Source organism: Pseudomonas sp. LBUM1668, assembly GCF_059695715.1.
Map to the genome: position 1 here is coordinate 5470344 of NZ_CP166787.1, position 229933 is coordinate 5700276.

The following is a 229933-nucleotide window of genomic DNA, read 5'->3' on the forward strand; positions in this document are numbered from 1 at the left end:
TTGTACACACCAGAGAAACCTGTGGGAGCTGGCTTGCCAGCGATGAGGCCAGCACTGCCAACACAATAATTGGCCCCAGCATAGCCGTGCAAAGGTGAAACATTCGTCAGCACGGATTTGGCCTGTCGCCCGAAGCTGCTTATCATGGCGGGCACATCCGTCTTCAAAGAGTCGTTTATGCGCCGCCTGCTCACCGGCTGTTTCGTCACCCTGCTGCTGTTGCTCAACACCCTGATCCTGATCGGGCCGTTGCTGGTGTTTGCGCTGATCAAACTGATTGCGCCCGGCCGCTGGCGCGATCATGCGTCGGCGGCGGTGATGTGGATCGCCGAGACCTGGGCGGAAATCGACAAGCTGATTTTCCGCCTGTGCATCCCGACTCAGTGGGACATTCGCGGTGGCGAAAACCTGCGCCGGGACACCTCGTATCTGGTGGTGAGCAACCATCAGTCGTGGGTCGACATTCCGGCACTGATCCAGACCCTCAACCGACGCACGCCGTTCTTCAAGTTCTTCCTTAAAAAGGAGCTGATCTGGGTGCCGTTCCTGGGTTTGGCCTGGTGGGCACTGGATTACCCGTTCATGAAGCGCTACACCAAGGCATTTCTGGCGAAAAATCCGCAGCTGGCGGGCAAGGATCTGGAAATCACCAAAGCCGCCTGTGAGCTGTTCAAGCGCCAGCCGGTGACGGTGGTGAATTATCTGGAAGGCACGCGCTACACGGCGGCCAAAAGCAGCCAGCAGCAATCACCGTTCAACCAATTGCTCAAACCCAAGGCCGGCGGCGTGGCGTTCGTGCTGGCGGCGATGGGTGAACAGCTGGACGCGATTCTCGACGTCACCGTGGTTTATCCACAGCAGAAAATTCCGGGATTCTGGGACTTGATCAGCGGCGGCGTGCCGCGAGTGATCGTCGACATCCAGACCCGCGAACTCGACCCCGCGCTGTGGCAGGGCGATTACGCCAACGATCCGGTGTTTCGCGAGAAGGTCCAGAACTGGGTCAACCAGCTCTGGATACTCAAGGACCAACGCATCACCGAGTTACGCGGCGAGCGGTGCTGATTCAGCTACCGGTGCCGGTGCCCCAGATGCTGCCCAGGCTGCTCAACAGCGAACCGCCGACGCCCTGCTGACCGAGGTATTGCAGGATCACCGGGGCAAACTGGCCGATCATGCCGCTGTCCATGCCCAGCGCGCTGAACGCATTGTTCAGGTCATTGGTGTCCTTGACGTTGCCCAGCGCGTTTTCCAGACCGGCGGATTTGCCCGACGAACCGAGCAAACCGCTCAGTGCCGCCAGATTGCCGCTGCCACCCGAAAGCTTGTCGATGCCCGGCACTTCCTTGGCCAGCTGCGAGTAGTCAGTGCTGCTCAGCTGGTTTTTCGCCAGCCCCAGCATCGCACTGGTGCCGCCGACGGCTTGCTGCGGCGTGACGTCCAGCGCACTCAGGGCACTTAGCAATCCGGCGGTTTCCGAGGTTGGCGCGGCAGCGGCAGCCTTGTCACCGCCCTGCATGCCCGAAACCGCCCCGGCAACGTCGTTCAAGCTGAAACCGGCAAACACCGGGCCGGCGGCCAAGGTCAGGAGCGATGCCAAGGCAAAACCGCGTGCAATTTTCATTTCAGACATCCTCTTGTGACGTAAAGACCGTTCATTCAACGATCAAACTGCCGGTTTGACCGGGTATGCGCCGCCATGTTCCGGAACCGCAAGCGTCACTGTCGCAGAGCCTGTGTGGAGAAACTGTGAAATCCCGTGAGCGAAGGTTGCGTGGCGCTGTGATGGATAAAAAAACGGCGACCAATGGTCGCCGTTTTTTTCTCGCTCGCTTACGCCGCACTGAACAACTTATGCGGATCAATCACAAACTTCTTCGGCACACCGGCATCGAATTCGCCATACCCTTCCGGCGCCTGGTCGAGGCTGATGACCTGCACGCCAACCACTTCGGCAATGTTGATGCGATCCCACATGATCGCCTGCATCAACTGGCGGTTGTACTTCATCACTGGCGTTTGCCCGGTGTGGAAGCTGTGGGATTTGGCCCAGCCCAGGCCGAAACGAATGCTCAGGCTGCCCATTTTCGCAGCAGCGTCCACGGCACCCGGATCTTCGGTGACGTACAGGCCCGGGATACCGATCTTGCCAGCCACGCGCACTACGCCCATCAACGAGTTGAGTACGGTGGCCGGGGCTTCGGATTTGACGCCGTCGTGACCGTGTCCACGTGCTTCGAAGCCAACGCAGTCCACCGCGCAGTCCACTTCCGGCTCGCCCAGCAGCGCGGCGATCTGTTCGTGCAGCGGGGTATCTTTCGACAGGTCGACGATCTCAAAACCCTGCGCTTTGGCGTGGGCCAGGCGGATGGTGTTGACGTCGCCAACGATCACCACCGCTGCGCCGAGCAGGCGCGCCGATGCGGCGGCGGCCAGACCGACCGGGCCGGCACCTGCGATGTAAACCGTGCTGCCCGGGCCTACGCCAGCAGTGACCGCACCGTGATAACCGGTCGGCAGGATGTCGGAGAGGCAAGTCAGGTCGCGGATTTTCTCCATGGCCTTGTCGCGATCCGGCAGTTTCAGCAGGTTGAAGTCGGCGTACGGCACCAGTACGTACTCGGCCTGGCCACCGGTCCAGTCGCCCATATCGACGTAACCGTAAGCACCGCCGGCACGGGCCGGGTTGACGGTCAGGCAGACGCCGGTGTGTTGCTCTTTGCAGGAACGGCAGCGCCCGCAAGCCACGTTGAACGGTACGGAAACCAGATCACCGATTTTCAGGTTTTCGACATCGGAGCCTTTTTCGATCACCTCTCCGGTGATCTCGTGGCCCAGCACCAGACCGGTCTGCGCCGTGGTGCGGCCGCGCACCATGTGCTGGTCGGAGCCGCAGATGTTGGTGGAAACCACTTTGAGAATGACCCCGTGCTCGATCTTGCGACCGCGCGGGTCCTGCATTTTCGGATAGTCGATTTTCTGTACTTCGACCTTGCCAGCGCCGAGATACACCACACCACGATTGCCAGACATGCTTTCACCTCGCTGTTGTTTTTATGGAACCGCGTTGCCCAGACAGGCAGCGCGTTGAGTGCTCGGGTTATTGCTTGTTGGTTTTGCGTTGTCTGTTATGGCCTCATCGCTGGCAAGCCAGCTCCCACAGGATTCGGGTTGGATTGAAATTTTGTAACCGACACAAATCCCTGTAGGCGCTGCCGAAGGCTGCGATCTTTTAGCTATCTAAAGAACGACCGTACGATTGGCGTTAAGAAACACCCTGCGCTCTATGTGATACCCCACCGCCCGCGCCAACGTCAGGCCTTCGATATCCCGCCCCTTGGCAATCAAATCCTCGGGGTAATGGCTGTGATCCACGGCCTCGACACCTTGGGCAATGATCGGCCCCTCATCGAGATCGTTATTGATGTAATGCGCCGTCGCGCCAACCAGTTTCACGCCTTTGTTGTAAGCCTGGTGATACGGTTTGGCGCCCTTGAAACCCGGCAGCAACGAGTGATGAATATTGATCGCCTTGCCATCGAGCTTGCGGCACAGCTCTGGCGACAGCACCTGCATGTAGCGAGCGAGGATGACCAGTTCGGCGCCGGACTCTTCGATCACCTGCCAGACCTGTCGCTCTTGCGACGGTTTGTCGTTGGGATCGAGGGGGAAATGGTAGTAGGGAATCTGGTGCCAATCGGCCAACGGCTTGAGGTCCGGGTGATTGGACACTACCGCCGCGACATCCATCGACAATTGACCGATGCGCTGGCGGTAGAGCAAGTCGTTGAGGCAGTGATCAGCCTTGGAAACCATGATCACCACTTTCGGCCGGTAGTTCGGCGCGGTCAGTTCGAAGATCATGCCAAACGCCTGACCCCGTTCTGCGAGACCAGCGCGAAAGGCTTGTTCGTCGAAGCCGTCGGGCTGGCGAAATTCCACACGAATGAAGAAGCGGCCGGAGAGCCGGTCATCGAACGAGTGGTGCTCGGTGACGTAGCAACCCTGCTCGAACAGAAAACGCGTGACCGCGTCCACAGTGCCGAGGACGCTGGGGCAGTCGGCGGTCAGAATCCATGTGTCTGGGGCGCGGCTCATGGTGCGGTGACTCCTGTTTCGACAACGGTGAGCAGATTGAACTCTGAACTGGGTTGACCTGTGCTGAACTGCTTTTGTGGTGAGGGGATTTATCCCCGTTGGGTGGCGAAGCCGCCCCAAAACCAGTCACCGCGGTTTATCAGGTAGATCGAATTCACAGGTATTGCGACTGCTTCGCAGCCGAACGGGGATAAATCCTTTCGCCACAGAAGCAGGCACGATAGCCATGCAGTGTCAGGCCTGGACGCTGAGGCCGTACTCAGCCGAAGCATCCTGCAACCACAACCACCAGTAATCCGAGAAACTGCGACGAATCAGCAGCTCCCAAGTGTCTTCAGCGGTATGGCGAATCATCAGCTGCGACTTGGCGAACACCGTGCCCACAGCCTTACCCACCGGGAAGCTGTTCGGGTGCACGTCGTAGCTGGTGGACTTCATCAATACCTGACGCACGTTCGGCCCGCTCAGTTCGAGCAGTTGCTGACCGCCGCTGACGTTGACGATCGCGATGTGCAGATCGCCCAGCGCTTCACGTAGTTTCTGTTCGGCGGCGAATTCTTCACCGCTTGGCACGATCAGCAGCCATTCATCCGGGCCCATCCATTGCAGGCTGGTTTCGCCTTTGACGATCACGCTCAGGGCGCCGGGCAGTTCGATGCCCAAGGCCTTGTGCACACCGGCAGCGAAGGCTGCATCGTGGCCATCACCACGGATGGTCAGATGGCCGAGGAGTTTGCGCTCACGCACGATCACGCCGGCGTTCTTGCGGCCCTTGCCGACCAGGCTGGCGAGGTCGGCATGGTGCAGCGACGACTCGGCCTTGGCCCCTGAGGCTGGGCGTTGTTGGTAAACATTGGCTGTGGTCATAAAGCACCTTTCCTGAATTCTGACTTGAGCCCTGTGCCAGCAGATATACCGCTATCGCGAGCAGGCTCACTCCTACAAGGGGTACGCGTTCACCTGTAGGAGTGAGCCTGCTCGCGATGAAGTCATCACGGTGCAACTGCACTCCACAGGATCCGAACCATCAAATATTCTGCCGATCACCTTTCGGATCGAAGAACACCGAAGAAACGATTTCCGCCTCGATCACGCTGCCGTCCGCCAACGGTGCAAACACCCGCTCGCCAAGACGCTTCAAACCGCCCTTCACCACGCCCATCGCAAACGAATAACCGAGAGAGTTGTGCGCATAGCTGGAAGTCACGTGGCCGACCATGGTCATCGGGATCGTCTGTTTAGTGTTGAACACCAACTGCGCGCCTTCCGGCAGCCATTTGGTCGGATCGATCGGCTTCAGGCCTACCAGCTGTTTGCGCTGATCACGCACGCAGTCTTCACGGTTCATGCCGCGCTGGCCGATCCACGAGAACGGTTTGGTGCGACCGACACACCAGCCCATGTTCAAGTCGTCCGGGGTCATCGAGCCGTCAGTGTCCTGGCCGACGATGATGAAGCCCTTCTCGGCGCGCAGGACGTGCATGGTTTCGGTGCCATACGGCGTCAGGTTGTACTGCTTGCCCGCCTCGACGATTTTCTCCAGCACGCCCATCGCGTAGTCGGCCTGCACGTTGACTTCGTACGACAGCTCACCGGTAAACGAGATGCGGAAGACCCGCGCAGGCACGCCGCCGACCTCGCCTTCTTTCCAGGTCATGAACGGGAACGCTTCGTTGCTCAAATCGATATCGGTGACAGCGCTGAGCAGCTTGCGGCTGTTCGGCCCGGACAGGGTCATGGTCGCCCAGTGGTCAGTGACGGAGGTGAAATACACCTTCATGTCCGGCCATTCGGTCTGGTGGTACAGCTCCAGCCATTGCAGCACGCGCGCGGCGCCACCAGTGGTGGTGGTCATGACGAAATGGTTGTCGGCCAGGCAAGCCGTCACACCGTCGTCGAAGACCATGCCGTCTTCTTTGCACATCAAACCGTAACGGGCCTTGCCCACATCGAGTTTGGTCCAGGCGTTGGTGTACACGCGGTTGAGGAACTCGCGGGCATCCGGGCCTTGAATGTCGATCTTGCCCAGCGTCGAAGCATCAAGCAGGCCGACGCTGTCGCGCACGGCTTTGCATTCGCGCTTCACAGCGGCATGCAGGTCTTCGCCGTTTTTAGGGAAGTACCACGGACGCTTCCACTGGCCGACGTCTTCGAACTCGGCGCCGTTTTTCAGGTGCCATTGATGCAGTGCGGTATAACGCACCGGCTCGAAGATATGCCCGCAGTGGCGGCCGGCGATCGCGCCGAAAGTCACTGGCGTGTAGTTCGGGCGGAACATCGTGGTGCCCATCTGCGGGATGGTCACGTTCAGCGAACGGGCGGCGATGGCCAGACCGTTGACGTTGCCCAGCTTGCCCTGATCGGTGCCGAAACCCAGCGCGGTGTAGCGTTTGACGTGTTCAACCGACTCGAAACCCTCGCGGGTCGCCAGTTCGATGGCGGCGGCGGTCACGTCGTTTTGCAGGTCGACGAATTGCTTCGGTGCCCGTGCGGTGTTCTTTTCATGCGGCACCTGGAACAGCGCCAGCGTCGGTTCTTCGTGACGGCTCAAGGCTTTTGGCAACACGCCTTCTACCGTCTGGAAACCGGCTTCGGCAGCGGCGCGCACGCCACCTTCAAAACCGTCTGCCAGCGAATCGCCGAGACCATAAACACCGTTGATGCCACCGACGCACACGCGTTTCTGCGGTGCTTCGCCCGGTACGAAACCGAGGATGTCTTCACGCCAGGTCGGCTTGCCGCCCAAGTGCGAGGCCAGGTGAACCACCGGGCTGTAACCGCCGGAGCTGGCGACCACGTCGCAGTCGAGCCATTCGCCCGGGCTGGTCACGGCGTGCGCTTTGACATCAATTGCGGCGATGCGGGCAGCGGTAACGCGCTTGCTGCCTCGGGTCTCGATCACGGCGCTACCGGTGAGGATGCGGATGCCTTTGGCGCGAGCCTCTTCAACCAATGCGCCACGCGGATTGCTGCGGGCATCGGCGATGGCCACCACTTGCAGGCTGGCGTCGAGCCAGTCCAGCGCCACGCGGTAGGCGTGATCGTTGTTGGTCGAAAGCACAAGCTTCTTGCCCGGCGCCACACCGTAGCGGCGCACGTAAGTCGATACCGCACCGGCGAGCATGTTGCCCGGCACATCGTTGTTGCCGTAGACCAACGGACGCTCGCACGCGCCAGTGGCCAGCACCACACGCTTGGCGCGAACGCGGTGGATGCGCTGACGCACCTGACCGATTGGCGCACGGTCGCCGAGATGATCAGTGAGGCGTTCGTGAATGGTCAGGAAGTTGTGGTCGTGGTAACCGTTGACCGTAGCGCGCGGCAGGATCAGCACGTCCGGGGTGTTTTTCAGTTCGGTGATGACGCTGGCAACCCACTCCATCGCAGGCTTGCCGTCGAGGCTTTCGCGGGAATCGAGCAGGCTGCCGCCGAACTCTTCCTGCTCGTCGGCCAGAATGACGCGAGCACCGCTGCGCGCAGCGGCCAGTGCTGCAGCGAGACCGGCCGGGCCGCCGCCAACAATCAGCACGTCGCAGTGCTGGTTCATGTAGTCGTAGGTGTCCGGATCATTCTCGGTCGGCGAGCGGCCAAGACCTGCAGCCTTACGAATGTACTTCTCGTAAGTCATCCAGAACGATTGCGGGTACATGAAGGTTTTGTAGTAGAAACCCGGCGGCATCAGCTTGCCGCCGACCTTGCCGAGAATGCCCATCATGTCGTTGTTGACGCTCGGCCAGCCGTTGGTGCTGGTCGCGACCAGACCTTGATACAACGCCTGTTGCGTGGCGCGCACGTTGGGGATCTGCGTGGCTTCGGTAGCACCGATCTGCAGCACCGCGTTCGGCTCTTCGGCACCGGCGGCGAAGATCCCGCGAGGACGCGAATACTTGAAGCTGCGGCCAATGATGTCGACGCCGTTGGCGATCAGCGCGGCGGCCAGCGAGTCACCCTCGAAGCCTTTGTAGCTCTGACCGTTGAAGGTGAAGCTCAGCACTTTGTTGCGGTCGATCCGTCCACCGTTGGACAGGCGATTGGTCTGGCTCATACCTTCTCTCCCAGCGCCGTCGTGGCTGTTTTCGCGCCATCAGCCTTGTCGGTGAATTGCGGCTTGGTGCCGATCTTGTAGGTTTCGAGAATCTCGTAAGTCACGGTGTCGCGGGTGACGTTGAAGTACTGGCGGCAACCGGCGACGTGATCCCACAGCTCGTGGTGCAGACCGCGTGGGTTATCACGGAAGAACATGTAGTCGCCCCACTCCGCATCGGTGCAGCTTGCAGGGTCCAGTGGACGCGGAATGTGCGCCTGGCCGGATGCATGGAATTCCTCTTCGGAGCGCAGCTCGCCGCAGTGAGGACAGAAGATATGCAACATGGGGATTTCTCCTGTTAGTGGGCAACCGCAGCAGCGCCGTGTTCATCGATCAACGCACCGTTGTGGAAACGGTCGATGGAGAAAGGTGCGGCCAACGGGTGCATTTCACCCTTGGCCAGGCTCGCGGCAAAAACGTTGCCCGAGCCAGGTGTTGCCTTGAAGCCACCGGTACCCCAACCGCAGTTGAAGAACATGTTCGGCACCGGGGTTTTCGAAATGATCGGGCAGGCATCCGGCGTGGTGTCGACGATGCCGCCCCACTGACGGTTCATGCGTACACGGGACAACACCGGGAACATCTCGACGATGGCCTGAATGGTGTGCTCGATCACCGGGTACGAACCGCGCTGGCCGTAGCCGTTGTAGCCGTCGATACCGGCGCCGATCACCAGGTCGCCCTTGTCGGACTGGCTGATGTAACCGTGCACGGCGTTGGACATGATCACACTGTCGATAATCGGTTTGATCGGCTCGGACACCAGCGCTTGCAGCGGGTGGGATTCGATTGGCAGACGGAAACCGGCGAGTTTGGCCATGTGCCCGGAGTTACCAGCCGTGACCACGCCGACGCGCTTGGCGCCGATGAAACCCTTGTTGGTTTCAACGCCGATGCACACGCCGTTTTCCTTACGGAAACCGATCACTTCAGTCTGCTGGATCAAGTCCACGCCGAGAGCGTCGGCAGCCCGGGCAAAGCCCCAGGCCACCGCATCGTGACGGGCGACGCCGCCGCGACGCTGGACGGTTGCGCCCAGTACTGGGTAGCGGGTGTTTTTCGAGCAATCGAGGTACGGAATCTCGTTGGCGACTTGCTCAGTGTTGAGCAACTCGCCGTCGACGCCGTTGAGGCGGTTGGCGCTGACCCGACGCTCGGAATCGCGAATGTCCTGCAAGGTGTGGCACAGGTTGTAAACACCGCGCTGGGAGAACATCACGTTGTAGTTCAAGTCCTGCGACAGGCCTTCCCACAATTTCATCGCATGTTCGTACAGATGCGCCGACTCGTCCCACAAGTAGTTGGAACGCACGATGGTGGTGTTGCGCGCGGTGTTACCGCCGCCCAGCCAGCCCTTCTCGACCACGGCGACGTTGGTGATGCCGTGCTCTTTCGCCAGATAGTAAGCAGTCGCCAGACCGTGCCCGCCGCCGCCGACGACGACCACGTCGTAGACCTTTTTCGGGGTCGGCGTGCGCCACATTTTCTGCCAGTTTTCGTGGTGGCTGAGCGAGTGTTTGAAGAGGCCGAAGCCCGAATAGCGTTGCATAGTCATGTACTCCAGAACGCTCAGCGATAAACCGGGAAGTCAGCGCACAGGGCCGAAACCTGCTGGGCAACATTGGCCTCGACATCGGCATCGCCGAGGTTATCGAGGATGTCGCAGATCCAGCCGGCCAGCGTCACACACTGGGTCACCTTGAAACCGCGCGTGGTCACCGCCGGGGTGCCGATGCGCAGGCCGGACGTCACGAACGGCGACTGCGGATCGTTCGGCACCGCGTTCTTGTTGACGGTGATGTGCGCACGGCCAAGAGCGGCGTCGGCATCTTTGCCGGTCAGGCCCTGACGGATCAGGCTGACCAGGAACAGATGGTTATCGGTGCCGCCGGACACTACATCGTAGCCACGTTTGATAAACACGCTCGCCATCGCCTGGGCGTTGTCGATCACTTGTTGTTGATACGCCTTGAAGCCAGGCTCCAGCGCTTCCTTGAAGCACACGGCTTTACCGGCGATGACGTGCATCAGCGGGCCACCCTGAGCGCCGGGGAACACCGCAGAGTTGAGTTTCTTTTCAATTTCTTCGTTGGACTTGGCCAGGATCAAACCACCACGCGGGCCGCGCAGGGTTTTGTGCGTGGTGGTGGTGACCACGTCGGCGTACGGCAGCGGGTTCGGGTACAGACCGGCCGCGACCAGCCCGGCGACGTGAGCCATGTCGACGAACAGCAGCGCGCCGACTTTGTCAGCGATCTGACGGAAACGCGGGAAGTCCAGAGTCTTCGAGTAAGCGGAGAAACCGGCGACGATCATTTTCGGCTGGCACTCGACGGCCAGACGCTCGACCTCGTCGTAATCGATCAGCCCGGTATCGGTGTTGATCCCGTACTGCACGGCGTTATAGAGCTTGCCCGAGGACGACACTTTGGCGCCGTGGGTCAGGTGACCACCGTGGGCCAGGCTCATGCCCAGAATGGTGTCGCCCGGCTGGATCAACGCCAGGTACACGGCGCTGTTGGCCGAGGAACCGGAGTGCGGCTGGACGTTGGCGTAATCGGCGCCGAACAGTTGCTTGGCGCGTTCGATGGCCAGCGCTTCGACTTTATCCACATGTTCGCAACCACCGTAGTAGCGCTTGCCCGGATAGCCTTCGGCGTATTTGTTGGTGAGGCCACTGCCCTGGGCTTGCATCACGCGTTTGCTGGTGTAGTTCTCCGACGCGATCAGCTCGATGTGATCTTCCTGACGTTGCTCCTCGGCATTCATCGCCGCCAGCAGTGCATCGTCGTAACCCTGGATCTGGTCTTGCTTGCTGAACATCGCGTCTCTCCCAGCGGCGGCGGTGCGCCATTCGTCTCGGTCAGGCACCTGCGTGCCCTTTGATGCGATGGTATGACCGGCGCAGACAGCTCAAATGCCTACGGACGCCACGCAAAGGTGCGTTTACGACATGGCAGGAAATGGCTTGGAGAATGCAGTCCCCTGTAGGAGCTGCCGCAGGCGGCGATCTTTTGATCTTGCTTTTGATTCTGAAAAGCCAAAGTCAAAAGATCGCAGCCTGCGGCAGCTCCTACAGGGGTTATGCGATGACCTGGCGCAGGGCGAGCAGTACGAGGAAATGCGCCGGATACAGGGCGTAGGCCCAGCGCCGCATCGGTGGCGGCTGGATCGTTCGGGCATGTCGCAAAAGCAACATCCCAAGCAATGGCGCAATCAGGCAAACGATGAGGCCGAAGATCGCCAGTTCATTGCCGAACCGCACAGATTCGAACAACACCCGCCACTGATTCGCCGCCAGGCACACCAGTCCCGGCAACACAGCGAAATACCACGGGCGACGAATCACCCACAACGTCGCCAGCGGCAGCAAGACACCAAAGAAACCGAACATCAGCCGTTCCGAGAACAGCGCCGAAAGCAGCAACGCGCCAGCGCCGAGCACTCGCGATGCCAAGGCCCGATCCTGCCAGCCTCGCGCCACCAGCAATCCCAAGGCCAGAGTCGGCATGACGTTCAACGTGTCGGGATCAGGAATGTACAGCCTATACGGAATCTCGCTGACCAGGCTGAACAACAGCAACCAGCACAGATACCGCCACTCGGTCTTGCGCGCCCCCGCACGATCAAGATTCGCCGCCATCGCCAGACAAAACCATGGAAACGCCAAACGCCCAGGCACATACAGCCAATCGACGGAGAACCCGACATATCGCAGGTGATCGAGCAACATGCTCAACAGCGCCAGCCACTTGAGCAGATCCAGCGCGCCGTCGCGATTTCTCAGGTGCATAATCGGCCCGTGTCCTTGTAGAGTTTTGACAACGACATCCCGTGTGCTCCCCGGAAGATCTTCGGTAAAGTGCGCACCATCATTGACCAACGAAGCGCCACAAGCGTTTCGATCACGGAAGCCGGCCATGACCGACAAGAGCCAACAATTCGCCAGCGACAACTATTCCGGTATCTGCCCTGAAGCCTGGGCTGCCATGGAACAGGCCAACCACGGCCACCAACGCGCTTACGGCGACGATGAATGGACCGCTCGCGCGGCCGACCATTTCCGCAAACTGTTCGACACCGATTGCGAAGTATTCTTTGCCTTCAACGGCACCGCCGCCAACTCGCTGGCCCTGTCGTCGCTGTGCCAGAGTTACCACAGCGTGATCTGCTCGGAAACCGCCCACGTCGAAACCGACGAATGTGGCGCCCCGGAGTTTTTCTCCAACGGCTCGAAACTGCTGATCGCCGGCACTGAAAACGGCAAGATCACCCCGGCCTCGATCCGCGAAGTCGCGCTCAAGCGTCAGGACATTCACTACCCTAAACCGCGTGTCGTGACCCTGACCCAGGCCACTGAAGTCGGTAGCGTCTACACCCCGGAAGAAATCCGCGCCATCAGCGCCACCTGCAAAGAGCTGGGCCTGAACCTGCACATGGACGGCGCGCGTTTCTCCAACGCCTGCGCGTTCCTCGGCTGCTCGCCAGCGGATCTGACCTGGAAAGCCGGTGTTGATGTGTTGTGTTTTGGTGGCACCAAAAACGGTATGGCCGTCGGTGAGGCGATCCTGTTCTTCAACCACAAACTGGCCGAAGACTTCGACTACCGCTGCAAACAGGCCGGGCAACTGGCGTCGAAGATGCGCTTTCTGTCGGCACCGTGGGTGGGCATCCTCGAAAACGACGCCTGGCTGAAATACGCCCGCCACGCCAACCACTGCGCGCAATTGCTGGCCGAACTGGTCAGCGACATTCCGGGTGTCGAGCTGATGTTCCCGGTCCAGGCCAACGGCGTGTTCCTGCAACTGTCCGAACCGGCCATCGCCGCGCTGACGGAACGCGGCTGGCGCTTCTACACCTTCATCGGCAAGGGCGGCGCACGCTTCATGTGCTCGTGGGACACCGAAGAAGAACGCGTACGCGAACTGGCCCGCGATATCCGTGAAGTCATGTCCAACTGATCCCTTGAGCCGATAGGTCCCCTGTGGTGAGGGGATTTATCCCCGATGGGCTGCGCAGCAGCCCCAAAACCTGCCATTGAGTTTCTGTCTGACAGAGACTGGATTCAGACTTTGGGCCTGCTGCGCAGGCCATCGGGGATAAATCCCCTCGCCACAAAGTTACACCCCACCTACCGCGTTTGCTGCTTGGTCTACATTGTCTGTCGAGCCCTCCGCTCACATAACAATAAGCAGGAGCATCGGCATGTCGTTACAAGGCAAAACCCTGTTCATCACCGGCGCCAGCCGTGGCATTGGCCGCGAGATTGCGCTGCGGGCCGCGCGGGACGGGGCCAATATCGTGATTGCGGCGAAAAGCGCCGAACCCCACGCCAAGCTGCCCGGCACCATCCACAGCGTCGCCGCGGAGGTCGAAGCGGCGGGCGGCAAAGCTTTGGCCCTGCAACTGGATGTGCGCGATGAAGACGCGGTGCGCCAGGCACTGGCTCAGGCAAACGAACATTTCGGCAGCATCGATGCGCTGGTGAACAACGCCGGGGCGATCAAGTTGACCGGCGTGCAACACATCGAACTCAAGCGTTTCGACCTGATGCACCAGATCAACACCCGCGCAGTGCTCCTGTGCAGCCAGGCCGCCCTGCCCTATCTGAAGAAATCCGCCGGACACATTCTCAACCTGTCGCCGCCGCTGAATCTGGCGACCAAGTGGTTTGCCCAATACAGCCCGTACACCGTGACCAAATACGGCATGAGCATGCTGACGCTTGGCATGAGTGAGGAATTCGCCGGGTACGGGATCAGCGTCAACTCACTGTGGCCACAGACGATGATTGCCACGGCAGCGATTGAGTTTCAGTTGGGCAACAGAGAGTCGTTCAAGCATGCGCGAACGCCTGAGATCATGGCGGATGCGGCGTATGTGATTTTGAGTAGCAGCCAGCGGCAGATCACTGGGCGGTTGCTGATTGATGAGGAGATTTTGCGGGAAAGGGGTGCGAGCGAATTCGAGCACTACCGCTTCGAGCCGGGCAGTGCCGACAAGCTGATGACCGACCTGTTCGTCGACTGAACACTCCCCTTGTAGGAGCTGCCGAAGGCTGCGATCTTTTGATCTTGATCTTTAAAAACAAGATCAAAAGATCGCAGCCTTCGACAGCTCCTACAGGGGGCCGTGGTTAAAACTCGATACGGACGTCGCCCTTCGGCACGCTGCAGCACGACAAGATAAACCCTTCCGCCTCGTCGTCTTCGGTGATCCCGCCGTTGTGCTCCATCTCCACCTCGCCGCCCAGCTTCATCACCTTGCACGTCCCGCAAATCCCCATGCCGCAGGCTTTCGGAATCATCAGGCCGAGCTTGGCCGCCGCCGCATGCACCGTCTCGCCCGGTGCCACACGAATGCTCTTGCCGGAGGCGGTGAATTCCACCTGATGCAGATCCGCCGCATCGACTTCCGGCGCGTCCGCTGCCTGCTCGGCCTGTTCGACAGCATCGGCGCGAGCCTCGGGGGGCGTGGCACCGAAGGATTCTTCGTGGTAGCGCGACATGTCGTAACCGGCGGCTTCCAGCAGCCGCTTGACTGCGTTCATGTACGGCGTCGGCCCGCAGCAGAACACTTCGCGCTCAAGAAAGTCGGGCACCATCAGTTCGAGCATCTTGTGATTGAGGTAACCGCGATACCCGGCCCACGGCTCACCCAAGCCGTGCTTCTCGCAGATCAGGTGCAGGCTGAAGTTGTCGATCCGCGAGGCCATGTGTTCCAGCTCACGGTGGTAAATGATGTCTTTGGGCGAGCGCGCGCTGTGGATAAAGGTCATGTCGACGTTGGCATTGGTGTCGTAGAACCAGCGCGCCATCGACATGCACGGCGTGATACCGACGCCGCCGCTCAGGTACAGGACTTTCGGGCTCGGATAGTCCATGGCATTGAACAGCCCGACCGGCCCGTGCACCGCCAACTCCTGGCCCTCGTGCAGCGTGTCGTGCAGCCAGTTGGAAACCTTGCCGCCCGGCACCCGTTTGATCGTCACCGAAAAGCTGTAAGGCACCGACGGCGAACTGGAAATGGTGTACGAACGCATGATCGGCTGGCCTTCGATTTCCAGCTCCAGGGTGACGAACTGCCCGGGCTTGAAGAAGAACAGGATCGGCTGATCGGCCATGAAGCAGAAGGTGCGCACGTCCCAGGTTTCCTGGATGACTTTGACGCAACGGACGATGTGTCGGCCATTGGCCCAGGTCTGGGTGGTGACCGGATTCAGGAAGCTGTTGGACATGCTGTTCTCCACGGCCGACTGTCGGCCTCATGTCGGCGATTCTGCGTATAGCGCGAACCGTCCGTTTACCTATCCGCGACATCGGCATACTTATCGCGACCAGCCCCCAACCACAGGGGGTTGCGCGTCGGGAACAGATTGCACCATGTCGCCCATGGATAAGGTTCCGCCCAGCGCCGGCCCCACACTCGCCCCAACACCAAGACAGATTCTTTACACCTTGCGTAGCAACCGTTAGCAGCACACCTGATCAGCCACTTTTCGCCGGCCACGCAGATGGCCATGAGGATCACATCGATGGACGTCACCGCAAAAATCAGCCTGGGCGATCCGCTGGAACCCGCACGCAAGGCCACCGCCCAAATGTTGCAGGAGCGCGAGCGCACCTTCTCGCTACCGCAACCGTTCTACAGCGACGAGCGGCTGTTCGATATCGACATGCAGGAGATCTTCCAGAAAGAGTGGTTGATTGCCGGCATGACCTGCGAGATTCCGGCCAAGGGCAACTACCTGACGCTGCAGATCGGCAAGAACCCGATCATCGTGATTCGTGGCGCCGAGGGAGTGGTGCATGCGTTCCACAACGTCTGCCGCCACCGTGGCTCGCGCCTGTGCACCAGTGAAAAGGGCAAGGTCGCCAAACTGGTTTGCCATTACCACCAGTGGACCTACGAGCTGGACGGTCGCCTGCTGTTCGCCGGCACCGAAATGGGCGCCGACTTCGACATGAAGCAGTACGGCCTCAAACCGGTGAACGTGAAGACCGCTGGCGGCTACATCTTTATCAGCCTGGCGGAGAATCCACCGGCCATTGATGACTTCCTGTCGACGCTGAACCACTACATGGAACCGTACGACATGGAGAACACCAAGGTGGCGATACAGACCACCTTGTTCGAAAAAGCCAACTGGAAACTGGTGCTGGAAAACAATCGTGAGTGCTACCACTGCAACGCCTCGCACCCGGAACTGCTGAAAACCCTGCTGGAATGGGACGACGTCACCGACCCACGCGCCGATCAGGCGTTCAAGGATCACGTCGCTGCCTCCGCTGCCGCATGGGAAGCCGAAAAGATCCCTTATGCCCACGCCAGTTTCGGCCTGCGCAACCGCATCGTTCGCATGCCGCTGCTCAAGGGCACCGTGTCGATGACCCTCGACGGCAAACAGGGCTGCGCCAAACTGATGGGCCGCATCAAAAACCCGGATCTGGGTTCGATGCGCATCCTGCACCTGCCGCACTCGTGGAACCACTGCATGGGCGATCACATCATCGTCTTCACTGTGTGGCCGATCAGCGCGCAGGAAACCATGGTTACCACCAAGTGGATCGTGCACAAGGATGCGGTCGAAGGCGTCGATTACGACGTTGAGCGCATGCGCCAGGTGTGGGATGCGACCAATGATCAGGACCGGCGTCTGGCCGAAGAGAACCAGCGCGGGATCAACTCCACGGCTTACCAGCCAGGGCCTTACTCCAAAACTTATGAATTTGGCGTGGTGAACTTTGTTGATTGGTACAGCGAGAGACTGCTGAGTAATCTCGGCGCAGAACCTGCGCCTTACCTCAAAGGCGTCCCTGTCCAGGGTTAAAGCGAGATCAAAAGATCGCTGCCTTCGGCAGCTCCTACAGGTTTTGTGGCGCTCACAAATTCGGTGAACACCAACAACCCTGTGGGAGCTGGCTTGCCAGCGATGGCGTCCTGACATTCACCTTTGACCTCCAGTGGATGAATTTTGATCAACCACGCCACACACCATACCCACCAAGCCCCCCAGCCTTCCGCAAACAACTTATCCACATACCCACCCACAGCAAATGGGGACAACTGTGGATGACTCGAAAAATATTCCAATGATTTGCCAAGAAAAACCGTGACTTATGCAGAAGTACAGTTTGGGATAGGTATTGGGTGTTTTTTGATCACATCTCTGTATGCGGCGGTTTGTATGGCTTACAGAGGATGGCGAACACCTTATCCACAGAAGCGCCAACAGTAATCGGGGGTAACTTTGCCGGATCTGTGGAAAAGCCCTGAAGACTGTACAGAATCAGGGTTTTCGAGGGATTTACCCGAGTTAAATGACGATTAGGTTGTTTTTTGATCAGAACCCCACAGACCATGTTTTACAAGGCTTGTAGCGGATAGCGAACATCTTATCCACAGAAGCGCCAACAGAGATTGGGGGCAACTTGTGCAGTTATCCAAGGAGAAAAGCCCGGAAAAACCGTGACTTAGGCTGGTTGTTTTTTGATCTGAGGCCTGAAGGGCTTGATTGGCGTGGGGTGCGGGGATGGACGAACACGTTATCCACAGATCCGCCAACAGGGATTGTGGGTAAACAGCGCAATATCTCGATACGCTTGGTTTATATGTAGGAGCTGCGGCACGCTGCGATCTTTTGATCTGGCTTATGAAAGATCAAAAGATCGCAGCCTCGTTTCACTCGACAGCTCCTACAGGGGCTTTGCAGGGTGTCAGCGGACGACGCCTTCTTCGATCAGCAGTTTGAGGATGGCTTCGGCGCCGGCTTGCGCCGTGACGCCTTTGAGTACTTGCCCCCCACCGCCACTGGCCTTGGCCGTAGCCGCCTTCATCCGATCAGCGCCACTCTTGGCCTTGATCACTTTCAGACGCTTCGGCCGAGGCTTGGCCGGCTGCAATGTGGCAACAGACAAAAGCTCATCGTCGATGACTTCGACGTCATCCGCCTCCAACAGCCCACGCCGCGCCGGCCCATAGGCACTCTGCCTCGGCTTCGGCGCCGCGTTATCCACAGTTGCCAGAAACGGCAGCTTGACCTTCAACCGCCGCCGCTGGCCCCGCGGTAGTGCTTGCAGCACCAGCGCCGAGCCATCGTTGATCGACTCGACCTGGGCCAATCCGACTACCAGCGGCCAACCCAACCCTTCGGCCAGCAGGAACGGCAACATGCCCGAGCCCTCGCCGGTTTCTGCCTGGCTCCCCGTCAGCACCACTTGAGCACCGGCCTCTCGCAGGTAAGCCGTCAGCGCCGGCAACGCATCCGCGCCCGCCGGTTGCTCCAACACGTGCATCTGCTCCAGGCCCATGCCCAGATAGGCGCGCAACGCCGGTTCAGCAACGTCGCCGGCGTGCAGCACTTGCAGGTTATCCCCAGCCAGTTGCAAACCCAGTTCCACTGCCCGTGCATCCTGTTCGGCGCGGCGTGGGCGGCCGGAGGTTGGGTGGGCGCCGATTGAAACCAGACTGATGATTTTTGTGTTCATCGCGTTTCCTTAAGCCGCATCGCGCTTGGCGTCGTTGCGGTAGGCCGCTACCGCCGCGATCAAGGCTTGAAGAATTTCTGCGCTCTCGCCAATCACTGACAAGTCCGCACGCTTGATCATGTCGCAACCCGGATCGAGGTTGATCGCCACCACTTTGTCGCAGGCGCCAATGCCTTGCAGATGCTGGATCGCCCCGGAAATCCCCACCGCCACATACACCCGCGCAGTGACCCAGGTACCGGACGCGCCAACCTGACGATCGCGCGCCATGTAGCCGTCGTCCACCGCCACCCGCGAAGCGCCTTCGGTGGCGCCCAGTGCGGCGGCGGTTTGGTGAAAAAGCGCCCAGTCCTTGACCCCGTTACCGCCGGAGAAGATGAACTCGGCCTCGGCCATGGGAATCGCCGCCGGGTCCACCGCCACCGCGCCCAGATCCTCAATTCGCGACAAGCTGCGCGCGACGCTTGTGGATAACTCCACGGGCAGCGCTTCGTGGCGAGTTTCGCTGACCGGTTCTGCGCATTCGGCCGAGGCCAGAATCAATCGTGCGACCGGACGCGCCAGGTCTTGCAGCCCGGCACCGGCGCGGCCGATGCATTGCTCATCCTTAACCTGCCAGACCCGTGTGGCCGGGCGTTCTCCCAACGCTGCAGCAAAGCGACGGCCGAGTTCACCGCCACCGCTGCGACTGTCCGGCAGCAGCCAGTGACGCGGACTGAACTGGTTATCCACAGCCCGCAGGCCCTGCACCCGTTGTTCCGGTGCATAACCGTTGAACTCTTCGCCATCGAGTACCAGCAATCGGTCAACGCCCGCCGTGGCAAATGCGCTTTCCTTGTGCTCGCCGAACACCACCGCCAACACTGCCCCATCCTTGCCGGCCAACTCATGGGCAAGACCGAGCAAGTCGCGGTCGTGGCTGCTCAAGCGGCCACCGACCATGTCCGGCACCACACTGATATAAAACGCCGGCGCCGGCACCTGATGCAGCGGCAACTGCACTTCCACAGCCGCAGAACGTTTAGTCGCCCCGCCCTGTTGCGCGCCGCTGCGGTCGATACGCTTGATGCCGTTGGGGCCGATAAAACCGATGCCGTGCAGGTTTTTACGGATGACGCCGTTGGGTCCCATCCAGCTGTGTTGTGCCGGTTGCATCGCCGCGTGCAGCGGATGCAGTCGGTTGCGGGCGATCCATTCGGCGCGCGGATCGCGGCGGATAATGTCGCTCATCAGTGGGCCTCCGCGGGTTCACGTTTGGCCGGGCTGGCAGGCTTGTTCGGCGCGGCATCTTCCAGCAACGCGTCGGCGACCAGTTCGGCAATATCCTTGATCAGCGGGCGCGGTTCGACCACGCCTTCGAGCATCGCCGTGCACTGTGGACAACCCACGGCCACCAGTTCAGCGCCGGTTTCGCGGATGTCGTCCATGCGCATGTCGGGGATACGCTGCTTGCCCGGAATGTCGGTGATCGGCGCACCGCCACCGCCGCCGCAGCAGCGCGAGCGAAAGCCCGAACGTTGCATCTCTTTGACTTCAATACCGAGCGCACGCAGCACTTCACGCGGCGCTTCGTACTCGCCGTTGTAACGGCCGAGATAGCACGGATCGTGATAGGTCACGCTGTTGCCTTTGTGCTGCCCAAGGTTGAGCGCGCCGGCCTGAATGATTTCCGCCATGTAGGTGCTGTGGTGCTGCACCAGATAGTTGCCGTCGAACGCGCCGTACTCGTTTTTCAGCACATGAAAACTGTGCGGATCGCAGGTGACGATGCGGTTGAAGCTGTACTTGGCCAAAGTCTGGATATTGCGTTTGGCGAGCTGCTGGAACGTCGCTTCGTCGCCGAGCCGCCGGGCCACGTCGCCGCTGTCGCGTTCCTCAAGACCGAGTACGGCGAAGTCGACTTTCGCTGCCTTCAGCACTTTGACGAAGGCGCGCAAGGTGCGCTGGTTGCGCATGTCGAAGGCGCCGTCGCCGACCCAGAACAGCACGTCGGTGGATTTCTTTTCGCTCATCAGATTGAGGTTGAGGTCGGCCGCCCAGTTCATCCGCCCGCCCGGTGCGAAACCGCCGGGGTTGTCGGTGGCGATGAGGTTTTCCAGGACTTCAGCGCCCTTGTTTGGGGTCGCGCCTTTTTCCAGAGTGAGGTGGCGGCGCATGTCGACGATGGCATCGACGTGCTCGATCATCATCGGGCACTCCTCGACGCAGGCGCGGCAGGTGGTGCATGACCAAAGGGTCTCGGCATCGACCAGACCGTTGACGATCGGTTGATGCGGATTGCCTGAATGCTCGCCGACTGGCTTGCCTGGATAAGGGCTGCCAGCGAACTTGGCATCGGTGCCGCCAGCGAGGCCGACGACCATGTCTTGAATCAGTTTTTTCGGGTTCAGCGGCTGGCCGGCAGCGAACGCCGGGCACGCGGCTTCACACTTGCCGCATTGCACGCAGGCATCGAAGCCGAGCAGTTGATTCCAGGTGAAATCCTTGGGTTTTTCCACGCCCAGCGGTGCGGTCGGGTCGTTGAGATCCAAAGGCTTCAGCCCGGTGGAACGGCCGCCGCCAAAACGCTCGGCGCGACGGTGCCAGGCAAGATGCAGGGCGCCAGCGAAGGCGTGCTTCATCGGCCCGCCCCAGGTCATGCCGAAGAGCAATTCCGAAACGCCCCACAACACGCCGATCCCGAGAATGACAGCCAGCAGCCAGCCGCCGAAGTCCTGCGGCAGAATCCCGGCCACCGGCAAGGTCACCAGAAAGAATGACGCCGAGAAGGCCAGCAGGCTTTTCGGCAGGCGCATCCACGGGCCTTTCGACAGGCGTGCCGGCGGGTTGCGCCGGCGCAGGTAAACGAAGATCGCGCCGACGAACATCACCGCCGACATCAGCAGCAAGGCGTAACCGAGGATGCGGTTATGCAGGCCAAAGCCGTGTACCAGAATCGCCAGCACAATCGACGCCACCGCGCCGCCGGCGGTGGCCACGTGAGTGTTGGCGATGTATTTGTCCCGCGCCACCACATGGTGCAAATCGACCATGTAGCGCTTGGGCATGGCGAGCAGGCCGCCGATCAGATCGACCTTCGAGGCCCGGCCCCGACGCCACATCGCCACCCGCCGCAACGCGCCAAGGACAGCGAGGCCCAGGGCTGCGAACAACAGGATTGGAAGAAGGGTGTTCAACATAGGTGTTGCTCCCACCAGTACAGCCAGAAAACACGGTCGGTGTAGGAGCTGCCGAAGGCTGCGATCTTTTGATCTGGGTCTTCAATAGCAAGATCAAAAGATCGCAGCCTTCGGCAGCTCCTACAGGGGGATTTAGAAGTCCTTGCACAACCGCAGGGCGTCGTAGATCGCGGCGTGTGTGTTGCGCTGCGCCACACAGTCGCCGATGCGGAACAGCAAGTAGCCGTCACCCGTGGTGCTCAGCGATGGCTGCGGCTTGATCGCAAACAACGCATCGATATCGATCTGGCCCTTGTTGCGCGATCCTTCCTTGAGCCCGTAATACAGCTCTTCGTCCGGACGCACGCCGTTTTCCACGACCACCTGATCGACTACCCGCTCCTCTTTGGCACCGGTGTATTCGTTCTCCAGCACCGCGATCAGTTTGTCGCCCTCTCGGTAGACCTTCTCCAGCATCATGTCGCCGGTCATGATCACTTCTTTCGGATACATGCTGCGGTAGTAAGTCGGGAACGACGTACCGCCAACAGCCACGCCGGGTTTGATGTCGTCGGTGACGATCTCGACCTGGCTGCCCTTGTCGGCGAGGAAGTCGGCAACCGACATCCCGGTGAACTCACAAATGGTGTCGTAGACCAGCACGTTCTTGCCCGGCGCGACCTTACCGTCGAGCACGTCCCAACTGCTGACCACCAACCCTTCGGCCGCGCCCCAGTGTTCGTTCTGCTCAAGGAACGGATGTCCGCCAACCGCCAGCACCACCACGTCCGGACGCAAATCCATGATCGTGGCGACATCAGCCGCAGTGCCCAGACGCAGGTCGACTTTCAGCCGCGCCAGTTCCAACTGGAACCAGCGGGTAATGCCGGCGATCTGGTCGCGCTGCGGTGCTTTCGATGCGGTAGTGATCTGCCCGCCGATGAATTCTTTTTTCTCGAACAGCGTCACGTCGTGGCCGCGTTCAGCGGACACACGCGCCGCTTCCATCCCGGCCGGGCCGGCACCGACGACCACGACTTTGCGCTTGATGCCGGTGGATTTTTCGATGATGTGCGGCACGCCCATGTATTCCCGGGACGTTGCGGCGTTCTGGATGCACAGCACGTCCAGACCCTGGTATTGACGGTCGATGCAATAGTTGGCGCCGACACACTGTTTGATCTGGTCGATCTGGCCCATCTTGATCTTGGCGATCAGGTGCGGGTCGGCGATGTGCGCGCGGGTCATGCCGACCATATCGACATAACCGCCCTCGAGAATCCGCGTGGCCTGGTTCGGGTCCTTGATGTTCTGCGCATGCAGCACCGGGGCTTTCACCACCTCTTTGATCCCGGCCGCCAAATGCAGAAACGGCTCCGGTGGATAACTCATGTTGGGGATAACGTTGGCCAGGGTGTTGTGAGTGTCGCAACCCGAACCGACCACGCCGATGAAGTCGAGCATGCCGGTGTCGTCGTAGTACTTGGCGATCTGTTTCATGTCCTCGTGGGACAAGCCGTCCGGGTGGAATTCGTCGCCGCACAAGCGGATGCCGACGCAGAAATCGTCGCCGACTTCCTTGCGCACAGCCTTGAGCACTTCAAGGCCGAAACGCATGCGGTTCTCGAAACTGCCGCCCCATTCGTCGGTGCGCTTGTTGACGCGCGGGCTCCAGAACTGGTCGATCATGTGCTGGTGCACGGCGGACAGCTCGACGCCGTCCAGACCACCGGCCTTGGCGCGGCCAGCAGCGGTGGCGTAGTTGCCGATCACCCGCCAGATTTCTTCCGGTTCGATGGTTTTGCAGGTCGCGCGGTGCACCGGTTCGCGGATGCCCGACGGCGACAGCAGGGTTGGCCAATGCTCGCCGTCCCAGCGTGAGCGACGGCCCATGTGGGTAATCTGGATCATGATCTTGGCGCCATGCTTGTGCATGGCGTCGGCCAGGTTCTGGAAGTGCGGGATGATCCGGTCGTCCGCCAGGTTCACCGATTTCCACCAGCCTTGCGGACTGTCGATGGCCACGCTGGACGAACCGCCGCAAATCGCCAGGCCGATGCCGCCCTTGGCTTTCTCTTCGTAATACTTGACGTAGCGGTCGGTGGTCATGCCGCCGTCAGTCGCGTAGACCTCGGCGTGCGCGGTGCTGAGCACACGGTTGCGGATGGTCAGTTTGCCGATCTGGATCGGCTGGAACATTGCTTCGAAAGCCATGACGGGTTCCTCGACTTACAACGGCTTGACGGTGAACAAGCCGTCTTCGTGGCCTTCTTCGGAGCCACCGTACACTTGCTCGGCAACCGTGCGAATCTTGCTGCCGCGAGCTTCAAGAATCTGATCCATCGCGCCGGCAAACCAGCCGGTGAACATGTAGTCGACCTTGCGCCCGACCTTGCCGTAGACGTAGACAAACGCCGAGTGTTCGAGCTTGACGCTGGCGGTGCCTTTGTCGAGATCGATGTCCTGAATCTTGAACAGACCCCAGCCGCGCTGCGACAGACGTTTCATGTAGTGCTCGAACACCGCGACGCCTTCCAGGCCGTGGCATTCAGCTTCTTTTTCACACCAGTGCCAGGCGGATTTGTAGCCGGCCTTGTAGAGGATCTCGGCGTAGGCTTCGGCGCCCAGCACTTCCTCGATGCCCATGTGGTTATTGACGAAAAAGTGCCGGGGCACGTACAGCATTGGCAGGGCGTCAGAGGTCCAGACACCGGTTTCGCTGTCGACTTCGATTGGCAATTGCGGGGCGATCTTGGCCATGGAAACTTAACTCCGGAAAAATTTGGATTCAGTGTTGGCCGCAGCCCTCACCCCAGCCCTCTCCCACAGGAGAGGGGGCAGTTCGGCGGCGGTCTTTGGAAAGCGTTACTCGCCCCAGACGTCTTTGAGGACGTTGACCCAGTTCTCGCCCATGATCTTGCGTACCACGCGTTCGGGATGGCCGCGCTTGAGCAGGGTTTCGGTCAGGTTCGGGAATTCGCCGACGGTGCGGATGCCCAGAGGGTTGATGATCTTGCCGAAGCTGGTCAGACGGCGGGCGTAGCCCTTGTCGTGGGTCAGGTATTCGAAGAAGTCCTGGCCATGACCCTGGGTGAAGTCGGTGCCGATGCCGATGGCGTCTTCGCCGACGATGTTCATCACGTATTCGATGGCTTCGGCGTAGTCGTCGATGGTCGAATCGATGCCCTTGGCGAGGAACGGCGCGAACATGGTCACGCCGACAAAACCGCCGTGGTCGGCAATGAATTTGAGTTCTTCATCGGACTTGTTGCGCGGGTGCTCCTTGAGCCCCGACGGCAGGCAGTGGGAATAGCAGACCGGTTTTTTCGATTCGAGGATGACTTCCTCGGAAGTCTTGGAACCGACGTGGGACAGGTCGCACATGACGCCAACGCGGTTCATCTCGGCGACGATCTCGCGACCGAAACCCGACAGCCCGCCATCACGCTCGTAGCAACCGGTGCCGACCAGATTCTGGGTGTTGTAGCACATCTGCACGATGCCGACGCCGAGCTGCTTGAACACCTCGACATAGCCGATCTGGTCTTCAAACGCATGGGCATTCTGGAAGCCGAAGAGGATGCCGGTCTTGCCCTGCTCCTTGGCGCGACGGATGTCGGCGGTGGTGCGCACCGGCATTACCAGGTCGCTGTTCTCGCGGATCAGCTTCTGACTGGCGGCGATGTTATTGACGGTCGCCTGAAAGCCTTCCCACACCGACACAGTGCAGTTGGCCGCCGTCAGACCGCCCTTGCGCATGTCTTCAAACAGCTCGCGGTTCCATTTGGCAATGATCAGACCGTCGATAACGATGCTGTCGGCGTGTAACTCGGCTGGGCTCATCAGGCGTCCCCTTATTGGCGATTCATGCGCCGAATCGTCTGCCGGCGCTTTGGGGCCAGCATATGCCTCGGTGCCGGGGCGACCGGGTGCAAAAACGACAGGGGAATTGCCGAAAGCGTCAATCCGCGACAAAGGGTCGTCAGGCGGCCCGACCAGCCACCTGTTCAAGCCCGCAAGCTTGAGCCAGAATCCCCGCATCTTGGATACACCACTGGATGAGAGCGGCGACCTCAATGAAATCGATCTTCCTGGCCCTGGCACTGATTGCGACCGGCGTACACGCCGCCGAAGAGTCCGACAACAACCCGTGCGACGCAGTCGAAAACGACGTGCAGACCCTGGAGTGCTCGACCTACAGCCGCACCGCGGCCGAAGACCTGCTCAAGGACAACTACGCCAGCCTCACCGAACGCATGCAGACCGCGTACGGCAAAAACCCGACGCAACTGGCTGACATCACCGCCAAACTCAAGACTGCCCAGCAGCAATGGCTGAAGACGCGGGATGCGGATTGCGCGGTAGAAGCCTTCCCGGCGACGGATGGCAGTAAGGCGTTCAAAATTGCACAGAACGATTGCGTGGCGCGGATGAGTGATGAACGGTCGGAATTTTTGGAGTCGATTGGGCAGGAGTGATCCTGACTCCTCGCAACATGCCGTCAAACGTTGCTGATTGGTTTCGCGAGAAATATAAGCAAGGATCCTAAAATCTTATAAAAGACTTATATTTCTCCGACCATGACAATGTCCAAAGACATCCAAATCATCAATGATGCCGAGGGCAACCCGGCCTTCGTGGTCATTCCTTACGCTCAATACGTCGCACAGAAAATGCAACCCGATCTGATCCCGCACGAGGTGGTCAGTCGATTGGTCGACGGGGCGACACCAATCCGCGCCTGGCGCGAACATCTCAATCTGACACAGGAAGAAGTGGCGAAGCGCTTGGGAATTTCCCAACCGGCGTTCGCTCAACAGGAAACGGTTGCCAAGCCACGCAAAGCGACCCGCGAGAAAATTGCAGCAGCGTTCGGCATCACGGCCAGTCAGCTTGAGCTGTAGGCAGCCCTCTTCATTCAAAGGAATTCCCATGAACATCTGCGGCATCGAAATCAAAGGCAGCGAAGCGATCATCGCCGTGGCCGCTCTCGACGGTTCGACCCTGAGCCACATCCCTCTCGCCACCAAGAAAATCGCCCTCGACGATGACGACGAAGCGGCCAACGTCAAACGTTTCGCCGCGCAGGTCGCGTCGTTTGTGCGCGAAAATTCGATTGACCGGATTGCGATCAAGAAGCGCAGCAAGAAGGGTGAGTTTGCCGGTGGGCCGACGACGTTCAAGATCGAGGGTGTGTTTCAGTTGCTCGATGGGTGTGAGGTGACGCTGCTGTCGCCGCAGACGATTAATGCGCAGGCGAAGAAGCATAATTTCGAGCTGCCGGGAACGTTGAACAAATATCAGCATGAGGCTTACAAGGCCGCTTGCTCAGCGCTGGTGAAGAAGTAAGCAAACAGCAAGATCAAAAGATCGCAGCCTTCGGCAGCTCCTACAGGGGATCTCATGTAGGAGCTGCCGAAGGCTGCGATCTTTTGATGTTCAGGCTTGGGCAGTACGCCGGTCTTCTCGCGGACAGCGTGCGAACTTCGCCCGATAGCTACGGGTGAAGTAGGACGGTGATTCAAACCCGCAGGCGATGCTGACTTCGAGCACGCTCATATCCGTCTGGCGCAACAACTGCCGAGCCTTCTCCAGCCTTAAGCGCAGATAGAAATTGCTCGGCGTATCGTTCAGGTGCAACCGAAACAAACGCTCAAGCTGCCGCCGAGTGACTTTGATCGATTCCGCCAGTTGCAGCGTGCTCAGCGGCGGTTCGCTGTGCTGTTCCATCTCGCCAATAACCTGCACCAGTTTCTTGTTGTTGATGCCATAACGCGTGGCGACCTCCATGCGCTGGTGGTCTTTGCGCGGGCGGATGCGGCCTAACACAAATTGCTCGCTGACCTGGATCGCCAGTTGCGGGCCGTGGGCCTGGGCGATCAGATCGAGCATTAAATCGATGGAAGCGGTGCCACCGGCCGAGGTGATGCGCCGCCGGTCAATCTCGAACAGTTCCTGCGTCACGCTGAGCTGTGGATAAGATTCCTTGAACGCATCGATCGCTTCCCAATGCAGAGTCAGGCGATGGCCCTCGAGCAGGCCCGCCTCGGCGAGGACGAAGCTGCCGGTGTCGATGGCGCCGAGGGTGACGCCTTCGTTATCCAGTCGGCGCAGCCAGTGCTCGAGCGTCGGCGTGGCGAATTTCAGCGGTTCGAATCCGGCGACCACCAACAGCGTTGCGCCCTTCTTCAGAGGCTCCAGCGCCGCATCGGCGTTGACCGACATGCCATTGCTCGCCAGCACTGCCCCGCCATCGGCGCTGAGCACGTGCCAGCGGTACAGCTCGCCGCGAAAACGGTTGGCCACCCGCAGCGGTTCGATCGCGGAGATAAAGCCGATCGCGGAAAACCCCGGCATCAGCAAAAAGTAGAAATCCTGGGACATGGGCGCACTCGGTTGGCGGGTAGCGTTAGATGTTGATACGCCGTTTGTCATCGTCGTTCAAGAGTGCAGGTCGCTACAGTGCAAGTGCCAGTCGCCGTAGTGCGCTTTCACGGGCGCATTGCTGCGTAACTTTGCATCACCGACGCATCAGACGCCGGAACCCACAATAAACGACCTGCCGAGGAACCCGACATGAAACGACTGATCAGCAGCTGTGTTCTTGCACTCAGTGGTACCGCTTTCTTGAGCGCCAGCGTCATGGCGGCCGAACCCGCGTCTTGCCAGAACGTACGCATGGGCGTGGTCAACTGGACCGACGTGATCGCTACCAGCGCCATGACCCAGGTCCTGCTCGACGGCCTCGGCTACAACACCAAACAAACCAGCGCGTCCCAGCAAATCATCTTCGCCGGGATCCGCGATCAGCGTCTGGACCTGTTCCTCGGCTACTGGAACCCGCTGATGACCCAGACCATCACTCCGTTCGTCGACGCCAATCAGGTCAAAGTCCTCGAAGCGCCAAGCCTCAAAGACGCCCGCGCCACCCTCGCCGTACCGACTTACCTGGCTGACAAGGGCCTGAAAACTTTCGCCGACATCGCCAAATTCGAGAAAGAACTGGGCGGCAAGATTTACGGCATCGAGCCAGGCTCGGGCGCCAACACGCAGATCAAGGCAATGATCGCCAAGAATCAGTTCGGTCTCGGCAAATTCCAACTGGTCGAATCAAGCGAGGCCGGCATGCTCGCGGCGGTTGATCGCGCCGTGCGCCGCAAAGAGGCTGTGGTGTTCTTCGGCTGGGCGCCGCATCCGATGAACGTCAACGTGAAGATGACTTACCTCACTGGCAGCGAAGACGCCCTCGGCCCGAACGAAGGTATGGCCACCGTATGGACGGTAACGTCGCCCAAATACGCCGAACAGTGTCCGAACATCGGTCGGCTGCTGACCAACCTGACGTACACCGCCGAAGACGAGAGCCGGATGATGCAACCGCTGCTCGATCACAAGGACGCCTTCGAATCCGCCAGGCAATGGCTCAAGGATCACCCGCAAGACAAACAGCGCTGGCTCGAAGGTGTGACCACATTCGACGGCAAACCGGCGGCTGAAAACCTGAAACTGACCAGCAAGTAAATCACCCCTGAATCACCGCTTCGCAGCCCGACAAGGGCTGCGGACAGACCCATCACGCCTGAAGGAAACCGCCTCATGAACCACGACGTCATCATCACCTGCGCACTCACCGGTGCTGGCGACACGACCGCCCGCAGCCCGCACGTGCCGGTCACCCCGAAACAGATCGCCGCTGCAGCGGTGGAAGCCGCCAAGGCTGGCGCGACGGTCGTGCATTGCCATGTGCGCGATCCGCAGACCGGCAAGTTCAGCCGCGACGTGGCGCTGTACCGCGAAGTGATGGAGCGGATCCGCGAGGCCGACGTCGACATCATCGTCAACCTCACGGCCGGCATGGGTGGCGACCTGGAAATCGGCGCTGGCGAGAACCCGATGGAGTTCGGCCCGAACACCGATCTGGTCGGCCCGCTGACCCGCCTCGCTCATGTCGAAGAACTGCTGCCGGAAATCTGCACCCTCGATTGCGGCACGCTGAACTTCGGCGACGGCGACACCATTTACGTCTCCACCCCGGCGCAACTGCGCGCAGGCGCCAAACGCATAACCGAGCTGGGTGTGAAAGCCGAACTGGAAATTTTCGACACCGGCCACCTGTGGTTCGCCAAACAGATGATCAAGGAGGGTCTGCTCGACAACCCGTTGTTTCAGCTGTGCCTGGGCATCCCGTGGGGCGCGCCGGCCGACACCACCACCATGAAAGCCATGGTCGATAACCTGCCGGCAGACGCAGTGTGGGCCGGGTTCGGCATTGGCCGGATGCAGATGCCGATGGCGGCGCAAGCGGTGCTGCTCGGTGGCAACGTGCGGGTCGGCCTGGAAGACAATCTGTGGCTGGACAAGGGTGTGCTCGCGACCAACGGTCAATTGGTCGAACGCGCCACCGAAATCCTCAGCCGCCTCGGCGCCCGCGTGCTGACCCCGGCTGAAGGCCGCCAGAAGATGGGCCTGACCCAGCGCCGCTAAACCTACACACAATCTCTCCTGTAGGAGCTGCCGAAGGCTGCGATCTTTTGATCTTGTTTCTAACAATCAAAGTCAAAAGATCGCAGCCTTCGGCAGCTCCTACAGGGAACGCCTTCTTTCAGGAAAAACCCTATGAGCTTTATCACCGAAATCAAAACCTTCGCCGCTCTGGGCAGCGGTGTCATCGGCAGCGGCTGGGTCGCGCGTGCCCTCGCCCATGGCCTCGACGTGGTCGCCTGGGACCCGGCACCCGGCGCTGAAGCGGCATTGCGCAAACGCGTCGCCAACGCCTGGGGTGCACTGGAAAAAAACGGTCTGGCACCGGGCGCATCACAGGATCGCCTGCGTTTTGTCGCGACCATCGAAGAATGCGTGCGCGATGCCGATTTCATTCAGGAAAGCGCTCCGGAACGTCTGGAACTGAAACTGGAATTGCACAGCAAAATCAGCGCATCCGCCAAGCCGAACGCGTTAATCGGTTCCAGCACTTCAGGCCTGCTGCCGAGCGAGTTTTACGAGAGCTCGACCCACCCGGAACGCTGCGTGGTCGGCCATCCGTTCAATCCGGTCTACCTGCTGCCGTTGGTGGAAGTCGTCGGCGGCAAGAACACCGCGCCTGAGGCCGTGCAAGCGGCGATGAAAGTCTACGAATCCCTCGGCATGCGTCCGCTGCACGTGCGCAAGGAAGTGCCTGGATTCATCGCCGACCGTTTGCTTGAAGCGCTGTGGCGCGAGGCGCTGCACCTGGTCAACGATGGCGTGGCGACTACAGGTGAGATCGACGATGCGATCCGCTTTGGCGCGGGTCTGCGCTGGTCGTTCATGGGCACGTTCCTGACTTACACGCTGGCCGGTGGTGATGCCGGGATGCGCCACTTCATGTCGCAATTCGGCCCGGCCTTGCAGTTGCCGTGGACCTATCTGCCGGCGCCGGAGCTGACCGACAAGTTGATTGATGACGTGGTCGATGGCACCAGCGAGCAGCTTGGCGAACGTAGCATTTCGGCACTGGAGCGCTATCGTGATGATTGCTTGTTGGCGGTGCTTGAGGCGGTCAGGACTACCAAGGAAAAGCATGGGATGAGTTTCAGCGAGTGATGCGTTTGGCATGACAATGCAGCCCTCACCCTAGCCCTCTCCCAGAGGTAGAGGGGACTGACCGAGGTGCTCTTGCGAGTTACACCGACCTGAATTACCGAGCCGAACTCAGGACTTGAAAAGCTTGAAGATCTGCTCCCTTTCCCCCTGGCCCCCTTGGGGGCGGTCCGACGTTTCGGGAGGGCTGGGGTGAGGGGATTGCTTTTGATCTTCACCACCAACCTTCTGCCGGAACCCAATCATGCCCACCCTCACCACCTACCAAACCCGCATCATCCCCGACTGGGTCGACTACAACGGCCACCTGCGCGATGCCTTCTACCTGCTGATTTTCAGCTACGCCACCGATGCCCTGATGGATCGCCTCGGCATGGACAGCAACAACCGCGAAGCCAGCGGCCACTCGCTGTTTACCCTCGAACTGCACCTCAACTACCTGCACGAAGTGAAGCTCGATACCGACGTCGAAGTGCACACGCAAATCATCGGCCACGACAGCAAACGCCTGCACCTCTATCTCAGCCTGCACAAAGTCGGCGATCCCCAGGAACTGGCCGGCAACGAGCAAATGTTGCTCCATGTTGATCTTGCCGGCCCACGCTCGGCACCGTTCACCCCCGACACGCTGAATCACCTGCAAGCCATGGTCGCCGCGCAAACCGATCTGCCCGCCCCCGCTTACATCGGCCGCGTCATCGCTCTGCCGCCTGCCAGATAGACCGGGTTATCGTTCATCGCGGGCAAGCCCGCTCCCACAGGGTTAGGCGTCGGTCACATTTTTGTGATCGACACCAAACCCTGTGGGAGCGGGCTTGCCCGCGATGGCGTCCGCAAAACCAACTCAGACTTCCTGATTCACAGCCAAAAAAAAGCCCCGATACCAGCCGTGACAGGATCGGGGCAGAGGCTACTGTTGAGGAGCTGCGATGCGAGGGTGACCAAACCTTCGTGTTGCAAGCTGAGTCCAGTGTGCCTACTCCCCTGCACTCCGAGTTAGCCGAAAACGACCTGTTCATAGCCGTCGCGGCCACTGCGACAAATCGCTCTTGCCGTCACTTCACCCGCCTACCAGAATCGAACCACGACCTCCGTTGCCGAAGAAGGATTCGCCTCATGATGTATGCCGACTTGATTGATCAGGAAGACCTGTTGGGCCAGCTCAAGGCATTGGGATTTCAGGTGCCGAGTGGCTCCACGGCCGAGCAGGCTTGTGAGTGCGCGGTGCGTGGCCTGGATAATGTCAGGGCATCCGAGCTGCGCAAGATGGTCAAGGACATGTACACCAGTGGCGCAAGCATTCAACCGGCGGTGCGTCAGGCCATCGACAAACAGTTGCTGCCAGCGTTGGCGGACTATCAGCAAAGCCATAGCGCCTGACGAACCGCCATCGCTGGCAAGCCAGCTCCCACAGTGATCCGGGTGAACACAACATTTGTGTCCAACACAGATCCTGTGGGAGCTGGCTTGCCAGCGATGAAAGCGCCTCGGTCTACAGCCTTACACTGGCAAACGTCGACTCATTGCGCGCCTGGCTCAGCGCCGACATCGGCCCCGAAAGCGGCGACATCACAATCGCCTGCGGCAGCGGCAGCATCGCCACTTGCTGGGTGGTGTTGGAGCCTACGCGCTCGTCACGCGGCGGAATGCCGAAGTATTCGCGGTAGCACTTGGAGAAGTGCGGCGTCGACACGAAACCACACACCGATGCCACTTCGATGATCGACATCGGCGTCTGCTTGAGCAACTGCCGGGCGCGAATCAGGCGCAGCTTGAGGTAGTAGCGCGAAGGCGAACAGTGCAGGTATTTCTGAAACAGGCGCTCCAGCTGCCGGCGCGACACGGCGACGTACACCGCCAGTTCATCGAGGTCGATTGGCTCTTCCAGATTGGCTTCCATCAGCGCGACGATTTCCTGCAATTTCGGCTGGTTGGTGCCGAGCATGTGCTTGAGCGGCACACGCTGGTGATCCTGCTCGTTGCGGATACGCTCGTAGACGAACATTTCCGAGATCGCGGCGGACAGTTCACGGCCGTGATCGCGGCTGATCAGGTGCAGCATCATGTCCAGCGGCGCGGTGCCGCCGGAGCTGGTGAAACGGTTGCGGTCGAGGGTGAACAAGCGGGTGCTCATCGCCACGCGCGGGAAAGCTTCCTGCATCGCCGCCAGACACTCCCAATGCACGCTGCAATCGAAACCGTCGAGCAGACCGGCGCAGGCCAGGGCCCAACTGCCGGTGCACACGGCACCGAGGCGCTTGGACTGACGCGCCTGGCTTTGCAGCCACGAAACGTGTTCACGGGTAACGGTGCGCTGGATGCCGATGCCACCGCAAACAATCACAGTGTCCAGCGGCGGCGCTTTGTGCATGGAGGCGTCGGGGGTGATTTGCAGACCGTCACTGGCCCACACCTGGCCGCCATCGACGGTGAGGGTGCTCCAGCGATACAGCTCGCGACCGGACAATTGGTTGGCCATGCGCAGAGGTTCTACTGCGGAGGCCAGAGAAATCAGCGTGAAATTGTCCAGCAGCAGAAAGCCGATGGATTGAGGCGCACGGTTCTGGGGTTGGGCCCCGGAGTTGAACGACGTCATCGCGGTATCTCCTCACACAAAGCGGGTGATGGCCTCAGGCGGAGGCTCTTGTTATTGCCGGCGCTCTCGCAAGGGAGGCGGGCTTTGTTATGACAGAGCAATTGCCATGCCTAAAATTGAATGGCCGTTCAATAACTCCTGAAAACGACGTCGCGACGTGTCTATTCGAGACGTCCGACAAAAGGTATTTCGAAGTGCCATCAACGCCAGTGAAAGCTCTGCCCCGTTGCGTGTGAGCATATCGGTAGCACTTGTGGGAACTGGCCTGCGCGCGGTTGCTGCGCAGTGTCACCGCACGCACGGGTGACGGGCGGTAGCAGGCGCTGGTACGCGTCACGGGGCAGGAATGCTCTTATCTGATTACGACGCGCTAAAAGGTGGCGCGCCGGGTTGGAAGTGTTCCGTTAGCGAGCAGTTTTGACTGGTCTGACTCTCCACCCTTTTCCAAATCAAACATAAATCCTGTGGCGAGGGGATTTATCCCCGATCGGCTGCGCAGCAGTCGTAAACCCATCCACCGCGGTGTGTCAGGCAAAACTCGATTGCAGGACTTGGGGCCGCTTCGCAGCCCATCCGGGATAAATCCTGTGGCGAGGGGATTTATCCCCGATCGGCTGCGCAGCAGTCGTAAACCCATTCACCGCGGTGTGTCAGGCAAAACTCGATTGCAGGACTTGGGGCCGCTTCGCAGCCCATCCGGGATAAATCCTGTGGCGAGGGGATTTATCCCCGATCGGCTGCGCAGCAGTCGTAAACCCATTCACCGCGGTGTGTCAGGCAAAACTCGATTGCAGGGCTTGGGGCCGCTTCGCAGCCCATCGGGGATAAATCCCCTCGCCACAGGGCAACTCGGTGTCAGCACTCAACCGCGCTCACCGCCAACCCACCGCGCGACGTCTCTTTATATTTGTCATGCATATCGGCGCCGGTATCGCGCATGGTGCGGATCACCCGGTCCAGCGAGATAAAGTGCTGCCCGTCACCACGCAGCGCCATCTGCGCGGCGTTGATTGCTTTCACCGCCGCAATTGCATTGCGCTCGATGCACGGCACTTGCACCAGACCACCCACCGGATCGCACGTTAGCCCAAGGTTGTGTTCCAGGCCTATCTCCGCCGCATTGCACAGTTGCTCGGGTGTCGCGCCAAGAATCTCCGCCAGCCCCGCCGCCGCCATCGCGCACGCCGAACCGACTTCGCCCTGACAGCCGACTTCAGCACCGGAGATCGAAGCATTCTTCTTGCACAGAATCCCCACTGCCGCCGCGCTGAGTAAGTAGTCAACGACATTGGCGTCAGTCACCGCCTCGCTGAACTTCATAAAGTAGTGCAATACCGCCGGTATGATCCCCGCCGCGCCATTGGTCGGCGCCGTGACCATGCGCCCGCCCGCAGCGTTCTCTTCATTCACGGCGAGGGCGAACAGGTTGACCCACTCCATCGCGCTCAGTGTCGAGCCAATCACATTGGGCTTGCCCAGCTCCTGCAAGCTGCGATGCAATTTCGCCGCACGCCGACGCACATTCAACCCACCGGGCAAGATGCCCTCGTGTTTCAAGCCCTGCTCGACGCAATCCTGCATCGCCCGCCACAGTTTCATCAGCCCGGCACGGATTTCTTCCTCACTGCGCCAGACTTTTTCGTTGGCCAGCATCAGTTCGGCGACACGCAGGTTGTGCTTCTTGCACAGCTCCAGCAGCTCGACGGCGCTGGAAAAGTCATAAGGCAATTCGGTGCGATCCAGATCAACCACACCGCTGGACGCCTGCGCCTCATCCACGACAAATCCGCCACCGACCGAATAGTAGGTGTCGCGATGCAACTCGCCGTGATCGCCTTCGGCAACCAGGGTCATGGCGTTGGGATGGAACGGCAGGTTTTCCTCGATCAGGCGCATGTCGCGGGCCCAGACAAACGGCACCGACAAGCGACCATCCAGAAGGAGTGTGTGGGTTTCACGCAGGGCCTGGATGCGCGGGCCGATCTGCGACGGATCGATTGCGTCCGGCCACTCGCCCATCAGGCCCATGATCACCGCGTTGTCGCTGCCGTGTCCGATACCCGTGGCCGACAGCGAACCGAAAAGCTGAACCTCAATGCGCCGCACCTGTTCCAACTGATGCCTGTCGCGCAGCGATTCGACAAACAATGCCGCCGCGCGCATTGGCCCGACGGTGTGGGAACTGGAAGGGCCGATGCCGATTTTGAACAGGTCGAAAACGCTGATAGCCATTGCTGCAGAGCTCCTGAGAATGCTGATCCGGGGCGTGAAGCGCCCGCTGGCGGAGCTGCTACGCTCAAGCTGCGATCCGCCGGAATGCCCGCATCATCAGGCTTTTGATAGCTCGTACGGCGTCTGGCACCGACGCACTCATGCTCACTAACGCCGCGCCGGTTTTCCCGCTCATTTGCGCCGTTTTTATGCAGTTCAGATGGCCAGACAGGGTAGAAAAAAGCTGTAAACGACGTCACTGACACTGGATGCGACCATCCCTGTACTGGATACGACCCCCCCTGTAGGCGTCAGATTTTCACTGGTACATGATCGTTATGACTCGATTGCAAGGCGACGTGGTAGAGCTGTCTCCAGAACGCCATCCAACCGCAACCCATAAGTGCGGTGGTCCAGTCGGAACACTGCCAAAAAAAACACCAAGGAGTCCATCCATGAAAGGTTCCCCGTCGTTGTTGTTGGCCGCCATGCTGAGTCTGCCGTTACTGGCGCAAGCTGCAGAACCGGCACAGTGCAGTACCGTGAATTTCTCCGATGTTGGCTGGACCGACATCACCGCCACCACCGCTACCACCTCCGTCGTCCTCAACGCCCTCGGCTACAAGACCAAGACCACCATGATCTCCGTGCCCGTGACCTACAAGTCGCTGGCCGACGGCAAGAACATGGACGTATTCCTCGGCAACTGGATGCCGACCATGGAAAACGACATCAAGGCCTACCGCGACGCCGGCACCGTGGAAACCGTGCGCACCAACCTCACTGGCGCCAAATACACCCTCGCCGTGCCGCAAGCCTTGTATGACAAAGGTCTGCATGACTTCGCCGACATCGCCAAATTCAAGAAAGAACTCGACGGCAAGATTTACGGCATCGAGCCTGGCAACGACGGCAACCGCCTGATCCAGAGCATGATCGACAAGGACGCCTTTGGCCTGAAAACCGCTGGTTTCAAAGTCGTCGAATCGTCTGAAGCGGGCATGCTCTCGCAGGTTGACCGGGCTTCGCGCCGTGGCACCGAAGTGGTGTTCCTCGGCTGGGCACCGCACCCGATGAACAAGCGCTTCAAGATTCAATACCTGACCGGCGGCGACGAGTTCTTCGGCCCCGATTTCGGTGCGGCCACCGTAGCGACCAACACCCGCAAGGGTTACGCCACGGAATGCAGCAACGTCGGTCAGTTGCTGAAGAATCTGGAATTCACCGTCGACATGGAAAGCGAACTGATGGGCAACATCCTCGACGACAAGATGAAGCCTGACGCGGCCGCCAAGGCCTGGCTGAAAAAGAATCCACAAGTGCTCGATACCTGGCTCGCTGGCGTGACCACCATTGACGGTAAGCCTGGCCTGGAGGCCGTGAAAGCCAAGCTGAATCAGTAATCGCTTATGCCGGGCGGTTCAGGCCGCCCGGGCTGTTTATTTCCTTGCATGCGGACGTTCACTACCATGCTGATTGATCAGAAAATACCTTTAGGCCAGTACATCGCGGCATTCGTTGAATGGTTGACGCAACACGGCGCCAACACCTTCGACGCAATCGCCGTGACGCTGGAAACGATGATCCACGGCGTGACGTTTGCGCTGACCTGGTTCAACCCGCTGGTCTTGATCGGCCTCATCGCCCTGATTGCGCATCTGATCCAGCGCAAATGGGGACTCACCGCTTTTGTCGTTGCTTCGTTTCTGCTGATCCTCAATCTGGGTTACTGGCAGGAAACCATGGAAACCCTCGCCCAGGTGTTGTTCGCCACCTTTGTCTGCGTGCTGATCGGTGTGCCGCTGGGCATCATCGCCGCGCACAAGCCGATGTTCTATACGGTGATGCGTCCGGTACTCGATCTGATGCAGACCGTACCAACCTTCGTTTACCTCATTCCTACCCTGACCCTCTTCGGGCTGGGTGTGGTGCCGGGCCTGATCTCCACGGTGGTGTTCGCCATCGCGGCGCCGATCCGCCTGACCTACCTGGGCATCCGCGATGTCCCGCAAGAACTCATGGACGCCGGCAAGGCCTTCGGCTGCTCGCGTCGCCAATTGCTCTCACGGATCGAACTGCCTCACGCCATGCCGAGCATCGCTGCCGGCATCACCCAGTGCATCATGCTGTCGTTGTCGATGGTGGTGATCGCGGCACTGGTGGGCGCCGACGGACTCGGCAAACCGGTGGTCAACGCACTGAACACTGCTGATATCGCCCTGGGCTTCGAAGCAGGCCTGGCGATCGTACTGCTGGCGATCATGCTCGACCGTATCTGCAAACAACCCGACGCCAAAGTAGGGGGTGACGCATGAGCATTATTCGCTTCGAAGACGTCGACGTAATCTTCTCCAAGGATCCGCGCGAGGCGCTCAAGCTGCTGGATCAGGGCATGACCCGCAACGAGATCCTGAAAAAGACCGGGCAAATCGTTGGTGTGGAAAAAGCCACGCTGGACATCAACAAAGGCGAAATCTGCGTGCTGATGGGCCTCTCGGGTTCCGGCAAGTCGAGCCTGCTGCGCTGCATCAACGGCCTCAACACCGTGAGCCGCGGCAAGCTGTTCGTCGAGCATGAAAACCGCCAGATCGACATCGCCTCCTGCACGCCCGCCGAACTGAAAATGATGCGCACCAAACGCATCGCCATGGTGTTTCAGAAGTTCGCTTTGATGCCTTGGCTGACGGTGCGCGAGAACATCAGTTTCGGTCTGGAAATGCAGGGTCGCCCGGAGAAGGAACGCAAGAAACTGGTCGATGAAAAACTCGAACTGGTGGGCCTGACCCAATGGCGCAACAAGAAGCCTGACGAACTCTCCGGCGGTATGCAGCAACGTGTGGGCCTGGCCCGGGCGCTGGCCATGGACGCTGACATTCTATTGATGGACGAACCGTTCTCGGCGCTCGACCCGTTGATCCGCCAGGGTTTGCAGGATGAACTGCTGGAGCTGCAACGCAAGCTCAACAAGACCATCGTGTTTGTGAGTCACGACCTTGATGAGGCGCTCAAACTGGGTAGCCGCATCGCGATCATGAAGGACGGCCGGATCATCCAGTACAGCGTGCCGGAAGAGATTGTGCTGAACCCGGCGGACGACTATGTGCGCACCTTCGTCGCGCACACCAATCCGCTCAACGTGCTGTGCGGTCGCAGCCTGATGCGCACGCTGGACAAGTGCAAACGCATCAACGGCTCGGTCTGCCTCGATCCGGGCGGCGATTCGTGGCTGGACCTGGCCGAAGGCAACACCATCAAAGGCGCGCGACAGAACGGCGCGGCCCTCGACTTGCAGAATTGGGCACCGGGGCAAGCCGTCGAAGGGCTGGAGCGCCGGCCGACGCTGGTGGACTCGAATATCGGCATGCGTGATGCGTTGCAGATTCGTTACCAGACCGGCAACAAACTGGTGCTGCACGATAACAATCATGTGGTGGGGATCCTGGGCGACAGCGAGCTGTATCACGCGTTGCTGGGCAAGAACCTGGGGTAAGCCCCGCAGACACAAAAACGCCGCGAGAGGATCGCGGCGTTTTTGTTAGTGCAGATATTCGAATGTAAACAGAGAACCTGTGGTGAGGGGATTTATCCCCGATGGGTCGCGAAGCGGCCCCAAATCTGCAAGCGCGGTGGATCAGATCTATCGCGGTTGCTTCTTTCAGGACTGCTGCGCAGCCCATCGGGGATAAATCCCCTCGCCACAATAGTTCTGCGCTGCAAGTAACTGCACCGCAGAACTCCAAGTCTTAGCTGTACACCCGGCCAAGGAGCTGCCGATGGCTTTCAAACTGATCGAGCACATCCCGCGTGATCTGATCCTGCGTGAAGCCCATCAGGTCGTAATCCTGGCTGCCGTTGTGCAGGTACACCTCAGCGCGGTAGTAGCGCTGGCGCGCCTCTTCAGAGTCCACAGATTCAGTCGGCGTCGCGAGGTAACCCTCCAGGCTCACTTCATAAACGAAAGGGTTACCCTCTTCCATCTCGATGCGCACGCCCATGCAACGCTTGGATTTACCCAGCAGCGTCTGTACTTCCAGACCCTGAGCACGCATTTGCGCGGCCGCGTCTTCCAGCGCCGGGCTGACTTGCTTGTCCATGAACCGCTGAACCACCGATTGGCTCGGCTGCAGATCCAGTTGCGTCAGACGCTCACTGAAACCACGACGACCACGCTCGGCCAGTTGCGCTTGCTCCTGTTCGATCTGCACGTCCTGGCGCATCGCCTTGTGCAGGCCGAACATGAAGAACACCAGCACCACCGAGAACGGCAGACCGGCCAGCACGACCATGGTTTGCATGGCTTCAAAGTTACCGGCAAACAGCAGACCGATGGTCACCAGCGTGATAATGGCCGACCAGAAAATCCGCAGCCAGTGCGGCGCATCTTCGTCGACGTTGCCGCCCTTGCACGAAAGATTGGCCATCATCACCGCACCGGAATCGGCCGGGGTCAGGAACAGTACGAAACCCACGAAGATCGACACACCGATGACAATCTTCGACGCCGGGTAATGCTCGAGCAGCTGATAGATCGCCATCGACGGCTGTTCCAGCGCCGTCTTGCCGAGTTCCACCGCCCCATGATTCATCACCAGATCCAGTGCCGAGTTACCGAAGATCGACAACCAGGCCAGCGTGAAGCCCAGCGGAATCAGCAGCACACCGGCGACCAGTTCACGCACGGTCCGACCACGGGAAATCCGCGCGATGAACATGCCGACGAATGGCGCCCAGGAAATCCACCACGCCCAGTAGAACAGCGTCCACAGGCCCATCCAGCGTTCGGTTTTCTCGGCGCTGCCCTCATACACGTAAAGGTCGAAGGTTTTCAGCACGATGCCGTTGAGGTAGTCGCCGACGTTCTGCACGAAGCCGTTGAGCAAGTGCAAGGTCGGGCCGAACAGCAGCACGAAAATCAGCAGACCGCTGAACAGCACGATGTTCAGGTTGGACAGACGACGGATGCCGTTCTCCACACCCGACACAGCCGCGATGGTCGCCACGGTGCTCATCACAATGATCACGATCAGCAGGTTGGTGTTGCTGTGTTCCATGCCGAACAGGTTTTCAAGGCCCGACGACACTTGCAGCGAACCAATCCCCAGGTTGGTCACCAGACCCAAAAGGGTCACGAACATGCCGAAGCCGTCTACCGCATGACCGGCCGCACCTTTGACCCAACGCTCACCGACCAGCGGATACAGCGCCGAACGCAGTGCCAGCGGCTGGTTATGACGATAAGCAAAGTACGCCACGGCCAGACCGACCAGTGCATAGATCGCCCAGCCGTGCAGGCCCCAATGCAGGAAAGTCAGCTGTACAGCCTGACGCGCCGCCATGTTGGAGCCGGCAGTGCCTTCCGGCGGATTGAAATAGTGATCCAGCGGCTCGGAGGCGCCGAAGTACAACAGCGAAATACCGATACCCGACGAGAACAGCATTCCCGCCCAGGCGCCGTAACTGAAATCCGGGGTGTCGTCCTTGCTGCCCAGTTTGAGTTTGCCGTAGGAAGAAAACGCCAGGCCCACCACAAACACCAGGTAAGCGGCGATCACCACCATGTAGTACCAGCCGAAGCTGCGCGACAACCAGGCCTGAGCCACACTCAACATCCTGCCGGCCTCTTGCGGGGCGATGATCAGAATGGCGGTCAACAACAGAATCAGCGCGGTAGAGGTGTAAAACACCCAACCGTTGACCGTCACCTTCTCGGGCGGGGTCTTTATTAGCGAGGCAGAACTCATGGCACAAATGCTCCAGGCAGTGCGAGAGAAGAACACAAGGCAACACGGAACCCGACCAATCGGTTAGTTGGCAGCCGACCGGCGGGTGATATAAAGACACCCCGAAAAAAGCCCGAACCTGCCGAAATGGCGCTGCGAATCGCTTTCGTGGCCGAAGGTGTCCGGACGTTCATCCGAAACCTGGCCCCGAGCGTCTTGCCCTTTCAACACGTCCTTCGAATCGCGAACCGCGCCATGCCCCATACAGGTTTCAAGCATTTTCGGATGTCGGTTTTATCGCCACATACACGTAGGAAAAAGCTGTAGGCAGCGACGATTTGTCGCAGATCTTATTCTTTGTTGATTGAACGTTCAATCAAAACAAAATAGACTGGCCCTCAATCCGATAAGCGTTATTCGCCCGTCGGAAGGCCTAAGGAGATGTGCAAGATGCCCAAGGTCGGTATGCAACCCATCCGCCGCCAACAACTGATCGAAGCCACTTTGCAGGCGGTCGATCAGGTCGGAATGGGGGACGCCAGCATTGCGCTGATCGCCCGTTTGGCCGGTGTCTCGAATGGCATCATCAGTCACTATTTTCAGGACAAGAATGGCCTGATTGCCGCCACGATGCGGTATCTGATGACCGCCCTCAGCGAGAGTGTCACCGCACGTCGTCAGGCGTTGGCAGATGACAGCCCACGGGCGCATCTGCAGGTGATCATCGAAGGCAACTTCGACGCCAGCCAGGTCAATGGCCCGGCAATGAAAACCTGGTTGGCCTTTTGGGCCACCAGCATGCACCAGCCGTCTTTGCACAGGTTGCAGCGGATCAACGATCACCGCTTGTATTCCAACCTGTGCTGCCAGTTCCGCCGTGTGTTGCCGCTCGAAGATGCGCGCAGCGCCGCCCGCGGTCTGGCAGCCCTCATTGACGGGTTGTGGTTGCGCGGCGCGCTGTCGGGAGACGCTTTCGACACAGCGCAGGCGCAACAGATCGCTTACGAATACATGGATTTCCAATTGGCCAAGCAGGTGAGCTAGAGCACTCGAAAAAAGCTCGGCCCCTGAACTGTCACCGACCAGCGATGCCACAGCTACATGGCTCACCCGGTGACCAACGCCAACCACTTATGCACTTGCGAGGACACTATGGCCCGTTTCGAACTGCAAAAACTCTACATCGATGGCGCTTACTCCGACGCCTCCAGCGACGCCACCTTCGAAGCCATCAACCCGGCGAACGGTGAAGTCCTCGCACAAGTACAACGTGCGACCAAAGAAGACGTCGAGCGCGCTGTCGTCAGCGCCGAAAAGGGCCAGAAAATCTGGGCCGCGATGACCGCCATGGAGCGTTCGCGCATCCTGCGTCGTGCCGTCGACATCCTGCGCGAGCGCAACGATGAACTGGCTGCTCTGGAAACCCTGGACACCGGTAAAGCCTTCTCCGAAACCAAGTACGTCGACATCGTCACCGGCGCCGACGTGCTGGAATACTACGCAGGCCTGGTTCCCGCCATCGAAGGCGAGCAGATCCCGCTGCGTGACACCGCATTCGTTTACACCCGTCGCGAGCCGCTGGGCGTTGTTGCCGGTATCGGCGCGTGGAACTACCCGATCCAGATCGCCCTGTGGAAATCCGCTCCAGCGCTGGCCGCCGGTAACGCGATGATCTTCAAGCCAAGCGAAGTCACCTCGCTGACTACCCTGAAACTGGCTGAAATCTACACCGCAGCCGGCGTTCCGGATGGCGTGTTCAACGTACTGACCGGCAGTGGCCGTGAAGTCGGCACCTGGCTGACCGAGCACCCGCGCATCGAGAAAATCTCGTTCACCGGCGGCACCGACACCGGCAAGAAAGTCATGGCCAGCGCTTCGGCATCCTCGCTCAAAGACGTGACCATGGAACTGGGCGGCAAATCCCCGCTGATCATCTTCGACGACGCCGACCTCGATCGCGCCGCCGACACCGCGATGATGGCCAACTTCTACAGCTCCGGTCAGGTCTGCACCAACGGTACTCGCGTGTTCGTGCCGAGCCACCTGAAAGCTGCTTTCGAAGCCAAGATCGTTGAGCGCGTTGCGCGCATCCGCATCGGCAACCCGGAAGACGAAAACACCAACTTCGGTCCGCTGGTGAGCTTCGCGCACATGGAAAGCGTGCTGGGCTACATCGCCAAGGGTAAAGAACAAGGTGCCCGCGTGCTGTGTGGCGGCGAGCGTCTGACCGACGGCGAATTCGCCAAAGGCGCGTTCGTGGCACCAACCGTGTTCACTGACTGCACTGACGACATGACCATCGTTCGTGAAGAAATCTTTGGCCCGGTCATGGCGATCCTGTCTTACGAGACCGAAGAAGAAGTGATCCGCCGCGCCAACGACACTGACTTCGGCCTGGCCGCCGGTATCGTCACCAAAGACCTGAACCGCGCGCACCGCGTGATTCATCAGCTCGAAGCCGGTATCTGCTGGATCAACGCCTGGGGCGAGTCCGACGCAAAAATGCCGGTCGGCGGTTACAAGCAGTCGGGTGTTGGCCGTGAAAACGGGATCAGCTCGCTGAACAACTTCACCCGCATCAAATCGGTACAGGTCGAGCTGGGCGATTACGTCTCGGTGTTCTGATCTGACTCAGAGTCTGGATGGGGCCTTTGTGGCGAGGGGATTGATCCCCGCTGGGCTGCGAAGCAGCCCCCCTCCAGACACTGCAGTTCTCCAGATAGATCTCAATCGCTGATTTCAGGACTGCTGCGCAGCCCATCGGGGATAAATCCCCTCACCACAGGGGATTTTCTCCTCATCACAGGCTTTGCAAGGTCCCGGCGATCTCGACCTGACCAACTTCAAAGAGGGTGCATTCAATGTCCCAAGAATTCGATTACATCATCATCGGTGCCGGCTCGGCCGGTAACACCCTGGCGACCCGTCTGACTGAAGACGAAGGCGTCACCGTTCTGCTGCTCGAAGCAGGCGGCCCGGATTATCGTCTCGATTTCCGCACGCAAATGCCGGCCGCACTGGCGTTCCCGCTGCAAGGTCGTCGCTACAACTGGGCTTACGAAACCGATCCAGAGCCACACATGGACGGTCGCCGGATGGAATGCGGTCGCGGCAAAGGCCTCGGCGGCTCTTCGCTGATCAACGGCATGTGCTACATCCGCGGCAACGCGATGGACTACGACAACTGGGCCAAGCTGCCGGGCCTTGAAGATTGGGACTACCTGAACTGCCTGCCGTACTTCCGCAAAGCGGAAACCCGTGACATCGGCCCGAACGATTACCACGGTGGCGAAGGCCCGGTCAGCGTGACCACGCCAAAGGCTGGCAACAACCCGCTGTTCCACGCCATGGTTGAAGCAGGCGTGCAGGCCGGTTACCCGCGTACCGAAGACTTGAACGGTTATCAGCAGGAAGGCTTCGGCCCGATGGACCGCACTGTGACGCCGAACGGCCGTCGTGCTTCCACCGCCCGGGGTTACCTCGATATCGCTAAAAAGCGTTCGACTCTGACCATCGTCACCCACGCCCTGACCGACAAGATTCTGTTCGAAGGCAAGCGTGCCACCGGCGTGCGTTATCTGGTGGGCGACGCTGAAGAGCGTGTTGAAGCCAAAGCCCGCAAGGAAGTCCTGCTGTGCTCCGGCGCCATCGCCTCGCCACAGGTGTTGCAGCGTTCCGGCGTAGGCCCGGCAAAACTGCTGGAAAGCCTCGACATCCCGGTGGTTCACGACCTGCCGGGCGTCGGTGAAAACCTGCAGGATCACCTTGAGCTGTACCTGCAATACGCTTGCACCCAACCGGTTTCGCTGTACCCGTCGCTGCTCTGGTACAACCAGCCGGCCATCGGTGCCGAGTGGCTGTTCAACGGCACCGGCATCGGCGCCAGCAACCAGTTCGAGGCCGGCGGTTTCATCCGTTCGCGTCCGGAATTCGAATGGCCGAACATCCAGTACCACTTCCTGCCGGTAGCGATTAACTACAACGGCAGCAACGGTGTGAAAGAGCACGGTTTCCAGGCGCACATGGGTTCCATGCGTTCGCCGAGCCGTGGTCGCATCCAGGTGAAGTCCAAGGATCCGCGTCAGCACCCGAGCATTCTGTTCAACTACATGGCCACCGAGCAGGACTGGCAGGAATTCCGTGACGGCATCCGCCTGACCCGTGAAATCATGCAACAGCCGGCCCTCGATCAATACCGTGGCCGTGAAATCAGCCCGGGTATCGAAGTGCAGTCCGATGAGCAGCTGGACAAGTTCATCCGCGAACACGCCGAGACCGCGTTCCACCCGTCCTGCTCGTGCAAGATGGGCACCGACGAGATGGCTGTGGTCGATGGCGAAGGCCGCGTGCATGGCATGCAGGGTCTGCGAGTGGTCGATGCGTCGATCATGCCGATCATCACCACCGGCAACCTGAACGCGCCGACGATCATGATCGCCGAGAAAATCGCCGACAAGATCCGTGGCCGCCAGCCGCTGCCGCGCAGCACCGCCGACTACTACGTAGCGGGCGATGCGCCGGTGAAGGGCAAGGCGATGCGTGATATCACGCCTGCTGCTCAGTAATACTTGATACCGCGTCACGGCTAATCGCTGGCAAGCCAGCTCCCACAGGTTTTTGCGTCGTTCACAAATATTGTGCTCACCAGAAAACCTGTGGGAGCCTGACTTGATACCGCGTCACGGCTAATCGCTGGCAGGCCAGCTCCCACAGGGTTTTGCGTCGTTCACAGATAGTGTGGTCACCGAGAAACCTGTGGGAGCCTGGCTTGCCAGCGATGAGGCCCTACAATTCAACACCCCCTCCCCCTGATTCACAGTAAAACCCCCTACACCCCCTCTTCACTTGATCCTACCCCCACGCAGGCCTACTCTAGGTCTCGCGCAATCGTTTCACCCCTCCCCGCCGTCGCTTTACCGCTTCCCCCTAACAAGGAGGTTCCCGAATGTTCGATTTCCACCCCCAGCTCAAGCAGCGCTTCGCTGCCTTGCGCACGGGCGCTGAGTTCTTTTCCCTGCGGTATGTACGCGAGTCCGGCCAATACCTGTCGGTGCGCAAGAACGTTGCCGAGCCGCCGAGCCTGAGCCGCGACGAAGGTGCGATGCTCACGGTGCGGGTCAACGGCGTCGAAGCCTACGCTGCGACCAATGACCTCTCGCAACAAGGCCTGCAAGCCGCCCTTGAGCGCGCCGAACAGCAGGCCCGGCGGCTTAAGCCCCACGCCTTGCTCGACCTGCGCGATCAACCGGTCTCCAGCGACCGCGCGGATTACTTTTCGCCCAATCTCGAACAACCCTTCCCGTCCCTGAGCGAATGCTTTGAGCTGCTCGGCGCGGAATCCGCCTCGGTGCCAAAGGATGAGCGCCTGGTGAATTGGGAAGTCAGCATTGGCATCACCCACGTCGAACAGATCTATCTGAGCAGCGCCGGCGCCGAATTGCGCCAGGCCCAGCGCTTTGTCTACCCGAGCCTCGACGTCACCGCCTACGACGGCAACGACAGCCAGACTCGCAGCCTCGGCCGCGAGAACTTCGGCCAACAAGGTGGCGCAGACGTGATCAGCCGTTGCGGGCTGATCGGTGCCGGCCCGCAAGTCGCCGATCAGGCGCTGCAACTGCTGCTCGCGCCGAACACCCCGCAAGGCCCGCGCGACCTGCTGCTGATGCCTGACCAGATGATGCTGCAGATCCACGAATCCATCGGTCACCCGCTGGAACTCGACCGCATCCTCGGCGACGAACGTAATTACGCCGGTACCAGTTTCGTCAAGGCGTCTGACTTCGGCAGCCTGCAATACGGCTCGAAACTGCTCAACGTGACGTTCGATCCGGGCATTCCCGAAGAACTCGCCAGCTACGGCCATGACGACGACGGCAGCAAAGCCAGCAAACAATTCCTGATTCGTGATGGTCTGCTGCTGCGTCCACTCGGCGGTGCGCTGTCGCAGTTCCGTGCCGGGATGGACGGTGTCGCCAACAGCCGCGCCTGCGGCTGGAACCGTCCACCGATTGATCGCATGGCCAACCTCAACATCGAGCCGGGCGATCAGCCGCTGAACAAACTCATCGAAGGCATCGAGCACGGCATCCTGATGAGCACCAACCGTTCATGGTCGATTGACGATGCGCGCAACAAATTCCAGTTCGGCTGCGAATGGGGCCAGTTGATCGAAAACGGCGAACTCAAAGGCGTGGTCAAGAATCCCAACTATCGGGCGATTTCCGCGCACTTCTGGAAAAGCCTGCGCGCCGTCGGCGATGCCAACACCGTCAAGGTGCTCGGCACGCCGAACTGCGGCAAGGGCGAACCGAACCAGGTGATCCGCGTCGGCCACGCTTCGCCGGCCTGCGTATTCAGCAACATTGATGTATTTGGGGGAGACGCCTGATGAGCATTTCGAAGAGTCAGTCCGACGCCTTCAAGGTCATGGTCGATTGGCTGCGCGACAGCGTCCGCGAGCCGGAACAGTTCACCCTCAGCTACGCCGCTGAATCTTCGGCGTTCGTGCGCTTCAATCACGCCAAGGTGCGCCAGGCCGGGCAGGTGCAACAAGCCAATATCGTCCTGAAACTGATCAACGATGGTCGCCACGCCGACCTGCAAGTCACCCTTTCCGGCGATCAGGAAGGCGACCTGCAGCGGCTAGCCGAAGGCCTGCAGCAACTGCGTGAAACCCTGCCGCTGCTGCCGCAGGATCCGTATCTGCTGCTCAACCACAATGGCTGGCAGAGCAGTAAAGTGCAGGATCATCCGCTGCCGGATACCGAGCAAGTGGTCGACGAAATCTGCGCCGCCGCTGAAGGTCTGGATCTGGTTGGTTTTTATGCCGCAGGCCCGATCAGCCGTGGTTTCGCCAGTTCCTCAGGCGCGTTTGGCTGGCATCAGGCCAACAGTTTCAACTTTGACTTCAGCTTGTTCCATGAGAACGGCGAAGCGGTGAAGGCCAGCTACGCCGGGCACGACTGGAGCAGCGAAGACTTCACCAAGCGCTTCCAGCAGGCTCGCGAACAACTGGAGTTTCTCGGTCGCCCGCTGCGCACGTTGCCGCCGGGACAGTACCGCGCCTATCTCGCGCCAGCCGCGCTGGAAGAAATCATGGGCATGCTGAGCTGGGGCGGTTTTTCGGCGCAGTCGATTGCCAGCAAGAGCAGCCCGCTGCAGAAGTTGTATGTCGGCGATCAGGCGTTCAGTCCGCTGGTGTCGCTGGATGAGAAAGTCAGCGATTCGCTGAGTCCGGCGTTTTCCGGCGAGGGTTATCCGCGCAGTGATTTGCGCCTGATCATCGAGGGCAAGGCTGGAGATCAGTTGGTCGGTTCGCGCAGCGCGGCCGAGTATGGTCTGACGGCCAACGGTGCCAGCGGTGGTGAATCACCGAGTGCGCTGAACATGGCCGCCGGGGATTTGCCACAAGCGGAGATTCTCAAGCAGTTGGGCACCGGGCTGTACATCAGCAATCTGTGGTACCTGAACTTCTCGGATCAACCGGCGGCACGCATGACCGGCATGACGCGCTTCGCGACGTTCTGGGTCGAAAACGGCGAGATTCAGGCGCCGGTCAGCACCATGCGATTCGACGACAGCGCCTACAGCCTGCTCGGTTCGCAGCTGGAAGCGTTGACGACCGAGCGAGAGTTGCTGCTGTCGGCGAGCACGTATAGCCAGCGCAATACTTCGTCGGCGTTGCTGCCGGGAGCGTTGGTGAGCCGGTTGACTCTGACGTTGTAAACACGCTACTCCCCAATACACAGGGGCTTGAGTACGGGCCTCTGTGGCGAGGGGATTTATCCCCGATGGGTCGCGCAGCGGCCCCAAAAAATGGGACTGCTGCGCAGTCCATCGGGGATAAACCCCCTCACCACAGGGACCGTTACCACAGGGTTCCATGTAGTACATGAATTTGGATTAACCACCCACCAGAGGTTCCATGCCAGACCGCCCGCCTCTCGACGCCATCACCGCCCGCTGGTTGCCGTGGGTCGTCGCCATTGCGTTTTTCATGCAGTCCCTCGACGGGACCATCCTCAACACCGCCCTGCCGGCCATGGCCCGGGATCTGGCCGAAGACCCCTTGCGCATGCAGGGCGTAGTCATCGCCTACATGCTCACCGTGGCCCTGCTGATCCCCGCTTCCGGCTGGATAGCGGACCGTTTCGGCACCCGGAAAATCTTCTTCGGCGCGATCCTGCTGTTCAGCATCGGCTCACTGCTCTGTGCACTGTCGAGCACCCTGAGCATGCTGATCGGCGCCCGGGTGATTCAGGGACTGGGCGGTGCATTGATGCTGCCGGTAGGACGACTGGTGGTTTTACGTGCGTATCCGCGATCCGAGCTGGTGCGGATCATGGGGTTCATCACCATTCCCGGATTACTCGGCCCGCTGCTCGGCCCGACCATGGGCGGCTGGATGGTCGAATACCTGACGTGGCACTGGATCTTCCTGATCAATCTTCCCGTGGGTGTCATCGGCTGCTACGCGGTATGGAAATTCATCCCAGACCTGCGCGGCAGCGAACGCACGCGCTTCGACAGCCTCGGTTTCCTGCTGTTTGGCGCGGCGATGATTCTGATCACCATCGCCATGGAAGGCCTCGGCGAATTGCATTTGCCGCACTTGCGCGTGATGTTGCTGCTGTTCGCTGGCTTCGCCTGTCTGGCCGCGTACTGGCTGCGCGCGGGGCACATCGAGAATCCGTTGTTCTCACCGTCGCTGTTCAAGACCCGCACATTTGCCGTCGGCATTCTCGGCAACCTGTTCGCCCGTCTCGGCAGCGGTGCCCTGCCGTTTCTGGTGCCGTTGCTGCTGCAAGTGGCGCTGGGTTATTCACCGTCGCAAGCGGGGATGAGCATGTTGCCATTGGCCGCTGCGGCGATGATCGCCAAGTGGGTCGCAAGACCGCTGATCGAACGCCTCGGCTATCGCATCGTGCTTACCGGCAACACGCTGCTGCTGGGGATCATGCTGGCCAGCATGGGCCTGGTCAGCGAGCAGACGCCGTACTGGCTGCTGCTGTGTCTGCTGGCGATTCTCGGCGCGATAAACTCGCTGCAGTTCACCGCGATGAACACCGTGACCCTGATCGACCTCGACGACGCCAGCGCCAGCAGCGGTAACAGTTTGCTGTCGGTGGTCGCGCAGTTGTCGCTGAGTCTGGGGGTTGCCTGCGCCGGTGCCTTGTTGGGCGGGTTTACCGCCGAGGTCGGCAACGACGGTGTCGAGACGGTGCTGGGCGCGTTCCAGTTGACCTTCGTGACGGTCGGGATCATGGCGATGCTGGCTGCGACGATCTTCTCGCAGCTGTCAAAAGAAGACGGCCGGCGCGCAAAACGGCCGCAAGAACACATCGAACATTAATTTGTAATGGGGCTTTTGTGGCGAGGGGATTTATCCCCGATGGGTTGCGCAGCAGCCCCAAAAAGGTTGAATGCGATCGGTCTGATGTACCGGGGTGGCAGATATAGGGGGGTGCTGCGCACCCCATCGGGGATAAATCCCCTCGCCACAACAGCTCCTTTGCCTCAAGTTTCTCACTAGTCAGCAAGGCTCGGGATTGTCGGCTCAATCGCTGTTCGTCCAGAACTTTCGAGGAAAGTGGCACGGGGCTGCTACACTGCGCGACATTTTGTTTTGCAGGCCCGTCCCGTGACCACCATCGCCACCGCTTTTAACACTCTGCCGCTGTCCGCTGCCATGCTGGCTAACCTCGAATCACTCGGTTATGCGCAGATGACGCCGATCCAGGCGCAGAGCTTGCCGGTGATCCTCAAAGGGATGGACCTGATCGCCCAGGCCAAGACCGGCAGCGGCAAAACCGCTGCGTTCGGCATCGGCCTGCTCAACCCGATCAACCCGCGCTACTTCGGTTGCCAGGCACTGGTGATCTGCCCGACGCGCGAGCTGGCCGACCAGGTTGCCAAGGAAATCCGTCGCCTGGCCCGCGCCGAAGACAACATCAAAGTCCTGACCCTGTGCGGCGGCGTGTCGTTCGGCCCGCAGATCGCTTCGCTGGAACACGGCGCGCACATCATCGTCGGCACCCCGGGGCGCATCCAGCAGCACCTGCGCAAGGGTTCGCTGGTACTCGATGGCCTGAACACGCTGATCCTCGACGAAGCCGACCGCATGCTCGACATGGGTTTCTACGACGCCATCGAAGACATCATCGTCAAGACCCCTGAGCGTCGTCAGACCTTGCTGTTCTCGGCAACCTACCCGGTCGGCATCAAGCAGCTCGCGTCGAAGTTCATGCGCGATCCGCAAACGGTGAAAGCCGAGGCGTTCCACGATGACACGCAGATCGAGCAGCGTTTCTACGAGATCTCCCCGGAAGATCGCATGAGCGTCGTGACCAAAGTACTGCACCACTTCCGCCCGGCGTCCTGCGTGGCGTTCTGCTTCACCAAGCAGCAAGTGCAGGAAACCGTTGATCACCTGACTGCCAAAGGCATCTCCGCCGTCGGCCTGCACGGCGATCTGGAACAGCGTGATCGCGATCAGGTGCTGGCAATGTTCGCCAACCGCAGTACTTCGGTACTGGTCGCCACCGACGTTGCCGCCCGTGGTCTGGACATCGATGCGCTGGACATGGTGATCAACGTCGAACTGGCGCGCGATTCGGAAATCCACATTCACCGCGTTGGCCGTACCGGTCGTGCGGGCGAGAAAGGCATTGCCATCAGCCTGGTTGCACCGGGCGAAGCGCACCGCGCACAAGCCATCGAGCAACTGCAAAAGTCGCCGCTGAACTGGGATCAGGTCGACAACCTCAAGTCCCAGGGCCTTGCCCCGTTGCAGCCGCCGATGACCACCCTGTGCATCGGTGCCGGCCGTAAAGACAAAGTGCGTCCGGGCGACATTCTTGGCGCATTGACTGGCGAGGCCGGCATCCCGGGCGCGCAGGTCGGCAAAATCGCGATCTTCGACTTCCAGGCGTTTGTGGCTGTTGAGCGCACCGTGGCCATGCAAGCCTTGCAGCGCCTGAACGACGGCAAGATCAAGGGCCGTTCGCTGCGCGTGCGTATCCTGTAAGAACAACGTAATTCCCTGTAGAAGCTGCCGAAGGCTGCGATCTTTTGATCTTGATCTCAAAAACAAGATCAAAAGATCGCAGCCTCGTTTCACTCGACAGCTCCTACACGGTTGGTTTTGTGGTGACATTTCAGAGGACACCGTTTTGCGCTCTACCGAAGTCGTGATCATTGGCGCTGGCGCCGCGGGTTTGATGTGTGCACTGACCGCCGCCGGGCGCGGCCGTCAGGTATTGCTGCTCGACCATGCGAACAAGGCCGGCAAGAAAATCCTGATGTCGGGCGGTGGCCGCTGCAATTTCACCAACATGTACACCGAACCGAGCAATTTCCTCTCGCAGAACGCGCACTTCTGCAAATCCGCACTGGCGCGCTACACCCAGTGGGATTTCATCGGCATGGTCGGCAAGCACGCCGTGCCGTATCACGAGAAGAAGCTCGGTCAGCTGTTCTGCGATAACAAATCCAGCGACATCCTCGAAATGCTCCTCACCGAGTGCGATCAGGTCGGCGTCGAGCTGCACCTCGACACTTCGATCCAGACGATCGAGAAAGTCGAAAGCGGTTACCTGCTCGACACCACCCTCGGCCAGATCCAGTGCCAGTCGCTGGTGATCGCCACCGGCGGTCTGTCGATCCCGACGTTGGGCGCCACCGGTTTCGGTTATCAGGTGGCCAAACAGTTCGGTCACGACCTGCTGCCGACCCGCGCCGGGCTGGTGCCGTTCACCATCACCGATCAGCTCAAGGAACTGTGCACAGAGCTGTCCGGTACGTCGGTGGACTGTCTGGTCAGCTGCAACGATCAGAGTTTTCGCGAGAACATCCTGTTCACTCACCGCGGCCTCAGCGGCCCGGCGATTTTGCAGATTTCCTCGTTCTGGGAATCCGGCGACACGGTGGAGATCAACCTGCTGCCGGATCACGACGCCGCCAGCTGGCTGCAACAGCAGGTGGTCGAGCGTCCGAACAGCGAACTGAAAACTCTGCTCGGTGAGATCTTCACCAAGAAGATGGCCAATCTGCTTGCGGATAACTGGTTCGTGTCCAAACCGATGAAGCAGTACACCCATGCAGAGTTGGCTGAGATCGCCGACAAGCTGGGCAGCTGGAAAGTCGTGCCGGCAGGCACTGAAGGTTATCGCACGGCCGAAGTGACACTGGGTGGTGTGGACACGCGCGAAGTGTCGTCCAAGACCATGGAATCGCTGAAAAGCCCGGGTCTGTATTTTGTCGGCGAAGTGCTCGACGTCACCGGGCATTTGGGCGGTTTCAACTTCCAGTGGGCCTGGGCCTCGGGTTACGCGGCTGCGCAGTACGTTTGATCCACGTCTTTCAAATGTGAAATGCAATCCCTGTGGGAGCTGGCTTGCCAGCGATGAGGCCGGCACATCCAACATCGATGTTGAACGCCAGGACGCCATCGCTGGCAAGCCAGCTCCCACAGGGTTATATGCCAGCCATGAATTTGAGCTCGTCATAAAAGCAGTAAGGAACACTTTTTGCTGTCAGATGTGATCGGCGCCATTGCGTCGGCGTCATTACTGGCTCAATTTAGCGGCATCGCCTCGGAAGGCCTTCGCACTTCATGTCCTCGACTTCGTTTCGTCAGTCTTTGCGGCGCCTGTGGGCGCTGGATAAATTCAGTTATAGCGTGCGGGTGTTCATCGCCCTGACCGGCAGCATGGCGCTGTGTTGGTATCAGGATGAAATGGGCCTGCTGATCCCGTTGTTCCTGGGGATTATCGCCAGCGCCCTGGCCGAGACCGACGACAGTTGGCAGGGTCGCCTCAACGCACTCGCCGTGACGCTGGTATGTTTCAGCATCGCCGCGCTGTCGGTGGAATTGCTCTTCCCCTACCCCGTCATCTTTGCGATTGCGCTGGCGTTGGCCAGTTTCGGCCTGACCATGCTCGGTGCGCTGGGCGAGCGTTATGGGGCGATTGCCTCGGCAACCCTGATCCTTTCCGTGTACACGATGATCGGCGTCGACCAGCGCGGCGGCGCAGTCCTCGATTTCTGGCATGAACCGATGCTGCTGGTGGCAGGCGCCGCGTGGTACGGCCTGCTCTCTGTGCTGTGGCAGGCGCTGTTTTCCAACCAGCCGGTGCAACAGAGTCTGGCGCGGTTGTTCCGTGAGTTGGGTTTTTACCTGAAGCTGAAATCTTCGCTGTTCGAGCCGATCCGGCAGATGGACGTCGAGGCCCGACGCCTGGAACTGGCGCAGCAGAATGGTCGCGTGGTGGCGGCGCTGAACAGCGCCAAGGAAATCATCCTGCACCGGGTCGGCAACGGTCGCCCCGGCTCGAAAGTCAGCCGTTACCTGAAGCTGTATTTCCTCGCCCAGGACATCCACGAACGCGCCAGCTCTTCGCACTATCCGTACAACGCGCTGGCCGATGCGTTTTTCCACAGCGATGTACTGTTCCGCTGCCAGCGCCTGCTGCGCCAGCAGGGTAAAGCCTGCCGGGCGCTGGCCGAATCGATCCAGATGCGTCAGCCGTTCATCTACGACGCCAGTTTTGCCGAAGCCCTCAGTGACCTCGACGCCTCCCTCGAACACTTGCGCATCCAGAGCAACCCGGCATGGCGCGGCCTGCTGCGCTCACTGCGCGCACTGGCGGCCAACCTTGGCACCCTCGACCGTTTGCTCAGCGATGCGAGCAACCCCGATGCCTTGGCCGACGCCACCGACAGCAGCCTGCTCGACCGTTCGCCGCGCAACTTCAAGGACGTGTGGATTCGCCTGCGCACACAACTGACACCGACTTCGTTGCTGTTCCGCCATGCCCTGCGTCTGCCGCTGGCCTTGAGCATCGGCTACGGCATGGTGCATTTGATCCACCCGTCACAAGGCTACTGGATCATCCTCACCACGCTGTTCGTCTGCCAGCCAAACTACGGCGCGACGCGGCGTAAACTCGGTCAGCGGATTCTCGGCACCGCCATCGGCCTGACCGTGGCGTGGGCGTTGTTCGATCTGTTCCCAAGTCCGCTGGTGCAGTCGTGCTTCGCCATCGCCGCCGGGGTCGTGTTCTTTACCAACCGCACCACCCGCTACACCCTGGCGACCGCCGCGATCACCATCATGGTGCTGTTCTGCTTCAATCAGGTCGGTGACGGTTACGGGCTGTTTCTGCCACGGCTGTTCGATACCTTGCTCGGCAGTCTGATCGCCGGTCTGACGGTGTTCCTGTTCCTGCCGGACTGGCAAGGCCGACGCCTGAACAAAGTGCTGGCCAACACCCTGACCTGCAACAGCATCTACCTGCGCCAGATCATGCAGCAATACGCCGCTGGCAAGAGTGACGACCTCGCCTATCGCCTGGCCCGACGCAACGCGCACAACGCAGATGCAGCGCTGTCGACGACGCTGGCGAACATGCTCATGGAGCCTGGGCATTTTCGTAAGGAAGCGGACGTCGGTTTCCGTTTTCTGGTGCTGTCGCACACCTTGCTGAGTTATCTGTCAGGGCTCGGCGCGCATCGCGAAACCCTGCTGCCCGCGGATGTGCGTGAGCAGTTGATCGAAGGCGCCGGGGTGAAACTGGCGGCGAGCATCGATGAAATCGCCCAAGGCCTGGCGAGCAAACAACCGGTTGCGATTCAAAGTGACGAAGAAGAAGCGCTGGCCAATGAGCTGGAGCAGATGCCGGATGAAATCGATGAAGGGCAGCGACTGGTGCAAACGCAACTGGCGCTGATCTGCCGACAGTTGGGACCATTGCGGACGTTGGCGGCGCATTTGATCAAGGATACCTCTGAAGTTTGAGTTGCCTTGGCGGGCCCCATCGCTGGCAAGCCAGCTCCCACAGTGGGTCGGGTTGATTCACAAAATTGTGCTTCACCAAAGAACCCTGTGGGAGCTGGCTTGCCAGCGATGAGGCCCTCAGCAACAACACAACTCCGGGATCAGAAACCTACATCCCATGCTGGCGCAGCAACTTGTCATAACTCCCATCCGCCTTCATCGCCGCAATCGCCTTATCAAACCCCGCGACAATCTGCGCATGCTGCGGATTCTTCAGGCTCACCAATATGTGCAGGCTGTTCTCGCTCAACGGCTTGGGCAAAAACTCCACCGCACTGCGAACCTTTGATGATTCCCGCGCCAGGTAATAGCGCGCGACATACTCATCTTCCAGCGTCAGTTTGACCCGATCCGCCGCCAGCATGCGCACGCCCATGGCGAAGTTATGCACAGGGACTTTCTGCATCGCCGTGTCGGCATCAAATGGCGGCGAGTAGGCGTAACCGCGCACCACCGCTATGGGATAAGTGTGCAGTTGCTGCAGATTGCTGTATTCGAGTGGCGTGTCTTTGCGCTTGAGAAAGCGGATGCGGTTGACCAGATACTCACCGGAAAACTGCCCCAGTTTCATCCGGTCTTCGTTATACCAGGCATTGACCAGTACGTCGTAGCGCCCCTCGCCAACCCCCAGCAGCGCCCGCGCCCAAGGCACTTGCTGATACCCGCTGGCAAAACCGGCCCGGGCCAGCGCGGTGGTGACGATGTCGGTGGCCAGGCCGCCGTTGACCAGTGTGTCATCGGTGAAGGGCGGCCAGAGATCAAACACCAGCCGCAGCTTCTGCGCCGCTGCGGTCTGAGCCAGCAAGAGCAATCCGATCAAAGCAAAAGCTCGATGCAAACGCGGCATGCTTGAAAATCCTCAGCGGGCCGGAGCCCTGCATGTTTTCAGTCAAAACCCCAAGGCCCCTTACCGGCAAAACCCAGGCACTGACATTAGCTCAATGGAACCACTGCACAGTGCTCACCCGCAGATTACACAAAGACGCCCGCGCTGCGCGAAAGGAATGATGGCATTTTGACCTTTGTCACAGACTCTTACGCCATACAGACATCTGCGACCGGTGCGCTTAGTATCGGACGACGTATTCAAGGAATCGGAAAATGACAATCGAGTGGGTCTGCAAACATCACAGCGATCTGGGCAAAGAGCAGCTTTACGCACTGTTGAAGCTGCGGTCGGAAGTGTTCGTGGTCGAACAGAAATGCGCCTACCCCGACCTCGACGGTCAGGATCTGGACGGCGACACCTATCACTTGATGGGTTGGGAGGATGATCAGTTGATGGCTTATCTGCGCCTGCTCGATCCCGAATCCCAGGGTGGCGACGTGGTAATCGGTCGCGTGATCACCGCGCCGCAGGCCCGAGGCCAAGGGGTGGGGCACGAGATGATGGAGCAGGCGCTGAAGCAGGCCGAGAAACACTGGCCGCAGGTGCCGATCTATCTGTCGGCGCAGGCGCATTTGCAGGGGTATTACGGCAAGTACGGTTTCGTGGTGGCGGGTGAGGAATATCTGGAGGACGACATTCCGCATATCGGGATGCGTCGTTCCTGAAGGCCCCATCGCTGGCAAGCCAGCTCCCACAAGAAATTGCGTCGTTCACAACTTGTGTGAACACCAGAAAAACCTGTGGGAGCTGGCTTGCCAGCGATGGCGTCAGCCCAATCCACTCAGGATTCAGGGATACTCAAGCACAGCCTTGATCTGCCGCAAATTACGCTCGATCCATCCCCGATCAATCGCCCCCCACTCACGAATCCGATAACGCCCGGCATGGTTGCGGGCGCCCTCTTCCTGCTCGAACTCACAAATGATATCCAGATCCGCCAGCGCAGCGATCGTGTCCTGCGCCGTGCGCCGGGGCATGCCGGTCACTTCGGTCAGCGCCGGCACGCTTGGGGCCAGACCGCTGTCGATCAGGTACGCCACATACAAGCGTCGATAGAAACTGCTTTTGGTCTTGCTGACGTCCATGCATGCACTCCGCATTTATTGAAGATCAAAAGATCGCAGCCTTCGGCAACTCCTACAGGGGGGGAACGCATTCCAGTGTAGGAGCTGCCGAAGGCTGCGATCTTTTGATCTTTATTCTTCACTGCATGTCCCGCCAAGTCAGATACACGCGCAGATCAAACTCGACCTGGTGATACCCCGGCAGCATGTGTTCGCACAATTTATAAAACGCCTTGTTGTGATCAGACTCTTTGAAGTGCGCCAGTTCATGCACGACGATCATTTTCAGAAAGTCCGGCGCAGCGTCCTTGAACAGCGAGGCGATACGAATCTCTTTTTTGGCCTTGAGTTTGCCGCCCTGAACGCGCGAAACCGTGGTGTGCAACCCGAGAGCGCGGTGGGTCAGGTCGAGGCGGTTGTCGAACAGCACTTTGTCGATGGCCGGCGCGTTGCGCAGGTATTCCTGCTTCAGGTCCAGCGCGTAGCTGTACAGCGCCTTGTCGCTCTGCACATCGTGCCGCCCCGCATAACGCTGGTCCAGGTATTCACCCAGACGCCCGTCGGCGATCAATTGGCGCACCTGATCCTGGAGTTGCGTGGGATAGGCCTGGAGGTACTTCAACACAGTCATGGACGGGCGACACGGTTCAAAAAAGGTGCGCCAGTGTATCGAATTCAGCCGGGCAACGCGCTCCAGTCGAAAGGCTCCGCAAAGCTTGCGACATCTTCGGCAATCATCGGGCGCGCCACGAGGAAGCCTTGTACGTACTCGCAGCCGTGGGCTTGCAGCCATTGATATTGCTCAATGGTCTCGACACCTTCGGCGATCACCAGCAAACCGTATTGCTTGCACAGATTGATCACTGTGCTCACCAGGTACGCATCCTTTTTGGAGTCCGGCAATCGCGCGATCAGATGGCGGTCGAGCTTGAGTGTGTCCAGCTCCAGATCGCGCAGATGCGCCAGCGAACACGGCCCCGAGCCGAAATCGTCCAACGCCACCCGCACCCCGAGATTACGCAGCAAGCGCAACTGCTTGCGGGTTTCGTCGGCGTTTTGCATCAACGCTTCTTCGGTGACCTCGACTTCCAGTTGCCGTGGCTGCAAGGCATGTCGCTCCATGACCTGACGCAACTCGGTGACCAGATTAGGCAGGCTGAACTGGGTGTTGCTCAAACTCACGCCGAGCACCAGGTCTTCGGCAAACAAGGTTTCCCAGGCTTTGCGCTGCCCCGCGCCACGGTGATAAATCCAACTGCCGAGGCGACTGATCAGCCGTGCCTCCTCCAGCAACGGCAAGAACAACCCCGGCGGCACATCGCCCACGCTCGGATGCTGCCAACGCAGCAGCGCCTCGAAACCACGGATCTGGCCGCTATCGATCGCCACCTGCGGTTGATAGACCAGATTGAAATCACGGTTTTCGATGGCGGTGCGCACACTTTCTTCAAGCATCAACCGCGAGCGCGCACGGCCATTCATTTCATGATCATAGAAACGATATTGCTGACGCCCCGCGCGTTTGGCTTCGTACATGGCGATGTCCGAGGCGCGCAGCAATCCGTCGAGGTTCGATCCGCAGTCCGGATAAGTGGCGATGCCGATACTGGCGCCGAGGGCAATATCCATACCCTCGATTTGCTGACAGATCGAGACCCGTTCGATCAGCTTCTCGGCAATCTTCGCCGCCTGCTCGGGAAACTCCAGATCCAGCAGTGCTGTAAATTCATCACCGCCCATGCGCGCAAGAATATCGAACGGCCGCAAACACGCCTTCAACTGTTCAGAGACCCAGCGCAACACACGGTCGCCCGCGTCATGACCGAGGGAATCGTTGACGCGTTTAAAGCCGTCGAGATCCAGATAAAGCAGCACCCAACTGCTGTCGCTGCGCTCACCACGCAGCAGCAGGTTTTCGACGGTTTGATAAAAGCCACGACGATTGAGCAACCCGGTCAACGGATCAGTGACTGCCTGATATTCAAGCTGCTGGTGCAAATGACGCACCACCGACATGTCGAGCACCGTCACCACCATCCCATATTGCTCGGCGGGTAACGGCGCGCAGGACAGCGCCACCGGCACTTGCTGTCCGGGCGCGGTACGCAGCAAAGCGTCGCGCAGCCGCAAGGTTTCGCCGCGCTGGTAACTGCTTCTGAATTCGGAATCGGCCCACAACGGGATGTGTGGTTTCTGCAGGTAATCAAGAAACTCCTTACCCTCCAGTTCTTTCACTGGCGCATTGAGCAGCCGTGAAATCGCCGGATTGGCAAAGCGGATCAAGCCGTCCTCGCCCAGCACCAGAATGCCTTCGGCAGCGTTATCCAGCACCGAGGCATTAAATGCCCGCGCCACCTCCAGATCGCGAGTCAGTTGCTGCAAGGCGCGGCGATTGCGCTGATGCTCCAGCAGCGCTTGCACCTTGGGCTTGAGGATCTGCGGGTCGAAGGGTTTAAACAGATAATCCACCGCACCACTGGCATAGCCTTTGATCACGGCATCCTGGGATTGCTCGTTGGCGGTGAGGAAGATGATGGGTGTGAGGCGCGTGCGCTGACTGCCGCGCATCAGCCGCGCGACTTCAAAACCGTCCATGCCCGGCATCTGCACATCCAGCAGGACCAGATCGACGTCGTGTTCGAGCAGAATATTGAGCGCCTCGAAACCGGAGGCGGCGGTCATGACGTGCCAATCCTGACGCTGCAGCAACGCGCGCATGCTGATCAGGTTTTCAGGGTAGTCATCTACGATCAACAGGACAGAGCTGCCTTCACTTGGCGGGGGTTGCGCGCATTCCATGCTGCTTCTCTTGTCGGGACATCAGGTCGGTTCCGGTAAAACCGCACACATACTGAGCCTTCACTCTAGTCTTGGATCCACAAAAGCAGTAGCTGTCATCAGGCCATCATTTAACGAATGGCTGGTTTAGCCGACTAACGGTCACGCTGGAAGTCCCCTGAAACCGGGAAAGGTGGCATTTCGACAGGATGTTGACGTCAACCGTCCGCCGGACGGCCGTTAACAAATTCTCCCTCTACGCTTATAAAGGCCGCCCCAAAACGCGCGGGCTAGAGCTTCTGGCACGTACGTGCAGTAAAAACTTGAGTGGAAGAACCGACATGATCGATCTCGCAACCTGGAACCTCAGTGTTCCCGTTGGCAGCCCGCCATATACCGTCGAAACCTCCAAACTGGTGAAAGGCTTCAAGGATCAATACTTCCATTCCGACACCGGCACCCTGTTCTTCTGGTCACCGGTCACCGGGTCAAAAACCGAAAACGCCATCTACCCGCGCACCGAACTGCGGGAGACCTACAGCAACGGCACCCTACGAAATTGGTATTACCCGGACGCCGACAACCTGCTTCGCGCAACCGTCACGGTCAACAAAGTGCCAAGCTCCGGCAAAATCGTCATCGGCCAGATTCACGCCTATGAGAGCCAGAAGCCGATGCTCAAGCTCGAGTACCAATACAAGACTAAAACCGAAACCGGCAACCTTGTAATCAAAGTCCGTATGCGCCCGGATGACGACGAAAGCCGCGTCATCACCCTCGCCACCGGAATCAAAATGGATCGCGAATTCAACTACCTCATCCACCTCAGCCCCGGCGGCGCGCTGGGCGTGAGTGCAGCGGGTTATCAATGGGATTCACAGATCAGCGCGACATGGCGCAACAAGCCGCTGTATTTCAAGGCCGGGGTGTATGTGCAGGACAACACCGGATACACCAGCGAAGGCGGCCAGGTAACCTTCTCCAAACTCGACATCGATCACGATAAATAACCCCACCCGCCAGAACGCATTCCCCTGTAGGAGCTGCCGAAGGCTGCGATCTTTTGACTTTGACTTTTCAATATCAAAAGCAACATCAAAAGATCGCAGCCTTCGGCAGCTCCTACATTTAAACGGTGTTGTTTAGATCTGTCGGCGGTTACTTCCCGAAGCCTACAACAGCTTGCGTCGTTGCCTACGGGTACGCCAGAATCCGCCGGCTTGTGCGCCTGGAGGGCCATCGGTAACTTGATTCGCGTCACTGATTTCCAGTGATCGGGTTTAGTAGCCCGTGGTTACGCGAAGTCGGGAATATCCTGCGCTTGATGGTAGCTGTTCGCAGGGCGCCTTCGGGTGCGCCGGTCGCGTCTCCCCGGTCTACTAACCTGCGTTCAGCTGCCACCCCTTCGTTTAGTAGCGATCCGGTGTCGGCTCCATTTACCGGAGACGAAACATGACCAAATCAACGCCACACCCGCCGGTCACCGACCCGGCCTCCCCGTACGAATCCCTCGACTCAAAAAAACTCAACGACGCCGCCGAACGCGCCCTCGACCATTACCTCAATCCCGCCGCCAACATAATGGCCAGCACCAACGAACCCGAACCCATGTACCTCGCCAACCCGAAGTACAACACCGAGTCCCTGCTGGCCAACGCCAGCGAAACCCTGGGTTCAGCGAGCGAAATGCTCAACAACTTCGCCGCGATGCTCGATGCCTCGCACCGCAAGACCGCGCTGGGCATTGCGCAGGTCGTCATGCTCGGTGAACTGGCGGTTAACCAAGCGCTGGATCACGTTGAACTGAAGGAGTAGTCACTGATAACGGACTTTTCGTCGAAAAATCTTCCAAACTTCCTTTATAGGTGCCATTCAGCTAGCTGTGCCCTGTGAAGTGCCACTCTGGAGAAGGCGGCGCAAGTAGCTTGAAAAAGGGTTTGGGAGATCAAGTAGACGCGGACGCGTGCGAGCGGACTCATAACGATCAAATGTAGCGTTTAAGCCACATTTAACTTTGAAAGTTACAAAGGCAGTACATGGATCACGTTTTATTAATGAGCCGCCTCGCCGCCCAATTACGCATAAAGCGTAGGGAGCGCGGACTAACGCAAGCGCAACTCGCCGACCTCGCGAGAGTGACGCGATACAAAGTTATCGCTATAGAGAAAGGCACCCTTTCCGTAGGCATGAACGCCTATGCACGTGTTATTGCCGCTCTGGATTGCGAGCTCACCGTCGTTCCGTCAGTGATGCCCACGCTTGAAGAGCTAGCGGAAATATTTGTTTAATCACGCTCACAAAAAACCCGTCTCTCGACGGGTTTTTTGAATCAGCAAGTTAACGCTCAGGCTTAGTTAACCTTGGCGTTCAACTCACCCTTCAGATAACGCTGATACATCGCTTCCAACGAGATCGGCTTGATCTTCGAAGCGTTACCGGCAGTGCCGAACGCTTCATAACGAGCGATACATACGTCGCGCATTGCAGTAACGGTCGCACCGAAGAATTTACGTGGGTCGAATTCGCTCGGGTTGGTGGCCATCAGGCGACGCATTGCACCGGTGGATGCCAGGCGCAGGTCGGTGTCGATGTTGACCTTGCGCACGCCGTATTTGATGCCTTCGACGATTTCTTCAACCGGTACGCCGTAGGTTTCTTTGATGTCGCCGCCGTACTGGTTGATGATCGCCAGCCACTCTTGTGGCACCGACGAGGAACCGTGCATCACCAGGTGGGTGTTCGGGATGCGTTTGTGGATTTCCTTGATGCGGTCGATGGCCAGCACGTCGCCGGTAGGTGGCTTGGTGAACTTGTAGGCGCCGTGGCTGGTGCCGATGGCGATGGCCAATGCGTCGACCTGAGTGCGTTTTACGAAGTCAGCGGCTTCTTCCGGGTCGGTCAGCATTTGGCTGTGATCCAGAACGCCTTCAGCGCCGATGCCGTCTTCTTCACCCGCCATACCGGTTTCCAGGGAACCCAGGCAGCCCAGCTCGCCTTCAACCGAAACGCCGCAGGCGTGAGCCATGGCTACGGTCTGCTGAGTGACGCGGACGTTGTAGTCGTAGTCGGTCGGGGTCTTGCCGTCTTCGCCCAGCGAGCCGTCCATCATCACCGAGCTGAAGCCCAGCTGGATCGAGCGCTGGCAGACGTCAGGGCTGGTGCCGTGGTCCTGGTGCATGCACACCGGGATGTGCGGGAATTCTTCGATCGCGGCCAGGATCAGGTGACGCAGGAATGGCGCGCCAGCGTATTTACGGGCGCCGGCCGAAGCCTGGACGATCACCGGGGAGTCAGTCTTGTCAGCGGCTTCCATGATGGCGCGCATCTGCTCAAGGTTGTTGACGTTGAAGGCTGGAACGCCGTAGCCGAACTCGGCTGCGTGGTCCAACATCTGGCGCATGCTGATAAGTGCCATTGTGTGTGTCTCTCCCGGTTTGGGTCGTTAATCGTGCCAGCCTGCCGGAGCGGCGGCGGCTATTCAAGTGATTGCAGATCGGGGGTTGAGGCCCGGCCTGGTGATTCGATAAAGCAAAATCCTGAGAACTACACAGACCCCCTGTAGGAGTGAGCCTGCTCGCGATAGCGGCCTGACAGTCGCTGCAGTGCTGACTGCAGAATTGCTATCGCGAGCAGGCGAAGGCCTACAATGGGCCTGCGGTGTTGCAATTACTCGGCTTTGCAGCCGCGGCCGATCAAGTCATTGGTAGCGACCCAGTACACCAGGCCTTCCTCACCCTTGACGTGAAACGCCAGCATGCCATCGCTGTACAGCGCGCCCGAGGCACCCGGCTCTTCTTTCAGGCGATAGACCTGATCACCGCCGCCCAGTCGAACGTCGACTTCCTTCTGGCCGGCATCGGCGTAACGCCACAGCACTTTGGCCTGGCTGTCGCAGGTCCACGTAGTCCAGTTATCCGCCGGGGCGGACGACTGAAACAGGTTCAACTGCGCGCAACCGCCCAACAATGCCAACGCCGCAATGGCGATCAAGCCTTTCATCCGTGTTCCTCGACTGACGACACACGCCGCCAGCCCTGAGTTAAAGAGTCAGACCCGTCAAGGACAACCATGTTCCTTGACCGGGGTTTGCGTCTCGTATTTGTCCAGACCGTCCGGCCCGGAACGCTTGTTCAGCACCGGGTTGGTCTCGGCCTGCCAGTCAGCCTGATAACAGCCTTTCTGCACCGCGTCTGGCGCAGGCGTAGGCTCGGCCTTCGGGTTGCTCCCGCAGGCCGCCAGCGTACCGGTCAGCAACAACAATGCTAACGACTTGACCATGTGAACACTCCTTTGCCTGGCCAAACGGGCGGCCTCAGGCCTTGGCCCGGCTTTCCAGGACTTCAACGGCTGGCAGCACTTTGCCTTCGACGAATTCGAGGAACGCGCCACCACCGGTGGAAATGTAGGAGATCTTTTCAGCCACGCCATATTTATCGATGGCCGCCAGGGTGTCGCCACCGCCGGCAATCGAGAACGCAGCGCTGTCGGCAATGGCCTGAGCCAGCACTTTGGTGCCGTTGCCGAACTGATCGAATTCGAACACACCGACCGGGCCGTTCCACAGAATGGTTTTCGACGACTTCAGCAGTTCGGCGAAGTTGGCCGCGGTCTGAGGGCCGATATCCAGAATCATGTCATCGGCAGCAACGTCAGCAATCAGCTTGACGGTGGCTTCGGCGGTTTCGGCGAATTCCTTGGCAACCACGACGTCGACCGGCAGCGGCACGCTGACCTTGGCAGCGATGGCGCGCGCGGTGTCGAGCAGATCCGGTTCGTACAGCGATTTGCCAACCGGATGACCGGCAGCGGCAAGGAAGGTGTTAGCGATGCCGCCACCGACGATCAGTTGATCGCAGATCTGGCTCAGGCTGTTCAGCACGTCGAGTTTGGTCGAGACCTTGGAGCCGGCAACGATGGCGGCCATTGGTTGCGCAGGCGCGCCGAGCGCTTTGCCCAGTGCATCCAGCTCAGCGGCCAGCAGCGGGCCAGCGGCGGCGACTTTGGCAAATTTGGCCACGCCGTGGGTCGAACCCTCGGCGCGGTGAGCGGTGCCGAACGCATCCATCACGAACACATCGCACAGGGCGGCGTATTGCTGGGCCAGTTCGTCAGCGTTCTTTTTCTCGCCCTTGTTGAAGCGCACGTTTTCGAACAGCACGATGTCGCCGGCCTTGACGTCAACGCCGCCCAGGTAATCGGCCACCAGCGGCACTTCACGGCCCAGAGCCTTGCTCAGGTAGTCAGCGACTGGCTTGAGGCTGTTCTCGGCGGAAAACTCGCCTTCGGTCGGACGGCCAAGGTGCGAGCACACCATGACGGCCGCGCCTTTTTCCAGGGCCAGCTTGATGGTCGGCAGCGAAGCCAGGATTCGCGCATCGCTGGTGACAACACCGCCCTTGACTGGGACGTTGAGGTCTTCGCGGATCAATACGCGCTTACCTTGCAGATCGAGGTCGGACATCTTCAACACGGTCATGGGTCGCACTTCCTACGGTTTTTTTGAAGTTGCTGTTTGCAGATAGTGTTCTGCAACGTCCAGCATTCGGTTGGCAAAACCCCACTCGTTGTCGAACCAGGCCAGGATGTTCACCAGCCGTGGGCCGGAAACGCGGGTCTGACTGGCATCGACGATGGCCGAATGTGGGTCGTGGTTGAAATCACAACTGGCGTGAGGCAATTCGGTGTAGGCCAAAAGACCCTTGAGCGGGCCGCTGGTGGCGGCTTCACGCAGGATCCGATTGACCTCATTGGCGTCGGTCGCCGTGGCGGTCTGCATCGTGATGTCGAGGCACGACACGTTGACCGTCGGCACGCGTACGGCTTTGGCCTGAATTCGGCCGGCAAGTTCCGGCAGCAGGCGCTCGATACCGCGCGCCAGACCAGTGGACACCGGGATCACCGACTGGAACGCCGAACGGGTGCGGCGCAGGTCTTCGTGGTGATAGGCGTCGATCACTGGCTGATCGTTCATCGCCGAGTGAATCGTGGTGATCGACACGTACTCGAGGCCGATCGCCTTGTCGAGCAGACGCAACAGCGGCACGCCGCAGTTGGTGGTACAGGAGGCGTTGGACACCAGCAGTTCGTCGCCGGTCAGGCAGTCCTGATTGACGCCGTAAACGATGGTGGCGTCGACATCCGCCTCGCTGGCCATCGGCTGCGAGAACAGCACGCGCGGCGCGCCAGCGTTGAGAAACCGCTGACCGTCTTCACGGGTGTTGTAGGCGCCGGAGCATTCGAGCACCAGATCGACGCCCAGCGACGCCCAATCGATGCCTTCGGGGGTGGCACTGCGCAGAACCTTCACGCAGTCGCCATTAATATGCAGACAGTCGCCCTCGACCCGCACTTCGCCGGGGAACCGGCCGTGGGTAGAGTCGAAGCGTGTCAGGTATTCGATGCTGGCCATGTCGGCCAGATCGTTGATCGCGACAATTTCAAACCCGGCTTTCTCGCCTCGCTCAAACAACGCACGCAAGACGCAACGACCAATCCGGCCGTAGCCGTTGAGTGCAACTTTGTAAGGACGCGGTTGAGGCATGGGGTTCTCAATAGTGTTCGCTGACAACATAACCCCATGTAGGAGCTGCCGGAGGCTGCGATCTTTTGATCCTGTTTTTAGATCAAGATCAAAAGATCGCAGCCTCCGGCAGCTCCTACAGGGGAACGCGATGGCCGGGGCCACCGCATTCGTACTGCTTAGTCTTCCAGCAGCTCTTCAGCCTGACCCAGGATGTTTTCCAGGGTGAAACCGAATTCCTCGAACAGTGCTGGCGCAGGCGCCGATTCACCGTAAGTGGTCATGCCGATCACGCGACCTTCCAGACCCACGTATTTGAACCAGAAGTCGGCGTGAGCCGCTTCGATCGCGATACGCGCGCTGACCTGCAACGGCAGCACGGCTTGCTTGTAGCCAGCATCCTGAGCATCGAACACGCTGGTGCAAGGCATCGAAACCACGCGCACCTTGCGGCCCTGCTCGGTCAGTTTGTCGAAGGCTTGAACAGCCAGGCCGACTTCCGAACCGGTTGCAATCAGGATCAGCTCAGGCTCGCCTGCGCAGTCCTTCAGCACGTAGCCACCGCGGCTGATGTCGGCAATCTGGCCAGCATCACGGGTTTGGTGCTGCAGGTTCTGACGCGAGAAGATCAGCGCCGATGGACCGTCCTTGCGCTCCAGAGCGTTTTTCCAGGCCACCGCCGATTCAACGGCATCGGCTGGACGCCAGGTGTCGAGGTTCGGTGTAGTGCGCAGGCTGGTCAGTTGCTCGATCGGCTGGTGCGTCGGGCCGTCTTCGCCCAGACCGATGGAGTCGTGGGTGTAGACGTGGATCACTTGCTTCTTCATCAGCGCCGACATGCGCACAGCGTTGCGAGCGTATTCCATGAACATCAGGAAGGTCGCGCCGTAAGGCACCAGACCGCCGTGCAGGGTGACGCCGTTCATGATCGCGGTCATGCCGAATTCGCGCACGCCGTAGTACATGTAGTTGCCGCTGGCATCTTCAGCGCTGACACCTTTGCAACCTTTCCACAGGGTCAGGTTGGAACCGGCCAGGTCAGCCGAACCACCGAGCAGTTCCGGCAGCAGCGGGCCGAAGGCGTTCAGGGTGTTCTGGCTGGCTTTACGGCTGGCGATGGTTTCGCCTTTGGCAGCGACTTCAGCGATGTACGCCGAGGCTTTTTCGGAGAAGTCGGCTGGCAGTTCACCGCTCAGACGACGGATCAGCTCGTTGGCTTCGGTCGGGAACGCGGCGGAGTAGGCAGCGAAACGCTGATCCCACTCGGCTTCTACAGCGCGGCCGGATTCTTTGGCATCCCACTCGGCATAGATGTCGGCCGGGATTTCGAACGGGCCGTGGTTCCAGTTCAGCGCCTGACGGGTCAGAGCGATTTCCGCGTCACCCAGTGGGGCGCCGTGGCAATCTTCTTTGCCTTGCTTGTTCGGCGAACCGAAACCGATGGTGGTCTTGCAGCAGATCAGCGTCGGCTGCGCGCTCTTGCGAGCGGTTTCGATGGCAGTCTTGATCTCTTCCGGGTCGTGACCGTCAACGTTGCGGATCACCTGCCAGTTGTAGGCTTCGAAACGCTTCGGCGTGTCATCGGTGAACCAGCCTTCGACTTCGCCGTCGATGGAGATGCCGTTGTCATCGTAGAAGGCGATCAGCTTGCCCAGACCCAAAGTACCGGCCAGGGAAGCGACTTCGTGGGAAATGCCTTCCATCATGCAGCCATCACCCAGGAACACATAGGTGTGGTGGTCAACGATGTTGTGGCTCGGACGGTTGAACTGCGCCGCCAGGACTTTTTCTGCCAGGGCGAAGCCCACAGCGTTGGCCAGGCCCTGACCCAACGGGCCCGTGGTGGTCTCGACGCCTGGGGTGTAACCGAATTCCGGGTGACCCGGGGTGCGGCTGTGCAGTTGACGGAACTGCTTGAGGTCTTCGATCGACAGGTCGTAACCGGTCAGGTGCAGCAGCGAATAGATCAACATCGAGCCATGGCCGTTGGACAGCACGAAGCGGTCACGGTCGGCGAACGATGGATTGCTCGGGTTGTGCTTGAGGTAGTCGCGCCAAAGCACTTCGGCGATATCTGCCATACCCATAGGTGCACCGGGATGGCCGCTGTTGGCTTTTTGCACGGCATCCATGCTGAGGGCACGAATGGCGTTGGCACGCTCACGACGGCTAGGCATCGCTGATCTCCTGGGTGTGAATAGATTGAAACGGAAAAAAGGAGGGCATTTTCCCTCACCGGAGCGCCTCGGGGCAATGACAGATAGTCATCCGGCAGCGTTTTTCCAATGGATAGTGGCGGATTGAGCAGGTGAAACCTTTCCGCTGTTCGTTTGTAGAGTTAACCATCCCGTGAGAAGTGCCATCTATCGAGCAATATCAAAACTTTTTGATATTGGTCTTGCAGGGATTTACCCCCGTCTCTAGACTGCTGCCCCATGAACTTACGCGCGCCTTCCATTCGACATGACGATTGCGACGAGCTGGCGGCCCTGTGCAAGGCCGGCGGCGATCCGCTACGCCTGAATGTATTGCGCGCGCTGGCCAACGATTCGTTCGGTGTCCTGGAGCTGGCGCAGATTTTCGGCATCGGTCAGTCCGGCATGAGTCATCACCTTAAAGTGTTGGCGCAAGCCGATCTGGTGGCGACCCGCCGCGAAGGCAACGCGATTTTCTATCGCCGCGCCCTGCCCCACACCGAATTGCTGGGTGGCAAGTTGCACGCCGCATTGTTAGAAGAAGTCGACAACCTGGTACTGCCTGACGACGTTCAAGCGCGAATCACTCAGGTTCACGGGCAACGGGCAGCCGCCAGCCAAGACTTTTTCGCCCGGGTAGCAGAGAAATTTCGCGCCCAGCAAGACTTGATCGCAGGCCTGCCGCAATACCGTGAAAGCGTGCTGGCGCTGCTCGACAAACTGAATTTCGATGGCGCTGCCACGGCCATTGAAGTCGGCCCCGGTGATGGTGCTTTCCTGCCGGAACTGGCGCGTCGTTTCAGCACCGTAACCGCGCTGGACAACAGCCCGGCGATGCTCGAACTGGCGCGTCAGGTATGCGTTCGTGAACAACTGGCTAACGTCAGCCTGCAATTGGCCGATGCATTGAACGGCACCAGCCTTCAGGCCGATTGCGTTGTGTTGAATATGGTGTTGCACCATTTCGCCGCGCCGGCCGAAGCGCTCAAGCACATGGCCGACCTGCTGCAACCGGGCGGTAGCCTGCTCGTGACAGAGTTATGTAGCCACAACCAGAGTTGGGCCAGGGAGGCCTGCGGTGATCTGTGGTTGGGGTTTGAACAGGACGATTTGGCCCGTTGGGCCACCGCTGCGGGACTCGTTCCCGGGGAAAGCCTGTATGTAGGCTTACGTAATGGTTTCCAGATCCAGGTCCGCCACTTTCAGCGACCGGCTGGCGACACTCACCATCGGTAAATTCAGGAAAAAATCGAGATGAGCGAATACTCCCTCTTCACCTCCGAGTCCGTGTCCGAAGGGCACCCGGACAAAATCGCCGACCAGATTTCCGATGCGGTGCTGGACGCCATTATTGCTGAAGACAAGTTCGCCCGTGTGGCGTGCGAGACTCTGGTAAAGACCGGCGTTGCAATCATCGCCGGTGAAGTGACCACGTCGGCCTGGGTCGATCTGGAAGAAATCGTGCGTAGCGTCATTCTGGACATCGGCTACAACAGCTCCGATGTCGGCTTCGACGGCGCCACTTGCGGTGTGATGAACATCATCGGCAAGCAGTCCCCAGACATCAACCAGGGTGTTGACCGTGCCAAGCCTGAAGATCAGGGTGCCGGCGACCAGGGCCTGATGTTCGGCTACGCCAGCAACGAAACCGACGTTTTGATGCCAGCCCCGATCACCTTCTCGCACCAACTCGTACAGCGCCAGGCCGAAGCCCGTAAATCGGGTCTGCTGCCTTGGCTGCGCCCGGACGCCAAGTCGCAAGTGACCTGCCGTTATGAAGGCGGCAAGGTTGTCGGTATCGACGCTGTAGTTCTGTCGACCCAGCACAACCCTGACGTGTCGTACAAAGACCTGCGCGAAGGCGTGATGGAGCTGATCGTCAAGCACGTGCTGCCTGCCGAATTGCTGACCAAAGACACCCAGTTCCACATCAACCCGACCGGCCAGTTCATCATCGGCGGCCCGGTTGGCGACTGCGGTCTGACCGGTCGCAAGATCATCGTCGACAGCTACGGCGGCATGGCCCGTCACGGCGGCGGCGCGTTCTCCGGCAAGGATCCATCGAAGGTTGACCGTTCGGCTGCCTACGCTGGCCGTTATGTTGCCAAGAACATCGTCGCTGCCGGCCTGGCCGAGCGTTGCGAGATTCAGGTTTCCTACGCGATCGGTGTGGCCCAGCCTACCTCGATCTCGCTGAACACCTTCGGCACCGGCAAGATCAGCGACGACAAAATCGTCAAACTGGTGCGTGACGTGTTCGACCTGCGTCCATACGCGATCACCACCATGCTCGACCTGCTGCACCCGATGTACCAGGAAACTGCAGCCTACGGCCACTTCGGCCGCACGCCAGAAACCAAGACTGTTGGCGAAGACACCTTCACCACCTTCACTTGGGAAAAAACCGACCGCGCCGACGCTCTGCGCTCTGCTGCCGGCCTGTAATTCCCTGGCTGCATGAACAGCCCCGCACGGTTTGCGCCGTGCGGGGTTTTTTTATGGTTTCAAGATCAAAAGATCGCAGCCTTCGGCAGCTCCTACAGGTGAAATACATACCTCGTGTAGGAGCTGCCGAAGGCTGCGATCTTTTGATCTTTTGATCTTCAGCGCTGCGCAACACCCCGCAAAACACCCGACCGCCCTCGCTGAAAATCCTGACTAATCTTCAGGAACCCCCATGAGCAAGGACGCTCACGATGCGTTTGTTTTTGTTTGTTTTGCTGAACCTCATATACCTGACTGGCTACGCGTCTCAATGTCCGAACTGGGCCCTCACCCAGGCCCATAACGAAATCACCACCCTGCAAAAACAGATCGACCAATGGGACGACGCCTACCATCGCGAAGGCCGCTCATTGATAGCTGACGAACTCTACGATCAATCGCGCCTGCGGCTAAACGAATGGCGGCAGTGTTTCAAATTGTCGGCAGCGCCCGAGCCTCTGCGCACAGCTTCGGGCGCCATTGCGCACCCCATTGCCCACACTGGCCTGGACAAGCTGCATAAAGCCGAGGCCGTGGAGGCATGGCTCAGAGACCGCAAGGACGTTTGGGTACAACCCAAAGTCGATGGCGTCGCCGTGACACTCATCTATCGCGCAGGCGTTTTGCAGCAAGCGATCAGTCGCGGCGACGGCGTCATCGGGCATGACTGGACAGCATCGGCGCGCAACATCGACGCCATCCCTCAACGCCTGAAGCAACCGCTGGATGTGTTGGTGCAAGGCGAACTCTATTGGCGCTTGAACAAGCATGTTCAAGCACGCGCCGGCAGCGTCAACGCACGCGCTATCGTCGCAGGCTTGATGGGCAGAAAATCCCTGAGTACGGAACAAGGTGCCGGCATCGGATTATTCATCTGGGACTGGCCACAAGGGCCTGCGGATTTGCCTGAGCAGCTATCGACACTGGCGGCGCTGGGCTTCGCCACGACGGTGCCCTACAGCTATCCCGTCCAGCAATTTGCAGAGGCACAAAAGTGGCGCGAGCACTGGTATCGCTCACCCCTGCCATTTGCCACTGATGGCATCGTTCTGCGCCAGAGTCAGCGCCCTCCCGCCGAACGCTGGCAGGCCCGCGCACCTTACTGGGCTATTGCCTGGAAATATCCGTTTGCCCAGGCATTGGCCGAAGTACGCAAGGTGAATTTCAAGATCGGTCGCACCGGCCGCATCACGCCGGTACTCGAACTGATACCCGTCATGCTCGATGACCGGGAGATCAAACGGGTCAGCGCCAGTTCACTCAAGCGCTGGCAGGCGCTGGATATCCGCCCCGGCGATCAGGTGGCAATCAGTCTGGCTGGCCTGACGATTCCGCGTCTCGACAGCGCTGTATTGCGCACCAGTGAGCGCGCAGCAATCAATGTCCCGAACGCCAAGGACTTTCATGCCTTGAGTTGCTGGCAGCCCACACCCGGCTGCGAAAGCCAGTTTCTCTCGCGCCTGACCTGGCTCAGCGGCAAACAAGGACTGGCCATGCAGAATGTCGGGCGCGGTACTTGGGAGAAACTTCTCGAAACAGGCCGCCTGAAGCACCTGCTGGATTGGTTGACCCTCGACGAGCCAGAGCTTGCTAACATTGCCGGCTTCGGCGAACGCAGCAGCGCGCGCCTGATGCACAGCTTTCGCAGCGCCCGCCAACGGCCGTTCGCACAATGGCTCAAGGCCCTGGGTATGCCGCCAACGGGCGGGGCAAAACTCGCCGATTCGTGGCAGGCACTGGCACAACGTGATACCGAACAATGGCAGGAAGAAGCCGGCATCGGCCCCGGTCGCGCAGCGCAATTGAGCGCATTCTTCCGTGACCCGCAGGTGCTAGCCTTGAGTGAAATTTTACGCGCCGCCGGAATCGACGGTTTCTGAACATGCAATCCCGGCTCACCGGGAACCCAACGGTCGCCGAGGCGCTCCAACAGCGCAGCGCCTCCCGACCCGATTGCCTTTGCACATGGAGCTTTTATGAAATTTTTCGCACCACTCGCCCTGCTCACCCTTTGCGGCGTCATGGCCGCTCCCGTGATGGCTGCCGAAGACGCTCCCGGCCTGACCGGCTGCGCGGCCAAGAAGCAGGGCATCGTGAACCAGATCGAGCAGGCCAAAGCCCGCGGCAACGCCGATCAGCAGGCAGGTCTGGAAACCGCTCTGCGTGAAGTCACTGAACATTGCACTGACGCCGGCCTGAAAAAGGAGCGCGAGAACAAGGTCCTCGAGGCCAAGCATGAAGTCAGCCAGCGCCAGGCCGACCTCGACAAGGCCATGAAGAAAGGCGATCCGGAGAAGATCGACAAGCGCAAGAACAAGCTCGCCGAATCGCGTAAAGAGCTGCAGGACGCGCTGGACCAGATCGACAAGTAAATTGTAGTGCGTCAGAGGCCGCCATCGCGGGCAAGCCCGCTCCCACAGGAATCTCCAGTGAACCTGGACTTTATGTACAGCAGAGAAATTTGTGGGAGCGGGCTTGCCCGCGATGACGTCAGATCAGCCAACAGATATCAATGATCGCGAAACTCTTTATGGCAAGCGCTGCAGGCATCTTCAACTTTCTGCACTGCAGGCCCCAGGTTGCTGGCCTTATACGGCTGGACCTTGCTGGCGATGACCAATTCACCGGTGGCCGCTTCAAGGTTGCGGGCCATTTCCTGGAAACGCGCCTGTTTTTGCCAGACATCGTCTTTGGCGCTGGTGTGGTCTTCTTCACGCACTTGCGGGAAATGTTTCCACGGTTCGTGGGACAACGTATCGAGCTTCACCGCACCTTCGGCAAACTTCGGCCCGTCGAACGGAATGCGTCCACGCAACATGCCGCCCAGGTCTTCGCCGGTCTTGAGCATCTGCTTGAAGATCGTCTTGCGTTGGCCCAACGGAGAATTCGGATCGACACCGCCACAGGCGGACAGGGTCAGACAGGCCAGCAATACAACAGCAATTCTTTTAAGAGTCATGGTGGCTTCAGGTCACGGAAATCGGCGGCCAGTATCCCCGCGTCACCGACAAACACCAATAGCCCTATTAAAAATACGGGTTGCCGGAGCGCATGGAGCACTCCGGCAACCGGCACAGGAATCACTCCATGAACAGCCGTTTCAAGGCCTGGCGTCATCCGCTGATCACCACGCTTCCAATGCTGGCGATTCTCGCCGGTTGTACCGGTGGCGACAGCGACAAGCCGAAAACCCATGCGCTGGCCACTTACTCCAGCGCGACGTGGGAAGCACTGCCAGCGGTGTCCGATAGCGATCTGGTCGCCGGTTTCGGCTCCTGGCGCAGCGCCTGCACCCGCCTCAAAAATGATGCGGTCTGGGGCACGACCTGCGCCGCTGCGGCGAACGTGCCGCAGAGCGCCAGCGAGATTCGTGCTTTCCTCAAACAGAACCTGGATGTCTACGGCCTGCGTGCTGAAAACGACAACCCCAACGGTTTGATTACCGGCTACTACGAACCGGTGTACCCCGGCAGCCTGACGCCGACCGAAACGGCGAACGTTCCAGTGTATGGCGTGCCCGAGGACATGATCATCGTCTCGCTCGACAGCATTTATCCCGAACTCAAAGGCAAACGCCTTCGCGGTCGACTTGAAGGTCGGGTGCTCAAGCCCTACGACGACGCGGCGACGATCGAAAGCAAAGGCGTGAACGCACCAGTGGTTGCCTACCTCACCGATCCGATGAACCTGCAATTTTTACAAATCCAGGGGTCCGGGCGGATTCAGACCCAGGACGGCAAGCAGCTACGCATTGCCTACGCCGACCAGAACGGCCACCCGTATCGACCGATAGGCCGTTGGCTGGTCGAGCAAGGCGAACTGAAGAAAGAAGACGTAACGATGGGCGCGATCAGCAATTGGGCCAAGGCCAATCCGTCGCGCATCCCGGAACTGCTGGGCAGCAACCCGAGCTATGTGTTTTTCACCCGCAACCCGGACAGCAACGAAGGCCCGCGCGGTTCGCTGAACGTGCCACTGACGGCCGGCTATAGCGCGGCGGTGGATCGCAAGGTGATTCCTTTGGGCAGCCTGTTGTGGTTGTCGACTACGCGCCCGGATGGCACGGCGCTGGTTCGCCCGGTGGCGGCGCAGGACACCGGCGGTGCGATTGCCGGTGAGGTTCGCGCAGATCTGTTCTGGGGCACCGGCGAGGCCGCCGGGCAATTGGCCGGCGACATGAAACAACAAGGGCAGATCTGGATGCTCTGGCCCAAAGGTGCCCCGCTACCGCAAGTGCCGCAGGTGGCCGACAAACCCTAAAAGCAAAAGATCGCAGCCTGCAGCAACGCCTACAGGGTAGGTCTGTGACCTCTGTAGGAGCTGCCGCAGGCTGCGATCTTTTGACCTTGCTCTACCTAAACCGACACAAAGAAGAACGAAGCAATCAACCCCATCCCCACAAACCACACCAGCGACCGCAGAATCGCCCAATCCGCCAGATAGCAGATGATGTACAGCAGGCGACTGGTGATAAACAGCACCGCCAGCACATTCACGGTGACCAACTGCGCCGTCCCCACCAGATGCGCAACGATCACCGCCACGGCGAACGCTGGCATCACTTCAAAGCTGTTCAGTTGCGCCGCATGCGCCCGCCGGGCCACGCCATTAACGCTGTCGAGAAAGTCTCGCGGGTCATGATTGTCACTGAGCCGGAAACCGCCCGAGATCTTGGCGACAATCGTGCACACGTACGGCAAAAAGATTGCGATCAACACACACCAAAGAGCCACCGTCATAACGCCATCCTTTTTTCGAGTTATAGAGTTCGCGAGCCGTCAGAACTTCATCACCAGTATGCCGATCAGCACCAGCCCACATGCTAAGAGCCGCGACCTGCCGAAAGGTTCTTTGAGGTAACGCATACCGAACAGCACCACCAGAATCACGCTGATCTCGCGCAACGCCGCTGCTTCGGCAATCGAGCCCAACTGCATCGCCCACAGCACCAGAGCGTAGCTGAACAACACGCAGAACCCGACCGTCAGCCCCAGCCTCCACTGCTCACGCCAGAACTGCAAGAACGCCGGACGTCTGGCGACCCACGCCAGCATCGGAAACGGCCAGGCGCTGAGCAACGTGACCCAGACCAGGTAATCCAGCGGATGCGACCAGCGCCGCAGCGCCTGACCGTCGATGTAGGTGTAGCAGCCGATGCACAGCCCGATCAGCGCGACCACCGGCAACATCGACCACGGTAAATGTTTGCCGCCGCCGCCCTGCCACAGCAGACACGCCATGCCGAACGGAATCAGCATGATCCCGAAGATTTGCTGTGTGGTGAGCACTTCACCGGCAAAGATCAGGGTCAGTGCCAGCACCACCAGTGGCGACAAACCGCGCATCAACGGATAGACCAGCCCGAGATCGCCGACGCGATAGGCCTGAATCAATAAGTAGCGATAGAGCAGTTCGAACGCTGCCGAAGCGAGAATCCACGGCCAGATGTCCATGGGCGGCACGTTCACGAAGGGCAACGCGATGGCAACAACCAGCAGCGCCACGGTGTCCATGCACGCCACCACCAGCAGCCGTTCGGCACTGAACTTGATCAGGGTATTCCACGCCGCATGCAGCAGCGCCGCTACCAACACCAAAGCTGTCGCCAACACGTTTCACTCCTTATTATTTTTCACTGCCCCCCTGTAGGAGCTGCCGAAGGCTGCGATCTTTTGACTTTGGCTTTTAGAAACAAGATCAAAAGATCGCAGCCTTCGGCCCCCCCTACAGGCGGGAGTCGAACACTCGAATAGTCAGATTATTGATTCTCGATGTGTCAGCAGCTGTTTATACTGCAAGCGACCACACCGCACTCAGTTGCGCACAGACTAATTCCAATAATTTCTGCCTGCCCCCGCTCTCTTTCGAGACCGGTCGTTGGCCTGCGTATGCCTGATCACAGCGTCAAGACTACCGACAGAGACCTTGCGCATGCCACTCGCCTTGTTTGCACTCGCTGTTGCCGCGTTCGGCATCGGCACCACTGAATTCGTCATCATGGGCCTGCTGCCCGACGTCGCCCGCGATCTCGCGGTGAGCATTCCTCACGCCGGCCTGCTGATTACCGGTTATGCCCTGGGCGTGGTGTTCGGTGCGCCGATCCTCGCCATCGGCACCGCCAACATGCCGCGTAAAGCCACGTTGCTGGGCATGACGCTGATGTTCATCCTCGGCAACGTGCTCTGCGCACTGGCGCCGAATTACGCCACGCTGATGGCCGCTCGCGTGGTCACCGCGCTGTGCCACGGCGCGTTTTTCGGCATCGGTTCGGTGGTCGCTGCAGGTTTGGTGGCGCCTAACAAACGCGCGCAGGCGATTGCAATGATGTTCACCGGTCTGACCCTGGCCAATGTGCTCGGTGTGCCGCTGGGTACTGCGCTGGGGCAATACGCCGGTTGGCGCTCGACCTTCTGGGCGGTGTCGGTGATCGGTGTTGTCGCCGCACTCGCGCAATGGTTGTGGTTACCCAAACACATCCCGATGGACAAGGCCAACCTCGCCAGCGAGTTCAAAGTGCTGGGCAAGCTCAATGTGCTGTTGGCGCTGGGCATGAGTGTGCTGGCGTCGACCAGCCTGTTCAGTGTGTTCACTTACATCGCGCCGATCCTGCAGGACATCACCGGCGTCAGCCCGCACGGCGTAACTGTGATGCTGCTGTTGTTCGGCGTCGGCCTGACCGCTGGCAGCATGCTCGGCGGGCGCCTGGCCGACAGTCGTTTGCTGCCGTCGCTGGTGGGTGTGGCAATGGCGGTGGTGCTGGTTCTCGCGGCATTCACCCAGACCAGTCACTCGGTGATTCCGGCAGCGATCACGCTTGTGCTATGGGGGATTTTTGCTTTCGCGCTGTGCCCGATCCTGCAACTGCTGATTATTGATCAGGCCCATGAAGCGCCGAACCTCGGCTCGACCCTGAACCAAAGCGCCTTCAACCTCGGCAACGCGGCCGGTGCGTGGATTGGCGGGTTGGTGGTGGCGAGCGGTGCCGATCTTGCGCAGTTGCCGTGGACCGGGGCGCTGGTGGGTGTGCTGACGGTGCTGACGGCGCTTTGGTTTATCTATCTGCAACGTCGCGGGGCTGCTGTGGTCAATGTGTCTGGTTGATCGAGTTGTGCCAGACATTGCCCTAACCCTAACCCTCTCCCAAGGGGAGAGGGGACTGACCGAGGTGTTTACTCGGCATGCATCGACCTGAACGCGTATTGCCGAATCCATAATCGACTCGATTGCTCAGGTCGATGTTGAGTGCGAGACACCTCGGTCGGCTCCCTCTCCCTCCGGAAAAGGGCTGGGGTGAGGGGGCTCTTGATCTCAGCTCAGATTTCCACTGTGCCCTCAGCCGCCCTCCGCCCATCAAACCCCCGCACCAAAAAATCAGTGCGCTATCTTTCCACCCCTCATCCAAAGGACCCCGGATGCTTGAACTTGTCGCCGCTTTCATCTGCCTCACCACCCTCCTCACCTTCGTCAACTTCCGCTTCATCGGTCTGCCGCCGACCATCGGCGTGATGGTCACCGCGTTGCTGTTTTCCCTGCTGCTGCAAGGCTTGAGCGTGCTCGGCTATCCCGGCCTGGAAGAACGCGTACAGCAACTGATCGGCCAGATCGATTTCGGCGATCTGCTGATGAACTGGATGCTCTCGTTCCTGCTGTTCGCTGGTGCCTTGCACGTTAACCTGAATGATCTGCGCAGCTATCGCTGGCCCATCGGCTTGCTGGCGACCTCTGGTGTGTTGATTGCCACAGCGGTGATCGGCAGCCTTGCGTATTACATCTTTGCCCTGTTCGGCTGGCACGTGAGCTTCCTTTACTGCCTGTTATTCGGCGCGCTGATTTCGCCGACCGACCCGATTGCGGTGCTCGGCGTGTTGCGTACCGCCAACGCCTCGAAACCGCTTAAAACCACCATCGTCGGCGAGTCGCTGTTCAACGACGGCACCGCCGTCGTGGTGTTTACCGTGTTGCTGGGCATCGCCCAGCTCGGCGAGACCCCGACCGTCAGTGCCACGGCCATGCTATTCGCCCACGAAGCCATTGGCGGCGTGGTGTTCGGTGGGCTGATCGGTTATCTGGTTTACCTGATGATCAAGAGCATCGAGCAGCACCAGATCGAAGTGATGCTGACCCTCGCGCTGGTCATCGGTGGTTCGGCGCTGGCGTCCGAACTGCACGTTTCCGCACCGATTGCGATGGTGGTTGCCGGCCTGATCATCGGCAACCTGGGGCGCAATCTGGCGATGAACGACATGACCCGCAAATACCTCGACGGTTTCTGGGAATTGCTCGACGACATGCTCAATGCGCTGCTGTTTGCGCTGATCGGCATGGAGCTGTTGCTGCTGCCATTCAACTGGCTGCACCTGGCGGCGGCGAGCTTACTGGCGGTGGCGATTCTGCTGTCGCGTCTGCTGACCGTGGCGCCGGCAATCCTGCTGCTGCGGCGCTGGCGCACAGTGCCGCGCGGCACGATCCGGGTGCTGACCTGGGGTGGTTTGCGTGGTGGGGTTTCGGTCGCACTGGCGCTGTCGCTGCCACTGGGCGAGCAGCGCGACTTGCTGCTGAGCATCACCTACATCGTGGTGTTGTCGTCGATTCTGATACAGGGCCTGACCATTGGCCGGGTTGTCCGTGGCGTAACGGGCAAGCAAGAAGTCAGCGCTGAAAACTCGGCACACTGACGCATCACACGGCGCCGTCGTGGAGCTACCTCCACGACGGCGCCCCTTCAATTAGCCCGCAGCACCGCATCAACCTCTTGCGCAGCACGCAATAGCCTGCTGTCGTCTCTAAACCCTCCAATCATTTGCAGGCCAACGGGTAACGCCCCGGCATTGCGCACGAGCGGAATGTTGATTTGCGGCAAGCCAAACGCCATCCAGAACTTGCTGAAATCGGAAGGCCCGGTGGCTTCAAGGCCCAGCGGGGCGACGATGCCACAACTCGCACCCAGGACGGCGTCAAAAGGCTGGAATATCGGCTCCAAAAAGATGGCCAACTTTGCCAGACGCTTCTTTGCCGCTGACTCTTGCTCCCAGGTTGTCAAACTGGCGCGTTCGATCATGGCTAACAGTTCTTCACTGAGTTTGTCCGGATGCATTTGCAGTTCTTTGGACAGTGATCGGGCGCCCTCGCAATCGTTTATCAGCAGATGGTCATCAAATACCGCCGCAAACTCCTCAGGCAGCAACACCTCGCTCACCTGATGTCCGGCTGAGCGCAGCTCTTCAACCGCAGTTTCCAGAGATCTGGCCACGTCTTCGTCCACCTGATCCCAACGCGCCGTACGACAGAAGCCGAACGAGCATAAATTGCGTTCATGAGCACGCTGCGGGAAACCAGGAATCAAGACCTGAGCCATCAGCTCCAGATCACGAACAGACCTGCCATACCAACCCACCGTGTCAAAGCTCGGCGCTAACGGTTTGACCCCCTCCAGAGAAACCAGACCATACGAAGGCTTGAAGGCATACAGTCCGCAATAGGCCGCCGGTTTGATCAATGAGCCAGCGGTCTGAGTCCCCAACGCGAGCGGGAAAAACCCGGCCGCCATCCCCGCTGCCGACCCGGCACTCGAACTGCCGGGGGTTCTGCCAAGATCATGCGGATTGCGGGTTGGGCCGGTATGCATGTAAGCGAATTCGGTTGTATGAGTCTTGCCCATGATGACTGCCCCGGCCTGGCGCAGCAGCGCAACGACGTGGGCGTCACGCGAGGGACGGTTTTGCTCATAGATCGGCGAGTAAAAACGGGTGGGATGATCGACCGTGTCATACACGTCTTTGATTCCCACGGGCACACCTGCCAAGAGGCCTTTCGCGCTACCGTTTTTTAATTGGCAAGCCTGACTGCGCACCGCGTCCGGCTCGAACGAAACAAAGGCATTTATGCTGCGCTCGCGCGCTTCGACACATTCAAGAAAGTGCTCGGCTACTGCCTCTGCGCTCACGACATCCGCACGAACCATTTCAGAAATGGCGGTAGCATCCGTTTGATTAAAATTGTGCATATCGCTCCTTGGACTTCCCGTCGAAAGGCACTTGAGGGAAGTGCGCTTTGTGGAAGTTTCAAGTTGCATAAACTGACTGCAAATCAGTGAAGCCTTTTATCTCGATAGGGTTTCCGGCGGGGTCCAGGAAGAACATGGTCGCTTGCTCGCCAGGCTCTCCTGGAAAACGAATGGTGGGTGAAAGAACAAATTTCACCTGGCCTTCGATCAAACGGTCCTTCAAGGCAACCCAGTCCGACATCTTCAATATCACCCCAAGGTGGGGCATCGGCACGTTGTGTTCGCCTACTTTCCCGGTATTGGTTACTGCAAAGGGTTCGCCCAGATGCAACGACAATTGATGCCCGAAAAAATTGAAATCAACCCAGGTCTCAGTGCTGCGCCCTTCCTCACATCCCAGCAAATCACCATAGAACTGGCGGGAAATCTGCAAATCGCGGACGTGAAAAGCGAGATGAAAAATCGACTGCATCGGTAGCTCCTGAACATCGCCGGAAAGTGGAAATAACGGTCAGGGTTGAAGACTGTGCGGTTTCCATCAAAAGAGATAGCATGTAATTTTTTCGCTATCGAAAGTATTTCTTATGGATACGCGTTATCTGAAGAGCCTCATCACCGTCGTGGAATGCGGCTCCATCGCCCATGCCGCGCGCGCCGAAGGGTTGACGGCAGCAGCGGTCAGTCAGCGAATTCTCGCGCTGGAACGGCAACTCGGTTTTGAACTGCTGTCTCGCGTCGGGCACGCAGCCAAGCCGAGCCAGGCCTGTCTGGGTTTATTGCCCAGGGCTAAACGCATCGTTCGCGAGATTGAATTGCTGGCGGGAGATGCCGACGTGGGAGGGCTTACGGGGCAGTTGCGAATAGGCGCTATCTCTACTGTGCTGACCGGTCTGCTTCCCGGCGCATTGCGCGCACTGACCGAGCTGGCGCCGGGGCTGACGCCGGTCATCGTGCCGGGAACATCGCGATCGTTGTATCAAGCGCTGCTCTCTGGAGAAGTCGACGCGGCCATCCTGGTAGTTCCACCGTTCGAATTACCCAAAGCCCTGCGGGCGGTATCACTTCGCAAGGAGCCTCTGGTTTTTCTGTCGAAGGAAAAACTCTCGGACAGCATCCCGACTCAACTGATGACCCAACCGTACATCCGCTACGATCCTGACTCGTGGGGCGGACGGCATGCCGGACATTACCTGGCGGACAACGGCTTGCTGCCGACGCCACTGGTAGATCTGGATGCACTGGAGACCATTGCCATGCTTGTGACTGAAGGGCTTGGCGTGAGCCTTGTGCCTTATTGGTCCGGCTTCGAACACTGGGGCCACAGGTGTGTGGTGACCCCGGTTGGCAATGATCGCTATGACCGAGAGATTGCCCTGATCAGCCACGTTCAGACTGACCGGCCCAAGATGATGAGCGCTTTGTCCAAAGTGCTTTCACCAGCACAAGCCTGACGGACTCAATCTGGCTTGGACTCGGCTTGATCTTCCTCAGGGCCGGTGGATTTCGGTGTTCCGCTTTCGCTGCGGATCTGCGCATGGCTGATCAGGGCGAAGATAAAACTGCCGCCGATGATATTGCCTGCCAACGTCGGCCCCGCAAACACCGCCCAGAAATCGCTCCACGGCAACTCGCCAGCAAACACCAGATAGGACACCTCCGCCGAACCGACGACGATGTGAGTGAAGTCACCGAGCGCCATGAAGTAGGTGATGAGGATGATGATCCACATCTTCGCGCTCTCCATCGACGGGATCATCCAGACCATGGTCGCGATCATCCAGCCGGAAACAATGCCTTTGGCGAACATCTGGCTGGCGCTGTGTTCCATCACCTTGCGACCGATCTCGAGGAAGGCGTGGTCGGTCTTGGCGTCGAAGATCGGCAGCTCCAGCATCACATAAGCCACCAGAATCGTGCCGCACAGGTTGCCGACCAGCACCACCGTCCAGAGGCGGATGAGCCGTCCGAAATTCAGCAGCGTCGGTTTGGTCATGACCGGCAGCACGGCGGTCAGGGTGTTTTCGGTGAACAGCTGCTGGCGGGCGAGAATCACTGCGAGAAAGCCTGCGCAGTAGCCGAAACTGGCAATTACCTTGAATTCGTCGCCGTCGGGCAACCGCGAAGTGAGCAGGCCCATGCCCATCAGCGAAAGGCCCATGGTCAGCCCTGCAGCGAGCGCCGACCACCATAGCGCAGCGATACTGCGTTCAAGTTCCTGATCGCCTTGGGAGCGGATGATTTCATGCAGAACCGCCGCGCGGGGCGGCTGGTTTTTCTCGACTTCGTGTTGCTCTTTGGCCGAGAGGTCGGGGGTCTTGCCGTCGGTGGGCGTGGTCATGGTGTGGGAACCGGTGGGGGGTGTCGTTTACCTACGACATTCGCACCATGAAATACGTTCTGTAGGCGCCGAGCAAATCTTTGGGCGTACGCAGAAAATGTAGGAGCTGCCGAAGGCTGCGATCTTTTGATTTTGATTTTTCGGAAGCAAGATCAAAAGATCGCAGCCTTCGGCAGCTCCTACAGGGTCAGCGTTATGCTTGCGAAGTCAGCGCCGCCGATCTCAATCAGCGATCGCCGCATCGTCCTGAAACTGGTCTTTGACGTACTTGATCTCGGTCCGTCCGTGCGGTGCCGGCAAGCCGTCTTCACCGAGGTTTACGAAAACCATCTTCTCGACAGTCAGAATGCTCTTGCGGGTGATCTTGTTGCGCACTTCGCAGGTCAGGGTGATGGAGGTGCGGCCGAACTCGGTGGCAGTGATGCCCAATTCAATGATGTCGCCCTGGCGCGAGGCGCTGACGAAGTTGATTTCGGAAATGTACTTGGTCACCACGCGCTGATTGCCCAACTGGACGATGGCATAGATCGCTGCTTCTTCGTCGATCCAGCGCAACAGACTGCCGCCAAACAGCGTGCCGTTGGGGTTGAGGTCTTCGGGTTTTACCCATTTGCGGGTGTGGAAATTCATGTTCACTCCTGAGCGTTTGCCGAAAGATGGGCGGTATCTTGGCAGACCGAGCGGTCATGCTCCATGAGCCTTCTACTATGGTCGCGATTGGCGATCTTCATTTGGCCGACAGAAAGCCTTTGGAAGATCAGTCTAGACGGCTATAATCGCCACCGTTTCAAAACGGTAACTTCCACTTGCTACCGTTTTCCCGCCACCTGTCCGAGGGGCGCTGCAGCAGGTTCAACCTGTCAGGCTCGGATGGGGCGTTGACTGGCCTAGGCCGGACACTAAACGCACAACGGCGCCCATTCGCATACATTACGAATGGAGGCTCTTCATGAGCGCTGTTATCACGCCTGCAGATTTTAACGATTACAAAGTTGCCGACATGTCCCTGGCTGCCTGGGGCCGTCGCGAAACCATCATCGCCGAATCGGAAATGCCGGCTCTGATGGGTCTGCGTCGCAAGTACTCCGGCGAACAGCCGTTGAAAGGCGCGAAGATCCTCGGCTGCATCCACATGACCATTCAGACTGCCGTGCTGATCGAAACCCTGGTTGCCCTGGGTGCCGAAGTACGCTGGTCGTCCTGCAACATTTTCTCGACTCAGGATCAGGCTGCTGCCGCTATCGCTGCTGCCGGTATCCCGGTTTTCGCCTGGAAAGGCGAAACTGAAGAAGAGTACGAGTGGTGCCTGGAGCAGACCATCCTGAAGGATGGCCAGCCATGGGACGCCAACATGATCCTCGACGACGGCGGCGACCTGACTCAACTGCTGCACGACAAGTACCCACAAGTACTGGATCGCGTTCACGGCGTGACCGAAGAAACCACCACTGGCGTACACCGTCTGCTGGACATGCTGGCCAAAGGCACGCTGAAAATCCCGGCCATCAACGTCAACGACTCGGTGACCAAGTCCAAGAACGACAACAAGTACGGCTGCCGTCACAGCCTGAACGACGCGATCAAGCGTGGCACCGACCACCTGCTGTCCGGCAAGCAAGCGCTGGTCATCGGTTACGGTGACGTGGGCAAGGGCTCCGCTCAGTCCCTGCGTCAGGAAGGCATGATCGTTAAAGTTTCCGAAGTTGACCCGATCTGCGCCATGCAGGCCTGCATGGACGGTTTCGAACTGGTTTCGCCGTTCATCGACGGTATCAACGACGGTTCCGAAGCAAGCATCGACAAAGCGCTGCTGGGCAAGATCGACCTGATCGTGACCACCACCGGTAACGTCAACGTTTGCGACGCCAACATGCTCAAAGCTCTGAAGAAGCGCGCTGTTGTCTGCAACATCGGCCACTTCGACAACGAAATCGACACCGCTTTCATGCGCAAGAACTGGGCATGGGAAGAAGTGAAGCCACAGGTACACAAGATCCACCGTACCGGCGCTGCCAAATTCGACCCACAGAACGACGACTACCTGATCCTGCTGGCCGAAGGCCGTCTGGTGAACCTGGGCAACGCTACCGGTCACCCGAGCCGCATCATGGACGGTTCGTTCGCCAACCAGGTTCTGGCACAGATCTTCCTGTTCGACCAGAAGTACGCCGACCTGTCGCCAGCCCAGAAAGCCGAGCGCCTGACCGTTGAAGTACTGCCGAAGAAACTCGACGAAGAAGTGGCCCTGGAAATGGTTCGCGGCTTCGGCGGCGTGGTCACTCAACTGACCAAGCAACAGGCTGACTACATCGGCGTTACCGTCGAAGGCCCGTTCAAGCCGCACGCTTACCGCTACTGATTGGCTGAGCGTCGACGCGGTGCGCCTGGTGCACTGCGTTGCCTGACTGACGCTGCTGACCGCTCCGTGCAGGAGCTGCCGCAGGCTGCGATCTTTTGATCTTCAAAGATCGCAGCCTGCGGCAGCTCCTACAGGGGGGCAGCGTCCGGCTTACGTGTTTCCAAGGGTATGACCATGTCCCAAGACCGTCGCTACAGCTTCGAGTTCTTCCCGACCAAGACCGATGCTGGGCATGAAAAGCTGCTCAACGTTGCCCGTCATTTGGCAACGTACAATCCCGATTTCTTCTCCTGCACCTATGGCGCTGGTGGTTCGACGCGTGATCGCACCCTCAACACCGTTTTGCAACTGGAAAGCGAAGTCAAAGTACCGGCCGCACCGCACCTGTCGTGCGTCGGCGACAGCAAGGACGACCTGCGCGGCCTGCTGAACGAGTACAAGGCTGCCGGCATCAAGCGCATTGTTGCCCTGCGTGGCGACTTGCCGTCCGGCATGGGCATGACCAGCGGTGAGCTGCGTCACGCCAATGAACTGGTTGAATTTATTCGTGAAGAAACCGGTGACCATTTCCACATCGAAGTCGCCGCTTACCCGGAGATGCATCCGCAAGCGCGCAATTACGAAGACGATCTCGCCAACTTCGTGCGCAAGGCCCGCGCCGGCGCCGACAGCGCGATCACCCAGTACTTCTTCAACGCCGACAGCTACTTCTATTTTGTCGACCGTTTGCAGGCGCTGGGCGTGGATATTCCGGTGGTACCGGGGATCATGCCGATCACCAACTACAGCAAACTCGCGCGCTTCTCCGACGCCTGCGGTGCGGAAATCCCGCGCTGGATTCGCAAGCAGCTGGAAGCCTATGGCGATGACACTCAAAGCATTCAGCGCTTTGGTGAGCAAGTCGTCAGCGAGATGTGCGAACGCTTGTTGCAGGGCGGCGCACCGGGGCTGCACTTCTATTCCATGAACCAGGCTGAACCTAGCCTGGCGATCTGGAATAACCTGAAGTTGCCGCGCTGAAGCAGCTACAAGCTGAAAGCTACAAGCCAGATCAAAAGATCGCAGCCTTCGGCAGCTCCTACATTGGGATTTAGTTCACCCTGTAGGAGCTGCCGAAGGCTGCGATCTTTTGCTTTTAAAGGCCCGAGACAGAGCTTGTGCAGGCAGTTTCTGGCTCTTTGTGGTTTCTCGTCGTAATCTCAAGCCATGCCTTTGATCACACAGTTATTCGCCGTGCTGGTTTTTGCTTGCCTGAGCTTCGCCGCTCGAGGCGAGAAGCTGCGTATTGTCACCGAGCCATGGGCGCCTTACGTCTATGAAGAGAACGGCAAAAACCTCGGGCTGGATTACGAAACCACCGCCATTGTGTTCAAGCGCCTGGGCATTGAAGTCGAATGGCAGTTCCTGCCGTGGAAACGCTGCCTGTCGATGCTGGAAACCGGCCAGGCCGACGGTGCGCTGGATATTTTTCACAGCGCCGAGCGCGATGCCACCCTGCTCTACCCCAGCGAGCCGCTGTCGGATGTCGAGTTCGTGATGTTCTACGCCAACGACCGACCACACCCGTTCAACAAGCTCGACGACCTCAAAGGCCTGACCATCGGCACTTCACCGGGTTATCTGTACAGCCCCGACTTCAGCGAATCGACCCTGTTTACCCGCGAGCCGGCGCCGACCCACGAAGCCAACTTCGGCAAACTGGTGCGCGGACGTATCGATTTGCTGATCACTGATCGCCGCGTGGGTCAGCATTTGCTGGATCAGTTGAATATTCGCGATCTGATCAGCGAAAATCCCATGGTTATTAGCCGCCAGAGCCAGTTTTTAGCAGTTCGGCGCAATGCCGGGATGGATTTGCTGGCGCAACGCTTCGGCGCCGAACTCAAGCGCTTCAAGCGCGAACCGGCCTACGCAGAGCTGAGCGCACGCTATGGCGCGGCCCCTGGCCAGACGGCGCCATTGAGTAAAGCGTCGGCGGACAGCAAAACCGTTGAGCAGCAGGAAAGCAGCGCGCAGTGATTGCTCTGTTATACTCCGGCGTTCCCGCCAGGCTCACGCCCGGACGCCCGGAACCTTAACAGGCCTCTCGACCCGCTACAGCGCAGCTTCCAGCCAGCGCGAGCACTCCAGACGTGTCTTTGGAACCGCAGCAGGACCGGACGGGATTGCGTCCTCTTAAACGTGATTCGCGCCAGGCAAGATTCCCATTGGGCCAAGCCCTAACTAAAACAGGATTACTCATGTCCTTTGCTTCCCTCGGTCTCTCCGAGGCTTTAGTCCGCGCCATCGAAGATGCGGGCTATACCGAGCCTACTCCGGTGCAACAGCGGGCTATTCCCGCCGTGTTGCAAGGTCGCGACCTGATGGTTGCGGCACAGACAGGTACTGGTAAAACCGGCGGTTTCGCCCTTCCGATCCTGGAGCGGTTGTTCCCCAACGGTCACCCGGACAAATCCCAGCGTCACGGCCCGCGCCAACCGCGCGTACTGGTCCTGACCCCGACCCGCGAACTCGCGGCCCAGGTTCACGAGAGCTTCAAGATCTACGCCCGTGACCTGAAATTCGTCAGCGCCTGCATCTTCGGTGGCGTCGGCACGAACCCTCAGGTTCAGGCCATGGCCCGTGGTGTCGACGTGCTGGTCGCTTGCCCGGGTCGTTTGCTCGACCTGTGCGGCCAGGGCAGCGTCGATCTGTCCCACGTTGAAATCCTCGTCCTCGACGAAGCCGACCGCATGCTCGACATGGGTTTCGTGCACGACGTGAAGAAAGTCCTCGCACGCCTGCCGTCCAAGCGCCAGAACCTGCTGTTTTCGGCGACGTTCTCCAAAGACATCACCGACCTTGCCGGCAAGCTGCTGCACAACCCGGAACGCATCGAAGTCACGCCGCCGAACACCACGGTCGAGCGCATCGAACAGCGCGTATTCCGTCTGCCGGCCAGCCACAAGCGTGCGCTGCTGGCTCACCTGATCACCGCCGGCGCGTGGGAACAGGTGCTGGTGTTCACCCGTACCAAGCACGGCGCCAACCGTCTGGCCGAGTACCTCGACAAGCACGGTCTGCCGGCTGTCGCGATTCACGGCAACAAGAGCCAGAACGCTCGCACCAAAGCCCTGGCCGACTTCAAGGCTGGCGAAGTGCGCATTCTGGTGGCTACCGACATCGCCGCGCGCGGCCTGGACATCGACCAGTTGCCACACGTGGTCAACTTCGAACTGCCGAACGTCGATGAAGACTACGTGCACCGTATCGGCCGTACTGGCCGTGCCGGTCGTTCGGGTGAGGCGATCTCGCTGGTCGCTCCGGACGAAGAAAAACTGCTGAAAAGCATCGAGCGCATGACCAAGCAGAAGATTGCCGACGGCGATCTGATGGGCTTCGACTCGAGCACCATTGAAGCCGAGAAGCCGGAAGTGCGTGAGCGTCCGGACGTGCGCAACCCGCGCAACCCTCGTGGCCCGCGCGGTGACGGTCCGAATGGCGGCGGCGGTGGCGGCGGTCGTAAAGACAAAGGCAAGGAAAAGAGCAAGGAAAAGCCAGCCGGCGAACGCGGCGAGCGTCCAGCCCGTCAGCAAAAGCCTCGCGAAGGCACTCCGGCCCGTGACCAGCGCCCGAGCCAGCCGCCACGCGCTGCGTCTGATCGCGCCCCGGACGAGTTCCTCGACGACGATGTGGATAACTTCGGTAACCGCGTTGACTACGTGCCAAAGCCAGCCCCTGCCGGCGGTCGCGGCCGTCGTCCAGGCGCACCGGCTCAGGGCGCAGGCGCAGGTTCAGGCGCACCACGCGGCGGTCAGTCGCAAGGTCGCCAGAACGCTCCGCGCAACACCAACGGCTCGAGCACCGGCACCCCGCCAGCCAAGCGTAGCGGTCCACGTAATGGTGCACCGCGTGACGGTCAGTCGGGTCGTCGCGACGACTCTTCCTCGTCTTCGCGCAACCGCCGCCCGGCCCGTGACGATCAGCCTCGTAGCGAGCCAGCCGTGCAGGCCCCGCGCAGCAATGGCCCGAAGATCATGCACAAGGAATCGAAAGCCGACCGCTTCCCGACTCCTGAGCAGCTCGATCAACTGCCAAGCCGCCCACGTGGCGAAAAACCAGCCTTGCTGACGCGCAATCGCTGATTTGATGCCGCAATGAAAAATGCCCCGGTTCGCAAGAGCCGGGGCATTTTTTATGGAAAAACACACCCCCACCTGTAGGAGCTGCCGAAGGCTGCGATCTTTTGATGTTGGAAAAGCCAAAGTCAAAAGATCGCAGCCTTCGGCAGCTCCTACAGGGGATGTATGTGTGGCAGGCAATAAAAAACGCCCCCGGCCTTTCGACCGGGGGCGTTTTTGTGTGGCTGGCGAAAAATTACTTCGCTTTCACGCCTTCAAACGAAACGTACAGCTCGACCGCGTCGGACTTGGGACCCAGGTCTTTCTGCTTGCCGAAATCGGAACGCTTGATGCTGGTGGTGCCTTCGAAGCCGGCACGGTAGCCGCCCCATGGATCCTTGCCTTCACCCAGGAAGGTGGCTTTGACAACCACTGGCTTGGTGACGCCCAGCAGGGTCAGGTCGCCAGTCACGTCAGCGGTGTTCGCGCCGGTGGACTTGACGCTGGTGGAAACGAAAGTCGCTTTGCCAAACTTGCTCGCGTTCAGGAAGTCTGCGCTGGCGATGTGCTTGTCGCGCTCGGCGTGATTGGTGAACACGCTGGCGGTGTTGACGTTGAACTCGATCTTGCTGTCTTCAGGCTTGGCCGCGTCGAAGCTGAACTTGCCGTCGATGTCCTTGAAAGTACCGGTGATGAAGCTGTAGCCCAAGTGGCTGATCTTGAAGTCGACGAAGGCGTGCTGGCCTTCTTTATCAACGACGTAGTCTGCAGCCATTACGTTGGCGGACAGAACGGCAGAACCGATTGCCAGAGCGGCCAGAGTCTTTTTCAACATGCTTTGTTTTCCTTTGGAGTCGAGGTTGAACATCAGGCTTTGCGACCGAGCATTCGAGTGAGGGTCGCATCACGATCAATAAAGTGGTGCTTCAATGCTGCCAACGCATGGAGACCGGAAAAAATTACCAGCGCCCACGCCAGCCAGAGATGAATCACCCCAGCGGTATCTGCCTGATCCGGTAGCCCGGAAACCAGTGCAGGAACTTCAAACAGGCCAAACACCGGAATACCGACACCGTCTGCGGTGGAAATCAGGTAACCGGCAAGCATCACAGCGAACAGCGCGAGATACAGAAACCCGTGGCCGCATTTAGCGCCGATACGGGTCATGCGGCTGTAGCTTTGCAGCGTCGGCGGCGGTGGGCTGATAAAACGCCACAACACCCGCAACACCATCACTCCGAGCAGCACCAGACCAATGCTCTTGTGCAGATCCGGCGCGTCTTTGCGCCAGGTGCTGTAGTAATCCAGCCCGACCATCCACAGGCCCAGCGCGAACAGTCCGAAGACCACCAGCGCCACACCCCAGTGCATGAAGATGCTGACCCAACCATAGCGCGAAGAAGAGTTACGTAGCTGCATTGCCCAAATCCTGTGAGAACTGCGAACCAAGACTAGCGAGTTATCTATCGAATTAAAGCGGAAAATTTCGCTTTGAAATATCGAGAAATACGATGAAGAGTCTGAAAGTGGCGTGTTAAGGAAAGATTAAAGGAGAAATTGTGGCGGGATGTTAGGTGGCAGATCCTGATGATGAGCTGTTTGGACAGGCCTCATCGCGGGCAAGCCCGCTCCCACAGTGGTCGGTGGCGTTCACAAGTTCTGCGTTCGCCGCAAAAACCTGTCGGAGCGGGCTTGCCCGCGATGAGGCTCTTACAGGCAAAAAAAAGCGCGGCATAAGCGCCGCGCTTCTTCATTCACCGCAAGGCTTTTACTGCGCCTTGGTCTCGGTCGTTGCCGCAGGCTTGGCTGCTGGCTTCTTCGCCGGCTCAGCCTTTTTTGCCGCCGGTTTGGCCGCTGGCTTTTTCGCTTCGGTTTTCGCCGCAGGCTTTTTCGCTGCTGGCTTGGCCGCCGCTTTCTTTGCAGGCTCGGCTTTTACCGGTGCGGCTGGCTTCGGTGCTTCCACCGGAGCTGGCGCAGGGGTCGGCGCGGGCGCTGGAGCCACTGGAGCTGGCGCCGGCTCTGGAGCTTTCACAGGCTCTGGCTTCTTCTCATCGTCCGAACCACCGAACAGGTTGCTGAAGAAGTTGCCCTTCTTCGCTGCCACGGCACCGGCCGCGCCCGCCGCTGCTGCCGGGATCACTTTGGCCGGTTCAAATGATTTGCCTGCCGCCAGATCTTCAACCTGGCTGGCTGCACGCTGACCGGTGCGCAGCGCGCCTTCCAGAGTGCCCGGGTACAAGGTGTCGGTGTGTTCGCCGGCAAACGCTACGCGCTGCAGCGGACGTTCCCAGATACGCCAGAACTTGCTGATCTGGCCCGGACCGTAAGCCAGGTACGCGCCGCCCATCGACGGGTCGGTGCTGTAGCGACGGATCTCATAACCGGTGAACGAGCCACGGGCCTGTGGATAAAACGCGTGCAGACGAATCAGCACCTGATCGACCATCTGCTTGTCGCCAAATGCCTGCATCACACGGGCATTGTCTCCGGACAGGTTGATCACCACGTTGGCGCCGCCCTTCAGCGCGGGCTCGATCCACAACATGCCCAGACCGGTGTTGCTGTAGATCTCGCCGGACATGCGCGACTTGCTTTCCCACACTGGCGTCTTGAACTTCAGCATGATCTGGTCGCGCCAGCCGTAGTTGGTGCCCTTGATGGCCGCCAGACGCTGGGCATCCAGTGACGGGGTCAGCTGAATCTTGTTCAAGGCACGCAACGGTACAGCCAGCACGACGTAATCGGCCTGGTAACCGACGCTGCCAACCTTGACGGTCACGCCGTCCTTGTCCTGATTGATGGCCGATACCGGCGAATTGGTCTTGATGACCTTGATCTGTTTGACGAACGCTTGCGCCAGCACCTGGCTGCCGCCGACCAGGCGCGAGGCGCGCAGGTCACGGTCGGACACGCCGCGATACACGCGGTTCTGCTGGGCGAAATACAGCAGCGACAGACGCGAAGGCTCGTCGTAGTGGGTGCGGATGTCCTGGTTGATCAACTGACGCGCAGTGGCTGGCAGATTCTGTTTGTCGAGCCAGCTCGACACGGTGATCTGGTCCAGTGCGTGCAGGGTGTTGGTCGCTGCCGGGTTCTGTGGATCGTCGATCGAGCGCGCCAGATCGTCGAGGGTTTTCTGGTAACGCTTGAGCGCATCGGCGGTGGCCGGTTGCTTGGTCGCCAGGTCGGCAGCGGAAAAATACTCGCCGTCGATCAAATAACCCGGTGTACGCACGAATTCCGGTGCCGGCGTGGTGCCGAGCTTGAACGTCGAGACGTACTTGTTCAGCACCGGCTGGGTTTTGTCGTTGCCGATCCACTCGCTGGTGGCCATGCCCGAGCGACCGCCCAGGCTTGGTTTGGCTTCGAGCAGCGTGACCTGCCAGCCTTTGTTTTGCAGCTCATAAGCAGCGGTCAGGCCCGACAGGCCGCCGCCGATCACGATTGCGGTTTTATCCTTGGCCAGCGCCGTAACGCTGAACAGCCCCAACATCACCAGCGCACAGGCGCGCAGCCAACCGACAGACATTCAGCGAACTCCGGAAATACACAGAAAAAAGCAGTTGTGCGGGTCAGACGACCCAAAGAACCGCGAAGAATACGTTAGCCATCAAAACGCCGCCAGCGACGTCTATCGGCTCATACAAAGTAGCTCAATCGACACAATGGGTTGTTCCCGCGCGATGCATTGCATAGGCTTGCGCGATTGTTTGCCCGCGCCTGTCGCGAGCCGCCTCGAGGAGACTGTAAATGGGCCTTAATAATCAGTGGATGCAACGCGATCTCGCGGTGTTGTGGCATCCCTGCACCCAGATGAAAGACCACGAACAGCTGCCGCTGATCCCGATCAAGCGCGGCGAAGGCGTCTGGCTCGAAGACTTCGAGGGCAAGCGCTACCTCGACGCGGTCAGCTCGTGGTGGGTCAACGTGTTCGGCCACGCCAACCCGCGCATCAACCAGCGCATCAAGGATCAGGTCGATCAACTGGAGCACGTGATTCTCGCCGGTTTCAGCCATCAACCGGTGATCGAGCTGTCTGAACGTCTGGTGAAGATGACGCCAGAAGGCCTGAACCGGGTGTTCTACGCCGATAACGGTTCGTCCTGCATCGAAGTCGCGCTGAAAATGAGCTTTCACTATTGGCTCAACCGCGGCATGCCGGCCAAGAAACGCTTCGTCACCCTGACCAACAGCTACCACGGCGAAACCATGGCAGCGATGGCGGTCGGCGACGTGCCGCTGTTCACCGAAACCTACAAAGCCCTGCTGATGGACACCATCAAGGTGCCGAGCCCGGATTGCTACGGGCGCCCCGAAGGCATGAGTTGGGAAGAGCACTCGCGCAATATGTTCGCGGCGATGGAACAGACGTTGGCCGAGAACCATGACAGCGTTGCGGCAGTGATCGTCGAGCCACTGATTCAGGGCGCCGGCGGCATGCGCATGTATCACCCGGTGTACCTCAAGCTGCTGCGCGAGGCCTGCGACCGTTACGGCGTGCACCTTATCCTCGACGAAATCGCCGTCGGCTTTGGCCGCACCGGAACGATGTTCGCCTGCGAGCAGGCCGGCATCCGTCCGGACTTCCTCTGCCTGTCCAAGGCCCTGACCGGCGGCTACCTGCCGCTGGCCGCGTGCCTGACCACCGACGATGTCTACAGCGCGTTCTACGACGACTATCCAACCCTGCGCGCCTTCCTCCACTCGCACAGCTACACCGGCAACCCGCTGGCGTGCGCGGCGGCGTTGGCGACGCTGGATATCTTCGAGCAGGACAACGTGATCGAGAACAACAAGGCACTCGCTCAGCGCATGGCGTCGGCGACGGCGCATCTGGTCGATCACCCGAACGTCAGCGAAGTGCGTCAGACCGGCATGGTCCTGGCCATCGAGATGGTCAAGGATAAAGCCACCAAAGAGGCCTACCCTTGGCAGGAACGCCGCGGCCTGAAAGTGTTCCAGCATGCGCTGGAGCGTGGCGCGCTGCTGCGTCCGCTTGGCAGTGTGGTGTACTTCCTGCCGCCGTACGTGATCACGCCGGAGCAGATCGACTTCCTCGCCGAAGTCGCCAGCGAAGGCATCGACATCGCCACCCGTGACAGCGTCAGCGTGGCCGTGCCGAAGGACTTCCACCCCGGTTTCCGTGATCCGGGCTGATCTGTTTCACTAAAGCTTCAGCGGTGACCGGACTACCGTCATCGCTGGCAAGCCAGCTCCCACAGGTTCTGCGCAAGTCCTTGTGGGAGCTGGCTTGCCAGCGATAGGGCCGCCAGACTTTTACAATTTCTACAGAGACCCCGCATGAGACTGTCCCGCTTCTTTATCGACGCCCCGCTAAGCACCGGCCAACACGAACTGCCGGAGGCCCAGGCGCATTACATCAGCCGCGTGCTGCGCATGGCCGAGGGCGATGCGGTGCAGATGTTCGACGGTTCCGGCCATGAGTTTCGCGGTTCCTTGCTGGAAGTCGGCAAGAAACGCGTGGTGGTGCAGATCGACGAGCAGTTCGCCGGACAGATCGAATCACCGCTGCACATCCATCTCGGCCAGGGCCTGTCCCGCGGCGAGCGGATGGACTGGGCGATCCAGAAAGCCACCGAACTGGGCGTCAATGAAATCACGCCGATCTTCAGCGATCGCTGTGAAGTTCGCCTCAAAGACGAGCGCGCTGACAAACGCTTGCAGCATTGGCGTCAGGTGGCGATCAGCGCGTGTGAGCAATGTGGTCGCTCGCGGGTCCCGGTGATTCATCCACCGGTACTGCTGGCGGACTGGATCAAGCAGACCGAAGCCGAGTTGAAACTGGTGCTGCACCCGGTGGCCGAGCCGCTGGTGAGCCATGCCAAACCTTCGACTCTGGCGTTTCTGATCGGGCCGGAGGGCGGCTTGTCCGAGGCCGAGGTCGAGCAGGCCAAGGGCAATGGTTTTCATGCTGCTCGCCTTGGGCCGCGCGTGTTGCGGACCGAAACTGCGCCGGTAGTTGCGTTGGCGGTGGCTCAACAATTGTGGGGTGATTTCTAGGGTCCCAAAAGATCGCAGCCTGCGGCAGCTCCTACAGGGGCAGCGCATTCCAAATGTAGGAGCTGCCGCAGGCTGCGATCTTTTGATCTTGCTTCACAGGACGTAAAACATGATCGCAACAAAGTGCAGCAAACTCCCGGCAATCACGAACAAATGCCAGATCCCGTGGGCATGTCGTAGCCGATGATCCAAGGCAAAAAAGATAATCCCCACGGTGTACAACACCCCGCCCGTCGCCAGCCACGCGAAACCCGTCGTGCCCAACGCCGCCAGTAACGGCTTCACTGCCACCAGCACGATCCAGCCCATCACCGCATAGATCACGATGGACAGAATCCGCGCCTCGGAACGCGGTTTGATCTCTTGCACAATGCCGATCAGCGCCAGCCCCCAGACAATCCCGAATAGTGTCCAGCCCCACACCCCGCGCAAGGTCACCAGGCAAAACGGCGTGTAGCTGCCGGCGATCAGCAAATAGATCGAAAAGTGATCGACCTTCTTCATGATCTCTTTCTTGCGCCCGCGCACGCTGTGGTACACGGTCGATGCGCTGTACAACACCAGCAGGGTAAACGCGTAAATCGCCACACTGACGATCTTCCATGGACTGCCATCGAGGCAGGCGATGACCAGCATCCACACACCGCCGATAAAAGCCGCCACTGCCCCGACCAGATGCGTCCAGGCGTTCAATCGTTCTCCGTGATACATCTATTGCTCACCTCAAAATTCATTACCGCAGCGCGCAAGGCTCGGGCCTTGAGCGTAAAAGCGCAATGTTTCTGTTCAACATGAATCCGTATAGGAGCTGCCGCAGGCTGCGATCTTTTGATCTTCAAAGGCAAAAGATCGCAGCCTGCGGCAGCTCCTACAAAGGGCCGCGTTTACCGTGCACAATCGGCCGATACCAAAAAGAGTCCGCGCCATGCTGATCGACGAAGAGTTGACCCTGAAAAAACTCGAGGTGTTCCTCGCTTTCATGCGCACCGGCAATCTCGCCCGTGCCGCTGCCGAGCTACAGACCAGCAACGTCAGCGTGCACCGCGCGATTCACTCGCTGGAAAGCGCCCTGCGCTGCCCGCTGTTCAAACACGAAGGCCGCAACCTGACGCCGCTGGAAAGCGCCTATGTACTGGAGGAACGCGCGCAAAAGCTGATCCAGGACGTGGTCGAAAGCGTACGCCTTACCCGCGAGGCCGCCGGGTTCTCCGCCGAACGCTTCAAGCTCGGCTCGCTGTATTCACTGACCGTGAAAACCGTGCCGCAACTGATCATGGGCTTGAAGATCCGCCGCAGCGAACTCAACATCGACCTGATTCTTGGCTCGAACATCGACCTGCTCTACAAGCTGAAAAACATGGAAGTCGACGCGATTCTGGTGTCGCTGGACGACAGCATCAACGACCCGGATTGCGAGCAGATTGCGCTGTTTTCCGATGACATCTTTCTCGCCACTCCTGCCGATTCAAGATTTGCCCAGCGCAGTGAAGTTGATCTGGCGGACGTACGCGATGAAACCTTCATCACGCTGACCCAGGGATTTGCCACGCATCAGGACGGTAATCGGGTGTTCAGGCAGGCGGGGTTCGAACCGAAGGTGGCGATGCAGGTGAATGACATCTTCACGCTGCTGAGCATGGTCAGTTCCGGGGTGGGTTATGCGTTGCTGCCGGGGCGGATTGCGGCGGTGTACGAGAACCGGGTAAAGCTGATTCCGTTGCAGGAAAAGTATCGGTTGCAGCAGCACATTGGTGTGGTGTTTCTGAAGGCCAAGGAGCGCGATCCGAATCTGCTGGCGTTGTTGGCGGAGTGTCGGATGTATGCCAATCGGCAGGTCTGAAACCGAGTTGTCTGAATCGCTGGCAAGCCAGCTCCCACAGTGTGTTGCGTCGCACAATAAATCTGTGTTCAACACATCGCCCTGTGGGAGCGGGCTTGCCCGCGATGGCGTCAGCTCAGGTAACAAGCAACCAAAGCCCTACCCCACCAACCCCCGCATCACCAAAAACAAAACCGAAGGCCCAAGCAAACACCCAAGCGCGGTATAGAACGCCGCCGTCAGACAACCGTAAGGCACCAGTTTCGGATCCGTCGCCGCCAGCCCGCCAGCCACGCCACTGGAAGTGCCCATCAAGCCGCCGAAGATCACCGCACTGCGCGGGTTGTTCAAGCCGATCATCGGGGCCACGAACGGTGTCATCACCATCACCAGAATCGCCTTGATCAACCCCGCGGCAATCGATAACGCCATGACTTCGGAACTGGCTCCAATCGCCGCCCCGGTCACCGGGCCGACAATGTAGGTCACCGCCCCCGCGCCAATGGTGGTAAGGCTCACCGCATCGGTATAACCGAACGCCATCGCCACACCAACGCCGGCGACAAACGACGTGCCCACCCCGACAAACAGCGCCAGCACACCGACAAACCCGGCGCGTTTGAGCTCTTCAACACTCACGCCAAACGCCGTGGCAACGATGGCGAAATCCCGCAGCATCGCCCCACCGAGCAAACCGATACCGGACAGCAGTGGAATATCCACCACGCCTTTCTGCCCACCGGTCAGCGCACCGCCAACATAGGACAACACCAGCCCGAGCAGAATGGCGATCGCCGAACCGTGCAACCGGCCCTTGGTGAAGGTATTGGACATCCAGTAGGACACCCACATAGTCAGGCCGACAATCAGGAAACCGCTGATCAGGCCGTAGCCAGTGATGACTTTCATCATTGATTCGTACATGGCGATTACCCCGCAGTCTTGGCTGGAGCAATCGGCGCCGGATCCTTGTTACCGAGGCGCACCAGCACCGGCACCATGGCAAAGGCAATCACCACCGCAAGTGTCCCGGCGAGAATCGCCATCGGCCCGCCCTTCAGCGCGCCGTAAACATTCTGCTGCGCCGCCATGGCGACCACGATCGGAATGTAGATCGCACTCCAGAACTCGACACCCTGTTCAGTCTTGCCCTTGAGCCAGCCGGTTTTGTTCAGATAACTGCCCAGGCCGATCAACAGCAGCATCGCAATGCCGACGCCGCCGACGTTGGCTGGCACGCCGATCAGCTTGCCGAGCAGTTCACCGACCCAGACACCCACCAGCGTGCAAAAGGCCAGAAACGCCACACCGTAAATAATCATTGTTGTAGTCCTCAAAGTGCATCGTCGAATGTTGTTTTTGTTGTTCGAAGCTTGAGTCGGCGGTTTTAGAGTGGGCGGCTTCCCTCCTCACGCAACAGCGCCTGCAAGGTGTCGAGGCGAGCACTGTCGAAGGCCGTGACAGTGCCTGATTCGAACACCCGGCGCGCCAGCCCGGTCAGCACCGCACCGGGCGGCAGTTCGATCTGTAGCCGCACGCCGCGCTCGTAGGCGCTTTGCACGGTGCTGCGCCAGTCCACCACGCGGCACATGTTGAAAGCGAGGTCGTCGCGCAAGGCTTCAACCTTGATGACCGGCCGAGCGCGACTGCCGCTCAGGTAAGCGATTTTCGGAGTTTGCAGCTGTATTTTGGCGAAGGCTTCAGCGAGGGCCTGAGCCGGTTTTTCCAGCAGCGGACAATGCGACGGCACGCTGACCGCCAGACGTTTCGCCAGCCCCGCGCCACGACTGCGCGCCAGTTCGGCAACCGCTTGCATCGCCTTGTCACTGCCAGCAATGACCACCTGGTTATCGGCGTTGATGTTGGCCAGATAAACCGGCGTTTCGGCGCTGTGAACTTGCACCAGCAACGCTTCGACTGTGGACAATTGCAAGCCGATAATCGCGGTCATGCCAAAGCCCTGTGGATAAGCCTGCTGCATCAACTCACCGCGCAGGCTGACCAGATGCAGTGCATCGCTGAAGCTCAAAGCACCCGCCACCACCGCTGCCGGGTAAGCACCAATGGACAAACCTGCGACGTAATCCGCCGTGAGGCCATCCTGCAGCAACTGCCGCGAAGCTGCTGTGCCTGCGATCAACAGACACAACTGAACCGCCCTCGTCGTGCGCAACGCCTCGGCAGAGTCGAGCAGCAAAACGTCTTCGCCGAGCACATCGCTGGCCTCGACCAAGGTTTCCCGAGGCAACCGCCGGAGCATGCCCGGTTGCTGCGCGCCTTGGCCTGGGAACACCAAAAGGCTGCTCACGCTGCCAACTCCTGCGGGTTCCACGGATCTGTAACCAGACACGCCTGATGGGCGTTTTTCAGCAGCACCCGCGCTGAGGGGCCAGCCCATTCGCGCAGGGCCACAGCGCCGAATGGCGTCTGCAATTGCATGTCGACCCGGCAGGCTGCCTGATCGAAAAGCGCTACCAGTTTGCGTGCCTGATTACGCGCCAACAGGTGCGGCGTACGCAGGATCAGATCGAGATCGCTGCCCTCATGCATCGCCGTAAAACCACTGGCCAGTTCAAACCCGGCACTGCCACTGACACCCCAGACCCAACCACAATCATCGAGCATTGGCCGCAACTGTTCGAGCGCGCGCAGGGCCGGCACGTCGCGATCACTGTCGACCTGACAAAGCGCTTCCGGACTGACCCGACAGGCAATCGAGTCGACCGCCATGAACGCCGCCAACCGCTGCTCGCGCAAGACACCACGAATGCCAACGGCAACAAAACCATCAGCGCTCATTGCCCGGCGCACCACCACCGGTTGCCCGGCGCTGAGCGATTCAACCGCCCAGCGCGGCGCATCCGCCGGCAATTGCGCAGGCGTCATGCCCCAGAGCAGGTCGTGGGCCAAAGGCATGTTCACCACTGCGCCCTCAGCAGTTCGCGTACGCGGCTGGAAGCCTCACGATTGTTCGCACCGAGACGACCGCTCAGATCATTGCTGCTGACATCGTTGATCGCTTGGCTCAGGCATTCAGTCACCCGCGCCAGATCCTCCGCTGTCGGCTGTTCGATCTGCTGCACCGACAGGGTTTCCCAGAGCAAGCCGAGGCTGGCGTAGCTGTCGATGTCATAAGCCATCGGCGGCACGCTGGCGGCCAATGCTTCGAGTTCTTCGACGCTGCGCAACGTGACCCGCGCCGCTGAAGCCTTGCCCATCGCGTGCACCATCACGCCGGGATCGCGCAGGGCAATCAAGCGGTTGGCCTGATAACCGTGGGCAAGGAACGCCCCGGACATCGCTTTGCCCACCAACAGTCCAATCACCGGATGCCCGGCCAAACGTGCGCGGGCATAACTGTCCGCCGCACCGGCCAAAGCCTGATGAATGCCAAGCGCTTCTTCGCGACGACCATAGGCCTGGCTGGGTACATCGACGATGGCGATCAGTGGGCGCTTCTGTGATTTGTCGCGGTCAGCCGTGATCGCGTCATCCACAGCCTTGGCCAAACCCCAGCCTTCCAACAGCCCGACTTCACCGTTTCGAGCACGGGGAAAACGATTGTCCGGGTCAGCGACCACGGCGATAAAACGTCCGAGTTCGCCATCGGCAACCTTCAACGATGACGGCAGCCCTTCGACCTCTACTGCGCCAGCGCTCAAGGCGTTGAACCAGTTCAAACCGCGCACGGAATAGCCACTCATGAGCGCTCTCCTTGATACAGATCGCGAACCACCGAAGGCTCGATTTGCTTGTCAGTGTCGAGGCTGGCCAGACGCTGCAGGAACCACTCGGCACGCTGGCTGCGCGGTTGCGTCGGCAAACCTTGCTGCAACAGTTCACCGACCTGCTGACGAATCTGCGCCACATCGTCGGCGACATAACGATCCACCAAGCCACTGGCGAAACGCTGCTCGCCACCGGTCAGGCTCCAGATAAATGGCCGGTCGCGAGAGTCGTATTCTTCTATCCCGGCTTCCTGCTCGATCACTTGCGGGCCGTTCAGGCCAAGGCGTGCTTCCTGGGTCACCAGCAAATAGCTGCACAGCGCAGCGGCAATCGACATGCCGCCAAAGCAACCCACGCTGCCCGCGACCACACCGACTACCGGTTGGTACTGCTGCAAATCGGCAATTGCCGCGTGAATATCGGCAATCGCCGCCAAGCCGAGATTGGCTTCCTGCAAACGCACACCACCGGTTTCCAGCAGCAATATGGCGCGGGTCGGGATGCCTTTGCGGTTGTCTTCGGCGGCCAGTTCCAGCGCGCCGGCAATCTTCGCCCCGCCGACTTCGCCGAGGCTGCCGCCCTGAAACGCGCCTTCAATGGCAGCGATCACCACCGGCAACCCGTCGACGCTGCCCTTGGCGATCACCACGCCGTCATCGGCCTGCGGCACCACGCCCTGGCGTTCGAGCCACGGCGACATGATGCGTTGAAACGGATCGAGCAATTCGCGGAAGGTGCCGGCATCGAGCAAGGCTTTCGCCCGTTGCCGCGCGCCGAGTTCAACGAAGCTGTGTTTGTGCAAAAGCGCTGCGCTGTCAGTCATGGCCGATCTCCTCGAAACCTTGCTCCAGACGCAACCGCACCACACCCGGCGTCGCGCCGAAATCGTGGATATCGATGGCCATGGCGGGCGGCGTGGTGCCGTCGAACATCCGCGCAAACAAGTGCTGCCAGCGCTGCTGCGCGCCGTTGACCGAGGTCTGCACGTTGATCGTCAACTTGCCGGCCAGTCCCGGTTCGATCAGCACTTCCAGATCGCCCGAGCCAACACAACCGACCAGCGCGCGACCGCGTGGCGGCGGCCCGGCGGGGAATTCAAACGATAGGGTTTCCATCAAAACGCTCCCTGAAGAATGCCGTCGCGCTCGATTCGGTCGAGCAGTAGCGTGGCGGCGAGCAAGTCGGCGGCGCCACCGGGCGAGGCATTCAATGCGATGAGTTGTTGATCCAGTTCGTGCAGTCGACGGCGGCCGGTGAGGCTGGCGCTACCGCCGGCATCCAGCACCGCTTGCGCGCCTCGCTGCATGGCTTGCAAACCCGCTTCGCCGGCGCGATAGAGCACGCAGGTGTCGGCGAGGTCAGTCATGATCGCCAGCAAGGCGTCGAGCCGGGCGTTCTGTTCGCCGTGACCACGGGCGCGACTGCTTTTGAGTTGCGGCAAGCCGCGTTGCAGCACCGACGGAAAACCCAGTTGCGCTTCTTCGCGAGCACCGCGTGCGCCGTAGCGCAGGGCGACTTGCGCGCCGTGACTTAGCGGGCGAGGTGCGTAGCGATCATCGAGCAGCGCCAGACGTGCGGCGCGCAGGGTAACCGCATTGGCGCCCGTGGATTTCGCTTCGAGCGCGGCGGCGGTCACCAACAGGCCCAAGGCCCAGATCGCGCCGCGATGGGTGTTCACACCGTTGGTGGTGGCGAGCATGGCTTGCTCGCCTTCACGGCCGATGCAGCCAATGCTTTCACGCAGCACCGGATTGATCTCGCCGATTTCAATGGCGGCTTCGGCCATCTCCTTGAACGCTGGCCACAATGACAGCGCCGAAGCGTGCATCAGGCCCAGGTGCAGATCGGTATGTGCGCCGTTGCCACGACGATCCACCAGCGCCGGTTTCGGTGACAGATCCGCTTCGTCGATCAATGCGTCGACCGCCAGATCCGCCAGCCGCTCGGCCAGGCTCAGAGGTTTCGTTTGCAGGTTGAATGCGTGCATTACCAACTCCTGAACTTGGCGGGCGGGTTGTAGAGGCCGCCGGACCACTCGACCAGATCGGCCACGCTCTTCGCCGCCAGCAGTTCGCGGGTGGCGTCGGTGCGGCGGATGCCGAGGTCTTCGGGCAAGGCGATCAGGCCTTCGCGGCGCATGCGTTCGGTGTCTTTGGGGTTGTGGCGCAGGCCGATGGTGGTGACGCCCGCAACCGCAGCGATCATCGATTGGCGCTCTTCCAGCGAACGCGCTTTATAGAGGTAAGCGATGCCTTCTTCGGTCAGCAGGTGGGTCACGTCGTCGCCGTAAATCATGATCGGCGCCAGCGCCATGCCGCTCTTCTTCGCCACTTCCACCGCATCGAGCGTTTCGACGAAGGTTGGTTTGCCGCCCTCCTGAAAGGTCTCGACCATTTGCACCACGAGTTTCTTGCCGCGTTCGAGCATCGGTTGCTGCGAGTCGTCGTGGCGCATATCGAGCCATGCAGGCGTGCCGTGGCGGCGGCCACGCGGGTCGTGGCCCATGTTCGGTGCGCCACCGAAACCGGCGAGTCGGCCACGGGTAACGGTGGAAGAATGGCCGTCTCCATCGACCTGCAACGTCGCGCCGATAAACAGATCCACCGCGTACTGCCCGGCCAGTTGGCAGAACATCCGGTTGGAACGCAGCGAGCCGTCGCGACCAGTGAAGAACACGTCTGGCCGTGCCGCGATGTAGTTTTCCATGCCCAGCTCGGTGCCGAAGCAATGCACGCTTTCAACCCAGCCACTTTCAATCGCCGGGATCAGCGTCGGGTGCGGGTTGAGCGTCCAGTTGCGGCAGATCTTGCCTTTGAGGCCGAGGGATTCGCCGTAGGTCGGCAGAATCAGTTCGATGGCTGCGGTGTTGAAACCGATGCCGTGGTTGAGCGACTGCACGTTGTGTTTTTCGTAGATGCCGCGGATCGCCATCATCGCCATCAACACGTGCACAGGCTTGATGTGGCGTGGGTCGCGGGTGAACAGCGGTTCGATGTAGAACGGCTTGTCGGCCACCACCACAAAATCGACCCATGACGCCGGAATGTCTACGCGGGGCAGCTCACTGACGTCGTCGACCAATTGATTAACCTGGACGATGACGATGCCGTCACTGAACGCTGCCGGTTCGATCAGCGCCGGGGTGTCTTCGGTGCTTGGGCCGGTATAGATGTTGCCGGCGCGGTCGGCCATGAACCCGGCCGAGAGCACGACGTTGGGAATCAGGTCCACCACCAGCCGTGCGTAGAGCTCAATGTAGGTGTGGATCGCGCCGATTTCCAGAAGGCCGTCTTCAAGCAACTGGCTGATGCGCAGGCTCTGGGTGCCGGCGAAGGAGAAATCGAGTTTGCGGGCGATGCCGCGTTCGAACAGGTCGAGGTGCTCGGAGCGACCGACGCTGGGCATGATCATGTGCAGGTCGTGGAGCTTTTCGGGATCAGCCTTGGCGAGAGAGCGAGAGAGGAAATCCGCCTGTTTCTGGTTATTGCCCTCCAGCACTACACGGTCGCCGGGCAGGATCAGCGCTTCAAGCGCCGCGACGATCTTGTCGGTGGGCAACACCACACCGTCGGCCAGCCCACGCACCTTGTCGAGGCGGCGCTGCTTCTCATCGCGCCGCCGCGTCCAGCGCGAGTCGGGGGAAATTGTTGTTGTCATGCTCACTCCACGGGGTTCGCTGTCGTGGAGCTAAGTTAGGCGTGTGGGGTGGGTGCATCAATCAAGCAGGGTGGTGAATCATTACGCTTGGCGTAACGATTCATGCCCAATCGCAGGTGTTAATACTCAATTACTACGCAGCCCCGTGACCCAGCCGCTCCTTTGAGTCCGGCATGCCCAGATTGAGAACTTGTGTTGATCTCGCCGCCTCCACCCCCTGTACCACCTTTACCAGCGTCGCACGCAGCAGAAGGGGCCGTGCCGCCATTACCGGGAGTCTGTGAACCACCATTCAAGCCACCGTTCTGCCCTCTTTCTCCGTTGACAGGAGTGCAGCTAGCCGACGTTGAAGAACTCATACTTCCGCCCGTGCCGCCTTGGCCGGGAGTATTACTGACCCCACCTGTACTTCCTCCTGCCCCACCTCGGCCCCCGCTAACTGCAAAATTACTGAAGGTGTCGGAAGGATTACCGGGCCGATCATTGGAAAATCCGAGCGGACCGCCCGGAATGTTAGTTACTGCCACAGAACTAGTATCGCCGTCATTACCGGAAGTGCCAGCTTTACCAGTACTACCTGCCGCGCCCTCTTCCCCACCACGACCAACATATAGATACAAGGCTTCATTAGGGTTTACATTAACGGTGCACACCATACTGCCGCCTGCACCACCGCCACCGCCCCCCGCTCCGCGCCCTTTGAGAGCGAAATCAAAGGCACCTCCGCCACCGCCTCCACCGCCGCCTGCACCAATTATGGTAAAGGTAAGCTGCGTGACTCCTCCCGGAGGTTGGAAGACATAATTGCCGACCTCGTTATAGATCTTCGTGGCCGCATGAACAGATGTGATTCCAAACGCGGCGCAAATACCCACTGCGCAAGTAAGACAGATTGCTGGCTTCATGATGAGAGTCCTTTATCGATTGGTACAATATCCCCAAGGATAAAAACCATTACGTATCCATTCGGGAATTCGCGGTGCTACGCCCTCGACACTAACGCGAAGTCGACAATTTGGAACCTGTAAGAAATGACAGTCCATAATAGTTTTTTGGAATAATTTTATTTTTTTTAGGATGATTAGGCATATCTCTAAATACTTCTAGAAAGAAGCAGGCGCTAATCAGTTCCTTCTACTGTGTGCAAAAAGTCGAGCCCACAAAAAAGCGCTTTCTAACCATTACGGTATGGCAGCGATTTTTTCTGTTCAGGGATCAATGGAAGACGTGGCAAGCCCAACATAAAACCTGTAGGAGCTGTCGAGTGAAACGAGGCTGCGATCTTTTGATCCTCAGCATCGAGATCAAAAGATCGCAGCGTGCCGCAGGTCCTACAAGGGGTTGTATGCCTCACAACATTTCGGGTACGACTCGGGCAATGTGGGAGCTGGCTTGCCAGCGATAGGGCCAGTAAGGGCACAGCGAATCATGGATCAGCGGACCAGGCCAGCCTCCACCAACAACCTCTCCAACCCCAACAAATCCGGCACCTTCGCCACTTGCTCCCCGACCTGCACCGCCGCCTGCTCCAGCGCGCACAACGGCACATCAACATAGCTCAACTGGCTATCGAGTTTGTAAGACCGCGGAATCCCCTGCACCAGCAGCGCAATGAACTTCAGCTCCGGCAACCCGCCCAGCGCATTGAGAATCACGATCCGCGCCCGCTCGCCAATCACGATTTTTTGCCCGCAGGCGGACTCGAAACTCAACAGAGGAATCTGTCGCTCGCGCCACGTCACTCGCCCCAGATACCACGGTGGCGTATCCAGATCGAAGGCGCTAGCCTGATAGTCGATCAGCTCGGCCACCGCCACGTTGGGCAGGATCAAATTGCGATCTGCAAGCGGCAGCAGCAGCCCCGTGAGTTGGCTGGTGCGCGCGTTGTGCCGGCGCTCATACATGCTTCTTGCTCCAGTGGGCAATGCTTTCGAGCAGCACCGATTCCTGATACGGCTTGCCGAGGTAGTCGTTGACGCCGATGGCCATGGCGCGGTCGCGGTGTTTCTGCCCGGTGCGCGAGGTGATCATGATGATCGGCAGGTGTTGCAGGCGTTCGTCGTTGCGCACCTGGGTCGCCACTTCGAAACCATCCATGCGCGGCATTTCGATGTCGAGCAGCATCAGGTCGGGCATGTGTTCTTCGAGCAGGAGCATGGCGTCGACGCCATCCTTGGCGGTCAGCACGTTCATGCCGTGACGTTCGAGCAAACGGCTGGTGACCTTGCGCACAGTGACCGAGTCGTCGACCACCATCACCAGCAGCGGTTTCTGCGGTTCGCTGTCAATTTCCGGGAGCGTCGGATGCTGTCTGATCCGCGCCTGCATCGCGCGAATCGGCGCCAGCAAATCAAGAATCAGCACCACCCGACCATCACCGAGAATCGTCGCGCCGGACACGCCCTGCACCGCCGCGAACTGCGCACCGAGGCTCTTCACCACAATTTCGCGAGTGCCGGCCATGGCATCAACCTGCACCGCAATGTGCCGGTCGTTGTAATGCACCAGCAGCACCGGTAACGGCAGATTCTGGCCAAGCAGTTTCGGCCGTGGCGCGGTTTTCAGCAGCTCACCGAGATAGCACAACTCATAGCGTTGGCCGCCGTATTGATAGCTCGGCGGGTCGAGACGGAAATGTCCTTCGAGGTCGTTCGGCAGGACACGGACGATGCCTTCAATGGTGTTCAGCGGAATCGCGTATTGATCCTCTGCGCACTGCACCATCAACGCGCGATTGACGGACACCGTGAACGGCAAACGGATGCGGAAGTGCACGCCCTGCCCCGGCACCGAATCGATGCTCATGCTGCCGCCGAGTTGGCGGACCTCTTCGTGAACCACGTCCATGCCGACGCCACGCCCGGAGATCTGAGTGATTTTTTCGGCAGTGGAGAAGCCCGGCTGAAGGATGAACTGCAACACATCGCGGTCGCTGATCTCGGCGTTGGGGGCCAGCAAGCCACGTTTTATCGCCTTGCGCCGCACGGCTTCCAGCGGCACGCCAGCACCATCGTCGCGAATGTCGAACACGATGTCGCCACCCTCGCGCGACAGGTCGAGGCTGATCTGTCCTTGCGCCGGTTTCCCGCAGGCCAGGCGCACCTCGGCAGATTCCAGACCATGGTCGACGGCGTTGCGCAGCATGTGTTCCAGCGGCGCGGCCATGCGTTCGAGGACGTTGCGATCCATCTCGCCTTCGGCATTGCCGACGACGAACGCAACGTCCTTGTTCAGCTCTTCAGCCACCTGACGGACGATGCGTTTGAGGCGCGGCAACATGCGTTCGAAAGGCACCATGCGCGTACACATCAGGCCTTCCTGCAATTCGGTGTTGATCCGTCCCTGTTGTTGCAGCAGGTTCTCGGCGTCGTGGTTGCGTCGGTCGAGGGTTTCCTTGAGGTCGAGCAAGTCCGAGGCGGATTCGAACAGCGCTCGCGACAGTTGCTGCAACTGCGAATGACGGTCCATTTCCAGCGGATCGAATTCTTCATAGCCAAGGCGCTCGGCATCGACCTGCTGCCGGCTGAGAATCCGTCCCTGGGTTTCGGTGTCGAGGCGACGCAGTTGATCGCGCATACGCTCGATGGTGGTTTCCATCTCGTTGAGCGCTATCTGCGCGTCGTTGACTTGCTGTTCGATACGCCCGCGGAAAATCGAGGTTTCCCCGGCCAGGTTGACCAGTTCGTCGAGCAATTCTGCGGAGACCTTGACCATGTCCGCGCTGGCGTCGACGGCAGTCGGCGCGGTCTCGATCTTGACTGGTAGAGGCAACGGCGGCGGGGTTTCCAGCGTCGCTGGATGACTGAAATTCTGAATCGCATTGATCAGCCGATCCGCCGGCGGGCACGGTTGCCCGGCGCGCACGGCATCGAGCATTTGCGCCAGTCGGTCATGCCCGCGCTGGACCAAGGCGAACAACTCAGTCGACGCTTGTAGCGTGCCGGCGGAGAGACTTTCGTAAAGGTATTCCAGCTCATGGGCAAGGTCGCCGATCGGGCCGATCTCGACCATCCGCGCGCCGCCCTTGAGGGTGTGCAGATCGCGCAGCAGGGTTTCCACTTCCTGACGATTGCCCGGTTCGGCCTGCCAACGCAGCAGCGCGGCGCCGGAGTTTTCGATGATGTCGAAACCTTCTTCGAGGAAGATTTCCAACAACTCTGGATCATGCGCGGCGCCTTCGTGTTCGGCGGCCGGTTGCGCCGTTTCGACAGTGGCGGACGAACCTTGGCGAAACTGCCGGATCGCCTCAATCAGATCCTGCGCCGGGTTTAGCGGTTGATGGTTTTGCAGCTGTTCAAGTTGTAACGCCAAAAGGTCATGACTCTGATGCAGCAGCCCGCCAAGCATTTCGTTGTGGCTGTAACGACGGTCGACCAGACCTTCGTAAAGGCTCTCCAGCTCTTGGGCCAGATCAGCAATGGCTTCGACTTCAGCCATCCGCGCGCCACCCTTGAGGGTGTGCAGATCGCGCTGCAACGAGGACAACGGCGCGACGTTGTCCGGGTCGTTCAACCAGCGCTGCAAGGCTTGCCCGGCGCTGTCGAGAATGTCCACGGCCTCTTCGAGAAAGATCTCGACGATCTCGTCGTCCGGCGAAGGAATAGACGTGGATTGCGCAAGCTCTGCGGTCGCGGCGCCAAGTTCGCGGATGCTTAAGGTGCGGCTGCCGTCGCTGCGGATCAGGCCCATGGACGAAGGATCGAGACTCTCATCAAGCAGGTCGTGCAATGCACGAATGCGCGCAGGCTGCGGCGTGACTTCCTGGCCGGCGGCCAGTTCGTCGAGCATGTTGATCAGTGCTTCGTGGGCGTTCTGCGCCTCGTGGAAGAACCGGTCGCTGACCGCCAGGCTGCTTTCTTCCACGGCGCCATACAGGTCGAGCAAGGCTTCGCACAACACATCGACCGGCAGCAGATCCGCCAGGTGCGCGCCTTCACCGAGGGTGGTCAGTTCATCCAGCAGCGCGCTCAATTCTTGCCGTTCGCCGGGGTGTTGCTGCCAGCGCTGCAAGAGGCTTTCGGCGTCGAGCAGGATGTCCATGCCTTGCGCGAGGAAGTTGTTGATCAGTTGCGGATCACGCTTGATCCGCAGGCCGGTGTTCGGCGCATTGAGGATCGATTCCAGACGCTCGGCGAGCAGCGCATCGGTGCGTTTGATCAGTGACTGCGCGCCGACAATCGGCGCCAGCGGATCATGCTTGAGCTGACGTAATCCGACACGGAACAGGCCCTCGGCTTCGAGGAGCAATTCCACTTCATCGAGGTCGAGCGGCAGTTGATGCGCCTTGAACTCTCGGGCCAGTTGATCGAGCGGCGCGGCCAGTTCGGCAATCGGCAACACACCCGCCATCGACGCGCTGCCCTTGAGCGTATGCAAGGCGCGCTGCAGTTCGTCGCTGGCCTGCAGCGGCACGTGTTCAGCGGCCTGATCGAGAAAGCGGTTGAGACTGGCGAGATGGGTTTCGGCTTCGTTGCGGAAGATCTCCAGCAACAACGGATCGAGCGCCGCGACGTCATCAACGTCCTCGGCGGCCAGCGGTTCGTCGCCCTTGGCCAAGGCATGGGCGCGCGCGGCGAGTTGATCGACATCGCTGCGCTGACGCTGGCGGTTGGTGGCGAATTCGCTGATCAGTTCCGGCAGCAACAATACCGTGTCGGTCAGCAGTTGCTGGACCACTGAGCCGGGTTCGACGCTTTGTTCCAGCACGCGGTTGAGCAGGTTTTCCACGGCCCACGCCAGTTCGCCGAGAATCAGCGCGCGCACCATGCGACCGCTGCCTTTCAAGGTGTGGAAGGCGCGGCGCAGTTCGGTCAGCGCGGCATGATCCTGCGGATTGGCCGACCAGCGCGGCAGGTATTCGTGAAGGACGTCGAGAACCTCGTCGGTCTCTTCGAGGAACACTTCGCGCAGTTCGTCATCCACCGGCTCTTCATCCGCCGGTGGCGGCATCAGGCTGCCGGGCGTGATCCGCGCGGGCGGGTTGAGCACCGACACCGGGCTGGCCAGGACCTCGGCCAGCGACTGCACGACTTCAGGATCGTCCAGCGCCTGTGCGTCCTGCATCACCAGTGCTTCGCTGGGGCTGAGCACGTCGTCGAGCACCGGTACAGGTACCTCGCCGGGCTGCTCGCTGGGAAAGAAACCGAGGCTGGCGAGGCTCTTCTGGGCGATATCCAGCAGTTGCTCGCCGGGCGCCAGCGGATCGTCGGTCAAGCGTTCCAGATAGTACTCAAGACTGCTGATGACATCGGCCAGATTGTCCAACTGCTCCCAGCCCGGTTCATGCGGATCGAGCAACAGATGTTCGCGGATAAAACCGTTGCAGGCCTCGACCAGACTCGCCGCGCGGGCGAGCGGAATCATCGCCAGCGCCCCACGCACCTGAGTGAGCAGCTCCGGCAGCGGTTGCAGGTGCTGGCGGTCCCAGTCAGCGTCGATGTAGTCGACGATCATGTCCTTGGCCTGTTGCAGGCAGATGCGTGCTTCCTTGATCACGATCTGATGAATCTGCGTCAGGTCGGTGGTCGGCAGGCGTGCATCTTCCGGACTTTCCGGTTCGACGGTGCCGACCATCCCGGCCAGGGTCGCTTCGACGTAGAGCAAGGCACCGGCGACGTCCATCAGGACGGCGTCGTTCGGTTCACGCTGGCCTTGGGCGATGCTCAAGACCACCGCCAGTTGGTCAATGATGACTTTGCGCGGCTGGCCAAAACCGAGCACGGCCAGGGTATCGGCGATCTGCCGCAGTGGTGCCAGCAGACTTTCCAGATCGGACGTATGTTGGCGGTCGCTGCGCACGAACAGGTCGAGCCGCTCCTTGACCCGCACCAGTTCTTCGCACAGTGCCGCGAGCACCGAGCGCATCGCATCGCGGTCGGGACCGGCCAGGCGCGCGCGCTCTTCGTCGACCATCGCGCTGTCGGGCAAAGCATCATCCAGCGAGTAGCGATCTTTCATGGTCAGCATCTGCCCGGTGGGATGTTCGGCTTTGGCAATATAAAACAACAGGCTTTTGAGCAGCTCCGCCGGCGGCGGTTGATTGAGCCCGCGCAGGCCTTGTTCGAGCAGGCGCTTGAGCTCCTTGTCGGCATCCTTGAACAGGCTGCGTAGCGCCGGGCTGTTGGCGATCACACCCTCACGCATGCCTTCGACCAATGCCGATGCAACTTGCCACAACGGACTCAACGGCGCATCGCCGCTCAGTGCTTCGAGGCGGCTGAAGACCTTGGCCAGATAATCGAGATGCGTCTGATCATCCTGCTCACGCAGCAGCCCGACCAGCGCCATTTGCAGCATCTGACGCAACTTGCGCAGTACGTTCGGCAGTTCGGCCGGCTCCAGCAGCGCCAGCGCTTCTTCACTCAGCGGCACCAGTTCCGGCAGTTGCGGGCTGAACAGGCTGGTTTCCGAGAGCAGGCTTTCGCCGCGGGCGCTGCGCAAATCATTGATCAGCGGCAAGACCACCAGCGGCAGATCGCGACGGGCGCTCTGCACACGTTCAAGGTAAATCGGCAATTGCCCCAAGGCTTGTAACAGCAGGTGCAGTGCTTCGTCGCGATGGCTGACGCGCTCGTGCTGGAGGGCTTCGACCAGATGCTCCATTTCTTCGGCGAGCAACGCCGCGCCGTAGAACTCGACCATCTGCAAACTGCCGTGGACCTGATGGATGTAACCCAGGCACTCGTCGAGCCCGGGAAAGGCCTGCGAATCATCGAGCACGGCTTCGATCGCCTGATGCGCCTGTTTCAGCGTTTCGGCAATTTCGCCCTTGACCCATTCGAGGGCCACGTAATCGTGCCGATCACCCATAACCGCTCCAATCACACTTTATCCGTCGCCGACGCGGACGCCGCCGGCAAGGTGAAACCGGACACCGAACGGCGCAACTGACTGGCCATTTTCGCCAGATTGCCAATGCTTTCGGCGGTGGCCGTGGAACCGGACGACGTCTGCGACGTGATCTGCTGGATCACGTTCATGGTCAGGGAAATCTGCCCCGCCGAAGACGTCTGCTGCTGCGCCGCGTTGGAGATGCTTTGAATCAGCGCCGCAAGGGTCTTGGATACGCCTTCGATTTCTTCCAGCGCCACACCGGCATCCTGCGCCAGTCGCGCGCCGCGCACCACTTCGGTGGTGGTCTGTTCCATCGAAATGACGGCTTCGTTGGTGTCGGTCTGAATCGCCCGCACCAGGGTTTCGATCTGGCGTGTGGCGGCGGATGAACGCTCGGCCAGACGCTGCACTTCGTCGGCGACCACCGCAAACCCGCGCCCGGCATCACCGGCCATCGACGCCTGAATTGCCGCGTTGAGGGCGAGGATGTTGGTCTGGTCGGCAATGTCGTCGATCAGGCTGACGATGTCGCCGATTTCCTGAGACGACTCACCGAGGCGCTTGATGCGTTTGGCCGTGTCCTGAATCTGTTCGCGAATGTTGTCCATGCCATGGATGGTGTTGTGCACCACCTCATTGCCCTTGTTGGCGATTTCCACGGAACGCTCGGCCACCGCCGAGGATTCGGCAGCGTTGGCCGACACCTGATCGATGGACTGGGCCATGTCGCTGATCGCCGTCGAAGCCTCGGAAATCTGCTGGGCCTGATGTTCCGATGCTTGCGCGAGGTGCATGGCAGTGGCCTGGGTTTCCTGCACGGCGGCGGCGACCTGGCCAGCGGTGAGGTTGATGGTCGCTACCAGATCGCGCAGTTGGTCGACGGAATAGTTGATCGAGTCGGCAATGGTGCCGGTGAAGTCTTCGGTTACCGAAGCGGTCACGGTCAGGTCGCCGTCAGCAAGGTCTTCGATTTCGTCGAGCAGACGCATGATCGCGTTCTGGTTGCGCTCGTTCTTTTCCGCGGTTTCGCGCAGTTGCCGATTGGTCTCGCGCACCATCACCAGACCGATGAGGATGATTGAGGCCAGCGCCAGCAAACCAAGCACATAGCCACCGATGGTGTCGGTGCTGCGCCCGCCGGCGAGGTTTTCGAAACCGTTGGCCAGGTGCGAGGCTTCGTCGAGCAGGGTTTGCGAGAGGCTGAAGATGTTGCCCGCTGATTCACGGACCTTGAACAGCTCCGGTGAGGTTTCGAGGATTTCATCCACAGAGCCGGAGACGAACTGAAACAGCTCGGAGATTTCACTCAAGCGCGCACGGGCATCGCGGTCTTCGACCTGGCTGATTTTCAGCGCTGAGTTGCCTTGAAGCATGCCATTGAGCACCTGACCGAAACGCGTGGCATCGCGGCCAAAGGCATCGGCGGCTTGCTGCGAATTTTCGTCGCCGGCGAGCACGGTGTTCACCGCGCCGAGGATGCGTTCAGCCAACAGCGATTGGCGCTGGGCCATCGCCACTTGCGCTGCGGGAGCGCCGCGCTGCAAGAGAATTTCCACGACTTTTTCGTATTCGATCTGCAACTGCGGCACGGTTTCGGCCAGGGTTGCGGCGACCTGATGCAGCGACAGCACGGTCTGTTCGCTGGTGAGAATGGCGTCGGTGTTTTTCAGCAAGCGCTCCCAGTCGAGCTGCACGGCGCGCATTTCCGGACGCACCGTGGACGGCGCCGGCGGCAGGCCGGTGACCGGGTCGCCCTTTTTCAGGTAACCCCAACGCTGGGCAAAATCGTTGCGCGCGTCACTCAGCAATTTGAACGCGGCAGCCTTGCCGGCGGCGGCTTCGGTGGCGTTCTTGGCGATGCGTTGCGAAAGCACGCGCAGTTCACCGGCATGGCCGATGTACTGTTTATCGTAATTCGCCTGGGTGTTGAGGTAAGCGAAGTTGGCGAACAGCAGCATGATGAACACGATCAGTGCGATAAACAGCACGATGATCTGCGAGCGACTGCGCGATCCTTCTGCTGACTTGCCTGTTTTTGCTTTTGTCATCGGTCCTCGCCTGTTTGAAGCTCACCGAAGAACCTGTGAGAGCTAGCCTTGTGTGAGGAGGTTGGTGGTGAGGGGAACCTGTGGCGAGGGGATTTATCCCCGATGGGTCGCGCAGCGGCCCCAAAAACCTGAGTTGTATCGCCTACATCTCAAATCTAGGTTTTGGGTCGGCTTCGCCAACCATCGGGGATAAATCCCCTCGCCACAGGGTTATCTCACCCGCAAACTTCCTCACCACATGGCCCATTCCCACTATGGGTTCTCTGTTGTAACGGTTATATCGCCACGCTCATGAACACCGGGGATCTGGCCAGCGCAAACAAACTGAACACCCGCCAGTTCTGCTCGCGCCGGAAATAGCCTTTGACGAACTCGGCCTTGGAGCCCTGGCGTTTGCTGATCGAAATCGGCTCGAAGCTGTCCTGCTCGAAGTGCTGCAAGCCGATGACTTCATCGACCATCAACCCGGCAAACACATCCTCATGCTCGACCACCAACACCCGCCGCTGTTTGCGCAGCGGCGACAGTTCATGCCCGAAAAAACCGCACAGGTCCATGATCGGCAGCAAGCGCCCACGCAGGTTGGCCACACCCTTGACCCACGGTTTTACCCCGGGCAATTGGGTGAAGCGCGGTTCGTGCAGCACTTCGCTGACTTCGCCCATCGGCGCGACATACCAGTGCTCGCCGAGGCGAAAACCAATACCGCTCCAGCGATCCTGGCGCGCCGGTTGCGACGGCAGGTCCGCCGCCAGCAAGCGGCAGCGCTGGTCGATCTGCCAGAGCAGTTCGAACGCAGTCAGTGTTTCGCTCATGGCTGCGCGATCAACCGTTCAGCACGGTGTTCAGGGTCTTGATCAGGGTGTCTTCGTCGACCGGTTTGGTCAGGTAGTCCTTGGCGCCCTGGCGGGTGCCCCAGACCTTGTCGGTTTCCTGATCTTTGGTAGTGATGATGATCACCGGGATGTGCCCGGTTTCCGGATCCTTGGTCAACTGCCGGGTCGCCTGGAAACCGTTGAGGCCGGGCATGACGATGTCCATCAGCACCGCATCGGGTTTTTCCTGACGGGCCAGTGCCACGCCGTCGGCGCCGTTTTCGGCTTTGAGCACTTGATGGCCGTGCTTTTCGAGCATACCGGTCAGTTTGTACATTTCAGTCGGCGAATCATCGACGATCAGGATACGTGCCATGGTCTTCCCCATTTTTCTTGTCGACACCTGGCCCGCTGGCCGAGCGTCTCAGTGCGTTTCTTACTGCGGCAAAACGGCGGCGAAGCCCGGAACATGGGCCTGGATCGCGCTGAGCAGCTCTTCCTTGCTGAACGGCTTGGTCAAAAATTGATCGGAACCGACAATCCGCCCCTTGGCCTTGTCGAACAACCCGTCCCGGGACGACAGCATGATCACCGGCGTGGCCTTGAACGCACTGTTGTTCTTGATTAAAGCGCAGGTCTGATAACCATCCAGACGCGGCATCATGATGTCGACAAAAATGATCCCGGGATGGTTGTCGGCGATCTTCGCCAAAGCGTCGAAACCGTCGATTGCCGTGATTACTTCGCAACCGACATTCTTCAACAAGGTTTCGGCGGTACGGCGAATCGTTTTCGAGTCGTCGATCACCATGACCTTCAAGGCGCTGGACTGCTGTTCCATAAGAGGGCTCTACCGTCGCCTTTGCGAATCAAATTGTCCGTTTTGCTATCAGTAATGGCCGGAAACCCTTGATGTTCAAGGGCCGGCACTGCATGGCAGCCTTTTTAGCACAGTCTCCAGATGCAATCTATCGACGGGTTTTCCCTTGACCGAAAACCCTGCCGGCGCCACTCTGGCGGCACTTTTTTCATACCGATCCGGTAGCCAATTTTCGAGGAAAACCCAATGAGCGTTCGCGTCGGGATTGTCATGGACCCTATCGCCAGCATCTCCTATAAAAAGGATAGCTCGCTGGCCATGCTGCTGGCCGCGCAGAAGCGCGGCTGGGAACTGTTCTATATGGAACAGCGTGACTTGTATCAGGGTGAAGGTCAGGCTCGGGCGCGCATGAAGCCGCTGAAAGTCTTCGCCAACCCGGAAAAATGGTTCGAACTGGACGCCGAGCAGGACAACCTGCTGAGCGATCTGGACGTGATCCTGATGCGCAAGGATCCGCCATTCGACATGGAGTTCGTTTACTCCACCTACCTGCTTGAACAGGCCGAAACTGCCGGCGTGCTGGTGGTCAACAAGCCGCAGAGCCTGCGCGACTGCAACGAAAAGCTGTTCGCCACGCTGTTCCCGCAGTGCACGCCGCCCACCGTGGTCAGCCGCCGCGCCGATGTGTTGCGCGAATTTGCCGCGAAACACGGCGACGTCATCCTCAAACCGCTGGACGGCATGGGCGGCACTTCGATTTTCCGCCACCGCGCCGGCGATCCGAACCTGTCGGTGATTCTGGAAACCCTGACCGCACTTGGTGGCCAGCAGATCATGGGCCAGGCCTATCTGCCGGCGATCAAGGACGGCGACAAGCGCATCCTGATGATCGACGGCGAGCCGGTGGATTATTGCCTGGCGCGGATTCCGGCCCAAGGCGAAACCCGTGGCAACCTGGCGGCTGGCGGTCGCGGTGAAGCCCGTCCGTTGACCGACAAGGATCGCTGGATCGCAGCTCAAGTCGGCCCGACCTTGCGTGAGAAAGGCCTGCTGTTCGTCGGCCTGGACGTGATCGGCGAGAGCCTGACCGAAATCAACGTCACCAGCCCGACCTGCATCCGTGAAATCGACAACGCCTTCGGCACCGACATTGGCGGGATGTTGATGGATGCGATCGACAAGAAGCTGCAAGCGGCCGGCAAAAAGCCGCAAGCTTGATGCACGTCACATGCAGCTTGTCGCTTGAAGCGTGAAGCCCAAGGCGTGAAACCAACATTGCGTTATGATGCGCAGCCTCTGAAAAGCGCGATGTTGGTTTTTTTGTCATGACCCTCCCGTCCGATCTGCCCGCTGAACTCGCCCATCGTGGCGTGCGCCCGGCCGATCGCCTCGGATTTACTCTATTCCTCGCCGCGCTGATTCATTTGGCGCTGCTGCTCGGCGTCGGCTTCACGATGGTCGAGCCGCAACAGATCAGCAAAACCCTGGAAATCACTCTCGCCACCTTCAAGAGCGAGAAGAAGCCCGAGAAGGCTGACTTTCTCGCTCAGCAACATCAGGAAGGCAGCGGCACGCTGGACAAGAAGGCGATTCCGAAGACCACCGAGATCGCGCCGTTCCAGGACAATCAGGTCAAAAAAGTCACGCCACCTCCGGCCGCCAAGCCGCAAGTGCAGGAAGCCGCGCCCAAGGCTGCCGTGACTACGGTTGCGCCGAAGCCGAAAAAGGCGCCGACCAAAAAAGAAGAAGCCAAGACTGAAATCAAACCGTCGGTCGACGCACCGACGTTCGACAGCTCGCAGTTGTCCAGCGACATTGCCAGCCTCGAAGCGGAACTGGCCAAGGAACAACAGCTGTACGCCAAGCGCCCGCGAATCCATCGCTTGAGCGCCGCTTCGACCATGCGCGACAAGGGTGCCTGGTACAAGGACGACTGGCGCAAGAAGGTCGAACGCATCGGCAACCTCAACTACCCCGAGGAAGCACGACGCAAGCAGATCTACGGCAATTTGCGCCTGATGGTGTCGATCAACCGCGATGGCTCGCTGTATGAAGTGCTGGTGCTGGAATCGTCCGGCCAGCCGCTGCTGGATCAGGCCGCGCAGCGCATCGTCCGACTGGCGGCGCCGTTTGCACCGTTTACCGGGGATCTGTCGGATATCGACCGACTGGAAATCATCCGCACCTGGAAATTCGCCCGGGGCGACAAGCTGTCCAGTAACTAAAGGTTGGCGCGAAACATTTGCGGTGATGAGGTTTCTGTGGAAACGGGATTTCTTTGCTGATGGGATTCATTGTGGTGATTGGATCTATTGTGGCGAGGGGATTTATCCCCGATGGGTGGCGAAGCCGCCCCAAAACCCGCACCCCCGTCATATCCGACACACCGCACCGTATGGTTTCGCGACTGCTGCGCAGCCGATCGGGGATAAATCCCCTCGCCACAATAGCCCGCTGGACCATTTGCAACACATCCTCAGCTTGTCAGTTCGCCCCTTGAACGCCACACTAGCGCACATGAAAAACGTCAGCCCCAGCTACCTCAAGCATCAATTCCTGATCGCCATGCCACACATGGCCGACCCGAACTTTGCCCATACCTTGACCTACATCGTCGAGCACACGGCCAATGGCGCCATGGGGATCGTGGTCAATCGACCGCAAGAGCTGAATCTGGCTGACATCCTCGAGCAATTGCGTCCGGACATCGATCCGCCGGCCCTCTGCCAGCACGTGCCGATCTTCATCGGCGGGCCGGTACAGACCGATCGCGGTTTTGTCCTGCACCCGGCGGGCAAGACCTTCCAGGCCACCGCCGAGCTTGAGGGCGACCTGGCACTGTCCACCTCGCAGGACGTGCTGTTCGCCATCGCTGACGGCATGGGGCCGGCAAAAAGCCTGATCGCGCTGGGTTACGCCGGTTGGGAAGCCGGGCAACTGGAGGCCGAAATGGCCGACAACGCCTGGCTGACCTGCCCGTACGACGCCGACATCCTGTTCAACACCAGCAGCGAACTGCGCCTCGAAGCGGCGGCCAGGCACTTGGGGATCAACCTCAACCTGCTGACCAGCCAGGCAGGGCACGCCTGATGGCCCTGCGCCTGATTCTCGGCTTCGACTACGGCACCAAACAGATCGGCGTAGCGGTCGGCCAGGTGATCACCGGCCAGGCCCGCGAGCTGTGCACCTTGAAAGCGCAGAACGGTGTTCCCGACTGGAACCAGGTCGAAGCGCTTATAAAGGAATGGAAACCCGACGCCGTCGTCGTCGGCCTGCCGTTGAACATGGACGGCACACCCAGCGACATGTGCGTGCGCGCCGAGAAATTCGCCCGCCGCCTCAACGGCCGCTACAACCTGCCCTTCTATACCCACGATGAACGCCTGACCACGTTCGAAGCCAAGGGCGAGCGCCTGGCGCGTGGCGGTCAGAAGGGCAGTTACCGCGACAACCCGGTGGACGCCATCGCTGCCGCTCTGCTGTTGCAGGGCTGGCTCGATGAAAACACTGCTTTATTTGAATCCTGACAAGCGCTACGGCGCTTTTCTTTTGGCTAAAATCTCGAGCCACCTCCGGCAGGATGGAGCTCGGGTCGAAGAAGGAGCAACCATGAGTCTGCCCAATCCCGCCGATCTGATCAGCCAGATGGCGACACGCCTCAAGGCGCACCTTGCTCAACGCGGCGTCAGCGAACCGCGATACATCGGTATCCGCACCGGCGGTATCTGGGTCGCGCAGGCGCTGCTCAAGGAACTGGGCAGCGACGCGCCGCTGGGCACGCTGGATGTTTCCTTCTACCGCGACGACTTCAGCCAGAATGGCCTGCACCCACAAGTGCGCCCGTCTGCCCTGCCCTTCGAGATCGAAGGCCAGCATCTGGTGCTGATCGACGACGTGCTGATGAGCGGCCGCACCATCCGCGCCGCCATGAACGAATTGTTCGACTACGGCCGCCCGGCCAGCGTGACGCTGGTGTGCCTACTCGACCTCGACGCCGGCGAGTTGCCGATCCGCCCGAACGTGGTCGGCGCGACCCTGTCGCTGGCCGCTCACGAGCGCGTGAAGCTGTCCGGACCCGAGCCGCTGACGCTTGAACTGCAAGATTTCACCCTTTAATCCGCCCTATTGAGAGTCCCCCTCGCGATGACGCCTCTAGATACCAAGCGCCCGCTGCAGCTCAATGATCAGGGCCAGCTGCGCCACTTCCTCTCGCTCGACGGTCTGCGCCGCGAGTTGCTGACGGAAATCCTCGACACGGCCGACTCGTTCCTTGAAGTCGGCGCCCGGGCGGTGAAAAAAGTCCCGTTGTTGCGCGGCAAGACCGTGTGCAACGTGTTCTTCGAAAACTCCACCCGCACCCGCACCACCTTCGAACTGGCGGCCCAGCGGTTGTCGGCGGACGTGATCACCCTGAACGTGTCGACCTCGTCGGCGAGCAAAGGTGAAACCCTGCTCGACACCCTGCGCAACCTGGAAGCCATGGCCGCCGACATGTTCGTCGTGCGCCACGGTGATTCTGGCGCTGCGCACTTCATCGCCGAGCATGTTTGCCCGCAAGTGGCGATCATCAACGGCGGCGACGGCCGTCACGCCCACCCGACGCAAGGCATGCTCGACATGCTGACGATTCGTCGGCACAAGGGCGGTTTTGAGAACCTCTCGGTGGCCATCGTCGGCGACATCCTGCACTCGCGGGTGGCGCGCTCGAACATGCTCGCCCTGAAGACCCTCGGCTGCCCGGACATCCGCGTTATCGCGCCGAAAACCCTGCTGCCGATCGGCATCGAGCAATACGGCGTCAAGGTCTACACCGACATGACTGAAGGCCTGAAAGACGTCGACGTGGTGATAATGCTGCGCCTGCAACGTGAGCGCATGACCGGCGGCCTGCTGCCAAGCGAAGGCGAGTTCTATCGCCTGTTCGGCCTGACCACCGCGCGTCTGGCCGGGGCCAAACCCGATTGCATCGTCATGCACCCGGGGCCGATCAACCGTGGGGTGGAAATCGAGTCAGCGGTGGCCGATGGCCCGCACTCGGTGATCCTCAATCAGGTGACTTACGGCATCGCGATTCGTATGGCCGTGTTGTCCATGGCCATGAGCGGGCAGACTGCCCAGCGCCAATTCGAGCAGGAGAACGCCCAGTGAAGCTCAGCATTCTCGGCGCACGCGTCATTGATCCAAGCAGTGGCCTGGATCAAATCACCGACATTCACATTGAAGCCTGCAAGATCATCGCGCTCGGCGCGGCGCCGGCCGGTTTCAGCGCAGTAGAAACCATCGACGCCACCGGTCTGGTGGCCGCTCCGGGTCTGGTCGACTTGAACGTCGCCCTGCGCGAGCCGGGCTACAGTCGCAAAGGCTCGATCGCCAGCGAAACCCGCGCCGCCGCGGCCGGCGGTGTGACCAGCCTGTGCTGCCCGCCGCAAACCAAACCGGTGCTCGACACTTCAGCTGTGACCGAACTGATCCTCGACCGCGCCCGCGAAGCCGGCAATACCAAGGTGTTCCCGATTGGCGCCTTGAGCAAAGGTCTGGACGGTGAGCAGCTCGCCGAACTGGTTGCCCTGCGTGACGCCGGTTGTGTGGCGTTCGGCAACGGTCTGGAGAGTTTCCGCAACACCCGCACCCTGTGCCGGGCGCTGGATTACGCGGCGACGTTCGACCTGACGGTGATCTTCAACTCGCAGGATCACGATCTGGCCGAGGGTGGTCTGGCCCACGAAGGCGCGGTGGCCAGTTTCCTCGGCCTGCCGGGCATTCCGGAAACCGCTGAAACGGTGGCATTGGCTCGTGACCTGTTGCTGGTCGAGCAGACCGGCGTGCGCGCGCACTTCAGCCAACTGACCAGCGCTCGCGGTGTTGCGCTGATCGCTCAGGCTCAGGCCCGTGGTTTGAAGGTGACGGCGGATGTGGCCCTGTATCAGTTGATTCTGACCGACGAAGCGCTGATCGACTTCAGCAGCCTCTATCACGTGCAGCCACCGCTGCGCACCCGCGCTGACCGCGATGGCCTGCGCGAAGCAGTGAAGTCCGGGGTGATCTCGGCGATTTCCAGCCATCACCAACCGCACGAGCGTGACGCCAAACTGGCACCGTTCGGCGCGACTGAACCGGGCATCAGCAGCGTTGAACTGCTGCTGCCGCTGGCGATGACGCTGGTTGAGGATGGCTTGCTCAATCTGCCGACCTTGCTGGCTCGCCTGAGCGCAGGCCCGGCCGAAGCGCTGCGCCTGCCGGCGGGCAAACTGGCGGTGGGCGGTGCGGCGGATATCGTGCTGTTAGATCCGAAGGCATCGACGGTGGCCGGTGAACACTGGCGGTCGAAAGGCGAGAACTGCCCGTTCATGGGGCACAGCCTGCCGGGTGTGGTTCGCTATACGCTGGTGGATGGGCGGATCAGCCACCAGGCCTGAAAGCAAAAGATCGCAGCCTGCGGCAGCTCCTACAAGTTGGAACGCACTCCATTGTAGGAGCTGCCGCAGGCTGCGATCTTTTGATCTTCACTCAGCGTTGCCCCAATCGCCAGCAGGCTGGCTCCCACATTGGATCTGTGAACGACACAAATCCCCTGTGGGAGCTAGCCTGCTAGCGATGGCTTACTGAAAGGTGCCGCGGTTTTGCGCGTTGCGCACCGAGACCTGATCGTTCAGTGTCCAGAAGTCATACAGCACGCCAATAAAGAACAACCCGCCGGTCAGCAGGTACAACAGGCCGCTGATCCACTTGCCCTGGTACATCCGGTGCACGCCCAGCACGCCGAGAAACGTCAGCAGAATCCACGCCACGTTGTACTCGATCGGCCCGTCGGCAAAGCGCAGATCTGCTTCGCGATCCATTGCCGGGATCAGGAACAGGTCGATCAGCCAGCCAATTCCCAGCAAACCGAAGGTGAAAAACCAGATCGTCCCGGTCACAGGCTTGCCGTAGTAAAAGCGGTGGGCACCGGTAAATCCGAAGATCCACAGCAGGTAACCGATGATTTTGCTGTGAGTGGTTTTTTCCTTCACACGGGGTAGCTGATAGCTGTTCATGAAGACCTCGATGCACTCGATAGATAAATATTCTTGAATTCTTTGTGACTTTTTTACAGGTAGCCGACGTATGGCAAATGTTACCGTCGCTACCGTGAAAGCCTTATAGCACCGGACCTCTGTCCGACAATCGCGTCAATTTGCCGCTTATTTGGTTCCGTAGCCTCCCGTTTGAATCGACCAACGGCCTCGGAAGTCACAAAAAAGCTGTTATAAAGTTGCGCGCTATCACTTAAGAGCCACGCCGAATGCGACCATTTTTCAAGACATGGCTAACTATTTGCCTATTAATGCCACTGGCCGCCCACGCCACCAATCGTGAGCAACGTCTTCCCAACGTTAACGGCTTTACCCCTAAATCTCACGCTTCTGCCCCATCGAGCAAAAGCAAACAAAGCAAAATCACCACGCTGAGCAGCAAAAGCCGCAGCAGTCTGGTGCCGCCGATGGCGAGCAAGGAAAGCAGCAACGTCCTGAGCCGCGCGGTAAACGTCCTCGGTACTCCTTATCGTTGGGGCGGCAGCAGCCCAAGTAAAGGCTTTGATTGCAGCGGCCTGGTGAAATACGCGTTCAACGACGCCACGTTCGACCTGCCACGCACTTCCAATGCCATGGCCAGCGGCCACGGTGAGAAAGTCGAGCGCAAGGACCTGAAACCGGGCGATCTGATTTTCTTCAAACTCAAGAGCCGTCGGGTCAACCACGTTGCCATCTACATGGGTAACGACCGCTTCATCCACGCGCCACGTCGTGGCAAGTCGGTGAGCATCGATACGCTGAACAAGCCGTATTGGCAGAAGCATTACGTGGTTGCCAAGCGTGTATTACCGAAAGAGCAAAGCCAGATGCGCGTCGTTCAGCGCTAAAAGTCAAAAGATCGCAGCCTTCGGCAGCTCCTACACAGGGTCATGTTCGTCCACATATCGCGGATGAACACGAAATCCTGTAGGAGATGCCGAAGGCTGCGATCTTTTGCTTTTAAAAGTTATCCGGCGTACGCGCCTTCTCCCGCGCATGCTCGCGACTGATCAAGCCCTTGGTCACCAGATCCTTCAGGCACATATCCAGTGTCTGCATCCCCAGCGACCCACCGGTCTGAATCGCCGAATACATTTGCGCCACCTTGTCCTCGCGGATCAGGTTACGGATCGCCGACGTTCCCAGCATGATCTCGTGCGCCGCCACTCGCCCGCCGCCGATCTTCTTGATCAGCGTCTGCGAGACCACTGCCAGCAGTGACTCCGACAACATCGAACGCACCATGGATTTCTCGTCACCGGGGAACACGTCCACCACACGGTCGATGGTTTTGGCGGCAGATGTCGTGTGCAATGTGCCGAATACCAGGTGCCCGGTCTCGGCGGCGGTCAGCGCCAGGCGAATGGTCTCCAGGTCGCGCATCTCGCCCACCAGAATCACATCCGGGTCTTCACGCAGCGCTGAACGCAGAGCCGTAGCGAAACTGCGGGTATCGCGGTGGACTTCACGCTGATTGATCAGGCATTTGCGCGACTCGTGAACAAACTCGATCGGATCTTCGATGGTCAGGATGTGATGGTGGCGATGGGTGTTGAGGTAATCGATCATCGCCGCCAGCGTGGTCGATTTACCGGAACCGGTCGGCCCGGTGACCAGCACCAGCCCACGCGGAGCATCGGTGATCTTGCGGAAGACGTCGCCCATGGCGAGGTCTTCCATGCTCAGCACTTTCGACGGAATGGTGCGAAACACCGCCCCCGCGCCACGATTCTGATTGAAGGCATTGACCCGAAAACGCGCCACGCCGGGGACTTCGAAGGAAAAGTCGGTTTCCAGATGTTTCTCGAAGTCGACCCGCTGGGTGTCGTTCATGATGTCGTAGATCAATTCGTGCACTTGCTTGTGGTCCAGCGCCGGCAGATTGATCCGCCGCACATCGCCATCGACGCGGATCATCGGCGGCAGACCGGCCGACAAGTGCAGGTCGGAAGCGCCCTGTTTGGCGCTGAAGGCCAGCAGTTCAGTGATATCCATAGCGCTCCTCAATTCCAGTAGAATGCCGCGAACCTTCAGACTCACGGCGCCTCTTGATGTCCACGATAGCAGACAACATCCTTCAGGTTAGTTCGCGCATCCAGGCCGCCACCGCTGCTGCCGGACGTGCTGAAAACAGCGTGCAGTTGCTGGCCGTGAGCAAGACCAAACCTGCCGAGGCCCTGCGTGAAGCCCACGCCGCCGGCCTGCGGGACTTTGGCGAGAACTATCTGCAAGAGGCCCTGAGCAAACAGCTCGAACTGGCCGACCTGCCCTTGATCTGGCACTTCATCGGCCCCATTCAATCGAACAAGACTCGCGCGATTGCCGAGCATTTCGAATGGGTGCACTCCGTGGATCGTCTGAAAATTGCCCAGCGCCTGTCCGAACAGCGCCCGGCCGACCTGCCGCCGCTGAACATCTGCATTCAGGTCAACGTCAGCGGTGAAGCCAGCAAGTCCGGCTGCACCCCGGCCGACCTGCCGGCGCTGGCGAATGCCATCAGCGCCTTGCCACGCCTTAAGCTGCGCGGCTTGATGGCGATTCCCGAGCCGACTGAAGATCGCGCCGAACTGGACGCCGCATTTGCTGCCGTGCAACGTTTGCAGGCCAGCCTGAATCTGCCGCTCGACACACTTTCCATGGGCATGAGCCATGACCTTGAGTCGGCCATTGCCCAAGGCGCCACCTGGGTGCGAATTGGTACCGCCCTGTTTGGCGCACGCGACTATTCCCAATCTTGAAATTTTCCAGATAAGGACCTGACATGAGCGACACACGTATTGCCTTTATCGGTGCCGGCAACATGGCCGCCAGTTTGATCGGCGGCCTGCGGGCCAAGGGTCTGGAAGCTGCACACATCCGTGCCAGCGACCCGGGCGAAGAAACCCGCGCCAAGGTCAGCGCCGAACACGGCATTGAAACTTTCGCCGACAACGCTCAGGCCATCGAAGGCGTCGATGTCGTCGTGCTGGCGGTCAAGCCCCAGGCGATGAAAGCCGTTTGCGAAGCACTTCGCCCGAGCCTCAAACCCGATCAACTGGTGGTCTCCATCGCCGCTGGCATTACCTGCGCGAGCATGACTGCATGGCTCGGCGAGCAGCCGATCGTGCGCTGCATGCCCAACACCCCGGCGCTGCTGCGTCAGGGCGCCAGCGGTCTGTACGCCACCAGCGAGGTAACCGCCGAGCAACGCCAGCAAGCCGAAGAGCTGCTGTCGGCCGTCGGCATCGTGCTGTGGCTGGATGAAGAACAACAACTGGACGCGGTGACTGCCGTTTCCGGTTCCGGCCCTGCGTACTTCTTCCTGTTGATCGAAGCCATGACCGCCGCTGGCGTCAAACTCGGCCTGCCGAAAGAAACCGCTGAGCAGCTGACCCTGCAAACCGCGCTAGGCGCCGCGCACATGGCGGCTGCCAGTGACGTCGATGCTGCCGAACTGCGTCGTCGCGTGACCTCGCCGGCCGGCACCACCGAAGCCGCGATCAAATCATTCCAGGCCGGGGGCTTCGAAGCCCTGGTCGAAAAAGCACTCGGCGCCGCCGCGCACCGCTCGGCCGAAATGGCCGAACAACTGGGCAAATAAGGAGCCTTACATGATTGGATTGAACACCGCAGCGGTTTACGTGCTGCAAACCCTCGGCAGTCTGTATCTGCTGATCGTGCTGCTGCGCTTTGTCCTGCAACTGGTGCGGGCGAACTTCTACAACCCGCTTTGCCAGTTCATCGTCAAAGCGACTCAGCCGCTGCTCAAGCCGCTGCGCCGGATCATCCCGAGCATGTTCGGTCTGGACATGTCATCGCTGGTGCTGGCGATTCTGGTGCAACTGGCGCTGATGGCGCTGACCCTGCTGCTGACTTACGGCACCATCGGCAACCCGCTGCAACTGCTTATCTGGTCGCTGATCGGCGTGACTGCGCTGTTCCTGAAGATCTTCTTCTTTGCCCTGATCATCAGCGTGATCCTCTCGTGGGTCGCTCCGGGCAGCCACAACCCGGGCGCTGAACTGGTCAACCAGATCTGCGAGCCAGCCCTGGCACCGTTCCGCAAGTTCCTGCCTAACCTCGGTGGTCTGGATCTGTCGCCGATCTTCGCCTTCCTCGCGCTGAAACTGATCGACATGCTGGTGATCAACAATCTGGCGGCGATGACGATGATGCCGGAAATCCTCCGTCTGCTGATGTGAGCTGGTTTCGTTGGGACGGTGACGATCTGATTCTGGAGTGTCACCTGCAACCGGCAGCCCGTAGCGATGATTTCTGCGGGCTGCACGGTGATCGCCTGAAAATCCGCCTGACTGCGCCACCGGTCGAGGGCAAGGCCAATGCGTATCTGATGGGTTTTCTGGCCAAGGCGTTTGGGGTGTCCAAGAGCCAGGTCAGTTTGCTCAGTGGCGAGTTGAACCGGCAGAAACGGGTGAAGATTTGCTCGCCGAAGAAGTTGCCGGATTTGCCTGACCTGGTGCGCCCCTGACCGACTCAACAAGATAACCCCTGTGGCGAGGGGATTTATCCCCGATGGGGTGCGCAGCAGCCCTGTGCGATCGTCTGGTGCGCCAGTTAAATAGCGTTGGCAGGATTTGGGGCCGCTTCGCGACCCATCGGGGATAAATCCCCTCGCCACAGGGGTTGTGATCAATGAACGATCAGGCCCGATCGTTGCTTGCCGCTAACCCCCCCGGTCTTTAGACTTACGCCTCATTTCAACGAGAGCAGGGTCGATGCCAACTGCCTTTCCCGCCGATTCTGTTGGTCTGGTGACGCCGCAAACGGCGCACTTCAGCGAACCTCTGGCCCTGGCCTGTGGCCGCTCGCTGCCAGCCTATGACCTGATCTACGAAACCTACGGCACGCTGAACGCACAGGCGAGCAACGCCGTGCTGATCTGCCACGCCTTATCCGGCCATCATCACGCCGCCGGTTATCACAGCGCCGACGACCGCAAACCCGGTTGGTGGGACAGCTGCATCGGCCCTGGCAAACCGATCGATACCAGCAAGTTCTTCGTGGTCAGCCTGAATAATTTGGGCGGCTGCAACGGCTCCACTGGCCCGAGCAGCATTAACCCTGAGACCGGCAAACCGTTCGGCGCCGATTTCCCGGTGCTCACCGTGGAAGACTGGGTGCACAGCCAGGCGCGTCTCGCTGACCTGCTCGGCATCGGCCAGTGGGCCGCGGTGATCGGCGGTAGCCTCGGTGGTATGCAGGCGCTGCAATGGACCATCACTTATCCGGATCGCGTGCGTCACTGCCTGGCCATCGCCTCGGCGCCCAAGCTGTCGGCGCAGAACATCGCTTTCAATGAAGTGGCACGCCAGGCGATTCTCACTGACCCCGAATTCCACGGTGGTTCGTTCCAGGAAGCGGGTGTAATCCCCAAGCGCGGCCTGATGCTGGCGCGCATGGTCGGCCATATCACCTACCTGTCCGATGACTCGATGGGCGAGAAATTTGGCCGTGGCCTCAAGAGCGAGAAGCTCAACTACGACTTCCACAGTGTCGAGTTCCAGGTCGAAAGCTACTTGCGTTATCAGGGCGAAGAGTTCTCCGGACGCTTCGACGCCAACACCTATCTGTTGATGACCAAGGCGCTGGATTACTTTGATCCGGCGGCGAACTTCGACGATAACCTGGCGAAAACCTTCGAGAACGCCACGGCCAAGTTCTGCGTGATGTCGTTCACCACCGACTGGCGTTTCTCCCCGGCGCGCTCGCGTGAGCTGGTAGATGCGCTGATGGCGGCACGCAAAGACGTCAGCTATCTGGAAATCGACGCACCGCAGGGCCACGACGCCTTCCTGATTCCGATCCCTCGCTACTTGCAGGCGTTCGGCAATTACATGAACCGCATCACGCTGTGAGAAAGCCATGAGAGCTGATCTGGAAATCATCCAGGAATGGATCCCCGCCGGCAGCCGCGTCCTCGACCTCGGTTGTGGTGACGGCGAGCTGCTGACCTGGCTGCGCGACAACAAGCAGGTCACCGGTTATGGCCTGGAAAACGACGCGGACAACATTGCCCAGTGCGTGGCCAAAGGCGTCAACGTCATCGAGCAGGACCTGGACAAGGGCCTCGGCAACTTTGCCAGCAACAGTTTCGACATCGTCGTGATGACCCAGGCCCTGCAAGCCGTGCACTACCCGGACAAGATCCTCGACGAAATGCTGCGGGTCGGTCGCCAGTGCATCATCACCTTCCCCAACTTCGGCCACTGGCGCTGCCGCTGGTATCTGGCGAGCAAGGGACGCATGCCGGTGTCGGAGTTTTTGCCCTACACCTGGTACAACACGCCGAACATTCACTTCTGCACCTTTGAAGACTTTGAAGCACTTTGCCGCGAACGTGACGCGAAGGTCATTGATCGGCTTGCCGTGGATCAACAGCACCGCCACGGGTGGGCCAGTAAGCTATGGCCTAATCTGTTAGGTGAGATTGGTATCTACCGCGTGAGTAGCCCGGTGCTAGCAGATCACCAAATCGCGGTCTGACATTCGAGGAGAACGATCATGGGACGTTTGATTGGCACGCTGTTGGCGGCATGCCTGAGCTTTTCGGCAGTCGCCGCCGACGCGATCAAGGGCGCGCGCAAGGAAGTGTTTGGTGATGTCACCGTTCACTACAACACCTTCAATTCCACCTTTCTCACGCCTGACATCGCCAAGGCTGCCGAACTGATCCGCAGCAAGAACCAAGGCGTGATCAATGTCTCGGTGATCAAGGACGGCAAACCACTGGTCGCCAACGTCACCGGCACGGTCAAAGACCTGACCAGCAAAAGCGTGCCGCTGAATTTCCGCCAGGTCACCGAACAGGGTGCGATCTATTACATCGCCCAATACCCGGTGGAACAGCAGGAAACCCGCACCTTTGAAATCAAGGTGCAGAACGGCGACAAGATCAACACCATCAATTTCAACCAAGAACTTTTCCCCGGCGAATGATGAACCTCAAGCAGCTCGTACTGGCCAGCCACAACGCCGGCAAACTCAAGGAACTCCAGGCCATGCTCGGCGAATCGGTGCAACTGCGCTCGATCGGCGAGTGGAGCAACGTGGAGCCGGAAGAAACCGGTCTGTCGTTCGTCGAGAACGCGATCCTCAAGGCGCGCAATGCCGCACGCATTTCCGGGCTGCCGGCGCTGGCCGACGATTCCGGTCTGGCGGTGGACTTCCTCGGCGGTGCGCCGGGCATCTACTCGGCACGGTACGCCGACGGCAAGGGCGATGCGGCGAACAACGCCAAACTGCTCGACGCCTTGAAGGACGTTCCTGAGGCCGAGCGCGGCGCGCAGTTCGTTTGTGTTTTGGCACTGGTGCGTCACGCTGACGATCCGCTACCGATCCTCTGCGAAGGCTTGTGGCACGGACGCATGCTGACGGCTGCCAGCGGCGAACATGGCTTTGGTTACGACCCGCTGTTCTGGGTGCCGGAGCGCGATTGCTCCAGCGCCGAGCTGACGCCTGCCGACAAGAACCAGATCAGCCACCGCGCCCGTGCAATGGATCTGCTGCGCCAGCGTCTGGGCTTGAAATGACCCGCGACTCTTCTGCGTCGTCGCTGATAGTCGGCGGCGCCGCTTCTTCGCCTCGCGCTCCGCTGCCGACATTGCCGCCTCTTTCGCTATACATCCACATCCCGTGGTGTGTGCGCAAATGCCCGTATTGCGACTTCAACTCGCACACCGCCAGCCCGGTGCTGCCGGAGCAGGAGTACGTCGACGCGTTGCTGGCCGACCTCGATCAGGATTTGCATGCGGTCTACGGTCGCGAGATCAGCTCGATTTTCTTCGGCGGCGGTACGCCGAGCCTGTTCAGCGCCGAGGCGCTGGGGCGTTTGCTGGAGGGCGTCGAGCAGCGTATTCCGTTTGCTCACGACATCGAAATCACTCTGGAAGCCAACCCCGGGACGTTCGAGCAAGAGAAGTTCGTTGCGTATCGCAAACTGGGGATCAATCGCCTGTCGATCGGTATCCAGAGCTTCCAGCAGCAGAAGCTTGAAGCCCTCGGCCGCATCCACAACGGTGACGAAGCAGTGCGCGCCGCCGGCATGGCCCGTCAGGCCGGGTTTGATAACTTCAACCTCGACTTGATGCACGGTTTGCCCGATCAGTCGCTGGACGATGCGCTGAGCGATCTGCGCCAGGCCATCGAACTGAAGCCGACGCACATTTCCTGGTATCAACTGACGCTAGAACCGAACACGGTGTTCTGGAACCAGCCGCCGGTGCTGCCGGAAGACGACACGCTGTGGGACATTCAAGAGGCCGGACAGGCATTTCTGGCTGAGCACGGTTACGCGCAATACGAAGTGTCGGCTTACGCCCAACCCGGTCGCCCGGCGCGGCATAACCTCAATTACTGGAGCTTTGGCGACTTCATCGGGATTGGCGCGGGTGCGCATGGCAAGTTGAGTCATCCGGACGGCCGCATCGTACGGACGTGGAAGACGCGGCTGCCGAAGGACTATCTGAATCCGGCGAAAAACTTTCAGGCTGGCGAGAAATCGCTGACTAATGATGAGCTGCCGTTCGACTTTCTGATGAACGCGTTGCGCCTGACTGATGGTGTGGAGTCGCGCCTGTATCCGGAGCGCACCGGGCTGTCGCTCGACAGTCTCGCCGAGGCCCGCGCGGACGCCGAACAAAGCGGCCTGTTGCAGGTCGAACCGTCACGTCTGGCGGCCACCGAACGCGGACAATTGTTCCTCAACGATTTGCTGCAGAAATTTCTGAGCTGAGCCCAACGCCCAATGGCAGCCCTAAGGAAAAACCCATGGATTTGATACTCGACCTGCTCGCCACCGTCTCCCGCTGGAGCCGCAGCAACCTCTCGGAAATCGCCTTGGCACTGGTCGGCTGCCTGCTGGTGCTGTTCGGTGCCGACTTCAAAGGCTGGGTCGAGCAACGCTTGGGCAGCATTGCCGGCGCCCTGCGCGTCCCGCTGATGGCGCTGCTGTGCATGGTCGGTAGCGGCGCAGCACTGATCTACGCCACACCATGGGTGATCAAAGGCCTGAGCCAGTTCAACAACTACAGCCTGGCGCCGGTGTTGTTGGTGGTACTGGTGCTGATCGGCGTAGTCGCTGACCGCCGCTGAACTTTCAGCAACCCCAAAACAACTGTAGGAGCTGCGGCACGCTGCGATCTTTTGATCTTGAAAAACAAAATCAAAAGATCGCAGCGTGCCGCAGCTCCTACATGGGAATACGTCGAGAATCAGGGAAGTTCATGAGTAAGAAACTGCTGGACGAAACAAGTAAGTTTCTCAGTTTCGTGTTGCGTCACGAGCCTCAGGCAATTGGCCTGACGCTGGACTCCGAAGGCTGGGCGGATATTGAAGCGCTGATCAGCGGCGCGGCACGCAACGGTCGCACTCTCGATCGTGCGCTGATCGAAACTGTCGTGGCGAGCAGCGACAAGAAGCGCTTTTCCATTTCCGAAGACGCCCAGCAGATCCGAGCTGTGCAGGGGCACTCGACCAAGAGCGTCGAGCTGCAGCTTGAGGAAAAGCAGCCACCAGAAACGCTGTATCACGGCACGGCAACGCGCTTCATGGACTCGATCAACCAGCAAGGCTTGATCGCCGGATCGCGCCATCACGTGCATCTCTCGGCAGAAACCGACACTGCCTCAGCCGTAGGCCAACGCTACGGCACCGTGGTCATTCTGAAAGTCGCCGCGCAGCAGATGCAGGAACAAGGTTTCAAGTTCTATCAGGCCGAGAATGGCGTCTGGCTGACAGCACACGTGCCGGTCGACTTCATTTCCTCCTGACCACACCCCAAAAACAACGTAGGAGCTGCGGCACGCTGCGATCTTTGATCTTCAGAATCAAGATCAAAAGATCGCAGCGTGCCGCAGCTCCTACATGGTGTTGCGTGAGGCTCAGGACTGCTTTTCGAACTTCAGATCCCACACGCCATGCCCAAGACGTTCGCCGCGGCGTTCGAACTTGGTGATCGGGCGTTCGGCCGGGCGTGGGACGCACTTGCCGTCTTCGGCGAGGTTGCGGTAGCCCGGGGCGACGTTCATGACTTCCAGCATGTATTCGGCGTACGGCTCCCAGTCGGTGGCCATGTGCAGAATGCCGCCAACCTTCAACTTGCTGCGCACCAACTCAGCGAACGACGCCTGAACGATACGACGCTTATGGTGACGGCTCTTGTGCCACGGATCCGGGAAGAACAGCATCAGGCGGTCGAGGCTGTTGTCGGCGATGCAGCGGTTGAGCACTTCGATCGCATCGCAATCGTAGACCCGCAGGTTGGTCAGGCCCTGCGTCAGTACGCCATTGAGCAGCGCGCCGACACCCGGACGGTGAACTTCAACGCCGATGAAATCCTGATCCGGTGCAGCAGCGGCCATTTCCAGCAGCGAATGGCCCATGCCGAAACCGATCTCCAGCGAGCGCGGTGCCGAGCGGCCGAAAACCTGATCGTAATCCACCGGCGCATCGGCCAATGGCAGCACGAACAGCGGCGTGCCTTGATCCAGACCTTTCTGCTGGCCTTCGGTCATGCGCCCGGCGCGCATCACGAAACTCTTGATGCGGCGGTGTTGGCGCTCGTCGCCCTCTTCCGGCTGGATAGGCGTGTCGTTCGATTCAGTCATCTTGGCTCTTACTTGATCAGACCATCCAGCGGCGAAGAGGCGCTGGCATAGAGTTTTTTCGGCATGCGGCCGGCGAGGTAGGCCAGACGGCCCGCGACGATCGCATGTTGCATGGCTTGGGCCATCATCACCGGTTGACCGGCGTGGGCGATCGCCGAGTTCATCAGTACGGCGTCGCAGCCCAGTTCCATGGCGATGGTGGCATCGGAAGCGGTGCCGACACCGGCGTCTACCAATACCGGAATCTTTGCTTCTTCGAGGATGATCTGCAGGTTGTATGGATTGCAGATACCCAGGCCAGAGCCGATCAGGCCGGCCAGCGGCATGACGGCGATGCAGCCGATTTCCGCCAGTTGACGGGCGATGATCGGGTCATCACTGGTGTAGACCATCACGTCGAAGCCTTCCTTGACCAGCGTTTCGGCGGCCTTGAGGGTTTCGATCACGTTGGGGAACAGGGTTTTCTGGTCGGCCAACACTTCCAGCTTCACCAGATTGTGGCCATCGAGCAGCTCACGGGCCAGGCGGCAGGTGCGCACGGCTTCGATCGCGTCGTAGCAACCGGCGGTGTTCGGCAGGAAGGTGTAGCGATCCGGCGACAATACATCGAGCAGGTTCGGTTCGCCTTCGATCTGGCCCAGGTTGGTGCGGCGCACTGCGAAGGTGACGATCTCGGCACCCGAGGCTTCGATGGCCTGGCGGGTTTCATCCATGTCACGGTACTTGCCGGTACCGACCAGCAAACGCGACTGGTAAGTACGACCGGCCAGCACAAAAGGCTTGTCGCTACGAACGATGCTCATGGGGAATCCTCTTTAGGGGTGAGGGTCTTGCAGAATTCTGTGCCCTTGCGGGCCGCGCGACTAGCCGCCGCCGATGGCGTGCACCACTTCTACGTTGTCGCCTTCATTGAGCGTGGTGCTGGCATGCTGGCTGCGCGGGACGATATCCAGATTGAGTTCCACTGCTACCCGGCGTCCGGTCAGTTCCAGACGGGTAATCAGGGCCGCAACGGTTTCACCGTCGGGCAGTTCAAGGGATTCGCCGTTCAACTGAATGCGCATGCGCAATGCCGCCATCATTTTTAGGGGCTGGCATTCTAGCCCGATCAGACAGGGCGACCCAAGCCATTCGTCTTGAAACCCGCTGCCCCGGTGAATTGGCCAGGCCCCTGTAGGAGCTGCCGCAGGCTGCGATCTTTTGATGTTGTTTTTCAAAATCAAAAGATCGCAGCCTGCGGCAGCTCCTACAGGGAGCGGTTTCCGATCAGTTCAGGTCGGAGGGTGGGTCAGGTCAGGCGCCACGCGGCGAGGCCCAGGCACAGCCAGCCGATCAGGAAGGCGAGGCCGCCGAACGGGGTGATGATGCCGAGCTTGCTGATGCCGGTGGTGGTCAGCACGTAAAGGCTGCCGGAGAACAGTAGAATGCCAGCAGTGAAGGACACACCGGCCCAGGTGACCAGTCGGCCCTGAACATGCGTGGCCAGCAGCGCGACGCCGAACAGCGCCAGGGTGTGCACCAGTTGATAGGTGACGCCCGTGTGGAAAATCGCCAGATACTCAGGTGTCAGACGGCTTTTCAGGCCGTGGGCGGCAAACGCACCCAGCGCGACACCCGTGAAACCAAAAAAAGCGGCCAGCATCAAAAAGCCACGCAGCATTGGGAACTCCAGTCAGACTCGATCGGCAGGGTCTGTATAATGGCCCGCTCCACGGGTTCGGCCAAGCCATCTCTATGTTGCGTTCAATTTTCCGTCGTCTCACGAAGGCCCTGCTCTGGTTCGCGGGGGGCAGCGTATTGCTGGTGCTGATATTTCGCTTCGTACCGCCGCCGGGCACCGCGCTGATGGTCGAGCGCAAGGTCGAATCCTGGATCGACGGCGAGCCGATCGACCTGCAGCGCACCTGGAAGCCGTGGGACGAGATTTCCGACGATCTCAAGGTGGCGGTCATGGCTGGCGAAGATCAGAAGTTTCCCGAGCATTGGGGCTTTGATTTCAGCGCAATCCAGGCTGCTCTGGCGCATAACGAACTCGGCGGCTCAATTCGCGGCGCCAGTACGTTGAGCCAGCAAGTGTCGAAAAACCTGTTTCTGTGGGCCGGGCGCAGCTATCTGCGTAAAGGCCTGGAAGCCTGGTTTACTGCGCTGATCGAGGTGTTGTGGCCCAAGCAGCGGATTCTCGAGGTGTACCTGAACAGTGTCGAGTGGGATGACGGCGTGTTTGGCGCCGAAGCCGCTGCGCGACATCATTTCGGCGTGAGCGCGAAATCGTTGTCCCGACAGCAAGCGAGTTATCTGGCGGCGGTATTACCCAATCCGCGGGTGTGGAGTGCGAGCCATCCGACGGCTTATGTCGCGCGCCGGGCTGGCTGGATTCGGCAGCAAATGAGTCAGTTGGGTGGGACGAGTTATCTGCTGAGTCTGAATGATTCGCGGCGGGTGCCGTGGGCGCAGTGACTTCAAGATTCGGCAGCTCCCACAGGTGAATGCGGGTCCCGTGTAGGAGCTGCGGCACGCTGCGATCTTTTGATCTTCAAACAAAAACGCCCTGATCATCGCTGATCGGGGCGTTTTTTGTTGTCGAGGCGCCGGTTATGCGGCAATCGACAACTTGAGCTTGTTCATCGCGCTCTTTTCGAGCTGACGGATTCGCTCGGCCGACACGTTGTACTTCTGCGCCAGGTCGTGCAGCGTGGCTTTCTCTTCTGCCAGCCAACGCTGGTAGAGGATGTCGCGGCTGCGTTCGTCCAGCACTTCCAGTGCTTCGTGCAGGTTGTTGTTGGAGTTGTCGCTCCAGTCGGCATCTTCCAGTTGACGCGCCGGGTCGTACCGGTGGTCTTCCAGATAGTTGGCCGGCGACTGGAAAGCGCTGTCGTCGTCCGCTTCCGCAGCCGGGTCGAAAGCCATGTCATGGCCGGTCAGGCGACTTTCCATCTCGCGCACTTCCCGCGGCTCGACGCCGAGGCTTTCCGCCACACGGTGGACTTCCTCATTGTTCAGCCACGCCAGACGCTTCTTCTGGCTGCGCAGGTTGAAGAACAGCTTGCGCTGGGCCTTGGTGGTCGCGACTTTCACAATGCGCCAGTTGCGCAGGATGAACTCGTGAATTTCCGCCTTGATCCAGTGCACAGCGAACGACACCAGGCGCACACCCATTTCCGGGTTGAAGCGCTTTACGGCCTTCATCAGGCCGACGTTACCTTCCTGGATCAGGTCAGCCTGAGCCAGACCGTAGCCGCTATAGCTACGGGCAATGTGTACGACAAAACGCAGGTGGGCGAGCACCATCTGCCGAGCCGCCCCCAAATCCTGCTCATAATAGAGACTCTCGGCCAGTTCACGCTCCTGCTCCGGCGTCAGCAATGGAATGCTGTTCACGGTGTGCACATAGGCTTCCAGGTTTGCGCCTGGAACCAACGCGTACGCAGGTTGCAAAGAATTGGTCATACGAAAAAACCTCCGACTTACATACTCGTGCTTCTCAGCACTGCGAAAAATTGACCGGGAACTCAGGTACAAGTTCCCAAAAACCGTAAGGCCAATCACGCGCAAAAAAGATTCTACTTCGGCGCCAGCTCCCTGAGATGACGTGCGACTGCAATCCATGCACCGATATAACCCAACAGCACCGCGCCAAGCAAGAGCGACAGACCATCGGCAACTGGCACTCCGGCCAGCGCGAAATCACTGCCGTACAAGCCGGCCAGCCCAACCACCGCGTCGTTCAGCCAGTCGAGGCCGAACGCCAATACGCCCCAGGACAACAGCCCCGCACCGAAGCCATACAGCGCGCCCATATAAAGGAAAGGACGCCGTACATAGCTGTCAGTGCCGCCGACGAGTTTAATCACTTCTATCTCTGTGCGGCGGTTTTCAATATGAAGACGAATGGTATTGCCTATCACCAAAAGTAATGCAGAAACCAGCAGCACTGTCAGACCGAAGACAAAACGATCGCCGAGCTTGAGGATGGCGGCCAGACGTTCGACCCAGACTAGATCAAGTTGCGCCTGTTGTACCTTGGGCAGCTCGGAAAGTTTTTGTCTTAATGCTTCCAGCGTGGTCTTGTCGACCTCGTTCGGCGTCACCAGCACAACGCCCGGTAAAGGGTTTTCCGGCAGCTCGCGCAGGGCTTCGCCCAATCCCGACTGCCGTTGAAACTCTTCCAGCGCCTGATCGCGCCCGACATATTCAGCATCAGCTACGCCGGGCATGCCTTTGATCTGTTCGCGCAACGACTCGCCCTGCTCCGGGCTGGCGTCGAGTTGCAGGTACAGCGAGATCTGCGCCGCACGCTGCCACGATCCGCCGAGACGCTCGACGTTATTGAGCAACAGCGAAAGGCCCATCGGCAGGCTCAGCGCCACTGCCATCACCATGCAGGTGAAGAAACTGCCGATCGGCTGCTTGCCGAGACGACGCAGGCTGTCGAGCAGGCTGGCGCGATGGCTTTCGACCCAGGCGCGGAACAGCGTGGCGAAGTCGGGGCCGTCATCATCGTCGTGTTTTTTCTTCTTTGCCGGTTGCGGATCGGCGGCCTTCGGGGCCACGCGCTCGGAAACCTTCGGACTGCGAGTGGCACTCATACCCCGGCCTCCCCGTCGCCGATCAATCGGCCGCGTTGCAGGGTCAGCATGCGGTGACGCATCCGGGCGATCAGCGCCAGGTCGTGACTGGCGATCAGCACGCTGGTGCCCAAACGGTTGATGTCTTCGAACACGCCCATGATCTCGGCCGCCAGACGCGGGTCGAGGTTACCGGTCGGTTCGTCCGCCAGCAGCAGGGCCGGACGGTGGACGATGGCGCGGGCGATGCCGACGCGCTGTTGCTGACCGGTGGACAAGTCGCCTGGGTACAGACTGGTTTTGTCCGACAGCGCCACGCGCTCCAGCGCCGAATCGACCCGCTTGGCGATTTCGGCCTTGGACAGCCCGAGAATCTGCAACGGCAACGCGACGTTGTTAAACACCGTGCGATCGAACAGCAACTGATGGTTCTGGAACACCACGCCGATCTGCCGACGCAGGAACGGAATCTGCGCATTGCTGATGGTGCTCAGGTCTTGCCCGGCGAGCAGCAGCTTGCCGCTGCTCGGACGCTCCATCGCCAGCAACAGGCGCAACAACGTGGATTTACCGGCACCAGAATGGCCGGTCACAAACAAGAACTCGCCACGACGGACTCGAAAGCTCAGCTCATGCAAGCCGACGTGACCGTTCGGGTAGCGTTTACCGACCTGTTCGAAACGAATCATGAACGCTCCCGCTCGGCAAAGAGTGCCTGGACAAAGGGTTCGGCTTCAAAGGTACGCAAATCGTCGATGCCTTCACCGACGCCGATATAGCGAATCGGCAGACCGAACTGCTTGGCCAGGGCGAAGATCACCCCACCTTTGGCGGTGCCGTCGAGTTTGGTCAGCGCCAGGCCGGTCAGTTCGACGGTCTGGTTGAATTGCTTGGCCTGGTTGATGGCGTTCTGACCGGTACCGGCGTCGAGTACCAGCAGCACTTCGTGCGGCGCGTCGGCGTCGAGCTTGCCGATTACGCGGCGAACCTTTTTCAGCTCTTCCATCAGATTGTCTTTGGTGTGCAGACGACCGGCGGTGTCGGCGATCAGCACGTCGATGCCACGCGCCTTGGCGGCTTGCACGGCGTCGAAGATCACCGAAGCGGAATCGGCGCCGGTGTGCTGGGCAATCACCGGGATCTTGTTGCGTTCGCCCCAGACCTGCAATTGCTCCACCGCAGCAGCGCGGAAGGTGTCACCGGCGGCCAGCATGACTTTCTTGCCTTCCAGCTGCAGTTTCTTCGCCAGTTTGCCGATGGTGGTGGTCTTGCCGGCACCGTTGACGCCGACCACAAGGATCACGAACGGCTTGTTCTGCGACACGATTTTCAGCGGCTGCTCGACCGGTTTGAGCATCGCAGCCAGTTCGGCCTGCAGGGATTTGTACAACGCATCGGCGTCGGCAAGTTCCTTGCGGGCGACTTTCTGGGTCAGGCGCTGGATGATCTGTGTAGTGGCTTCGACGCCAACGTCGGCGGTCAGCAGACGGGTCTCGAGGTCGTCGAGCAGCTCGTCATCGATGGTTTTGCGACCGAGGAACAGGCTGGCCATGCCCTCGCCAATGCTGGCGCTGGTTTTCGACAGACCTTGCTTGAGGCGGGCGAAGAAACCGGCTTTGGTTTCTTCGGTGCGCGGGGCTTCGACGGGGGCTTCGGTAACCACTTCGACCGGCAAGACCGGGGCAGCAACGACGGGGGCAGGTACTGGCTCGGGCTGTTGAACGATTGGCGCAGCAGGAGCAACAACGGCCGGAGCAACGGGCTCGGAAGCGATAGTTTCAGTGACTGGTTCTGCAACAACGGGCGCTACAAGCACCGGCACAGGCTCGCCAACCGGCTCAACCACAGGCGCCGGAGCGACCTCTGAAACAAACGCAGCAGGCGCAGGAATCTGCGGGGTGATATGCGGCGCAGCCTCTTCAACCAACGCCACCGGCTCTTCCGCCACTGGCAAGGTCAGCCATGGCTCAGCCGCCGAAGTCAGCGGCAGCTCAGCCGCCACAGGCGCTTCAGGCTCTGGTTCTGGCTCAACCGGTTGCAACACCGGCTCGGCAATCGGCAGCACAATCGGAGCCGGCTCTTCTTCTATTGAAGGAGCAGGCGCCGGGGCCGGTTCAGGAATTGCGGGCGGCTGTTCGACGACGGGTTCCTGCGGTTTCTTACGCAGCCATCCGAACAGGCTTTTCTTCTCGCCAGCCGCAGCTGGGGTCTTCTTGTCGTCGTTGGAACCAAACATGGAGGACGGCTATCTCACGGTAGCGACGCGCCATAAGGGCGCCCCGGCAAATAAATATTCGATGCAGAACAGACTGTGTTTAGCCCAGCTTGTTCACGCGCAACATTTTGTCGAGGCGCCAAAGACGCCTCAAAGGTCGATTAACACGAAGGACTGGAACGGCATCGTCGGCGAAAACGCAGAGTTTAGCTGACAAACTCAAAGCTTCTGCCGGGAACCCATACAACCTATCGACCGATCAAAGGCCTGATAGGCGTGGCCGCCAGTAAAACGGATCAGTATCCTAGCACCTCCTCGCCCGCCTAGGCTAAGACCAAGCGGGCAGCCCAACAGGTTAAAAAACGAATGAATGCTCTAGCCCGCCGCGCTGCAGGCCTGCTGTTCAGCACAGTCTGCCTGCCCCTTTCGGCCCTGGCGGCCGACCCGCAACCGACCCACGAATTCACTCTCGACAACGGCTTGAAGGTCGTCGTGCGCGAAGACCATCGCGCGCCGGTGGTGGTGTCGCAAGTCTGGTACAAGGTCGGTTCCAGCTACGAAACCCCGGGCCAGACCGGTCTGTCCCACGCGCTTGAGCACATGATGTTCAAGGGCAGCGAAAAAGTCGGCCCCGGTGAGGCCTCGCTGATCCTGCGCGACCTCGGCGCCGAAGAGAACGCTTTCACCAGCGATGACTTCACCGCTTATTACCAGGTGTTGGCGCGCGACCGTCTGGGCGTGGCTTTCGAACTGGAAGCCGATCGCATGGCCAACCTGCGCCTGCCGGCCGACGAGTTCGCCAAGGAAATCGAAGTCATCAAGGAAGAGCGCCGTCTGCGCACCGATGACAAGCCAATGTCCAAGGCTTACGAACGCTACAAAGCGATGGCTTACCCCGCCAGCGGCTACCACACGCCGACCATCGGCTGGATGGCTGACCTCGACCGGATGAAGGTTGAAGAGTTGCGCCACTGGTATCAATCCTGGTACGTGCCGAACAACGCCACGTTGGTGGTCGTCGGCGACGTCACCCCGGACGAAGTCAAAACCCTCGCCCAACGCTACTTCGGCCCGATCGCCAAACGCGACGTGCCACCGGCGAAACAACCGCTGGAACTGGCCGAGCCCGGCGAGCGCAAGATTACCCTGCATGTGCAGACACAACTGCCTAGCCTGATGCTCGGTTTTAACGTGCCAAGCATCGCCACTGCCGAGGACAAACGCTCGGTCAACGCGCTGCGGTTGATTTCGGCGCTGCTCGATGGCGGCTACAGCGGACGCATTCCGACCCAACTGGAGCGCGGTGAAGAGCTGGTGTCCGGCGGCTCGTCGAGCTACGACGCCTACACTCGCGGCGACAGCCTGTTTACCTTGTCGGCCACGCCGAACACCCAGAAGAAAAAGACCATGGCGCAAGCCGAGGCCGGCCTGTGGAAGTTGCTGGAGCAGTTGAAAACCACCGCGCCGTCCGCCGAAGAACTGGAGCGCGTCCGCGCGCAAGTGATTGCCGGTCTGGTTTACGAACGTGATTCGATCACCAGTCAGGCCACGGCCATCGGTCAGCTTGAGACCGTCGGCCTGTCGTGGAAACTGATGGACACCGAACTGGCCGATCTGGAAAGCGTGACCCCGCAAGACATCCAGAACGCCGCCAAGCTTTATTTCACCCGCGAACGTCTCAGCGTCGCCCACGTACTGCCACTGGAGACGACTCATGAGTGAGCGCAAAACCCCACGCCTGTTGTTGCTTGGCCTGATCGCGGTCGCGGTGATCGGCGCCACTGCTTTCTATCTGTCGCCAAGCGCTGACAGCAAGGCGAGCGAAGCACTGGACAACGCCAAGTCCACGCAAAAGCTGCAATCGCTGGCCGAACTCGACGGCAAGGCCCCGGCCAGCCGCAAACTCGACGTGCAGACCTGGAACACCGCCGAAGGCGCCAAGGTACTGTTCGTCGAAGCCCACGAGCTGCCGATGTTCGACATGCGCCTGATCTTCGCTGCCGGCAGCAGTCAGGACGGCAATGCGCCGGGTCTGGCGGTGCTGACCAACGCGATGCTCAATGAAGGTGTGGCTGGCAAGGATGTCGGTGCCATCGCCCAGGGTTTCGAAGGCCTCGGTGCGGATTTCGGCAATGGCGCTTTCAAGGACATGGCACTGGCTTCGCTGCGCAGTCTGAGCGCCGCTGAGCAGCGCGAACCGGCATTGAAGCTGTTCTCGGAAGTCGTCGGCAAACCGACCTTCCCTGCCGACTCGTTCGCGCGTATCAAGAATCAGATGCTCGCCGGCTTCGAATACCAGAAACAGAACCCTGGCAAACTTGCCAGCCTGGAGCTGATGAAGCGCCTGTATGGCGATCACCCGTACGCGCATTCGAGCGACGGCAACGAGCAGAGCGTACCGAAGATCACCCTTGCGCAACTGCGTGAATTCCACGCCAAAGCCTACGCTGCCGGCAACGTGGTGATCGCGCTGGTCGGTGACCTGTCCCGCGCTGACGCCGAGGCGATTGCCAATCAGGTTTCCGCTGCCCTGCCGAAAGGCCCGGCAATGGCGAAGATCGCCCAGCCACAGGAACCGCAAGCCAGTGTCGGTCATATCGAGTTCCCATCGAAGCAGAGCAACCTGATGATCGCGCAGTTGGGCATCGACCGCGATGACCCGGACTACGCGGCATTGTCGATGGGCAACCAGATCCTCGGCGGCGGGGGTTTCGGCACCCGGTTGATGAGCGAAGTTCGCGAGAAACGCGGGCTGGCCTATGGCGTGTATTCCGGCTTCAGCCCGATGCAGGTTCGCGGCCCGTTCCTGATCAACCTGCAGACCCGCGCCGAAATGAGCGAAGGCACGCTGAAGCTGGTGCAGGACGTGCTTGCCGACTACCTGAAAACCGGTCCGACCCAGAAAGAACTCGACGACGCCAAACGCGAACTGGCCGGCAGCTTCCCGCTGTCCACCGCGAGCAACGCCGACATTGTTGGCCAACTTGGCGCCATGGGCTTCTATAATCTGCCGTTGAGCTACCTGGATGACTTCATGCGTCAGTCCCAGAGCCTGACCGTGGAACAAGTCCGCGACGCTCTGAACAAACATTTGAGCACGGACAAAATGGTCATCGTCACCGCTGGCCCGACCGTGCCGCAAAAGCCGTTACCGGCCCCATCTGATAAACCTGCCGAGCAACCGCTCGGGGTTCCGGAGCATTAATGGCTACTCGTCCGAAAAAACCTGTTCACAACGTGCACAACGGCGTGAATCAACTGCGCATCATTGGTGGTGAATGGGGCAGCCGCAAGCTGAGCTTCCCTGACGCGCCGGGGCTGCGCCCAACGCCGGACCGCGTGCGTGAGACGCTGTTCAACTGGCTCGCGCCTTACGTGGAGGGCGCCAAGGTATTCGATCCGTTCGCCGGCAGCGGCGCGCTGTTTCTCGAAGCACTGTCCCGTGGCGCCGCCATGGGCCAGGCGCTGGACGCCAGTAACATCGCGGTCTCCAGCCTCAAGGAGCATCTTGGCACCCTGCGCTGCACCAACGGTCAGGTACAGACCGCCGACGCCCTGCGCTATCTGGAAACGCAAACTGCCACCGCGTATGACCTGGTGTTCCTTGACCCGCCGTTCAACCAGAACCTGCTGCCCGCCGTGTGCGCACTGCTCGAAGAGCGTCAGTGGCTGGCCGACGATGCCTGGGTCTACACCGAAAGCGAAACCGCACCTTCGACCCTCGGTTTGCCAGGCAACTGGCGCCTGCACCGCGAGCAGAAATCCGGTCGCGTTTATTACTCGTTGTGGCAGCGCAGCGCCTGAGCTCTGGGCTCATGGGCGCTGACGTGCGATAGATAGATACCGCACGCAGCCCTTCAAATCTCGCCACAGTGGCTAGCACAATTTGCGCTAACCACTGAGGACGATTCACGTATGGACACGCTATGCAGCCGGATGCTGCTTTTTCTTTGCCTGGCGCCATTGATGACGCTGGCCTCCCCGCCCCCGCCGACTCATCAATTCACTCTGCAAAATGGCCTGAAAGTGCTTGTGCGCGAAGACCATCGCGCGCCATTGGCAACCTCGCAACTGCGGTTCCAGGTTGGCTCTGCCGACGAGGCGCCGGGTCAGACCGGGCTCTCCCACGCGCTCGAGCACATGCTCTACAAAGGCAGCAGCAAAACCTGCGCAGGTGAGGCGGCGGCGATTCTTGACACGCTGGGCGCCCGACATAACGCCTCAACCTACAAAGATGCCACGGTTTACTACCAGACCCTCGCGCCAAAGTATCTGGGCGTCGCGTTCGAGCTGATGGCTGATCTGATGTCGACCGCCCACTTGCGTGATTCCGATCTGGTCCCGGAAATGGCGGTCATTCGCGAAGAGCGTCGCTTGAGGATTGACGATGATAACCATAGTCTGGCCCAAGAGCGCCTGCAGAGCGTGGCACACCTGGCAAGCAGCTATCGCACACCGATTATCGGCTGGATGCATGACTTGCACCGGTTAAACGCCGAAAACCTGCGCAAGTGGTATCACCTCCACTACGTACCCGGTAACGCCACGCTGGTCGTCGTCGGTGATGTGACAGTAGACCAGGTCAAGAAGCTCGCAGAGCGCTACTTCGGCCCGCTCGCCAAGCGGCCGGCTCCCCGATTATTGCGACCCACCGAGCTGGCAGCGCCGGGTGAACGCAAGTTGAAGCTGTACCTTCCTGTGCCCGCGCCTCAACTGATCCTGGCCTTTAATGTGCCAGGACTGGCCACCGCTCAAAACCCGCGATCAGCACACGCACTACGTCTGCTCAACATATTGCTGGGCGGTACGAACAGTTCACCTCTGCAAAAACGCCTGCGTTACGCTGATCAGGTTTTCAGCGAGATCGACACCTCGTATGCCTACCTGACCCGAGGTGACTCGCTACTGACAGTGACAGCCGTACTTGCCGGTACCCACGCCAATGATATCGACGCTGCCGAGGCGCGGATCTGGAAAATCATCGAAGAACTGCGAACCACTGCACCTGCTCCCGAGGAGCTGGAACGCGCGCGAACTCAGTTGATTGCCAAGCAAGTGTATGCGCAAGACTCCATCATGGCTCAAGCCAACAGGCTGGCCACACTTGAAAGTATCGGCCTGTCATGGCAATCGATGGATCGGGATGCCGACGAACTCGCACAGGTGACACCCACTGATATCCAACAGGCTGCCGAGCGCTATCTGACACGAGAGCGTGTGAGCGTCGCCCATGTATTGAAGAAGGTGGCACCATGATTAGCTACCTTCGTCGACCATGGCGCGTTTGCCTTGTGCTCGGACTAATCGCCTGCCTGACCTGCGCCCGGACATTGGCATCCACGGTCTCCATTACGCCGGCAAACTTCCCCACGCCGCGCCTGGAATCATTGAAAGAGCTGACACCTGAGCCCATAACGCCACGGGCGACGTCAATCAAGGGCTGGAAAACGCAGACCGGCACCAAAGTGCTGTTCATCCGCACCACAGAGCTGCCGATGTTCGATCTGCAAGTCAGCTTCACTGCCGGCAGCGCCCGGGACAGCAGCCTGCCGGGACTCGCCGCAACGACGCTGAGGATGCTTATTGAAGGCGTGCCGGGTAAAGACTTTCCCGCGATTGTCCAGACATTCGATGACCTCGGTGCGCAGCTTGATTTGAGCATCGAGCATGAACGCGTCACGCTGTCGTTGCGCAGCTTGAGCAATGCACAGAAAAGTGCACCGGCACTGCAGTTGATTACGCAGATGCTCGGCGAATCGCTGTTGACCGACGACGCGTTGAAGAAGGTCAAAAAAGCACTAAAAGACCGTATCGCCAGCGCATCCCGGGACGATGACAAACTGGCGGAGGACCTGGTCAGGAAACTGCTGGCCCCGAACATTCCTTACTCAGTGCCGCTCTATGGCACGAATGAGGGTCTGACAGCGATAACACGCACAGACGTGGAGCAATTTCACCAGCGCTTCTATACCGCCAGTCAGGCACAAATCACTTTGGTGGGGGATTTGACGCTGGCACAGGCCAAGGCGATCAGTCTGCAAATCAGCAATGCCCTGCCGGTCATGCCTGTGGGTGGCACTCCCCCACCGCCTATGCCTGTGCAAACAGCGGACGGCACCGACCTGACCCGTCATGAGGAACGGCCACTGACCCAGACCCACCTGAAGCTTGCCCAGCGCAGCGTGTCGCGCCAGCACCCGGACTATGCAGCGTTGTACGTGGCCAATCTGATTTTTGGTGGCACACCCAGCAGTCGACTGATGAGTGAACTGCGGGAAAAGCGCGGGCTGGTGTACAACGTACACGCAGAAAACTCCAATTGGGCCACGGCAGGCGTGATGACCATCTCCCTGCAGGTCAGTCCGTCACTGAGCCAGGCGACGCTGGCATTGATCCGGTCAATGTTCAGTGACTATCTGCGCGACGGGCCGACACAGCAGGAGCTCGACCAGATCAAGATTCGGTTGGCCAACAGTCGCGCCCTGCAGAGCGCCAGCAACGGACAAATACTCGCCCGACTGGAGGCAATCAACCAACATGACCTGCCACTCGACCTTGATTACACCGTGCAACAGATACAGCGTCTGACGCTCAAGCAAGTCCACGAAGCAATGAAGCGACACTTGTCCGCCGATCGCTGGCGCGTCGCAACGGTGGGGGCGACTGTCGTTCAGCAGCCATTGCCGGAGCCACCGCTCGCACCGTCCGGCACCTCATTGCCGAGCATGTGTCGCGCCGAGGCAGCGCTGTAACGTGAGCACAAATCCGGTCGCGCGTATTACGGTTGCGGCAACGCAGTGCTGCAATATCAGCTTAACAAAACGCCTGGGCCGGCCTTACTGCGTGTCCAGGTAGTTTTTGCCGACACTTCTCGAACAGCAACACTTCGAAGTTCGCGTTATTCAGTTTGGTTCAACGATAGCTTGAAGGGGCAATCAAAGACCATCGCCCGGCTGGTCACCAATGGTTGCCCATGGCAATTAATGGACCTTGACGTTCCGCCGCTGAGAGAGCTGACCCCTGCTGATATTCAGCGTGCCGCGAAGACGTTCCTTACCCGTGAACGGGCAAGCGTCGGGCGCTCTTACCCTGTCGAGAAATAAAGCGTCGACACAGGCGCAAGAATCCGCCGAAAATCTACTGGGCCGAACGCTCGGACCCAGCAAGAATTTCGGCGGATATACCATTCGTATGCAGGTGTAATAGATCGCCTGCCTAACACTCAACACACCCCGCATCGTTGAATTTGAAGTATCAGGCTCCTTGTTTTAAGGGAATCAACTTTCACCTATTACCGTCGCAAACTATAAAACTCATACAACTAGCAGTCCGACTTTCAAACCATCCAATACAGCATTACTCCGCCTGTTATTTAATCGCCACCATCGACCCTCCACCTACCGCACGGGCTTATTACTCACTGCAACAACGAGGCTCTGCAACATTTCTTCAAGGTATATCCGGACAGGTTAATTCCCAGCCCGGCCGGACATCACATCAAGCTCACTCAAATAGTAATACATGAAGATTAACGCGAACTTCCATTTGCAGTTCATTGTGTCTAAGCGAAATAACTCGCTTAAACATTACGGACTATTCACGGATGAATGTAACAACTGAATCACCCTCCAAGGCAACTCATGTATTCACACTCGACAATGGTTTGAAGGTCGTCGTGCGCGAAGATCATCGTTCGCCGGTAGTAGCCTCCCAGGTTTGGTATAAAGTCGGCTCAAGCTACGAAGCGCCGGGGCAGACAGGCTTGTCCCACGTCCTGGAGCACATGATGTTCAAGGGCAGCAAGACACTCGGCCCAGACGAAGCTTCGCAGATACTGCGCAACCTTGGCGCAGAAGCAAACGCATATACCGACGCCGACTTCACCGTTTATCACCAGGTACTGGCGCGCGACCATCTGGGCGTGGCTCTGGAACTGGAAGCAGACCGCATGGCCGGCCTGCGTCTGCAGGCAGACGTGTTCGCCCGCGAGATCGAAGTCGTCAAGGAAGAACGTCGTTTGAGTACTGACGATGTTCCGTTCGCCAAGGCCTACGAACTTTTCGCGGCCATGGCCTACCCGGCCAGTGGATACCACACGCCGACTATCGGCTGGATGGCTGACCTTGACCGTATGACGGTCGAAGATCTGCGTGGCTGGTATCAATCCTGGTACATGCCCAACAATGCCATATTGGTTGTGGTCGGCGACGTGACGCTGGATGAAGTCAAAACCCTGGCCCAGCGTTACTTCGGTCCGATTGCCCGACGCAACGTGCCGCCAGCGAAAATCCCCTTGGAGCTTGCCGAACCTGGCGAACGTCAGCTCACCCTGCACGTGCAGACCCAATTTCCAAGCCTGATACTGGGCTTCAACGTTCCGAGTATCGTCACCGCTCAAGACAAGCGCGCGGTCACCGCATTGCGCCTGATCTTAGACCTTCTCTCCCTTGGACTCAGCAGCCGTATTCAGAGCCAACTGGTTCGTGGCGAAGAGTTGATTTCCTCCGGATCCGTCAGCTACGACGCTAATAGCCGTGGCGACAGCCTGTTCACCCTGACGGTTACGCCGAACGTTCTGAAAAACAGAACTGTGGCACAAGTCGAAGCCGGCTTGTGGAGGCTGCTCGATGAGCTGAAAACTACCCCCCCGTCCACGACTGAGATTGAACGGGTGAGCGCGCAAATAATTGCGCGGGAGACCTTCCAGCGAGACTCGATTACCAGCCAGGCCCAAGCCATCGGTGTACAAGAAGGTATCGGACGTTCCTGGACGTTCATGGAATCCGATCTGCTCGCCTTGCAGAGCGTAACGCCGCAAGACATCCAGCAGGCCGCGCGCACTTATTTCACTCGCCAGCGCCTTAGTATCGGGCACGTGCTACCTATGCACGCAAAATCTGAAAGTACCTCTGAAACTACTGTTCCAACCACACCTGAAATCACTCCCGGCGACAACTCCAGTCCCGACCGTACATTGCAGTCATTGGCGGAACTCGAAGGAAAAGTCCCGAGCAGTCGCACGCTCGACGTGCAGACCTGGAACACTGTCGAAGGCGCCAAGGTGATGTTTCTCGCGGCTCCCGAACTGCCAATGTTCGACCTGAAGCTGACCTTCGCCGCAGGCAGTAGCCGTGATGGCGATGCTGGCGGCTTGGCGATACTGACTAACGGCTTACTCAACGAAGGAGTGGCGGATAAGGATGCTGGCCAAATCGCTGACGTTTTTGAAAGCGTGGGTGCTTCGTTCAAAAACGGCGTTGAAAACGACACAGCCGTTGCCTCGCTTCGCAGCCTGAGCGCGCTGGATAAACGCGAACCCGTCCTGGCAATGTTTGCAGAACTCACAGGAAAACCGACTTTCCCGGACGATGCGGTTCTGCACATCAAGGATCAGGTACTCGCTCGCGTCAACTACTTCAAACAGAACCCTGACGCACAGGCCAACGCAGAACTTCTCAAACGTGTATATGGCAATCACCCCTACACGACATCCAAATACGGTACTGCGCAATCCGTTGCTGCGATCACACGATCGCAAATCAAGGCGTTTCATGAGAAAGCTTACGCTGCGGGTAATGTGGTGATTGCGCTAGTGGGCGACCTCTCCCGCGAGGACGCCGAAGCGATTGCAGCACAAGTTTCTTCCTCATTGCCAAACGGCCCGGCTCTGACAAAAATTGAACAACCTGTTCAACACGAGGCCAGCACCGTCCACCTCGAGTTTCCAACCAAACAGACCATCCTGCGTCTCTCGCAGCTGGGCGTCGAGCGCGACGATCCGGACTATGCTGCGGTGGTGATGGGCAACTGGATACTTGGCAGTGGTCCAGGTAGTCGATTGACCACCGAGGTACGTGAGAGGCGTGGTCTGACTTACGATGTAAGGTCATCGCTGGAACTGTTGCAGGTGCGCGGTCGGTTCTTGATCGAATTGAAAACACGCGCCGACGTTAGCGAGGCTACGCTGCAACTGGTGAAGGACGTGATCGCCAGCTTCCTGGAAAACGGCCCAACCGAGAAAGAACTCGCCGAGGTCAAGCGCGAACGGACAGGAAGGCTCCTGCGGTCCGCTGCCAGCAATGCCAGCATTGTCAACAAACTCGCCGGCATTGGATTCCGAAACGGGTCTTTGAGCGAAGATGAGGACTTCATTCGGCAGATCCAGAGTTTAACGGTCGAGCAAGTCAAAGCCGCGATGAACAAGCACCTGAGTCTGGATGAAATGGTCATCGTGACCGCTGGCCCGACCGTGCCGCAAAAGCCATTGCCGGCCCCCATTGCCGAGCCTGCCGCGCAATAAATCGGGGATCCGCTGGTAATGGCTGACTAATAAGGCTTGCGCGACCTGTCATGGCGTCAGACGACGGTTAGACCCGGAACACGTGTCGCGCAGACACGAGCTTTGTGGCAAGTTAGGTTTTCATTGAATTTGGCAGTCGCAACAGCGCGCCTGCCGTTTCATGCATCATTCTTACGAGATTTGCCGTGCGCGCATTTACCCCTCCCATCGGTCCCGATTTCCGCTTTACGCCCGCCTTCGGTCTCGGCAACCCGCACTTGCAAACCTTGTGGGGGCCGCTGTGGCGAAAAACCACCCACCTGGACCGCGAACGTGAACGCTTGTGGCTTGCAGATGGCGACTTCCTCGATCTGGACTGGCATGGCCCGCACACCGCCGATGCGCCATTGGTGCTGGTGTTGCACGGCCTGACCGGTTCGTCCAATTCGCCTTATGTCGCCGGCCTGCAAAAAGTGCTGGGCGCTCAAGGCTGGGCCAGTGTCGCGCTGAACTGGCGTGGCTGTTCGGGCGAGCCGAATCTGCTATCGCGCAGCTATCACTCCGGTGCCAGCGAAGACCTCGCCGAAGCCATTCGGCACCTGCGCGCCAAGCGACCGCTGGCGCCGCTGTATGCCGTCGGTTATTCCCTGGGCGGCAATGTCTTGCTCAAGCATCTTGGCGAAACCGGCAGCGCCAGCGGCGTACTCGGTGCCGTGGCGGTGTCGGTACCGTTTCGGCTCGATCAATGCGCCGACCGTATCGGCCAGGGTTTTTCGAAGATCTATCAGGCGCATTTCATGCGTGAGATGGTCGGCTACATCAAGAACAAGCAACGGCAGTTTCAGCACGATGGCCGCGAGGACAGCCTGGCGGAGCTGGCCGCGCTCGGCTCACTGGAAAACATGCGCACGTTCTGGGATTTCGATGGCCGGGTGACGGCGCCGCTGCACGGATTTACCGATGCGCACGATTACTACCGCCGTGCATCCAGCCGCTATTTTCTCGGTGAGATTCGTACGCCGACCCTAATCATTCAGGCAGCGGACGATCCTTTCGTCTTCCCGCACAGCTTGCCGAGCGTTGAAGAGTTGTCTGCCTGCACGCAATTCGAATTGCAGCCCAAAGGCGGACATGTCGGTTTCGTCGACGGCTCATTGCGTCAGCCGGGCTACTACCTCGAACGTCGCATCCCGCAATGGCTGGCACGCCTGACGGCTTGAACGATCAGGGCGATACTCTTACCTGACGCCATCGCCAGCAGGCTCGCTCCCAAAAGGGGGGTTATTCGCCAGTGGCGATACCGCGCGAAGGCTCGTTGATCCACTCGCTCCACGACCCGGCATACAGCGAACCCAACGGATACCCCGCCAGACACAGCGCAAACAGGTTGTGACACGCCGTCACGCCTGAGCCGCAATAGGCGACCAGTTCGGACGGTGAACGCTCGCCAAGCTTCGCGGCAAAGCGCTGTTTGAGCTGATCGGCCGGCAGGAAGCGCCCATCACTGCCCAGGTTGTCGGTAAACGCCGCGCATTGTGCGCCGGGGATGTGTCCGGCAATCGGGTCGATCGGTTCCACTTCGCCCTTGAAACGCGGCAAGGCCCGCGCATCGATCAGGGTCAACGTGGGTTGACCGAGGCGTTGCTGCAATTGCTCGGCATTGAGCAGCAGGCTCATGTCCGGCTGACCGCTGAAATGACCAGGCGTTAGCGTCGGCGCATCCAGACTCAGCGGCAGACCCGCCGCATGCCAGGCCTTGAGCCCGCCATCGAGAATGAACACGCCGTCGCGCTTGCCCAGCCATGCCAGCAACCACCATGCGCGCGCCGCGTAGGCACCGGGGCCGTCGTCATACAAAACCACGTCGCTGTCGGCATTGATGCCCCAGGCTTGCAGGCGCTCGACCAGCGCTGTCGGCTCGGGCAAAGGATGACGTCCGGTCACGCCTTTGACCACTTTGCCGCTGAGGTCACGCTCCAGATCAGCGAAACTCGCCCCGGCAATGTGCCCTTCGGCGTAGCTGCGCTGACCGTAATCCGGGTCTTCGAGGGCAAAACGACAATCGAGAATCACCAGCCCCGACTGCTCCTTGCGGGCATCCAGTGCGTTGGGGCTGATCAGTTGCGCAATCGGCATAACGGGCTCCTGTGAATTCAACGAAACGGTTTACTTCACGTCATCGAGGGCCTGGGCCAGCGGCACGTAGAATTCCTCGAACAACGCATTGACCTCTTCACGTGCCTGTTCGGTGACAAACCCGGCCTCCAGTACCAGCACCTGGTACACGCCACGCTTGATGGCTTGCTCGCTGAGGTGGTTGGAGTTTTCCCGGGTGGTGCACAAAAAACGCACCCAGGACGTCAGGATGATCCAGGCATTGAGGGTCAGGGATTCGATCTGCACGCGGTCCATGTCGAGGATCCCGGCGGCAACAAAACCTTCGTAGATCGCCCCGCCCTGGATCAAGCAGCGCTGGGAAAAACGCCGATAGCGCGCGGCCAGCTCCGGATCGCTGTCGAGCAGATGCTCGAGGTCGCGGTGCAGAAAGCGGTATCGCCACATCGCCGAGAGCAGCTCCTTGAGATAGAAGCGCTTGTCTTCCACCGTCGCGGCGCGCCCCTGCGGCGGGCGCAGGAAGCTGTCGACAAGGCTCTCGTACTCACTGAACAACACGGCGATGATCGCCTGCTTGTTGGGGAAGTGGTAGTAGAGATTGCCCGGAGAAATCTCCATGTGGGCAGCAATGTGATTGGTGCTGATGCTGCGCTCGCCCTGCTGATTGAACAGTTCGAGGCTGTTCAGCACGATACGCTCGCTGGTTTTTATTCGTGGGGCCATGGCTTGGGCTTTAATTCAGAGTGCGTTGAGGGGCATCTTACGACCTAACCGGAAATGGATAAAACACTGCTGTGCATGGAAGTCATTTGACTTTATAGAGCATAGACTCTAAAAAGTGCCTCATTACAATAAAATCCGGAGCCAACAATGACTGCCGATATTGCCTACCTGCAAACGCTACAAGAGCCACTGCAAGCACTTGATCGGCAGTTCGATGCGCAACGGGCCGCGTACGCCGCCAATCCGATGCCACCTGCTGCCCAGCGTCAGCAATGGCTCAAGGCCCTGCGCGATTTGCTCAGCAACGAGCGTCAGGCCTTGATCGAGGCAATCAGTGCCGATTTCAGCCATCGCAGCGCCGATGAAACGCTGCTTGCCGAATTGATGCCAAGCCTGCATGGCATTCACTACGCCAGCCGTCACCTCAATGGCTGGATGAAGCCTTCGCGGCGCAAGGTCGGCATGGCTTTCCAGCCAGCCTCGGCGAAAGTTGTTTACCAGCCACTGGGCGTGATCGGCGTCATCGTGCCGTGGAATTACCCGCTGTATCTGGCCATCGGCCCACTTGTCGGCGCGTTGGCGGCGGGCAACCGAGTGATGCTCAAACTCAGCGAGTCGACCCCCGCCACTGGCCTGTTGCTCAAGGAGCTGCTGGCGCGAATCTTCCCCGAAGATCTGGTCTGTGTGGTGCTTGGCGAAGCTGACATCGGCGTGGCGTTTTCCCGTCTGCGCTTCGATCACCTGCTGTTCACTGGCGCCACCAGCATCGGCAAGCACGTGATGCGCGCCGCCGCAGAAAATCTCACCCCCGTCACGCTGGAACTGGGCGGCAAATCCCCGGCCATCGTTTCCCGTGATGTGCCGCTCAAGGATGCCGCTGAGCGCATCGCCTTCGGCAAAACCCTCAACGCCGGGCAAACCTGTGTCGCCCCCGATTACGTGCTGGTGCCGGAAGACCGGGTCGGTGGCTTCGTCGAAGCCTATCGCCAGGCCGTACAGGGTTTTTATCCGACCCTCACCGACAACCCGGACTACACCGCAATCATCAACGAACGCCAACTGGCCCGACTCAACAGCTACGTCAGTGATGCCACCAGCAAGGGCGCGTTGCTGATTCCGCTGTTCGAGCAGGGTCAGGGCCGGCGCATGCCGCACAGTGTTTTGTTGAATGTCAGCGACGAAATGACGGTGATGCAGGATGAAATCTTCGGCCCGCTGTTGCCAATCGTGCCGTATCGAGATCTGGAGCAGGCATTCGCTTACATCAATCAGCGGCCTCGACCTCTGGCTCTTTACTACTTCGGCTACGACAAACGCGAACAGAACCGCGTGCTGCACGAAACCCATTCCGGCGGCGTGTGCCTGAACGACACGTTGCTGCATGTGGCGCAGGACGACATGCCCTTTGGCGGCATCGGCGCTTCGGGGATGGGCCATTACCATGGTCACGAAGGGTTCCTGACCTTCAGCAAAGCCAAAGGCGTGCTGATTAAACAGCGCTTCAATGCCGCCCGACTGATTTACCCGCCTTATGGAAAATCGATTCAGAAACTGATCCAGAAGCTGTTCATCCGCTAAACATTCGTCATCGCCGCCGGGTAATAAAAACAATGCACCCAAGCCTGACCGATACACCTGCCTTGTCGCGCCGTGGCCTGCTGAAGTTCAGCCTCGGCGCCACGGCATTCCTCGCCACCGCGGGACTCGGCGCCAGCCTCAGCGGCTGCTCGTCGAGCGTCGCGGCCAACGGTTTCATCTCGTTGCGCGACGGCGACCTGCTGTTTCTGCGCGCACTGGTTCCGGTAATGCTCGACGGCGCCGTGGCTCCCGAAAAGATGCCGGACGCGGTGGCTGGCACGCTCAAGTCGCTGGACTACAGCCTCGATCACCTGTCGCCGGAAATGCTCAAACTCACTCGACAGCTGTTCGACGTGCTGGGCATGACCGTGACGCGCGGGCCTCTCACCGGGATCTGGGGCAGCTGGGAAAATGCCAGTCCCGAGGCGATGCGCAGCTTTCTCGATCGCTGGGAAAACAGCTCGTTGAGCCTGTTGCGTATGGGTCATAGCTCTTTGCAGCAGATGGTGCTGATGGCCTGGTACAGCCGCGGCGAATCCTGGGCGCACTGCGGTTATCCCGGCCCGCCCACGGTCTGAAATCGAGTCGACCCCATCGCGAGCAGGCTCACTCCTACAGGGGATCGCATTCCAAATGTAGGAGTGAGCCTGCTCGCGATGAGGCCCGCAAGAACACTAAAAATAAGAGAACCCGAACATGCCCGTACCCGACCCCTTCCGCGAAGGCCTCGCCCGAGGCTGGAAAACCTACAACGGCGCGCAGTTGCCTGCCGATCTGACCCTCGAAACAGATGTCGCGATCATCGGCAGCGGCGCGGGTGGCGGTACCACCGCGGAAATCCTCAGCGCCGCCGGCTATAAAGTGCTGCTGATCGAAGAAGGCCCGCTGAAAACCAGCTCCGACTTCAAAATGCTTGAAGACGAGGCCTACAGCAGCCTCTATCAGGAAGGCATCGGCCGCATGAGCAAGGACGGTGCGATCACCATCCTGCAAGGCCGCGCGGTTGGCGGCACGACGCTGATCAACTGGACATCGAGCTTCCGCACGCCAGAGCCAACCCTCCAACACTGGGCCACCGAGCACAACGTCAGGGGCCACAGCCCTGCCGACATGGCGCCATGGTTCGAAAAAATGGAACAGCGCCTCGGCGTCGCGCCGTGGATGGTTCCACCGAACCCCAACAACGACGTGATCCGCAAGGGCTGCGAGCAACTCGGCTACAGCTGGCACGTGATTCCGCGCAATGTGCGTGGCTGCTGGAACCTCGGCTATTGCGGTATGGGCTGCCCGACCAACGCCAAGCAATCGATGATGGTCACGACCATTCCGGCGACCCTGGAAAAGGGCGGCGAACTGCTGTACCTGGCCCGCGCGGAAAAGCTGCTGATCAACGGCGACAAAGTGACCGGCCTGCAATGCGTGGCCATGGATGAACGCTGCGTCGAACCGACCGGACGCAAAATCACCGTCAAGGCCCGGCATTACATATTGGCCGGCGGTGGTATCAACAGTCCGGCCCTGCTGCTGCGCTCCGATGCGCCGGACCCGCATCAGCGAGTGGGCAAACGTACTTTTCTGCACTTGGTGAACATGTCCGCCGGACGCTTCGACGAGGTGATCAACCCTTTCTACGGAGCACCGCAATCGATCTACTCCGACCACTTCCAATGGAAGGACGGCGTCACCGGGCCGATAGGCTACAAATTGGAAGTGCCGCCGCTGCACCCGGCGCTGGCGGCCACGCTGCTGGGCGGAATTGGCCAGGAGAGCGCGCAGCACATGGCCGATCTGCCGCACACACACGCGATGCTGGCGTTATTGCGCGACGGTTTTCACCCGGACAGCCCGGGCGGCAATGTCGAGTTGCGCGGCGACGGCTCGCCGGTGCTCGACTATCAAGTTTCGCCTTACACCTGGGAAGGCTTGCGCCGCGCGTTTCACCACATGGCCGAGATCCAGTTTGCCGGCGGTGCCAAAGCGGTGATGCCAATGCACGCCGACGCGCGTTATGTGAAGACGCTGGCCGAGGCGCGCAGCCTCATCGATGGCTTGAGCCTTGAGTTGTATCGCACACGGCTGGGCAGCGCCCACGTCATGGGCGGCTGCGCGATGGGTGAAGATCCGAAAACCGCAGTCACCGACAGCCTTGGCCGCCATCATCAACTGAGCAATCTGTCGATTCACGACGGCTCGCTATTCCCCACCAGCATTGGCGCAAATCCACAATTGTCGGTGTACGGTCTGACTGCGCAATTGGCCACTTCCCTCGCCGAACGGCTGAAAAATCCGTGAAAAAGCAGAATATTCCTATCGTCTATAGTGCTTTCTTACCCAACAGGCGACTTGGCCGACCGGGACGGCTGCGATACCATCCGACTCCCCAACGGACTCCCGCCAGGACGACGCGATGAACCGAGTGTTGTACCCAGGTACCTTCGACCCTATTACCAAGGGCCATGGCGATCTGGTCGAACGCGCCTCGCGCCTGTTCGATCACGTGATCATTGCGGTCGCCGCCAGCCCCAAGAAGAACCCGCTGTTCCCGCTGGAACAACGGGTAGAACTGGCTCGCGAGGTCACCAAACACCTGCCGAACGTGGAAGTGGTCGGTTTCGCGACGCTGCTGGCGCATTTCGCCAAAGAGCAGAACGCCAATGTCTTCCTGCGTGGTTTGCGGGCAGTGTCGGACTTCGAATACGAGTTCCAGCTGGCCAACATGAACCGCCAGTTGGCGCCGGATGTCGAGAGCCTGTTTCTCACCCCGTCCGAGCGTTACTCGTTCATTTCCTCGACGCTGGTGCGGGAAATCGCCGCGCTGGGCGGCGATATCAGCAAGTTCGTCCACCCGGCCGTGGCTGACGCCCTGACCCTACGCTTTAAAAAGTAGGAGCTGCCGAAGGCTGCGATCTTTTGATTTTGATTGCAGCCACATACAGCAGTTGATCGCACCCGCGTGCACTCCGGGCGCCAATGCGGCACAATTGCGCGCATTGGTTTATAGCGCCCGGGCCTGCCGCCCCGGCTGGAGTTAGCATGTCCCTGATCATCACCGACGATTGCATCAACTGCGACGTCTGCGAACCCGAGTGCCCGAACGCCGCCATTTCCCAAGGCGAAGAGATCTACGTGATTGACCCGAATCTGTGCACCCAGTGCGTCGGCCACTACGACGAACCGCAGTGCCAGCAGGTCTGCCCGGTGGATTGCATTCCGCTGGACGAAGCGCATCCGGAGACTGAAGAACAGTTGATGGAGAAGTACCGCCTGATCACTGGCAAGGCCTGATTTTTCAGCGCCTGTACCGACGCCATCGCGGGCAAGCCCGCTCCCACAGGGTTCTGTGGTGGAACACAAATTGTGTGAACACCAAAACCTTGTGGGAGCGGGCTTGCCCGCGATGAGGCCATCGGCAACACAGCAAAATCCGGATCAGCTCACTCGCGCTGCTCAAACCCTTCCCCGATACACCCCAGACACCGCACAAACGCCGCTCGCGCCGGATCAACCACCAACGCCTGCCCCGCATCGCCAATTCCGCCACCCAGCGCGGTAAACGGCAACGACACCACAAACGCTCCGGCACCGATCACCGTCGCCACCACCAGCAAAGGTCGGGCGATCAGCAAGTCGCCAAGCATGGCGTAGGCCGGTGGGTTCTGGATGGTGTAACGCGGATCACCGCTGCCGGTTTCCGTGGCCTGTACAGCCAGGCTGGAACACAGCAGCAGTGCGGCACAGAAGACTTGCAGGGATTTCATGGCACGATCCTTCGGGCTTGGCAGTGAGACAACTCACTATAGACCGTAGGATGTTTTCGAACGATTTGCCTCAGCTCTGACAGCGCGGGCAAAAGACGCTGGCGCGCTGGCCAAGCTTCACTTCGCGCAGACCGGTGCCGCAGACCTTGCAGTGTTCACCACCACGGCCATAGACAAACAGCTCCTGCTGGAAATACCCCGGTTGTCCGTCGCCACCGATGAAATCACGCAACGTGGTGCCGCCACGCTCGATGGCGGCGGCAAGGATGCGTTTGATCTCGATCGCCAGTTTCAGATAACGCCCCCGGGAAATGCCCCCGGCCTCACGACGCGGATCAATGCCCGCGGCGAACAGCGCTTCGGTCGCATAAATATTGCCGACCCCGACCACCACTGCGTTGTCCATGATGAACGGCTTGACCGCCATCGAGCGTCCGCGAGACAGCTTAAACAGCCGTTCGCCGTCGAACAGATCGGTCAACGGCTCCGGCCCGAGACGAATCAACAATTCGTGATTGAGCGGGTCGGAACTCCACAGCATCGCGCCGAAACGCCGTGGATCGGTGTAGCGCAGGGCCAGACCGGATTCCAGTTCGATATCGACATGCTCATGCTTGAGCGCCGGCAACCCGACTTCGACCAGGCGCAAATTACCCGACATGCCCAGATGGCTGATCAACGTGCCGACTTCGGCGTTGATCAGCAGATACTTGGCCCGCCGTTCCACCAGCACGATGCGCTGGCCCGACAGGCGCACATCGAGGTCTTCAGGGATCGGCCAGCGCAGCCGGCGGTCGCGCACGATCACTCGGCTGACGCGCTGGCCTTCCAGATGCGGAGCAATGCCCCGGCGGGTGGTTTCGACTTCCGGCAGTTCAGGCATGGCGTCCTCGAATCAATGCGCGCCTAAGTCGCGGATCGTTTGTTTGAGGGTTTCGAAGTCGTATTCCGACAGGCCGACGTAATCAAGCACCAGCGGGCCGACCGCGTTCCATTCGAAATCTTCGGTCTGGTTGCCCAGTACCCGATAGGACGCGCAGATGTGCTCGGCCATCTTGAGGATCGCCAACAGGTTCTTCAGTTGACTGTTGCGCGAGGACTCGTCGCTGAATATCGCCAGCGCGTTGTGGTGATTGGCGATTGCCGCACTGACGTGTTCCGGCAGGCGCCAGGACTTGGCCGTGTAGTAGCCGACCACGGCGTGGTTGGTGTTGAACTCGTTGTTTTCGGTGTCCACCACCCGGCATTCGGCGCTGGCATGGGCGTAGGCCTTTTCCAGAACCGACATGTAATTGGGAAAGCGCTGCAGCATCAACGGCACGCCGCAATCGTGGAACAGACCCAATGCGTAGGCTTCGTCGCCGGCCTGAGTGCCAATGCGCTTGGCCAGGGTCAGACACGTCATCGCCACATCCTGGGCGGTGTCCCAGAAACGGTTGAGCGTGACGATGGTGTCATCGTTCATCTCGCCCTTGATCGACTGCGCGTTGATCAGGTTGATGATCGAACGACTGCCCAACAGGTTCACCGCACGCTGGATCGAAGTGATCTTGTTGCTCAAACCGTAATACGGCGAGTTGACGATTTTCAGCAGCGAGCCGGACAAGCCCGGATCCTGGGCGATCAGCTTGGCGATCACCTCCAGGTCCGGGTCAGGCATGTACTGCTCCATTTGCAGATCCACCATGATCTGCGGCTGCGCGGGCACGCTGATGCCTTGCAAGGATTGTTGAATCTGTTCGGCGGTCAGCTCTTGGGACATAAGTACACACTCTGGGACAGGCGGCGATTCTAACCTCTAAAAACCGCAGGACGACACACCAGTGGGCAATTGTCAGGAACTTTCATTCAAGCGCCGGCTTCGGACTCTGTAATGCCCAACGGATCACTTCGATCCCACGGGGCGGCAAATTCCCACAGACTCAGGAGCTTATCGATGGCTACTCAACTCAACGGCAAGCGCGTCGCTTTTTTGGTAACCGATGGTTTCGAACAGGTTGAATTGACAGGTCCCAAGCAAGCGCTCGAACAGGCCGGCGCTCAGGTCGATATCCTCTCGGCCGAAGAAGGCACGGTCAAAGGCTGGAACCATGACAAACCGGCGGATGACTTCAAGGTCGACCAGACCTTCCAGGCCGCCAGCAGCGAGCAATATGACGCCATCGTATTGCCCGGCGGCGTACAGAACTCCGACACCATCCGCATCGACCAGGATGCCCAGCACCTGGTCAAGACAGGCACCTCGGCCGGCAAACCGATTGCGGTGATCTGCCATGGCGGATGGCTGTTGATTTCGGCGGGGTTGGTCAATGGCAAGACCATGACCAGCTACAAGACGCTCAAAGACGATCTGGTGAATGCCGGTGCCAACTGGGTCGATCAGGAAGTGGTCAGAGACGGCCACTTGATCAGCAGTCGTCAGCCGGATGATATTCCGGCGTTTAGTCGTGAGTTGATCGACGCGCTGTCGGCCTGATACTGGAGGGCTACAGGGGTTTCTGTGGTGAGGGGATTCATCCCCGATGGGCGGCGGCGCTGCCCTGAATCGACTTACAAGTTGTATCAGGGAACCGAGTTATCTGGTTTTGCGACTGCTGCGCAGCCGATCGGGGATAAATCCCCTCGCCACAGAAGGTCTCACTACCACAGCAGCCCGGATTGACTCCCAGGCCATATGTCCATTCGCGGGCCAATCACCGGGCCCAACACGCTATACTCCCGCTCTTTTTTCCGGAGCGACGTCATGTCCCTGCCTAGCCTGCGCCTCAAAGCCAATGCCGACCGTCGCCTGCGCAACGGCCACTTGTGGGTCTACAGCAACGAAATCGATGTGGCGGCCACGCCACTGCACGGCTTCAAAGCCGGCGATCAAGCGATCCTCGAAGCTGCCGGCGGCAAGCCGCTGGGCATCGTCGCGATGAGCCCGAACAACCTGATCTGCGCCCGTCTGGTGTCCCGCGACATCAAGGTGCAACTGGACAAATCCCTGCTGGTGCATCGCCTCAACGTAGCGCTGTCGCTGCGCGATCGCCTGTTCGACAAGCCGTTCTACCGTCTGGTGTACGGTGACTCCGACCTGCTGCCAGGTCTGGTCGTTGACCGTTTTGGCGACATCCTCGTGGTGCAGATCGCCTCGGCGACCATGGAAGCGCATAAAGATGACGTGATCGCCGCACTGACCCAAGTGCTCAAGCCAAGCGGCATTCTGTTCAAGAACGATTCCGCTGCGCGTGACGCCGAAGGCCTCAACCGCTACGTCGAAACCGTGTTCGGTCTGGTACCGGAATGGGTCGCACTGGAAGAGAACGGCGTGAAGTTCGAAGCGCCGGTCATTCAGGGGCAGAAAACCGGCTGGTTCTATGACCACCGCATGAACCGCGCACGCCTGGCGCCATACGCCAAAGGCAAACGTGTACTCGACCTCTATAGCTACATCGGTGGGTGGGGCGTGCAGGCTGCCGCATTCGGCGCCAGCGAAGTGTTCTGCGTCGATGCTTCGGCCTTCGCCCTTGATGGTGTCGAGCGCAACGCTGCACTGAACGGCTTTGCCGACAAGATGACCTGCATCGAAGGCGATGTCTTTGAAGCCTTGAAAGAACTGAAGGCCAGCGAAGAACGCTTCGACGTGATCGTGGCCGACCCGCCAGCGTTCATCAAACGCAAGAAAGACATGAAGAACGGCGAAGGTGCGTACCGTCGCCTGAACGAGCAAGCCATGCGCCTGCTCAACAAGGACGGCATCCTGGTCAGTGCTTCGTGCTCGATGCACCTGCCGGAAGACGATCTGCAGAACATCCTGCTTACCAGCGCCCGCCACCTGGATCGCAACATCCAGTTGCTGGAGCGCGGCGGTCAGGGCCCGGATCACCCGGTCCACCCGGCCATCGCCGAAACCCGCTACATCAAGAGCATCACCTGCCGCCTGCTGCCTAACAGCTGATCAATGCGGATGACGGGGAGCCTAATGGCTCCCCGTTTGCTTTACGCCTGAACCTGACGGCTTCTCAACGATTTTTTCCTTTGTTATCACGACTTCCTACACTGCCGTCCGATTGACGTGCAGGACGTTTCCTCACGTCTTTTAATTATTGAAACTTTCCCTACAAAGTTCATCACCTGCTAAAGATCGCTCCGACAAAAATACTGGAATATTCCTACTTAATATCCCCTTGCCAATAATCCATTACAAACTATTATGAAGTTGTCACCACGAGGTGACTTCAACTATCAATGAACAAGGAGTTCACATCATGAAAAACATTTCTCTGGAAACCAACAAAATCGCAAACCTGGCTTTTCTGGTTGCGCCTAAAGCCCGTTAAATAAGTCGGGACGCTGGGGAGCGCCGGTCCCTCGGCGTCCTTTCGACTTTATCCAGAGTAAATGAACCCTATGTATATCAATCCTTATTTATTTATATTGCCACGTTCACCCGGACAAATAGTCTGGAACTACAAAGATCACACCCAACATGTTCTTGATCTGAATTATACGTCACGCCTTGCCCAACTAATAAACGATCCCGAGTTGTTTGACACACACAACATCATAGACACACAACTATTAAACGCGGGCATTCTAACCGTTTCAAAAATAGACAACCTGCATTGGGGCTGGGATGAACTGTCGAAGATTTATCATATCGGCACGCAAAACATTCCCTGCGAATACACCCCACAGAATACTCAAGAGTGGTCCAGGCAATACCTGGCGCACTGCGACGAAGTGCTGGCCACCCCGTCGCCCGCCAAAAACCGTCCGCAACACGAGGTTGAGCAACATATCTGTTTGCCCGACCCGGACGAATTGAGCGACGACAGCCTGGCTAACGCGCTGCTCCAGCGAAAAACCTGTCGCTCCTTTACCGGTGCAGCGATGACGCTCAATAACGTCAGCACTTTGCTTTACCTGACTCTCGGTTACCTGCGCGAACGCGACACCGATCGGGATGACAGCATCGCCGAAGACCTTTGCGCACGGCGCAGCAGTCCCTCCGGCGGTGGCCTGAACGCATGCGAAGGTTTTCTGCTGGTGCAGAACGTCGACGACCTGTCGCCCGGGATTTATGCCTATCACCCGGACGAACACTCCATCAGTCGAGTCAATCCATTGCCGTCATCGGCACTGGGCCAGTTGCTCGGTGGCCAGCATTTCATCAACAACCTGCCGCTGGGATTGTTCATCACGGCGCGGTTTGATCGGCTTTGGTGGAAGTATGGGCACTCCCGCGCTTATCGCATGGCGTTCGTTGAGGCCGGTCACTTGTCACAAACCTTTCAACTGGTTGCCACGGCACTGGGCCTGAACACCTGGTTGACCGGCGCGTTTGCCGATGAGCAAGTCGAAACACACCTCAAACTTGAGGGAAGCGCTGAACAGCCAATATTCTTTGTCGGCTGCGGGGAAAGCGATGGACAGGCAATGTGCCAGGAAATGCGCGAACTGTTGCGCGAGGTCCAGGCATGACCGTCCTCAGCGCCGATCCGAGCGAAGCGCCGACGTCCTGGGCGCTCAAATTCACCTTGGGAGACTGGGACAGCCGAGCCTCGGTCCGCACCAGCACTCATGACTATCAGTTGCCGGACGATGTGCAGCAACAATTGGAAAGTCGTTACTGGTTTCCATCGGACTTCCTGCCCTACCTGTCGCATCCTGCCATTCAAGCAGCAGGGCGTGATGTTATGCATAGGCTGACGGCCAATCATCTGGTGCACTTTCTCGACTACACCACCCTGCTCGAACACCGCATCGTCAATCGTGCGGTAGAAGTCATCATCCACCGGGAACTGCCGGTTCATGTGCCTCAAGCAATGAAGCACGCCGCGCTGCAGCTCTATACCGACGAGGGCTATCACGCGCTGTTTTCCGATCGTCTCGCCGATCAGATCGCCGGGTTCTACGGGATCATCGAACGTCCGGCGATGCCAAAGCGGATTACGCGCATGAACGCCCTGGTCGCCCGTACTTCGGAGAAAAACCGCCCACTGGTCTGGTTTCTGCTCGGCTTCGTCTCGGAAACCATCATTGCCCGGGAGCTGCTGGATGTCTGTCGCAACAGTCTGGTGTCCAGCGTCAACGAGATGCTGCGCGATCATCTGGCCGACGAAGCCCGCCACAGCCGCTACTTCGCCGAAGTGTTCCATTACCTGTGGCTGACCTTGAACAATCGCCAGCGAACCTTCGCCTCCAGATCGCTGTTGGAGATCATCGGGATGTTCTTCGAAGCCGACGAGCGCTGGTTGCAACAGAGCCTGCGTGGAGCAGGCATCACCGACAGTGCCGTGACCGACATCATCGCCAGCGTAACGGCGCCGCAAGCCACTCGACTGCGCGCACGCTCAGGTGCCACCGCCACACTGGACGCACTGAAAAAAGCCGGTTTTTTTGCCTGGCCCACCAACCAGCAACGCTTCGCCAAGGCAGGTCTGATCGATGGATAACAGAGAATCAGTGGCAAACGCCAAACGACGCCGTGGCGCGGTCAGCCTTTTATTGGCAATGGTGCTGCTTGGCGTGTTTCCGCTGGATGTTGTGCTGCCTTCATTTCCGGCACTGGCGACGCACTTTCGCACCACACCGAGCGACATTGCGCTGTCGATCAGTCTGTTCGCCGTGGGAATCGCGTTTGCCCAGGTCTTGATCGGGCCACTGTCCGACGTGATCGGGCGCAAGGGCTTGCTGCTCGCGGGCATGATCGTGTCGATACTCGGCGCTCTTGGTTGCGTGATGACCAGCGATTACACGCTGTTTCTGATATTTCGGGTTGTGCAGGCAGTGGGGTGCGGCTGTTTCGTGCTGTCCCAAGCGCTGGTGCAGGATCTGTTCGCGGGAGAAGAGCGCGATCGCCTGCGCATCCTGATGGTCACTGCAGGCGGGATATTCATTTCAGTTTCACCGCTGGCCGGCACCTTTCTGCAGGCCACCCTTGGCTGGCGCGGCAGTTTCTGGGTATTTATTGCGCTATCGACAGTGGTACTCGTCAAAGCCTGGTTGCTTCTGGATAACACTCGTCCGGCCAGCAACGGCGAACGACTGGGTTTCATACAGTCTTACCAACGGGTGCTGGGGAGTTTCGAGTTCGTCAGCTACTGGCTGATATCAGCGTTTGCCTTCGCCTGCCACTTCTCGTTCATCGTTATTTCGCCGCTGATCTTCATGGATCAATTGCAACTTGCGCCTTATGACTTTTCGCTGATTCTGCTGATTTACGGTGTTGCCTATGTTGCCGGCGGCATCATCGCCTCCTTGCTGAGTCGACGCATCACGCCCGGCCGGCAGATCATTATCGGGCTGAGTCTGATCCTGTCGTCGGGGCTGCTGACGCTGTATCTGGCGACCAATCATGCGCTGACCCCGATGGCTGTGCTGATCCCAATGCTGATGTGTACCGCTGGCACTACCATCTCCCGGCCGGCCGCTACTTCTCGGGCCATGGGCCTGTTTCCCGATAACGCCGGCACCTCCGCCTCGGCCGGCAGCACCATCGTTTTCATTTGCGGCGGATTGATCAGCGCGCTGATAAGCCTCAGTCCTGCCAATCTGCAATTCACGCTGGGCTACAGTTTCGTGCTGCTCAGTTGCGTGGCACTGGCATTGAACAGAGGCATCAGCCGTCGAGCAAAAAACCTTCAGACCAGCGCGATCGTGCAGCCGGACAGCGATTAATCCTGCCGATCGTCACGCAACAGGCACCGTCGGCACTGCAACAACGCTTTGCGCCATTCCCTCCAGACGCCAGCGGTGTAGAATCGCCAGATTCATCGCCATTCATCCCCCGGCGGGTTTATGAGCTCAGGCTGAGGCAAGCGGCGATCCCGCAAAGTCATCGGCAACTTCAGGACACACGGCTATTTCTGAGTGTTCCAGACGTCAATAGAAGCTCTCTCCCCTTTTGCACCTGATTAGTAAGTGATTAGCCGCCCGGAGTGCTCCATGCCAGATTATCGTTCGAAAACATCCACCCACGGCCGCAACATGGCCGGCGCCCGCGCACTGTGGCGCGCCACCGGGATGAAAGATGACGACTTCAAAAAGCCGATCATCGCCATTGCCAACTCATTCACCCAGTTCGTACCGGGCCATGTGCACCTGAAGGATCTGGGCCAGTTGGTCGCCCGTGAAATCGAACGCGCCGGTGGCGTGGCCAAGGAATTCAACACCATCGCCGTGGACGACGGCATCGCCATGGGCCACGACGGCATGCTCTATTCGCTGCCGAGTCGCGAGATCATCGCCGACTCCGTCGAGTACATGGTCAACGCCCACTGCGCCGACGCCATCGTCTGCATCTCCAACTGCGACAAGATCACCCCGGGCATGTTGATGGCTGCCTTGCGCCTGAACATTCCGGTGATTTTCGTTTCCGGCGGGCCGATGGAAGCCGGCAAGACCAAACTCGCCTCCCACGGCCTCGACCTCGTCGATGCCATGGTCATCGCCGCCGACGCCAGCGCTTCTGACGAGAAAGTCGCTGAATACGAGCGCAGCGCCTGCCCTACCTGCGGCTCGTGCTCCGGCATGTTCACCGCCAACTCGATGAACTGCCTGACTGAAGCCCTTGGTCTTGCACTGCCGGGCAACGGTTCGACCCTCGCTACCCATAGCGACCGCGAACAACTGTTCCTGCAGGCCGGCCGCACCATCGTCGAGCTGTGCAAGCGCTACTACACAGAGGACGACGAGTCGGTATTGCCGCGTAACATCGCCAATTTCAAGGCGTTCGAGAACGCGATGATGCTCGACATCGCCATGGGCGGTTCGACCAACACCATCCTGCATTTGCTGGCTGCCGCGCAAGAAGCCGAAATCGCTTTCGACCTGCGTGACATTGATCGCCTGTCGCGCATCGTGCCGCAGCTGTGCAAAGTCGCGCCGAACATCCAGAAGTACCACATGGAAGATGTGCACCGTGCCGGCGGCATCTTCAGCATCCTCGGTTCGCTGGCCCGGGGCGGCCTGCTGCACACAGACCTGCCGACCGTGCACAGCCGCAGCATGGAAGAAGCCATCGCCAAGTGGGACATCACCCAGACCACCGATGAAGCCGTGCATCACTTCTTCAAGGCGGGCCCGGCGGGCATCCCGACCCAGACTGCATTCAGCCAGTCGACGCGTTGGGAAAGCCTCGATGACGACCGTGAAAACGGCTGCATCCGTAGCTTCGAGCACGCCTATTCGAAAGAAGGCGGCCTGGCCGTGCTCTACGGCAACATCGCGCTCGATGGCTGCGTGGTGAAAACCGCTGGCGTCGACGAGTCGATCCACGTCTTTGAAGGCAACGCGAAAATCTTCGAAAGCCAGGACAGCGCCGTACGCGGCATCCTCGCCGACGAAGTGAAGGAAGGCGACATCGTCATCATTCGCTACGAAGGCCCGAAAGGTGGCCCGGGCATGCAGGAAATGCTCTACCCGACTTCGTACCTGAAATCCAAAGGACTGGGCAAAGCGTGCGCCCTGCTTACCGACGGCCGTTTCTCCGGCGGTACTTCGGGTCTGTCCATCGGCCACGCTTCGCCAGAAGCCGCGGCAGGCGGTGCGATTGGCCTGGTGCAGGATGGCGACAAGGTGCTGATCGACATTCCAAATCGCTCGATCAACCTGTTGGTCAGCGATGAAGAACTGGCCGCACGCCGGGTCGAGCAGGACAAGAAAGGCTGGAAACCGGTGGAAATCCGTCCACGCAAAGTCACCACCGCCCTCAAGGCCTACGCCCTGCTGGCAACCAGTGCCGACAAAGGCGCTGTGCGTGACAAGGCGATGCTCGACGGGCTGTAAGCCTCGACAGCAAAAACAAAAATGCCCCGCCAAAGTGCGGGGCATTTTTTTGCCTGGCCGATTCAGTCGGTGACCATGACGGCCCCATCGCGGGCAAGCCCGCTCCCACAGGGATCTGTGTGATCACAAATTTGTGGTTCGCCCCGATACCTGTGGGAGCTGGCTTGCCAGCGATTGGAGCGACTCGGTATTACTGAATTTCCTCAGGCTTGACGATCACCCAGTTCTTGTCCGCCGTCACCGGCAATCCTTCCTTGGCCTGCGCCGCCGCATGCTTGGCCATCATGCCGTTGATTTGCGTCATGTACTTGTCCTTGCGGTTGATCCACAAGTGAATACCGCCCTTGGCCACGTCGACATCGTGGAACAGCATGTAGCCGTCGCTGGTGGGCGTGTCGCCGCCGACCAAAACCGGTTTTTTCCACTCATCGATGTAGGTCAGGATGGCTGCGTGCTTGCCGGCCATCCAGGTCGCCGGGGTCCACAGGTATGGGGTCAGTTCCAGACCAAGGTTGGCCTTCTCGTCGTATTTGCCCGCAGTGATTTGCTTACGCGCAGTGGTCAGCTCATTGGTTTCGCGGTTCTTCAGCAGCAGACTCACGCCGATGACGTTTTGCGGTTTGACGTTGTAGCCGTACTTGGGATCCGCCGCGACCATGCGTACCAGTTCTTCAGAGGCGGCGGTCATCACGTAGACCTCGATGCCGTTCTCCATCAGCTTGTTGTACAGCTCTTGCTGGCCGGTAAAGATCTTCGGCGGATTGACGTCGAGTTTCTTGACCACATCGCCTTCGTAATACGTGGCCGGCACCGGTTTGCCCGAAGCCATCAGCTCATCGACGTAGCCTTTGAGTTCCTTGAGGGTGAAGCCGGCGAACACCTGCGCCACCCACGGGTAGCAGACCATGTCGTCAACTTCGCAGAGACGATAGTAGTAACTGAACAGGCTTTCCTTGTGGTCGGCGGTGTCCTTGAACGGCATCAGTTTCAGGGAGGGGTCGAGTTTGTCGCGGGTGATCAGGCCCTTGTTTTCCATGAACGGCAACAAGGACTCTTCGAGGTCGTAGCGGTAACTGGTGTTGTCCATGTCGAACACCGCGTAGTTACCTTTGTTGGCGTTGGCCGCAATCATCGCGTCCAGCGCCTTGGCCTGATCGGCCGGCCAGTGTTTCAAGTCGGTAGCGAAGGCCTGAGTGGCCAGGCCCATCCCCACTGTCAGTGCGACAGCCAGAAATTTCGGTGCGAACTTCATCGGCGCTTTCTCCCTGATCTAAAAGCATCGACGCTAACAAATACGTGTGACAGTCCTCGTCTGTCAGCGACCGCCCCCGCCCCTGTTTGCGCCAAATGCATTGCTGTGAGCGACACACGCTTATTCCAAAAACGACGGACACCATACGTTTTCGGTATTAAATCATTAGTTTTCAAGCTGTTAGGCTTGCCGGTTCGCAGCAGCCCCGGAAGGCTGTTGGCAAAGACTTTCCTGGAGTTCTCATGAATCTACCGTTGATTCTCAACCTGCTGGTGTTCCTCGCCCTGCTCTTCGGTCTGGCGCAAACTCGCCACACTTCGTGGAGCCTGGCGAAAAAAGTCCTGCTCGCGCTGGCCCTCGGCGTGGCATTCGGCGTTGCGCTGCACAGCATTTACGGTGCCGGCAACCCGGTGCTGAAAGCTTCGATCGGCTGGTTCGATCTGGTCGGCAACGGCTACGTGCAGTTGCTGCAAATGATCGTCATCCCGCTGGTGTTCGCCTCGATCCTCAGCGCCGTGGCCCGCCTGCACAACGCGTCGTCGTTGGGCAAGATCAGCTTCCTGACCATCGGTACGCTGCTGTTCACCACCGCGATTGCGGCGCTGATCGGTATCGGCCTGACCAACCTGTTCGGCCTCACCGCCGAAGGTCTGGTCGCCGGCACGCAGGAAATGGCCCGTCTGCAAACCATTCAGACTGACTACGCCGGCAAGGTTGCCGACTTGAATGTGCCGCAACTGTTGCTGTCGTTCATCCCGCAGAACCCGTTCGCCGACCTGGCCCGGGCCAAGCCGACCTCGATCATCAGTGTGGTGATCTTCGCGGCGTTCCTCGGGGTTGCCGCGCTGCAACTGCTCAAGGATGACGTCGAAAAAGGTCAGAAAGTGATCAACGCCATCGACACCCTGCAAGCCTGGGTGATGCGTCTGGTGCGTCTGGTGATGAAGCTGACCCCGTACGGCGTGCTGGCGCTGATGACCAAAGTCGTCGCCGGTTCCAACCTGCAAGACATCATCAAGCTCGGCAGTTTCGTCGTGGTCTCGTACCTCGGCCTGGGCCTGATGTTTGTTGTGCACGGCTTGCTGGTGTCGGCGGCCGGGATCAACCCGCTGCGTTTTTTCCGCAAGATCTGGCCGGTGCTGACGTTCGCGTTCACCAGTCGCTCCAGTGCAGCGAGCATTCCGCTGAGCATCGAAGCGCAGACCCGTCGTCTGGGTATTCCGCAGTCTGTGGCGAGTTTTGCTGCTTCGTTCGGTGCGACTATCGGTCAAAACGGCTGCGCAGGTCTGTACCCGGCGATGTTGGCGGTGATGGTTGCACCGACTGTCGGCATCAACCCGCTGGATCCGCTGTGGATCGCCACGCTGGTAGCGATTGTGACTCTGAGTTCGGCCGGTGTGGCGGGCGTGGGTGGCGGCGCGACGTTTGCAGCGCTGATCGTGCTGCCGGCGATGGGTTTGCCGGTGTCTTTGGTGGCGCTGCTGATTTCGGTTGAGCCGCTGATCGACATGGGTCGTACGGCGTTGAACGTGAGTGGTTCGATCACGGCGGGTGCGATTACCAGCCAGGTGATGCAGCAGACGGATAAAGAACTGCTGGATGCGGATGAGCATGCGGAGTTGGCGCAGGCTTGATGTAAAGCAAGATCAAAAGATCGCAGGCTTCGCCAGCTCCTACAGGGGAAATGCGAACACCCTGTAGGAGCTGCCGCAGGCTGCGATCTTTTAGGCCCTCTCCCAAACCTCGAAGTTGTAAGCGGGCTTATCGCCCTCAGCCGGATTAACCACGTTCGACACCAGTTTCCACTGGTTCAAATCGAACTCCGGAAACCACGCATCGCCTTCCGGGCTCAGCGCCACACGGGTCAGGTACAGACGATCCGCCTGCGCCAGCCCTTGCGCATACAACTGCGCCCCGCCAATCAGCATCAGCTCATCGACGCCCTGCGCTTTCGCCCACTCTTCAGCGCGAACCACCGCCGCTTCCAGCGACGGATAAACCTCGGCACCTTCGAGCACCAGACCGGCCTGACGGCTGACCACGATGTTCAAGCGCCCCGGCAGCGGGCGACCGAGCGAGTCCCAGGTCTTGCGACCCATGATGATCGGCTTGCCCAAGGTCGTGGCCTTGAAGTATTTGAAGTCGCCCGGCAGGTGCCAGGGCATGCTGTTGTCGACGCCGATCACACGGTTTTCACCGAGGGCTGCGATCAGGCTGAGGGGGAGTGATTTAGTCATGCCGGCGAGGATACCAGAGCCTCGCTTACCCCGATAAGCGCCACAGCGGTTATGCTCTCGACTCAATTGAGCGACGGAATGGCGCGTGACAGAACTGACTCCACTGCAAAACCTCTGGCTGACTGAAACCGTGCGCCTGCGCGAAGAACACGCAGGCCCTCTGGATGATCTGGAAGCCAATCGCCTGGCCCGCGCGGCCGGTGGCGATCTGCCGAGCCGCATTCAACGCCGTGCGTTGTGGCTGGCCGAGCGTGACGGACTGACCGCAGCCCTCAAACACTGGCTGCAAGGCGCGCGTCTGGCGTTGGTGTTGCTGATGATACTGGCGATGTTGAGTGGCGCCGGTCTGGCGTTCGCCGCGCTGGGCCAGACGCCGGTCAATGTGTTCTGGGCCTTGGGCAGCCTGCTCGGGCTGAACCTGATTCTGCTTTTGAGCTGGGCGCTGGGGCTGATTTTTGCCGGCGAACACGGCGCCACCCTCGGACGACTGTGGTTGTGGCTGAGCGAAAAACTCGCCCGCGACGCCAAAGCCGCACAACTGGCGCCAGCCCTGCTGTTGATGCTGCAACGCAAAAAACTCAATCGCTGGGCGCTCGGTGCGCTGGTCAACGGTCTGTGGTTGCTGGTAATGCTCAGCGCGTTGGTTCTGCTGCTGACGCTGATGGCGACGCGGCGTTACGGCTTCGTCTGGGAAACAACCATTCTCAGCGCCGATACCTTCATTCACGTCACCCAAGCCCTCGGTCATCTGCCATCGTTGCTGGGGTTCAACGTGCCGACGGTGGACATGATCCGCGCCAGCGGCGACGGTGCTCTCGATATCGAAAGCGCTCGTCAGGCGTGGGCGACATGGCTGGTCGGCGTGCTGGTGGTCTATGGCGTGCTCCCGCGCCTGATGCTGGCGCTGTTGTGCTTCTGGCGCTGGAACAGCGGCAAAGCGGCACTGCGTCTGGATCTGCCCGGCTACGCCCAACTGCGCGAACGCCTGATGCCTAGCAGCGAACGCCTCGGCGTCAACGATCCGGAGCCGGCGCAGATGCATCGCGTCGAAAGCGGCGTCAGCGAACACGCCAGCGAAGGTGCGTTGCTGGTCGCGATCGAACTCGACGAGCAGCGCCCATGGCCACCCGCGCTGCCGAAAAAAGTCAGCAACGCCGGCATTCTCGACAGCCGCGAGTCGCGGCACAAACTCCTCGAACAACTCAGCCGTTTTCCACCGGCGCGGCTGGCCATCGCCTGCGATCCACAGCGCTCGCCGGACCGCGGCAGCCTCGCGCTGATTGCCGAACTGGCGCGCAGCGCTGGCGCAACTCGCGTGTGGCTACTGCAACCGCCGCCCGGTGCAGCGCTGGATGCCGAACGTCTCGGCGACTGGCACATCGCGCTGCAACAGCTTGAGCTGGAGTTTGCCGACAGCGCACCGCTGAACTGGCTGGAGACCGGACATGACTGACGCCCGCAAAGCCCCGCTGAAACTGGCAGTGGTCGGCCACACCAACGTCGGCAAGACGTCGCTGTTACGCACGCTGACCCGCGATGTCGGCTTCGGCGAAGTCTCGCACCGGCCAAGCACCACGCGGCATGTCGAAGGCGCGCGGTTGTCGGTGGACGGCGAGCCGTTGCTCGACCTCTACGACACACCGGGGCTGGAAGACGCCATCGCCCTGCTGGATTTTCTCGAACGCCTGGAACGCCCCGGCGAACGCCTTGATGGCCCGGCGCGGCTGGCGCGATTTCTCGACGGCAGCGAGGCACGCCAGCGCTTCGAGCAAGAAGCCAAGGTGCTGCGACAACTGCTCGCCTCGGATGCCGGTTTGTATGTGATCGACGCTCGTGAACCGGTGTTGGCCAAATATCGCGATGAGCTGGAAGTGCTGGCCAGTTGCGGCAAGCCGCTGCTGCCGGTACTGAATTTCGTCAGCAGTGCCAACCATCGCGAGCCGGATTGGCGCGAGGCGTTGGCGCGACTGGGCCTGCATGCGCTGGTGCGTTTCGACAGCGTCGCGCCGCCGGAGGATGGCGAGCGGCGGTTGTATGAAAGCCTCGCGCTGCTGCTGGAAAATGCGCGGCCACAACTGGAACGCTTGATCGCCGATCAACAGGCTCAGCGTCTCGCACGCCAGCAAAGTGCCGCACGACTGATCGCAGAATTGCTGATCGACTGCGCCGCGTGCCGACGCAGCGTAGTCAGTGAAGCCGAGCAGGAACAGCAAGCCATCAGCGAACTGCGCAAGGCTGTGCGTCAACGCGAACAGAAGTGTGTTGAGGCGTTGCTCAAGCTGTACGCGTTTCGCCCGCAGGATGCGGCGGCCAGTGATTTGCCGTTGCTGGACGGGCGCTGGGGCGATGACCTGTTCAATCCGGAGACCTTAAAGCAGCTCGGTGTACGGGTTGGCGGCGGTATCGCTGCCGGCGCGGCGGCGGGTGCCGGGGTGGATTTGCTGGTCGGCGGGATTACCCTCGGGGCCGCAGCGCTGGCCGGTGCGATTGCCGGCGGTGCGCTGCAAACGGCGCGCAGTTATGGCAGTCGCTTGCTCGGCAAGATCAAAGGGCAACGGGAATTGACCGTGGATGACGGGGTGCTGCGGTTGTTGGCGTTGCGACAGCGGCAATTGCTGCTGGCACTTGATCAGCGCGGGCACGCGGCGATGGACGCGGTTCAGGTGGCCACACCGCAGGACAAGACTTGGCGCGAGGGCAAGTTGCCCGAGGCGCTAAGCAAGGCGCGGGCGCATCCGCAGTGGTCATCGCTCAATCCGCACGCGAAGTTGAATCAGGGGGAAAGGCAGGAGCAGATTGAGTCTCTGGCTGTAGATTTGTAGCGCTTGATCTGGCGCCATCGCGAGCAGGCTCACTCCTACAATGGATCGCGCTCATCTTGTAGGAGTGAGCCTGCTCGCGATAGCCGCAACTCAGTCTAGAGACTCAAATTGTCAGCAGCCGCGCCGCTTTCTCCTTCAATACATCCAAATCAATCACCGCCACCGCCCTCTCCTTGGCCAACTCATCCCACTGGCGCATGCGCAAACTCACCGCGCACAACGGATCCCGTTCAAATACCTCAGCTTCGGCCTCGGTCATCACCCCGCCCTGATACTCCAGCGTGCGCCGACTCGCTTCACTCAACCGATCGAAATACCCGGGCTCGCGCAACGTCAGGTAACGCTTGGCCTGCACGTGATATTCCACCAGCCGCGCCATGCGTTCGCTGAATCCGGCCTCACGCAAATAATCCGCCCCGAGCCGTTCATGGCTGACCACGCCATAACCGCCCATGTTCTCCGCGCCCTCGGCACACAAATGGCCGATGTCATGAAAGAACGCCGCCAGCACCACTTCGTCGTCGAAGCCCTCGGCGATAGCCAGTTCGGCCGCCTGGGACATGTGCTCGATCTGCGACACCGGTTCGCCGATGTAATCACGTGTGCCGAAGCGTTCATACAACCCGAACACCCTCGCCACGATTTGCTCATGACCTGCCATCAAACTTCCTCCAGCAATTGCGCCACATTGCGTTCGGCCATTGCCGGACCAACGCTCATACCGACGCCGGTGTGCATCAACGCCACACTCAAACCCGGTGCCGGGCGCAAGAACGAAAACGGCCCCGGCCCCCGAGAACCATAGACGCCCTGCCAGCGCTCGACCACTTGCACCTTGCAACCCAGGGTCTGTTCGGCCAGCTCAAGCATCCAGGTGTCGACTTGTTCGGCGTTGAACGGTGATGGGTCGCTGCCGTAATGGTGCGAGTCGCCGATGATCAACTCGCCATACGGCGTCGGGCTGATCAGCAGGTGGATGCCGTTTTCGTGCAGGTGCGGTTGCTCACGCAAAATCTGCGCTTGTACCGCCGCCGCTTCCGGCAGATCGGCGAAGGCGCCGTAGTGCACGCAGCTCAGGCCGGTGAGCAAGGCGTGTTGCAGATTCAACTCGACTTGCGGTTTGGCGCGAAGCATTTGCAGGCGACAGATTTGCGGGTCGAGCGCGGCAATCGGCTCGGCCAGCAATGTCTGATAATCGTGACCGGAGCAGACGATGATCTGCTTGGCAGTGAACGCGCCGGCCGTGCTTTGCAGGCGTCCGGGCTCGACATCGCGCACCAGCGTGGAGAATTGGAATTCGACACCGAGGTCGCGACGCAGATAGTCGATCAGCGCCGGAATGGCTTCGCGCGAGTACAGCTGTTGATCGTCCATCCCGTGTAACGCGGCGCGGTGGTGGCTGAACTGGCCGTTGTACAGATCGCGCAATGCGGCGCCGCGCAGCAAGTCGACGTTGTAACCGTGTTCAACGGCGCGGCGGCTGCAAAAGGCTTCGAGCAGATGCTCTTCGGCTTCGTTGCGGGCGAACAGGTACGAGCCGTTACGCTTGATTTGTAGCCCGGCGAGTTGTGCCCAATCGCCCCAGATGTCGCGGCTTGCCTTGGCCAATTCGAGCATTTGGCCGGGCGGTTGGCCGGTGACCAATGCCTGGCCGAAATTGCGCACCGACGCGCCGAGTGGCGTGGCGGTGCGTTCGAATACGGCGACCTTGAGACCGCGTTTGGCGGCGGCGTAGGCATGTGAGAGGCCGAGGATGCCGGCGCCGACGATCAGCAGGTCTTTGTGTTGTGTCATCTGGATATTTCCCTGAATTCAGAACCGCTATCGCGAGCAGGCTCACTCCTACAATTGGAATGCGTTCCCATGTAGGAGTGAGCCTGCTCGCGATGAGGCCCTGTCAGATTGCGAAGATTTACTTGGCGGCGACTTTCTCGGACTTGCCGTCATAGCGCTTGCGCCACTCGGTCAGGATTTCGTCGCGGTTCTTCGAGGCCCAGGCGAAGTCGTTCTTGATCAGACGCTGCTCGTAGTCGGCTGGCAATTCGGTCTGCGGCTTGGCGATGCCCGGCTGCGCGAGGACGGCGAAGTTCTCTTTGTACAAGTCCATCGCCTCGGCGCTGGCGGAGAAGTCGGCGAGTTTCTTCGCGGCCTCTTCATGCGGCGTGCCTTTGATCACGGCGGTCGCTTCGATCTCCCAGCCCAGACCTTCCTTCGGCAGGATGATGTCAAGCGGCGCGCCCTGACGCTTCAACTGAACCGCCGGGTATTCAAAGGAAATGCCGATCGGGAATTCGCCGGCCGCGGCCAGTTTGCATGGCTTGGAACCGGAGTGAACGTACTGGCCGATGTTCTGATGCAGGCCATCCATGTAGGCCCAGCCCTGTTTCTCGCCGAAGGTTTGCAGCCAGGCGCTGACGTCGAGGAAACCTGTGCCGGACGAGGCCGGGTTAGGCATGACGATCTTGCCTTTGTACTCCGGCTTGGTCAGATCCTGCCAGCTCACTGGCTTGGTCAGACCCTGCTTTTCGGCTTCGATCGTGTTGAAGCAAATGGTCGCGGCCCAGACGTCCATGCCGACCCAGGCTGGCGGGTTGGCGGCGTCGCGGTAGTTCGCGCCGATCTTGCCCAGATCCTTTGGCGCGTAGCTTTGCAGCATGCCTTGCTGATCGAGAATCGCCAGGCTGGACGCCGCCAGCCCCCATACGGCGTCAGCCTGCGGGCGAGCCTTTTCAGCCAGCAGTTTGGCGGTGATGATCCCGGTGGAATCGCGCACCCACTTGATCTCGACGTCCGGGTTGGCTTTTTCGAAGGCTTCTTTGTAGGTCTTCAGCTGTTCGGCTTCGAGGGCGGTGTACACCGTCAACTCGGTTTTTGCCGCGAAGGCATTCAGGCTGAAAGTAGCGAGCACAGCAGCGGCCAGGGCCATAGGCTTGAACATGATCGGTATCCTGTCTTTGAGTTGAGGGTGTAAGTCAGTGACCGGGCGCGGTTTGCCGCCAGGCCTGGGAGCGGCGCAACAAGCCGCGCGAAGCCCACGCCAGCAGCAAGGACACGCCCGCCGAGGTGAACAGAATCAGGGTCGACATCGCCGCCGCGCCGCCGACGTTGCCGGCGTCATCCATGTTCAGCACCGCCACCGCTGCGAGGATGGTGTCGGGGCTGTAGAGGAAGATCGCGGCGGACACGGTGGTCATCGCCGAGACGAACAGGTAGCGCACGATGTCCAGCAACGCCGGCAGGCAGATCGGCACGGTCACGCGCAGGTAATGCCGGTACAGCGGCGCCTTGAGCGACAGCGCGGCGGCTTCGAACTCGGCGTCGAGTTGGCGCAGCGCGGTGGTCGCGGTCATTTGTGCGGTGGTCAAATAGTGAGCGATGGTGCAGACGATCAGCAGCGTCATCGTCCCGTAGAGCACGTGCAGTGGATTGCCGGTCAGGTTGAAAAAGAAGACGTAACCCAGACCGAGCACCAGCCCCGGCACCGCCATCGGGATGAAACTCAGCATGCGCAACGCCAGGTTGAGGCCGCGCTGAGTGCGGGTCTTCTCCATCAGATAAGCGCCGGTGAAGATCAGCACGCTGCCGATCAGCGCCGTGCCCAACGCCATCTTCAAGCTGTTGCTGTAGGCCAGCCAGCCACCGCCGGCCGTCTCGTTGAACTGGTAGTGATTGAGCGACAGCGACAGGTTGTACGGCCAGAACTTCACCAACGAGGAGAACACCGCCATGCCGAACACCAGCAGCAACGCCGCGCTGATCAACAGGACAATCGCCAGATAGCAGCTATCGCGCAGTTTCGACGGTGCCGGTTTGAACACCTGAGCGCGACCGCTCATGGAGTCGCCGTGACGGCGGCGCAGCCAGGCATCAACCCCGAAGCTGAACAGCGCCGGCAGCAACAGCACCATGCCGATCAACGCGCCACGACCGAATTGCTGCTGGCCGACTACCGCTTTGTAAGCTTCCAGAGCCAGCACTTGATAGTCACCACCCACCACCACCGGCACACCGAAGTCGGTGATGGTCAAAGTGAACACCAGACAGAACGCGGCGAACACAGCCTGACGCGTCGCCGGCCAGGTGATGCTGCGAAAGGCTTTGGCGGGACTGGCGCCCATGCTCGACGCGGCATCGAACAAGCGCGCATCGGCCAGCGACAATGCCGAGAGCAGAATCATCAGCGCATGGGGAAAGGTGTAAATCACCTCACCCAGCACAATTCCCCAGAACCCGTAAATGTTGTCCGAGAGCAGCCCGCGCAACATGCCTTGGTTGCCGAACAGATAAACCAGCGCAATGCCCGGCAACATCGACGGCGCCATCAGCGGCAGCAGGGAAATCCCGCGCCAGATGCCCTTCGCCGGAATCAATGTGCGTTGCAGTGCGTAGGCAAACAGGTAGGCCAGCGGTACGACGATGGCCGCAACACTGAGGGAAACTTTCAGGCTATTGCCGAGCAGCCAGTGGAAATTCTCGCTGGTCACCAATTCCTTCGCCGCGACCCAACCACCGCCCTGCCCGGCCTCGCCGCTGAAACCACGCCAGAAGATCGCGAGCAACGGCAGCAACACCGCAACGCCGAGCAATACCAGCAACAGAACTTTGCCGCCGACGACAAAAATGTGGTCGCCGATCTCGGCTTTCGAGGACTGTCGCACCTGCTTGTGCGGTAGCGGCAGCGCGAGGTTGCTGTTCATCAGGCAAACACCTGCAGGCTGCGCGGCGGCAAGGCGACCATGATCTGCTGGGCGCCGAGGCGCGGCATGGCTTCCGGCGCCAGTTCGGCGAGCAGTGCGTGGCCCGGCAATTGATCGAGTTCGAAACTCATGCGGCAACGATTGCCGAGGAAGGTGATCTCGCGGACTTTCGCCGGGAACAGGTTTTCTTCATGCACCAGCGGATTGACGTTGATCGCTTCCGGGCGGCAGAACAAACGGCCCGACGCACACTGGACGCTGCCGTCGCTCAGGCGCAGGTTCATGCCGCCGACCTGGGCGTGGCTTTCGCTGCTGCGCTGGAAGGGCAGCCAGTTGCCCTGACCGACAAACTCGGCCACGAACGGCGTGGCCGGGCGGTTGTAGATTTCCTGCGGGGTGGCGTACTGCTCGACACGACCGTTGTTCATCACCGCGATGCGATCGGCCATCAGCATGGCTTCGTCCTGATGGTGGGTGACCATCAGGGTGGTGATGCCGAGGTTGCGTTGCAGTTGGCGCAGCTCGGTGCACAGATGCTCGCGGACTCGGGCATCGAGGGCCGACATCGGCTCATCGAGCAGCAGCAACGACGGCGCCGGAGCCAAGGCTCGAGCGAGCGCAACGCGCTGTTGCTGACCGCCGGACAATTGACCGGGGTACTTTTTCTCACTGCCGATGAGGCCGACCAGCTCCAGCATCTGACCGACGCGACGGCGTACTTCCTCGCGACCACTGCCGGCGAGGCCGTAGGCAATGTTCGCCTCGACAGTCAGGTTGGGGAACAGCGCGTAGGACTGGAACAGAATCCCGTAGTCGCGAGCTTGCGGGGCGAGGTGCGAGACGTCGCGGTCACCGAGATAGAGTTCGCCGCTGTCCTGCTTCTCCAGACCGGCGATGCAGCGCAGCAACGTGGTCTTGCCGCAGCCCGAGGGGCCGAGCAGACACACCAGCTCACCGGCGGCGACGTCGAGGGAGACGTTATCCAGCGCGGTGAACGCGCCGAAGCGCTTCTGCACGCTGCGCACTTTCATCGGTGCACCGGGGTTGGTCAGGGCAGTTGCAATGGCAGGATTCATGGACAGACCTCATCAAGCAGATGAGGCCAATCCTAGGGTTGTAATGCGTCCGTCATGTGGCAGTGAGGCAAAAACGGCCGATAGTGGTATTCGGGGATTTTGGTTGAAAGTCAAAAGATCGCGGCCTTCGGCAGCTCCTACATTGGAATGCGTCCCCCTGTAGGAGCTGCCGAAGGCTGCGATCTTTTGATCTTCAGGCCGGGGACATCTCTTGCGCCAACCCGAGAAACGCCGCCGGCAACCGCGCGCCCTTCCTCTCCTTCAGGCAATACAGGTACTCAGGAATCTGCGGCGCATTCTCGATGGTCAGCACGCGCAACTGCGGGTCATGCGGTACTTCCTGCCGGGCAATGATGCTGATGCCGATGTTGCGCAGCACCGCCTCGCGAATCGACTCACGACTGCCAATCTCCAGCAACGGCCCGAAACTCACCCCGGCACCGGCCAGCAATTCTTCAGTCAGCCGCCGTGTGGTCGAGCCGGACTCACGCATCAGCAAGGTATGTCCGGCCAGTGCGCTCAGCGCCACATGCTCATGCACCGCCAATGGATGATTGCGATGCACCGCCAATACCAGCGGGTCAGTACCGAGCACCCGACGAATCAGCCGCGCGTCATCGAGCAACTGCGAGGACGCCGCGATATCCACGCGGTAATCCTCCAGCGCTTCGAGCACTTGCTGCGAGTTGCCGATTTCCACCGACACTTCCACCTGCGGCAGACGCTCGCGAAAAGTCTTCACCAGATCGAGGATGTAATACGGCGCGGTCGCCGCGATGCGCAGTGTGCCCTGCACCTGGCCGCTGTTGCGCAGGAAGAACTCAATGTCCGCCTCTTGCTGCAACAGCGTCTTGACCATCGGCAGCAACCGCGCGCCTTCATCGCTGACGCTCAAACGCCGACCGCCACGGTAGAACAGCTCCACCGAATACTGGCTTTCCAGATTGCGGATCTGCGTGGTCACGGTCGGTTGGCTGAGGCCGAGCTTTTTCGCTGCCAGCGTAATGCTGCCCAAGCGGGCCACCATGTAAAACGCCTTCAGCTCGGCACTTAGCACAACCATCCCTCATCGTTTATTTGCGCAGCAGGCGCAAACCATTGAACACCACCAACAGACTCACGCCCATGTCGGCGAACACCGCCATCCACATGGTGGCGAGCCCGGCGAAGGTTACCCCAAGAAAGATAGCCTTGATCACCAGGGCCAACGCAATGTTCTGTTTCAGGATGCTGGCGGTATCGCGCGACAGGCTGATGAAGGCCGGAATCTTGCGCAGATCATCGTCCATCAGGGCGACATCGGCCGTCTCGATCGCCGTGTCGGTGCCCGCAGCGGCCATGGCAAAACCGATCTCGGCGCGAGCCAGCGCCGGAGCGTCGTTAATGCCGTCGCCAACCATGCCGACGCGATGACCCTGCTTGTACAGGTCTTCGATGGCTTGCAGTTTGTCGGTCGGCAGCAAATCGCCACGCGCTTCATCGATGCCAACCTGCGCCGCAATCGCCTGCGCGGTGTGGACGTTGTCGCCAGTCAGCATCAGGGTTTTCACGCCCAGTGCATGCAACTGACGGATCGCCTCACGGCTGGTCTCTTTTACGGTATCGGCCACGGCAAACAGCGCCAGCGGGCCAGACGTGTCGAGCAGCAGCACCACGGACTTGCCCTGTTTCTCCAGCGCGAAGAGCTTTTCTTCCAGTTGCGGCGAGCACAGGCCCAGCTCTTCAACCAGACGATGGTTGCCCAAGTGATAGGTCTGACCGTTGATATCGCCCTTCACGCCCCGCCCGCCGAGCGCTTCGAAGTTATCCACATTCAACGCGGCGAAGTTTTTATCCACAGCGGCTTTGGCGATGGCCAGCGACACCGGGTGATCGGAACGTCCGGCCAACGCAGCGGCAATCGCGGGGGCCATGGCATCGGCCGTCGAATCAAGGGACAGGTAATCGGTCTGCACCGGTTTGCCGTGGGTGATCGTCCCGGTTTTATCCAGCGCCAGATAGTCGAGCTTGAAACCGCCCTCCAGGTACACGCCGCCCTTGACCAGAATGCCTTTGCGCGCCGCTGCCGCGAGGCCGCTGACGATGGTCACCGGGGTGGAAATTACCAATGCACATGGGCACGCCACCACCAACAACACCAGCGCGCGGTAGATCCAGTCGAACCACACGGCGCCCATGAACAGTGGCGGAATGATCGCGACCGCCAAGGCAAATACGAACACCACTGGCGTGTAGATTTTCGAGAATTGATCGACGAAGCGCTGAGTCGGTGCACGTGCACCTTGGGCTTGCTCGACGGCGTGAATAATCCGCGCCAGGGTCGAGTTGTTTGCCGCAGCGGTCACTGCGTATTCCAGCGAACCTGCCTGGTTGATGGTGCCGGCGAAGACTTTGTCGCCCACGGTTTTCTCCACCGGCAGGCTCTCGCCAGTGATCGGCGCCTGATCGATGGTCGAGTTGCCGCTGACGACTTCACCGTCCAGCGCAATACGCTCACCGGGTTTAACCCGCACGCGGGCGCCGAGTTCGACGCTTTTCACTTCCTGTTCGAGCCAGGTGCCGTCAGCCTGCTGCACGGTCGCCTGTTCCGGGGTCATCTGCATCAGGCCGCTGATCGCGTTACGCGCCCGATCCAGCGAGCGGGCCTCAATCAACTCGGCCACGGTGAACAGGAACATCACCATCGCCGCTTCTGGCCACTGACCGATAAGGATGGCGCCGGTGACGGCAATGCTCATCAGCGCATTGATGTTGAGGTTGAAGTTTTTCAGGGCGATCCAGCCCTTTTTGTAGGTGGTCAGGCCACCGCTGAGGATCGACACCAGCGCGATAATCGCCACCACCCAGGTCGGCGCGGCGTTGGTGAAGTGGATGACTTCAGCCGCCAATGCGCCAACGCCCGAGAGAGCCAGCGGCCACCAGTGCTTTTTCACCGGAGCCGGCGCCTGCGCTTCGACGCCCGCCTCCAGCGGTTCGGCGTGCATGCCGATGGATTTGATCGCGTCGATGATCGGCGCGGTGTCCGGCAGATTGTGGGTCACGCCGAGCACGCGGTTGATCAGGTTGAATTCCAGTTGCTCAACGCCAGCGAGTTTGCCGAGTTTGTTCTGGATCAGCGTTTGCTCGGTCGGGCAGTCCATCGCCTCGATACGGAAACTGCTCAGCCGCGCGTCGGCACTGGTCTTTTCGCTGAGTTGCACCAATGCAGGCGCCGCCGCTTTCGACGAGCAGCAGGAGTCTTCGCTCGAATGAACCGGTGCAGGCGCAGCCGTTTTCGAGCCGCAGCAGGAATCGCCGCCATGGGCATGTTTATGCACAGGCTGCAGCTTATGACTGTGATCGTGCCCGTCGCCGGGCTTGTGGGTGTGCTGGGAATCGCTCATCGGGTCGCGTCCATGAAGGTGCCTGTTGCCAAGTAAAGACCCTGTAGCCACTATAGGGTCAAGCACCCTTTTGGAGATTGCCGTCATGAAGATCGGAGAACTGGCCAAACTGACCGATTGCGCCGTGGAAACCATCCGCTACTACGAACGTGAAAGCCTGCTGCCGGAGCCGGCCCGCAGCGACGGCAACTACCGCGTCTACACCCAGGCCCACGCCGAACGCCTGACCTTCATCCGCAACTGCCGCACCCTCGACATGACCCTCGAAGAGATCCGCAGCCTGCTGACGTTACGCGACAGCCCGCAGGATCAATGCGAAAGCGTCAATGCGCTGATCGACGAACACATCCAGCACGTGAAGGCGCGAATTGATGGATTGTTGGCGTTACAGACACAGTTGCTCGACCTGCGCCAACGCTGTGGCGAAGGGCCGATGGCCGATCAATGCGGGATTTTGCAGCGACTGGAAGTGAGTGGCGGGGTTGTGGCGACGGAAGTTGAGCATTCCCATGTGGGCCGTAGTCACGGCCATTGAAAACACCGAATATCCCTGTGGGAGCTGGCTTGCCAGCGATAGCGGTCTGTCAGCCACATTAATGTTAAATGTGCCGCCGCAATCGCTGGCAAGCCAGCTCCCACAGGTTTAATGGCAGACCTTCAGACCGCCATTGGCGCAGTCATCGGCGCGTGATGCTCGTAACCTTCCAGCGAGAAATCGCTCGGCTCCACCAGCTCCAGCCATTCCGGCTGATACACACCGGTCTTGGCAAACTCCGGCACGCGATCCGAGATTTTCAGCTTCGGCATGGCGAACGGCTCGCGCTTGAGCTGTTCGTTGAGCATGTCGAGGTGGTTCTCGTAGACGTGCGCATCACCGATGAAATAGGTGAACCAGCGCGGCGTGTAACCGGTGAGGCGCCCGATCAGGCTCAGCAGCGCGGCTCCCTCGGTCAGGTTGAACGGCGTGCCCAGACCCAGATCGTTGGAGCGGATGTAGAGGGTCAGAGAAATCTCTTTGGTCTCGACATTCGGGTGGAACTGGTACAGCAGATGGCACGGCGGCAAGGCCATTTCATCAAGCTGAGCAACGTTCCAGCCGTGGAACAGAATGCGGCGACTGCCCGGATCGTTGATGATCGTATCGACACACTGACGCACCTGATCGATGGCTTTGTACAGCACCACGTAGGCCTGGCCGTCTTCTTCGCCCTGAGCGATTTGCTTGTAGCCGTTGCTCAGGGTTTGTTCGATGGCGGCGGTGTTGCTCAGCGGGATCTGCTTGTACGCGGGCCATTTGCGCCATTGCACGCCGTAGATTTCGCCGAGGTCGTCGTCGCCCTGACGGAACGGGTTGGCCAGCCACTGCGCGTTTTCGTTGGCATTCTGATCCCAGACCTTGCAGCCCAGCGCACGGAATTCAGCGGCGTTGTTCACGCCACGCAGAAATCCGCACATCTCGCCGATGGCCGATTTGAAGGCCATCTTGCGCGTGGTGATCGCCGGGAAACCTTCCTGCAGATCGAAACGCAGCATCGCCCCCGGAAAACTGATGGTGTTGATGCCGGTACGGTTGGCCTGCTTGGTGCCGTTCTGAATGACGTGCGAGACCAGTTCGAGATATTGCTTCATGAATTACCTGTGTCCTTTGAGCCCCGGCGTCGCGCGCCGGGGTTCGTAGTTTAAGCCGTCGGCGCGAGTGGTGCTGCCGGCGCGCGACGATAGGCCAGCCAGATCAGGAACAACCCGCCGACGATCATCGGTACGCACAGCACCTGGCCCATGGTCAGCCAGTTCCAGGCCAGATAGCCTAACTGGGCGTCCGGTACGCGGACGAACTCGACGATGAACCGGAAGATGCCGTAGAACAGCGCGAACATGCCCGATACGGCCATGGTCGGACGCGGTTTACGCGAGAACAGCCACAGGATCAGGAACAGCGCTACACCTTCGAGCGCGAACTGATACAGCTGCGACGGGTGACGCGGCAGTTGCGCCGGATCGCTGAACGGCGGGAAGACCATGGCCCACGGCACGTCGGTTGCCTTGCCCCACAACTCGGCGTTGATGAAGTTGCCGATGCGCCCGGCGCCCAGACCGATCGGCACCATCGGCGCGATGAAGTCCATCAACTGGAAGAACGACTTGCCGTTGCGCTTGCCGAACCATACGGCGGCCAGCATCACGCCGATGAACCCGCCATGGAACGACATGCCGCCCTTCCACACTTCGAAAATCAGCGTCGGGTTGGCGATGTAGGCGCTCAGATCGTAGAACAGCACGTAGCCCAGACGTCCGCCGACAATTACGCCCATCGACAGCCAGAACACCAGGTCGGAAAGCTTTTCCTTGGACCAGGTCGGGTCGAAACGGTTAAGCCGGCGCGATGCCAGCAGCCACGCACCGCCGATGCCGACGAGGTACATCAGACCGTACCAGTGGATTTTCAGCGGACCGATGGCCAGGGCCACCGGGTCGATCTGCGGGTAAGGCAGCATTGCGACTCCTCGTTAGAGTTGAAAGCAGAATTCCCGGGCGACGCTGCCACCTCAGGATTAAGCCAGGATTGCCACGCGGTCAAAGCAGAAAGCTTAATCCCACGCAGAACAGCAAAGCGGCGAACAGTCTTTTCAGCAACTTCGCCGACAACCGATGGGCCAGCCGCGCGCCGAAACGCGCGAAGACCATGCTGGTCAGGGCAATGCCCAGCAGCGCCGGCAAATAGATAAAGCCGAGACTATGGGCCGGCAACCGCGCATCGTGCCACCCCAAAATCATGAAACTTAAAGCACTGACCAGCGCAATCGGCAGCCCGCAGGCCGACGACGTGGCGACCGCTTGTTGCATCGGTACGCTGCGCCAGGTCAAAAAAGGCACGGTCAGCGAGCCGCCACCGACGCCGAAAATCGCCGAAGCCCAGCCAATCACGCTACCGGCCGCTGCCAGCACGACTTTGCCTGGCACCGTGCGGCTGGCCTTGGGTTTGACGTCCAGCGCAAGTTGCACCGCGATCACCAAGGCAAACACGCCAATGATTTTCTGCAGGTTCGGACCGGAAATCGCTTCGGCAGTCACGGCGCCCAAACCAGCACCGATCAGGATCCCGACTGCCATCCAGACAAATATCGGCCACTGCACCGCGCCTCGTCGATGATGCTCACGCACGGCATTGACCGAGGTGAAGATGATCGTCGCAAGCGAAGTACCGACCGCCAGATGCGTGAGGATCGACTGATCAAAGCCCTGCAAGGTGAAACTGAACACCAGCACCGGGACAATGATGATCCCGCCGCCAACCCCGAACAGCCCGGCCAACACGCCCGCACAGGCGCCCAGCGCCAGATAAAGCAGAAATTCCATGACCGTCTCCCTGACGCATCCGCAAAACCGGAGCGGCATGGTAACGGATGCACACCCTTCCGCTCCACTTGCGATGGATGCACGGACGCCGGATGCGTAGAGTGAGCAAAAAACACACAAGGACCACCTTATGTGCCTGATCGTTTTTGCCTGGCGCCCGGACCACGCTCAACCGTTGATCGTCGCAGCCAACCGTGACGAGTTCTACGCCCGCCCGAGCCTGCCGCTGGCGCAATGGCCGCAGGCGCCGCACGTGCATGCCGGGCGTGATCTCGAGGCGGGGGGCACCTGGCTGGGGATCGGTGCCAATGGGCGCTTTGCCGCATTGACCAATATTCGTGACCCGCATCAGCCACCGGCGCGTAAATCGCGGGGCGAGCTGGTGGCCGGGTTTCTCACGGGGGATCAGTCGCTGGAGGATTATCTGACTGACGTGGTCGACCGTTCGCCGGACTACGCAGGTTTCAACCTGCTGCTGGGCAACAACCATGAACTGTGGCACTTCAATGCGCGGATGTCCGAGCCGGTGATGCTGGAATCCGGGGTCTACGGGTTATCCAATGCCGGACTGGATACGCCGTGGCCGAAGTTGCTCAAGGCCAAGGCAGCGTTGAGCGCGGTGCTGGATGACCCGACGCCTGCGCGGTTGCTGGCGTTATTGAGCGATGCCCAGACGGCGCCGTTTGCCGAGCTGCCGGATACCGGCGTGGGGCTTGCGACTGAATCACTGCTGTCGAGCGTGTTTATTGCCAGCCAGAGTTACGGGACGCGGGCGAGTACGGCGCTGATTGTGCAGGCGGATGGGACGCGGCGGATGGTTGAGCGCAGTTTTGGGCCGTATGGCGGGCATCTGGGCGAGGTGGAGATTTTGATTTAGGCGGCGTCTGGACTGACGCCATCGCTGGCAAGCCAGCTCCCACAGGTTTCTTGGGTGTTCACAGATGTCGTGTTCACTGAAGATCCCTGTGGGAGATTTTGATTTAGGCGGCGTCTGGACTGACGCCATCGCTGGCAAGCCAGCTCCCACAGGTTCTTGGGTGCTCACAGATTTCGTGTTCACTGAAGATCCCTGTGGGAGATTTTGATTTAGGCGGCGTCTGGACTGACGCCATCGCTGGCAAGCCAGCTCCCACAGGTTTCTTGGGTGCTCACAGATGTCGTGTTCACTGAAGATCCCTGTGGGAGCTGGCTTGCCAGCGATGAGGCCATTAGCCTTTTAGAGTGCTTTGTTGACCGCCGGCGGATTCATCTTCGACAAACCGAGATTCTTCAGCGCCAGTTGCAGCGAGCTGTGGATAACTTGCGGGTTGTCGATGGTCATCAGCTCGGCCAGCAATTCCTTGGCCTTGCTCATGTTCACCTGACGCAGCATCCACTTCACCTTCGGCAAGTTGGTGGCGTTCATCGACAGGCTGTCGAAACCCATCGCCATCAACAGCACCGCCGCTGCCGGATCACCGGCCATCTCGCCGCAGATACTGACCGGCTTGCCTTCGGCATGGGCGTCACGCACCACGTTCTGCAAGGCTTGCAGCACGGCCGGGTGCAGGTAGTCGTAGAGGTCGGCGACGCGCGGGTTGTTGCGGTCGACTGCCAGCAGGTACTGGGTCAGGTCGTTGGAGCCGACCGACAGGAAGTCCACTTGCCGCGCCAGCTCCTTGGTCTGGTACACCGCTGCCGGAATCTCGATCATCACGCCAATCGGCGGCATCGGCACGTCGGTGCCTTCGTCGCGCACTTCGCCCCAGGCCCGGTGGATCAGGTGCAGGGCTTCTTCGAGTTCGTGGGTGCCGGAGATCATCGGCAGCAGAATGCGCAGGTTGTTCAGGCCTTCGCTGGCCTTGAGCATCGCGCGAGTCTGCACCAGGAAGATTTCCGGGTGGTCGAGGGTGACGCGAATGCCGCGCCAGCCGAGGAACGGGTTGTCTTCCTTGATCGGGAAGTACGACAGCGACTTGTCACCGCCGATGTCGAGGCTGCGCATGGTCACCGGTTGCGGGTGGAACGCGGCGAGCTGCTCACGGTAGATCGCCAGTTGTTCTTTTTCGCTCGGGAAGCGCTGGTTGATCATGAACGGCACTTCGGTGCGGTACAGACCGACACCTTCGGCGCCGCGCTTCTGCGCCCGCGCCACGTCCGCCAGCAGGCCGGTGTTGACCCACAGCGGCATGCGGTGACCATCGAGGGTCACGCAGGGCAGGTCGCGCAGGGTGTCGAGACCCAGCGCCAGTTGTTTCTCTTCTTCCACCACCTCGGCGAACTGCTTGCGCAGCACTTCGCTGGGGTTGGTGTAGACCTCGCCGCGGGTGCCGTCGACGATCAATTCGATACCGTCGACCTTGGCGTACGGCAGGTCGACCAGACCCATCACCGTCGGAATGCCCATGGCCCGGGCCAGGATCGCGACGTGGGAGTTACCCGAACCGAGTACCGAAACCAGACCGACCAGCGTGCCTTCCGGCACTTCGCCGAGCATCGCCGGGGTCAGCTCTTCGCTGACCAGAATGGTTTTTTCCGGGTAGACCAGATTCTGCTGGCGCTCTTCCTGCAAGTAGGCGAGCAGGCGGCGACCGAGGTCCTTGACGTCCGACGCCCGCTCGCGCAGGTAGGCGTCGTCCATCAGTTCAAAACGGTTGACGTGTTCGGTGACCACTTGGCGCAGTGCGCCCTGGGCCCACTGGCCGGTCTTGATCACCGTGGTGATTTCGCTGCCCAGCGAGGCATCGTCGAGCATCATCAGGTAGACGTCGAACAGCGCGCGCTCTTCCGGGCGCAATTGGGTCGCCAGTTTGGCGGACAGGGCGCGCATGTCGGCGCGCACGCCTTCGATGGCAGTCTTGAACAAGCCAAGTTCGGCGTTGATGTCGGTGATGGTCTTGTCCGGCACCACGTCCAGGTCGGCAGGCGGCAGCATGACCACCGCGGTACCGACCGCTGCACCCGGCGAGCCCGGCACGCCGACGAACTTGGCTTCCTGAATACCCTTGCCCTGACGACCCAGCCCCCGGATCGAACCGGTGGCCTCGGCGTGGGCGATAACGCCTGCGAGCTGCGCGCTCATGGTCACGAGGAAGGCTTCTTCACCTTCGTCGAACTGACGACGCTCTTTCTGCTGGATAACCAACACGCCGACGACGCGGCGGTGGTGAATGATCGGTGCACCGAGGAACGAGGCATAACGCTCCTCGCCGGTTTCGGCGAAGTAGCGATAGCGCGGGTGATCCGCGGCGTTTTCGAGGTTCAGGGGTTCTTCACGCGTGCCGACCAGACCGACCAGACCTTCGTTGGGTGCCATGCTGACCTTGCCGATCGAGCGCTTGTTCAAGCCCTCGGTGGCCATCAGGACGAAGCGGTTGGTCTCGGGATCAAGCAGGTAGACCGAGCAGACCTGGCTGCCCATGGCCTCTTTGACGCGCAACACAATAATCCCCAACGCCGCCTTGAGATCCTTGGCGGAGTTAACTTCCTGGACGATCTTGCGCAGCGTATTGAGCATGGCTCGGGGTCGAACTCCGTCGTCAGTCGCGCGCTAAAAGGCGCGGGGCAAGCTCTTTGAGGGCGCGGCGATACACCTCGCGCTTGAATGTCACCACCTGGCCCAACGGATACCAATAGCTGACCCAACGCCAGCCATCGAACTCCGGTTTACCGGTCAAATCCATCCGCACCCGCTGCTCGTTGGAGATCAGGCGCAGGAGAAACCATTTCTGTTTCTGGCCGATGCACAGCGGTTGGCTGTGGGTACGCACCAGACGTTGCGGCAAACGATAGCGCAACCAGCCTCGGGTACAGGCCAGTATTTCAACATCTTCACGTTCCAGGCCAACTTCTTCGTTCAGCTCGCGGTACAAGGCGTCTTCCGGCGTCTCCTCAGGGTTGATTCCCCCTTGCGGAAACTGCCAGGCATCTTGATTGATACGGCGAGCCCATAGCACCTGGCCGGCGTCATTCGTCAGAATGATCCCGACATTGGGGCGGAAACCATCGGGGTCGATCACGGGCACAACCTCGCAAACGCATGTCGCCGCATTGTTCCACAAAGGTTCATAAGGCGGCAACGAAGCTTCCTACCTTATGTGCACTCTTGTGAAAAGACCGTATTCTTGTCGCCTTTTTACAGACTTATCAGCGGGTAACTGCAATGCGCCTGGCTCTATTCGATTTGGACAACACCCTTCTGGGCGGCGACAGCGATCACGCCTGGGGCGACTATCTGTGCGAGCGCGGCTTCCTCGACCCGGTGGCGTACAAGACGCGCAACGACGAGTTCTATCAGGATTACCTGGCCGGCACGCTGGATAACGCCGCGTATCTGAACTTCTGCCTGGAGATCCTCGGCCGCACCGACATGGCCGTGCTCGATCAATGGCACCGCGACTACATGCGCGACTGCATCGAGCCGATCGTGCTGCCCAAGGCGCTGGAACTGCTGAAAAAGCACCGCGACGCCGGCGACAAACTGGTGATCATCACGGCGACCAACCGCTTCGTCACCGCGCCGATCGCTGCGCGTTTGGGTGTTGAAACCCTGATCGCCACCGAATGCGAAATGGTGGATGGCCGCTACACCGGGCGCAGCACCGACGTTCCGTGCTTCCGTGAAGGCAAGGTAACGCGCCTGAATCGTTGGCTGGAAGAGACCGGGTATTCGTTGCAAGACAGCTACTTCTACAGCGATTCGATGAATGACCTGCCGCTGCTGGAGCAGGTGGCGAATCCGGTAGCGGTGGATCCGGATCCTAATTTGCGCGCTGAAGCCGAGAAGCGTGGGTGGCCGGTAATGACTCTGCGCGACTGATGACGCCATCGCTGGCAAGCCAGCTCCCACAGGTTTCTCGGTCGTCCACATAATCTGTGTTCACCGAAAATCCCTGTGGGAGCTGGCTTGCCAGCGATTGGGGTAACGCGATCTCAAGCCTTAAACCGGCTTGGCCCCCATCAACGCCGCAATGGCGAGAAATCCGATGCCGCTCACAATCGCCAGCGCCAGCGCCAGATTGAATTTGCGGTTGCCCACTCCGGTTGTCCACAGCCGATTAAGCCGAACGAGCAGCCAGACCGCACTGAACGTCGCCACGGCATAGATCACGCTGGACCCCAGAATCCAGAACTGCCCCAGCGGCCAGCCGATCAGGTGCACCAGCCACCAGCCGGTGAAAGGCATGCTCAGCATACCGATCAGCATCAAACACCAGATAAACAGCCAGGGACGCTGCATCGTGCTGGCCGGCCCTTCGCTGCGATTACGCCAGGTCAGAGCGGCAAGCCCCAGCCCGCTCGCGAGTATGACCACGGTCGCCGCGACGTGAAGGACTTTCAGGGTTGTCAGGGTTTCCATGTATTTCTCTTCCTTGGGTCATGCCCATCAGCGTAGCCGTTCAGCCAAGAAACAGCTGATAGGCCGGGTTGTCGCTCTCGTCCCAGTACGGGTAGCCGATTTCCGCCAGCGCCGCCGGCACCAGATGACGTTCATCGTGGGGTACTTGCAGGCCCGCGACCACTCGGCCGTCCGCCGCGCCATGGTTGCGGTAGTGGAACATCGAGATATTCCAGCGCCCGCCGAGCTTGTTGAGAAAGTTGAACAGCGCACCCGGGCGTTCCGGGAACTCGAAGCGCAGCACCACTTCATCAACCACGTGCGCCGCGCGCCCGCCGACCATATGGCGGATGTGCAACTTGGCCAGTTCGTTGTCGGTCAGGTCCAGCACCGGGAAACCCTGCTCGGTCAGGCTCGCCAGCAATGCACTGCGCGGGTCGTTCTCCGGGTGCGTCTGCACGCCAACGAAGATGTGCGCTTCGCTGCCGGTGTTGTAGCGGTAGTTGAATTCGGTGATCTGGCGCTTGCCGATGGCCTCGCAAAACGCCTTGAAGCTGCCGGCCTTCTCGGGGATGGTCACGGCGATGATCGCTTCGCGGCCCTCGCCCAGTTCGGCACGCTCGGCAACGTGGCGCAGGCGGTCGAAGTTGACGTTGGCACCCGAGTCGATGGCAACGAAGGTCTTGCCGCTGACGCCGCGCTGTTCGACGTATTTCTTGATCCCGGCCACACCCAAGGCGCCGGCAGGTTCGGTGATCGAGCGGGTATCGTCGTAGATATCCTTGATCGCCGCGCAGATTTCGTCGGTGCTCACGGTGATCACTTCATCGACATAGTCTTTGCAGATATCGAAGGTGTGCTGACCAATCTGTGCCACCGCCACGCCGTCGGCGAAAATGCCCACGGTTGGCAGCACGACGCGCTCACCGGCGGCCATCGCCGCTTGCAGGCAGTTGGAATCGTCCGGCTCGACGCCGATGACTTTAATGTCCGGGCGCAGGTATTTCACGTAAGCAGCGATGCCGGCAATCAACCCGCCGCCACCGACCGGGACGAAAATCGCGTCCAGCGGTTGCGGGTGCTGGCGCAGAATCTCCATCGCCACAGTGCCCTGCCCGGCAATGGTGTGCGGATCGTCGTACGGGTGGATGTAGACGTAGCCTTTTTCGTCGACCAGTTTCAGCGAGTAGGCCAGGGCTTCCGGGAACGAATCACCGTGCAGCACCACTTTGCCGCCGCGCGAACGCACGCCTTCGACCTTGATTTCCGGGGTGGTCTTGGGCATGACGATGGTAGCTTTCACGCCCAGCACTTTCGCCGCCAGGGCCAGACCTTGCGCATGGTTGCCCGCCGACGCGGTGACCACGCCACGGGCGCGCTCTTCGTCGGTCAATTGGGTCAACTTGTTGTAGGCGCCGCGAATCTTGAAGGAGAACACCGGCTGCAAGTCTTCGCGCTTGAGCCAAATGTCATTGCCCAGCCGCTCGGAGAGCTGGCGAGCATTCTGCAGCGGGGTTTCTACGGCAACGTCATAAACGCGCGAGGTGAGGATCTTTTTGACGTACTGTTCGAGCATCGGAAAGCATCACTGAGCGGGTTGGGCGGGACCACGGAGTCTAACCCGGCTTTCGGGCGGGCGACCACACTAAACAGGTGGTTTTAAGGTCTGGAAACCCATTCTTGAGTGAGCACCATTGTGGCGAGGGGATTTATCCCCGTTGGAGTGCGAAGCGCTCCCCGGCATTCTTTCAGAGATACCGCGCTCTCAGATTTTACGACGGCTGCGCCGCCGAACGGGGATAAATCCCCTCGACACAGGAGGTTTTAGCCTGGCATGGGGCTATAATGCCGGCCTTTCCGTTCTCCCCTTGCCCGCTTCCGGAGCCCGCATGACCCAGGATCAACTCAAACAGGCAGTGGCGCAGGCCGCCGTCGACTTCATCCTTGCGAAACTCGACGACAAAAGCATCGTCGGTGTCGGCACCGGCTCCACCGCCAACTGCTTCATCGACGCGCTGGCAAAGCACAAGGGCGCGTTCGATGGCGCAGTCGCCAGCTCCGAAGCCACCGCCGCACGCCTGAAGGGCCACGGGATTCCGGTGTATGAGCTGAACACGGTCAGCGACCTGGAGTTCTACGTCGACGGCGCCGACGAAAGCGACGCACACCTGAACCTGATCAAGGGCGGTGGCGCGGCCCTGACCCGCGAGAAAATTGTGGCGGCCGTGGCCAAGACCTTCATCTGCATCGCCGACGCCAGCAAACTGGTGCCGGTGCTGGGCGAGTTTCCGCTGCCGGTCGAAGTGATCCCGATGGCCCGCAGCCACGTCGCTCGTCAACTGGTGAAACTGGGCGGCGACCCGGTGTACCGCGAAGGCGTGTTGACCGACAACGGCAACATCATCCTCGACGTGTTCAACCTGCAGATCACCAACCCGGTGGAACTGGAAGCGCAGATCAACGCGATTGTCGGCGTGGTCACCAACGGTCTGTTCGCGGCGCGTCCGGCGGATTTGTTGTTGCTGGGAACGAGTGAAGGCGTGAAGACGCTGAAGGCTGAGTAAGCCCTGTCACCCCACCTTTGTGGGCAGACGAAGAAACCTGTGGGAGCTGGCTTGCCAGCGATGAGGCCATCACTTTCAACATCATTGTTGACTGAGAGGCCGCCATCGCTGGCAAGCCAGCTCCCACAGTGTTTTGTGGTGCTGGTTACGGTTGTGCTGGTTTTTTAAAGACATAGAACAAGTTCGGCTCACTCACCAGATACAACGTCCCGTCATCATCCATCGCAATGCCTTCTGCCTGCGGCACGGTTTTCTGCAAGCCTTGCCGGCCCTTGCTCAGCGACATGGTGCTCAGCGGGCGCCCGTTTACATCCAGCTCCAGAATCAGCCGCGACTCATCCGACAGCGCCAGTAGATGCCCGCTGCGCTCGTCGTATTGCAGGCTCGACAGATCTCGCACGAACATCCCGGCATCGCGTTTGGGGTTGTTGATCACGTGCACCGCGTAGGATTTTTCCGGATTGAAGTGCGGAAAGCCATGTACTTCATAGATCAGCATCGGGTCGCGTTCCTTGGCGACGAACAGGCGCTTGCCCACCGAGTCGTACGCCAGACCTTCAAATCCCTTGTTGCCGGCCATGTGCACACCGAGGGTCATCTGCTCGGCGTCCGCCGCGTCGAGGAAGGTGGTGTCTTGCTCCAGATGAATCTTGATCAGCCGCTGCTCACGCTCATCGGTGATCACGTAGGTATCGGCACTGATGAACTCGACCGCCTCCGCGTCGCCGAAGCCGATCAGCGCGATGCGCCGCAGAATCTTGCCCTCCAGCGACAGTTCGACCAGTTCGGAATTCTTGTTGGTCACGGTGAACAGGCTTTTGCGCACCGGATCGAAGGTCAGCGCCGAAACATCGTCATCCAGCCCATCAATGACCCGCGCCTCAATCTCGACTCGATACTGGTCCAACGCAATGGATTCACTGCTCAGCGGCTGCCATAACGTGTGCAGATTGAACCAGGCGCGCTCGAACAGGCGCATGTATTGGCCGATCGCGAGCAGCGCGATCAGGGCAATCACCGAAAGGATGAGCAATAGCGGTTTGGGGCGGGCAAGTCGACGCATTCGGGCGGGCTCGGATTCAAGGCAGGCGGATGAAATATCACGCCTGACTGAACTGAAGCTTAATGGCCACTTGCCTGCGACGACAAGTGAACCCTGTAGGAGCTGCCGAAGGCTGCGATCTTTTGATCTTATAAACAGCAAGATCAAAAGATCGCAGCCTTCGGCAGCTCCTACACAGAGGCACTACCTCTGCTTTTCGAAGCGATAGAACAGGTTCGGCTCGCTGACCATGTACAGCGTGCCCGCCTCATCCATGGTCACGCCTTCGGCGCGGGGAATGGTGTTTTTCAAGCCGTTGAAACCGCCGAGCAGGGTCATGAAGCTGACTTGCTCGCCCTTCTCGTCCAGTTCCAGCAACAGGTGAGAATCGGCGGACAGCACCAGCAGGTGGCCAGTGCGCGGGTCGGTTGCCAAGGCTGAGAGATTGCGGATATCCAGTTCATCGCTGGCCAGCTTCTGCTTGTCGCCCTTCAGGGTCTGACCGCCATCGCTTTTCCAGGTGAAAAGCTTCGGTGGTCGTTCTTCACCCAGCAGCAGTTGCTGGGTGCGCGGGTCCCAGGTGATTGCTTCGAAGGCCTTGTTCTGGTCCTTCGACGGGCCGAGGTCGTACTTCGGGAAATTGGCGATGTTCAGTTCACGGGTGTCGCTATCGACCTTGACGATCGACAGCATGTGCTGGCGCTCATCGATGATCGCCATCAGGCCATTTTCCATGACGGTCAGGCCTTCCGGATTGCTCCAGCCCACCAGTGGCATCTTGCGCAGCACCTCGCCTTGCAGGCTCAGCTCGACGAGGAACGGATTCTTGCCCATCACCGAAAACAGCGTTTTGGTCTGCGGGTTGTAGGCGAGGTCCGATGCTTCGTCCTTCTCCATGCCCGGCAATGACTTGGCATCGATCACCACCCGATAGTCCGGCAGCCAGATGCTTTCCTTTTGCTCGGCCGGGCTTTCAAAGCGTTCCAGCACCCACAGCAAACCCCGGTCATCCCAATGCATGGCAAACGCCAAGCCGTACGCGGCGGCAATCGCCAGCAGCAACCAGGAATACCAGCGCATGGCGAAACGTGATCGGCGTGGGGGTTTGAGCTGAGTTTGAGATGACATCAAGGGACGCTTTCCGAAAATTCAGGCTATGGGTAATAGCATAAAGAGGCCGGCTAAGACGCCAGAATTGCGGAAATTATCCAGACAGGATGTGAAAAAAACGGCAAATGGCGGGATTGGCGTGTGCGTTTGCAAAAGCGATCACATCGATGAATGCTGGGACTTGCTCTTGTGGCGAGGGGATTTATCCCCGACGGGCTGCGAAGCGGCCCCAAAAAGCCTGGGCCTGCTGCGCAGTCCATCGGGGATAAATCCCCTCGCCACAGATAAATCCCCTCGCCACAAAAGCTCACACCATCAGGAAATGGCGGGTTAGCGCACGCTGCTGCTGAAGCTGTTGGCGCCGACCAGTTCCAGCACGATGTCGTCGCCGACATTCAGCGGGCCGACGCCCGCCGGTGTACCGGTCAGGATCACATCACCGGCCTGTAGCGAGAAGCAGCCGGCCATGTACTGGATCATCGGCACGATCGGGTTGAGCATCGCGCTGCTGTTGCCGTCCTGACGCACTTCACCGTTGATGGTCAGGCGGATGCCGATGTCGGTCAGGTCCGCGAAGGTGCTGCCAACCACGAACGGCGCAAGCACGGCCGCGCCGTCGAACGACTTGGCGATTTCCCACGGCAGGCCCTTGGCTTTGAGCTCAGCCTGCTTGTCTCGCAGGGTCAGATCCAGCGCCGGGGCGAAACCGGAAATCGCATCCAGCACTTCTTCACGGCTGGGCTTGGTCGACAGCGGCTTGCCGATCAACACGGCGATTTCCGCTTCGTAATGCACCGAGCCACGCTCGGTCGGAATGCTGAAACCATCTTCCAGCGGCACCACGCAACTGCCGGGCTTGATGAACAGCAGCGGCTCGGTAGGCACCGGGTTGTCCAGTTCCTTGGCGTGTTCGGCGTAATTACGGCCGATGCACACGACTTTCCCGATCGGAAAGTGAATGCGCGTGCCGTCGACGTACTGGTGCTGATAGCTCATTTACCGACTCCTGCCTTCATTGATTCATCAAGAATTACAGATCAAACCGCGAAGATCTTGCCCGGGTTCATGATGCCGTTCGGGTCGAACACCGCTTTGACCGCTTTCATGTACTCGATCTCAACCGGCGAGCGGCTGTAGGTCAAGTAGTCGCGCTTGGTCATGCCCACACCGTGCTCGGCGGAAATCGAACCGTTGTACTTCTCGACGGTTTCGAACACCCACTTGTTGACGGTGGCGCACTTGGCGAAGAATTCGTCCTTGCTCAGGTTTTCCGGCTTGAGGATGTTCAGGTGCAGGTTGCCATCGCCGATGTGGCCGAACCAGACGATTTCGAAATCCGGATAATGTTCGCCGACAATGGCGTCGATTTCCTTGAGAAATGCCGGGACTTTCGAGACGGTGACCGAGATGTCGTTCTTGTACGGCGTCCAGTGCGAGATGGTCTCGGAAATGTACTCGCGCAGCTTCCACAGGTTCTGCAACTGGGTTTCGCTCTGGCTCATCACGCCATCCAGCACCCAACCCTGTTCAACGCAATGCTCGAAGGTTTCCAGCGCGCTGTTGGCCACTTCTTCAGTGGTCGCTTCAAATTCCAGCAGGGCGTAGAACGGGCAATCGGTTTCGAACGGTGCCGGAACATCGCCACGGCCCATGACTTTGGCCAGAGCCTTGTCGGAGAAGAACTCGAAAGCGGTGAGGTCGAGCTTGCCCTGAAAGGCGTGAAGCACCGGCATGATCGAATCGAAATCAGCGGTACCCAGCACCATCGCGGTGAGGTTTTTCGGCGCGCGATCCAGGCGCATGGTCGCTTCAACCACAAAACCGAGAGTGCCTTCAGCGCCGATAAATAGCTGACGCAAGTCATAACCGGTGGCGTTCTTGATCAGGTCCTTGTTCAGCTCCAGCACGTCGCCCTTGCCGGTGACGACTTTCATGCCCGCGACCCAATTGCGCGTCATGCCGTAACGAATGACTTTGATCCCGCCGGCATTGGTGCCGATGTTGCCGCCAATCTGGCTGGAACCGGCCGAAGCGAAGTCCACCGGGTAGTACAGGCCTTTTTCTTCGGCAACGTTCTGCAAATGCTCGGTGACCACGCCCGGCTGACAAACAGCGGTACGGTCAGTGAGGTTCACGTCGAGAATCTGGTTCATGTAATCGAAGGACACGACCACTTCGCCATTGGCCGCCACCGCAGCGGCGGACAGCCCGGTGCGTCCGCCCGAAGGCACCAGCGCGACCTTGTGCGCGTTGGCCCAACGGACAACGGCCTGCACCTGCTCGATGGTCTTGGGAAACACGATGGCGCTGGGCGCCGGGGCGAAGTGCTTGGTCCAATCCTTGCCATACGTGTTCAGGGAGTCGGCATCGGTCAGGACCTTCCCAGGCTCGACCAGGGTCTTCAGTTCATCAATCAGGGCAGGATTGGTCATCGACAGAACTCTCGAACAATTCATGGTCATCCTGAGAACGCTTCACGTCGCAGGAATGAGTGTTTAGCGGGGTGGCTATGCTAGCATACCGACCCCGCAGGCCAGTGCCCAAACGCCTGTTCTGCGGCGACGGCTTTCTTGCCGTGCGGGTCAGCTCCAGGCTGCTCCCTCCCTGCCATTTTTCTCCGGGATACAGGTTTACGCAGATGAGCAAGACTTCTCTCGATAAGAGCAAGATCAAGTTCCTTCTTCTCGAAGGCGTCCACCAATCGGCTGTCGACGTCCTCAAGGCGGCGGGCTACACCAGCATCGAATACCTGACAGGTTCCTTGCCGGAAGCCCAGCTCAAGGAAAAGATCGCTGACGCTCACTTCATCGGCATTCGTTCTCGCACCCAACTGACCGAAGAGATCTTCGATCACGCGAAGAAGCTGGTGGCTGTCGGCTGTTTCTGCATCGGCACCAACCAGGTTGACCTGAGTGCTGCCCGCGAGCGCGGTATCGCCGTGTTCAACGCGCCGTACTCCAACACGCGTTCCGTTGCCGAGCTGGTACTGGCCGAAGCCATCCTGCTGCTGCGCGGCATCCCTGAGAAAAACGCGTCCTGCCACCGTGGCGGCTGGATCAAGAGCGCGGCCAACTCCTTCGAGATCCGTGGCAAGAAGCTGGGCATCGTCGGCTACGGCTCGATCGGTACCCAACTGTCGGTTCTGGCCGAAGGCCTGGGCATGCAGGTGTACTTCTATGACACCGTGACCAAGCTGCCGCTGGGCAACGCGACGCAGGTCAACAACCTGCACGAGCTGCTGGGCATGTCCGACATCGTCACCCTGCACGTTCCGGAAACCGCTGCGACCCAGTGGATGATCGGCGAGAAGGAAATCCGCGCCATCAAGAAGGGCGGCATCCTGATCAACGCTGCACGCGGTACCGTGGTCGAGCTGGACGCCTTGGCGGACGCGATCAAGGACAAACACCTGATCGGCGCGGCCATCGACGTATTCCCGGTGGAGCCACGCTCCAACGACGAAGAGTTCGAAAGCCCGCTGCGTGGCCTCGACAACGTGATCCTGACCCCGCACATCGGTGGCTCGACCGCCGAAGCGCAAGCCAACATCGGTCTGGAAGTGGCGGAAAAACTGGTCAAGTATAGCGACAACGGTACGTCCGTTTCGTCGGTGAACTTCCCGGAAGTGGCCCTGCCGGCTCACCCTGGCAAGCACCGCCTGCTGCACATCCACGAGAACATTCCGGGTGTGATGATGGAGATCAACAAGGTTTTTGCCGAAAACGGCATCAACATCTCCGGTCAGTTCCTGCAGACCAACGAAAAGGTCGGCTATGTAGTGATCGACGTCGACGCCGAGTACTCGGAGCTGGCGCAAGAGAAGCTGCAACACGTCAACGGCACCATCCGTAGCCGTGTGTTGTTCTGATTAAGCGTCAAGCCACAAAAAAAGGGAGCCTTCGGGCTCCCTTTTTCATACGCGTCGAAACGTTACTTAACGTTGACGGTGATTTTCTTCGAAACGATTGTCGGGTCAAACGGCATATGGCCGCTGTCGCCAAGAATCAGTTGCAAGGTGTGTTTGCCGGGAGCCAGCTTGATGGTGGCTTCGGTCTGTGCCTTGCCGAAATGCATGTGGTGGGCATCGGTCGGGATCGGCGCGCCAGCCGCCGGCAGCTTGTCGACGTCGATCAGCAGGTGATGATGACCGGTGTTCTTGGTGACATCCCCGGCCGGCGCCAACGCGACATCCTTGGTGCCGAACTTGACCTTGAATTCCTGGGAAACAGTCGCCCCGTCTTCGGGAGAAACGATGAACACCTCGGCACCTTTCGGGGCCGGCGTCGCCGCACTGGCAAGCACCGAAACACCCATCAGCACACCCGCCAACGCAGCACGTGACATAAAGCTTTTCATTTTCTTCTCCAGTTTTTCCGTAAAATCCGCACGGTCATGACAACTTCATGACCATTCGTTGTCGAAGGCACTCGACAACCATAGCAAAGCGAGCCTGAATCAGAGCATCGCAATAATGATTTCAAAGGAGTGACCATGCGCCTTTTGCCTGGCCTGATCTGCCTGATACCCCTTCTGAGCCCGCTGGCTCATGCCGAATTGATTGATGACGTCAACGACCGTGGCGAGTTACGCATAGCCCTTGAGGCTAATACACCGCCGTTCAATTTCAAGGAAGGCGACACACTCGCGGGGTTTGAAGTCGAGCTTGGGCAATTGCTGGCCAGGGAGCTGGATGTGCGCGCCGACTTCATCGTCACCGACGCCGGCGATCTGCTCCAGGGCGTTGAAAGCGGCAAGTACGACGTCGCGCTCAATCACATAGCACTGACACCTGAACTCAAGGATCGTTTCGACTTCAGCGAGCCGTACAGCCAGATCGATTCACAGTTACTGGCGAAGAAGGATGAGCAGCCGCGGCCGATGGTGCTGGTGCAGGCGTTGACCGAAGCGAAGCCTGCAGTGAGTGCACCTGTGGAATTGGCGATACCGTTTCAGAAGGGTAACCCGGCATTTCGCGCCAGCCTTGAGAGTGCGTTGCAACGGATCAAGGCAGATGGGCGATTGGCGGCGTTGTCCGAGAAGTGGTTCACCGAAGCCAGGTGAACACAAAACCTGTAGGAGCTGCCGAAGGCTGCGATCTTTTGATCTTGATCCCTTGAAAGCAAGGTCAAAAGATCGCAGCCTTCGGCAGCTCCTACATGGGGTTTGCGCTGGACTTTTAATCGAGTTGGGTCAGAGCCAGCGCTGCTCGCGGCAATTCAAGCTCACTGAAAACCTGAACGCCATGGCGTTTCAGTAGAGCAGCAGTAACACCCTCACCACTGACCTTCACCCCACTGAACGTCCCGTCATACGTCAGCAGATTCCCACACGAAGGGCTGTTGGCCTTGAGCACCGCCACCCGTATTCCGTGCTTTTGCACCAGCTCCAGCGCCTGCCGCGCGCCATCCAGAAACTGCGCACTGACATCCTCGCCTTCAGTGGTCATCACCGCTGCAACACCATCGAGCACCTCACCACCCTGCCCGCCCGGAATCTCCGCCGCCGCTCGCGGCGTCGGCAAACCACCGGCCACTTCAGGGCACAACGGCACCACCCGTCCTTCGGCGATCCACTGCTCCAGCAGATCAAACGGCCCGCTGGCCCCGCCGTCGTAACGTACGCGGTGGCCCAACAGGCAGCGGCTGACCAGAATCTTTTGCATGTCAGAAAGGCTCGTTGCCACGACGACGGAACCAGCCGGTCAGCGACAGGCGCTCGCGATGGGCCGGCAGAACTTCATGCGGCACTTCGCCGGAGAGGAAGACCACCAGACAACCACCGGTAGGCTGCACATCGTGAACGCGATCATCGCCCAGATACATGCGTAGCTGACCGCCATCCTCCGGCAGCCAGGCATCATTGAGGTAAACCACCACCGAGACCATGCGCCGGTCATCGTCGCGAAAGCGGTCGACGTGCCTGCGATAAAACGCGCCCGGCGGATACAGGGCGAAATGGCACTCGAAGTCTTCTAGCCCCATGAACAAGCCACGGTTGAGCGCCTCGCGCAGGCTGTCCATCAGGTTCAGATAACGGTCACTGGCCTCAGCCTGCCCCGGATCGATCCATTGGATATGGTCGCCGCGAATACCCTCGCGAATCTCTGAAAACGGCCCACGACCGACCGCCGCCGGCGCGAGCTCGCCCTCGGCTTCACGTCTGCGGCACTCGGCCGCCAGCTCGCCGGTCAAACCGGCGGGCAGGAAAATGTTCTGCTGCGACCAGCCGTGATCGGCCAGGTCGTCGACAATGCGCAGCAGCAGCGGGTGTTCAGAGGATATTTGCATGGCGCGCATAGTATGTCGGCGGCAAGAAATCCGACAGAGCCACGCGGCGGCTTGTTACGAATTCTCGACAAGTCACGGCACCGCACGGAGAATAGTCCGCTGCTGACAGGAGTCCCTATGCGCCGTTTGCTTTTTTCACTGTTGATGTTCTGTGTTTTGCCCGCTTGGGCGGACGGCCACGATCAGCTGTACAAGGTCGCCGGCTGGCCAGAACAACGTGCGCATTTCAATGACGCCCTGAGTGCCGCGCAGCAGCGCTATCAAAACAGCCTGCCGCCCGCCGTGTTTCAAGCGCTGGTGAACAACAGCAACCAGCGCTTCGCGCCGCAGGCCATGGATCAACGCGCTGAGGCGCAGCTACGGCAGAACCTCGCCGACCCGAAACCTGCGCTGTCTTTTTTCCAGTCGCCACTGGGCAAGAAAATCGTTGCCGCTGAATTGCTCGCGACCCGCCGCGATCAACTGGCCAAGAACGCCAAGGGCCTGCCGAAAATGCCGGCCAGCGACAGCCGCCTGCTGATCATCGGCCATCTCGCCCAGGCGCTGCCTGCTAGGGAGGCTGGCGCCGAGGTCAGCCTGGCGATTGCCGGCGTCGCGGCGGACAGTTTGAGTTCGATGATTCCGGGACTGCTCGGCGGCGGTCAGGCGCAAGGCATGTTGAACGGTCAACGTCAGCGCTTGATGGATCAGATCGGCGCGGACATGAACAACACGCTGCTCTACGTGTATCGCGATCTGTCGGATAACGAGCTGGAAGAGTTTGCGACGTTTGCCGAGTCGACCGAGGGCAAGGCGTATTACCAGGCCGCGCTGGCGGCGATTCGGGCTGGGTTGGCGGTGGGCCAACCTTAAAAGATCGCTGCCTTCGGCAGCTCCTACATTGAAACGCGTCCCCCTGTAGGAGCTGCCGAAGGCTGCGATCTTTTGATCTTGCCTTAACGCTTCAGAGATTCCGCCCTCTGATCCGCTTGCTCAAAAACTCGAAATACTCCTCACGCATATCAGCCGTCTCATTCGCCAGATGATGCCGTGCCTCGGGCAGCAGCAAGATCTGCGGTCGATCGAACTTCAACTTCAACACCTGCAGATTGTGCTGCCAGTCCACGGTCATGTCCGCCTGCCCCTGAATGATCAGCGGCCGTCGCGGACTTTTTTTGGCGAACTCCACCCGGTTGATCCAGCGTGACAAGGCCCCGACCCATGCCGTCGGCAAGCGCTTGGGTTGTAACGGATCGGCCAGCAGAAACGGCAGGAAATCCGGATCGTTGGAGTTCTCGCTGAAGCGCCGCGCGATGCCCCGTACGAAAGGTCGCAGCAGGTAATAACTCAGCTGCGACCAGCCCCACGCCCGCGGTCGTACCAGCGGCGACAGCAAAATCACCTGCCCCTGCGCCGGACTGCTCTCGCCATGGTTGAGCACATGGTCGACCACAATCGCGCCGCCGGTACTTTGCCCACACAAGTGCCACGGCTGCGGCAGGGCAATCGAATTGGCTTCGACGAACAAGGCTTGCAGCGCGTCCTGATATTCAGAGAAGTCACGGATGCTCGCCCGCGCGCCGCTCGACAGGCCATGCCCCGGCAAGTCGCAGGCGATCACTGCGAAATCCTGATCCAGCGCCCACTCGATCAAATGCCGATAGAGCCCGGTGTGGTCATAGAAACCGTGCAGCAGAAACAGCGTGCCCTTGACCTTCTCCGGCCACCAGCAATGGCTGACCAGTTCGTAGCCATCGACGTCAAAACGGCCCATGCCGCGCCAGACATCACGCTCGGGAAAATCAGTTTTATAGAAGCGCTGATAGGCCTTCGCCTCCTCCGACAACGGCTGCCACTCGGCCAAAGGCTTGAGGCTGGCGCGTAATTGATCGGGGTCGAAAGTAGCGGACATGAGGCAAATTCCAGAGCGGTGAACAGACTTTATCGGCTTGCGATATTCATCTGTCGCGGCAAGCATGGCAAGCTAGCCGCCCCTCAAGGATCGAAATACATGCGTTCGTCCTACCGCACCGCACTGTTTGCCAGCCTTCTCGCGCTTGTGTGTGCCGGGGTTTTGTGGACGGCGTACGACTGGTTTCAAGGCCGATATTTGCGCGCGTTCAGCGAGCACACTGCCGTGTTTTCCGGCGACCCGCTGCGCCTGCCGGACGATCTCGCCGGACCTGGCAAGATTCGCCTGGTGCATTTCTGGGACCCGGCCTGCCCCTGCAACGTCGGCAATCAGCAGCACCTGACCGAGATGGTCGAGCATTTCAGTGCCAGAGGCGTCGAGTTTTTCGCGGTGCAGCGACCCGGCAGCCACGGCCAGTTACCCACCACCTTAAGCAGCTTGAAAACCATCGAGGTATTGCCCGGCGCCGAGCAGATTCCCGCCAGCCCCGCCGTGGCGATCTGGGACCGCAGCGGCAAACTCGCGTACTTCGGCCCCTACAGCGAAGGCCTGACCTGCAACTCCAGCAACAGTTTTATCGAACCAATCCTGAACGCGTTGACGGATGATCGTCCGGTGAATGCCACGCATACTCTGGCGGTCGGCTGCTATTGCCCGTGGCCGGTGCAGGCGCAATAAGGCATTCCGGACTTTTCAAGGACAGCGATGCACGGCACAGAAGGTCTGTGCTAATTGTTTGCAGCCCGACGGGCGGCAATCCCGCATGCACAAGGAGTCACCATGAAGCGCGTGTTCACCGTTCTTGCCTTGCTCATCGTTGTCCTGCTCGCTGGCGCTGGCGGGTACATCTACAGCAAACAGCCGACACGCCAGGGCCAGATTGAACTGCGCAACCTGCAAGGCTCGGTGACCGTGCGCTATGACGAGCGCGGCGTGCCGCACATCCGCGCCGAGAACGAAACCGACCTCTACCGTGCCCTCGGTTATGTGCATGCCCAGGATCGCCTGTTCCAGATGGAAGCCATGCGCCGTCTCGCCCGGGGCGAACTGGCCGAAGTGCTCGGGCCGAAACTGCTCGACACCGACAAACTGTTTCGCAGTTTGCGCATTCGTGAGCGCGCCGCCAGTTATGTGGCCAGCCTCGACAAGCAGTCACCGGCGTGGAAGGGCCTGCAAGCCTATCTGGACGGCATCAATCAATATCAGGACGCCCACGCCGCGCCGATCGAGTTCGACGTGCTGGGTATCCCCAAACGGCCATTCACCGCTGAAGACAGCATCAGCGTCGCCGGTTACATGGCCTACAGCTTTGCCGCCGCGTTTCGCACAGAACCGTTGCTGACGTATGTGCGCGATCAACTCGGCGCTGATTACCTCAACGTCTTCGACCTCGACTGGCAGCCGAAAGGTGTGCTGGCCAAAGATCACGCCAACCCGAAACCGGCCCTCGCCGCCAATGACTGGAAAGACCTCAACGCCCTCGCCCGCCTCAGTGAACAGGCGCTGATCGACAACGGTCTGCCGCAATTCGAAGGCAGCAACGCCTGGGTCATTTCGGGCAGTCGCAGCCAGAGCGGCAAACCGCTGCTGGCCGGTGATCCGCATATTCGCTTTTCGGTGCCGTCGGTGTGGTACGAAGCGCAGCTGTCAGCGCCGGGCTTTGAGCTCTACGGCCATCATCAGGCGCTGGTGCCTTTCGCGTTCCTGGGGCACAACCTGGATTTCGGCTGGAGCCTGACCATGTTCCAGAACGACGATCTGGATCTGATCGCCGAGAAGGTCAATCCGGACAACCCGAATCAGGTCTGGTATCGCGGTCAGTGGACCGACATGGTCAGCACTGAACAACAGATCGCCGTGAAGGGTCAGGCGCCGGTGACGATTACCTTGCGTCAGTCGCCCCACGGTCCGATCGTCAACGATGCGCTGGGCGCCGCCGCCGGCAAGACACCGATCGCGATGTGGTGGGCGTTCCTCGAAACACCGAACCCGATTCTCGAAGGTTTCTATCAGCTCAACCGCGCCGACACCCTGGCCAAGGCCCGCGCCGCTGCGGCCAAAGTACAGGCGCCGGGGCTCAACCTTGTTTACGCCAACGCCAAGGGCGATATCGCCTGGTGGGCTTCGGCGTTGTTGCCCAAGCGCCCCGCCGGGGTCAAGCCGGGCTTCATTCTCGATGGCAGCACTGATCAAGCGAACAAGGACGGTTTCTTCCCATTCAGCGCCAACCCGCAGGAAGAAAACCCGGCACGCGGCTACATCGTCTCGGCCAACTTCCAGCCCGTGTCGCCGACCGGCATGGAGATTCCCGGTTACTACAACCTCGCCGACCGTGGCCAGCAGCTCAATCGGCAGCTCAGCGACAAAAATGTGAAGTGGACCAATGAGGCTAACCAAAAACTGCAACTGGGCACCGCCACCGGTTATGGCCCGCGTTTGCTGGCGCCTCTGCTGCCCGTGCTGCGCGAGGTGGTGAGCGATCCGGCGCAGTTGAAACTGGTCGAACAACTGGCGCAGTGGCCAGGCGACTATCCGCTGGATTCGGTGAGTGCGACGGTGTTCAACCAGTTCCTCTACGACCTCGCCGATGCGGCGATGCGCGATGAGTTGGGCAATGACTTTTTCGACACGCTGTTGTCAACGCGGGTGATTGATTCGGCATTGCCACGTTTGGCGGCGAATGCTGATTCAGTCTGGTGGGATAACCGCAACACGCCCACCAAAGAGACTCGCGCCGATACCGTGCGAGCGGCATGGCAGGCGAGCATGAAGCACTTGAAGCTGACCCTCGGTGACGATGCGTCCGGGTGGCAATGGGGCACGGCGCACACGCTGACCCACGGACATCCGCTGGGGCAGCAGAAGCCGCTGGATCGAATCTTCAACGTCGGGCCGTTCGCCGCACCGGGCAGTCATGAAGTGCCGAACAACCTCTCGGCGAAGATCGGCCCGGCGCCGTGGCCGGTGACCTACGGGCCTTCGACGCGGCGCCTGGTTGACTTCGCTGATCCGGCGCACAGCTTGACGATCAATCCGGTAGGGCAGAGCGGCGTGCCGTTTGATCGTCACTATGACGATCAGGCTGAAGCGTATGTCGACGGGATTTACGTGCAGGCGCATTTCAGCGAGGAAGAGGTATCGGCGAATACCCGGAGTACGTTGAAGCTGCTGCCGGCGCGAGCTGCGCAGTAGTTCTAGGTTCGATGGAATGACCCCATCGCTGGCAAGCCAGCTCCCACAGGTTTTTCGGGCGTTCACAAATCCGTGATCGACTCAAAATCCTGTGGGAGCTGGCTTGCCAGCGATGGGGCCTTGAAGAGCACTACTGACCTCAGATGATGACCGCAAAATTCAGCCGAAACTGCTGCGGCGTCACGCCCAACCTGCGATTGAACACACTGCGCATATGCTGCGCATCGCGAAATCCGCACTGATATGCCACGGTCTTCAACGGCGCCTTGGTGCTTTCGAGCATCACTCGCGCCGCATCCACCCGCGCCCGCTCGACGAACTCGGCCGGGGTGATCCTCGCTTCACGGGCAAACACCCGGGAAAAATTGCGTGCACTCATGTTCGCCGCATTGGCCAGATCGGCAATGGTCAGATCCCCGGTCAGGTTGGCCAGCACATAAAGCTGCACCATCGCCACGGCCGATGTCGGCTCCGCGTGTGGCGTCAGGAATGGGCTGAACTGTGACTGCCCACCGGAACGCTGAGTGAACACCACCAGCCGCTTGGCCACGCTCAGCGCCACTTCCGCTCCGTGATCACGCGCCAGCAGGTACAACGACAGATCAATCCCCGCCGTCACCCCCGCCGAGGTGTAGAGCGCGCCGTCCTCGACATACAAGCGATCCGCTTCGACCTGCGTCGACAGGCACAACTGCGCCAATGCCTGCGCGTCGTTCCAGTGCGTGGTGACCGTGCGTCCTTCCAGCAAACCTGCGCGGGCGAGCATGAACGCGCCGTTGCAGATCGAACCGAAACGCCGTGATCGCGCGCAGGTATCACGTAGCCAGGCATCGAAGGTCTTGCCGAAATCCATGAACGGCAATTGCGGCCCGCCAGCGACCAGCAGCAGATCACAGGCGTCGGGTGCTTCGCTGAAGTGTCGATGAGCATTCAGGATCAGGCCGTTGGAACACGCCATTGGCCCGTGCTCGACACCGATCACTTCCAACCGATAGTGATCCTCGGCCGCCAGGAACCGGTTGGCCTCGGCGAATACATCCAACGGGCCGGTGACATCCAGCGATTGCACGCCGGGGAACACGACGATGGCGACGGTTCTGTTCATCTCTCTTGAGGCCTCCTGAGAATCTGCCAACCATCCAATCAGCTCAGTTGGCACGATTTGCAGGTCGATTGGCAAGGATCGCAGCCATGCGTCGATTGTTCGCTTGCAGCCCCGGGAACAGACTTTCCCCATCAACGCCACGACGGCGTTTACGACGAGGAAAGCGCTCATGAGCACGACCATTGCCGGCATCAAAATCCCTGACAGCGCCCTCGCCCGCGCCACCACCGAGTACATCCGCGACATCGAATCCGACCTGCTCTATCACCACTCACGCCGGGTGTTTCTGTTTGGTGCGCTCAGCGGTGAGCGCCAACAGTTGGCCTACGATCCGGAGCTGTTGTACGTCGGCGCGATGTTTCATGACGCAGGCCTGGTCGAAGGTTATCGCAGTGACGATGAACGCTTCGAGGTGGACGGTGCCAACGCGGCAGCGGCTTTTCTCAAGCCCTATGGATTGAGCGATGACGACATCGAGCAGGTGTGGTTATCGATTGCCCTGCACACCACGCCGGGCGTACCCAAGCATCTGCGACCAACCGTGGCGTTGGTGACGGCGGGTGTGGAAATGGATGTGCTGGGTATGGATTACGCGGCGTTCAGCACCGTGCAACGTGAGGCAGTGGTGCATGCGCATCCACGCGGGGAAGGTTTCAAGGAGTGCATCATCTGCGCGTTTGCCGACGGCTTGCGGCATCGTCCGCAGACCACGTTCGGCAACGTGAAGACCGACGTGCTGAAGGATCAGGAGCCGGGGTTCAAACCGATGAACTTTGTCGAGGTCATCCGCAATTCTCCCTGGACTGCATGAACCACAGTGTGAAAGTGAACTCTGTGGCGAGGGGATTTATCCCCGTTGGGTCGCGAAGCGCCCCCTCTTTTGATCCAAAAAGAAGGGGGCTGCTGCGCAGCCCAACGGGGATAAATCCCCTCGCCACAAAGGCTCGCTCTCACGGGTATTTGGGTTGATCACAAAGTTGTGATCAACCCAACCGGCTTACACAGCTCCCGGCGCAGGCGCGCGGCGCACGTCTGGCTGTTTCCACGAATCGGCAGCGCTTTCTTCGATGGCTTGCTGGATGGCTTTCTTGCGGGCTTCTTCGGCGCGGCGGCTGAAGAACCAGACCATGAAGGTGACGATCGACACCGCCAGCAGAATCAGGCTGGCCACGGCGTTGATCTCAGGCTTCACGCCCAGGCGCACCGCCGAAAACACTTCCATCGGCAACGTCGTCGAACCCGGGCCCGACACGAAGCTTGCCAGCACCAGGTCGTCCAGCGACAGCGCGAACGACATCATGCCGCCCGCCGCCAACGATGGCGCGATCATCGGGATGGTGATCAGGAAGAACACCTTCCACGGCCGCGCACCCAGGTCCATCGCCGCTTCTTCAATCGACAGGTCCAGCTCACGCAGGCGCGCCGACACCACCACCGCCACATAAGCCGCACAGAACGTCGTGTGCGCGATCCAGATGGTGACGATGCCACGTTCCTGTGGCCAGCCGATCATCTGCGCCATGGCCACGAACAGCAGCAACAGCGACAGACCGGTGATCACCTCGGGCATGACCAACGGCGCCGTCACCAGGCCGCCGAACAACGTACGGCCCTTGAAGTGGGTGATGCGCGTCAGCACGAATGCAGCCAAAGTACCCAGCGCTACCGCAGCCACCGCCGTGTAGCAGGCGATTTCCAGCGAGCGCAGCACCGAGCCCATCAATTGCGAGTTGTCGAGCAGACCGACGTACCACTTGATCGACCAGCCGCCCCACACCGTCACCAGTTTCGAGGCGTTGAACGAGTAGATCACCAGGATCAGCATCGGCAGGTAGATGAACAACAAGCCCACGACCAGCATCAGGCTGGAGAAACGGATGCGCTTCATTCTTTACCCTCCATTTCCTTGGCCTGACTGCGGTTGAACAGGATGATCGGCACAATCAGGATCGCCAGCATCACCACCGCCAGCGCGGACGCCACCGGCCAGTCACGGTTGTTGAAGAACTCTTGCCAGAGCACTTTACCGATCATCAGGGTTTCCGGACCGCCAAGCAGTTCCGGGATGACGAACTCGCCCACGACCGGAATGAACACCAGCATGCAGCCGGCAATGATCCCGTTCTTGGACAGCGGAATAGTGATCTTCCAGAAGCTGTTGAAGGTGCTCGAACCCAGGTCAGAAGCCGCTTCCAGCAGACTGTTGTCGTGCTTCACCAGGTTGGCGTACAGCGGCAGGATCATGAACGGCAGGTACGAGTAGACGATGCCGATATACACCGCGAGGTTGGTGTTGAGGATCTGCAGCGGCTCGTCGATAAAGCCCATGCTCATCAGGAATCCGTTGAGCAGGCCGTTGTTGCTGAGGATGCCCATCCACGCGTAAACGCGGATCAGGATCGCCGTCCACGTCGGCATCATGATCAGCAGCACCAGCACCGTTTGCATTTCTTTGCGGGCCGTGGCGATGGCGTAGGCCATCGGGTAACCGATCGCCAGGCACAGAACGGTGCTGATCAGCGCCATCTTCAGCGAGCCGAGATACGCGGCGATGTACAACTCGTCGCCCGCCAGCATCGCGTAGTTGCCCAGGTTCAGCAGCAGTTGCAGCTTCTGCTCGGCAAACGTGTAGATCTCGGTGTACGGCGGAATGGCCACGTCGGCTTCGGCGAAGCTGATCTTCAGAACAATGAAGAACGGCAACATGAAGAACAGGAACAGCCAGATGAACGGAACCCCGATGACCAGTTGGCGGCCATTGGGAATTATTCGGTTAATGCGCCGTTTGAATTTGCGCATGTTCATGAGCGAAGTACCACACCGCTGTCATCTTCCCAGTACACGAAAACCTGATCGCCCCAGGTCGGACGGGCGCCACGGCGTTCGGCGTTGGCAACGAATGACTGCACCAGTTTGCCGCTCGGCAGTTCGACGTAGAACACCGAGTGCCCGCCGAGGTAGGCGATGTCATGCACCTTGCCGCTCGACCAGTTGTATTCGCAGGTTGGTTGTTCGGCGGTGACCAGCAGTTTCTCCGGACGAATCGCGTAGGTGACCGACTTGTCCTGCACCGAGGTGCTGATACCGTGGCCGACATAGATCTGCCGGTCGAGGTCCTTGCAGGTGATGGTCGCGTGACCTTCGGCGTCGTCGATCACTTCGCCTTCGAAGATGTTGACGTTGCCGATGAATTCACAGACCAGACGGCTGGTCGGGGTTTCGTAGATGTCGATCGGGCTGCCGATCTGGGCGATCCAGCCCAGGTGCATGATCGCGATGCGCTCGGCCATGGTCATGGCCTCTTCCTGGTCATGGGTCACCATCACGCAGGTCACGCCGACGCGCTCGATGATTTCCACCAGTTCGAGCTGCATCTGCGAACGCAGTTTTTTATCCAGTGCACCCATTGGTTCGTCGAGCAGCAACAGCTTCGGCCGCTTGGCCAGCGAACGCGCCAAGGCCACACGCTGACGCTGACCGCCAGACAGTTGATGCGGCTTGCGCTTGGCGTACTGGCTCATCTGCACCAGTTTGAGCATCTCGGCCACGCGGGCTTCGACTTCGGCCTTGGGAATCTTGTCCTGCTGCAAACCGAACGCGATGTTCTGCGCTACGGTCATGTGCGGAAACAAGGCGTAGGACTGGAACATCATGTTGATCGGACGTTCGTACGGCGGCATGTCGGTGATGTCGACGCCGTCGAGAAAAATGCGCCCCTCCGTGGGCCGTTCAAACCCTGCCAGCATCCGCAGCAGAGTGGATTTGCCCGATCCCGAACCGCCGAGCAGGGCAAAGATCTCGCCCTTTTTGATTTCCAGGGACACGTCGTCCACGGCAATCGTCTCGTCGAACTTCTTCGTGACCCGGTCGATTTTGACCAACACCTGCTTCGGTGTCTGGTCGCCCTCGAGGGCTTTCTTATAGGCGCCGGAGGCAACTGCCATTTACGAAACTCCCAGAAAAAAACAGTGCAGTTCGCCCCGCAAGGCGAACCCAGGATAGTGTGTGCCTTACATCCCCGACTTGACCTTGGTCCAGCTGCGGGTCATCAGGCGCTGAATGTTCGGTGGCAACTCGGTCGACACGTAGGCCTTGTCGATCACGGCCTGCGGCGGATAAACCGACTCATCGGTACGGATGGATTGATCCATCAGCTTGTCCGAGCCCGGGTTAGGGTTGGCGTAACCGACGGAATCACTGACCTGGGCGATCACCTCAGGTTTCAACAGATAGTTGATGAACGCGTGGGCTTGCTTCACGTTCGACGAATCCTTGGGAATCGCCAGCATGTCGAACCACAACGCGCCACCCTCTTTCGGCACCGTGTAGGCGATGTTCACGCCCTTCTTGGCTTCTGCTGCGCGGTTCTTCGCCTGGAAGATATCGCCGGAGAAACCGATGGCCACGCAAATGTCGCCGTTGGCCAGGTCGCCGATGTATTTCGAAGAATGGAAGTAGGTTACGTAGGGGCGCACGGCGAGCAATTTGTCGGTGGCTTTCTCGTAGTCCTTGGGATTGGTGCTGTTGGCATTCAGGCCCATATAGTTGAGCACGGTCGGCATCATTTCATCGGCCGAATCGAGGAACGCCACGCCGCAGCTTTGCAGCTTCTTGATGTTTTCCGGCTCGAACAGCACGCCCCAGGAATCGATCTTGTCGACGCCGAGCACAGCCTTCACTTTATCGACGTTGTAGCCGATGCCGTTGGTGCCCCACAGGTACGGCACGGCGTACAGGTTGCCCGGATCGTTCTGCTCCAGACGCTTGAGCAGCGCCGGGTCGAGATTCGAGTAATTCGACAGCTGCGCCCGGTCGAGTTTCTGGAACGCGCCCGCCTTGATCTGCTTGCCGAGGAAGTGGTTCGACGGCACGACCACGTCGTAGCCGGTACGCCCGGCGAGCAACTTGCCTTCCAGGGTTTCGTTGGAGTCGAACACGTCGTAGACCGGTTTGATCCCGGTCTCTTTCTGGAAGTCGGCCAGGGTCGATTCGCCGATGTAATCCGACCAGTTATAAATATGCACCGTGCCGGCGGCTTGGGCACCGACGGCGATCGTCAGGCCGGCAGCGGCCAGCAGGGCATTGCGCAAACAAGAAAAAATAGGCACGTGAAGGTCCTCTAAAATTAGTTGGGCCCAAGTTGCCCAGCGCTGCATGGCAGCCATGGCTGCCCGGCAACAAAACCGGCGCGCAACTTACCCTCGAAAAACCGTTCCAGCAAAACTTTCTGTCATTTAATTATTCCGCTGGCCGCCGTCGCGCAGACGACGGCCAGCGGTTGCGGCTTCAAACCGGTTTATTTACCGGATTTGATTTTGGTCCAGCTGCGGGTGATCAGACGCAGTGTGGCGGCATCCAGATCACTGATCGCGTAGAGCTGCTTCTTCACTTCAGCCGAAGGATAGATGCTCGCATCGCTGGTGATGTCTTTGTCCACCAGCGGCGTGGCCGCCTTGTTGCCGTTCGGGAAACGCACGGCGTTGGTGATCTCTGCCATCACTTCCGGCTGCAGCAGGTAGTTCATGAACTTGTAGGCAGCTTCGACGTTGGTGGCATCCTTTGGCATGGCAACCATGTCGTAGAACGTACCGGCGCCTTCTTTCGGAATGGTGTAGGCCAGCTTGACCTTGTCACCGGCTTCCTTGGCGCGCGACTTCGACTGCTCCAGGTCACCCGAGTAACCCACGGCCACGCAAATGTTGCCGTTGGCCAGGTCGGAGATGTACTTGGAGGAATGGAAGTAGGCGACCGAAGGCCGGATCTTGAGGAATAGATCTTCGGCGGCTTTCAGGTCAGCCTTGTCTTTGCTGTTGGTCGGCTTGCCCAGATAGTGCAGCGCCGCCGGAATCATTTCGGTCGGTGCGTCGAGGAAGCTTACGCCGCAGCTTTTCAGCTTCTCCATGTTCTCAGGCTTGAACACGACGTCCCAGGAGTCGATCTTGTCGATGCCCAGTGCAGCCTTGACCTTCTCCGGGTTGTAGCCGATGCCGATCGAGCCCCACATGTACGGGAATGCGTGTTTGTTGCCCTGGTCGCTGGCATCGCCAACGGCTTTGAGCAGGTCTTCGTCGAGGTTCTTCCAGTTCGGCAGCTTGGACTTGTCCAGCTCCTGATACACGCCGGCCTTGATCTGCTTGGCGAGGAAGTTGTTGGAAGGCACCACGATGTCGTAACCGGATTTACCGGCCAGCAGTTTGGCTTCCAGGGTTTCGTTGCTGTCGAACACGTCGTAGACGACTTTGATGCCAGACTCTTTTTCAAACTTGGCCACGGTGTCCGGTGCGATGTAGTCGGACCAGTTGTAGACGTGCAACACCTTGTCGTCCGCCTGCACCGCACCCGCCATCATGCCCGCGATGGACAGAGCGAGAAGTGTCTTGCCAGCAAGCTTTTTGCCTAATGCCTTCATGCGTAATGCTCCAAATTTTTCTTTTTTGAACCACTTTGTTCAGCGGCCGAACCCGGACAACTGGAACCGCGGCTAGTCTGGCAAGATCCGAGGCGGTCTTTCAAGGAAAGACCAGCCTTTCTGACAGCTTTGCGCGAGAGCGCCGGGGCTTTCCCGCACAAAGCCTAGCACTTAGCCCTGCAACGCACTGAGGGTCAGGTCCAGACACTTGCGTGCCTTTGTAACCAGCTCGTCGATCTCCGCTTTGCTGATTACCAGCGGCGGCGCGATGATCATGGTGTCGCCCACGGCGCGCATGATCAGCCCGTTGTCGAAGCAGAACTGGCGACAGATCATGCCTGCGCCCTTGCCCTCGTAACGTTTGCGAGTGCCCTTGTCCTGCACCAGCTCGATCGCCCCCAGCAGACCGACCCCGCGAACTTCACCCACCAACGGGTGATCGTTCAGTTCCCGCAGACGTTTCTGCAAATACGGTGCCGTTTCGTTGTGCACGTTCTCGATAATCTTTTCGTCGCGCAGGATGCGGATGTTTTCCAGGCCCACGGCCGCCGCCACCGGGTGACCGGAGTAGGTGAAACCGTGGTTGAAATCGCCGCCTTCGTTGAGCACCGCGACGACTTCGTCGCGCACGATCAGGCCACCCATCGGGATGTAGCCGGAGGTGAGGCCCTTGGCGATGGTCATCATGTCGGGCTTGAGGTCGTAGAAATCGCTACCGAACCACTCACCGGTACGGCCGAAACCACAGATCACCTCATCCGCGACGAACAGGATGTCGTACTTGGCGAGGATTTCCTTGATGCGCGGCCAGTAGCTGTCGGGCGGAATGATCACGCCGCCGGCGCCCTGGATCGGCTCGGCAATAAAGGCACCGACGTTGTCGACGCCGACTTCGAGAATTTTCTCTTCCAGCTGATTGGCCGCCCAGAGACCGAATTCTTCCGGGGACATGTCGCCGCCTTCAGCGAACCAGTACGGCTGGCCGATGTGGACGATGCCCGGGATCGGCAAGTCGCCCTGCTCATGCATATAGGTCATGCCGCCCAGGCTCGCGCCGGCCACAGTGGAGCCGTGATAACCGTTCTTGCGGCTGATGATGACTTTCTTGTTCGGCTGGCCCTTGATCGCCCAGTAGTGGCGAACCATGCGCAACATGGTGTCGTTGCCTTCAGAGCCGGAACCGGTGAAGAACACGTGGTTCATGCCTGCTGGCGCGATGTCGGAGATGGCCTTGGCCAGTTCCAGTGCCGGCGGGTGAGCAGTCTGGAAAAACAGGTTGTAGTACGGCAGTTCGCGCATCTGTTTGCTGGCGGCATCGGCCAGTTCATCGCGACCGTAACCGATGGCCACGCACCACAGACCGGCCATGCCGTCGAGGATCTTGTTGCCTTCGCTGTCCCACAGGTATACGCCCTTGGCGTTGGTGATGATCCGCGGGCCCTTCTCTTTCAGCTGCTTGAAATCGCTGAACGGGGCCAGGTGGTGGTCGCTGCTCAGCGCTTGCCACTCACGGGTTTGCGGGTTGTTGCTGGTCATGCCAATTCTCCTTGTTATCGGTGAAGGCGCGGCGGCTGACCACCGCGCCCGGCGTATCAGACGGCGAAGAGCAGGTATTCACGCTCCCACGAACTGATCACGCGCTTGAAGTTTTCATGCTCGGCCCGCTTGACCGCGACGTAGCCTGTGATGAAAGTTTTGCCCAGATATTTCTCGACGGTCGAGCTGTTTTCCATGCGCTCCAGCGCATCCTCGATGGTCAGCGGCAGGCGCAGGTTGCGGCGTTCATAGCCACGACCCACCACCGGCGCGCTCGGGTTGAGGCCCTCGACCATGCCGATGTAACCGCAGAGCAGGCTCGCGGCAATCGCCAGGTACGGGTTGGCGTCGGCGCCCGGCAGACGGTTTTCCACGCGGCGGTTCTGCGGGCCGGCATCCGGGACGCGCAGGCCCACGGTGCGGTTTTCTTCGCCCCACTCCACATTCACCGGCGCCGAGGTGTCCGGCAGGAAGCGGCGGAACGAGTTGACGTTCGGGGCGAACAGCGGCAGCAATTCCGGGATCAGCTTCTGCAGGCCACCGATGTGGTGCAGGAACAGCTGGCTCATGGTCCCGTCTTCATTAGAGAAGACGTTTTTGCCGGTCTCGATGTCGATGATGCTCTGGTGCAAGTGCATGGCGCTGCCCGGCTCACCGGTCATCGGCTTGGCCATGAACGTGGCGGCCACGTCGTGCTTGAGCGCGGCTTCGCGCATGGTGCGTTTGAACACCAGGATCTGGTCGGCCAGCGACAGCGCGTCACCGTGACGGAAGTTGATTTCCATCTGCGCGGTGCCGTCTTCGTGGATCAGCGTGTCGAGATCCAGCTCCTGCAACTCGCACCAGTCGTAGACGTCTTCGAACAGCGGGTCGAATTCGTTAGCCGCTTCAATAGAGAACGACTGACGACCGATTTCCGGACGCCCGGAGCGGCCGATCGGCGGCTGCAACGGGTAGTCTGGGTCGTCGCTGCGCTTGGTCAGGTAAAACTCCATCTCTGGCGCCACGATCGGCTGCCAGCCCTTGTCGGCGTAGAGTTTGAGTACCTTCTTGAGAACGTTGCGCGGCGACAGCTCGATCGGGTTGCCTTGCTTGTCGTAGGTGTCGTGGATCACCTGAGCGGTTGGCTCGATGGCCCACGGCACCAGGTACACGGCGTTCTGGTCGGGGCGGCAGATCATGTCGATGTCAGCCGGATCGAGCAGTTCGTAATAGATGTCGTCTTCGACGTAATCGCCAGTCACGGTCTGTAACAGAACGCTTTCGGGCAGGCGCATGCCTTTTTCGGCGATGAACTTGTTGGTCGGCGAAATCTTGCCCCGGGTGATACCGGTCAAGTCGGCGATCATGCATTCGACTTCTGTGATCTTGTGGTCTTTCAACCAATCGGTGAGCTGGTCGAGGTTGTTACTCATAAATGCCTCTGGGCTGAGTCTCCTGACATGACGTCAGGCAAAGTTTGACGCTTGCGCGTCGCGTTAAAGGGGGTTTGCTTGCGCGCAGTGCCGGCTTACGCCCGGCACCGCGCATAGACAATGAAAGAGGAGCTTACCTGCCCTTTACGCTGGCGTTGCATTTCCTGTGCACAACCGGCACGTGCAGAATCATGAGCACGGCTTGAAAAGCGGCACAGGCTTTGTGAAAGAAAGAGATCTATATTGGAAGGAGACACCATAAAGAGGATGGCTTCCCGTGCGTCCAGAATATCGGACGTTGCCGTTTCGGCGACTGCTGTGGACGAGAACATCGTCGGCAGCCTGCGAGCCTTGTTGGCTGCGCTATGCACGGACGATTCGCCACTGATGTGATAAGCATGCAGACCGGACTGTTGCGAGCAGTCGGTGACGCCGATTATCGACAGGCGAGACATGAAGCACCCCGGTATTATTGCTGTTATGGGTTTGATCGGAGCTTAGCCTTGTTCATTTTTTTACACAACACCCCCGTAAAAAATACAACACGGCCTGCTCAAGCCTGCGGATGCCAAGCGTCACAAGGGCTAAAAACCGCCCGAAAATGCCCCATAAACGCCCTTGCAGCGCTTTTTTAGGGCAAAAAAGGCCTCGCTTGACTTCGGCAGGCCGTTCGGGTTGACTGAAACCAGAAAAGATCAATGATTGATATTTTTAACAACAAAGGTGTTGCATCATGTCGGTACCCCCGCGTGCCGTTCAGCTCAACGAAGCGAACGCGTTCCTTAAGGAACATCCTGAGGTTCTGTACGTTGACCTTCTGATTGCGGATATGAATGGTGTGGTGCGCGGCAAGCGCATTGAACGCACCAGCCTCCACAAGGTTTACGAGAAAGGCATCAACCTGCCGGCCTCTCTATTTGCTCTGGATATCAATGGTTCGACGGTGGAAAGCACCGGTCTGGGCCTGGACATCGGCGACGCCGATCGTATCTGCTATCCAATCCCCGATACCCTGTGCAACGAGCCATGGCAGAAGCGCCCTACCGCGCAACTGTTGATGACCATGCACGAACTCGAAGGCCAGCCGTTCTTCGCTGACCCGCGTGAAGTACTGGCTAATGTCGTGCGCAAGTTCGATGAAATGGGCCTGACCATCTGCGCCGCGTTCGAGCTCGAGTTCTACCTGATCGACCAGGAGAACGTGAACGGTCGTCCGCAACCACCACGCTCACCGGTTTCCGGCAAACGTCCGCACTCGACTCAGGTTTACCTGATCGACGACCTGGACGAATACGTCGATTGCCTCCAGGACATTCTGGAAGGCGCCAAAGAGCAAGGCATTCCAGCCGACGCCATCGTCAAGGAAAGTGCCCCGGCGCAGTTTGAAGTGAACCTGCACCACGTCGCCGACCCGATCAAGGCATGCGACTACGCGGTACTGCTCAAGCGGCTGATCAAGAACATCGCCTACGACCATGAAATGGACACCACCTTCATGGCCAAGCCTTACCCTGGCCAGGCGGGCAATGGTCTGCACGTGCACATTTCGATTCTGGATAAAGAAGGCAAAAACATTTTTGCCAGCGAGGATCCCGAGCAGAACGCCGCGCTGCGTCACGCGATCGGCGGTGTGCTCGAGACCCTGCCCGCGCAGATGGCTTTCCTCTGCCCTAACGTCAACTCGTACCGTCGTTTCGGCGCACAGTTCTACGTGCCGAACTCGCCGTGCTGGGGCCTGGACAATCGCACCGTGGCGATTCGCGTACCAACCGGCTCGGCCGATGCCGTGCGGATCGAACACCGCGTTGCCGGTGCCGATGCCAACCCGTACCTGCTGATGGCTTCGGTGCTGGCCGGCGTGCATCACGGCCTGACCAACAAGATCGAGCCGGGCGCGCCCGTCGAAGGCAACAGCTACGAGCAGAACGAACAAAGCCTGCCGAACAACTTGCGCGATGCCCTGCGTGAGCTGGACGACAGCGAGGTGATGGCCAAGTACATCGATCCGAAATACATCGATATCTTTGTCGCCTGTAAAGAGAGCGAGCTGGAGGAGTTCGAACACTCCATCTCCGACCTCGAGTACAACTGGTATCTGCATACCGTTTAAGCGGATTGCAGCTACAAAGAAACGCCGTTGGCTATCACAGCCTGCGGCGTTTTTTTATGGCCTCTGTGGCGAGGGGATTTATCCCCGATCGGCTGCACAGCAGCCGTAAACCCTGAGAACCAGTTATTCCTGATACACCAAGCTGAATGGCTTTGGGGCCGCTTCGCAGCCCATCGGGGATAAATCCCCTCGCCACAGGTCGGCAGACAACACACAAACCGGCTCGTACAATGCCCGCTGCCCCGCAGGAGACTTTCATGACGCGTCCCGCCCCCGTCCGTAAACCCCGTGCCCGCAGTCAGGCGCGGATCGACTCGATACTCGACGCCGCGCGCACGTTGCTGGCCGCCGAGGGTGTGGCCAGCCTGTCGATCTACAGCGTGGCCGAGCGCGCGCAGATTCCGCCCTCTTCGGTTTACCACTTCTTCGCCAGCGTCCCGGCGCTGCTTGAAGCCCTGACGGCGGATGTGCACGCGGCATTCCGCGCCTGCCTGCAAGCGCCGATCGATCACGATGCCCTGCGCGACTGGCGCGACCTGTCGCGGCTGGTCGAACAGCGGATGCTGGAGATTTACGACGAAGACGCCGCCGCCCGCCAGTTGATTCTCGCCCAGCATGGCCTGACCGAAGTCACCCAGGCTGACCGTCAACACGACATCGAACTGGGCGACCTGATGCACAAGCTGTTCGACCATCACTTCGAACTGCCGAGGCTGCCGACCGACGTTGATGTCTTTGCCCTGGCGATGGAATTGGGCGACCGGGTTTATGCGCGCTCGGTGCAGCTACATGGGCAAATCACGCCACGCATGGCCGAGGAAGGGATGCGCGTGTTTGATGCTTATATCGGGTTGTATTTACCGCCCTATCTGCCTAAACGCTAAAAGATCGCAGCCTTCGGCAGCTCCTACATCTGGAATGCGTTCACCTGTAGGAGCTGCCGAAGGCTGCGATCTTTTGATCTTCAAACAAATGAAAACCCCGAAGGGCTCACACCCTCCGGGGTTGTTTTTTATCACCGGCTTACAACTTGGCGATCGATACCTCGGTGGATTTCACAAAGGCGATCACTTCGCTGCCGACCACCAGTTCCAGCTCTTTTACCGAGCGCGTGGTGATGACCGAAGTGACGATGCCGGAAGCGGTCTGCACGTCGATTTCCGACAGCACGTCGCCCAGGACGATTTCCTTGATCGAGCCTTTGAACTGGTTGCGTACGTTGATGGCTTTGATAGTCATGGCAATGATTCCTGTCGTTTGCTTGAGTTATTGCGCCCAACGCAACTGCGTAGGCAAGGGTGAAACGGGTTCCGGCGCCGGCGGCTCGCCGGGCAGGGACAACACTCGGTTGAGCACTTCGGTTTCCAGCGCCGCCAGCCGATGCGAACCGCGTACCCGTGGGCGCGGCAGTTCGATGTGCAGGTCGAGGCCGACCTCGCCGTCCTCGATCAGAATCACCCGGTCGGCAATCGCCACCGCTTCGCTGACGTCGTGGGTGACCAGCAACACCGTGAAACCGTGTTGCTGCCAAAGGCGTTCGATCAGTTGCTGCATCTCGATGCGGGTCAGCGCATCCAGCGCGCCGAGCGGTTCGTCGAGCAACAGCAGACGCGGCTTGTGAATCAAGGCTCGGGCCAGAGCGACCCGCTGCTTCTGCCCACCGGACAAGGCTGCTGGCCATTCATTGGCGCGATCCGCCAGGCCGACCGCTTCCAGTGCAGCCAACGCTTGTGGGCGCCAGTTGCCTGTGAGCCCGAGGCCGACGTTGTCGATGATCTTTTTCCACGGCAACAGCCGTGCTTCCTGGAACATTAATCGGGTGTCTTCCCGCGCATCGCTGAGCCGCGCAGCACCTGCGAGCAAGTCGCCGCCAGTCGGCTGATCGAGGCCGGCAAGCAAACGCAGCAAGGTACTTTTGCCGCAACCGCTGCGCCCGACCACAGCAACAAACTGCCCTGCCGGGATGTGCAGATCGATATCGCGCAGCACCTGCCGGGTGCCGAAGGTTTTTTGCAGATTGCGCACTGCCAGCGGAATCCCGCGCAGCAGGCGTGGAGGTTGTTGAGCGGTCATGCTGCACCTCCTTTGGCAACCTGATAGGCCGGGTGCCAGCGCAGCCACACACGTTCAAGTCCACGTGCCGCGAGGTCGGCGAGTTTGCCGAGTACCGCGTAAAGCAGAATCGCCAGCACCACCACATCAGTCTGCAAAAACTCCCGGGCATTCATCGCCAGATAGCCGATGCCGGAGCTGGCAGAAATGGTTTCGGCGACGATCAGCGTCAGCCACATAAAGCCCAGGGCGAAGCGCACACCGACCAGAATCGAAGGCAACGCACCCGGCAGAATCACCTGCCAGAACAGGCTGAAGCCGCTCAACCCGTAACTGCGCGCCATCTCGACCAGCGCCGGGTCGACGTTGCGGATGCCGTGATAGGTGTTGAGGTAGATCGGGAACAACGTGCCCAACGCCACCAGAAAAATCTTCGCCGACTCGTCGATACCAAACCACAGAATCACCAGCGGAATCAGCGCCAGATGCGGCACGTTGCGGATCATCTGCACCGAACTGTCGAGCAAGCGTTCGCCCCACTTCGACAGACCGGTGATGAAGCCCAACACCAGACCGATGCTGCCGCCGATGGTGAAGCCCAGCGCGGCGCGCCAGCCGCTGATTGCCAGGTGCGTCCAGATTTCGCCGCTGCGCACGAGACTCACACCGGCCTCGATCACGGCCACCGGTGCCGGCAGAATCCGTGTCGACAACCAGCCCGCCGACACCGACAACTGCCACACCGCCAGCAGCAACACCGGCAACGCCCAGGGCGCGAGGCTGTGGATGACTTTCTTCATGGCGCGCCTCAGCTCTGCGACGCGGCTTTGGGAAGAATGTCGTTGGCGACCATCTCGCCGAACGGACTGACATAACCGGCGCTTTTCGGCAGTTCCGGGCGCTCGATGTCGAGGTGCGGGAACAGCAGTTCGGCGACGCGGTACGACTCTTCGAGGTGTGGATAACCGGAGAAGATGAAAGTGTCGATGCCCAGATCCGCGTATTCCTTCACGCGAGCAGCCACGGTCGGACCGTCACCAACCAACGCCGTCCCGGCACCACCGCGCACCAGCCCCACGCCGGCCCACAGGTTGGGACTGACTTCGAGGTTGTCACGACTGCCGCCGTGCAATGCGGCCATGCGTTGCTGGCCGACCGAATCAAAGCGCGCCAGGGAAGCCTGGGCACGAGCAATGGTGTCGTCGTCCAGATGCGAGATCAGCCGATCCGCCGCTTGCCAGGCTTCAGCATTGGTTTCGCGAACGATCACATGCAGACGAATGCCGAAGCGCACGGTGCGTCCGAGCTTGGCGGCTTTGGCACGTACCTGTTCGATTTTCTCCGCCACTGCTGCGGGCGGCTCGCCCCAGGTCAGAACCATTTCGACCTGTTCGGCAGCCAAATCCTGCGCCGCTTCCGAGGAACCACCAAAGTACAGCGGCGGACGCGGCTGCTGGATCGGCGGATAGAGCAACTTGGCGCCCTTCACGCTGATGTGCTGACCGTCGTAATCAACGGTTTCGCCTTCCAGCACACGGCGCCAGATGCGGGTGAATTCCACCGAGGCTTGATAGCGCTCCTCGTGACTGAGGAACAGACCGTCACCGGCCAATTCTTCCGGATCACCACCGGTCACCAGATTGAACAACGCCCGCCCGCCAGACAGGCGATCCAGCGTCGCAGCCTGACGCGCAGCCACCGTCGGGGAAATGATCCCGGGGCGCAGGGCGACCAGAAACTTCAGTCGCTGGGTCACCGGGATCAGCGACGCCGCCACCAGCCAGGAGTCTTCGCAAGAGCGACCGGTAGGGATCAGCACACCGCCGAAGCCCAGACGATCCGCCGCTTGCGCGACTTGTTGCAGATAGCCGTGGTCGACCGCGCGGGCGCCTTCGGAGGTGCCAAGGTAATGGCCGTCGCCGTGGGTAGGCAGGAACCAGAAAATATTGAGGCTCATGGAGTGGTCTCCTTGGGGATTCGAATTACTGCGCGTTGGCCACAGCGGCCGGTGGGGTCCAGATCACATCCTTGATGCTCAACGGCTTGGGAATCAGCTTGAGCTGGAAGAACGTGTCAGCGATTTTCTGTTGCGCGGCGACCACTTCCGGGGTCAGGAACAGCGCACCGTAGCCCTGGCGTTTGACCGAGGTCAGGGTGATGTCCGCCGGCAGACCGAGCAGTGGCGCGACCTGTTGGGTCACGTCTTCAGGATTGGCCTGCGACCACTCCCCAACCGCGCGCACTTCTTCGACGAGGGCTTTGATCACCTCGGGATTTTTCTGTGCGTAAGGTTTGGTTGCGAGATAGAACTGGTGGTTGTCGACGATGCCTTTGCCGTCACGCAGGGTGTGCGCTTGCAGCTGTTTCTCGGCGGCCGCCTGGTACGGATCCCAGATGACCCAGGCATCAACGCTGCCACGCTCGAAAGCGGCGCGGGCATCGGCCGGCGGCAGGAATACGGTTTGGATATCGGTGTATTTGAGTCCGGCGTCTTCCAGTGCGCGCACCAGCAGGTAGTGGACGTTGGAGCCTTTGTTCAGCGCGACTTTCTTGCCCTTGAGATCGGCCACCGATTTGATCGGCGAGTCTTTCGGCACGAGGATCGCTTCGCTGTTCGGCGCTGGCGGCTCGTAGGCGACATAGAGCAGATCGGCACCCGCCGCCTGGGCGAATACCGGTGGCGTTTCACCCGTCACGCCGAAGTCGATCGAACCGACGTTCAAGCCTTCGAGCAGTTGCGGGCCACCGGGAAATTCCGTCCATTGCACGTCGACGCCTTGGGCGGACAGACGTTTTTCAAGAGCACCCTTGGCTTTGAGCAGCACCAGCGTGCCGTACTTTTGATAACCGATTCGCAACGTCTCGGCTTGAGCGTGAGTGATGGCGCCGAAGGACACAGCCGCAGCAAACAGAGCGACCAGACCACGACGCAAAAATACAGTGCGCATAGCGCTCTCCTTTTTGCTGTTGGGTTTTGGCTGCACCTGCTTGCCCGTTAGCGGGCGAGTAAGGCCAGTTACATCAAGTTTCGGTGTGGCTCAAATGCTCCAGCGAGCACTCAACAAGCGTTCGTTCAACAGGCCCGGCTCCAGCGGTTTCGGCCGGCGGGCCATGGCACTGACAAATTGATCCAGCGCTTCATGCAGTCGCTGTTCCAGCGCCGGAGCCAACTGCGCCTGGGCACTGCCTTCGCCATAAGCGATCTGGCTGTCCTCGGCAAAAATCCCCTGGAGCATTTCCTGGGCTTTCAATGCCGACAGCACTGGCTTGAGGGCGTAGTCGACCACCAACATGTGGGCGATGCTGCCGCCGGTGGCCATCGGCAAAACAATCTTGTGATTCAAGGCACGTTCGGGCAGCAGATCGAGCACAGTCTTCAGGGCGCCAGAAAACGAGGCCTTGTACACCGGGGTAGCGATCAGCAAGCCGTCGGCGTTTTCAATCTGTTGCAAAAGATCGAGCACTTTCGGGCTATCAAAACGAGCGTGGAGCAGATCTTCGGCCGGGAAATCCCGTACCTGATAACTCACCACTTCCACCCCTTGCTGCTGCAACCAGCGCTGCGAGCGATCCAGTAGAACTCCAGACCGGGAGCGCAGGCTGGGACTGCCACCGAGTGAGACGACCAGCATTGAGACGATTCCTTAAGCGTTACAGGCGATTCGCAGGTTGCGATCTCGCTTCAATGTGAGTGACCTTACCAGCTGATTTATATATCCATAAATCATATTTATTCATTTGGTTATGCATTTTTGAGATATACGTTTCAGCCTTCTCCAGACGAAAAAAAAGGCCGTCGAAACGGCCTGAAATCCCCTGCTATGTGGATGCCTCAAAAAGATCGCAGCCTTCGGCAGCTCCTGTATTGGAATGCGTTTCTTCCTGTAGGAGCTGCCGCAGGCTGCGATCTTTTGATCTTAACGATTGGGCTGCGGCGTCAGGCGCAGATAAGGTTTTACCGCGCGATAACCTTTCGGGAAGCGCTGTTTGATCTCTTCTTCATCCTTGAGCGACGGCACGATCACCACTTCATCACCGTCCTGCCAGTTGGCCGGGGTGGCCACTTTGTAGTTGTCGGTGAGTTGCAGCGAATCGATCACCCGCAGAATCTCGTGGAAATTGCGCCCAGTGCTCGCCGGATAGGTGATGGTCAGGCGAATCTTCTTGTTCGG

The 229933-nt window shown here is 59.9% G+C and carries 209 protein-coding genes, 1 pseudogene and 1 riboswitch (1 of these 211 running past the window's edge); of the genes and pseudogenes, 97 read left to right on the forward strand and 113 right to left on the reverse strand.

The window, feature by feature from the left end; genetic code table 11:
• Positions 1-177: 177 nt before the first annotated feature.
• Complete coding sequence (yihG, locus tag ACA061_RS24690) at positions 178-1065, forward strand: 1-acylglycerol-3-phosphate O-acyltransferase, YihG family (protein WP_150601881.1); 888 nt, start codon at positions 178-180, stop codon at positions 1063-1065.
• A 1-nt stretch (position 1066) separates the two neighbouring features.
• Here yihG and ACA061_RS24695 read toward each other — a convergent pair whose 3' ends face one another.
• The 9 genes from ACA061_RS24695 to ACA061_RS24735 all read right to left on the reverse strand — a co-directional run bounded on the left by ACA061_RS24695 (position 1067) and on the right by ACA061_RS24735 (position 11978).
• Entirely contained in the window at positions 1067-1624 is a 558-nt protein-coding gene (locus tag ACA061_RS24695; protein ID WP_150601882.1) for a DUF2780 domain-containing protein, read from the reverse strand.
• A gap of 209 nt (positions 1625-1833) precedes the next feature.
• The gene (gene fdhA, locus ACA061_RS24700) at positions 1834-3033 is read right to left on the reverse strand and encodes a formaldehyde dehydrogenase, glutathione-independent (RefSeq protein ID WP_042561444.1); all 1200 of its coding nucleotides are present in this window, start codon (positions 3031-3033) and stop codon (positions 1834-1836) included.
• A 207-nt stretch (positions 3034-3240) separates the two neighbouring features.
• Positions 3241-4098 carry a formyltetrahydrofolate deformylase gene (gene purU, locus ACA061_RS24705; RefSeq protein ID WP_042561445.1) on the reverse strand — a complete coding sequence of 286 codons (858 nt, stop codon included), beginning with the start codon at positions 4096-4098 and terminating at the stop codon, positions 3241-3243.
• A gap of 234 nt (positions 4099-4332) precedes the next feature.
• Entirely contained in the window at positions 4333-4965 is a 633-nt protein-coding gene (locus ACA061_RS24710; protein ID WP_497300198.1) for a sarcosine oxidase subunit gamma, read from the reverse strand.
• Positions 4966-5125: 160 nt separating this feature from the next.
• A complete protein-coding gene (locus ACA061_RS24715) occupies positions 5126-8143 on the reverse strand; it encodes a sarcosine oxidase subunit alpha (RefSeq protein WP_497300199.1) in 3018 nt (1005 codons plus the stop codon).
• Entirely contained in the window at positions 8140-8469 is a 330-nt protein-coding gene (locus ACA061_RS24720) for a sarcosine oxidase subunit delta (protein WP_150601885.1), read from the reverse strand. Before ACA061_RS24720 ends, ACA061_RS24715 begins: the two co-directional genes overlap by 4 nt.
• A 14-nt stretch (positions 8470-8483) precedes the next feature.
• On the reverse strand, positions 8484-9734 hold the full coding sequence (locus tag ACA061_RS24725) for a sarcosine oxidase subunit beta (protein ID WP_497300200.1): 1251 nt from the start codon (positions 9732-9734) through the stop codon (positions 8484-8486).
• A gap of 20 nt (positions 9735-9754) precedes the next feature.
• Positions 9755-11008, reverse strand: a complete 1254-nt coding sequence (gene glyA, locus ACA061_RS24730; RefSeq protein WP_150601887.1) for a serine hydroxymethyltransferase — start codon at positions 11006-11008, stop codon at positions 9755-9757.
• A gap of 259 nt (positions 11009-11267) precedes the next feature.
• Positions 11268-11978, reverse strand: coding sequence for a TraX family protein (locus ACA061_RS24735; protein WP_497300201.1), 711 nt, complete (start codon positions 11976-11978; stop codon positions 11268-11270).
• A gap of 127 nt (positions 11979-12105) precedes the next feature.
• Between ACA061_RS24735 and ACA061_RS24740 the strand changes: the two genes are divergently transcribed.
• Both ACA061_RS24740 and ACA061_RS24745 read left to right on the forward strand, forming a co-directional pair.
• Complete coding sequence (locus ACA061_RS24740) at positions 12106-13146, forward strand: threonine aldolase family protein (protein ID WP_150601889.1); 1041 nt, start codon at positions 12106-12108, stop codon at positions 13144-13146.
• Positions 13147-13390: 244 nt separating this feature from the next.
• Positions 13391-14215 (forward strand): SDR family oxidoreductase, encoded by an 825-nt coding sequence (locus ACA061_RS24745; protein WP_497300202.1) that lies wholly within the window; start codon positions 13391-13393, stop codon positions 14213-14215.
• Between the two features lie 106 nt (positions 14216-14321).
• On the opposite strand, the gene gbcB is transcribed toward ACA061_RS24745, so the two are convergent.
• Positions 14322-15422 carry a glycine betaine monooxygenase reductase subunit gene (gene gbcB / locus ACA061_RS24750; protein WP_150601891.1) on the reverse strand — a complete coding sequence of 367 codons (1101 nt, stop codon included), beginning with the start codon at positions 15420-15422 and terminating at the stop codon, positions 14322-14324.
• Between the two features lie 297 nt (positions 15423-15719).
• On the opposite strand from gbcB, the gene gbca reads away from it, so the two are divergent.
• Complete coding sequence (gene gbca, locus ACA061_RS24755) at positions 15720-17015, forward strand: glycine betaine monooxygenase oxygenase subunit (protein WP_150617784.1); 1296 nt, start codon at positions 15720-15722, stop codon at positions 17013-17015.
• Here gbca and ACA061_RS24760 read toward each other — a convergent pair.
• The 7 genes from ACA061_RS24760 to ACA061_RS24790 all read right to left on the reverse strand — a co-directional run bounded on the left by ACA061_RS24760 (position 17012) and on the right by ACA061_RS24790 (position 25673).
• Positions 17012-17224, reverse strand: a complete 213-nt coding sequence (locus ACA061_RS24760; RefSeq protein WP_150617785.1) for a hypothetical protein — start codon at positions 17222-17224, stop codon at positions 17012-17014. The genes gbca and ACA061_RS24760 overlap by 4 nt on opposite strands.
• A gap of 677 nt (positions 17225-17901) precedes the next feature.
• Positions 17902-18672, reverse strand: coding sequence for an electron transfer flavoprotein subunit beta (gene etfB / locus ACA061_RS24765; protein ID WP_150601893.1), 771 nt, complete (start codon positions 18670-18672; stop codon positions 17902-17904).
• 9 nt (positions 18673-18681) lie between these two features.
• Positions 18682-19902 carry an electron transfer flavoprotein subunit alpha gene (gene etfA, locus ACA061_RS24770; protein WP_150617786.1) on the reverse strand — a complete coding sequence of 407 codons (1221 nt, stop codon included), beginning with the start codon at positions 19900-19902 and terminating at the stop codon, positions 18682-18684.
• Positions 19902-21851, reverse strand: coding sequence for a dimethylglycine demethylation protein DgcB (gene dgcB, locus ACA061_RS24775; protein ID WP_497300203.1), 1950 nt, complete (start codon positions 21849-21851; stop codon positions 19902-19904). Before dgcB ends, etfA begins: the two co-directional genes overlap by 1 nt.
• 132 nt (positions 21852-21983) lie before the next feature.
• On the reverse strand, positions 21984-24044 hold the full coding sequence (dgcA, locus tag ACA061_RS24780) for a dimethylglycine demethylation protein DgcA (protein WP_150601896.1): 2061 nt from the start codon (positions 24042-24044) through the stop codon (positions 21984-21986).
• 15 nt (positions 24045-24059) lie between these two features.
• Positions 24060-24590: a DUF5943 domain-containing protein gene (locus ACA061_RS24785; protein ID WP_047303843.1), complete on the reverse strand. Its 531-nt coding sequence runs from the start codon at positions 24588-24590 to the stop codon at positions 24060-24062.
• A gap of 105 nt (positions 24591-24695) precedes the next feature.
• Complete coding sequence (locus tag ACA061_RS24790) at positions 24696-25673, reverse strand: dipeptidase (protein WP_034153590.1); 978 nt, start codon at positions 25671-25673, stop codon at positions 24696-24698.
• Between the two features lie 233 nt (positions 25674-25906).
• Here ACA061_RS24790 and ACA061_RS24795 point away from each other — a divergent pair, with 233 nt between their 5' ends.
• The 3 genes from ACA061_RS24795 (at position 25907) to ACA061_RS24805 (ending at position 27179) form a co-directional block, all read left to right on the forward strand.
• Positions 25907-26308, forward strand: coding sequence for a lysozyme inhibitor LprI family protein (locus ACA061_RS24795; RefSeq protein ID WP_210553503.1), 402 nt, complete (start codon positions 25907-25909; stop codon positions 26306-26308).
• 102 nt (positions 26309-26410) lie between these two features.
• Entirely contained in the window at positions 26411-26734 is a 324-nt protein-coding gene (locus tag ACA061_RS24800) for a helix-turn-helix domain-containing protein (protein WP_497300204.1), read from the forward strand.
• A gap of 28 nt (positions 26735-26762) precedes the next feature.
• Positions 26763-27179: a DUF3010 family protein gene (locus ACA061_RS24805; protein ID WP_150593657.1), complete on the forward strand. Its 417-nt coding sequence runs from the start codon at positions 26763-26765 to the stop codon at positions 27177-27179.
• A gap of 90 nt (positions 27180-27269) precedes the next feature.
• Here ACA061_RS24805 and ACA061_RS24810 read toward each other — a convergent pair whose 3' ends face one another.
• Complete coding sequence (locus ACA061_RS24810) at positions 27270-28214, reverse strand: GlxA family transcriptional regulator (RefSeq protein WP_150617790.1); 945 nt, start codon at positions 28212-28214, stop codon at positions 27270-27272.
• A 192-nt stretch (positions 28215-28406) separates the two neighbouring features.
• On the opposite strand from ACA061_RS24810, the gene ACA061_RS24815 reads away from it, so the two are divergent.
• The 5 genes from ACA061_RS24815 to ACA061_RS24835 all read left to right on the forward strand — a co-directional run bounded on the left by ACA061_RS24815 (position 28407) and on the right by ACA061_RS24835 (position 32789).
• Positions 28407-29351, forward strand: a complete 945-nt coding sequence (locus ACA061_RS24815; protein ID WP_395604596.1) for a choline ABC transporter substrate-binding protein — start codon at positions 28407-28409, stop codon at positions 29349-29351.
• A 75-nt stretch (positions 29352-29426) separates the two neighbouring features.
• Positions 29427-30314, forward strand: coding sequence for a 3-dehydrocarnitine:acetyl-CoA trimethylamine transferase CdhC (cdhC, locus tag ACA061_RS24820; protein WP_210700514.1), 888 nt, complete (start codon positions 29427-29429; stop codon positions 30312-30314).
• A 132-nt stretch (positions 30315-30446) separates the two neighbouring features.
• Positions 30447-31412, forward strand: a complete 966-nt coding sequence (locus ACA061_RS24825) for an L-carnitine dehydrogenase (protein ID WP_115147146.1) — start codon at positions 30447-30449, stop codon at positions 31410-31412.
• A gap of 241 nt (positions 31413-31653) precedes the next feature.
• Positions 31654-32130 (forward strand): thioesterase family protein, encoded by a 477-nt coding sequence (locus ACA061_RS24830; RefSeq protein WP_497300205.1) that lies wholly within the window; start codon positions 31654-31656, stop codon positions 32128-32130.
• Between the two features lie 395 nt (positions 32131-32525).
• Positions 32526-32789 (forward strand): hypothetical protein, encoded by a 264-nt coding sequence (locus tag ACA061_RS24835; RefSeq protein ID WP_042561469.1) that lies wholly within the window; start codon positions 32526-32528, stop codon positions 32787-32789.
• Positions 32790-32901: 112 nt separating this feature from the next.
• Here the strand turns inward: ACA061_RS24835 and gbdR are convergent, their stop codons facing one another.
• Together gbdR and ACA061_RS24845 are read right to left on the reverse strand one after the other, a co-directional pair.
• Positions 32902-34005: a choline metabolism transcriptional regulator GbdR gene (gene gbdR / locus ACA061_RS24840; protein WP_007949927.1), complete on the reverse strand. Its 1104-nt coding sequence runs from the start codon at positions 34003-34005 to the stop codon at positions 32902-32904.
• Positions 34006-34860: 855 nt separating this feature from the next.
• Positions 34861-36237: an L-serine ammonia-lyase gene (locus tag ACA061_RS24845; RefSeq protein ID WP_150601907.1), complete on the reverse strand. Its 1377-nt coding sequence runs from the start codon at positions 36235-36237 to the stop codon at positions 34861-34863.
• Positions 36238-36671: 434 nt separating this feature from the next.
• On the opposite strand from ACA061_RS24845, the gene ACA061_RS24850 reads away from it, so the two are divergent.
• From ACA061_RS24850 to choV, 3 genes are all read left to right on the forward strand, one after another.
• A complete protein-coding gene (locus tag ACA061_RS24850; protein WP_150617795.1) occupies positions 36672-37619 on the forward strand; it encodes a choline ABC transporter substrate-binding protein in 948 nt (315 codons plus the stop codon).
• A gap of 66 nt (positions 37620-37685) precedes the next feature.
• The gene (gene choW / locus ACA061_RS24855) at positions 37686-38531 is read left to right on the forward strand and encodes a choline ABC transporter permease subunit (protein WP_042561472.1); all 846 of its coding nucleotides are present in this window, start codon (positions 37686-37688) and stop codon (positions 38529-38531) included.
• The gene (gene choV, locus ACA061_RS24860; RefSeq protein ID WP_042561473.1) at positions 38528-39706 is read left to right on the forward strand and encodes a choline ABC transporter ATP-binding protein; all 1179 of its coding nucleotides are present in this window, start codon (positions 38528-38530) and stop codon (positions 39704-39706) included. Before choW ends, choV begins: the two co-directional genes overlap by 4 nt.
• A gap of 253 nt (positions 39707-39959) precedes the next feature.
• Here choV and betT read toward each other — a convergent pair whose 3' ends face one another.
• On the reverse strand, positions 39960-41957 hold the full coding sequence (gene betT / locus ACA061_RS24865) for a choline BCCT transporter BetT (protein WP_150617796.1): 1998 nt from the start codon (positions 41955-41957) through the stop codon (positions 39960-39962).
• A 429-nt stretch (positions 41958-42386) separates the two neighbouring features.
• Here betT and betI point away from each other — a divergent pair, with 429 nt between their 5' ends.
• The 9 genes from betI (at position 42387) to yccS (ending at position 56733) form a co-directional block, all read left to right on the forward strand.
• Positions 42387-42980 carry a transcriptional regulator BetI gene (gene betI, locus ACA061_RS24870; RefSeq protein WP_042561476.1) on the forward strand — a complete coding sequence of 198 codons (594 nt, stop codon included), beginning with the start codon at positions 42387-42389 and terminating at the stop codon, positions 42978-42980.
• Positions 42981-43088: 108 nt separating this feature from the next.
• Positions 43089-44561, forward strand: a complete 1473-nt coding sequence (betB, locus tag ACA061_RS24875; RefSeq protein ID WP_150617797.1) for a betaine-aldehyde dehydrogenase — start codon at positions 43089-43091, stop codon at positions 44559-44561.
• Between the two features lie 236 nt (positions 44562-44797).
• Positions 44798-46501: a choline dehydrogenase gene (gene betA / locus ACA061_RS24880; RefSeq protein ID WP_150617798.1), complete on the forward strand. Its 1704-nt coding sequence runs from the start codon at positions 44798-44800 to the stop codon at positions 46499-46501.
• Between the two features lie 380 nt (positions 46502-46881).
• Positions 46882-48324, forward strand: a complete 1443-nt coding sequence (locus ACA061_RS24885; RefSeq protein WP_150617799.1) for a TldD/PmbA family protein — start codon at positions 46882-46884, stop codon at positions 48322-48324.
• Positions 48324-49661, forward strand: a complete 1338-nt coding sequence (locus ACA061_RS24890) for a TldD/PmbA family protein (protein WP_497300206.1) — start codon at positions 48324-48326, stop codon at positions 49659-49661. The genes ACA061_RS24885 and ACA061_RS24890 overlap by 1 nt, the downstream gene beginning before the upstream one ends.
• A 199-nt stretch (positions 49662-49860) precedes the next feature.
• Positions 49861-51288, forward strand: a complete 1428-nt coding sequence (gene mdtD, locus ACA061_RS24895) for a multidrug transporter subunit MdtD (protein WP_150617801.1) — start codon at positions 49861-49863, stop codon at positions 51286-51288.
• A gap of 336 nt (positions 51289-51624) precedes the next feature.
• Complete coding sequence (gene dbpA / locus ACA061_RS24900; protein ID WP_241865726.1) at positions 51625-52962, forward strand: ATP-dependent RNA helicase DbpA; 1338 nt, start codon at positions 51625-51627, stop codon at positions 52960-52962.
• A gap of 145 nt (positions 52963-53107) precedes the next feature.
• Positions 53108-54286, forward strand: coding sequence for a BaiN/RdsA family NAD(P)/FAD-dependent oxidoreductase (locus ACA061_RS24905; protein WP_497300207.1), 1179 nt, complete (start codon positions 53108-53110; stop codon positions 54284-54286).
• A gap of 263 nt (positions 54287-54549) precedes the next feature.
• Positions 54550-56733 (forward strand): YccS family putative transporter, encoded by a 2184-nt coding sequence (yccS, locus tag ACA061_RS24910; protein WP_497300208.1) that lies wholly within the window; start codon positions 54550-54552, stop codon positions 56731-56733.
• 148 nt (positions 56734-56881) lie between these two features.
• Here yccS and ACA061_RS24915 read toward each other — a convergent pair whose 3' ends face one another.
• Complete coding sequence (locus ACA061_RS24915) at positions 56882-57619, reverse strand: substrate-binding periplasmic protein (protein ID WP_497300209.1); 738 nt, start codon at positions 57617-57619, stop codon at positions 56882-56884.
• Positions 57620-57873: 254 nt separating this feature from the next.
• Here ACA061_RS24915 and ACA061_RS24920 point away from each other — a divergent pair, with 254 nt between their 5' ends.
• Positions 57874-58326, forward strand: coding sequence for a GNAT family N-acetyltransferase (locus ACA061_RS24920; RefSeq protein WP_210700521.1), 453 nt, complete (start codon positions 57874-57876; stop codon positions 58324-58326).
• 123 nt (positions 58327-58449) lie between these two features.
• Here the strand turns inward: ACA061_RS24920 and ACA061_RS24925 are convergent, their stop codons facing one another.
• The 3 genes from ACA061_RS24925 to ACA061_RS24935 form a co-directional block, all read right to left on the reverse strand.
• Positions 58450-58746: a winged helix-turn-helix domain-containing protein gene (locus ACA061_RS24925; protein ID WP_027610630.1), complete on the reverse strand. Its 297-nt coding sequence runs from the start codon at positions 58744-58746 to the stop codon at positions 58450-58452.
• 118 nt (positions 58747-58864) lie between these two features.
• Positions 58865-59356 (reverse strand): M48 metallopeptidase family protein, encoded by a 492-nt coding sequence (locus tag ACA061_RS24930; RefSeq protein WP_497300210.1) that lies wholly within the window; start codon positions 59354-59356, stop codon positions 58865-58867.
• A gap of 44 nt (positions 59357-59400) precedes the next feature.
• The gene (locus ACA061_RS24935) at positions 59401-61524 is read right to left on the reverse strand and encodes a putative bifunctional diguanylate cyclase/phosphodiesterase (RefSeq protein ID WP_497300211.1); all 2124 of its coding nucleotides are present in this window, start codon (positions 61522-61524) and stop codon (positions 59401-59403) included.
• Between the two features lie 320 nt (positions 61525-61844).
• Here ACA061_RS24935 and ACA061_RS24940 point away from each other — a divergent pair, with 320 nt between their 5' ends.
• The 3 genes from ACA061_RS24940 (at position 61845) to ACA061_RS24950 (ending at position 63791) form a co-directional block, all read left to right on the forward strand.
• Positions 61845-62513, forward strand: a complete 669-nt coding sequence (locus ACA061_RS24940; RefSeq protein WP_150601922.1) for a polysaccharide lyase family 7 protein — start codon at positions 61845-61847, stop codon at positions 62511-62513.
• Positions 62514-62955: 442 nt separating this feature from the next.
• Positions 62956-63318 (forward strand): DUF6124 family protein, encoded by a 363-nt coding sequence (locus ACA061_RS24945; protein ID WP_210553492.1) that lies wholly within the window; start codon positions 62956-62958, stop codon positions 63316-63318.
• A gap of 221 nt (positions 63319-63539) precedes the next feature.
• A complete protein-coding gene (locus ACA061_RS24950) occupies positions 63540-63791 on the forward strand; it encodes a helix-turn-helix domain-containing protein (protein WP_497300212.1) in 252 nt (83 codons plus the stop codon).
• 62 nt (positions 63792-63853) lie between these two features.
• Here ACA061_RS24950 and fba read toward each other — a convergent pair whose 3' ends face one another.
• From fba to tkt, 6 genes are all read right to left on the reverse strand, one after another.
• Positions 63854-64918 carry a class II fructose-bisphosphate aldolase gene (fba, locus tag ACA061_RS24955; RefSeq protein ID WP_007913760.1) on the reverse strand — a complete coding sequence of 355 codons (1065 nt, stop codon included), beginning with the start codon at positions 64916-64918 and terminating at the stop codon, positions 63854-63856.
• A 251-nt stretch (positions 64919-65169) separates the two neighbouring features.
• Positions 65170-65502, reverse strand: coding sequence for an MliC family protein (locus ACA061_RS24960; protein ID WP_203419808.1), 333 nt, complete (start codon positions 65500-65502; stop codon positions 65170-65172).
• Positions 65503-65559: 57 nt separating this feature from the next.
• Positions 65560-65781, reverse strand: a complete 222-nt coding sequence (locus ACA061_RS24965; protein ID WP_150601927.1) for a hypothetical protein — start codon at positions 65779-65781, stop codon at positions 65560-65562.
• 34 nt (positions 65782-65815) lie between these two features.
• Complete coding sequence (locus ACA061_RS24970) at positions 65816-66979, reverse strand: phosphoglycerate kinase (protein WP_497300213.1); 1164 nt, start codon at positions 66977-66979, stop codon at positions 65816-65818.
• A 12-nt stretch (positions 66980-66991) separates the two neighbouring features.
• Positions 66992-68044, reverse strand: coding sequence for an erythrose-4-phosphate dehydrogenase (gene epd, locus ACA061_RS24975; protein ID WP_150617808.1), 1053 nt, complete (start codon positions 68042-68044; stop codon positions 66992-66994).
• 158 nt (positions 68045-68202) lie between these two features.
• The gene (gene tkt / locus ACA061_RS24980; RefSeq protein WP_042561494.1) at positions 68203-70200 is read right to left on the reverse strand and encodes a transketolase; all 1998 of its coding nucleotides are present in this window, start codon (positions 70198-70200) and stop codon (positions 68203-68205) included.
• Positions 70201-70458: 258 nt separating this feature from the next.
• On the opposite strand from tkt, the gene ACA061_RS24985 reads away from it, so the two are divergent.
• The 4 genes from ACA061_RS24985 to ACA061_RS25000 all read left to right on the forward strand — a co-directional run bounded on the left by ACA061_RS24985 (position 70459) and on the right by ACA061_RS25000 (position 75074).
• Entirely contained in the window at positions 70459-71454 is a 996-nt protein-coding gene (locus tag ACA061_RS24985) for an ArsR/SmtB family transcription factor (protein WP_497300214.1), read from the forward strand.
• An 18-nt stretch (positions 71455-71472) separates the two neighbouring features.
• Positions 71473-72663, forward strand: a complete 1191-nt coding sequence (metK, locus tag ACA061_RS24990; RefSeq protein WP_150601932.1) for a methionine adenosyltransferase — start codon at positions 71473-71475, stop codon at positions 72661-72663.
• 251 nt (positions 72664-72914) lie between these two features.
• Positions 72915-74582: an NAD-dependent DNA ligase LigB gene (gene ligB, locus ACA061_RS24995; protein WP_497300215.1), complete on the forward strand. Its 1668-nt coding sequence runs from the start codon at positions 72915-72917 to the stop codon at positions 74580-74582.
• A gap of 96 nt (positions 74583-74678) precedes the next feature.
• Positions 74679-75074 carry a DUF1090 domain-containing protein gene (locus ACA061_RS25000; protein WP_042561498.1) on the forward strand — a complete coding sequence of 132 codons (396 nt, stop codon included), beginning with the start codon at positions 74679-74681 and terminating at the stop codon, positions 75072-75074.
• Between the two features lie 137 nt (positions 75075-75211).
• Here ACA061_RS25000 and ACA061_RS25005 read toward each other — a convergent pair whose 3' ends face one another.
• Positions 75212-75661, reverse strand: a complete 450-nt coding sequence (locus ACA061_RS25005) for a c-type cytochrome (RefSeq protein ID WP_210553489.1) — start codon at positions 75659-75661, stop codon at positions 75212-75214.
• Between the two features lie 128 nt (positions 75662-75789).
• On the opposite strand from ACA061_RS25005, the gene mltA reads away from it, so the two are divergent.
• Positions 75790-76962: a murein transglycosylase A gene (gene mltA, locus ACA061_RS25010; RefSeq protein ID WP_497300217.1), complete on the forward strand. Its 1173-nt coding sequence runs from the start codon at positions 75790-75792 to the stop codon at positions 76960-76962.
• Positions 76963-77057: 95 nt separating this feature from the next.
• Here the strand turns inward: mltA and ACA061_RS25015 are convergent, their stop codons facing one another.
• Together ACA061_RS25015 and ACA061_RS25020 are read right to left on the reverse strand one after the other, a co-directional pair.
• Positions 77058-77441 (reverse strand): MAPEG family protein, encoded by a 384-nt coding sequence (locus ACA061_RS25015; protein WP_150601937.1) that lies wholly within the window; start codon positions 77439-77441, stop codon positions 77058-77060.
• A 39-nt stretch (positions 77442-77480) separates the two neighbouring features.
• On the reverse strand, positions 77481-78314 hold the full coding sequence (locus tag ACA061_RS25020) for an EamA family transporter (protein WP_210700528.1): 834 nt from the start codon (positions 78312-78314) through the stop codon (positions 77481-77483).
• 319 nt (positions 78315-78633) lie between these two features.
• On the opposite strand from ACA061_RS25020, the gene ACA061_RS25025 reads away from it, so the two are divergent.
• Both ACA061_RS25025 and ACA061_RS25030 read left to right on the forward strand, forming a co-directional pair.
• Positions 78634-79803: an MFS transporter gene (locus ACA061_RS25025; RefSeq protein ID WP_150601939.1), complete on the forward strand. Its 1170-nt coding sequence runs from the start codon at positions 78634-78636 to the stop codon at positions 79801-79803.
• Positions 79804-80114: 311 nt separating this feature from the next.
• Complete coding sequence (locus tag ACA061_RS25030; protein ID WP_497300218.1) at positions 80115-81377, forward strand: cation:proton antiporter; 1263 nt, start codon at positions 80115-80117, stop codon at positions 81375-81377.
• 47 nt (positions 81378-81424) lie between these two features.
• Here the strand turns inward: ACA061_RS25030 and ACA061_RS25035 are convergent, their stop codons facing one another.
• Complete coding sequence (locus ACA061_RS25035; RefSeq protein WP_497300219.1) at positions 81425-82705, reverse strand: amidase; 1281 nt, start codon at positions 82703-82705, stop codon at positions 81425-81427.
• 58 nt (positions 82706-82763) lie between these two features.
• On the reverse strand, positions 82764-83177 hold the full coding sequence (locus tag ACA061_RS25040; protein WP_210700598.1) for a VOC family protein: 414 nt from the start codon (positions 83175-83177) through the stop codon (positions 82764-82766).
• A gap of 112 nt (positions 83178-83289) precedes the next feature.
• Between ACA061_RS25040 and ACA061_RS25045 the strand changes: the two genes are divergently transcribed.
• A complete protein-coding gene (locus tag ACA061_RS25045; RefSeq protein WP_497300220.1) occupies positions 83290-84156 on the forward strand; it encodes a LysR family transcriptional regulator in 867 nt (288 codons plus the stop codon).
• A 5-nt stretch (positions 84157-84161) separates the two neighbouring features.
• On the opposite strand, the gene ACA061_RS25050 is transcribed toward ACA061_RS25045, so the two are convergent.
• Together ACA061_RS25050 and ACA061_RS25055 are read right to left on the reverse strand one after the other, a co-directional pair.
• Positions 84162-85043, reverse strand: coding sequence for a formate/nitrite transporter family protein (locus tag ACA061_RS25050; protein WP_150601944.1), 882 nt, complete (start codon positions 85041-85043; stop codon positions 84162-84164).
• A gap of 222 nt (positions 85044-85265) precedes the next feature.
• Positions 85266-85673, reverse strand: a complete 408-nt coding sequence (locus ACA061_RS25055; protein WP_150601945.1) for an acyl-CoA thioesterase — start codon at positions 85671-85673, stop codon at positions 85266-85268.
• Positions 85674-85870: 197 nt separating this feature from the next.
• Positions 85871-85969: riboswitch (S-adenosyl-L-homocysteine riboswitch) on the forward strand.
• 23 nt (positions 85970-85992) lie between these two features.
• Between ACA061_RS25055 and ahcY the strand changes: the two genes are divergently transcribed.
• The 4 genes from ahcY (at position 85993) to rhlE2 (ending at position 91526) form a co-directional block, all read left to right on the forward strand.
• The gene (gene ahcY / locus ACA061_RS25060; protein ID WP_150601946.1) at positions 85993-87402 is read left to right on the forward strand and encodes an adenosylhomocysteinase; all 1410 of its coding nucleotides are present in this window, start codon (positions 85993-85995) and stop codon (positions 87400-87402) included.
• Positions 87403-87576: 174 nt separating this feature from the next.
• Positions 87577-88422 carry a methylenetetrahydrofolate reductase [NAD(P)H] gene (metF, locus tag ACA061_RS25065; protein WP_150593620.1) on the forward strand — a complete coding sequence of 282 codons (846 nt, stop codon included), beginning with the start codon at positions 87577-87579 and terminating at the stop codon, positions 88420-88422.
• Positions 88423-88608: 186 nt separating this feature from the next.
• A complete protein-coding gene (locus tag ACA061_RS25070) occupies positions 88609-89421 on the forward strand; it encodes a substrate-binding periplasmic protein (protein ID WP_497300222.1) in 813 nt (270 codons plus the stop codon).
• A gap of 221 nt (positions 89422-89642) precedes the next feature.
• Entirely contained in the window at positions 89643-91526 is a 1884-nt protein-coding gene (gene rhlE2 / locus ACA061_RS25075) for an RNA helicase RhlE2 (RefSeq protein ID WP_150617818.1), read from the forward strand.
• Positions 91527-91758: 232 nt separating this feature from the next.
• Here the strand turns inward: rhlE2 and ACA061_RS25080 are convergent, their stop codons facing one another.
• From ACA061_RS25080 to ACA061_RS25090, 3 genes are all read right to left on the reverse strand, one after another.
• Positions 91759-92337, reverse strand: a complete 579-nt coding sequence (locus tag ACA061_RS25080) for a YceI family protein (RefSeq protein WP_042561513.1) — start codon at positions 92335-92337, stop codon at positions 91759-91761.
• 32 nt (positions 92338-92369) lie between these two features.
• Entirely contained in the window at positions 92370-92921 is a 552-nt protein-coding gene (locus tag ACA061_RS25085) for a cytochrome b (protein WP_497300223.1), read from the reverse strand.
• 349 nt (positions 92922-93270) lie between these two features.
• Positions 93271-95031: a flavin monoamine oxidase family protein gene (locus ACA061_RS25090; RefSeq protein WP_150601949.1), complete on the reverse strand. Its 1761-nt coding sequence runs from the start codon at positions 95029-95031 to the stop codon at positions 93271-93273.
• Positions 95032-95252: 221 nt separating this feature from the next.
• Between ACA061_RS25090 and ACA061_RS25095 the strand changes: the two genes are divergently transcribed.
• Complete coding sequence (locus ACA061_RS25095) at positions 95253-96659, forward strand: adenosylmethionine--8-amino-7-oxononanoate transaminase (RefSeq protein WP_150617821.1); 1407 nt, start codon at positions 95253-95255, stop codon at positions 96657-96659.
• A 144-nt stretch (positions 96660-96803) separates the two neighbouring features.
• Positions 96804-97523, forward strand: a complete 720-nt coding sequence (locus tag ACA061_RS25100; RefSeq protein WP_150601951.1) for a 16S rRNA (uracil(1498)-N(3))-methyltransferase — start codon at positions 96804-96806, stop codon at positions 97521-97523.
• 93 nt (positions 97524-97616) lie between these two features.
• On the opposite strand, the gene trhA is transcribed toward ACA061_RS25100, so the two are convergent.
• Positions 97617-98234 (reverse strand): PAQR family membrane homeostasis protein TrhA, encoded by a 618-nt coding sequence (gene trhA / locus ACA061_RS25105; protein WP_150601952.1) that lies wholly within the window; start codon positions 98232-98234, stop codon positions 97617-97619.
• A 214-nt stretch (positions 98235-98448) separates the two neighbouring features.
• Here trhA and ACA061_RS25110 point away from each other — a divergent pair, with 214 nt between their 5' ends.
• Positions 98449-99363, forward strand: coding sequence for a LysR family transcriptional regulator (locus ACA061_RS25110; RefSeq protein WP_150617823.1), 915 nt, complete (start codon positions 98449-98451; stop codon positions 99361-99363).
• Positions 99364-99501: 138 nt separating this feature from the next.
• On the opposite strand, the gene madM is transcribed toward ACA061_RS25110, so the two are convergent.
• The 16 genes from madM to pilG all read right to left on the reverse strand — a co-directional run bounded on the left by madM (position 99502) and on the right by pilG (position 118265).
• Entirely contained in the window at positions 99502-100266 is a 765-nt protein-coding gene (madM, locus tag ACA061_RS25115; RefSeq protein WP_210700603.1) for a malonate transporter subunit MadM, read from the reverse strand.
• Between the two features lie 5 nt (positions 100267-100271).
• Positions 100272-100664: a malonate transporter subunit MadL gene (madL, locus tag ACA061_RS25120; RefSeq protein WP_150601955.1), complete on the reverse strand. Its 393-nt coding sequence runs from the start codon at positions 100662-100664 to the stop codon at positions 100272-100274.
• Between the two features lie 65 nt (positions 100665-100729).
• The gene (mdcH, locus tag ACA061_RS25125; RefSeq protein WP_497300224.1) at positions 100730-101650 is read right to left on the reverse strand and encodes a malonate decarboxylase subunit epsilon; all 921 of its coding nucleotides are present in this window, start codon (positions 101648-101650) and stop codon (positions 100730-100732) included.
• Entirely contained in the window at positions 101647-102267 is a 621-nt protein-coding gene (locus tag ACA061_RS25130) for a malonate decarboxylase holo-ACP synthase (RefSeq protein ID WP_497300225.1), read from the reverse strand. Before ACA061_RS25130 ends, mdcH begins: the two co-directional genes overlap by 4 nt.
• Positions 102261-103046, reverse strand: coding sequence for a biotin-independent malonate decarboxylase subunit gamma (mdcE, locus tag ACA061_RS25135; RefSeq protein WP_497300226.1), 786 nt, complete (start codon positions 103044-103046; stop codon positions 102261-102263). The genes ACA061_RS25130 and mdcE overlap by 7 nt, the downstream gene beginning before the upstream one ends.
• A complete protein-coding gene (locus ACA061_RS25140; protein ID WP_497300227.1) occupies positions 103043-103894 on the reverse strand; it encodes a biotin-independent malonate decarboxylase subunit beta in 852 nt (283 codons plus the stop codon). The genes mdcE and ACA061_RS25140 overlap by 4 nt, the downstream gene beginning before the upstream one ends.
• Positions 103887-104186 carry a malonate decarboxylase subunit delta gene (locus tag ACA061_RS25145; protein ID WP_150601960.1) on the reverse strand — a complete coding sequence of 100 codons (300 nt, stop codon included), beginning with the start codon at positions 104184-104186 and terminating at the stop codon, positions 103887-103889. Before ACA061_RS25145 ends, ACA061_RS25140 begins: the two co-directional genes overlap by 8 nt.
• The gene (locus ACA061_RS25150; protein WP_497300228.1) at positions 104186-105058 is read right to left on the reverse strand and encodes a triphosphoribosyl-dephospho-CoA synthase; all 873 of its coding nucleotides are present in this window, start codon (positions 105056-105058) and stop codon (positions 104186-104188) included. Before ACA061_RS25150 ends, ACA061_RS25145 begins: the two co-directional genes overlap by 1 nt.
• On the reverse strand, positions 105058-106728 hold the full coding sequence (gene mdcA, locus ACA061_RS25155) for a malonate decarboxylase subunit alpha (protein ID WP_497300229.1): 1671 nt from the start codon (positions 106726-106728) through the stop codon (positions 105058-105060). The genes ACA061_RS25150 and mdcA overlap by 1 nt, the downstream gene beginning before the upstream one ends.
• 119 nt (positions 106729-106847) lie before the next feature.
• Positions 106848-107633 carry a glycine-rich domain-containing protein gene (locus ACA061_RS25160; RefSeq protein ID WP_497300230.1) on the reverse strand — a complete coding sequence of 262 codons (786 nt, stop codon included), beginning with the start codon at positions 107631-107633 and terminating at the stop codon, positions 106848-106850.
• Positions 107634-108161: 528 nt separating this feature from the next.
• Positions 108162-108632, reverse strand: a complete 471-nt coding sequence (locus ACA061_RS25165) for a chemotaxis protein CheW (RefSeq protein ID WP_210553476.1) — start codon at positions 108630-108632, stop codon at positions 108162-108164.
• Entirely contained in the window at positions 108625-114537 is a 5913-nt protein-coding gene (locus ACA061_RS25170; protein ID WP_497300231.1) for a hybrid sensor histidine kinase/response regulator, read from the reverse strand. The genes ACA061_RS25165 and ACA061_RS25170 overlap by 8 nt, the downstream gene beginning before the upstream one ends.
• A gap of 11 nt (positions 114538-114548) precedes the next feature.
• On the reverse strand, positions 114549-116609 hold the full coding sequence (locus ACA061_RS25175; RefSeq protein ID WP_150601966.1) for a methyl-accepting chemotaxis protein: 2061 nt from the start codon (positions 116607-116609) through the stop codon (positions 114549-114551).
• Positions 116610-116884: 275 nt separating this feature from the next.
• Positions 116885-117424, reverse strand: coding sequence for a chemotaxis protein CheW (locus ACA061_RS25180; protein WP_150601967.1), 540 nt, complete (start codon positions 117422-117424; stop codon positions 116885-116887).
• Between the two features lie 10 nt (positions 117425-117434).
• On the reverse strand, positions 117435-117800 hold the full coding sequence (gene pilH / locus ACA061_RS25185; protein WP_497300232.1) for a twitching motility response regulator PilH: 366 nt from the start codon (positions 117798-117800) through the stop codon (positions 117435-117437).
• Between the two features lie 60 nt (positions 117801-117860).
• Positions 117861-118265 carry a twitching motility response regulator PilG gene (gene pilG / locus ACA061_RS25190; RefSeq protein ID WP_116028398.1) on the reverse strand — a complete coding sequence of 135 codons (405 nt, stop codon included), beginning with the start codon at positions 118263-118265 and terminating at the stop codon, positions 117861-117863.
• A 225-nt stretch (positions 118266-118490) separates the two neighbouring features.
• Here pilG and gshB point away from each other — a divergent pair, with 225 nt between their 5' ends.
• From gshB to ACA061_RS25225, 7 genes are all read left to right on the forward strand, one after another.
• The gene (gene gshB, locus ACA061_RS25195) at positions 118491-119462 is read left to right on the forward strand and encodes a glutathione synthase (RefSeq protein ID WP_150617836.1); all 972 of its coding nucleotides are present in this window, start codon (positions 118491-118493) and stop codon (positions 119460-119462) included.
• A gap of 107 nt (positions 119463-119569) precedes the next feature.
• Positions 119570-120469: an energy transducer TonB gene (locus ACA061_RS25200; protein WP_497300233.1), complete on the forward strand. Its 900-nt coding sequence runs from the start codon at positions 119570-119572 to the stop codon at positions 120467-120469.
• A 292-nt stretch (positions 120470-120761) separates the two neighbouring features.
• Positions 120762-121334, forward strand: a complete 573-nt coding sequence (locus tag ACA061_RS25205; RefSeq protein ID WP_150617864.1) for a YqgE/AlgH family protein — start codon at positions 120762-120764, stop codon at positions 121332-121334.
• Positions 121334-121771: a Holliday junction resolvase RuvX gene (gene ruvX, locus ACA061_RS25210; RefSeq protein ID WP_042561537.1), complete on the forward strand. Its 438-nt coding sequence runs from the start codon at positions 121334-121336 to the stop codon at positions 121769-121771. Before ACA061_RS25205 ends, ruvX begins: the two co-directional genes overlap by 1 nt.
• A gap of 82 nt (positions 121772-121853) precedes the next feature.
• Positions 121854-122360, forward strand: a complete 507-nt coding sequence (gene pyrR / locus ACA061_RS25215; protein ID WP_497300234.1) for a bifunctional pyr operon transcriptional regulator/uracil phosphoribosyltransferase PyrR — start codon at positions 121854-121856, stop codon at positions 122358-122360.
• 27 nt (positions 122361-122387) lie between these two features.
• Positions 122388-123392 carry an aspartate carbamoyltransferase catalytic subunit gene (locus ACA061_RS25220; protein WP_007913665.1) on the forward strand — a complete coding sequence of 335 codons (1005 nt, stop codon included), beginning with the start codon at positions 122388-122390 and terminating at the stop codon, positions 123390-123392.
• Entirely contained in the window at positions 123389-124660 is a 1272-nt protein-coding gene (locus ACA061_RS25225; RefSeq protein ID WP_497300235.1) for a dihydroorotase, read from the forward strand. The genes ACA061_RS25220 and ACA061_RS25225 overlap by 4 nt, the downstream gene beginning before the upstream one ends.
• Positions 124661-124843: 183 nt before the next feature.
• Here ACA061_RS25225 and ACA061_RS25230 read toward each other — a convergent pair whose 3' ends face one another.
• Positions 124844-125278 (reverse strand): NINE protein, encoded by a 435-nt coding sequence (locus ACA061_RS25230; RefSeq protein WP_150601974.1) that lies wholly within the window; start codon positions 125276-125278, stop codon positions 124844-124846.
• Positions 125279-125526: 248 nt separating this feature from the next.
• On the opposite strand from ACA061_RS25230, the gene ACA061_RS25235 reads away from it, so the two are divergent.
• Positions 125527-126144: a C40 family peptidase gene (locus ACA061_RS25235; protein WP_150617838.1), complete on the forward strand. Its 618-nt coding sequence runs from the start codon at positions 125527-125529 to the stop codon at positions 126142-126144.
• A gap of 112 nt (positions 126145-126256) precedes the next feature.
• Here the strand turns inward: ACA061_RS25235 and ACA061_RS25240 are convergent, their stop codons facing one another.
• Complete coding sequence (locus ACA061_RS25240) at positions 126257-127291, reverse strand: type IV pilus twitching motility protein PilT (protein WP_007953348.1); 1035 nt, start codon at positions 127289-127291, stop codon at positions 126257-126259.
• A gap of 56 nt (positions 127292-127347) precedes the next feature.
• Between ACA061_RS25240 and ACA061_RS25245 the strand changes: the two genes are divergently transcribed.
• From ACA061_RS25245 to ACA061_RS25295, 11 genes are all read left to right on the forward strand, one after another.
• On the forward strand, positions 127348-128034 hold the full coding sequence (locus tag ACA061_RS25245; RefSeq protein ID WP_497300236.1) for a YggS family pyridoxal phosphate-dependent enzyme: 687 nt from the start codon (positions 127348-127350) through the stop codon (positions 128032-128034).
• A gap of 23 nt (positions 128035-128057) precedes the next feature.
• On the forward strand, positions 128058-128876 hold the full coding sequence (gene proC, locus ACA061_RS25250; protein ID WP_210553469.1) for a pyrroline-5-carboxylate reductase: 819 nt from the start codon (positions 128058-128060) through the stop codon (positions 128874-128876).
• 10 nt (positions 128877-128886) lie between these two features.
• On the forward strand, positions 128887-129477 hold the full coding sequence (locus tag ACA061_RS25255; protein WP_042561545.1) for a YggT family protein: 591 nt from the start codon (positions 128887-128889) through the stop codon (positions 129475-129477).
• Entirely contained in the window at positions 129474-129764 is a 291-nt protein-coding gene (locus ACA061_RS25260; RefSeq protein ID WP_103304308.1) for a DUF167 domain-containing protein, read from the forward strand. The genes ACA061_RS25255 and ACA061_RS25260 overlap by 4 nt, the downstream gene beginning before the upstream one ends.
• 247 nt (positions 129765-130011) lie before the next feature.
• Positions 130012-131151 (forward strand): homoserine O-succinyltransferase MetX, encoded by a 1140-nt coding sequence (metX, locus tag ACA061_RS25265; RefSeq protein ID WP_150617841.1) that lies wholly within the window; start codon positions 130012-130014, stop codon positions 131149-131151.
• A gap of 7 nt (positions 131152-131158) precedes the next feature.
• Positions 131159-131779, forward strand: a complete 621-nt coding sequence (gene metW / locus ACA061_RS25270; protein WP_210700611.1) for a methionine biosynthesis protein MetW — start codon at positions 131159-131161, stop codon at positions 131777-131779.
• An 18-nt stretch (positions 131780-131797) separates the two neighbouring features.
• Complete coding sequence (locus ACA061_RS25275; RefSeq protein ID WP_497300237.1) at positions 131798-132232, forward strand: DUF4426 domain-containing protein; 435 nt, start codon at positions 131798-131800, stop codon at positions 132230-132232.
• Positions 132229-132825: an RdgB/HAM1 family non-canonical purine NTP pyrophosphatase gene (rdgB, locus tag ACA061_RS25280; RefSeq protein WP_042561550.1), complete on the forward strand. Its 597-nt coding sequence runs from the start codon at positions 132229-132231 to the stop codon at positions 132823-132825. The genes ACA061_RS25275 and rdgB overlap by 4 nt, the downstream gene beginning before the upstream one ends.
• The gene (gene hemW, locus ACA061_RS25285) at positions 132822-134027 is read left to right on the forward strand and encodes a radical SAM family heme chaperone HemW (protein WP_497300238.1); all 1206 of its coding nucleotides are present in this window, start codon (positions 132822-132824) and stop codon (positions 134025-134027) included. The genes rdgB and hemW overlap by 4 nt, the downstream gene beginning before the upstream one ends.
• Before the next feature lie 35 nt (positions 134028-134062).
• Positions 134063-134386 (forward strand): DUF3392 domain-containing protein, encoded by a 324-nt coding sequence (locus ACA061_RS25290; RefSeq protein WP_150593591.1) that lies wholly within the window; start codon positions 134063-134065, stop codon positions 134384-134386.
• Positions 134387-134517: 131 nt separating this feature from the next.
• Positions 134518-135063 carry an RNA 2'-phosphotransferase gene (locus tag ACA061_RS25295; RefSeq protein WP_150601983.1) on the forward strand — a complete coding sequence of 182 codons (546 nt, stop codon included), beginning with the start codon at positions 134518-134520 and terminating at the stop codon, positions 135061-135063.
• 111 nt (positions 135064-135174) lie between these two features.
• Here the strand turns inward: ACA061_RS25295 and trmB are convergent, their stop codons facing one another.
• From trmB to ACA061_RS25315, 4 genes are all read right to left on the reverse strand, one after another.
• Complete coding sequence (gene trmB / locus ACA061_RS25300; RefSeq protein ID WP_008083818.1) at positions 135175-135900, reverse strand: tRNA (guanosine(46)-N7)-methyltransferase TrmB; 726 nt, start codon at positions 135898-135900, stop codon at positions 135175-135177.
• Between the two features lie 8 nt (positions 135901-135908).
• Complete coding sequence (locus tag ACA061_RS25305; RefSeq protein ID WP_150601984.1) at positions 135909-136703, reverse strand: thiazole synthase; 795 nt, start codon at positions 136701-136703, stop codon at positions 135909-135911.
• A 60-nt stretch (positions 136704-136763) separates the two neighbouring features.
• Positions 136764-136964, reverse strand: a complete 201-nt coding sequence (thiS, locus tag ACA061_RS25310; protein WP_210553466.1) for a sulfur carrier protein ThiS — start codon at positions 136962-136964, stop codon at positions 136764-136766.
• Between the two features lie 224 nt (positions 136965-137188).
• Positions 137189-137560, reverse strand: a complete 372-nt coding sequence (locus ACA061_RS25315; RefSeq protein ID WP_497300239.1) for a DUF423 domain-containing protein — start codon at positions 137558-137560, stop codon at positions 137189-137191.
• 74 nt (positions 137561-137634) lie between these two features.
• On the opposite strand from ACA061_RS25315, the gene mtgA reads away from it, so the two are divergent.
• On the forward strand, positions 137635-138357 hold the full coding sequence (mtgA, locus tag ACA061_RS25320; protein WP_150601986.1) for a monofunctional biosynthetic peptidoglycan transglycosylase: 723 nt from the start codon (positions 137635-137637) through the stop codon (positions 138355-138357).
• A 135-nt stretch (positions 138358-138492) separates the two neighbouring features.
• Here mtgA and rpoH read toward each other — a convergent pair whose 3' ends face one another.
• The 4 genes from rpoH to ftsY all read right to left on the reverse strand — a co-directional run bounded on the left by rpoH (position 138493) and on the right by ftsY (position 142701).
• Positions 138493-139347: an RNA polymerase sigma factor RpoH gene (gene rpoH, locus ACA061_RS25325; protein ID WP_042561557.1), complete on the reverse strand. Its 855-nt coding sequence runs from the start codon at positions 139345-139347 to the stop codon at positions 138493-138495.
• Between the two features lie 113 nt (positions 139348-139460).
• Positions 139461-140486: a permease-like cell division protein FtsX gene (gene ftsX / locus ACA061_RS25330; protein ID WP_497300240.1), complete on the reverse strand. Its 1026-nt coding sequence runs from the start codon at positions 140484-140486 to the stop codon at positions 139461-139463.
• The gene (gene ftsE / locus ACA061_RS25335; RefSeq protein ID WP_150601987.1) at positions 140483-141154 is read right to left on the reverse strand and encodes a cell division ATP-binding protein FtsE; all 672 of its coding nucleotides are present in this window, start codon (positions 141152-141154) and stop codon (positions 140483-140485) included. The genes ftsX and ftsE overlap by 4 nt, the downstream gene beginning before the upstream one ends.
• Positions 141151-142701 carry a signal recognition particle-docking protein FtsY gene (gene ftsY, locus ACA061_RS25340; RefSeq protein ID WP_497300241.1) on the reverse strand — a complete coding sequence of 517 codons (1551 nt, stop codon included), beginning with the start codon at positions 142699-142701 and terminating at the stop codon, positions 141151-141153. The genes ftsE and ftsY overlap by 4 nt, the downstream gene beginning before the upstream one ends.
• 345 nt (positions 142702-143046) lie before the next feature.
• On the opposite strand from ftsY, the gene ACA061_RS25345 reads away from it, so the two are divergent.
• The 8 genes and pseudogenes from ACA061_RS25345 to ACA061_RS25380 all read left to right on the forward strand — a co-directional run bounded on the left by ACA061_RS25345 (position 143047) and on the right by ACA061_RS25380 (position 154179).
• Positions 143047-144402 (forward strand): M16 family metallopeptidase, encoded by a 1356-nt coding sequence (locus tag ACA061_RS25345; protein ID WP_115147105.1) that lies wholly within the window; start codon positions 143047-143049, stop codon positions 144400-144402.
• Positions 144395-145885: a M16 family metallopeptidase gene (locus tag ACA061_RS25350; RefSeq protein ID WP_150601990.1), complete on the forward strand. Its 1491-nt coding sequence runs from the start codon at positions 144395-144397 to the stop codon at positions 145883-145885. Before ACA061_RS25345 ends, ACA061_RS25350 begins: the two co-directional genes overlap by 8 nt.
• On the forward strand, positions 145885-146484 hold the full coding sequence (gene rsmD, locus ACA061_RS25355; protein WP_210553461.1) for a 16S rRNA (guanine(966)-N(2))-methyltransferase RsmD: 600 nt from the start codon (positions 145885-145887) through the stop codon (positions 146482-146484). The genes ACA061_RS25350 and rsmD overlap by 1 nt, the downstream gene beginning before the upstream one ends.
• A 111-nt stretch (positions 146485-146595) precedes the next feature.
• Positions 146596-147936 (forward strand): M16 family metallopeptidase, encoded by a 1341-nt coding sequence (locus tag ACA061_RS25360; protein WP_497300242.1) that lies wholly within the window; start codon positions 146596-146598, stop codon positions 147934-147936.
• Positions 147933-149432: a M16 family metallopeptidase gene (locus ACA061_RS25365; RefSeq protein WP_497300243.1), complete on the forward strand. Its 1500-nt coding sequence runs from the start codon at positions 147933-147935 to the stop codon at positions 149430-149432. The genes ACA061_RS25360 and ACA061_RS25365 overlap by 4 nt, the downstream gene beginning before the upstream one ends.
• A gap of 851 nt (positions 149433-150283) precedes the next feature.
• Positions 150284-151582, forward strand: a pseudogene (locus tag ACA061_RS25370) (M16 family metallopeptidase); the annotation flags it as partial.
• A complete protein-coding gene (locus ACA061_RS25375; RefSeq protein WP_497301996.1) occupies positions 151565-152980 on the forward strand; it encodes a M16 family metallopeptidase in 1416 nt (471 codons plus the stop codon). The pseudogene ACA061_RS25370 and the gene ACA061_RS25375, both read left to right, overlap by 18 nt.
• A 185-nt stretch (positions 152981-153165) precedes the next feature.
• On the forward strand, positions 153166-154179 hold the full coding sequence (locus ACA061_RS25380; protein ID WP_497300244.1) for a hydrolase: 1014 nt from the start codon (positions 153166-153168) through the stop codon (positions 154177-154179).
• 61 nt (positions 154180-154240) lie between these two features.
• Here the strand turns inward: ACA061_RS25380 and ACA061_RS25385 are convergent, their stop codons facing one another.
• Positions 154241-155095, reverse strand: a complete 855-nt coding sequence (locus ACA061_RS25385; protein ID WP_497300245.1) for a sulfurtransferase — start codon at positions 155093-155095, stop codon at positions 154241-154243.
• A gap of 30 nt (positions 155096-155125) precedes the next feature.
• Positions 155126-155797 (reverse strand): TetR/AcrR family transcriptional regulator, encoded by a 672-nt coding sequence (locus ACA061_RS25390; RefSeq protein WP_042561566.1) that lies wholly within the window; start codon positions 155795-155797, stop codon positions 155126-155128.
• Between the two features lie 147 nt (positions 155798-155944).
• On the opposite strand from ACA061_RS25390, the gene ACA061_RS25395 reads away from it, so the two are divergent.
• The 5 genes from ACA061_RS25395 (at position 155945) to ACA061_RS25415 (ending at position 160660) form a co-directional block, all read left to right on the forward strand.
• A complete protein-coding gene (locus ACA061_RS25395; protein WP_210553457.1) occupies positions 155945-157375 on the forward strand; it encodes a coniferyl aldehyde dehydrogenase in 1431 nt (476 codons plus the stop codon).
• A gap of 32 nt (positions 157376-157407) precedes the next feature.
• Positions 157408-157953 (forward strand): twin-arginine translocation pathway signal protein, encoded by a 546-nt coding sequence (locus tag ACA061_RS25400; RefSeq protein WP_150617852.1) that lies wholly within the window; start codon positions 157408-157410, stop codon positions 157951-157953.
• Positions 157954-158071: 118 nt separating this feature from the next.
• Positions 158072-159667 (forward strand): GMC family oxidoreductase, encoded by a 1596-nt coding sequence (locus tag ACA061_RS25405; protein WP_497300246.1) that lies wholly within the window; start codon positions 158072-158074, stop codon positions 159665-159667.
• Positions 159668-159782: 115 nt separating this feature from the next.
• Positions 159783-160262 carry a pantetheine-phosphate adenylyltransferase gene (coaD, locus tag ACA061_RS25410; RefSeq protein ID WP_150593581.1) on the forward strand — a complete coding sequence of 160 codons (480 nt, stop codon included), beginning with the start codon at positions 159783-159785 and terminating at the stop codon, positions 160260-160262.
• Between the two features lie 146 nt (positions 160263-160408).
• Positions 160409-160660, forward strand: coding sequence for a YfhL family 4Fe-4S dicluster ferredoxin (locus ACA061_RS25415; RefSeq protein ID WP_003213796.1), 252 nt, complete (start codon positions 160409-160411; stop codon positions 160658-160660).
• 149 nt (positions 160661-160809) lie between these two features.
• Here ACA061_RS25415 and ACA061_RS25420 read toward each other — a convergent pair whose 3' ends face one another.
• The 3 genes from ACA061_RS25420 to ACA061_RS25430 all read right to left on the reverse strand — a co-directional run bounded on the left by ACA061_RS25420 (position 160810) and on the right by ACA061_RS25430 (position 162841).
• On the reverse strand, positions 160810-161133 hold the full coding sequence (locus ACA061_RS25420; RefSeq protein ID WP_150617855.1) for a multidrug transporter: 324 nt from the start codon (positions 161131-161133) through the stop codon (positions 160810-160812).
• 70 nt (positions 161134-161203) lie between these two features.
• Positions 161204-162016: a bifunctional DNA-formamidopyrimidine glycosylase/DNA-(apurinic or apyrimidinic site) lyase gene (mutM, locus tag ACA061_RS25425; RefSeq protein WP_210553454.1), complete on the reverse strand. Its 813-nt coding sequence runs from the start codon at positions 162014-162016 to the stop codon at positions 161204-161206.
• A 12-nt stretch (positions 162017-162028) separates the two neighbouring features.
• Positions 162029-162841 (reverse strand): HDOD domain-containing protein, encoded by an 813-nt coding sequence (locus ACA061_RS25430; RefSeq protein WP_191626406.1) that lies wholly within the window; start codon positions 162839-162841, stop codon positions 162029-162031.
• Positions 162842-163069: 228 nt separating this feature from the next.
• On the opposite strand from ACA061_RS25430, the gene ACA061_RS25435 reads away from it, so the two are divergent.
• From ACA061_RS25435 to ilvD, 6 genes are all read left to right on the forward strand, one after another.
• Entirely contained in the window at positions 163070-163609 is a 540-nt protein-coding gene (locus ACA061_RS25435) for a type 1 glutamine amidotransferase domain-containing protein (protein ID WP_150602003.1), read from the forward strand.
• 267 nt (positions 163610-163876) lie between these two features.
• Positions 163877-165073 carry a class I SAM-dependent rRNA methyltransferase gene (locus tag ACA061_RS25440; RefSeq protein WP_150593576.1) on the forward strand — a complete coding sequence of 399 codons (1197 nt, stop codon included), beginning with the start codon at positions 163877-163879 and terminating at the stop codon, positions 165071-165073.
• 452 nt (positions 165074-165525) lie between these two features.
• Positions 165526-166599, forward strand: coding sequence for a SagB family peptide dehydrogenase (locus tag ACA061_RS25445; protein WP_210553453.1), 1074 nt, complete (start codon positions 165526-165528; stop codon positions 166597-166599).
• Positions 166596-167573: a diiron oxygenase gene (locus ACA061_RS25450; RefSeq protein ID WP_210553452.1), complete on the forward strand. Its 978-nt coding sequence runs from the start codon at positions 166596-166598 to the stop codon at positions 167571-167573. Before ACA061_RS25445 ends, ACA061_RS25450 begins: the two co-directional genes overlap by 4 nt.
• Entirely contained in the window at positions 167566-168798 is a 1233-nt protein-coding gene (locus ACA061_RS25455; RefSeq protein WP_497300247.1) for an MFS transporter, read from the forward strand. Before ACA061_RS25450 ends, ACA061_RS25455 begins: the two co-directional genes overlap by 8 nt.
• 267 nt (positions 168799-169065) lie before the next feature.
• The gene (gene ilvD, locus ACA061_RS25460) at positions 169066-170907 is read left to right on the forward strand and encodes a dihydroxy-acid dehydratase (RefSeq protein ID WP_497300248.1); all 1842 of its coding nucleotides are present in this window, start codon (positions 169066-169068) and stop codon (positions 170905-170907) included.
• Between the two features lie 190 nt (positions 170908-171097).
• Here the strand turns inward: ilvD and ACA061_RS25465 are convergent, their stop codons facing one another.
• Positions 171098-172159, reverse strand: coding sequence for an HAD family hydrolase (locus tag ACA061_RS25465; protein WP_210553449.1), 1062 nt, complete (start codon positions 172157-172159; stop codon positions 171098-171100).
• A gap of 242 nt (positions 172160-172401) precedes the next feature.
• Between ACA061_RS25465 and ACA061_RS25470 the strand changes: the two genes are divergently transcribed.
• Positions 172402-173793 (forward strand): L-cystine transporter, encoded by a 1392-nt coding sequence (locus ACA061_RS25470; protein WP_210553448.1) that lies wholly within the window; start codon positions 172402-172404, stop codon positions 173791-173793.
• Between the two features lie 90 nt (positions 173794-173883).
• On the opposite strand, the gene ACA061_RS25475 is transcribed toward ACA061_RS25470, so the two are convergent.
• Positions 173884-174396, reverse strand: a complete 513-nt coding sequence (locus ACA061_RS25475; protein ID WP_497300249.1) for a dihydrofolate reductase — start codon at positions 174394-174396, stop codon at positions 173884-173886.
• A gap of 85 nt (positions 174397-174481) precedes the next feature.
• On the opposite strand from ACA061_RS25475, the gene ACA061_RS25480 reads away from it, so the two are divergent.
• Together ACA061_RS25480 and ACA061_RS25485 are read left to right on the forward strand one after the other, a co-directional pair.
• On the forward strand, positions 174482-175849 hold the full coding sequence (locus tag ACA061_RS25480) for a DUF2868 domain-containing protein (protein WP_497300250.1): 1368 nt from the start codon (positions 174482-174484) through the stop codon (positions 175847-175849).
• Positions 175842-177218: a GTPase/DUF3482 domain-containing protein gene (locus ACA061_RS25485; RefSeq protein ID WP_150616773.1), complete on the forward strand. Its 1377-nt coding sequence runs from the start codon at positions 175842-175844 to the stop codon at positions 177216-177218. Before ACA061_RS25480 ends, ACA061_RS25485 begins: the two co-directional genes overlap by 8 nt.
• A 103-nt stretch (positions 177219-177321) precedes the next feature.
• On the opposite strand, the gene ACA061_RS25490 is transcribed toward ACA061_RS25485, so the two are convergent.
• The 7 genes from ACA061_RS25490 to ACA061_RS25520 all read right to left on the reverse strand — a co-directional run bounded on the left by ACA061_RS25490 (position 177322) and on the right by ACA061_RS25520 (position 186374).
• The gene (locus ACA061_RS25490; protein ID WP_210553445.1) at positions 177322-177879 is read right to left on the reverse strand and encodes a phosphonate degradation HD-domain oxygenase; all 558 of its coding nucleotides are present in this window, start codon (positions 177877-177879) and stop codon (positions 177322-177324) included.
• Positions 177879-179012 (reverse strand): TIGR03364 family FAD-dependent oxidoreductase, encoded by a 1134-nt coding sequence (locus ACA061_RS25495; protein ID WP_497300251.1) that lies wholly within the window; start codon positions 179010-179012, stop codon positions 177879-177881. The genes ACA061_RS25490 and ACA061_RS25495 overlap by 1 nt, the downstream gene beginning before the upstream one ends.
• A gap of 118 nt (positions 179013-179130) precedes the next feature.
• On the reverse strand, positions 179131-180156 hold the full coding sequence (locus ACA061_RS25500) for a putative 2-aminoethylphosphonate ABC transporter substrate-binding protein (protein ID WP_150593564.1): 1026 nt from the start codon (positions 180154-180156) through the stop codon (positions 179131-179133).
• Positions 180157-180190: 34 nt separating this feature from the next.
• Positions 180191-181915, reverse strand: a complete 1725-nt coding sequence (locus ACA061_RS25505; RefSeq protein WP_497300252.1) for a putative 2-aminoethylphosphonate ABC transporter permease subunit — start codon at positions 181913-181915, stop codon at positions 180191-180193.
• Positions 181915-182991: a putative 2-aminoethylphosphonate ABC transporter ATP-binding protein gene (locus ACA061_RS25510; protein WP_497300253.1), complete on the reverse strand. Its 1077-nt coding sequence runs from the start codon at positions 182989-182991 to the stop codon at positions 181915-181917. The genes ACA061_RS25505 and ACA061_RS25510 overlap by 1 nt, the downstream gene beginning before the upstream one ends.
• A gap of 193 nt (positions 182992-183184) precedes the next feature.
• Complete coding sequence (locus ACA061_RS25515; RefSeq protein ID WP_150617037.1) at positions 183185-184048, reverse strand: LysR family transcriptional regulator; 864 nt, start codon at positions 184046-184048, stop codon at positions 183185-183187.
• 16 nt (positions 184049-184064) lie between these two features.
• Positions 184065-186374 (reverse strand): heavy metal translocating P-type ATPase, encoded by a 2310-nt coding sequence (locus ACA061_RS25520; RefSeq protein ID WP_497300254.1) that lies wholly within the window; start codon positions 186372-186374, stop codon positions 184065-184067.
• Between the two features lie 85 nt (positions 186375-186459).
• Here ACA061_RS25520 and cadR point away from each other — a divergent pair, with 85 nt between their 5' ends.
• The gene (gene cadR / locus ACA061_RS25525; protein ID WP_210553439.1) at positions 186460-186909 is read left to right on the forward strand and encodes a Cd(II)/Pb(II)-responsive transcriptional regulator; all 450 of its coding nucleotides are present in this window, start codon (positions 186460-186462) and stop codon (positions 186907-186909) included.
• A gap of 122 nt (positions 186910-187031) precedes the next feature.
• On the opposite strand, the gene ACA061_RS25530 is transcribed toward cadR, so the two are convergent.
• From ACA061_RS25530 to ACA061_RS25540, 3 genes are all read right to left on the reverse strand, one after another.
• Entirely contained in the window at positions 187032-188003 is a 972-nt protein-coding gene (locus ACA061_RS25530) for a thymidylate synthase (RefSeq protein ID WP_034153704.1), read from the reverse strand.
• Positions 188004-188053: 50 nt separating this feature from the next.
• On the reverse strand, positions 188054-188869 hold the full coding sequence (gene lgt, locus ACA061_RS25535) for a prolipoprotein diacylglyceryl transferase (protein ID WP_150602019.1): 816 nt from the start codon (positions 188867-188869) through the stop codon (positions 188054-188056).
• 79 nt (positions 188870-188948) lie between these two features.
• The gene (locus ACA061_RS25540) at positions 188949-189731 is read right to left on the reverse strand and encodes a sulfite exporter TauE/SafE family protein (RefSeq protein WP_150616779.1); all 783 of its coding nucleotides are present in this window, start codon (positions 189729-189731) and stop codon (positions 188949-188951) included.
• A gap of 130 nt (positions 189732-189861) precedes the next feature.
• Between ACA061_RS25540 and ACA061_RS25545 the strand changes: the two genes are divergently transcribed.
• Complete coding sequence (locus tag ACA061_RS25545) at positions 189862-190608, forward strand: NRDE family protein (RefSeq protein ID WP_150616780.1); 747 nt, start codon at positions 189862-189864, stop codon at positions 190606-190608.
• A 339-nt stretch (positions 190609-190947) separates the two neighbouring features.
• On the opposite strand, the gene ptsP is transcribed toward ACA061_RS25545, so the two are convergent.
• Both ptsP and ACA061_RS25555 read right to left on the reverse strand, forming a co-directional pair.
• On the reverse strand, positions 190948-193227 hold the full coding sequence (ptsP, locus tag ACA061_RS25550; RefSeq protein ID WP_150602022.1) for a phosphoenolpyruvate--protein phosphotransferase: 2280 nt from the start codon (positions 193225-193227) through the stop codon (positions 190948-190950).
• A gap of 22 nt (positions 193228-193249) precedes the next feature.
• Positions 193250-193729, reverse strand: coding sequence for an RNA pyrophosphohydrolase (locus tag ACA061_RS25555; protein WP_003229203.1), 480 nt, complete (start codon positions 193727-193729; stop codon positions 193250-193252).
• A gap of 143 nt (positions 193730-193872) precedes the next feature.
• Here ACA061_RS25555 and ACA061_RS25560 point away from each other — a divergent pair, with 143 nt between their 5' ends.
• On the forward strand, positions 193873-194529 hold the full coding sequence (locus ACA061_RS25560) for a histidinol-phosphatase (protein WP_497300255.1): 657 nt from the start codon (positions 193873-193875) through the stop codon (positions 194527-194529).
• Positions 194530-194649: 120 nt separating this feature from the next.
• On the opposite strand, the gene ACA061_RS25565 is transcribed toward ACA061_RS25560, so the two are convergent.
• Together ACA061_RS25565 and ilvA are read right to left on the reverse strand one after the other, a co-directional pair.
• The gene (locus tag ACA061_RS25565; protein WP_497300256.1) at positions 194650-195069 is read right to left on the reverse strand and encodes a DUF2269 family protein; all 420 of its coding nucleotides are present in this window, start codon (positions 195067-195069) and stop codon (positions 194650-194652) included.
• A 40-nt stretch (positions 195070-195109) separates the two neighbouring features.
• Positions 195110-196624, reverse strand: a complete 1515-nt coding sequence (gene ilvA, locus ACA061_RS25570) for a threonine ammonia-lyase, biosynthetic (RefSeq protein ID WP_150616783.1) — start codon at positions 196622-196624, stop codon at positions 195110-195112.
• 313 nt (positions 196625-196937) lie between these two features.
• On the opposite strand from ilvA, the gene rpiA reads away from it, so the two are divergent.
• On the forward strand, positions 196938-197612 hold the full coding sequence (gene rpiA, locus ACA061_RS25575) for a ribose-5-phosphate isomerase RpiA (RefSeq protein WP_150602025.1): 675 nt from the start codon (positions 196938-196940) through the stop codon (positions 197610-197612).
• A 145-nt stretch (positions 197613-197757) separates the two neighbouring features.
• Here rpiA and ACA061_RS25580 read toward each other — a convergent pair whose 3' ends face one another.
• The 4 genes from ACA061_RS25580 to ACA061_RS25595 form a co-directional block, all read right to left on the reverse strand.
• Positions 197758-198675, reverse strand: coding sequence for an SdiA-regulated domain-containing protein (locus tag ACA061_RS25580; protein WP_150602026.1), 918 nt, complete (start codon positions 198673-198675; stop codon positions 197758-197760).
• 183 nt (positions 198676-198858) lie between these two features.
• On the reverse strand, positions 198859-199782 hold the full coding sequence (locus ACA061_RS25585) for an SdiA-regulated domain-containing protein (RefSeq protein ID WP_497300257.1): 924 nt from the start codon (positions 199780-199782) through the stop codon (positions 198859-198861).
• Between the two features lie 312 nt (positions 199783-200094).
• Entirely contained in the window at positions 200095-200760 is a 666-nt protein-coding gene (locus ACA061_RS25590; RefSeq protein ID WP_497300258.1) for a fumarylacetoacetate hydrolase family protein, read from the reverse strand.
• A 41-nt stretch (positions 200761-200801) separates the two neighbouring features.
• A complete protein-coding gene (locus tag ACA061_RS25595; RefSeq protein WP_150616787.1) occupies positions 200802-202196 on the reverse strand; it encodes a D-2-hydroxyglutarate dehydrogenase in 1395 nt (464 codons plus the stop codon).
• Between the two features lie 206 nt (positions 202197-202402).
• Between ACA061_RS25595 and serA the strand changes: the two genes are divergently transcribed.
• Complete coding sequence (gene serA / locus ACA061_RS25600; RefSeq protein WP_150602030.1) at positions 202403-203632, forward strand: phosphoglycerate dehydrogenase; 1230 nt, start codon at positions 202403-202405, stop codon at positions 203630-203632.
• Positions 203633-203694: 62 nt separating this feature from the next.
• On the opposite strand, the gene ACA061_RS25605 is transcribed toward serA, so the two are convergent.
• On the reverse strand, positions 203695-204120 hold the full coding sequence (locus tag ACA061_RS25605) for a DUF4399 domain-containing protein (RefSeq protein ID WP_150602031.1): 426 nt from the start codon (positions 204118-204120) through the stop codon (positions 203695-203697).
• Between the two features lie 135 nt (positions 204121-204255).
• Here ACA061_RS25605 and ACA061_RS25610 point away from each other — a divergent pair, with 135 nt between their 5' ends.
• Positions 204256-204825, forward strand: coding sequence for a transporter substrate-binding domain-containing protein (locus ACA061_RS25610; protein WP_210553431.1), 570 nt, complete (start codon positions 204256-204258; stop codon positions 204823-204825).
• Between the two features lie 115 nt (positions 204826-204940).
• On the opposite strand, the gene ACA061_RS25615 is transcribed toward ACA061_RS25610, so the two are convergent.
• A complete protein-coding gene (locus ACA061_RS25615; protein WP_497300259.1) occupies positions 204941-205426 on the reverse strand; it encodes a 2-thiouracil desulfurase family protein in 486 nt (161 codons plus the stop codon).
• A gap of 1 nt (position 205427) precedes the next feature.
• On the reverse strand, positions 205428-206060 hold the full coding sequence (locus ACA061_RS25620; protein WP_150616790.1) for a 2OG-Fe(II) oxygenase: 633 nt from the start codon (positions 206058-206060) through the stop codon (positions 205428-205430).
• Between the two features lie 108 nt (positions 206061-206168).
• Between ACA061_RS25620 and ACA061_RS25625 the strand changes: the two genes are divergently transcribed.
• Positions 206169-206903 carry a DUF2059 domain-containing protein gene (locus ACA061_RS25625; RefSeq protein ID WP_150616791.1) on the forward strand — a complete coding sequence of 245 codons (735 nt, stop codon included), beginning with the start codon at positions 206169-206171 and terminating at the stop codon, positions 206901-206903.
• Positions 206904-206994: 91 nt separating this feature from the next.
• On the opposite strand, the gene bipL is transcribed toward ACA061_RS25625, so the two are convergent.
• Positions 206995-207942, reverse strand: coding sequence for a phospholipase BipL (gene bipL, locus ACA061_RS25630; RefSeq protein WP_150616792.1), 948 nt, complete (start codon positions 207940-207942; stop codon positions 206995-206997).
• Positions 207943-208041: 99 nt separating this feature from the next.
• On the opposite strand from bipL, the gene ACA061_RS25635 reads away from it, so the two are divergent.
• Both ACA061_RS25635 and ACA061_RS25640 read left to right on the forward strand, forming a co-directional pair.
• A complete protein-coding gene (locus ACA061_RS25635) occupies positions 208042-208620 on the forward strand; it encodes a DUF6436 domain-containing protein (RefSeq protein WP_150602036.1) in 579 nt (192 codons plus the stop codon).
• 102 nt (positions 208621-208722) lie between these two features.
• On the forward strand, positions 208723-211134 hold the full coding sequence (locus ACA061_RS25640) for a penicillin acylase family protein (protein ID WP_497300260.1): 2412 nt from the start codon (positions 208723-208725) through the stop codon (positions 211132-211134).
• Between the two features lie 139 nt (positions 211135-211273).
• Here the strand turns inward: ACA061_RS25640 and ACA061_RS25645 are convergent, their stop codons facing one another.
• Positions 211274-212239, reverse strand: a complete 966-nt coding sequence (locus ACA061_RS25645) for a GlxA family transcriptional regulator (RefSeq protein ID WP_210553427.1) — start codon at positions 212237-212239, stop codon at positions 211274-211276.
• Between the two features lie 169 nt (positions 212240-212408).
• Here ACA061_RS25645 and ACA061_RS25650 point away from each other — a divergent pair, with 169 nt between their 5' ends.
• Complete coding sequence (locus tag ACA061_RS25650) at positions 212409-213050, forward strand: HD domain-containing protein (RefSeq protein WP_210553426.1); 642 nt, start codon at positions 212409-212411, stop codon at positions 213048-213050.
• 186 nt (positions 213051-213236) lie between these two features.
• Here ACA061_RS25650 and ACA061_RS25655 read toward each other — a convergent pair whose 3' ends face one another.
• The 8 genes from ACA061_RS25655 to ACA061_RS25690 form a co-directional block, all read right to left on the reverse strand.
• On the reverse strand, positions 213237-214127 hold the full coding sequence (locus ACA061_RS25655; protein WP_210553425.1) for an ABC transporter permease subunit: 891 nt from the start codon (positions 214125-214127) through the stop codon (positions 213237-213239).
• Positions 214124-215005: an ABC transporter permease subunit gene (locus tag ACA061_RS25660; RefSeq protein ID WP_338049930.1), complete on the reverse strand. Its 882-nt coding sequence runs from the start codon at positions 215003-215005 to the stop codon at positions 214124-214126. Before ACA061_RS25660 ends, ACA061_RS25655 begins: the two co-directional genes overlap by 4 nt.
• 35 nt (positions 215006-215040) lie before the next feature.
• Entirely contained in the window at positions 215041-216183 is a 1143-nt protein-coding gene (locus ACA061_RS25665) for an ABC transporter ATP-binding protein (RefSeq protein ID WP_150602042.1), read from the reverse strand.
• A 66-nt stretch (positions 216184-216249) separates the two neighbouring features.
• Positions 216250-217347 carry a polyamine ABC transporter substrate-binding protein gene (locus ACA061_RS25670; RefSeq protein ID WP_150602043.1) on the reverse strand — a complete coding sequence of 366 codons (1098 nt, stop codon included), beginning with the start codon at positions 217345-217347 and terminating at the stop codon, positions 216250-216252.
• A gap of 188 nt (positions 217348-217535) precedes the next feature.
• Positions 217536-218648 carry a polyamine ABC transporter substrate-binding protein gene (locus tag ACA061_RS25675; RefSeq protein ID WP_210553424.1) on the reverse strand — a complete coding sequence of 371 codons (1113 nt, stop codon included), beginning with the start codon at positions 218646-218648 and terminating at the stop codon, positions 217536-217538.
• A 171-nt stretch (positions 218649-218819) separates the two neighbouring features.
• Positions 218820-220184, reverse strand: a complete 1365-nt coding sequence (locus tag ACA061_RS25680; protein ID WP_210553423.1) for an aspartate aminotransferase family protein — start codon at positions 220182-220184, stop codon at positions 218820-218822.
• 56 nt (positions 220185-220240) lie between these two features.
• Entirely contained in the window at positions 220241-221599 is a 1359-nt protein-coding gene (locus ACA061_RS25685) for a glutamine synthetase family protein (RefSeq protein WP_129395970.1), read from the reverse strand.
• 95 nt (positions 221600-221694) lie between these two features.
• Positions 221695-222054, reverse strand: a complete 360-nt coding sequence (locus tag ACA061_RS25690) for a gamma-glutamyl-gamma-aminobutyrate hydrolase family protein (RefSeq protein ID WP_497300261.1) — start codon at positions 222052-222054, stop codon at positions 221695-221697.
• 278 nt (positions 222055-222332) lie between these two features.
• Between ACA061_RS25690 and ACA061_RS25695 the strand changes: the two genes are divergently transcribed.
• Together ACA061_RS25695 and ACA061_RS25700 are read left to right on the forward strand one after the other, a co-directional pair.
• Positions 222333-223709, forward strand: coding sequence for a glutamine synthetase family protein (locus ACA061_RS25695; protein WP_150604743.1), 1377 nt, complete (start codon positions 222333-222335; stop codon positions 223707-223709).
• A 257-nt stretch (positions 223710-223966) separates the two neighbouring features.
• A complete protein-coding gene (locus ACA061_RS25700; protein WP_210553421.1) occupies positions 223967-224593 on the forward strand; it encodes a TetR/AcrR family transcriptional regulator in 627 nt (208 codons plus the stop codon).
• Positions 224594-224732: 139 nt separating this feature from the next.
• Here ACA061_RS25700 and ACA061_RS25705 read toward each other — a convergent pair whose 3' ends face one another.
• From ACA061_RS25705 to ACA061_RS25735, 7 genes are all read right to left on the reverse strand, one after another.
• A complete protein-coding gene (locus tag ACA061_RS25705; RefSeq protein WP_003229256.1) occupies positions 224733-224948 on the reverse strand; it encodes a TOBE domain-containing protein in 216 nt (71 codons plus the stop codon).
• Positions 224949-224975: 27 nt separating this feature from the next.
• Positions 224976-225782 (reverse strand): aliphatic sulfonates ABC transporter ATP-binding protein, encoded by an 807-nt coding sequence (gene ssuB, locus ACA061_RS25710; RefSeq protein WP_150616799.1) that lies wholly within the window; start codon positions 225780-225782, stop codon positions 224976-224978.
• On the reverse strand, positions 225779-226561 hold the full coding sequence (gene ssuC / locus ACA061_RS25715) for an aliphatic sulfonate ABC transporter permease SsuC (RefSeq protein WP_150616800.1): 783 nt from the start codon (positions 226559-226561) through the stop codon (positions 225779-225781). Before ssuC ends, ssuB begins: the two co-directional genes overlap by 4 nt.
• Positions 226562-226569: 8 nt before the next feature.
• The gene (gene ssuD / locus ACA061_RS25720) at positions 226570-227718 is read right to left on the reverse strand and encodes an FMNH2-dependent alkanesulfonate monooxygenase (RefSeq protein WP_042561643.1); all 1149 of its coding nucleotides are present in this window, start codon (positions 227716-227718) and stop codon (positions 226570-226572) included.
• A 25-nt stretch (positions 227719-227743) separates the two neighbouring features.
• A complete protein-coding gene (locus tag ACA061_RS25725) occupies positions 227744-228709 on the reverse strand; it encodes a sulfonate ABC transporter substrate-binding protein (RefSeq protein WP_497300262.1) in 966 nt (321 codons plus the stop codon).
• A 90-nt stretch (positions 228710-228799) separates the two neighbouring features.
• On the reverse strand, positions 228800-229393 hold the full coding sequence (gene ssuE, locus ACA061_RS25730) for an NADPH-dependent FMN reductase (RefSeq protein ID WP_042561645.1): 594 nt from the start codon (positions 229391-229393) through the stop codon (positions 228800-228802).
• A 285-nt stretch (positions 229394-229678) separates the two neighbouring features.
• Positions 229679-229933: the final stretch of a peroxiredoxin gene (locus ACA061_RS25735; RefSeq protein ID WP_150604748.1), read on the reverse strand. The gene runs 384 nt beyond the window's last position; 255 of the gene's 639 nt are visible here — the last part of the coding sequence; its start codon lies off the right edge, out of view; it ends in the stop codon at positions 229679-229681.

Bases quoted from the DNA above. Each gene is read 5' to 3' on its own strand.
- ACA061_RS25390 (WP_042561566.1), bottom strand. From the start codon at position 155,797: ATGGCCCCACGAATAAAAACCAGCGAGCGTATCGTGCTGAACAGCCTC.
- ACA061_RS25475 (WP_497300249.1), bottom strand. From the start codon at position 174,396: ATGACTAAATCACTCCCCCTCAGCCTGATCGCAGCCCTCGGTGAAAAC.
- ACA061_RS25040 (WP_210700598.1), bottom strand. From the start codon at position 83,177: ATGCAGTCGATTTTTCATCTCGCTTTTCACGTCCGCGATTTGCAGATT.
- ACA061_RS25045 (WP_497300220.1), top strand. From the start codon at position 83,290: ATGGATACGCGTTATCTGAAGAGCCTCATCACCGTCGTGGAATGCGGC.
- ACA061_RS25375 (WP_497301996.1), top strand. From the start codon at position 151,565: ATGCACGCAAAATCTGAAAGTACCTCTGAAACTACTGTTCCAACCACA.
- ACA061_RS25255 (WP_042561545.1), top strand. From the start codon at position 128,887: ATGATTGGATTGAACACCGCAGCGGTTTACGTGCTGCAAACCCTCGGC.
- ACA061_RS24925 (WP_027610630.1), bottom strand. From the start codon at position 58,746: ATGGACGTCAGCAAGACCAAAAGCAGTTTCTATCGACGCTTGTATGTG.
- pilH (WP_497300232.1), bottom strand. From the start codon at position 117,800: ATGGCACGTATCCTGATCGTCGATGATTCGCCGACTGAAATGTACAAA.
- ACA061_RS25295 (WP_150601983.1), top strand. From the start codon at position 134,518: ATGAGTAAGAAACTGCTGGACGAAACAAGTAAGTTTCTCAGTTTCGTG.
- ACA061_RS25350 (WP_150601990.1), top strand. From the start codon at position 144,395: ATGAGTGAGCGCAAAACCCCACGCCTGTTGTTGCTTGGCCTGATCGCG.
- mutM (WP_210553454.1), bottom strand. From the start codon at position 162,016: ATGCCTGAACTGCCGGAAGTCGAAACCACCCGCCGGGGCATTGCTCCG.
- ACA061_RS25085 (WP_497300223.1), bottom strand. From the start codon at position 92,921: ATGCAGCTACGTAACTCTTCTTCGCGCTATGGTTGGGTCAGCATCTTC.
- pyrR (WP_497300234.1), top strand. From the start codon at position 121,854: ATGAGTCTGCCCAATCCCGCCGATCTGATCAGCCAGATGGCGACACGC.
- ACA061_RS25245 (WP_497300236.1), top strand. From the start codon at position 127,348: ATGTCCACGATAGCAGACAACATCCTTCAGGTTAGTTCGCGCATCCAG.
- ACA061_RS25170 (WP_497300231.1), bottom strand. From the start codon at position 114,537: ATGGGTGATCGGCACGATTACGTGGCCCTCGAATGGGTCAAGGGCGAA.
- hemW (WP_497300238.1), top strand. From the start codon at position 132,822: ATGACCCGCGACTCTTCTGCGTCGTCGCTGATAGTCGGCGGCGCCGCT.
- ACA061_RS25095 (WP_150617821.1), top strand. From the start codon at position 95,253: ATGGGCCTTAATAATCAGTGGATGCAACGCGATCTCGCGGTGTTGTGG.
- mltA (WP_497300217.1), top strand. From the start codon at position 75,790: ATGAACAGCCGTTTCAAGGCCTGGCGTCATCCGCTGATCACCACGCTT.
- metX (WP_150617841.1), top strand. From the start codon at position 130,012: ATGCCAACTGCCTTTCCCGCCGATTCTGTTGGTCTGGTGACGCCGCAA.
- ACA061_RS25640 (WP_497300260.1), top strand. From the start codon at position 208,723: ATGAAGCGCGTGTTCACCGTTCTTGCCTTGCTCATCGTTGTCCTGCTC.
- ACA061_RS25435 (WP_150602003.1), top strand. From the start codon at position 163,070: ATGGCTACTCAACTCAACGGCAAGCGCGTCGCTTTTTTGGTAACCGAT.
- ACA061_RS25015 (WP_150601937.1), bottom strand. From the start codon at position 77,441: ATGACGGTGGCTCTTTGGTGTGTGTTGATCGCAATCTTTTTGCCGTAC.
- betB (WP_150617797.1), top strand. From the start codon at position 43,089: ATGGCCCGTTTCGAACTGCAAAAACTCTACATCGATGGCGCTTACTCC.
- ACA061_RS25090 (WP_150601949.1), bottom strand. From the start codon at position 95,031: ATGTCTGTCGGTTGGCTGCGCGCCTGTGCGCTGGTGATGTTGGGGCTG.
- ACA061_RS25305 (WP_150601984.1), bottom strand. From the start codon at position 136,703: ATGAGCATCGTTCGTAGCGACAAGCCTTTTGTGCTGGCCGGTCGTACT.
- ACA061_RS25315 (WP_497300239.1), bottom strand. From the start codon at position 137,560: ATGCTGCGTGGCTTTTTGATGCTGGCCGCTTTTTTTGGTTTCACGGGT.
- ACA061_RS24795 (WP_210553503.1), top strand. From the start codon at position 25,907: ATGAAATCGATCTTCCTGGCCCTGGCACTGATTGCGACCGGCGTACAC.
- ACA061_RS25450 (WP_210553452.1), top strand. From the start codon at position 166,596: ATGACCGTCCTCAGCGCCGATCCGAGCGAAGCGCCGACGTCCTGGGCG.
- metF (WP_150593620.1), top strand. From the start codon at position 87,577: ATGTCCCAAGACCGTCGCTACAGCTTCGAGTTCTTCCCGACCAAGACC.
- ACA061_RS25405 (WP_497300246.1), top strand. From the start codon at position 158,072: ATGCCCGTACCCGACCCCTTCCGCGAAGGCCTCGCCCGAGGCTGGAAA.
- ACA061_RS25650 (WP_210553426.1), top strand. From the start codon at position 212,409: ATGAGCACGACCATTGCCGGCATCAAAATCCCTGACAGCGCCCTCGCC.
- ACA061_RS25240 (WP_007953348.1), bottom strand. From the start codon at position 127,291: ATGGATATCACTGAACTGCTGGCCTTCAGCGCCAAACAGGGCGCTTCC.
- ACA061_RS25610 (WP_210553431.1), top strand. From the start codon at position 204,256: ATGCGCCTTTTGCCTGGCCTGATCTGCCTGATACCCCTTCTGAGCCCG.
- yccS (WP_497300208.1), top strand. From the start codon at position 54,550: ATGTCCTCGACTTCGTTTCGTCAGTCTTTGCGGCGCCTGTGGGCGCTG.
- ACA061_RS24890 (WP_497300206.1), top strand. From the start codon at position 48,324: ATGAGCATTTCGAAGAGTCAGTCCGACGCCTTCAAGGTCATGGTCGAT.
- ACA061_RS25675 (WP_210553424.1), bottom strand. From the start codon at position 218,648: ATGAAGGCATTAGGCAAAAAGCTTGCTGGCAAGACACTTCTCGCTCTG.
- etfA (WP_150617786.1), bottom strand. From the start codon at position 19,902: ATGAGCGACATTATCCGCCGCGATCCGCGCGCCGAATGGATCGCCCGC.
- ACA061_RS24935 (WP_497300211.1), bottom strand. From the start codon at position 61,524: ATGGAATGCGCGCAACCCCCGCCAAGTGAAGGCAGCTCTGTCCTGTTG.
- ACA061_RS25175 (WP_150601966.1), bottom strand. From the start codon at position 116,609: ATGACAAAAGCAAAAACAGGCAAGTCAGCAGAAGGATCGCGCAGTCGC.
- ACA061_RS25530 (WP_034153704.1), bottom strand. From the start codon at position 188,003: ATGAAGCAATATCTCGAACTGGTCTCGCACGTCATTCAGAACGGCACC.
- ACA061_RS25360 (WP_497300242.1), top strand. From the start codon at position 146,596: ATGGACACGCTATGCAGCCGGATGCTGCTTTTTCTTTGCCTGGCGCCA.
- ACA061_RS25680 (WP_210553423.1), bottom strand. From the start codon at position 220,184: ATGACCAGCAACAACCCGCAAACCCGTGAGTGGCAAGCGCTGAGCAGC.
- ACA061_RS25590 (WP_497300258.1), bottom strand. From the start codon at position 200,760: ATGAGCTATCAGCACCAGTACGTCGACGGCACGCGCATTCACTTTCCG.
- choW (WP_042561472.1), top strand. From the start codon at position 37,686: ATGCTGATTGATCAGAAAATACCTTTAGGCCAGTACATCGCGGCATTC.
- ACA061_RS25455 (WP_497300247.1), top strand. From the start codon at position 167,566: ATGGATAACAGAGAATCAGTGGCAAACGCCAAACGACGCCGTGGCGCG.
- pilG (WP_116028398.1), bottom strand. From the start codon at position 118,265: ATGGAACAGCAGTCCAGCGCCTTGAAGGTCATGGTGATCGACGACTCG.
- ACA061_RS24715 (WP_497300199.1), bottom strand. From the start codon at position 8,143: ATGAGCCAGACCAATCGCCTGTCCAACGGTGGACGGATCGACCGCAAC.
- mdcA (WP_497300229.1), bottom strand. From the start codon at position 106,728: ATGACAACAACAATTTCCCCCGACTCGCGCTGGACGCGGCGGCGCGAT.
- rpoH (WP_042561557.1), bottom strand. From the start codon at position 139,347: ATGACCAATTCTTTGCAACCTGCGTACGCGTTGGTTCCAGGCGCAAAC.
- betT (WP_150617796.1), bottom strand. From the start codon at position 41,957: ATGAGTTCTGCCTCGCTAATAAAGACCCCGCCCGAGAAGGTGACGGTC.
- ACA061_RS25560 (WP_497300255.1), top strand. From the start codon at position 193,873: ATGCGCCTGGCTCTATTCGATTTGGACAACACCCTTCTGGGCGGCGAC.
- ACA061_RS24850 (WP_150617795.1), top strand. From the start codon at position 36,672: ATGAAAGGTTCCCCGTCGTTGTTGTTGGCCGCCATGCTGAGTCTGCCG.
- trmB (WP_008083818.1), bottom strand. From the start codon at position 135,900: ATGACTGAATCGAACGACACGCCTATCCAGCCGGAAGAGGGCGACGAG.
- metW (WP_210700611.1), top strand. From the start codon at position 131,159: ATGAGAGCTGATCTGGAAATCATCCAGGAATGGATCCCCGCCGGCAGC.
- ACA061_RS25030 (WP_497300218.1), top strand. From the start codon at position 80,115: ATGCTTGAACTTGTCGCCGCTTTCATCTGCCTCACCACCCTCCTCACC.
- thiS (WP_210553466.1), bottom strand. From the start codon at position 136,964: ATGCGCATTCAGTTGAACGGCGAATCCCTTGAACTGCCCGACGGTGAA.
- ACA061_RS24985 (WP_497300214.1), top strand. From the start codon at position 70,459: ATGAACTTACGCGCGCCTTCCATTCGACATGACGATTGCGACGAGCTG.
- ilvA (WP_150616783.1), bottom strand. From the start codon at position 196,624: ATGCTCGAACAGTACGTCAAAAAGATCCTCACCTCGCGCGTTTATGAC.
- ACA061_RS24950 (WP_497300212.1), top strand. From the start codon at position 63,540: ATGGATCACGTTTTATTAATGAGCCGCCTCGCCGCCCAATTACGCATA.
- purU (WP_042561445.1), bottom strand. From the start codon at position 4,098: ATGAGCCGCGCCCCAGACACATGGATTCTGACCGCCGACTGCCCCAGC.
- gbdR (WP_007949927.1), bottom strand. From the start codon at position 34,005: ATGACGTCGTTCAACTCCGGGGCCCAACCCCAGAACCGTGCGCCTCAA.
- ACA061_RS24710 (WP_497300198.1), bottom strand. From the start codon at position 4,965: ATGACCACAGCCAATGTTTACCAACAACGCCCAGCCTCAGGGGCCAAG.
- ACA061_RS25495 (WP_497300251.1), bottom strand. From the start codon at position 179,012: ATGACACAACACAAAGACCTGCTGATCGTCGGCGCCGGCATCCTCGGC.
- lgt (WP_150602019.1), bottom strand. From the start codon at position 188,869: ATGCTGCCTTACCCGCAGATCGACCCGGTGGCCCTGGCCATCGGTCCG.
- ruvX (WP_042561537.1), top strand. From the start codon at position 121,334: ATGGCCCTGCGCCTGATTCTCGGCTTCGACTACGGCACCAAACAGATC.
- ACA061_RS24915 (WP_497300209.1), bottom strand. From the start codon at position 57,619: ATGCCGCGTTTGCATCGAGCTTTTGCTTTGATCGGATTGCTCTTGCTG.
- ACA061_RS25000 (WP_042561498.1), top strand. From the start codon at position 74,679: ATGAAATTTTTCGCACCACTCGCCCTGCTCACCCTTTGCGGCGTCATG.
- ACA061_RS25080 (WP_042561513.1), bottom strand. From the start codon at position 92,337: ATGTTGAAAAAGACTCTGGCCGCTCTGGCAATCGGTTCTGCCGTTCTG.
- ACA061_RS25470 (WP_210553448.1), top strand. From the start codon at position 172,402: ATGAATCTACCGTTGATTCTCAACCTGCTGGTGTTCCTCGCCCTGCTC.
- ACA061_RS25140 (WP_497300227.1), bottom strand. From the start codon at position 103,894: ATGACTGACAGCGCAGCGCTTTTGCACAAACACAGCTTCGTTGAACTC.
- ACA061_RS25275 (WP_497300237.1), top strand. From the start codon at position 131,798: ATGGGACGTTTGATTGGCACGCTGTTGGCGGCATGCCTGAGCTTTTCG.
- ACA061_RS25565 (WP_497300256.1), bottom strand. From the start codon at position 195,069: ATGGAAACCCTGACAACCCTGAAAGTCCTTCACGTCGCGGCGACCGTG.
- ACA061_RS24720 (WP_150601885.1), bottom strand. From the start codon at position 8,469: ATGTTGCATATCTTCTGTCCTCACTGCGGCGAGCTGCGCTCCGAAGAG.
- fba (WP_007913760.1), bottom strand. From the start codon at position 64,918: ATGGCACTTATCAGCATGCGCCAGATGTTGGACCACGCAGCCGAGTTC.
- ACA061_RS25290 (WP_150593591.1), top strand. From the start codon at position 134,063: ATGGATTTGATACTCGACCTGCTCGCCACCGTCTCCCGCTGGAGCCGC.
- dgcA (WP_150601896.1), bottom strand. From the start codon at position 24,044: ATGGCTTTCGAAGCAATGTTCCAGCCGATCCAGATCGGCAAACTGACC.
- yihG (WP_150601881.1), top strand. From the start codon at position 178: ATGCGCCGCCTGCTCACCGGCTGTTTCGTCACCCTGCTGCTGTTGCTC.
- ACA061_RS25220 (WP_007913665.1), top strand. From the start codon at position 122,388: ATGACGCCTCTAGATACCAAGCGCCCGCTGCAGCTCAATGATCAGGGC.
- ACA061_RS24740 (WP_150601889.1), top strand. From the start codon at position 12,106: ATGACCGACAAGAGCCAACAATTCGCCAGCGACAACTATTCCGGTATC.
- ACA061_RS25595 (WP_150616787.1), bottom strand. From the start codon at position 202,196: ATGACCAATCCTGCCCTGATTGATGAACTGAAGACCCTGGTCGAGCCT.
- ACA061_RS25685 (WP_129395970.1), bottom strand. From the start codon at position 221,599: ATGAGTAACAACCTCGACCAGCTCACCGATTGGTTGAAAGACCACAAG.
- ACA061_RS24745 (WP_497300202.1), top strand. From the start codon at position 13,391: ATGTCGTTACAAGGCAAAACCCTGTTCATCACCGGCGCCAGCCGTGGC.
- ACA061_RS24960 (WP_203419808.1), bottom strand. From the start codon at position 65,502: ATGAAAGGCTTGATCGCCATTGCGGCGTTGGCATTGTTGGGCGGTTGC.
- proC (WP_210553469.1), top strand. From the start codon at position 128,058: ATGAGCGACACACGTATTGCCTTTATCGGTGCCGGCAACATGGCCGCC.
- ACA061_RS24885 (WP_150617799.1), top strand. From the start codon at position 46,882: ATGTTCGATTTCCACCCCCAGCTCAAGCAGCGCTTCGCTGCCTTGCGC.
- madM (WP_210700603.1), bottom strand. From the start codon at position 100,266: ATGTACGAATCAATGATGAAAGTCATCACTGGCTACGGCCTGATCAGC.
- gbcB (WP_150601891.1), bottom strand. From the start codon at position 15,422: ATGTCCAACAGCTTCCTGAATCCGGTCACCACCCAGACCTGGGCCAAT.
- dbpA (WP_241865726.1), top strand. From the start codon at position 51,625: ATGCTGGCTAACCTCGAATCACTCGGTTATGCGCAGATGACGCCGATC.
- ACA061_RS24940 (WP_150601922.1), top strand. From the start codon at position 61,845: ATGATCGATCTCGCAACCTGGAACCTCAGTGTTCCCGTTGGCAGCCCG.
- madL (WP_150601955.1), bottom strand. From the start codon at position 100,664: ATGATTATTTACGGTGTGGCGTTTCTGGCCTTTTGCACGCTGGTGGGT.
- betI (WP_042561476.1), top strand. From the start codon at position 42,387: ATGCCCAAGGTCGGTATGCAACCCATCCGCCGCCAACAACTGATCGAA.
- ACA061_RS25365 (WP_497300243.1), top strand. From the start codon at position 147,933: ATGATTAGCTACCTTCGTCGACCATGGCGCGTTTGCCTTGTGCTCGGA.
- ssuB (WP_150616799.1), bottom strand. From the start codon at position 225,782: ATGACCGCTCAACAACCTCCACGCCTGCTGCGCGGGATTCCGCTGGCA.
- ACA061_RS25490 (WP_210553445.1), bottom strand. From the start codon at position 177,879: ATGGCAGGTCATGAGCAAATCGTGGCGAGGGTGTTCGGGTTGTATGAA.
- ACA061_RS25580 (WP_150602026.1), bottom strand. From the start codon at position 198,675: ATGCGTCGACTTGCCCGCCCCAAACCGCTATTGCTCATCCTTTCGGTG.
- ssuD (WP_042561643.1), bottom strand. From the start codon at position 227,718: ATGAGCCTCAATATTTTCTGGTTCCTGCCTACCCACGGCGACGGCCAT.
- ssuE (WP_042561645.1), bottom strand. From the start codon at position 229,393: ATGCTGGTCGTCTCACTCGGTGGCAGTCCCAGCCTGCGCTCCCGGTCT.
- ACA061_RS24805 (WP_150593657.1), top strand. From the start codon at position 26,763: ATGAACATCTGCGGCATCGAAATCAAAGGCAGCGAAGCGATCATCGCC.
- ACA061_RS25035 (WP_497300219.1), bottom strand. From the start codon at position 82,705: ATGCACAATTTTAATCAAACGGATGCTACCGCCATTTCTGAAATGGTT.
- ACA061_RS25485 (WP_150616773.1), top strand. From the start codon at position 175,842: ATGACTGACGCCCGCAAAGCCCCGCTGAAACTGGCAGTGGTCGGCCAC.
- ACA061_RS24945 (WP_210553492.1), top strand. From the start codon at position 62,956: ATGACCAAATCAACGCCACACCCGCCGGTCACCGACCCGGCCTCCCCG.
- mdtD (WP_150617801.1), top strand. From the start codon at position 49,861: ATGCCAGACCGCCCGCCTCTCGACGCCATCACCGCCCGCTGGTTGCCG.
- ACA061_RS25725 (WP_497300262.1), bottom strand. From the start codon at position 228,709: ATGCGCACTGTATTTTTGCGTCGTGGTCTGGTCGCTCTGTTTGCTGCG.
- ACA061_RS24920 (WP_210700521.1), top strand. From the start codon at position 57,874: ATGACAATCGAGTGGGTCTGCAAACATCACAGCGATCTGGGCAAAGAG.
- ACA061_RS25165 (WP_210553476.1), bottom strand. From the start codon at position 108,632: ATGTATGAGCGCCGGCACAACGCGCGCACCAGCCAACTCACGGGGCTG.
- ACA061_RS25050 (WP_150601944.1), bottom strand. From the start codon at position 85,043: ATGACCACGCCCACCGACGGCAAGACCCCCGACCTCTCGGCCAAAGAG.
- ACA061_RS25520 (WP_497300254.1), bottom strand. From the start codon at position 186,374: ATGAGCGATTCCCAGCACACCCACAAGCCCGGCGACGGGCACGATCAC.
- ACA061_RS25025 (WP_150601939.1), top strand. From the start codon at position 78,634: ATGCCACTCGCCTTGTTTGCACTCGCTGTTGCCGCGTTCGGCATCGGC.
- ACA061_RS24735 (WP_497300201.1), bottom strand. From the start codon at position 11,978: ATGCACCTGAGAAATCGCGACGGCGCGCTGGATCTGCTCAAGTGGCTG.
- ACA061_RS25585 (WP_497300257.1), bottom strand. From the start codon at position 199,782: ATGTCATCTCAAACTCAGCTCAAACCCCCACGCCGATCACGTTTCGCC.
- rdgB (WP_042561550.1), top strand. From the start codon at position 132,229: ATGATGAACCTCAAGCAGCTCGTACTGGCCAGCCACAACGCCGGCAAA.
- mdcE (WP_497300226.1), bottom strand. From the start codon at position 103,046: ATGAGTGGCTATTCCGTGCGCGGTTTGAACTGGTTCAACGCCTTGAGC.
- ACA061_RS25180 (WP_150601967.1), bottom strand. From the start codon at position 117,424: ATGAGCGAAACACTGACTGCGTTCGAACTGCTCTGGCAGATCGACCAG.
- ACA061_RS25665 (WP_150602042.1), bottom strand. From the start codon at position 216,183: ATGGCAGTTGCCTCCGGCGCCTATAAGAAAGCCCTCGAGGGCGACCAG.
- rsmD (WP_210553461.1), top strand. From the start codon at position 145,885: ATGGCTACTCGTCCGAAAAAACCTGTTCACAACGTGCACAACGGCGTG.
- ACA061_RS24785 (WP_047303843.1), bottom strand. From the start codon at position 24,590: ATGGCCAAGATCGCCCCGCAATTGCCAATCGAAGTCGACAGCGAAACC.
- ACA061_RS25345 (WP_115147105.1), top strand. From the start codon at position 143,047: ATGAATGCTCTAGCCCGCCGCGCTGCAGGCCTGCTGTTCAGCACAGTC.
- ACA061_RS24845 (WP_150601907.1), bottom strand. From the start codon at position 36,237: ATGGCTATCAGCGTTTTCGACCTGTTCAAAATCGGCATCGGCCCTTCC.
- choV (WP_042561473.1), top strand. From the start codon at position 38,528: ATGAGCATTATTCGCTTCGAAGACGTCGACGTAATCTTCTCCAAGGAT.
- trhA (WP_150601952.1), bottom strand. From the start codon at position 98,234: ATGTATCACGGAGAACGATTGAACGCCTGGACGCATCTGGTCGGGGCA.
- ACA061_RS25145 (WP_150601960.1), bottom strand. From the start codon at position 104,186: ATGGAAACCCTATCGTTTGAATTCCCCGCCGGGCCGCCGCCACGCGGT.
- ACA061_RS25200 (WP_497300233.1), top strand. From the start codon at position 119,570: ATGACCCTCCCGTCCGATCTGCCCGCTGAACTCGCCCATCGTGGCGTG.
- ACA061_RS25395 (WP_210553457.1), top strand. From the start codon at position 155,945: ATGACTGCCGATATTGCCTACCTGCAAACGCTACAAGAGCCACTGCAA.
- ptsP (WP_150602022.1), bottom strand. From the start codon at position 193,227: ATGCTCAATACGCTGCGCAAGATCGTCCAGGAAGTTAACTCCGCCAAG.
- ACA061_RS25625 (WP_150616791.1), top strand. From the start codon at position 206,169: ATGCGCCGTTTGCTTTTTTCACTGTTGATGTTCTGTGTTTTGCCCGCT.
- ACA061_RS24965 (WP_150601927.1), bottom strand. From the start codon at position 65,781: ATGGTCAAGTCGTTAGCATTGTTGTTGCTGACCGGTACGCTGGCGGCC.
- ACA061_RS25415 (WP_003213796.1), top strand. From the start codon at position 160,409: ATGTCCCTGATCATCACCGACGATTGCATCAACTGCGACGTCTGCGAA.
- ACA061_RS24790 (WP_034153590.1), bottom strand. From the start codon at position 25,673: ATGAGCCCAGCCGAGTTACACGCCGACAGCATCGTTATCGACGGTCTG.
- etfB (WP_150601893.1), bottom strand. From the start codon at position 18,672: ATGAACACAAAAATCATCAGTCTGGTTTCAATCGGCGCCCACCCAACC.
- serA (WP_150602030.1), top strand. From the start codon at position 202,403: ATGAGCAAGACTTCTCTCGATAAGAGCAAGATCAAGTTCCTTCTTCTC.
- ACA061_RS25005 (WP_210553489.1), bottom strand. From the start codon at position 75,661: ATGACTCTTAAAAGAATTGCTGTTGTATTGCTGGCCTGTCTGACCCTG.
- cadR (WP_210553439.1), top strand. From the start codon at position 186,460: ATGAAGATCGGAGAACTGGCCAAACTGACCGATTGCGCCGTGGAAACC.
- ACA061_RS25705 (WP_003229256.1), bottom strand. From the start codon at position 224,948: ATGACTATCAAAGCCATCAACGTACGCAACCAGTTCAAAGGCTCGATC.
- ACA061_RS24825 (WP_115147146.1), top strand. From the start codon at position 30,447: ATGAGCTTTATCACCGAAATCAAAACCTTCGCCGCTCTGGGCAGCGGT.
- ACA061_RS25440 (WP_150593576.1), top strand. From the start codon at position 163,877: ATGTCCCTGCCTAGCCTGCGCCTCAAAGCCAATGCCGACCGTCGCCTG.
- ACA061_RS25605 (WP_150602031.1), bottom strand. From the start codon at position 204,120: ATGAAAAGCTTTATGTCACGTGCTGCGTTGGCGGGTGTGCTGATGGGT.
- ahcY (WP_150601946.1), top strand. From the start codon at position 85,993: ATGAGCGCTGTTATCACGCCTGCAGATTTTAACGATTACAAAGTTGCC.
- gbca (WP_150617784.1), top strand. From the start codon at position 15,720: ATGGACGTCACCGCAAAAATCAGCCTGGGCGATCCGCTGGAACCCGCA.
- ACA061_RS25445 (WP_210553453.1), top strand. From the start codon at position 165,526: ATGTATATCAATCCTTATTTATTTATATTGCCACGTTCACCCGGACAA.
- glyA (WP_150601887.1), bottom strand. From the start codon at position 11,008: ATGTTCAGCAAGCAAGACCAGATCCAGGGTTACGACGATGCACTGCTG.
- metK (WP_150601932.1), top strand. From the start codon at position 71,473: ATGAGCGAATACTCCCTCTTCACCTCCGAGTCCGTGTCCGAAGGGCAC.
- ACA061_RS24830 (WP_497300205.1), top strand. From the start codon at position 31,654: ATGCCCACCCTCACCACCTACCAAACCCGCATCATCCCCGACTGGGTC.
- ACA061_RS25545 (WP_150616780.1), top strand. From the start codon at position 189,862: ATGTGCCTGATCGTTTTTGCCTGGCGCCCGGACCACGCTCAACCGTTG.
- ACA061_RS24930 (WP_497300210.1), bottom strand. From the start codon at position 59,356: ATGACTGTGTTGAAGTACCTCCAGGCCTATCCCACGCAACTCCAGGAT.
- ACA061_RS25615 (WP_497300259.1), bottom strand. From the start codon at position 205,426: ATGCAAAAGATTCTGGTCAGCCGCTGCCTGTTGGGCCACCGCGTACGT.
- ACA061_RS25205 (WP_150617864.1), top strand. From the start codon at position 120,762: ATGAAAAACGTCAGCCCCAGCTACCTCAAGCATCAATTCCTGATCGCC.
- ACA061_RS25695 (WP_150604743.1), top strand. From the start codon at position 222,333: ATGTCGGTACCCCCGCGTGCCGTTCAGCTCAACGAAGCGAACGCGTTC.
- ACA061_RS25100 (WP_150601951.1), top strand. From the start codon at position 96,804: ATGAGACTGTCCCGCTTCTTTATCGACGCCCCGCTAAGCACCGGCCAA.
- ACA061_RS25465 (WP_210553449.1), bottom strand. From the start codon at position 172,159: ATGAAGTTCGCACCGAAATTTCTGGCTGTCGCACTGACAGTGGGGATG.
- betA (WP_150617798.1), top strand. From the start codon at position 44,798: ATGTCCCAAGAATTCGATTACATCATCATCGGTGCCGGCTCGGCCGGT.
- ACA061_RS24970 (WP_497300213.1), bottom strand. From the start codon at position 66,979: ATGACCGTGTTGAAGATGTCCGACCTCGATCTGCAAGGTAAGCGCGTA.
- ACA061_RS25655 (WP_210553425.1), bottom strand. From the start codon at position 214,127: ATGAAGCGCATCCGTTTCTCCAGCCTGATGCTGGTCGTGGGCTTGTTG.
- ACA061_RS25160 (WP_497300230.1), bottom strand. From the start codon at position 107,633: ATGAAGCCAGCAATCTGTCTTACTTGCGCAGTGGGTATTTGCGCCGCG.
- ACA061_RS25070 (WP_497300222.1), top strand. From the start codon at position 88,609: ATGCCTTTGATCACACAGTTATTCGCCGTGCTGGTTTTTGCTTGCCTG.
- ACA061_RS25385 (WP_497300245.1), bottom strand. From the start codon at position 155,095: ATGCCGATTGCGCAACTGATCAGCCCCAACGCACTGGATGCCCGCAAG.
- ilvD (WP_497300248.1), top strand. From the start codon at position 169,066: ATGCCAGATTATCGTTCGAAAACATCCACCCACGGCCGCAACATGGCC.
- tkt (WP_042561494.1), bottom strand. From the start codon at position 70,200: ATGCCTAGCCGTCGTGAGCGTGCCAACGCCATTCGTGCCCTCAGCATG.
- ftsE (WP_150601987.1), bottom strand. From the start codon at position 141,154: ATGATTCGTTTCGAACAGGTCGGTAAACGCTACCCGAACGGTCACGTC.
- dgcB (WP_497300203.1), bottom strand. From the start codon at position 21,851: ATGTTGAACACCCTTCTTCCAATCCTGTTGTTCGCAGCCCTGGGCCTC.
- rpiA (WP_150602025.1), top strand. From the start codon at position 196,938: ATGACCCAGGATCAACTCAAACAGGCAGTGGCGCAGGCCGCCGTCGAC.
- ftsX (WP_497300240.1), bottom strand. From the start codon at position 140,486: ATGAGTGCCACTCGCAGTCCGAAGGTTTCCGAGCGCGTGGCCCCGAAG.
- ACA061_RS24725 (WP_497300200.1), bottom strand. From the start codon at position 9,734: ATGCAACGCTATTCGGGCTTCGGCCTCTTCAAACACTCGCTCAGCCAC.
- ACA061_RS25645 (WP_210553427.1), bottom strand. From the start codon at position 212,239: ATGAACAGAACCGTCGCCATCGTCGTGTTCCCCGGCGTGCAATCGCTG.
- bipL (WP_150616792.1), bottom strand. From the start codon at position 207,942: ATGTCCGCTACTTTCGACCCCGATCAATTACGCGCCAGCCTCAAGCCT.
- mtgA (WP_150601986.1), top strand. From the start codon at position 137,635: ATGTTGCGTTCAATTTTCCGTCGTCTCACGAAGGCCCTGCTCTGGTTC.
- ACA061_RS25420 (WP_150617855.1), bottom strand. From the start codon at position 161,133: ATGAAATCCCTGCAAGTCTTCTGTGCCGCACTGCTGCTGTGTTCCAGC.
- ACA061_RS25235 (WP_150617838.1), top strand. From the start codon at position 125,527: ATGCGACCATTTTTCAAGACATGGCTAACTATTTGCCTATTAATGCCA.
- ACA061_RS25110 (WP_150617823.1), top strand. From the start codon at position 98,449: ATGCTGATCGACGAAGAGTTGACCCTGAAAAAACTCGAGGTGTTCCTC.
- fdhA (WP_042561444.1), bottom strand. From the start codon at position 3,033: ATGTCTGGCAATCGTGGTGTGGTGTATCTCGGCGCTGGCAAGGTCGAA.
- ACA061_RS25700 (WP_210553421.1), top strand. From the start codon at position 223,967: ATGACGCGTCCCGCCCCCGTCCGTAAACCCCGTGCCCGCAGTCAGGCG.
- coaD (WP_150593581.1), top strand. From the start codon at position 159,783: ATGAACCGAGTGTTGTACCCAGGTACCTTCGACCCTATTACCAAGGGC.
- ACA061_RS25635 (WP_150602036.1), top strand. From the start codon at position 208,042: ATGCGTTCGTCCTACCGCACCGCACTGTTTGCCAGCCTTCTCGCGCTT.
- rhlE2 (WP_150617818.1), top strand. From the start codon at position 89,643: ATGTCCTTTGCTTCCCTCGGTCTCTCCGAGGCTTTAGTCCGCGCCATC.
- ligB (WP_497300215.1), top strand. From the start codon at position 72,915: ATGCGTTTGTTTTTGTTTGTTTTGCTGAACCTCATATACCTGACTGGC.
- ACA061_RS24800 (WP_497300204.1), top strand. From the start codon at position 26,411: ATGACAATGTCCAAAGACATCCAAATCATCAATGATGCCGAGGGCAAC.
- ACA061_RS25510 (WP_497300253.1), bottom strand. From the start codon at position 182,991: ATGAATCCTGCCATTGCAACTGCCCTGACCAACCCCGGTGCACCGATG.
- ACA061_RS25230 (WP_150601974.1), bottom strand. From the start codon at position 125,278: ATGAACAGCTATCAGCTACCCCGTGTGAAGGAAAAAACCACTCACAGC.
- ACA061_RS25500 (WP_150593564.1), bottom strand. From the start codon at position 180,156: ATGTTCAAGCCTATGGCCCTGGCCGCTGCTGTGCTCGCTACTTTCAGC.
- epd (WP_150617808.1), bottom strand. From the start codon at position 68,044: ATGCCTCAACCGCGTCCTTACAAAGTTGCACTCAACGGCTACGGCCGG.
- ACA061_RS25055 (WP_150601945.1), bottom strand. From the start codon at position 85,673: ATGAATTTCCACACCCGCAAATGGGTAAAACCCGAAGACCTCAACCCC.
- ACA061_RS25505 (WP_497300252.1), bottom strand. From the start codon at position 181,915: ATGAACAGCAACCTCGCGCTGCCGCTACCGCACAAGCAGGTGCGACAG.
- ACA061_RS24835 (WP_042561469.1), top strand. From the start codon at position 32,526: ATGATGTATGCCGACTTGATTGATCAGGAAGACCTGTTGGGCCAGCTC.
- ACA061_RS25540 (WP_150616779.1), bottom strand. From the start codon at position 189,731: ATGGAATTTCTGCTTTATCTGGCGCTGGGCGCCTGTGCGGGCGTGTTG.
- ACA061_RS25620 (WP_150616790.1), bottom strand. From the start codon at position 206,060: ATGCGCGCCATGCAAATATCCTCTGAACACCCGCTGCTGCTGCGCATT.
- ACA061_RS25400 (WP_150617852.1), top strand. From the start codon at position 157,408: ATGCACCCAAGCCTGACCGATACACCTGCCTTGTCGCGCCGTGGCCTG.
- ssuC (WP_150616800.1), bottom strand. From the start codon at position 226,561: ATGAAGAAAGTCATCCACAGCCTCGCGCCCTGGGCGTTGCCGGTGTTG.
- ACA061_RS25690 (WP_497300261.1), bottom strand. From the start codon at position 222,054: ATGTCTCGCCTGTCGATAATCGGCGTCACCGACTGCTCGCAACAGTCC.
- ACA061_RS25150 (WP_497300228.1), bottom strand. From the start codon at position 105,058: ATGCACGCATTCAACCTGCAAACGAAACCTCTGAGCCTGGCCGAGCGG.
- ACA061_RS24695 (WP_150601882.1), bottom strand. From the start codon at position 1,624: ATGAAAATTGCACGCGGTTTTGCCTTGGCATCGCTCCTGACCTTGGCC.
- ACA061_RS24815 (WP_395604596.1), top strand. From the start codon at position 28,407: ATGAAACGACTGATCAGCAGCTGTGTTCTTGCACTCAGTGGTACCGCT.
- cdhC (WP_210700514.1), top strand. From the start codon at position 29,427: ATGAACCACGACGTCATCATCACCTGCGCACTCACCGGTGCTGGCGAC.
- ACA061_RS24810 (WP_150617790.1), bottom strand. From the start codon at position 28,214: ATGTCCCAGGATTTCTACTTTTTGCTGATGCCGGGGTTTTCCGCGATC.
- ftsY (WP_497300241.1), bottom strand. From the start codon at position 142,701: ATGTTTGGTTCCAACGACGACAAGAAGACCCCAGCTGCGGCTGGCGAG.
- gshB (WP_150617836.1), top strand. From the start codon at position 118,491: ATGAGCGTTCGCGTCGGGATTGTCATGGACCCTATCGCCAGCATCTCC.